This is a genomic window from Kordiimonas marina, assembly GCF_023006325.1.
GTDB lineage: Bacteria > Pseudomonadota > Alphaproteobacteria > Sphingomonadales > Kordiimonadaceae > Kordiimonas > Kordiimonas marina.
This window is the reverse complement of the sequence record NZ_JAINDF010000005.1, coordinates 55,192-285,877: the sequence shown is the minus strand read 5'-3', so window position 1 is coordinate 285,877 and position 230,686 is coordinate 55,192. Positions and strand designations below refer to the sequence as shown.

Below are 230,686 nucleotides of genomic sequence, written 5' to 3'. Positions count from 1 at the left end.
GATTTGCGTTTATATCCGTTTGATGGGACCCCAGACTCCCTAACTTTCGTGGCGCCTACCGCACCAGACCCCAGGGCAAACTCCCTAAACCGTATCCAACTCTCGGTGACGGATGGGAAACTCACCGCAGGCTTCACCCCAGACCCTCAGTCCTATGATGTTAGCGCACCCGTTGAATCCACAACCCTGCTTGATGGCGTGGCATCATGGTCGCTTGCCTACCTGGATGGAGTAACAGATCCGGCAAATCCAAAATGGGTTACAAGTTGGACCAAACATTTTGGTCTCCCACAGGCCGTTAAAATCAAATTGAGCTTCAAAGATGCACACCGCACTTGGGCCGATTTAGTTGCTCCACTGGTTGTCACTGAATGGTCCCACTGCGCTTTTGATGAAGTTTCACGGGCTTGCCGCACGGGAGCTGACGCAGGATGAACGGTTTCTGGACTCCAGCCATTGAGGGAGCGGCTAACTTTTTTAAAGCTTGGGGCAATGCTCTGGTTACGAGTGCTCCTCAGTGGCTTCAACCGCATTTAGCCACATCACGCGCGCCTCTTCAGGTTGCCATATCCTCTCTCGAAGATTTCGGCAAACAAGCGGAACGACTACAAGGCCATGACCTTAATATCGTCTTGGATCCAAGCCTAACTTTGGAACATAAATTCCGCATTTCTGGGGCTGCAGCAGGAGAAATCAAGCGTGTCGCAACCCTGGAAGCGGCCAGAGTTATGCCAATCTCAATCGAAAAGCTTGTCACCAGTTACCGGGTAACTAAGGACGAGGAAACATCGGACTTATCCGTATGCCTGGTAGCCGCGCGCCGTACACTTGTTGAGAACATCACGGCAAGAGCCCAGAAACACCAGCTTTCCATATGCTCTGTCGGCACACAAACGTCGGCGGGGGCCGTCACTTTCCGCCTCCCCACACTGCAGCGACGCAAGCGAATTGAACGTACCTTCCTGGTGACCGCAATAGTCTCTGCGCTGTTTATCGCTAGCACGGCACCATCCTTCTACTTGAGCAAGCTGAACCAGCATGTTTCAGAAACCGACCAGGCTATCCACAAAGCGCGGACACGCACGATTAAGATCGCAGGCCTTCAGCAACAAGTGAAATCCCTGCAGAACCTCGCGAATGCAGTGCAAGAAGTGCACAATCAGTCACAGGTCGTTGACCTTTTGGCCGCCCTTACCAAAGCGAGCCCGGACGACGTCGTCATTGACGAATTCAACCTCAATGGGGACCGCCTCCGCATTTCCGGGCGCGCCAATTCGCCCGAAGACTGGGTTATCAAACTCCAGAAAGACCCCGCCTTCGCGGATGTCCGCCTAACTTCCGTCCTGGGCCAAAGCAAAGGGGAGAAACGCCGGTTTGAGGTTCATATGACTGTTCAGTGGCCCTCGGAAAGGAGCCAATCATGATAGGTAAGCTAAAAAGCATAACCGCATGGCTGGCTCTGTCCATCCTCGTCATTGGAACGGTTTGGTCTCTTGTATATCGAGACCTCCAGGAAGCAGGACAGACTGAAGAAACCTATGTTCGGAAGCTTGCCTTGCTGGCGAGGTTGCAAGCGCTCCCCAAGGAAGAAAGCGCGATCAAGAAGCAACTTGAAAAGCTCAGCGATGAAGCTGCGGCCCGGATGCTCTATTCAGGCGATGCCAACGCCATTCAATCCCTCATGCAAAGAGATTTGCGGCAGCTTGCTTCGCGCAATCACACGGCAATCCAATCGATGCGGACCCTGGCACGATACAAGAAGCCTGGCCCGCTTCAGAGTATTTCCGTCCAACTGAATTTCGGAACGACGCACGAGGAACTCGTGTCTTTCCTGAAAGACATCGAAACCGCGGAGCCCCTTCTGCGCGTCACCCGCTTGTCTCTTCGGGTGCAACGGCCCTCGACCGAGACGCAGCCTGCTGCCCTGTCGGTCATGATGGAGGTAACGGGCTTCAAGGCAAACGGTGGAGGGCACACGTGATGAAGTCGCTTTCGCCCCTCTTGCGAACTTTATTGATCTTGAACCTTGTTGCAGGGCTCATTGTCCTTGCCGGTATTTTTTGGCCTCTACCCGGCCAGGCATCGCGTCCAATTACCAGGAATTTCCAGGACTTGGACACGCATAAAAATACCGCCTCAGCCGTGGATGTCTCCGAGGTGTTAGACCGCCCTCTCTTCCATGAAAATAGGCGAAAACCCGTCGCCGCCGTCGCCAAGGCCCAAAAGGCAGCTCCTGTCAGGCAATTAGAGCAACCCTATGTTCTGGCCGGAATTATGGGGAGCGGTGATGGCGGGCGGACCGTCTATCTCATGAACAAGCATACGCAAGAAACCGTTTCCGCCAAAGAAGGCGACAATGCCGGCCAATGGCAGGTGAAGAAAATTGACCAGACCAGTGTCACCCTACAGTCGGGAAACACTGTCCGCATACTGGATATGACGAGTAGGAATTAATTTAATGCATTTTTCCAAACGCATTGCGAGAAACACAGCCGGGCTTCTCTGTATTCTCATGCTGATCGGCTGTAGCGCGGACCAGCAAAGAAAAGCCGACATGAAAGCCTCGCTCGTCTTCAACGACGTTGCGGCGGTTATCCCACCCGAAGCCAGCAAGAATGGGAAGGACGCCAAACACAGCGGCACTCCCGAGAAAAAGAAAGACGTTCGGGCGGAATATTTTGATGGTACCGGCGTCTTCACCAAGGAAGTTCCGCCGATCAAGGCCGTGACGGTGGAAAAAAGCGGGGGCGTTTCCCTTACCTTCAAGAATACCGACCTGCGGGTGATTATCCGTGCCGTCCTCGCCGACACCCTCAAGGAATCCTATACGATCGACCCGCGTGTGAACGGCAAAGCGAGCCTGGAGACCAGCGGCGCAATCAGCAAAACAGCCCTTCGGGATACTTTGGAGGCCGTGCTGAGAACCAAAGGCTATGCTTTGGTCATGACATCGGATGGCCTGGAAGTCTTGCCCGTTTCCGAAGCGCCGCACAGGGTCGCGGCCATTCGCCATAACCTGCCAGCGAGCGTAAGCCTTCCAGGGTTTGGGGTTGAGGTCGTGACGCTGAAATATACCGCCCCGAGCGCCATGAAGGAACTGATGGAGCCCTTCACACCGCAAGGGGGCATCCTCAGAACCGACGATGAGCACGGTTATATGATCCTCGGCGGCACATCGCAGGAAGTTACCGGCATGATGCGCGCGATCGAGACCTTCGATGTCGACTGGATGAAGGGCATGTCCTACGCGATCTATACGCTGAAATATGCCGAGGTTGAACCGATCGTGAAGGAACTGAACGATATTTTTGATGCGCCTAAAACGCCGACCAAGGGGCTGGTCCGTTTTATTCCGATTCCCCGAATCAACAAGCTTCTCGCCATTGCCCCCAAAAAGGAAACGCTGCAGTCGATCGAGTTCTGGATCAACAAGCTGGATATTGGTGAAAGTTCGCCCGGCCGACGCATCTATGTCTATCAGGTCAAAAACGGTCGCGCTACCGACATGGCGGGCACCCTGAATATGATCCTCGGCACCCAGATGGGATATGGCTATGGCGGGTACGGCAACTATGGAAACAGAGGGGCCAGCGGCGGCTATCCCTATGGCGGCGGGCGCACATCCACCGGGCAAAGGGGCAATATCTCAGGTATCAGCAACCGCCAGAACGGGCGCGGTACGACCGGTATTGCCGGCATGACCGGAGGCAGCTTAAGCGCGAACGGCACTTTGGGAGAGTCCGGTATCCGTATCGTCCCCAACGAGGAAAACAACTCAGTCGCCATTCTCGCCACACCATCCGAATTCAGTGTGATCGAATCCGCCCTTAACAAACTGGACGTCATGCCCAAACAGGTGCTGATCGAGGCGACGCTCGCGGAAGTCACCCTGAACAATGAATTGCGCTATGGTCTGCAGTGGCATTTCGAAACCGGTGACAATATCATCAGCTTTGGAAAGAACACGACGCCATCCGCCCAGTTCCCCGGCTTCAACTGGGGCTATGCCAACGGCGGCAGCGTCAGCGCCGTCCTGAATGCCCTGGAATCGATGACCGATGTGAAGGTCATATCCTCACCGAAGATCCTTGTTCTCAACAACCAGTCGGCCACCTTGCAGGTGGGGGACCAGGTGCCGGTGCCCGTCAGCTCATCAGTCAGCAACGATAACACCAGCGCCCGGACGGTGAACTCCATCCAGTACCGCGACACCGGCGTTATCCTGACGGTCACCCCCCGCATCAACGATGGCGGCTTGGTGATGCTGGACATCCAACAGGAGGTCAGCGATGTCGTACAGACATCCTCATCCGGCATTGACGCACCGACCATCCAACAGCGGCGCATGACCAGCACGGTCGCGATCCAGAACGGCACGACCGTTGCGCTGGGCGGCCTTATCCGCCGTTCGATCAGCAAGACCAAATCCGGCCTGCCGATTTTGAAGGACATCCCGATCCTCGGCGCCGCCTTCCGGAACACCACCAACGTGGAACGCCGGTCCGAGCTTGTCGTCCTCCTGACCCCGCGCATCATCCAGAATGTCGATGAACAGCGGGAGGTGATGGACTATCTGCAGCGGGAGTTCCGCAACATCATCGCCCCGGGCAAGAAGAAGGCCAACGCCAAAACCAAATGACGGAGGAGCCTGAGGATAAGCAAGACGCCGGCATGGCGCTAATTGCCGTGACATGGACAGTGCTTCTGCTGTCCATCTTCGCGGCAGGTGCCCTGGCGCTCAGCTTATCCATGCGGCAAACTGTCAGCTCGGTCGAACAGGATGTGAAAGACAGGCTGCTCGCCCAGTCTGCCGCCACCCTGTTCATGAAGGAATATTTCTATGATCCGGTCAAAAAGGCCTTCCGGGGCGGCGGGCTGGACGTTCTGGGCACCCATGTGGATGTCGAGGTTGAGTATGAAACCGGCAAGATCAACATCAACCGCGCCTCCTATGATGTGCTTTCCGCCCTGTTCGCCGCTGAAGGCGAGCCCGCGGATGATGCCTATGCTCTTGCCGCCCGCATCATCGACTGGCGGGACAAGGACGATATTGTTTTCGGCACAGGCGCTGAACAGGCAGAATATGAAGCCGCGGGCCTGACAGTCGGCCCCAGGAACGGTCCGTTTGAGAAAGTGGGGGAACTGAAATATCTGCTCGGCCTTCCGGATCAGACCTTCAACTGCGTCGAACCTTTGCTGACCGTCTCTTCCCTCAATGGCGATGTAGACTTGTCCTATGCCGGTCAGAATGTGCGGCAGGTCTATAAATGGGCCTATGACAATAAGTGGAATGGCGTGGTGTGGCCGAACCCTGATACCATCAATGTCGCCACCGAAGTGGCCGGCACGAGCAACACAATCGGCGGTCAGTCCCTGACCCTGAAACTTAGCTTCACCAGTGACGGTGTTTCCAAAACCTACCGCACCACCCTGCGGTTCAAAAGCACGGCTGACATGTCTTATGCCATGCTGAGCCCGGTCCAAAAGGATGTAACCATCAATGTTAACGGCTGTCCCTTCGCCTGACATCCCCCTGCCTTGGCCCGCCCTGACCGTCTTTGCTGGGGCCCTGCTTGCGCTCGCCTGGTATGACATACGGGAACGGCGTTTACCCAATATCTTGACCTACCCATTCTTGGTGCTGGGGCTTGCCTGGGTAGCGTATGCGGCGCCCACGCGCCTGATAGCCCACGCCCTCTCGGCTGTGGTTGGCCTTCTAGGGCTTTACCTGCTTGGGCATTTGTTCGAAAGGCGCCGCGGGTACCCCGGCCTGGGGTTCGGAGATGTGAAACTGGTCTCCGCCATTGGAGCCTGGCTCGGCCCCTCTGTGCTCGCTCCCACCCTACTTATCGCTTCGCTTGCCGCCCTTCTGTGGGCCCCGCTACAGGCTTATCGAAACGGACAGAAGGGCAGCAAAATCCGTATTCCACTTGGGACGTTTCTAGCGTTAGCAGCGATTGGGATTGTGTTTTTCGCGCAAGATTAGGGAAAGCGTACTAATCACAGGTTTTTATTCAGGCATTGTGTGGATTATGCAGTCAACCTCAACAACTAACTGACTCATGTTGCCCCCAACCAGACCACAAACAAAGCCTCTCAATAGAAACGAGCACCGGTAAGCGGAAGTTGAGAAGAGACACCTCTTCAAATATATGTGTATAAAGAAAGGAACTTTTTGAAAACATAGCTACGCTTGAAAGGCGGTGAAACCATCAGCTATTAAAGATCAGGCCCCCAAATAACGCCGAGGGCCTAATCTTATAAAACAATACAGAATCTTCGATGAATTCTATCCGTCTATGATTTTATCTCAATACAAGGCCTAATTTCATTATGTTCAGGCATGTCTGCAGAGACACTTTCCAAGTACATGAGAGCATATCTATGCGTCATCTTTGACACCTTAAACTGAGCAATCACCTGAACATAACTCCCCACACAGGCACTCATGCTCTTTAGTGTTTTTTTATCGCGTTTTACTTCAATGGCAACCCCCGTGCTCGGCGCTGCATAGTCAATCCAATCTTTACCTCCTACGAGATAGTAAGCACCGCCGTTCTCCGCTAAAAAACCTGGCACAACTACGCGATCTCCCAAATAGTTCTCCGGTACCGCAAGAAGATTAAAAATATTTACACTATGGAGTTTCTGTCCATCATTTTGCGAACAAGCTGAACTAGCCAACAAAACACACGCTAGTGTGAAATACTTATAAGAGAAATATGCCATGTTCGTTTCTTCTATTTAACCACGCAATTAGTGCCATCGTCTGTCACAACTACTACAGGTGCTTTAATGGCTTCGGCAATCTTTTGAAAATATGGTAAGCGGCGCATGTTATAATCTTTCGAATAACCAGGCGTCACACCAACAACGAGAGCATCAGCTCCTTCATTTACACAATTCATACAACCTCCAAAAGTTCCCGCTCTCGTAGGGTACCCCCCCGCTGCATTGATATTAATAGCTTCGAGCACATAGCCCGCCACCATAGGGTCTCCACCCACACCGAACACCCCAAAAATGCGCCTCTTCCATAATTCTTGGGTAGTTGCCCTGTGAACATATCCCCCCATATCCAAGCCTTGGTATGAGGATTGATATTTCGAATTGGTGCCGTTCCCAGTGTTTGTCAAAGCCCTTATCTCTTCTACTCGTTTTATTTGAGTATTGATAGCCGCCTTTAAGTCGTTCGAGATATCCTTGGTGTCGGCCAGCTTCTTACACGGATCGTCTTTTTTCTTTTTGTTACTACCACTGCCAGAACCAGTGTGTTGATTATTTGATGCGCTACCATAGTCCCCATGGCCTGTGACTTGTGCACCATAACCGTTTGGTGCACTATCTCCGCCCCCGTCTGGGCTGCATATGACTTCATACCAGCCGCCCCATTGGTCAGGTTCTTCGCATTTTACAGTCGCCAGTCCTAATGGATCCACATTGTTGACAGGATCATTGTGGACATAGGCATACATGTTGAGGCCGTCACCATAGCCGATCGGATCCCGGCTCATGAAGCGTCCAAGTTCAGGCTGATAGTAGCGGTTGCGGTAGTAATATAGCCCGCTTTCATCATCCATCCGACGTGCCGTGAACTTGTAGGGGCTTTTGGATGCATCCGCCCCCTCACCCCAAGCTGACATCGGGAACGGCGTCACTGTGCCCGCGGCATTTGAAACCGCTGCCACATTGCCCTTACCGTCCCGGTGGACATAATTCTTGGTACCGTCCGCTTCCTTCACCATCACCGGGTTGTCAATACCTGGGCCATAGACATAGACGCGCTGCACCACGTCATTCTCATTCAGCTCGGCATAGGTCGTGGCTCCAGCCCAGAAATACCGGGTGGTCACATTGCCCACCACCTTCTGTACTCGACGGCCAGTGGCATCATAGCTGTAGCTGCCCACGGTTACCTGCGTGGTGGCATTCACCTGCTTCTTGACCGTCGTCAGGCGGTTTTCCTGGTCATAAACATAGCTATATTCACCGAAACTGGTGAGGTTACCCTTGGTATCATAGCCGGGTGTCTTGGTATCCAGCACTGTAGTCCCCGCCAGGTCCTTGACCGTCAGTTTTTCATACTGGTTGTCCGCATTTGCGGCCTTAGTGCCATCCGCCAGCGCCGAATAAGTCGTCGTCCCATTGGTCAGGTTCGGGCCGGAGGGCTTCCACAGATAGTCGGTGTTGGAAACGCTTTCGAACGTGATACGCCCAAGCGCGTCATGACCGATATAGCTGAAAGTCGCCTCTCCGGCATCTGCTGTGTCCCCGTCGCCATTGGCATCAAGCGTCAAGCTATCTAACCAGCCGTTATCAGCATCGTAGGTGAAGTCCTGCTTACTGCCATTGCCATAGGTTATGTTGGTCACACGGCTAAGCGGATCATAGCTGTAGCTGGCGACCGCAGTAGTGCCGTTTTCGCTGACTGAGGTCACACGGCCCAAACCATCCATCTGATATCTAACCATGTAAGACTGGCTGGTGCCCGAGAAATAGGTCAGGTCATAGCTACCATTGGCGTCATCATAGCTATAGTCCATGGTATAGCCATAGGCACCAGTTTCCTGCTTCGGACGGCCAAGATCATCATAGGTGTGCGTGACGCTAGTCGTGGTGTTGTCTGTCTCAGTTCGAACCTCACTCCGCTGACGTCCTGCGGCATCATAAGTATAAGCATAGGAAGGACCGGACGTTATCGAACGGGATGTAACCCAGCCTACAGCGTTATAGCCCAATGTTATCGTGTCCCCACCAAAGGTCTGAAGGGTTTTCGGGCGCCCGTAAGGGTCAAACGCCGTTACTTGTTCACTCCTACCGCCCGCATAGGATGTGCTTACCTGGCGGTTCCATTCATCATAACTGTAGAGGGTTTGGAGTTCACGGCCGTCCTCGACATAGGCAACGGTGCCATCGGTATTGTAGCCGGTTTTCTCAGTGATCTCATCCGTTGACCCAACGGCGGAGATAACCTTGGTCAGCCGCCCAAGAAGGTCAAAATAACGCTGTGACTCAACATTCATTGGATCGGTAACCGTGATGATCCCGTTAGCATCATCATAGGAGATAGATGTGGTATGGACTGCCGTCTCCGCCACTGTAAGCGGATTCCCGGAACTATCGTAAGTCGTATGCTCAATACTTGTCGTGACCGACGTTATCCGGCCTGCGCCATCATAGGTTTTGGTGTTGTTGAAGGTGGTGTTATCATCCTGCCTGCTTTTGACTGCCTTCAACCGCCCGTCATCATAATAGTTATAGTCGACCTCAACACTTTCAGGGCCGCTGACTTTAAGCCTTTGACGGAAATCATTGTAAGTGATTGTCGTTGCCTTGCTTCTGGCATCCGTAACCCGCAAAAGGTCACCATCAGGCCAGTAATCCAGCGTCACTGTTTGGGACGTTGTTCCCTTTGAAACAGTCACACTGGTCGGAACTCCGCCCGTGTTACCATTCGCATCAACAGTATAGCCATACTCCGTGATAGTCCCATCCGGCGCGGTAATCTGAGAGGGCAAGCCTTCAGCCGTATAGCTATATTGCGTAACAAGCGCGCCTGACGTCGTCGTGCCATCATCCTGCACATAGGAAACGCTCGGCAAGGTTTTACTCTGAAGCTTGCCGACCCCATTGCCTGACGTGACATAGTCAAACGAGGTTGTTTTACTATCGGACGTACCGTCCAACACCGTTATCGACGCAAGTTGCCTGTATTTTCCGGTGCCGTAATAGCTATAGGTCGTCGTTTTTTTAGTACGGCTACTATTTACCGGCTTGGCAAAAACCGTCTTGCTCAGCCTATTGTAATAGCGGTCATAGCTATATTCCACATAGGTATAATCCCCATTGGCATCAGCCGGGACAGACGCATAGATAAGTCGGCCCAAGCGATCGAACCGCTGTTCAGTTTCACGGCCCGCAGCATCGACCAAACGGCTATAACGGCCATAGGGATCACTATAAACGACCTGGCTGGCGCCTCGCGGTGAAACCGTTTCCGAGCGCCAATTGTTGGAATAATAATCCGTCTCCCCCCTATCTTTAACATTCTGGGAAACAAGCCTACCGAGCGCATCATAGGTAAAGGTAGTCTGATCCGTATCCACAGGTGTGGAGATCGATGCGATCCTGCCATCACTGTCGATACTATATGTCGCCAAGTCATGCGTGCCGAGACCCGTCAACGTAAAGGTATGGGTCGTGCTTGTCTCTGTCCGAGTAACCTTGCGTCCGTTCTCATCCGTGACTTCATTTGTCACGCTATTGAAGGTTAAGCTACGCCCCAGGTTGTTGCTAACCGTGCGTTGGCCGCTGACATTGGAAAAAGTCAACGTCACACCAAAAGGCCAATGCCATGTGGTCAGGGAAAATGACCGCCCACTTGAATCGAGGGCATCGAAAGTCATTTTTGTGCCATTCTGCTGGGTCAGGATGACCTGAGCCGAACTGCCTGAGCCAGACGAGGAGAAGGACCTTACATCACCTTCAGGGCCAAAATATTTTCCATCAGCCAATTTTGTGTAAGCGGTAACCGAATTGCCCTGGCTGACATTGAAAACATTGTCACGCAACTTTTTCTGGAGCCAGCTCATAGTGACTGCAGAGAAAGCGACCTGCTCGCCCTTTCCGCACGGAGCAGTGGATGCCGATATGCAGTTTTTCAGATAGTCATACGTGGCGTGAAGCGCTGCAATCGCATTGGCAGCCTCCACAGGTGTCCTTGAGCCCAGGGCAACCATCCCATTGCCACTGAAATAAGCCGAAATATCGAGCGAGTCCGTCCAGCCGCTACCCACTACATAGGTCGGAGTATAGGAGAGCGAGTAGGGGAAACTTCCTGCGCCGGTTTTCAAAAAAGTCCGCGTAACGCTCGCAGCACCGGCGGCGGGAATAGTCTCAGAATTCGTACCTTCTGCAGCCTGGATCATCTGGTAAAGATATTCCATGCCCGATGGAATGCTATAGGGTGTCGTGGCCCCTTTGAGTGGCACAATCTTGGTATAGTTGTATGAGGGTGTGGAACTATCTTGATCCACCAGAAAACCGGTGTTGCCAGTGGTGTCATCGATCGCCACATACCCAACCAGGCTAATGGTGCCGATACCACCGGCATCAGAAACGATCAACCTGTAGGGCTGAGTGGCATCAGTATTATAGTCACTAAGCCTTGTGAGAACATTGGCGCTATAATTGCTCAGTGAACTCTGGATATTTGAGATAGCATTTGCCGGAACATCGTACAGTGTTCCGCCACTTCGCAAGGTGTAAGCAAGCATTTGTACCGACGTGTGCGTTGCAGCATCCGTCCCGTGATCATCCGCGAACTGATCAAAAACGGCGCCTTCTAGAGCACTTGATGCGGATGTCAGCGTGTCGGCCGTCGCAGACCTGGACGCAGACAATTCCGCCGATGTCGATGTACCGTTTCCAAGGCTAACGATAGACACTTGGCTCCTAAAATCCGCATAGGAGGCTTGTCCTATGTTACCCTCGGTGGTGATAACACCAACTGTATTGTGAGTCAGGATGCGGGAGCCTGATACGCCAGCCACGATGTGGTTGAGCTGACTTTGCTGGGCTAGAAATTGTGCGCCAACAGCAAGAAGTCCCTCTGTGGTATCAGGAATTCCGGCTGTATCAAGTGAAGTATCCTCGCCAAGTTTTTGCCAGTTACTGTCCAAATAGCGGCCCATTGCCCCCGTGCCAAAATCGCCCGACGATATAAACAGCGGGAAGCTTCTCTGCACATACACAGGCAGGTTAAAGCTTTGAGTGTAGTCAGCGCTTGTATCACCATACGGGTGTGTGATTTTGGTGATCAACCTGATGACCGTGTCATCATACAGAACGGACCACGCCACACGGTCGTTCACCATAAATTTCAGATACACACTTGGTGATGTACCGGAAATAGAAAGCCACAACTTCTTGCCCGCGAGCTCATCCATAAAGGCGCTGAAGGATTGGCCATTATAGGTCAATGTGACCTTGGTCCGGTACTGATCAGGCACATCTGTTGAGCCCGTCCCATAAGCTGCACTATAGTGCGGGAGCTGTGACAATGTTAGCCACGTCGTCGGCAATGTTGCCTGATCTTTGTCCTTGGCAATTTCAACGCCACCAACCACATCTACCATCGACAGCTTGTACGCGTCTTCCGAGTCACCCTGCGCTGTATCTTTCTTCAGCGTGCTGACGAGTGTTGAGGCGTAAGCCGCAAGGTCGGTTTCTACATTCGAATGCACATCCCCTGATACAGCCGTAATACCCGTAGTCGTATTGGTATTTACCGTGAATGAAGCATCTCCTTGCAGAGTGCTATAGTCATAGCCCATGTCCGTTGCGAGCGAACTGCGTGCTTGATGGTAGGTCTGCACCTTATAGGACGGGTCAAACGCAGCGGATGCACTGTTAACTGTCGCCTCCACGACAGCGTGAAGAATTTGAACGTTATCGTAGCTGCCTTGCCCGATGGCCGCGCAATCCGTCGTCCCCGTGGCGCCTTGCGTCACCGTTATCGAAAACGGAATTGCGCCAGCCTTAAGCAGGTTACAGACGTCCTGACGATCGGAAAGACCAAACCAACTCGCCATCTCGGCAGGGCTGAGCTGCGCCTTTATGAAGCGGTATGTCGGCAAATAATCGACGGCAGGCTTATTAGCATGCGCCGCCTTCAGGAGCTCAACCATCAGAGCCGCTTGGTCGAGGGCCGTGCCTTTCTTGTCGATCAGCGCTCCGAGCGCACCCTTTTGCAGGCCGAACATCGGTAGGGTTTCGATATTGTCCCGCACATACTGGTAAATCAGCGCAGGATCATTCTTCAGCGACCGGGCTAATGCCAGAATTTCGGGATGAATACCAACAGTCCAGGTAGGTGTATGGCCGGTTGCAGAGGTAAAAGTGGCTCCTGGCGTCCTTTCAATACCGTCATACATATGAACGACGGGAACAGCTGCACTCACTCCAGGAGCAACTAGTGTACCCCCCGCGACAATGGCTGCCGATACTACACTTTTGATCGCCTTCTTAACAAACATCCCAATCACCCTATCGCCCCCGTTTCGGGTTAAAGCTTTTCATATCAATTCAGTTGGTCTCCGGAGGCAGGTCGTGCGCCGCCTCCGGAAGAAATTTCTGTGCGTTAATTGAGGCTGCCGCCTGTACAGCCACTGCCACTGACCGTCACCGCCACATTCGCCGTAGCCGAGCCGCCCTGGCCGTCGCTGATGGTGTATTTAAGCGTCGCTGAGCCGCATTGTAGTGGTGTGTAGGAGACGGATGACCCGGTGTGAGAGACATTACCAATGACCCCGCTAACCTTGCTTGCCGCTGTGATAGTGAGCGTCCCGCCGTCAGTGTCATAGTCGTTGTTGAGCACGTTGAACGTGTTGGTTTGCTGAACAAGCGCCGTATAGCTGTCATTGACCGCATGAGGTGGGCAGTTGTCATTCTCGGTGATCGTCACTGTCTTCGACGTGTTGACATAGGTCATGCCATTGGTTGCCCCTGAGAGCTTACCATTGAAGGTCTCATTACCTTCACCACACTTGGTATCGTCGATCGAACTCACGACCACGGACTGTGTCTGATAATCCGCGCCAGAGGCCGGGAATGTCAGTGTCACGCTCTTGCCCGTATAATCCGAGCCCGCCGTCGCCGTGCCATTCGCCGTCGAGAAGGTGACCTTATGGGTCAGCGCCGTAGAACCACTCTTCGCAACAATGAAGGTGAAGCTGTTGCCTTCCGCCTTCGATGCACCGCCAGAAAGCCAGATGTTCACGGTCGGTGCCGCATCATTATTGACAATGGTACCGATACCCTGGCTATCACTGATCGTGGCGCCATTGGTCGCACTCGACAGGTTAAGCTTTACCGTCTCGTTATTCTCATAAACGGTGTCCCCAGTCGTCGCTACGCTCACAGCCTTCGAGGTGTCGCCAGGAGCAAAGGTCAGCGTCCCGGACTTGCTGGTATAGTCGCCAGACCCGGCCGTGCCATTCGCCGTAGCATAACTGATGCTGTGACTCTTGGCCGTCGAGCCGACCTTGGTAATCGTGAAGGTCAGGTTCCCACCTTCCGTGACGCTAGAATTACTAACTTTGAAACTCGGCCCACTATCATCATTGTTGATAGTTCCAATGCCTTGGCTGCCACTTATCGTGGCACCACCCGTCGCACCCGACAGGTTAAGCTTCACTGTCTCGTTCGTTTCATAGATGCTATCTTGTGTCGTCGCTACGCTCACCGTTTTCGAGGTGTCGCCAGGAGCGAAGGTCAGCGTCCCGGACTTGCCGGTATAATCGCTAGACCCGGCCGTGCCGTTAGCTGTTGCATAGCTAACGCTATGTGAAAGCGCAGTCGCACCGGTTTTGGTGATGGTGAATGTGAGCGTCCCACCTTCAGTGGCACTCACATTGTTGATGCTAAAGCTCGGCCCACCGTCATCATTTGTGATCGTGGATGTTACGATCCCGGTGTTGATATCTGCGTTTGTACCGCTCACCAACTGCAACTGAATTGTCTTGTCGGCTTCAGTTACCGCATCCGGGATCGTCTGGATCTGGATATAACCGGTCGTTTGACCCGAGGCGATGTTCACATAATTGGTGCTGGGCGCCACGAAGTCTGTGCCGGCAACCGCACTGCCGCCGCTGACGATCTGCCAGGTCACGGTCGTGTCGGCAATCGCAGCCGAGGACAAGGTGACAGGAACCTGCAGCGTGTTGGCCGTGGCCGTGCCTTCCGCAACAGTCGCATTCGTAGCCAACGAAGCCGTCGGTGTCGTCGTGCCCGACGGCACCACAATCGGACAGGCCACAGAAGTAGACGTCGAAATCGCCTGCACCTTCATGGTCGCCACATTGGAGACCAACCCGCCAGGGTCCTCAACCGTGTAGTCGAACTGGTAATAGCCACACTTACGCAGGTTGATATCGACCTGAGAGCCATCGGTACTAATCGTGGTGCCAGCGCTTGGGTATCCAGCCGAGACAGAAACTGAATGGAACTTCAGAGCTGCCTTATCACCGGCGTCGGGGTCGCTGTCGTTATCAGCGACACCTGTAGAGTTGGCCAGGTGAGCATCGAAAGTAACGATCTTGCCATGGATTTGGTCGACACTGTTCCAGATATCAACCTGCCCCTCGTCATCGCTCGTAGCAGTCGGCGCTTCATTCACATTGGTTACCGTGACCGTAACGACCTTTGCCGAAGACAGACTGCTCGAATCCGAGACCGTGACAATCACATTATAGACATTGTCGCCATTGCTGTCAGTCGGCGCTTCATAGTTCGGCGAGACCTTGAACTGCAGCTGACCACCGCTAGTGATCGTGAAGACGTTGGCATCATCCCCTCCCAAGGTATAAGTGAGGGCACTGCCTTCCGGGTCGCTCGCGCTATAGGTGCTCAGAACCGTCGAGGCAGCTGTGTTTTCGGCATTCGTGATGGTGGTAGCGCCTGCCGTGAAGACCGGAAGTTCGTTCACGTTGGTCACCGTGACAGCCACTGCCTGGGTATCGGAAAGACCGGCCGGATCCGTCACTTTGACTGTCACATTGTAGACATTGTCCGCGTTGCTGTCGGCTGGGGCTTCATAGTCAGGCCGGGCCTTGAACTTTAACTGACCACTGCTGTTGATCGTGAAGTCACCAGCATCCGTCCCGGTCAAGCTGTAAGTCAGTGTCCCGCCCTCAGGATCCGTCGCATTATAGGTGCTCAGCACAGTCGTCGTCAGCGTGTTCTCGGCTTCGGAAAGCGTCGCTGACCCGGCGGTGATGACCGGTGGGGCGTTATCATCATTGCTGATGGTCGCCGTCGCCACATTGCTGCCGCTGATGGACGCGTTGGTCGCTGAACTGAGCGTAACCTGAAGCGTTTCATTGGGCTCATAGGTGGTATCCGGCTTGGTCGTGAACTGGATCACGCCGCTGTTGCTGTCCATCGGGATCGTAAGCGTTCCCGATGTCGCGCCAGTGTAATCTGTGCCCGCCGTCGCTGAGCCCCCAGTCACAGACCAGTTAATCGTGGTGCTGTCAAAGGCATTAGCCGACAAGGTAACCGGGAAGCTGATTGTATTCCCCGCACCGCTGTTGCCTTCAAGGACTGGCGCCGGGCTACTGATGCTGGCCGTCAGACCCGTATCATCATCGTTGATGCGGCCCCGGCCTTCAAACTGGGTGCTGTCGATCAGACCCTGATCTACATTGGCAATATTGACGTAAAAGGCCTCATAGCCTTCAACCAGACTATCCTGCAGTGACGGAATCGTCAGCTGTACACTGCCCACGCCCGGCTGAAATACATAGGTCAGCGTATTGCCGGATATGGTAAAGGCGCCAGTATCCGACACTGTGGCCTGGCTCACGTCATAGTCGACACCAAAGGTCGCCGATGCATAACCTTCCGTGTTGGTCGCCGATGTGTCGGCCACAGTCATCGTCACCGTTACCGGCTGGTAGGACTGGTTGGTCATCCACAGCGTGAAGTTCAGACCATTGCCTTCCCGGTTCGCAGTATTGCCAATCTTGACCGTCGGCTGAGGGTCATCGTTGGGGATAGTAACCTGTCCCTTCTCCGAGGAATGACAACTGCCGTCCGTGGTTTGGCACCCATCTTGAGAGGTCCAATTCAGGGCAAGATAGAAATACTCATCGGGCTCATAGACCGTGTCTGCCACCGTCTTGACGTACACCGTTTTTTGGGTCTCTGCCGGCGCAAAGGTCAGCGTGGTGCTAGTAAGCGGTACGTCCGGTGCCGAATAGAGCGTGGTCTCATAGTCCACCACTTCCGTTGCTGAATTAACAGCATCCACCCCGGAAACACCAAGGGTGACATCGATGGTCTGACTCGCCCCTCCGACCTTATCAATCGTCAGCGCTACATAGTCGCCTTCCGCCGCCGCCGTGACATCCGCCACATTGAAATGGGCAACGTCATCGTCCCGAATGGTCGCGATCGCGCTGTCCTTGTCACCAGCCACAATCTCGGCACCGTTTGCGCTCACCAGCTTGACTGTGAAGGTCTCATCACCTTCCTTGATAGTATCATCCTGGAGCGGGATCTCGATTGTCGCCGTTTGGGTGCCCTGGTGAATGACGGCCGTGCCAGCATTCTTGAGATAATCAGCGCCATACGTAGCCGACCCGTCGACTGCGACCCACTGAACCGTTACATCCTTGGTAGCTGGGGAGGTCAGATACACGGTAGGCCAGATACTGCCCGTAGGATTGTTTTCGAGGGCGCGGTCGTTGAAGATCTTTACTTGGGGTTGATCAAGACCGCTCACCGACACTGTCCGGCGATTACCTGCCGCATCATAGGTGTAAGCATAGGTAACCGTTCTGGACCCTTCAGCATAGGAGACCTGTGTCAGACGTCCCTGCTTGTCATACTGGTAGCTGACACCGTTGCCTGCCCGCGCAGACCCGGATGAAACCAGCATAATCAAAAGAGAAAAGGACAGAAAACCCTTCGCAAGCGCCCGAACGGACGCTCGAATAAACCCCAATCGCACTGTTAGCCCCCAAGCTACAAGAGTGTATAAATATATCTTTAGATTGTTTTGTGATAAAATATTACCGCAACTGTCAATAGAAAATTAATTTTCCAGTAACCTATATAGGCCGAACTCGTTGCTCACTGAGGGATACAGGGATGTATTTTTTTCTGACACGCGGCCCGGTCAGACCATTTTCTGCAATCTATGATTTGTAATTTATCGCCGACGCAGATCAAAAATAGAGCTCACTATTGTATAAGTACACTTTGGAAAATAGAGAAACTATCCCTTATAGTCGCTCAAACAGGTAACCCGTGTTCAGCGCGGGCAATTATCACATCCGTCTGCCATCCCCCAAGTTCGGACTTGCTCAATACAAATGGGATGCGTCCGTCTAGTTCCTTGTGTGGACAGAAAAGAAACTCCTCCATTCCCTTTTTTGTTCCTATCGCAACTGTCGCCATTGCCTGCAGATTTGCCAATCGTAGCAATCTTGCCGACGCCTTCCTCCCCATCAGGCCTTGGCTATTTGGTCGGCTACCGGAAAATATGGTTCGCTTAATTTCGGCTCTCGAAATTGGTGGTCGGCTCGCTACAATAGTATCAAAGAAAGCCTGAAATGCAGCAAAAGGAATTCCAGCCAATTCGAGCTGGACAAGGTCATAAGGAGACCTAACGCGCCGACCCAGCGCGCCTTCCCCTCCGAGCAACTCAACGATTTTGGCAACATCCGCAAGCATGGTCATCTCCAAGATCGACAGTTTACGCCGATCGATCAATCATGCCAAGGAGGAGGCGAGGTAAGCTATACTTGACCCATAAAAAGGGCCACAAAACTAACCTAGATAACTGGGGTGCAAATCATGAAGATCGCCTTTGGCAGCGACATACATCTGGAATTTGGCGAAGCAGCGCCCGCGCTCGATCCTATTCGAGAGGCCGATATTTTAGTGCTCGCTGGCGATATCTGTACCGGAAGGGATAAAGAGAGAGGCTACCCTACTTTTTTGAAGTATGCTCAATCGTGCGCCCAAAGTTTGGACATCCCCGTCATTGCGATCCTCGGCAATCATGAGCTTTACAGCCAGGAGATGGATAGCTTCGTTGCCGATTGCCGCACTCACGCCGAGGACATGCACAACGTCCATTTCCTAGAAAACAATACCATTGAGATCAAAGATATCCGCTTTGCCGGTTGCCTGCTTTGGTCCGATTTCTTGGCAACCAATGACCCAGCCTACGCACGCCATGAGGCAGCTCGATCAATCACCGACTATAGCGCCATCAGGGTTGCGCAAACAGGACGGCGCAAGGGCCGCAAACTTACGCCGCTCGACACTGCTAAAAAGAATGCCGACAGCCGCCGCTTTCTGGAACATGCTCTGGCTGAACCATTCGATGGCCCAACTGTCGCCATTACCCATTTCCCACCGGTGTTCATGAGTGATCCCCAATACGCTGGGTCGCCGCTTTCGGCCTATTTCTGCAACGACTGGCAAAGTGCGATCGAGACAGGCGCTTTGGCTCCAGATGTATGGATCACAGGACACACTCACTTTTCGACGGAACTTGCAATTGGCCGGACGCGCATTATCTCCCAACAACGCGGTTACCCTGGCGAACTCGGGCCGTTCAAGTGGGGAGTTATCGAACTTTCTTAAGCCCACCTCACCGTGCACGAACAGAGAATGCCACAGGAACATCTGACCGGCGGAAAAACACCTGCCGGTTTCCATCAATGTCTGGCCCTGTGACAGGTCCAACATTTTTATTTCGCAGCATTTGAATGGCGTAACGAGAGGACGTGTGATGGCTCGCGGCAATCTTCGCGGCCGAAATGTAGGTTCGATTGAACCGGGCCACATCCGCATCGGAAACCAAGGTCACAGAGCGACCACGACGTTTTTCCTTGGATGAGGGAAGCTTACCAGATTTCACGAGCGCATAGACCACTTGCTGCTTCAAACCCAGCTTCTCCGCCACCTCTGGTAATGTGTATAGACCCTGAGGAGCAATCGCGTGCATCTTTATGACCCGTTCGATATCCGCTGGGCCGAACACACACTGCTGGACACCAACCCTACACATATCGCGCCCCCGCACCAATATTCCACGATCCCGAATCTCTTTAATTAGTCGCGACACCGTCCAGCCGACGGCTGTCAGCTTTCTCATTGCTACAGAATAGGAAAGATATCCCTGATCCGGTTTGCATTTGACCACCCCGGAAAATACTAGATCGAGCAACGCCTCGACATCTTTCTGATCGAAGACGTAAGGTCGTGAACGATTGGCCGGTGCTGTGGGAGACGGCAGCAGCAAACCCTCTTGCACCAGGTCTTTTAGCGGCTTTTCCGATAGCCCCAGAGCGGTGCTAGTTTCCTGCGCAGTCATCAAACTTTGCTGGTGGTACTGATATTTGCGGACACTATCCGTACGTATGAGCACCAGATGGCGCCCTCCCATTTGTCGCCTAACGCCCTCCAGGCTCCCAGTCCTATGCAATTGATCTATAGTCTTAGGGCGAACATGAAGAATCTCCGCCGCCCGAGCCTTGGGAATGAACACTTCAGATGCCTGAACATTCAGCTTTCTGTTCTTTTGAGATAGAAAGCCGCCATCCCAGCTTTCGGTCAGGAAACGCTCAAACTCATTCCTCAGGAAGTCGAATTGTGGCCCCGGCAGCGATTTGGTGAGTGTCTCATAGAAACTGCCGAACTCGTATACCAAGCCCGTTCGACCTGACCAAGCCTCCCGGACTTTAGCGAGAAACTCAAAATAGCTGCCTGGCCATCCGAACAGAATTGAGGCGGCAGAGGCGACTACACGATGCATAGCCGCGGCCGTCAAACGGGCACACAGCCAGTTGCCAACGCCAATGCCTCGACCATTTGCATGGGAACCTAAAAATAGGACTGCTTGAATTACGGATATGAGGTTCATCTCGTTCAGCGGCACCTCGACTGGGCCGTCAATCTGAGATGAAGGCACAACCATGCCGGCTTTGCTCAACATCAACGATGTCAGAGATACCGCCCCAGGGTCGGCCTCACGCATGGGAGATTTCGAAAGGTCAGCGTCACATACACCGCATCGTGAAACAGATGCATGTTTCCAGCTCAAAGGGGAGGAACATGTTGGGCATTGATCAATCAATATGGTCTGATGATGCGGACAGCAGGCAACGCTGGCCAAGTCCCACTCTATGAGCCGGGCTTGATGTTCCTTCAGGCATAGAGGGCATACCCGCGGCCGCGACAAGTTGAGCATGGAACGCTTAACTTCGGTACGACAAAAACGATGATTGCCGCTGCCGCCACGCTCCGGCCAATAGCAGCGTGTCAGAATTTCCTGCCCCAAAACATCGGTAAGTCCCGCCAGAGGGCCATAGCCCGCTTGCCGTAAAGGCAATAACGGATCGCAACTGACAATCTGGAAAATTCTGTAGGGGCCGTCATACCCGTTTTCGTCGGACACCCGGGTCAGATAGCCCAACAGGCTTTCCCCACGCTTCGGTTTGGGGCGTCTTAACAGACGGGTATGAAGGACATCATGCATTTATCCGGCCCTGAAAACCTCCGCGGCCGCCTGCCGCACCTGCTTCTTACTCCGACCTGAGGCCGCTTTAGGCTTACTCGCATGCTTGCTTGCAATGGCTGCAAACGCCTGCTTTTGAACATGTTCCCATCCAGCATGGAAGGGATTGTCCGGATCGTCCTTCCGGCGGCCGCGGTCCTCCTGCGGCAAGAGGCGGTCGGCAAAGGACTGAGCAAGCATCTCTTGGCTGATGCGCTTCTCGCCCTTCTCAAGGGCGATGAACACCGCTCCTTTGGCAATTTTGGTAAGTGCACCAACCCGGCCATGGCTCGCATGATAGAAACGCTTCGCCATCTCTTCGTCGGAGAAATCGATGGCGCTTTCAAGCGGCAGGCTACGCTGAAGCAAGGCCAGGAATTTTCGAAACTCGGGACGCCCCGGTGCCCGCCAGGAAAAAGCATTAACGTTCAATTGACAGGAAAAGCGCCGCCTGAGCTGCTCGTTGGCCTCAAGTACTTTGCGGCAACAGGGTAAGCCTGTGAGTACCACCGGTTTCTTGGTTTCGGTAATCAGGTTTTTGAGCCAATCCGCAACCGAGCGCAGCACTCGGTCATTGTCCCTGTCGATGAAATGTTGGAACTCATCCAGAATGATCAGTTCAACCCCGCAGTCTTTGACGAGTTTATACAGGCGAAGCGTCTTTGCATCGAGAGCCCCGTGTGCAGCCAGTGGATCACCCAGGCCTGCAAGAAGCGCGGTTGCCATGGTGCTCATCTTCGCCGGCACAGGTATAGTCGCGGCAAGGACGGGCACATGCGTCCCAGCCTTGGTTTCCTGGCGAGGGTGCTGGCTCAAATAGTGATCTTTGATTGTAGTCTTACCGACGCCGGGCTGGCCAATAATCAACATGCATTCGGGCTCGCGAGCCCCTTTCGACATCTGCCGACAGTCCTCGACCTTCTTGAGCGCCCGCATCATGCGGGGGTACTCGATCACAACCTTGTTGGCTTCACCGTACTTCTCAAATTTTGGGTTGAGAACCGGATCAAATGATGCAGCACCATCATCATGTCGGTCATTCTGGGTAGTCGTCATTTGTACTGATTCCCCATCCATCTTCACCCTCCTCGTTTTCATAGTCGCCGTCCTCAGCAAAGTCAGTGCCGTCGGGCATCAAATCCTCTGTGTCCGCTTCAGTTGGTCGCGCCTCCTGCGGGATCATCAAGACGTTGTTGCTGCCTGCACCACGGTAGCGTGCCGCCCTGGTGCTCGACGCCACTGGCAATTTTAGAACTCGGCTCTCGTTCAGTATTTTCGCGATTTCAATACGCGCTCTGGCGAGGCAAACACCTTTCTCGCCCTTGGCCTTCAGCCTCCGCATATACCGGCGCACCACCGAGTGCTGCCAAAGATTGGTGTCATGGGCATATTCAAGCTCGACTGCTGGCACCGACAGATACTCGGAAGCTCCTGGGTCCTTGACGTGAATGTAGCCCAGGTTGCTGGGGTCGAACTTGACCTCAACCAGCGGGTTTCCCCGTTTGTAGAGGCGCTGACGCAGATGTCCCAACGCCTCGGACTGATACTTCAGTCCATTCAGTTCGATACCATAGCGATGTATAGTGCGCGGCCGCACGCTCGACATGACAACCATGAAATCATCTAGCGAAGTCGGCACCCGGAGGCCTGGGTGATCTTCGAGACCGCGCAGCCACACGTTGGACGGCGTATCGCAAAGGCCGCTATGGTACTCACGCACATAGACATCGACCACCCACTTGCAAAATGCCTCGGTAAACTGCTCGAGCCCGACTATCGAATCCTTCTGCGGATCGTACTCCGTTTTCCTCAGAAGCCGCCCCAACGTCTTGCCTCTTGCACCAGTCAGCAACTTTGTTCCGATCGTGCCAAACAAGCGTTCAACACGGCCCTTGAACCAGGGTTTCCCACGCGGAGAATATTGGATTTGAATCCCAAGCTGCTCGCACGCCAGTTCCAGATCGGCCGAATGAAATTCACGACCATTGTCCACAACAAGCGTCTCTGGCACGCCGCAGCACTGCCATTCATTCAAAACGCTGGGAAACCGCTCCCGCAAACAGTCTTTGGGCATAATTGCATGGCGTAAACAATGCATTACCGACTGCCAACCAGGCGGCTCGAAGCCGACATAAAACCCGACAATCCAGCGCGAATAGCAATCGACCGCAATCGTGAGCGTAGGCCGACCGATGATCATGCCCGTTTCCTCGTCAATCACGAACAGGTCTAGAACCGTGTGGTCGATCTCTACTCTCTCCAATGCCCGCGTTGCCAATAACGCCTGCTGCACGCCTTTGAATTGACGATCGGTCGCCTCCTTCCCATAGCGCTTCAGGCATCGGGTATAGGCATCGACGGCTTCAATGGCCCGATATACAGTTCGTTTGTCAGGGGCTTCTAGCTGCTCAGGCTCCGATCTGACCTGATTCAACTCATCTATCTTCAGCACAATATAATCCATCACTGCAGTCGGTGAGCCTCGCTGGATGTTTAAGAAGTGCTCTTCAATGCCCCGCTGGACGATTTCGAGCACTTCCCCACACAGTCGCCGTTCACGATTTCCACGGTTTTTGAAAGACGGGATCAGCGCCCTGGGATCCCTGCATCCGTCCTCATAGTCCTTCAGCCAGCGGCAGACGCTGGACGCGCTGGGACATTTCTTGTCACCACGCTCGACCGCAACTTCTGCGATGATGGGTGTCAGCCTCTCCTTCGTTCTCGGAATCGGCATGTAGGCCAGCACCCCTTTGACGTAGGTGTATTTCTTTTCGAAGATGGCGCGTGTCTTCGCACTGAGCGCCTGAATCTCTTCTTTGAGCTTGCCCTGGATGCGGAGACTGGGAGCCTTACCATTTCTGACCGGCAGCCTGATAACCGCCTTGCCCTTGCAAACCTTATCCATGATCTCGGTCATGGAAACCTGGGTGATTTCCTGATCCGAGAACCGCTCCAGATGAATGCGTTCGGCTCTCACCCTGCCGACAATCCTGTATAGATCGCCGTCCATCTCGATGGGCGTGTTGGTAAGCAGAGCTACGGAAGGCATCGGCAGATCTCCTCATTCAAGGAAACGGGACTGGCATCGACAATGGGCGCCTCCAGGTCGATGCTCAGGGCACTATGCGCCAGCAGCGCCCAGGGCCCCCAGGCCGGCAGATCGGCCTCAGAAAATGCCTGTTTAAGATCGAGGAAGGTGGCTATTCGCCTGGGCCTCACAAGGCGGCGCACGCATGCCACCATCGGTTCATCCAAGTCGAAGTACCGAAATCTCAGCAAGTAGGAGACATTGTCCATATAGGGCCGCCGACGAATTTCCGTATCCGTGATCACCACGAACGGAATGCCTGCATCCTCAAAAGCCCGGGACACGGCATCAAAGAGCTCGGCATATTCCGCCACTCTTTGCGCTGGCTTGATTTCCTCAATCACCTTGCCGCGCTTCGTCATTACCTCGAGGTCGGGCGTATATCGATGAGCTTTCCCATTCACGGTCACCTGCATGGTGATGGGCTGTTCACGAAAGCTGATGACATTGGGGTCAAGTTCAAGCTGATACATACGATCCCGTTCCAGCTGAGATTCCCAATGGTGTGACCGGCCGCTTTTGCGGCTGGGGAACTTGCCGACCACACGGCAAGGCCCTCTGGTGATAACGCGACGCGCTCTAGAATGTTGCATACCCACTCCTCGCTTTTGTTGCACAATTATGTGCAACGCTATACAACATTAGTCAACGATTGTTTTCACACTGTACAAACCGCTCCGCATATTTAAGATCGACTGAAATTAAACAATGGGGATTTGTATGCTCGTCACCAATGCACTCGAAGCAATCAAAGATGCGAAGCGCGAGAAAACTGACTGGAGGGAAGTCTCTGGAATCGTGGGGGAAATACTCCAGACCCGAGCGTGGCGAGACAAGTACGAGAACATGAGCGCGTGGCTGGAATCTGCCGGTGAAGTGAGTGGCTACAGCCCTTCAATGTTGCGGCGCATGGTGGCGGTACGTGATTTCCTAAGCAGGGCAAAAGAAGAGTTCGGTGAACCCGAAATTCTTACTGACACAACGACTCGAGCACCCTTCGCCGCAATGGAGCTCTTGAAGCGCATCCACGATATCGACCCAGGCAAAGCCAAGGAAGTGTTTGGACAGATCCTTACTGGCGACGTTTCACATAGGGACGTGCAGGCCATCTATCAAAGCCTTTCCGGTGCTGCCGCTATGCAACAGCGACGGAGCGATGGCAGACAAGACCCTAAATCCTCGAACTCTGTAAACGGCAGAAAACAGTTCAATACATTGTTGCAGTTAGGCCCTGAGCTCGTCGACCAAAACCTAGCCATGCTCACAGGCGACATTCAGGCGAGGGCCTATTTCCGGGAATTTCGTTTTGCTTATGCTTCCCCAACGGCAGTAGCTCTCCGCTACAAAGACAATGGCATAGCCTGGATAGATGCCTTTGACCTTCGTTGGAGTGGGAAAAGCATCCAAGGCATCAAACGCAAACAGATGTTGGCCGAAATCGCCTTTGGCGCCACATTCTTTCGAAACTACTGGGTGGTCATTGATCAAGCCGATGATGTAGCCAACGCCCTTGCCAAGGATGCACAAGTGCTGAGCCTGCACTCCGTTGGGATCGCTATGGTGGACGCCAAAGATCCCGATAAGTTGCACGTTATAAAGAAACCAGAACTCTCGGCTCAGCCTGACCGACAATATATATCGATCAAAGAAGTTCTAACCCAAGGCATTCCGGACCTAGTCAGTCACTAGGCAAATAGGTTTGTTGGAGATGCAGCAGGATATTTGCGATATTTATATGTTTGAATGTTGTCCTGCTAAGCAGAGCTTACCAATTCAATAGGTCGGCAGTACTAGTGCCGAGACCTAGGACAGCAAGAATCACAATTACGCATGCAAGATATGAGGGAAAGAAGCAGAAATACTTTGGGAAATAATACTCCACCACCTTTATGCTAGCGAAACTTTCCCCGCGGAAAAAATCGGTACGCTCCACAGCTTTCCTCAACATGACGTATCGAATTAGGTACCCTAGGACAATAAGGGATAAAGCTATTGCTCCCCAGTTATACAGGGTACGCTCTCTATCGAGCTTCTCCATTACCCTGTGAAGACATAGCTTTTCCGATGCCGTTCCATTTTCCAACTTATATTTGAAATCCCAAGACATCAGTAGCCCGCCTCGAACATGCTTACATGCTCGATCGACCTCTTGCTGCTGCCAGTTCGAGAGCGCATCCCTGGAAATATCAATTGGAAGTAACGAACTAATGTTCAGTGAGAACGGTACATATAGAATCTGCATCGCGAATAGAATGTACATGAGGGTTGCCGCAATAAGCGCCCGCCCTTTAGCTTCGCGATATGCACTTACGACATAATCAGTAGCAGTCATTCCACACGCTCATTCTACCTTTAGCGTTGGAGTTGGTGATATAATTGCATCAGTTTGCAAAGACCCCTCCGGTAGATTGCATATCTTTTCAACCAGGGACGAGTTGAGCCTAAGTTCAATTGGCAGTCTGTCGGCCGCCACTTTTCCATGTTGAAGTACTAGGGTAACCGCTTTTTTCAGAAGCTTAGGTTCCTCGAATGAGAAGTAATCATCCAAAGGCTCAGATTTTCTCCATTTCCGGAAAGAGATCTGTTTGTATAGGTTTGTCACTTGGTCTTCGTCAAAAATCTCTAGGTTTTTGCACCGATAGACCATAACTTGAATGGAAACTTTCCACCGGGCCTTCAGGTCTCTAAAAGCGTCAAGCCGTGGGGTATAAACTTCATTGGGGAACGAGGCCCTAGGTAGCAAGAATGCCCCGGCAAACCTATTTGCTTCTGCTTCAATTACTTTTAACTGCCGGCTATCTTCTATTTCTTCCAGGCCCACCCCTTGATGAAGTACCAAGTGACCAAGTTCATGGGCGACGTCAAACCGAGACCTGACAGCAGCGTCTTTGTTCGAGGCCAAAAAGATAAAGGGTTGCTCGCCATTCCAAAATGAAAATGCCTCGACTTGCTGACCCCCCACGGGACAACGAGCAATGAAAATACCCTTGCTTTCCAGGAGAGCTACCGTATTGGAGATTGGCCCAACACCAAGTCCCCAGTGGCTACGGACCATTTCAGCGGCCTGCTCAATTTCCTCGTCAGTATAACGACCCTCGGGTCCCGTCGGGGTAATAGCTGGTATATCTACATCTGGAAGATTTACATACCCTTCAACATATTTTCCAATTTGGACAAACCAGTCCCCCAGTACATCACACATCAAATTCCGCTTCTTGGTTTTTGGTCCAAAAGCTCGGAAAAAACGAGGCGTACCTTCACCAAATGTCGGCAGATCATCGCCCGTAAAATAATAGATTGGCTGTTCTAATATCTCAGAAATTTTGCCCATAGTCTGCGGCTCAGGCAACTTGCCTCCGCGCTCATATGCTGAAACAGCTTGGCGCGTGACACCAATCTTTTGAGCAAGATCCGTTTGGCTCATCTGCTTGACTAGTCGCGCATCTGTGAGCCTACGGGGAATCAAACGCCGCCCGGCTGAACTAGCTCGGGCGGCATCGGGAAACTGGACAATCTTATCTGTCGCCATGATCTCTCCGCCACCTTTCTATATCCTCTTTGAGGGACATAGTGGCTTCTTCATCTGTCTCTTCAACCGAAGGCAATTCCGATGTTACTTCATGGGGAAGCCTCATCAGGTTACCTGTCCGGTGGATATACCCTAGCGAATGCTGCGGATGGGGAATAGCAAAATGGGCAAAACCTAATTCCTGATGGCCATGTAGCAAAAGAATATGCGGCAGTCCATCAATATGCGCCTCATCCTCAAGTTCACGTAGGGGCAGAAGCCACTGACTGTTAAGCCTCTTATTTTCTCTAAAACATACATTCCTAGGCTGCTTGGTCGGATCATCAGTTTGGCTAACCGTCATAGCCGAATGAGACATCCGAACCTCAAGGTATTTTCCTGTAGGCCGTTCAAAATACCTCCAGCGATAGTCAAACGGCCACTTACCCGTCTGAATCAGCTTTTCTATCCCCAAGTCGACGGCCCATTGCACCAACCTGCCCTTGTTCCATTTTGCGCTCTCGACACTCAGAATAGGCTCAGACTTTGCTAGGTGATTTACGGCACTATATGCTGCTCTAAGCATCGAAGGCACTTCCAATTGCTGCCGAGGGGTAATTTGGTCATTTAGGAAATGCCGTCCATTAATTGCATCCATTGTCACTTTACTTTCTTTTCGCGCCGACAGAAACGTTCCCTCACCATGCAACCTTATCCGATTTTTTGTTTGTTTTGTCAACCATAAAGGCGTATCTGTCAAATATAGGCATCGCTTCTAAACTCACGGGCGCCATTTTCTTGGAGACCAGGTACGATAAGCTCTCTTAGGGAGCCTAAAGACAACTATTAATGGATTTTATTTTATGCCCACATATACCGACTATTGCGAATCTTTAGCAGCAAAAATCCGAGACTATCGGGAAGGTGAATTGGCTCCGCCCGATGCAGAACATGTGGATCGTTGGGCTCAGCAATTTGATCCTAACGACCAGATCACCATCGTATCGGAGATGGACCACCTGTTTTCCGACCTCTATTTTGGCAAGGAGTGGGTGCATGGCCGCACCTCTCAGGCAGAAAAACCGGGCATAGAAGGCTCGAAATACACTCGGCATTTCCGCAATAAAATTACAAGATCACGCTCAACCCCGCACATAGCAAGGATTCCTTGTCCCACTTTATGTGTCACAGAATCCCACTAATTGCGTCAAAAATCTCACTTTATGTGTCACACGACACATGTAGGGTCGCTTAGATATCCAGGTTGGCGACGTTGAGGGCGTTGTCCTGGATGAAGGTGCGGCGCTCTTCAACCACATCCCCCATCAGCTTGGAGAAGATCTCATCCGCCGTGTCGGCCTGGCTGACTTTCACCTGCAGGAGCGAGCGCACTGCCGGGTCGAGCGTGGTTTCCCACAGCTGGTCCGGGTTCATCTCACCCAGGCCCTTATAGCGCTGGATACCGAGGCCCTTGCGCCCAACGGCCAGCAGGATGGCAAGCATCTCAAGCGGCGTGCCGACCTCTTGGGTTTCTTCCTTGCGGGTGATGGTGATCGGGTTCGCGAACAGCGCCCGGATTTCGCCCATGCGCCGGTGCAGGCCTTGTGCTTCCTGGCTTTCGATCAGGTGCTGGTCGATCTTGTGCATGTCGATCACACCGCGCACTTCGTGGGCGAAGCTGTAGCCGCCGTCTTCAGTGGCCGTCCCGCTCCAGCCGCCGTCTTCATCCGGACCCGCGAGCCGGTTCAGCCGGTCAGCGACAGCTTCCGCCATGGTCTGGCGTTCGCTATGGCCATCGAGCAGTTTGGTATCGAAGCCGCCCATCAGCGCGAGGGTTTCGACAATGCCCGCGTCATAGCGGTGCGGCACCCCAGCCATCAGCGACTTGATCGCCCGGGCTTCGGCGGCGAGATACTTGATCTCTTCGCCCGCGTGCTGGCCGCCGGTCGCGTCCATGATCACCACGTCGGTGGTACCGGCATCCAGGAGATATTCATCAAGCGCCTTGTCGTCCTTGAGGTAAACCTCGGACTTGCCGCGGCCGACCTTATAAAGCGGCGGCTGCGCGATATAGAGATGGCCGCGTTCAACCACTTCCGGCATCTGCCGGTAGAAGAAGGTAAGGAGAAGCGTCCGGATGTGGGCGCCGTCGACGTCAGCATCGGTCATGATGATGATTTTGTGGTAGCGGAGCTTCTCGATATTGAAGTCCTCGCGCCCGATACCGGTGCCGAGCGCAGTGATGAGCGTGCCGATCTCGTTCGAGGCCAGCATGCGGTCAAACCGCGCGCGTTCCACGTTCAGGATCTTACCGCGGAGCGGCAGGATCGCCTGGTTCTTCCGGTTCCGGCCCTGCTTGGCCGAGCCGCCTGCGGAGTCACCCTCCACGATGAAGAGTTCGGAGTGAGCCGGGTCCCGTTCCTGACAGTCGGCCAGCTTGCCGGGCAGCGACGCGATATCGAGCGCACCCTTGCGGCGGGTAAGTTCCCGCGCCTTCCTTGCGGCTTCACGCGCGGTGGCGGCATCGATGATCTTGCCGATGATGGTGCGGGCTTCGTTCGGGTGTTCGCCGAACCATTCGGTGAGCTTTTCGTTCACCAGCCCCTCGACCGCCGGGCGCACCTCGGAGGAGACCAGCTTGTCTTTGGTCTGGCTGGAGAATTTCGGATCCGGCACCTTGACCGACAGCACCGCCGTCAGGCCTTCGCGGGCATCGTCCCCCGACAGCGAAACCTTGGACTTTTTCGCCATGCCGGTGTCGTTGACATAGTTGTTGATGCAGCGCGTGAGCGAAGCGCGGAACGCCGCCAGGTGGGTCCCGCCATCCCGCTGCGGAATGTTGTTGGTGAAGCAGAAGACATTCTCGTGATAGCTGTCGTTCCACTGCAGGCTGAGCTCGGTGGTGATGCCGTCCTTCTCGCCGACGATGGTGATCGGGTCGCCGATCGCCGAGGTCTTGTTGCGGTCGATATATTTCACGAACGCGGTGATGCCGCCCTCGTAAAACAGCTCCATCTCCTTGGCGTCGACATGGCGCTTGTCCTGCAACAGGATGCGCACGCCCGAGTTCAGGAACGCCAGCTCACGGTAACGGTGGACCAGCTTTTCCCAATCGAATTCGATGAATTTGAAGGTCTCGAGCGACGGCATGAAGGTCACCATCGTGCCCTTCTGGCCGGGGGCGGCTTCGCCGACGACCTTGAGGTCCTCGACCGGCACCCCGCGCTCGAAACGCATGAAATGTTCCTTGCCACTGCGCCAGATGCGGAGTTCCAGCCAGTCCGACAGCGCGTTCACCACCGACACACCCACGCCGTGCAGGCCGCCTGACACCTTGTAGCTGTTCTGGTCAAACTTCCCGCCCGCGTGGAGCTGGGTCATGATCACCTGCGCGGCGGAGACGCCTTCGCCTTCGTGAATGTCGGTCGGAATGCCGCGGCCGTTGTCGGTGACCGAGCAGCTGCCGTCGGCATTGAGGGTCATGGTCACCAGGTCGCAGTGGCCGGCGAGCGCCTCGTCGATGGCATTATCAGACACTTCGAACACCATGTGGTGGAGGCCGGAGCCGTCCTCGGTGTCGCCAATATACATGCCGGGGCGCTTACGGACGGCGTCGAGTCCCTTCAGAACCTTGATCGACTCTGCGCCGTATTCTTCACCAGCATCAACACCAGCATCTTGGGCCATGTCTTCACTCATACGTCAGTGACCTCTCTCTTACCCGTGCGACGGCAAAAGTTTGCCGTCCCCCACGTCAAAAAATTCTGCCCGGTCCTCAAGCCCATCGAAAAGAGCCCGGTCCGTGCCCGTGAGCCAACATTGGCCCCCAAGACCTGCGAGCGCATCGAAAAGCGCCGCCCGCCGGTCAGTATCCAAATGCGCCGCCACCTCATCCATGAGGAGGAGGGGCGCAAGCCCCTTCAGCGCCGCCTGAAGGCGTGCGTTGGCGAGGATAAGCGCTATCAGGAGCGCCTTCTGCTCGCCGGTCGAACACAGGTCCGCCCGCATTGCCTTCGGCGCATGGGTGACCACAAGATCGGTCTTGTGGACCCCTTCGCCTGCGCGGCCCGCAGCCGCATCGCGTCGCCTGGACGCCTGAAGCCGGTTCTTAAGCGCCGCTTCGGCATCCGAGGCCGGTGTCCCTTCGGCCAGCTTTTGTTCCAGCCAGCCATCGAGCGCCAGTTCGGCGCGCGGGAACGGCCCTCCGGTCGCCTCCGCCAATTGCCCGGCAAGCTGGCCCGCGAAATCGAGCCGCGCCACGGCAACTGCCACCGCATGTTCGGCCATCCGCGCTTCAAGCGCCGAAAGCCAGGCCGGGTCGGCATCTCGCCCTTTACCCGGCCCTTTATCCCCAAGCAGGCGGTTGCGTTCCCGCATCACCCGCTCATACGCCCCGACCTGGCGGCTGTGGTCCGGATAAAGCCCCAGAACCAGCCGGTCGAGGAAGCGCCGCCTGCTGGACGGCCCCTCAAGAAACAGACGGTCCATCTGCGGCGTCAGCCACACCACCGACCAGCGGTCACCGAGCATATTGCTATTGGCAACCGAAACACCATCAAGGCGGACGACCCGCCGGTCGCTGACCACGCCGCCTTCGGCCGTGAGCCCCGTGCCGACCCGGACACTTTCGCCCGCCACATTGAGCGTCGCGGCTACAGCCCAAGGACCTTCGGCACCGAGCCGGGTGACTTCCCCGAGCGCCGCGCGGCGGAGGCCCCGCCCGGGCGCCAGGTAACTCAGCGCCTCCAGAACGTTGGTCTTGCCAGCGCCATTCGGTCCGGTGAGGACCACGAGCGGCTTGGCGCCCGCAAGGTCGATCCGCATCCGCTCATAGGACCGAAAGTCCGTAAGCGTCAGGGTCGAGACAAACACACCGCCCAGCACGCTGGCGCCATCAGGCATTCGGATGCCCCAGCAGGCGTCCCGGCATGAAGGAGGTGGTCTGTTTTTTGAACACGGTCACGGTCGTTTGCCCGTTTCATTCTGCCACGCGTCCGGCTAGACCCGCATCGGCATCAGCACGTAAAGCGCGCCGTCGTCGATCATGTCCCGAAGGACCGTCGGCGCCGACGGGTCGGCCAGGAATGCCTGGACGGTGTCGCCTTCGACCTGCGCCAGAATATCGAGGAGGTAACGGCTGTTGAAGCCGATCTCCAGCGGGTCGGCGTCATAGGCCGCGGCCAGTTCTTCGGTTGCGGTACCGCTGTCCGGGCTGTTGACGGAAAGCGTCAGCGTATCCTTGTCGAGCGACAGCTTGACCGACCGGGTCTTGTCCGAGCTGATGGTGGACACACGGTCCACAGCTTCTGCGAACACACGGCAGTCCATCTCCAGCATCTTGTCGTTCCCCTTGGGGATGACACGGCTATAGTCCGGGAAGGTGCCGTCGATCAGCTTCGAGGTGATAACCGCGCCATTGAAGCTGAAGCGGATTTTGGTGTCACTGAGGGCCACCTGGACCGCGCCGTCGAATTCGTCGATCAGCTTGCGAACTTCAGCCACGGCCTTCCGGGGGATAATCACGCCCGGCATGCCGGCTGCCCCATCAGGTACATCCTGCTCCACCTGCGCGAGGCGGTGGCCGTCGGTCGCGACTGCCCTGAGCGTCGCACCGTCTTCGCCGTTGGCGACATGAAGGTAGATACCATTGAGGTAATAGCGGGTTTCCTCGGTCGAGATCGCGAAGCGGGCCTTATCGATGAGGCGCTTCAGCTCGGCGGCAGCGAGCTCAAACCGGTGCGGCATGTCGCCTTCGCTCATGACCGGGAAGTCTTCCTTGTCGAGGCAGGCGAGCGTGAACCGCGAGCGCCCGGACTTGACGACCAGTCGCTCACCGTCTTCGAGGCTCAGCTCAACCTCGGCACCGTCCGGCAGCTTGCGGACAATGTCGAACAGCGTGTGCGCCGGCACCGTGGTCGCCCCCGGCGCCATCACATTGGCGCCTGTATGTTCGACCATGGCGATATCCAGGTCCGTCGCGGTCATGGCAACCATGTCGCCGTCGGCCTCGAACATCACATTCGACAGGATCGGGATCGTGTTACGGCGTTCTACGACCGACTGCACGTGCCCAAGGGTCTTCAAAAGGGAATTCCGTTCGATAGTGACTTTCATGGATATTTTCTTCTTGTCTGTTCTGACTGTACCTATGGCTCCCAATCCTCAGCGACGCGTGACGAGCACCGGGAGTCCCCCTCCCAGTTTTCGGCCCTCAGCCTCAGGCCGTCAGCAGGCGCGAACGCCCGAAATCGATGAGGATTTATATCTTGTGAAACAATAGCGATTTTTGCCCCCAAACCAAATGAAAAAGCGCCAAAAAGGCGCTTTTTTTTGGGGTATCAAAGCCAAGGGAATCTGCCGAGTCGCCTATAAATGCCGAAAGCCCCGGCCCTGTGCCGGAAAAGCCCGGCAGCAGCCGTCACGAAACAGCCCCCGGCTCAGCCTTCCAGAAGCCGGGAAAGCCGGGTCAGATCGTCGTCCAGCTGGCTGTCGTCGCGCCTCAGGTCCTCGATCTTGCGCACCGCGTGCATGACGGTCGTATGATCCCGCCCACCGAAGCGGCGGCCGATTTCCGGCAAACTGCGGCTGGTGAGCTGCTTCGAAAGATACATGGCAACCTGCCTGGGCCGGGCGATATTGCGGGCCCGGCGTTCGGACAGCATTTCCGAGAGGCGCAGGTTGAAATAATCCGCCACCGCGCGCTGGATCTCATCGATCGTCAGCTTGCGGTCGTTGGCACGGATCAGGTCCTGCAGCACGTCGCGGGTCATGTCCATGGTGATCGGGCGGCCGACGAGCGTGGCATAGGCCATCACGCGGTTCAGGGCGCCTTCAAGCTCACGTACGTTGGAGGTGATCCGCCGTGCGAGGAACTCAAGCACCTCGGCAGGGACGATCACGCTCTCCGCCTGCTCGGCCTTCGACTGAAGGATGCCGAGGCGCAGCTCGTAATCGGTCGGGTGGATATCGGCGACCAGACCCCAGCCAAGGCGGCTGATGATGCGTTCCTCGATACCTTCCAGGTCGGTGGGCGACCGGTCCGCGGTGATAACCACCTGGCAGCGGTTGTCCACAAGCGCGTTGAAGGTATGGAAGAACTCTTCCTGAGTGCTGTCCTTGTTGGCGATGAACTGGACGTCATCGACCATCAGAAGGTCAACCGTGCGGAATTTCTTCTTGAAGGCGTGGGTATCCTTGAAGCGAAGTGCGGCGATAAATTCGAACATGAATTTCTCAGCCGAGACATACACCACCCTCTTGGCCGGATTGCGCCTGCGGACTTCCCAGGCGATCGCGTGCATCAGGTGGGTTTTGCCGAGGCCCACGCCGCCATGCAGGAACAGCGGGTTGAAGGCCACTTCATCGGTTTCGGCAATGCGCTTGGCGGCGGCGTAAGCCAGCTCGTTCGACTTGCCGACCACAAAACTGTCGAAGGTGTATTTCGGGTCAAGCGCCGAGCTTTCCGCAGCCGCCTGGGCCGCCGTGCTGGCCATGGCCGATACCGGCTTCGCAGGCGCGGACATCCTGTCGGCGACACCGTCAAGACGGCGTGCCGCCAAGCGGATGCTCAGGCTTTTGATGCGTGGGTTTTCAGCGAGGAAAAAGTCCCTCAGGCGCGGCGCATAGTGGCGCTGAATCCAGTCGCGCACGAATTTGGTCGGTGCCGTCAGTTCAACAGTGCTGCCGTCCACACCTTCATAGCCCAGCTGGCCGAGCCATGTCGAATAAGCGTCCTGACCAAATTCGTTCCGGAACTTGTCGCAAACGCGGTGCCACGGTGCCAATTCGAAATCGGAACTCAGTTCGGATGCAACCCCCCCGGATGCCCCCATCTTTCCTAACTCCCTCTCACCCATCGGGTTATATGCTCCTTATGAACCCTTAACGTCGGCATTCCCGATGCCAGAACCGGTTACCAAGCGCCGATAGAAGGGCGCTCTGGGGCCGACATTTTAGCTTTACCTCTCAGCAAGCCTGAATCAGCCAGACGGCTCCGGTTCCGATCTGTTTTTTCCTAAACGGCGGCGTGATCCCAGCCTGCCAGGTCAGGCCTGAACCACTTGCGGGCTGCTCCCTCATAGGGATTGGATGGTTACCCGTAGGCCCGCCGCGTAAGGAAGGAAGATACATCTGCACGGGGGAAGGCTTCAACTGATTCTATGCTCAATAAGGCAAGAATCTGACGATCCCTATGGGCTTCTAACCCATGGTCTACAAGATGTTGATTCAGGCCCACCGACCCGTTTTTGATGTGCGCTTTTTGTTCCCGGAAGCCTGTCCCAAAATGACAAAGGCCGCGCCCGAAGGTGCAGCCTTTTCGTTTTTGGATCGCCCTAGACGTGCGAATCGGGCCCAGGTGAATTCAGATCGAACCGGGGCCCGGATGCCAGACTTAGGCGAGCGCTTTTACGCGCTGAGCAAGACGCGATACTTTGCGCGAAGCCGTCTTCTTGTGCAGGACGCCTTTGGAAGCACCGCGCATGATTTCCGGCTGAGCAGCTTGCAGCGCAGCGTTCGCAGCAGCCTTGTCACCGGAAGCAATTGCTTCTTCAACCTTGCGCACGAAGGTGCGGATACGGCTGACGCGAGATTTGTTGATAGCCGCGCGGCGCTCGTTACGACGAATGCGTTTTTCAGCCTGGGGTGAATTTGCCATGTTTCTCAACCTTCTTCGAGCGGCGCTACCAAATTTCCGTCCGGCGCCTGCCCTTTACATCTTCATCTGTTTCCGGCCGCCGAAAGGCTTTCCGCCACGGCAACCACTTAATTCGAGGTCGGCTCTATATACCGCCTACGGGAATGCGTCAATACCAAACGGCCACAAACCCCGCTTTACCCCGCCTTTTATGCGCTTTAGCAGTTTTTAAACTGCGGCTGGCGCTTTTCGATGAAGGCATTCATGCCTTCTTTCTGGTCTTCCGTCGCGAAGAGCGAGTGGAACGCCCGGCGTTCGAACAACAACCCTTCAGTCAGTGTGGTCTCCAGCGCACGGTTGGTCGCTTCTTTTGCCAGCGCCACGGACGGCATCGAAAGCCCCGCGATCACACCGGCAATCTCCAGCGCACCGTCGAGCAGGTCCTCGGTCGGCATGATACGGCTGACGAGCCCGGCACGCTCGGCTTCGAGCGCATCCATCATGCGGCCCGTGAGCATCATGTCCATGGCTTTCGATTTGCCGACAATACGGGTCAGGCGCTGCGAACCGCCGATTCCCGGGATCACGCCAAGCTTGATTTCCGGCTGGCCGAATTTGGCGTTTTCCGCCGCAACGATGAAATCACACGCCATGGCGATTTCACAGCCGCCCCCAAGCGCATAGCCGGAGACCGCAGCGATCACCGGTTTGCGGACACGGGCGAATACATTGTTGATGGCTGCGAACATATCGTCCTTGAGGACGTCGGCGAACGACTTCCCAGCCATTTCCTTGATATCGGCGCCAGCCGCGAAAGCCTTTTCGCTGCCGGTGATAACGATCGTGCCAACCTCATCGTCGCCATCGAGCGCAACAAGGGCTTCGCCAAGCTCGGCCAGAAGCATGGCATTGAGCGCGTTCAGGGCCTCAGGCCGGTTGAGCGTGATCAAGCCGACGCGGTTGTTCTTGTCGAGCAATATGGTTTCAAAAGTCATAAATCAGCCTTTTCCTAGGGTCCGACTTTGAGATCGTGAGTCCTACTGGGCTCTGGCCCATTTGAAAAGGACTTTATCTTCATGCGCGCACACGTGTGGGATTCCGCTGAGTCGGCGCACCTGAGTCTGCGCAAGGCAGGGCAGCTTCAGTCCTTGGGCTCCAGCCTCAACACAAGCTGGCCGTCATTTTTGGAAGGGGCAGGATCGGTAAAGACGATCCTGTCGTTTTCCCGCTCGCAGCGCATTTTCGCATGGCTCAAATGGCACTTCCAGCCCAAGGGGGTGAGAGATTCTTTATATAATTTCAAGGCGTTATCACCACTTCCCCTGATAAGAAGCGTGACCTCCGCAACCGTGCCTGAAGGCGTGTCAAACACCACGGGGTCACCCCCGAGCGCGCGAATCACATCCAGCCGCGGTACATCGGGAAAGCCCTCAAGGAAGCTGTCACCATCATCCGCCGCGTGCGTTCCATAAGAATAGGCGGTGAAGGAAAAGAGAGCCATCAGAAGGACAAGGGCAAAGCGCATCGGAACCTCAATTTTGCATACATCAGCTCAGTGCTGGCATTTCGGACAGAAGAAGCTGGAGCGATTCGACTGCACAATGCGTTCGACCATACCATCACAGCCCGGCGTATGACAGGGCTCTCCTTCGCGGCCATAGGCCTTGAAGCTATGCTGGAAATAACCAAGCTCGCCGTCGACCTGGGCATAGTCCTTGAGCGTGGAGCCGCCAGCCTTGATCGCTTCCGAGAGCACGTCCCGGATGATCGGCACCAGCCGGTCGGCATCCTTGCCCGCGACCGTATGCGCGGGCCGTTCCGGGTGGATATGCGCGCGCCAGAGCGCTTCACACACATAGATATTGCCAAGCCCCGCCACCAGCTTCTGGTCCAGAAGCGCCGCCTTGATGGGCGACTTGCGGCCGGTGAGGCCCGCGTTCAACACATCGACGTTAAATTCGTTCCCGAGCGGTTCAGGTCCGATGCCGCGAATGAGCGGATGGTCCTGCACACTGTCCCGGTCGGTGAAGACCCACAGGCCGAAGCGCCGGGCGTCATTATAGACAATACGCGCGCCCGCGTCGGTCGTCAGGAGGATATGATCATGCTTCTCGGGCGCGGGCATATCCGCCCCCGGCACCTGGATGGTCATCCGCCCGGACATGCCGAGGTGGATGATGACCACAAGCCCGTCCGCGCATTCGGCCAGGATATATTTGGACCGGCGGGTGAGCCGCTCGACCTTGTTACCCATAAGCCGCGCAGAAAAATCCGCCGGAATATCGACCCTGAGCTTCGGAACCCGCGCCACCGCCTCGGTGATCGTCGCCCCCTCAAGCACGGGCAAAAGGCCGCGTCGGACGGTTTCAACTTCGGGCAGTTCGGGCATAATGTCGCGTCCCTTTTTGAAAGGCGATAAGGAGGCTGGCGTCCGCCTCCGTGCTGGGCTATGGTCCGGCCCAAACTGACAGGGCATATGAGCATGATGTCAAGCGACAAAACCGAAACCACCAAAACCGCCGCCAATGCTGCCGACGGCTCCACCACGCACTTTGGCTTCAAAACCGTGGCCGAGTCTGAGAAGGCCAGCATGGTCAGGGGCGTCTTCAACTCGGTGGCCGACCGCTATGACGTGATGAATGATTTCATGAGCGCGGGCGTGCACCGGCTGTGGAAGGATTCGCTGATCAACAGCCTGAACCCGCGCGCCAATATGAGGCTGCTGGACGTGGCCGGCGGCACCGGCGATATCGCTTTCCGCTTCCTCGATGCCAGCGAAGGCGGCGAAGTCACCGTCTGTGACATCAATGCCGAGATGCTGCGGGTCGGCAAACACCGCGCCGAGGAACAGGGCTACGCGGGCCGTGCCGAATTCGTTTGTGGCGATGCGCAAAAACTGCCCTTCGAAGATTGCTCGATGGATGCCTACACCATCGCCTTCGGTATCCGGAACGTCACCCGTATCCATGAAGCGCTCGCAGAAGCCTACCGGGTATTGAAGCCCGGCGGCCGTTTCCTGTGCCTGGAGTTCAGCCCGGTCGTCGTGCCGATCCTCCAGAAGGCCTATGACAGCTACAGCTTCAACGTGATCCCCAAGATGGGCGGCATCATCACCAAGGATGAAGACAGCTACCAGTATCTGGTCGAATCGATCCGCCGCTTCCCGGTACCGGACAAGTTCGCCGCCATGATCAGCGACGCCGGTTTCAGCCGCGTCGGCTACCGCACCATGTCGGCGGGCGTTGTGGCGCTTCATACCGGCGTCCGGATTTAAGGGCCGCGACCGGTGCGCATGCTTCGACATCTGATGCAGCTTTTCCTGCTGGCCGCGGGGCTCCGCCGCTTTGGCGCCATCCGGGCGCTGGCGCTGATCGAGCTGGTGCCGAGCTGGGGACCGAAGCTCCTCCGCGCCACCACTTTCTACATTCCGCGCAAACGCGGCCTGCCTGAAAAGGATGGCGAGCGGCTGGCCCTTGCGCTCGCCGCCATGGGCCCCGCTTATATCAAGCTCGGCCAGACGCTGGCGACCCGGCCTGACCTTGTGGGCCGTCCGCTCGCCGAAGGGCTGACCACGCTGCAGGACCAGCTGCCGCCTTTCCCCTTCACGCGCGCCCGCGCCACCATCGAAGCCGAGCTTGGCGGCAAACTGGAAGATCATTTCAGCGAGTTTGGCCAGGAGCCTGTCGCCGCCGCCTCGATCGCGCAGGTACATAAGGCCGTCACAACCGATGGCCGGACCGTCGCCGTGAAGGTTCTGAGGCCCGACATCGAGCGCCGGTTCGCGCGCGACATCGCGCTGTTTGACTGGCTCGCGGGCCTCGCCGAACGCCACACCCAGGAAGGCCGCCGCCTGCGCATGACCCAGATTGTCGCCAAGGTGCGTGAAACCGTGCGGCACGAAATGGACCTGCGGCTTGAAGGCGCCGCCGCGGCCGAGCTTGCCGACAATATGGGTGCAGAAGCCGGATACCGCCTACCGAAAATCGATTGGGACCGTACCGGCGAACGCGTGCTGACGCTGGAATGGGTCACTGGTATCCGCCTCGCCGACCGGGATGCGCTGGTGGGCGCCGGGTATGACCTGGAAGCCCTGGGTGAACGCGTGGTGCAGGTGTTCCTCAAGCAGGCGCTTCGGGACGGCTTCTTCCATGCCGACCTTCATCAGGGCAACCTGATCGTCGAGCCCGACGGCACCATCTGCGCCATCGACTTCGGCATCATGGGGCGGCTTTCGAAGCATGAGCGCCGTTTCCTCGCCGAAATCCTCTATGGCTTCATCAAGCGCGACTATATCAAGGTCGCTCAGGTGCATTTCGACGCGGGCTATGTGCCCAAGGGTCAATCGCTCGAGGAGCTGGCGCAGGCGCTCAGGTCGATCGCGGACCCGATCATGGACCTGCCGGTCGAGGAGATTTCCGCGGGCAAACTGCTGGCGCAGCTGTTCGCCACCACCCAGCGCTTTTCCATGCAGACCCAGCCGCAACTGTTGCTGCTGCAGCGCACCATGGTGATGGCTGAAGGCATGGCGCTGCATCTCAACCCCAAGGGCAACATGTGGCAGATTTCCGAGCCGGTGATCGAAGCCTGGATCCGGGATAACCTGAGCATCGAGGCCCGCCTCGCGGATGCCGTTCATATGCTGCCCAGGCTTCTGGAACGCCTGCCGTACCGGTTGGATGAATGGCTGAGCGACACGGGCGCGTCTGCCCCCGCCGCCGAGCCTTTCACGGCACCCCCCGCGAAAACGGGTGGCGGCTTCGCGGTCTTCACGCTGGGGCTGATCGCCGGGGCCGCGCTCATCAAGATCCTGTTCCTCTGAGCCTCAACCCACTCGAAGATTGCCGGAGCGGGCAAAGCCCACTATATCTGAGGGCCCAAAGACGAGGCAGCTTTGAAAGGCGGGAAACCCCATGCTTCAGGGCAAACGCATACTTCTGATTATCGCGGGCGGCGTCGCGGCCTATAAGGCGCTCGACCTCGCGCGACGGCTGATGGAACGCGGCGCGGACGTGCGCGGTGTGCTGACCCATGGCGGCCAGCAGTTCATCACGCCGCTCTCGGTCGCGAGCCTCACGGGCAACCCCTGCTATACCGACCTGTTCTCATTGAAGGATGAGGCCGAGATGGGCCATATCCGCCTGAGCCGCGACGCCGACCTGATTGTGGTGGCCCCCGCGACCGCGGACCTGATGGCCAAGATGGCGAACGGCATCGCCAATGACCTGGCTTCCACCGTGCTTCTCGCCACCGACAAGCCGGTGATGGTCGCGCCCGCGATGAACGCGCAGATGTGGGCGCACAAAGCCACCCAGCGCAATATCGCAACCCTGAAGGCGGACGGCATCCGGTTCGTGGCCCCAGGCGAAGGTATGCTCGCTTGCGGTGAAGTCGGCCCCGGCCGCCTTGCCGAGGTGATGGATATTGTAGGCGCGGTTGATGAGTTTTTCGGTGGTCAGACGCTGCCGCTTTCTGGCAAGCGCGTGGTGGTGACGGCAGGACCGACCCATGAACCGATCGACCCCGTGCGCTATATCGCCAACCGCTCCTCCGGTAAACAGGGCTTCGCGATCGCAGGTGCGCTGGCGGCCCTTGGCGCTGAGGTGACACTGGTCGCTGGCCCAACGGCTGAGGCCACTCCGGCAGGCGTGAAACGCGTCGATGTCGAAACCGCGCTGCAGATGGAAGCGGCCGTGAACGCATCCCTGCCTGCTGACGCCGCCGTCTGTGTTGCCGCGGTTGCTGACTGGCGGGTCTCCAACGGCGGCACCGAGAAGATGAAAAAGACCGAGGGCGGCATGCCCGCGCTTGAGCTGACCGAAAACCCGGACATTCTGGCGGGCCTTTCCGCCATGACGGACGGCCGCCCGTTGCTGGTGGTCGGCTTCGCCGCAGAAACCCGGAATGTGGTCGACTATGCCCGCGAAAAGCGCGCCCGCAAGGGCTGCGACCTGATCGTCGCCAACGATGTGTCGGCCACAACCGGCATCATGGGCGGCGACCATAATCAAGTGCATCTGGTCAGCGCATCCGGCGTGGAAAGCTGGCCGACCATGAGCAAAACCGATGTCGCCCTTCGCCTGGCCGACAAAATCGCCGACCTCCTGAAAGGATAAGAGTAATGCGTGACACCAAAACCGTCATCGAAGTGGTCCAGCTGCCGCACGGCAAAGACTTGGCCCTGCCCAAGTATGAGACCGAGCAAAGCGCGGGCATGGACCTCTATGCCGCCATTGGGGATGACGAACCGATCACGCTGGCACCGCTCGCCCGCGCGATGGTGCCCACCGGCCTCGCCATGGCCCTGCCCGCCGGTTTTGAAGCGCAGGTCCGCCCGCGTTCCGGCCTTGCTGCCAAGAACGGCGTCACCGTCCTCAACACGCCCGGCACCATCGATGCCGACTATCGCGGCGAAGTGAAGGTGATCCTGGTGAACCTGTCGAACGAACCCTTCACCGTCACCCGCGGGATGCGCGTGGCTCAGATGATCATCGCACCAGTGACCCAGGGCACCTGGGCCGAGGTTGACGTCCTGGGCGAGACCGCGCGCGGCACCGGCGGCTTCGGCTCCACCGGCACGCACTAAGGCACCTGTCCGCAGCGTCTTGTATGGGGCCAAGCCTGGTCCCATATATATCTGACCGATATATAATAAAGACGCGAGGAAAGATCATGAGCACACGCTGGGAATGCCCCAAGTGCGGGGGCCGCCATTATGACGCCGATGAAATCACCACCACCGGTGCCGGGCTCACCAAATTCTTCAACGTGCAGAACCGCAAGTTCACCGCTGTAACCTGCGATCAGTGCAGCTATACCGAATTTTACCGCGGCACCACCAGCACGCTCGGCAATATCCTGGACTTCTTCGGCAACTGATCCATCCCAGTCCGCAGAAATGCGCTCCATATAGATGCTATTTTTGCCCAGATAGGAACGGGGTGTTTAACCCCGCTCGAAAGGGTGCTATGGCACAAATATGGACCTGACCGACGAGCAGCTTGAGCGCTATGCGCGCCACATTATCCTCCGCGACGTAGGCGGCGCGGGGCAGATCGCGCTTCTGAAATCTAAGGTACTGGTGATCGGCGCCGGGGGCCTGGGCGCGCCCGTGCTGATGTATCTTGCCGCCGCCGGTGTCGGCACCATCGGCATCGTCGATGATGACGTGGTCGAGCTTTCGAACCTGCAGCGCCAGGTGATCCACACCACCAAGGATGTCGGCCGCGCGAAGGTGGTGAGCGCCATGGAAAAAATCCGCGCGCTCAACCCGGATGTCATGGTGCTGCCCCATACGGTGCGCCTGACGTCTGACAATGCCGCCGACATCATCAGCAAGTATGACATCATCGCCGACGGCACCGACAATTTTAAAACCCGGCATCTGGTGAACGATACCTGCGTGGCGCTCGGCAAAACGCTGGTCTCCGCCGCGCTCGGCCCCTATGAAGGCCAGCTTGCCACCTTCAAGCCGCACGCGGGGGATGACCTGCCCTGTTACCGCTGCTTCCTGCCTGAGGAACCGGCCCCGGATGACCAGCGCACCTGCTCGGACTTCGGCATCCTGGGGGCGGTCGCCGGGATGGTCGGCACCATGCAGGCGCTCGAGATCCTCAAGGAAATCACCGGCGTGGGTGAAAGCCTCGCCGGGCATATGCTTCTTATCGATGCGCTGACATTCACGAGCCGCAAGATCAAACTGCCCGCCGACCCGGCGTGCATCACCTGCAGCAGGAAGGACAGTTGACCCCCATGGCCAAAGCCGCCCGCCGCCGCCCGATGACTTTGATGGTGATCAGCCCGATCGCCGACCGTATCCATATGGCGCTGATGACCGGTGCCACCGCCGCCGCCATGGGCCGCCCGGTTACCTTCTTTTTCTCCAAGGGCGCGGTCAAATTCCTCTCGGAGGAAAACCGCACCGGCATCATTGCCAGCAACACCATGCCGCTTGCCACCATGGACGCCATGCTCGACGAAAAAGGTATCGCCGACAGCGCCCTGCTGCTCGATGGCCTCGCCGCCATGGAAGCCCGCTTCATCGCCTGCGAAACCGCGATCCGCGAATATGACATCGATCCCGCCACGTTGATCACCCGCCCCGCGATCGAGATCGGTGGCCTCGCCCCGATCATCGAAGAGGGCGAAGGCGGCGACTGGCTGACCTTCTAACCCCCACCCGCCCCAACGGATAAGCTCATCCCGGTCCTCTTGTGCTTTATGTGTTACCATGGTACATAAGTAACAAATAAGGAGATCACCATGGCTGAGACAATCAGGATCGAGCGCGTCCAGACCGGCGTGCGCATGGAGAAACGACTGGTGAAGGTGCTGAAAGGCCTCGCCGAATATCTGGACATCTCGCTGGGGGACTTGCTCGAGGGTATCTGCCTGCACGCGTTCGAAGGCAAAAGCCCGACCTTCGGCGAAGAAACGCTGGGCAAGATCGCCGCGCTCAAGGCCGTTTACGGGCTCGACCTCGACGCCCGCGCGAGCCACCGGCTGAGGGAGGCAGACGATGACGAGCGCTAAGCTGGCTGCCGCAGACCTTTCCGACGATGATTTCCTTGCAGCCTTCGAGGCGGGCAGGCTGGATGTGAAGGGCTTCGACCATAAGGCCCATGTGCGGCTTGGCTGGATTTACATCACGCGGATGCCGCTCGCCGACGCCATCAACCGCTTTACGCGTGGCCTCAAACGCTGGGTCACAGCACTCGGCGCTGAAGGCAAATATCATGAGACGGTGACCTGGGCTTACCTGATGCTGATCCACGACCGCCAGACGGCACGCCCTGAGGCCAGCTTCGATGCCTTCCTGGCCGAGAATGCCGACCTTCTCGGAACCCCGTCCCCGCTTGAAGCACTCTACCACCGCGAAACGCTGGCGTCGGACCGGGCGCGCAAAAGCTTCGTGCTGCCGGACAAGCTGGCGTCTTAATCAGCCAGCGCGTAGTTGACCGCCGCCTCGGCGTGGATTTCGGTGGTGTCGAGGAGTGGGACATCGGTATCGTCCGCGCCGACCAGCAGGCCGATTTCGGTACAGCCGAGGATGACCGCTTCCGCGCCTTCGTCCCTAAGGCCCTCGATGATACGCACATAGGCCGCGCGCGAGTCGTCGTTCAGCGCCCCCAGGCACAGTTCGTCATAAATGACGCTGTTGACGAGGTCCCTGTCTTCCGCACCGGGGATGACCACCTCAATACCGAACTTGTCCTTCAGCCGGCCCTTGTAGAAATCCTGCTCCATGGTGAAGCTGGTGCCGAGAAGGCCGACCTTCTTGATACCGCGCCCCAAAATCACCGCTGCGGTCGCATCCGCGATATGAAGAACCGGGATCGAGATCGCCGCCTCGATCTCCGGCACGGACTTATGCATGGTGTTGGTGCAGATCAGCAGGAAATCGGCGCCTGCTGCCTCGATCTGCCGCGAGGCCTCAGCCAGCGTCGCTGCAGCCCCCGCCCAGTCCCCGGCATATTGCTGGTTTTTGATATCCTCGAAATCAACGCTGACCATGGCGATCTTCGCGGAGTGATGACCGCCAAGCGCCGCCTGAACACCCTGGTTGACGGCGCTATAATAATGGGCGGTCGATTCCCAGCTCATCCCGCCGAGCATGCCGATGGTTTTCATGGAAAGCCCCTCTTAGCCCAAAAGCCCGCGCGGGCGTTCCTGCGGGTATGTACCGAGGACATTCACCCGTTTGGCATGGAAGCGAAGCTCCTCCATCGCGCGCGCGACATTCACCATGCCTTCATGGCCTTCGATGTCGGCATAGAATTCCGATGCGGTGAAACTATCCGACTCGTAATAGCTTTCCAGCTTGGTCATGTTCACCTGGTTGGTGGCGAACCCGCCAAGCGCCTTATAAAGCGCGGCAGGGATGTTACGCACCTCGAAGGTGAAGCTGGTCATGGTCGGGCCGGTAATCTCCCGGGTGTTGAGCGGTTCGCGTGACAGCACGACAAAGCGCGTGGTGTTGTGGCCTTCATCCTGGATATCCGCCTTCAGTATCTTGAGGCCGTAAACTTCGGCTGCCAGCCTGCTTGCGACCGCAGCCACTGTCACGTCCCCTTCTTCAGCAACATTGCGCGCCGACCCGGCGGTATCCGCGAACGGCAGGCGCTCAAGCCCCATCTCCCGAAGGGTGCGGCGGCACTGGCCCAGCGCCTGCACGTGGCTCTTCACTGTTTTGATCGTGGTCTCATCCGCGCCTTCCGGCACCAGCAGGCAATGGCGGATCGTCTCGAAATGCTCGCCAATGATATAAAGCCCGCTGCCCGGCAGCAGCAGGTGGATGTCCGCCACCCGGCCCGCGGTCGAATTCTCGATCGGGATCATCGCCAGCCGCGCGTCGCCCCGGCTCACCGCCGCCAGCGCATCTTCAAAGCTCGGGCACGGCAGCACATTCATGTCCGGAAACTTGGCGACGCACGCCATGTGGGAGTAAGCGCCGAGCTCGCCCTGGAAAGAGATGGTGTTTTGAGGGTCGGTATTTTGGCCGGTCATACAGAGGTTCCGCGAATTAAACTTGGGGGACGACAATAGTGCCGATCCCCCCGGTCAAGTCAACGCGCCAAGCGTGGTTTCTGCGTGTTTCAAAACACCTGCGCCCAAGTGTCGCGGCAAAAAAAAAGTGAAAATCTCTGCAAACCGTGTAAAAACCAGCAATGACGTCTTGAATGTGGGGGGCATCAGCGGCTATTGTCGCGCGCGAATGGGCCGATCTGTCAGGGGTATGGCCGTACGAATTTTGGTGCTCGCCTTGAGGGAGAAGAGCCTGTGGATTCCTTTGAGTTTAATAAAGTCCTCGCGGGGGTAATTGCCTCTGTGTTGTTGATCATGGTTATTTCAACCGTAACCGGAGGCCTGTTTAGCTCGGGCGAAGAACACGGTGAAAAAGCCAAACCCGCCTATGCGATCGAAGTCGCATCCGAAGGCGGCGCGAAAAAGACCGAAGAGAAGAAGGAAGTCCCGCTTCCGGTTCTTCTCGCGAACGCCGACATCAAGAAGGGTGAGCGCCAGTTTGCCAAGTGCAAAAGCTGCCACTCCGACGATGCCAGCAAGCAGGACAAAACCGGCCCGCACCTTTATGGCGTCGTCGGCCGGGCAGTTGCCCACGTTGCCAGCTTCAAATATTCGGCTGACATCCAGAAGATCGGTGGCGACTGGACGTTTGAGAAACTCGATCACTGGCTGGCCAACCCGAAATCGCTTGCGCCGGGCACGGCCATGTCCTTCGCGGGTATCCGTCAGGCCGACAAGCGTGCCGACCTGATCGCTTACCTCAACACCATGTCGGACAATCCGCTGCCGCTGCCGAAGGTTGAAGAAGCCCCGGCCGCTGACGCTGCTGCCGCGCCGGCGACTGAAGGTGAAGGCAAGTAAGACATCGGCCCATTTACGGGTACAGAAAAGCGGCGGGCCCCACGGTCCGCCGTTTTTGTTTGTGGGGGGTTAGCGGCTCAGCCGCCTGTAGCCGAGGAAAGGTTCCTTGTCGGTTTCCGCCGCCACCCAACCGATGACGTCCTCAAGCGGGTCAATGGTCACGGCCATATGGGTCGCGTTCGCGTGCAGAAGATGGATGCCATCGACCATCCAGCCGACATGGCCGGGGAAGAAGGCAAGGTCGCCGCGCATCGGGCTCTCCCCCTTTTCAAGCGCCCGGCCAAGGCTCCCGAACTGGGGGCCGCTATCCCGGTGGACACGAAAACCGGTGGCGGCAAGCGCCATCTGCACCAGCCCGCTGCAATCGATCCCGAAGGCCGAACGTCCGCCCCACAGGTAAGGCGTGCCGATAAAGCCTTCCGCGACCGAGACCGGGTCATCCGCCCAGGCCGCGCCGATCGGCACCAGGTGTTTCGCATAAAGCCAGCCGCCTTCGGCCATCGGCAGGAAACCGTTTTCGGCCATACCCTCCATACGCACGAAGGCCCCCATGGGAAGAAGCCCGGCAGGGGCCGACTTGAGGTCCGGCTCGCTATAGCGGTGGCTGAGGGGTACGGCGATCCGGTGGCTCGGCACGCCGCCATAGGGCACGACCGCGTCACCCGCGATCCAGCCGACATATTGGTCCGTCAGGGCAATAACCTTGACCCAGCCGCCCCGCTCCTCCAGCCGCTCAAGCGGTTCGCCGAACAGGACAGTGTCGAGCGCGCGGGCATCATAAGCCGGTGCCGACAGAAGCGGCGTGAAGGCGCCAACGCAGGTGAGGTCGATATGGCTTCCGGCCTGCAGGCTTTCCCGCACACCGATCAGCGTGTCGGGGTCATGAAGGGGCGGCAGGCCGAAGGGGTGCAGGAGATGTCTGCGTTCAGACATAATCGTCGTCGTCGACCGACTTTTCCGCATCGACGATCCGGTCGGACAGTTCGCTCAGATAAACCGCACCCTTGACGGTGCGCTGGATCAGGACATTGCGGCGGTCCGCCTCGTCGCGCTTCCTTTTGATCAGCCCCTTGCGGCTCAGGGTATCGAGCGCGCGGGTAATCACCGGTTTGGTGACACGCATCAGGCTTGCGAGACCGCGGACTGTATGAGGGTCGGGTGTCATATAGACGGTCAGGAGGACCGTCATCTGACGCATGGTCAGGTCGGCCTCGGCCGTCTGAACCCTGGTCAGGTTGGCTTTGTGCCAAATCTTAAGCATGCGTGGACTGGTTTTTTCGGCCACGACCCCATTTCCCTAGATTGTCGCGCAGAAGCCCCTCTCTGCCGATAATCTTAATGTTGCTTAGTCAGCCCTTAACCGTCAAGCGACAAGAAACTTTTAATTGCAGCGAAGCTGGCCCGGAGCGCCTGCGCCTCACCGCCCTTCGGACGGCCGGGCTTGGGTTTCGGCGTCCAGGCGAACACATCGAAATGCACCCACGGGATGTCCTCACCGACGAACTTCTGCAGGTAAAGCGCCGCGGTGACCGAGCCCGCGAACCCGCCGTCGGTGACGTTGTTGGTGTCGGCGATCGCGCTTTTGAGGTCCTCGGCGTAAGGCGCCCACAAGGGCATCCGCCAGATCGGGTCAGCTGTCGCACGTGCAGCAGTTTCAAACGCCGACCACAGCGCCTCATCATTGGCGTAGGTCGCGGGCAGATCCGGCCCCAGCGCCACCCGCGCAGCCCCCGTCAGCGTCGCGAAATCGACAATGAGTGCAGGGTTCTCTTCGCTCGCGCACGCCAGCGCGTCACAGAGCACCACGCGGCCTTCGGCGTCGGTGTTGCCGATCTCGACCGACAGCCCCTTGCGGGTCATGACCACATCGCCGGGGCGGTAGGCATTGCCGGAGACGGCATTCTCGACCGCCGGGATCAGCACGCGGAGATTGACCTTCAACCCCATGTCCATAATCAGCCGCGCAAGGCCGAGCGCATGGGCAGAGCCGCCCATGTCCTTTTTCATGATCAGCATCCCGGCCGCGGGCTTGAGGTCGAGCCCGCCGGTGTCGAAACACACACCTTTGCCGACCAGCGTCAGCTTCGGCGCGTCCTCGTCACCCCAGCGCAGGTCGATGAGGCGCGGCTCCCGGCCTTCAGCTGCCGCGCGGCCCACCGCGTGGATTGCCGGCAGGTTTTCATCGAGCAGATCATCGCCGACGATGGTGGCGATGGTGGCGCCGAATTCCTCGGCGAGCGCTTCTGCGGTATCCTGCAGATGCGCCGGGCCCATGTCCTCAGCGGGGGTGTTGACGAGATCCCGCACGAACGCCGCCGCGCGGACCTGCTTGAGCACGCCTTCGAGGTCGGTACCCGCAGGCAGGACCAGCACGCGCGCGGCCGGGGCGTCATCGCTCAAATACCGGTCGAAGCGGTACTGGGCCAGCGCCCAGCCGTAGGCGACAAGCGCCGCGTCTTCCGCGCTGACGCCTTCAAGGCGGTAGGCCCCGCCCGGCAGCGCGGTTGCCGCCGTCGCGAGCGACCAGGGTGTGAAGTCCCCGACACCGGCGAGCGCGAGCGCGCCCGCGTCCGCCGGGACCATCAGCACCGTTTCCGGCTTGCCGGTAAAGTCATGCCGCTTGGCCCAGGCCAGCCCCGCCACCGTGACTCCGCCTGCCGTGTCGACCTCCCCTTCCCTCACCAGCTTCAGCGGCGTGGCACCAGCGGGGGCTTCGAGGCTCAGGTAATCGGCGGGGTCGAACATGATGGCGGGTCCTTGTGTGTTTTGCGGATTTAGCGGCTCAGCTTTCGTCTCAACTCGCGTCTCAGCTCTCTGGCGCGATCGTGACCTTCAGGCCGTCGAAACTGTCATCGACCTCAAGCTGGCAGGAAAGGCGCGAGCTGCCTTCCTTGAAGTGCGGGCTGTCTTCCAGAAGATACTGCTCGTCATCTTCCATCTCCGGCATCTTGCCGGCCCAGTCCGCATCCACATAAACGTGGCAGGTGCAACAGCTGCAACAACCGCCGCAGATCGCGGCCAGATCGTCGAAATCGTTGTTGCGGATGTTTTCCATCAGGGACAGGCCGGTCTCGGCATCGATATCGCGGGTTTCACCGGACAGGTCTGTGACTGAAACTTTTACCATTGAGAAATTCCTGTGTTTGGGGCGTTTGCTTTCCTTGGCAGATAGCCTTTTCTTGGGGTTCCGTAAAGCCGCCCTAGATAACTTTCTCAGGAGGAGACAGGGAGGGCGGCCCTATCTGAAGCTAGCGCGCGCTGGATTTCCGCCAAGGTCTCAGCCACACTGAGGCGGTCCGTGACGGACGAACAGGGGCAGACTGAGGAAGATCGGGGGACAAAAGCATGATCATCAAATCCGTGTTTGCGGGGCTGCTTCTGACGATGAGCAGCCTGGGCGCCCATGCGGCTGAACCACAGGTGGGCCCGGCAACGGTTTATACCCACGTCGCGCTGATTGACGGCACGGGCGCGCCAATGAAGACGGATATGGCGATCCTGATTGAAGGCGACCGCATCGCCAAAATCCTGCCGTCGGCCCAGATGACCGCCGCCCTGCCCGAAGGCACCAAGCTGGTGGACGGTCACGGGCTTTATGCCCTGCCCGGGCTTATCGACAGCCATGTCCACCTGACGCCGGTGAAGAAACTGAGCGAAGCCCACGCGCGGCTGAGGCGCTATCTCTACAGCGGCATCACGTCGGTGCGCGATATGGCGGGCGACGCCCGCACGCTGGCGGAACTCAAACGCGAAAGCCTGCTCAAGGAAATCCCGTCGCCCAATATCTATTATGCCGCGCTGATGGCGGGGCCGATGTTCTTCAAGGACCCGAGGCCGGGTGCTACGGCAGAGGGGCTGGTCGCTGGCCAGGTGCCCTGGATGCAGGCGATCACCCCGAAAACCGACATGACGGAAGCTGTGGCGCTCGCGCGCGGGACCGGGGCGACCGGCATCAAGATATATGCCGACCTTGAAAGCAAGGAGGTCCACCGCATCACTGCCGAAGCGCACCGTCAGGGCATCAAGGTCTGGGCCCACAGCATGGTGTTCCCGGCCACGCCCGCCGATGATGTCGACGCCGGGGTTGATGTGCTATCCCACGTGTGTCGGCTGGCGTGGCAGATCGCCCCCGTCCGCCCGCGCGAATATCACCATAAGGTCCATATGCCGACCGACAGGCTGGACCCGGCGGATGCGCGGCTGAAGGCCCTCTATGCCCAGATGAAGGCGCGGGGCGAAATTCTTGACGCGACCCTGTGGCTTTATACCCACCTGACCGAGCTGCGCCACGGCCAGCCCGAAACCGGCGCGGCCCAGTGTTCGCCCAAATTCGCGGCGGCGCTGACCCGTACGGTTTATGACGCGGGCGTGGATATCTCCACCGGCACCGACAGCACGCTGCCCGCCAGCGCTGCTTATCCATCGCTCTATGATGAACTGCATGTGCTGGCCCATGATGTCGGCATGCCACCCTTGCAGGTGATCCGCTCCGCCACCTATGTGGGCGCCCGCGCGCTCGGGCTTGAGGGGGAGCGCGGCACGCTGGTGCCCGGAAAACGCGCCGACATTGTGTTCGTGTCGAAAAACCCACTTGAGGAGATCGACAACCTGCGCTCGGTCGTGCTGACGGTGAAAGACGGCACCGCCTATGCCCGCAAGGATTATGTACCCATCACCAATGCCGAGCTGGGCGATAACTGAGACTAAAGGGGAGAAAGATCATGACTGACCAACATGGCAACTCGGGCCTTAATCGCCGCGATGTCCTGCGCCTGGGCGCCGGGGCGGCCGCAGCCCTGCCCTTCATGGGGCTGACGACAGGGGCCTTCGCCGCCGACGCCCATTTTGACGGGCTCGCGAAAGCCATCGTCATCAATAACCTGGGCGGCATCGATAACCCCAACCTGCGCACGCTGGCGCAGGAGCAGAACGCCAACCCGACGGCGGATGATACACGGACGAGCCTCAATGCCCGCGCGCTCGCCGACGCCATCAAGTCCGGCACCACGGCGATCAACCAGACGCTCGGCTATGTCGCCGGTAAAATGGACCCCTATGAATATACAGTCAGTGAAATCGCGCGCTGGAACCGCATCATCCAGCATCACGGCGACAAGCTCCTGAAGGTCTGGACCACGGCAGACATCGCCCGCGCCAAGCGTGAGGGTAAGATCGGCATCATCATGGGCTTCCAGAATGCCGCCATGATGGGCGACAAGCCGGAGCGGGTGGACACGTTCGCGGGGCTTGGCGTCAAGATCATCCAGCTGACCTATAATGTGCGCAACCAGTTGGGTGACGGCAGCATGATGGCGGAAAACCGCGGCCTGACCGATTTCGGGCGTGAAGTGGTTGAGCGGCTCAATGCGGCGCGCACGGCGGTGGACCTCAGCCATTCGGGCGAGCAGACCTGCCTGGACGCCATCAAGGCTTCCAAGGCGCCGATCTGCATTTCCCACACCGGCTGCCGCGCGCTCGCCGACCTGCCGCGCAACAAGACCGATCAGGAACTGAAGCTGATGGCCGACAAGGGGGGCGTGGCCGGGATTTACTTCATGCCGTTCCTGAAGGAAGACAGCTTCCCGACCGCCGAGGATGTGGTCGCCCATATCGACCATGCCATCAAGGTGTGCGGCGAGGACCATGTCGGTATCGGCACCGATGGCGGCACTACGCAGGTGGATGACATGGCCGCCTATCACAAGATCATTGATGACGAAGTGGAACGCCGCCAGAAGGCGGGCATTTCCGCAAAGGGCGAAAAGAAGGGCATCGTCCCCTTCATCCCGGACCTGCAGGGCCCTGGCCAGTTCCAGAAGCTGGCCGACATGCTGTCCTTCTGCGGCCACAGCGACGCCCGCATCGAGAAGGTGCTGGGCGGCAACTGGACGCGCTATTACCGGGACATCTGGGGGGCTTGAACCCCACGAATAAAGGTTGTTCCTGTATTACGTGTATGCATTTGACTCTCAGTAACATGAGGGTCACGCTTGCTGAGCAGCTAACGCTGGGAGGTAAACATGAATACAGGCACACCTTGCGATGCGCTGAGAACCGCAAAGCGGCTTGAAATTAGATATGATGGCTATACTCGGGTCGTAGAAGTTCACGCTGTCGGTTATACGCGCGAAAACAACGCGATTATGCGCGTCTGGCAGGTTCGGGGCGGTAGCGTCCATAACGAGCGAACTGGGTGGAAATTGCTAAGGCTTGATGAGACAAGGGGGCTCGCTATCCTTAATGAGACTTCTGAAGCGCCCAGACCCGACTACAAACATGGGGACAGCGCTATGGCAAGGATCGTTTGCCAAATATAGGCTCCCACATTCAGAAAGCCTTAGGCCAAAAGAAAAGGGCCGACCCCGATTGGGATCGGCCAAGGACACCTGCAAGGTGGGCAGGTGTGAGGGACAAACTCTAAGGCTTACTCGGCAGCCTTGAACTGGGCGGTCTCGGTCGATTCACCCATGGCGGTCGTCGAAGCGTTGCCGCCCGCGATGGCCTGGGCAACCGCATCGAAGTAGCCGGTGCCGACTTCGCGCTGGTGGCGCGTCGCGGTGTAGCCGTCTTTCTCGGACGCGAATTCAGCCTGCTGCAGCTCGCTGTAGGCCGCCATGCCGCGGTCGCGGTAGCCGTTCGCCAGCGTGAACATGCCGTGGTTAAGGCTGTGGAAACCGGCCAGGGTTACGAACTGGTACTTGTAGCCCATGGCGCCCAGCTCGCGCTGGTATTTGGCGATGGTGTCTTTGTCCAGGTTGGCTTCCCAGTTGAAGGACGGCGAGCAGTTGTAGGCCATCATCTTGCCCGGATATTCCTTCTGGATCGCCTCGGCGAATTTCCTGGCGTCATCGAGGTTCGGGGTCGAGGTTTCCCACCACAGCAGGTCAGCGTGCTTGGCGAAGGCCAGGCCGCGGGCGATACAGTGGTCAACACCGGCATCGAGGTGGAAGAAGCCTTCCGGCGTGCGGCCCTTGTCCTTCAGGATGAAGGCATGGTCGCGCTCATCAATGTCGGAGGTGATCAGCTTGGCGCTTTCCGCGTCCGTCCGGGCAATGATGATCGACGGAACACCGCAAACATCAGCCGCCAGGCGCGCAGCCTGCAGGTTCTGCTCATGCTGCTGGGTCGGGATCAGCACCTTGCCGCCGAGGTGGCCGCATTTCTTTTCAGCCGCGAGCTGGTCTTCGAAGTGAACACCGGCGACACCGGCCTCGATGAAGGCTTTCATGATCTCGAACGAGTTCAGCTTGCCGCCGAAACCGGCTTCGGCGTCGGCAACGATCGGGGCGAACCAGTCGCGCTGGACACCGCCTTCGGCATGTTCGATCTGGTCGGCACGCTGGAGGGTCCGGTTGATACGGCGGGCGAGCTCAGGCGCGGCGTTGGCCGGATAGAGGCTCTGGTCCGGATACATGGCGGACGCGGTGTTACTGTCGGCGGCAACCTGCCAACCGGAGAGGTAAATCGCCTTCAGGCCGGCGCGGACCATCTGCATGGCCTGGTTACCGGTCATGGCACCGAGCGAATGGACATAATCTTCCGTGTTCAGAAGGTCCCACAGCTTGCGGGCACCACGGTCAGCCAGCGTGTGCTGGATCTGAACGCTGCCGCGCAAGCGCTCAACATCTTCAACCGTATAGTTGCGCTCAATATACTTGTAGCGGTCCTTGGGCAGGTTCGGGATCAGGGTTTCGAACGATTTACTCATGATGTCACTCCTTAAGTCTCTCTATCCTGGGGGATGTTGTTATTTGATCAGGTCATATGCTGGTGTGGTCAGGAACTCGGCGAGCTCGTCGGCGAAAACGAGATCGAGGAACAGCCGACCGGCTTCCACCAGCCGGCCGTCCTCGAAAAGGTCCTGGCCTAAGGATTTCTTGAGCGCGCCCATCTCGTCGTCATAAAGCGTGCGGACAAGGGCTTCGGTTACCGGGCGGCCGTCATCGAGCGTGGCGCCCAGCTTGAGCTGCTGCCAAAGCTGCGTGCGGCTGATCTCGGCCGTGGCCGCGTCTTCCATCAGGTTATAGAGGGGCACAGCCCCGCGGCCGGTGAGCCAGGCACCCAGATACTGGATGCCGACGCGGATATTTTCGCGCACGCCTTCTTCGGTGATGGTGCCCTTGTGCGGGGTCAGAAGATCCTCACGGCTGATGGTGAGGTCTGCCCGGGTGCGGTGGACCTGGTTCTGGCCCGGCATCAGCGCGTCGAACACTTGCTTGGCGACCGGCACAAGCGCGGGGTGCGCGACCCAGGTGCCATCATGGCCAAAGCTGGCTTCGCGGTCCTTGTCGGCGCGGACCTTGTCGAACGCGGCGGCGTTGGCGGCCTCATCGCCCTTGACCGGGATCTGCGCGGCCATGCCACCCATCGCGTGGGCGCCTCGCCGGTGGCAGGTTTTGATGAGCAAAAGCGAGTAAGCTTTCAGGAAGGCCTCGCCCATCCCCACCTGCGACCGGTCCGGCAGCAAAAACTGAGGGTTTTTGCCGATCCGCTTGATGTAGCTGAAGATATAGTCCCAGCGGCCGCAGTTGAGGCCGACGATATGGTCCTTGAGCGCGAACAGGATTTCATCCATCTCGAACGCCGCGGGCAGGGTTTCAATCAGAACAGTCGCCTTGATGGTGCCGTGCTTGAGGCCAAGCGTCATTTCCGTATGGGTGAAAACATCATCCCACAGCTTGGCTTCCTTATGGCTTTCCATCTTCGGCAGATAGAAATAGGGACCTGTGCCGCGGCCCAGAAGGGCTTTGGCGTTATGGAAGATATAGAGGCCGAAATCGAACAGACCGGCGGAGATGGGCGCGCCGTCCAGTTCGGCGTGCGCCTCGATCATGTGGAGCCCGCGCGGGCGAACCTTCAGGACGGCCGTCTTGTCACCGAGCGCATAGGCCTTGCCGGTTTTCGGATCGGTGAAGGTGAGCGTGCCATGGGCATAATCATAAAGGTTGATCTGGCCCTCGAGCATATTGTCCCACGTCGGCGCGGAGGCATCCTCGAAATCGGCCATGAAAACATTGGCACCCGAGTTGAAAGCGTTGATCATCATCTTGCGGTCGACCGGGCCGGTGATCTCAACCCGGCGGTCCTTCAGGTCCTCGGGCGTGCCGAGGATCTGCCAGTCACCTTCGCGGATGTCTTTGGTCTCTGCGAGGAAGTCCGGCAGCTCACCAGCGTCGAGGCGGACCTGACGCTCGCGGCGGGCCTTGATCAGCTCCCTGCGGCGCGCACCAAACAGGCTTTCAAGCTCGGCGACGAACGCGAGCGCCTCGGGCGTCAGGATACGGTCGTACCCGTCCTTGATCTCGGCGATAATATCGAGAGTTTGCGGCTCGATCTGGCGTTCGGCAGTGGCTGACATAGTGTGACCTTCCCGTGGTAACTGGTAACCTTCACCCGCAATTTTCTTGCGCGGTATGCAGCTTATATTTCACGATTCTTTCGGGCTTCAAATAACAATTGATACAAAAAGTGTTCCATAGTATGATTTTGTAAATGTAAAATTGTTGATTTGTAAAAATTGTAAAACTAAGCAACACAGGCTGCCGATAGGGACCACCACAGGCGCATAAACGCGTAAAAAAGCTAATGCTGCGTGGGGTTACCCGGTTTTGAGTGAGGGACAGACATGGCCGAAATGGCGACCAAGAAGATTTTCGCGGGGCCGCGTATCCGCCGCCTGAGGCGTGAACTCGGGCTTTCCCAGTCGCAAATGGCGTCGGAGCTCGGCTTTTCGACCAGCTATCTCAACCTGGTGGAACGCAACCAGCGCCCGGTGTCGGCGCAGTTTCTGCTCCGACTCGCTGAGGTGTATGATGTCGAGCTGACCGCTTTTGCGGGCACCGATGAAGCCCGCGCTTTCGCGGACCTCAGTGAAATTCTCGCCGACCCCATGTTCAAAAGCCTCGGTCTTAGCCGCGGCGAGGTGCAGGACATGGCCGACGCTGCCCCCAAGGCCGTGGACGCCTTCAGTCTGCTTTATAAATCCTTCCGCCAGGCGCGGCAGAGCGCGACCGAGCTTTCAAGCCAGTTTGTCGAGCGCGACGCCACCGATATCGACACCGTCTTCCCGGTCGACGAAGTGCGGGACTTTATCCATGACCGCAAGAATTACTTCCCCGAGCTCGATGAGGTGGCGGAAAGCCTGCATGAGGAAATCGGCCTGAACCGCGAGGATGCTTTCATGCTGCTGTCTGCCCGGCTTGATGAAGAGCACGGCATTCGCGTGCGCATCATGCCCTATGAGGTGATGCCCGATACGCTCAGGCATTTCGACCTGCACCGTCGCCAGCTGCTGATCTCCGAGATGATCGACATGCCCGCACGGCTGTTCCAGCTCGCCTTCCAGCTCGCGATGCTGGAAATGAAGCCGATGATCCAGCGGATCGGCGACAGCCATACCTTCCAGACCGAAGAAGCAAGGCGCCTGGTACGCATCAGCCTCGCCAACTATTTCGCCGGTGCGCTCCTGATGCCCTATGGCCGTTTCCTCAAGGAAGCCAAGGCGCTCAAATATGACATGGAGCAGCTTGGGCGGCGCTTCGGCACCAGCTTCGAACAGGTCGCCCACCGGCTAACCACCCTGCAGCGGCCGGGTGAGCGCGGCATTCCCTTCTTCTTCATAAGGGTCGATAAGGCCGGGAACGTCTCCAAGCGCTATTCGGCCGGGCGCTTCCACTTTTCCCGCTTCGGCGGCACCTGCCCCTTATGGTCCGTGCATGACACATTCGCGACCCCGGGGCGGATCGTCACCCAGGCCATCCAGATGCCGGATGAAACCACCTATTTCTCGGTCGCGCGCACGGTCAAGCGCGTGAGCGTGCTTTATGGCCAGCCCGAACAACAGCTTGCCATCGGCCTCGGCTGTGACATCGCCCACGCGCGGGAGCTTGTTTACGCCAAAAGCCATAACCTGGAAGCGCCGGACGCCACGCCGATCGGCCCCAACTGCCGCCTGTGCGAGCGCCCCAACTGCGCCCAGCGCGCCCACCCGCCGCTGACGAAAAACATGGTGCTCGACGAACGCTCCCGCGGGGTTTCCGCCTACCGTTTTAGCTCGGAATAATCACGCTTTTCCGACACGTAAAAACGTCACGTAATATTGTTGCTGATATATTCGGCAGCAATCCTGACGTTTTTGACCAGGCGTAATATAATTGCGCAATATTTCCCGCATGATTGCCGTTGCCAAGCCCCATGCGCCCGCGTAGGGTGGCGGCAAAAATAGACATGATAAAACGGGACCCCAAACCACCATGAGCACCAGCGTTCTCGACCTTTTCAATATCGGCATCGGGCCGTCGAGTTCCCACACCGTCGGACCGATGAAAGCCGCGCGCGAATTTCTGGAAACGGCCGCCGAAGATGGGCTGATGGACAGGGTCGCGCGGGTGGAAACCCGGCTTTTCGGGTCGCTGGGCGCCACCGGGCGCGGTCACGGGTCCGACAAGGCGATTATCCTGGGGCTGATGGGTGAATGCCCGCGCGGGATCGATGTCGATGCCATCGACGGCATGATCACGGCCGTACGCACCGCAAAATCCCTGCAGCTTCTGGGGAGCCACCCGGTTGCCTTCAATGAAGATGAAGACCTGCTGCTCTTGCCGCGTGAGCGCCTGCCCTTCCATCCGAACGGGATGCAGTTCACCCTTTATGACGCGGACGGGGCCGAACTTGTGAAGTCGATTTATTATTCGATCGGCGGCGGCTTCATCGTGAGCGAGCTTGAAGCCAAGAAAGACCAGTTCATCGAGGAAAAGGTCAAGCAGCCCTACCCCTTCACCACCGGCGCGGAACTTCTGGCGCACTGCGAGAAAACAGGCAAGCGCATCAGCGATATCATGCTGGCGAACGAGCGCGTGTTCCGAAGCGCCGACCAGGTGCGCGCTGAGCTGTTGGAAATCTGGTCCGTCATGCAGGAATGCGTGCATCGCGGTTGCCACTGCCGGGGCGAAATGCCGGGGCTGAAGGTCAAACGCCGCGCCGCCGCGCTTTACGAACAGCTTTCCGCCCGCCCCGAACGCGCGCTCACCGATCCCCTCACCATCATGGACTGGGTCAACCTCTATGCGCTGGCGGTCAATGAAGAGAATGCCGTCGGCGGCCGGGTTGTCACCGCGCCCACAAACGGCGCCGCTGGGATTGTGCCCGCGGTGCTGCATTATTACACCCGCTTCGTGCCCGGCGCGAACGACGAGGGTGTCATCCGCTTCCTGTTGACCGCAGGTGCCGTAGGTCTTCTCTTCAAACTGAACGCTTCCATCTCCGGCGCTGAGGTCGGCTGCCAGGGTGAAGTCGGCTCGGCCTGCTCGATGGCCGCGGCGGGCCTTACCGAAGTGTTGGGCGGCACGCCCGAACAGGTGGAAAACGCCGCCGAGATCGGCATGGAGCATAACCTCGGCCTCACCTGCGACCCCATCGGCGGGCTGGTGCAGGTACCCTGCATCGAACGGAACGCCATGGCGTCGGTGAAGGCGATCAACGCCGCGCGGCTGGCGCTCCGGGGGGACGGCACCCATTTCGTCAGCCTCGACAAAGTAATCCGCACCATGCGCATCACCGGGCGCGACATGCAGTCCAAATATAAGGAAACCGCGCGCGGTGGCCTCGCCGTCACCGTGCCGATTGCCGCCACCGTTGTCGATTGCTAAGCTCGCCTCCTGCACGATGCGGGAGGGTATATGGACAGCTATGTAAAGGGCGATACGAGCACGCCGCTCATCAACATCACCATCGGCAAGCAGCTGGAGGAAACGGCGGCCCGCTACCCGGACCATGACGCCGTCATTTTCCGTGAAAGTGGCGCGCGCCTGACCTATGCCGAGCTCAACGCCGAAGCCGACCGTATCGCCGCGGGTTTCCTCGCGCTCGGGCTCGCGCCTGGTGACCGCGTCGGCGTGTGGGCGCCCAACCGGCTCGAATGGGTCCTCTGCCAGTTCGCGACCGCCAAGGCCGGACTTATCCAGGTCAATATCAACCCCGCCTACAGGCTGCATGAGCTTGAGTATGCCCTCAATCTCGTTGAATGCCGCGCCATCGTCACCGCCGAGCGCTTCAAAAGCTCCGACTATATCGCCATGCTGCAGGAGCTGGCGCCCGAGCTGGAGGTCTGCGCCCCCGGCAAGCTGAAGGCTGAAAAGCTGCCTGCGCTTGAGATGGCCATCACCATGGGAGATGACGCCCCCGCGGGTTTCCTCCGATTCGCTGACATCGCCGGGCTGGCGACCGATGAGCTGCTCGCGCGTGTGGCAGAAATCGGCGTGGGTCTAAGCCCAGACGACCCGATCAACATCCAGTTCACCTCCGGCACCACCGGCGCGCCCAAGGGCGCGACGCTCAGCCACCGCAATATCCTCAATAACGGCTGGTTCGTGGGCCGCGCCATGGGCTTTGCCGACACCGACCGCTTGTGCATCCCTGTGCCGCTCTACCACTGTTTCGGCATGGTGATGTCGGTGCTGACCTGCCTGACCCACGGCGCCGCCATGATCTTCCCCGCCGAAGCCTTCGAGCCCGTCTCGGTCCTTGAAGCAGTTCAGGCCGAAGCCTGCACCGCGCTCCACGGCGTGCCGACCATGTTCATCGCCGAGCTCGCCGTGCCCGACCGGGGTACCTACGACCTTTCCACCCTGAGGACCGGCATCATGGCTGGCGCGCCTTGCCCGATCGAGGTGATGAAACAGGTAATCTCGGACATGCATATGGAAGATTGCACCATCGCCTACGGCATGACCGAGACAAGCCCGGTCAGCTTCCAGACCAGTATGGACGACCCGATAGAGCGGCGCGTGTCCACCGTCGGCCGCGTGCAGCCACATGTGGAAGTGACGCTGATCGACACCGACGGCAATATCGTGCCGCGCGGCACACAAGGGGAGATCTGCACCCGTGGTTACCTGGTGATGCAGGGTTACTGGAACGACCCCGAGCGCACCGCGGAGGCCATCGACGCGGAGGGCTGGATGCACACGGGTGACCTGGGTGTCATCGATGAGGCGGGCTACTGCAACATCACCGGGCGGCTCAAAGACATGCTGGTGCGCGGCGGTGAGAATGTCTACCCGCGCGAGATTGAGGAATTCCTCTACCGTCACAGCGCCATCCGTGACGTGCAGGTGTTTGGCGTGCCCGACCATAAATATGGCGAGGAAATCTGTGCCTGGGTTGCCCTGCATGAAGCCGGAAGCCTGACGGAGGAGGAGCTCAAAGCCTTCTGCAAAGGCCAGATCGCTCACTATAAAGTGCCGCGTTATGTGCGCTTCGTCGATGACTTCCCGATGACGGTAACCGGCAAGATCCAGAAATTCATCATGCGCGAGCAGATGATTGCCGAGCTCGACCTCATCATTGAGGACACCGCCTAGATGACCCGCACCTATGCCGTCTTCCCGGATATTTACGAGTTGGTGAAGGAAATCCCGAAAGGACAGGTGGCGAGCTACGGCATGATCGCGAGCCTGATCCCAGGGGCGACCGCGCGTATCGTCGGCTTCGCCATGGCCGCAACGCCGGATGACAGCATCCCCTGGCAGCGGGTGATCAACAGCGCCGGCAAGATCAGCGAGCGCCCCGGCATGGATCGTCAGCGCGAGCGGCTGATGGACGAAGGCATCAGCTTCAAAAAGAACGGCGCGGCCGATTGGAAGAAACACCGCTGGCAGGGCCCATCCGAAGCCTGGCTTTCCGCCCACTGCATCGAGTTCATCGATTTCCTCGAAACCCAGGCCCTGTGGCCGGGCTGACCCTCCGCCAGCGCGGCACAGTGCCGCAAGCGAGCAACGCGGCTAGGATAAATCATCCCACTTTCATTCTGGTATCGGGTATATTATTTCGAAAGGCTGAATTTACCAACAACAATAGATGTTTACTGTTTAAAAATCTACATTTTGACTTTGATGTCAATGGTTTATGGAATATCCTCTTATTTATCTTACTAAATAATATAAGGACCATATCGTAATATGTCCATATTGATGAAAAAATCCCAAGACTATATAGATTGCACTTTCGATCACATCGCAGCCAACTTTCAGGCAATGAAAGCAAACAGCCACCTGATTGTCGAGGCGGGCGACATGCTGTGCGACGCACTGCGGTCCGGCGGCAAGGTCATGTTCTGCGGCAATGGCGGTTCGGCAGCGGACTCCCAGCACCTAGCTGCGGAACTGATGGGCCGGTTCCTAATCGACCGCAAACCGCTGCCGAGCTTGGCGCTGACCGTCGATACCTCGGTGCTGACGGCCGTCGGCAACGACTATGGCTATGACCATGTATTTTCACGCCAACTGACCGGCATCGGCTCCAAGGGTGATGTCCTTGTCGGCCTGTCAACAAGCGGCAACAGCAAGAACGTCATCGAAGCCTTCGCCAAGGCGCGCGAGATGGGTATCAAGACCGTCGGACTGACAGGTGTCAAGGGCGGCGTGCTTGCCGATAAGTGCGACCTGTGGCTTCCGGCAACGGCAAGCCGCACCGACCATATCCAGGAACTCCACATCGCAATCGGGCACCTGCTCTGTGGAATCGTAGAAGCCCGCTTCGCACAACCCGTCTAAGCGGCGGTCCGGACCTAAAGATGCCGTGAAACATCGTCAAGGCGCTGCACGACCACATCGGGCTGCGCCTTTTCCATGTCTGCCTCCGGCGGGTCACGGGTGAACAGGATTGTCTTGCCCAGCTGGGCCGCCTTGCCCGCTAGGATATCCGACATCTTGTCCCCCACCAATAGCGACTGTTCGGGCGATATTTCGAAATCCGCTATGGCCTGTTCGATCATACCAGGGCTCGGCTTGCGCCAAGAACAAAGCTTTCTATAGTCTCCCACTCCGTGTTCCGGGTGGTGTGGGCAGTGATATATCCGGTCGATTCTGACGCCGTGATCGCGGAACTGCCCGATCATCCACGCAGACAATTTGTCGAACTCCGCGACGCCATAATAGCCCCGGCCGATGCCGGCCTGATTGGTGATGACAATGATACGATAGCCGCGATCCTGCGCAGCAAGGCAGAGGTCAAATATGCCCGGGATAAACTCGAATGCCTCGATGGTGTGTACATAGCTTTTTTCGACATTGATGACGCCGTCGCGATCCAGAAACAGAGCCTTGGGCAATTTTTCATCCTTTATCCTCAGGGGTCTATTGTGTATCAATCTTAGTCACTTTCATCCTTTAAGTGTTAAGTTCTTTTTGAAACCGATCCGTCTGAAAGGCCCCGACGTTGGAAGAATATGTCGCCTTTAAGAACTGGGACCTTGCCTTCAAGCCCACGGAGCTCGAGAGCGAACTCTATGAGGGCGACTTCCGGGATATCACCATCAAGGGCAAGGCTGTCCTGGATATCGGCTTCGGCAACGGTGGTTTCATGGGTTGGGCGAAAGAAAAGGGCGCTACCGTCAGTGGGATCGAGGTAATCAGCGATGCCGTGCATGGCGGGAAAGATTTTGGTTTCGACACCTACCTTTACCCAGGTTTCGACACCGACGCATTCGAAGGTCACTTCGACCTTATCGTGGCGCTGGACCTGTTCGAGCACCTGACGATTCAGCAGATCAATGATTACCTTGGGCTTATTGAAAAGTGCCTGAAGCCCAACGGTCAGGTAGTCCTGCGCTTCCCCAATGGCCAGTCTCCGTTCGGGCGCATTTACCAATATGCCGACGTTACCCACATCAGCGTGCTGTCCGCCAAGATCATGGAGCAACTTCTGGGGCCGACCAATCTGACCATCACATCGGTCAGGGAACCCTATTTTGCAATTCAGTGGAACAAGGGCTTTCTGTTCGGGCTTGCGAAATCCATGCAGAAGGCCGGGCGCAGCCTGATGTTCTTCCTGCTTAAAAAGCTCGTCGGCCTTGGCGACTACACCATGGACATAAACGTGGTGCTGATCCTCAGGAAGAAGGCCTGACGGGCGGGACAAGCCCCCCCTTACATCAAGCCTTGGTCGCCACAACATGGAAGCTGTGGAAATTGTCGGGCCCTTCGTCAACTTCAACGATGTCCATGCCCAGCTCTTTCAGGCAGGCCGACACCACCTTGGCCGTAGGCGACCAGACATGGTCGTTGCCGACCCACGGGGAACCCGGCTCCCACAGCGTCATGCTTTCGTGCGGCAGATAAAGGAACAGGATTCCTCCTTTCTTGAGCTTCCTCGACCACAGCGCCAGCGCGTCACGCCATTTTTCAAGATGCTCGAGGCAGTGCGAACTGAATACAAAGTCCAGCGACCCATCATCCCATTTGTCCAGAACATAAGCGTTTTCCCCTGGGTCGTTATCCACGGGGTGCGCACAATCTAGCGGCCATTTGTTGCAACCAATATCCAGGCCCTTGCCTTTACAGAATTTGAGCGCCTTTTCACGGATATTCCACATGGCATGGCCCTGCGCCATTTCCTCGCCGTAGGTCTGGCCCTTGTAGACGTAATAGATCGCTCCATCCTTGACCAAACGCTGGAGCCCCTGCTCAAGCATCGCTGTGGTTGAGAGGTCCACAACCTTGTCGGAGAACTTGGTTATCACTCGGTAAAACCTGAGCAAAAAGAAAAATTTCAGTAGCTCTGGGTCAGTCAGAAACATTTTAAGTCGACTAATTGTCATTACCTTCGTCCAGGTTGAAGCTTTATACTCTAGGCAATAAGCCGCTGATATAAATCTAGTGTCTGTGCAAACTCTTTTTGCGCCGTGTGGTGTTCCAGCGCATGGGCTCTCGCTTTTTCAGCCTTTACGGGTAGGCTTTCAAATTCCTCAATAACATTGCCGATCACCTCCTTGAGGGACACGGCGTCACCCGGCGCATAAAACCAGGCCAGCGCATCGTCCTCCCCAAGGCTTTCAACTAGCGTCGGCAACTTGGGTAGAACACACGAGAAACCCTGAAAGATTGACTCGAGAATCCCTCTTGGCAAACATCCGCCCTCCCAGATCGAACTGAACAGGAGGACATCAGCCTCGCGGATAGCATCCGCAACATCTGCGACATATCCCGTAAAGGTTACTCTATCGGCAAGAGCATGTCTTTCAACGTATTCTTTGCACGCCTCAAGGAGCGGACCGCTGCCAACCCACAAAAACTGACCAGTGCCACCGTCCCGGATGTGGCCGTGCACAGCCTCAAGCCATATAAGCGGCGCCTTGGCCTCGGCAAGCCGACCCAACATAAAGAATGTAGGCCCGTCCGGAGGCATAGCCGTTCTCTTTTGGGCAACGATTGGCAACGGATCAACACCAGTGTTGATCACATTAACCCTGTCAGCTGGCACGCTCGCGACAAAACGCAACAATTTGGACTTCACGTCCTGGCTCGGCACCACAAAAGCTGCAGTCCGCTTTGGCAGAAGAGCCAGCAAAAAACTGTTCAGGCTGTAACTCACGGATTTTGCGTCAATGCGCCCGAAATCATGGAACACGGTCACGGCAACTCCGTTTCTCGCCGCCCAGAGCGCACTGAAAAAGCTGGACACTGGGTCAAGGCTCGCATGCACGATCACGCGCATGGACCCATGCGATCGCGCTGTTGATTTCAGAAGTCGCTTTAGCTGATACGCACCAATCAGTCGCTTGTCGGGCCGCCGACTGCACAGCCGCGTATATAACGTTTCAGGCAGGCGTATCATTGCACCGCCCAACGCTTCAAAAGGGCGCCCGTATTGGGTTTCCTGTTCGGGATCGAATGGCATAGCCAGATACACCTTGCAATGCATCAGCATTTTCTTCGCCAGCATGAAGGTATATTCCTGCGTTCCGCCAAGCCCGGGATAACCCGCCACGAAGAACACAGCCGTTTTTTCCAAGTGCAACCAATCTCGCAAGAGTGATTCATTCACAGAGAGCCGCCTTCCATCTCTCGCCTCACCTACATGGCCCTGGCCAGAGGCCCAAGGTTGACCAACCGACGCCCCGTGCCGTCGAACACGATGTGCGATGCTGGCGCGTTGAGAGTCGGCGTCAGGAAGATATAGTCCTGCAGGATTTCGCGGATTGCGGCATGTTTTTCCGGCGGCGCGAGCAGCATCAGGAATCCGCCGGCTCCCGCCCCTAAAAGTTTGCCACCTATTGCTCCTCCCGCTCGGGCCTTGGCATAGATGGTATCGATTTCCGGATTGGAAATAACGCTGTGAAGGCTCCTTTTTTCTTCCCAAGCTTCGTGAAGCAATTCGCAGAAGGGCGTAACGGCCCCTGTGCCCGTAATGATATTGTACGCCTTGTCGACCTGCTTGCGCATACGGAAGTAACGTTCCCGGTTGCTCGAGACGTCCTTCAGTTGCGTCTGTACCACTTCTTCCGCTCGGCGCGTGATGCCGGTATAGACCATCAGGATATGCTGGTTCAGTTCTTCCTGCCGCTCGTCAGAAAGATTGAGCGGAGTGACCCGGATGTCATCTTCCTTAACAAATTCAAGCACATTGAAACCGCCTACGGCCGCGAAGGTTTGATCTTGGCAGCCGACCCTTTCGCCCAGCACGCGGCGCTCGAAATCTATCGCCGCATAGGCAAGATCAAGGCCTGAGAGTTTGTTGCCGGTGAGGGCATTCAGCGCCTGCAAAAGGGCAACACTGAAGCTCGAGGAAGACCCAAGACCGGTCTTGGCAGGCAAATCGGCAAAATAATTGACCTCAGCATCCTTCTCAAGGCCGCACAGGCGCAAGGCTTCCTTGAACGGCGTGTGCGAAATCTCCTCTAGGTTCTGGACGATTTCTGTTTTGCGATAGGAAATGCGGACAGCATAGTCGAACATCTTGCTGTCGAAGCGAGATGCGGTGATGAAGGCATACTGGTCAATCGCCGACCCCAGAACCGCGCCACCATGCTCTAAAAAATGATCGGGATAGTCGGTGCCGCCACCAAAAAACGAGACTCTGAGCGGTGCCTGAGTAATAATCATTGTCGCCAAACCTCAATAAATAATAAGGTTAAGTGTAACCTTAACCTGTGCCTATGAATACCCTTTTTTGATCTTCCCAATTTCTTCAATATAGCGTTCGGCGATATCCCGCCCGCGCAGGTGCGGGATTGGCTTTCTTGCTATCTCCCGGCCGGCCGCGGCCATTTTCTCCCGATTTTCGGAGAAATAGGCGAGCGCACCCCTGACCGCGCCGGAGGTTACCTCAGGCAGGACATAAATACCGCCATGCGGCGGCAGAAACTCGAGGACGCCAATATCAGGTCCCGCAAAAACAGGCTTTCCGGCCCACAGGGCCTCGGTGAGCGTCAGGCAAAAGGATTCAAAACGGCTGGGAACCGCTAGAATGTCTATCATGTCATAGAAGGCGTCACGCGTAGGTCCGGATACCTGCCCCAGGAACTCGACCCGATCTCCGCACGGATGGCCCTTGGCCTGGGCCACGATACGGTCCCAGTAGGCTTCCGACCCCTTGATGGCTGTCCCCGCGACATGCAGGTAAGCCTCCTTCTCCGGATTTTCCCGACACCATTCCAGAAAGCCGGTCACCAGCTCGCTGAGGCCCTTCCGGGGGGAGGCCTGCGAAATGAAGCCGATGTGAAGCCCGGTTGGCCTGTCTCTGTTCCCCAAGTCGGGGAGGGTTGCGCGCCCCTCGTAGGGCTCGGGCAAGATGATGGCTTTGCGCCGTGTGAAAAAGGCAGGCACGATGCAGGCCCGTTGCTCGGCCGTTGAGGAAAAGATGATCCGGTCCGCGAGGACCAGAAGCCAGATCTCCACGCTGAGCAGATAGGCCAGCTTCTTCATGTCCCTGAGGCGGACGAAATCGGCTTTACACAGCTGCCCCTTCGGCGCATACAGAATCGGTATTCCGCGCTGCACAGTACGCCAGGCCACCCCTAAGCTTCTGAAATTCCAAGCGCCCGCTATAAGCGCGACATCATAAGTATGGAGGTCAACCGTTGCACTGAGCGGGTCCTCCGTCATTGGAAGAAACTCCAGATCTCCGACATGACGGTGATATCCATTCCGCGTCAGAACATCCGTCGAGACCGCCGCGGCGCCCAGATGGCGCGCCAACTGTAGCAGGGACTCCGGGACCCCGCCAAATCCCACACGAAAGAACTTTGAAACGATCAAGAGGCGGCTGATCTTCCCGGTGCCGGTAACAGACATGGCAATTCCCGAATATTCTCACAAAAACAAAATGGCGTTCACAGCAGTTGAAAGTAATCCTACCCGACTTTCATCAAACTCAATCAATATATCCCTTTGCTGCAAAATGGCTTGTATCAAAAAAGACCATATCTTAGGGTCTGCCTCAAAGTATGGGGTAAACTCCCCAGTTTCTATGGGAAAAGCGCAATATGGTTCGCATAGCTATTGTCGCATGCATACTCGCAGTGTCGCTAACGCGCCTGATTTCCTATTCATTCGGTATTCCTGCCATTGCCTATTTTTCCCTTATCCCTTTTGTGATTATCGCGGCCATGACGGCGCGGCCCCTCCCCCTTCATCCGGTCGACAAGGTGGTTGCCGGCTTGATGTTAATCGGCATTGCCTGGGTCCCGATTGGCATCCTGTCATCCATGAGCCTGATCAACCCGCCGCCTTTGTCGCAGCAGATCAAGAGCATGATCTGGTACGAAGGGATCTTCTTCGCCTATTTTGCAATCCGCTATGTTCCTCTGCCCAAGAATGCCCCGCGGTTCTTCATGCTGGCATTGATAATCGTCGGCTGCGTGGGGGCAGTTTCCATCTATTTGCAGAAATTCGGGATCATCGGCTCGTTCTATGCGGTAGATGATCAAACTACATCCCTCTATGGTTACTTGGACGAATACGGTATCGCAAAGTATCGAATCAATGGGATGTATGGGAACCCTCACGATGCCGGAGCCGCCATGGCCCTTCTTATTTTTGCGCTCTTTGCATGGGTAAACGTTCACCAATCCAAAGCACCCCAAATACTTTGCAGCATTTTATTGGGCCTTGCTTTTGGAGCGCTCATCTTAACCAGCTCTAGATCGAATTTGGTGGTTGTTATAATTGCCCTGTTTTTTTCTTCTTTTTTGTCATCAAAAGCTTCAAAACAATATCAAATAGATAGAAAAAATTACCGAAAATTATACATATTTATTATAGCAATGATAATATTAATATCATATCCATATATTTATAGAGTTTTTGACGACACACTTATTTTTTCACATGGCTTTGATTTTCTTCTATATGAAGGAAGGATCTCTTCTAATATATATTCTTTTTTGTATCTCACCAACGGCAGTTTAATACAAACTGTTCTGGGTTGGGGTTTAGGCACCGGAGGAATGGCCGCCATTACCGGTGCCAAGGTGCTTCCCGTGAATACCGTTGACCTCTTTATAGTTTCCCTGCTTGCCAATTACGGCATTGTTGGCGTGGTAATGTTCCTTACATTTTTTGTTCGCCTGACGTCCCTTTTGATCAGCAGAGACAAAGAAAAACAGACTCGAGAACATTATGACGATAAAGTTCTCTTGCAGTTCTGCGTAATGTCCGTGGTAGGGGCACTAATATCCATCGCGATCAACACTGATATCGAACAGAAAATATACCCAATATTCACATTCATAGCGATAGGCCTGCACATAAACCATTTGGTAAGGGGCCAAGTTTTGTCACGCCATCAAAACCATTACCCCATGTCAGGCACGTAACAGGCCCAGACAACACCAAAAATTTTTAATACCTTGATGTCAAAGGATAAATAAAGAATATACTCTGCATCTGGCGCCACTTCGGAGGGACTTAACTATGCTATTTCCAAGGCAATAAGGCAAAAATCGAGATGCTCCAGAAATTTTTATTTAAGAAAATTGAACGCTGGATTCTCATACTCTTTATATTTCTGGTGTTAACCGGCATTCCTTTTTTAGGCTGGGCCATTTCGAGTTCGGAGGCGGACATAAACGGCCCCAATTCGACAATTATCACTATTCCTACACCGACAGGAATAGCGTCAACTACTGGCTTGAGGTCTGGGTTGCATCATACCGCCACGTTCTTGAAGAAGCCAAAACCCTCGGGCATTCGGTTGTCTTTGTCTGCTACGAGAACCCCTGCAAACCGAAAGCAGGGGTATTGGCAAAAACTGGCCCGGCGTCTCGACGTAAATGCCGACACGAATGTGGAATTAATCAACAAGAGTTGCGCCGCGCCCCTGGTTTCAGACAAGGCCTTGTGCGAAACGGCGGCTGATATATACAATGAAATGTTAATAGAGAACGACAAAGCCCTATCGCCCCTTTAGATACTCTTTGGGGCGTATCCATTACATTTGAAATTGAAAAAATGACACTTTCCGGTGATTTATGCTAAACCTTCATATAATTTCATTCATGACGATTGATTACCGGGTAATTCTTCACCGAAGTTTTGCTTTTTGTTTTTCGACGGCCGGCTGGAAAGTCAAAAGCATCGAGATGGATGTCGAAACAAACCGTTTCCGCCGCTTTGTTGACAACGGCATGGAGAGGCTTCTCCTGCCGCACGGGCGCGCCAACATGCCCTTGCCCATGCGATTGCTGCGCCGGATCATGCGCTATGTCTATTTCATGCTCGGCGCCATCCTCCTGAAGGCGCGCATGAAACCGGGCGACCTGGTTCTCGCGTGCGACACATGGTCGTTTTTCCTCGCGAGCCTCGCCGTGCCCTTCGACCGCATCGTCTATTACGAGATCGAGGTGTTGGGCCACCAGGACAGGAACACGCCATTCTTTGAGCGCTGGCTCAGGGGCTTCATGCAGCGCAACGTGCGCAAGTGCGCCCTTCTGGTCTCAGTTGAGCGGCACAGGCTGCGCTTCCTTTCAAAATTTTATCGCCAGCCGAACACAGAACTGGTTCTGAACGCACCGATGCGGGCCGATGTCAAAAGGCTGGCCGCCGATCGGCCGCTCGGGAAGCGTCCGCGGATCCTTTATGCTGGGCGGCTGTGGAAATATACGCTCGCGCCGCTTTTGTTAGACTTCGTCAAAAAATATCACCATCTGTATGAGATCGAGATTTTCGGGCTGCCCGATGACGACTGCAAGGCCGCCTTCGAGGACATCCGGCACCTTGACGGCGTCACCTGCCACGGCTTCGCCCCGCGCGAGGACCTCGAACGCGCCTTCGAACGCGCCAATGTCTCTGTCGTGATGTGGGACCCGACCGACCGGTCGAACTTCGGCCTGAAATATTGCGCGCCCTGCAAATTCTTCGATGCGGCCGCCATGGGCATCCCGGTTGTCTGCAGCCCGAACCCTCCCATCAAGGAATGGCTTGCGGAGTACCGGGTCGGCGAGGTGATCGAGCCTTTGGATGCGGATGAGCTCAATGACGCGGTCGCCAAAATTACCGCGCCGGAGAGTTATGCAAAATACCGGGAGGAATGCCTCAAAAGCTCAGACGCCTGGATTTATGACGAGCAGGTGCGCCCGGTCATCGAACGGGTCAAGGCGATGCCCCAGTTTCAAACGCCTTCAGAAAATTCAGAGGCAAAATAGCAGGAAAATCAAATATCTGTTGCCAGTGGGGCCAGAAGCAGCGTCTGCCGTCAGAAATATTCTATATTGACCTTCACGAACAAAGACCCGACTTTAACGCGACGGGGAAAAGCGGTTAGTAAATTTGTTCTTACACACATTCCAGCAATGGCCAGATATCCCACCAACGGCTGTGATTTCTGTGCCCGGGTGCAATTCAGCCTTGGAGAACCATCATTTTGATCGCGCTTGACATAGCTCCCTGTGAAAATTTCAATGGCTACGACAGTTACGTTGAGAGCAGAGGCAACAGCGACCAGAAATTCTGGGGCGATATTTCGCGTTCACAATGGATGACGCATGTCGAAGCCCAGAAGACAGGACAGGAGAATAAGGTCAGAGAGCTGTTGCTGCCAATTGCACAGAGCCTTGCCGCGCTGAGGGTCATTTCCCTGGGGCCCGGCATGGCATTTGGCGTGAATGCCCTGTTGCAGGCCGGTATCGATGCCTATGGATGCAATATAGGGGGACGCATCGGGGCCTGGAAGGATATTGACCTTCCCGCCGATCGCCTTTTTATGGCCGACCTGACGGACCTGCCGCTGTCCGACGGGCAGTTCGGTATAGCCTTTCTGTGGCACGTCTTCGAGCATGTGGGCACTAAGGACGGAAACCAGAAAATGGTCAGCACGACTACGGTGCACAGGCAAAAATGTATCGACCAGTATCACGGAGCCCATACCTATCTGCCGGAAAAAATCTATACTTGGGGAATCAAAAAAGGGATCGGCACCCATAACCCTTTTAGCAAAAAAAATTTCCTGCCTCCCTGGGGCAACTTAAAAGATACCCCTCCGGCTTTAGCGAAGTTGAAATTCTGCCGGCCAGCAGTGGCGGCATGTTTCAGAATACGTCAGCCACGAATATTCCCGGCGGACGTTTCGGAAAATTATTGAAGCAATATGTATCCCTCATCGACAAAACAAAACTGTCTGCAAGCCCCCTCTCGCCGGTCATCAATCTGATAGCGAGAAAATAACGTAACCTACCAAAGGTAATTCAGGACGTGTATTTGCGCCGGCTACTTGGAAAACACCAACTACGCGCGCTGTTCTCCGCCTACAGCGCCAATGCCGCCGGACGCGTGACGGGCATCCTGTTGCAGCTTGCCCTGGTGCCGCTTCTTCTGAAAACGCTGGGCGTGGAGAATTACGGCGCGCTCGTGCTTTATAACACGCTCATCACGTCGGGCATGCTGCTTGACATGGGCATGAGCCAGAGCGTCGCCAAATTCGTGGCTGAACACCGCAGGAAGGCGCGGCTGCTCAGGGAAGTGAAAAACTCGGCCTGGTTTGTCTATCTCGCCCTCTCGACCCTGTTTGCCGCCATTTGCCTGCTGATCGCGCCGGTCATGGCGCTTTTGGGCATCCCCACCCCGAAGGTGGGCAGCCTGGACCTGACGACCTTCACCACCATCTGCGCCATCGGCGTGTTTCCCTATATGCAGCATTTCCTGTTCGTGGAAGTCGCGCGTGGACTGATGCGCTACCGGGCTGTCGCCGCCGCGGAAATAACCCAGCAGGTCCTGTCCCAGTCGTTTGCGATCACGCTCGCGCTCATCACCAGGAACCTCGTCTTCGTCTTCCTCGGGCAAATTGCCGCCACCGCCATCGTGGCCGCCGGTATGTGGACCTACCTCAAGGTCCAACAGCAGGTTACCGTGGGCGGGGGCTTCAACCTCAATTATTTCCGGCGGCGCATCCTGCCCTACAGCCGCGGTGTATGGCTGCAGGCCATATTCAGTTTCGCATCCAGCAGCGCCGACCGTTTCATCATCGTCGGCACCCTGGGTTTTGCCAGCCTCGGCTATTATAACATCGCCTTCAGTGCGGCCGGCGCTGTCATGAGCGTGGTTATTCAGGGTGCGGCCTTCGTGACCCCCATGGTCGCGAACCGCGCCAAGGACTTTGAATGGTGCCGCATGGTGTTCGAGCGGGTCATCCTCGGCATGAGCATCGTCAGCGGGCTTGTCGCCCTGACGCTGACCTTTACCGGGCACATCCTGCTCTCGCTCTGGATCGACGCGGAAACGGCAACCAAGGTCTACCACGCCTTTGTCATCATCCTGTGGTTCTTCGCCTTCCAATCAACCAGCACCGCCCAAACAAGCGTCGCCAATGTTATCGGCAAGATACGCGTCGTGACCGTCTTTTCGGTTTCCTACGCGATCCTGTCGACCATATGCACGGCCGTGCTCGGCCTGATGTTCGCCATGCCGGGCATATTGCTGGCGCGCGCGGTGATGATCGTGCTCGGGCTGATCTCAAGAAGCCTGATTTACAAATATTCGTTCCACAACGCGTCAATTCTTGGGGTGGCCAAATATTCGCTACCCTTATTGATTCCAGCCGCTATCATTGTTCCCTGGGCTTGGCTGCATCTCTGATTTTTCCGCACCGCCCCTTTTTTCAGTCTACGATTTTTTTGATCCTTACGGAGCCGGACCGATACTATGAATGCAGACATGGCGGTGGTTGCACCAATCGACAAACAGGAAGCCCGGGCTTGGGTACCGTGGCGCAAAGGGCCGGACCAGATGGTCCTGCGCTGCACCGGCAGCCTTCTGTCGCGCCTGGCCTATGGCGCCTATCTGCATTGGCCGCTGCCACGCGGTCGGCGGTCCTTATTGCGGCTTCTGGGCCGCCTGCCGTTCATTTCTTCGCACATCACCTCGGTGCCCTTCCGTTCGGCCTTCGGGGGAGCATGCGCCCTTGATATGACCAGCGCCGAGTTTCACTATCTTTCGGGCTTCATGCCGGCCGAACCGCTTGAGGTCATGCTGATGACCCGGCTGGTCGACAAGGACGACGTGTTTGTGGACGTCGGCGCCAACGTGGGGCTTTATGTCATCCACATCCTGGGGCTGATGACCGGCGGCAAGGCCTATTATGCGCTTGAGCCCGATCCCGACAATTTCTCCTTCCTGCGCCGGACCTGCGGCAGCCCCGACCAGTTGAACCTGATCCAGGCGGGTGCAAGCGACCACAAGGGCAGCGCGACGCTGACCCGCACCAACAGCCTTGAGGGCACGCTCGAAGCAACCGAGACGGCGGGACAGGGAACCGTCAGCGTTGACATCCTGCGCATCGATGACCTGCTGAAAGACCTAACAGCCGACCAGAAAATCGTGCTGAAAATAGACGTAGAGGGCCACGAGCCCTCGGTCATCCGCGGCATGAGCGGGCTTGTCGGCCGGGGTATCCTGCCGATCATGCAGATCGAATATCTGCCCGAAAGCGCGGGCGGCAAGCGGCACCTGATCGACGCCGCGCTTGAGGAAACCTTCGGCGACAAGCTGGCCTTTTATGCCATCGCGAACGACGACCGGCTTCTTTACCCGATCGACCTGAAGGACGAGATCGGGCCCGAGGCGCTGAATATCCTCGCATTGCCGCACGCCGAGACCGGGCGGATCGACCGCATTTTCGCCAAGCAATAATCTAGCGCGGGACCGCGACAACCAACCGGCGGATAGTGGAACGAAACTGATATGCAAAAGCTGGTATTCCTCGACTTCGGGCTCAGCGACATGGCGGGGCATTCGTATGAGTACGACAGCAATATCGCGCGCGCCTTCGCTGACGCCGGCTGGAGCGTGGAGGTCTTCGCCAACAGGACCTGCGGTTTCAACGCGCTCGGCCCTGCGGCGGTCAGGCCCTGGTTCAGCCATAGCCCGACAAGCCCGATCTCGGACAACTCGCTCCTCAGGCCGTTCCTCAAGCTCTGGGTACACCTGACCACCACGCGACGGGAGATCAGAAAAGCGTTCGCGCAAGCCGACAACGAAGACACGGTCTTCTTCGCCCAGCAGGTGTTTCCCTACCAGATTTTGGCTCTTGCCGCCGCCGCGCGCGGCCTGAAGGGCCGGCTGGTGGTGATGCTTCGGGCCACGACCCTGAAGCTCGACGCCCGGCAGGAAAGCCCCGCGCCCATTGCGCGCCTCTACGGGTTTGCGCTCAGAAGGCTCGCCAAAGTTCTGGGTGCCAATGTCATCTTCGTGACCGACAGCCAGGGCTTGAGGGTGGAATATGAACCGCTGTCCGGTCGGCCGGTGCATGTGCTGCCGATCCCGAACCCGCCGCTTGAGGCAACCCCCGGGCAGGCTGCGGCTGCCGATGACGGCGTCCTGACCGTTCTCTATTCCGGCCGCGCGGCGACCGAAAAAGGCTTCCTGCACCTGCCTGCCATCATCCGCGCGGTCAAGGATGCTGGCTTGCCGGTGCGCTTCATCGTGAATGCCTTCCGTCACAAGGACGACAGCGACCCGAAGCTGAAAGCAGCGATTGACGACGTGACAGCGCTTATGGGCAGCGGTGACCAGTTGATTGCCGCTCCGCTGCCGGGCGATGCCTATCACACGCAGCTTGCCTCGGCCGACTTTTCGCTGATGCTGTATGACAGGGCGCGCTACCGCCACCAGACGTCGGGGGTTTTGATCGATACCATCGCCTCCAGCACCCGGCCGATCGTGACCGCAGGCACCTGGCTGGCCGAGGTGGTGACAGACACCAGGTTCGGCGAGATCGTCGACGAAAATAAGGGAACCGTCGGCCAGGCCGTCGTCCGCATCCTGGAAAATGCCGGAAAGGGCTTGTCAAAGGCAGGCCCCGACCTTCAGAATTGGCCCCATTCCCGCAGTGAGTTTCAAAAGCGGTTTTGCAGTATCCTGGATTCCTGATTTGTTTATAGCCTGCCGCTTGGCGGGTGCCGGAGAAAACAGCACGTGACTTCATTTTACCAAATGGTCTTTGGCAGGCTGCTCAAAGAGGGCCGGATCGACAGGTCCGACAGCCTTCTGGTCGTGTGCGGCGGCGAACTGGACTACCGCGAACTCAAGGCGCTGGGCTTCACCAACGTGACGCTTTCGAGCCTGGACACAAGCTTCGCCGACCGGGTCGAAGCCCCTTACCGCTGGGCCAGGGAAGACGCCGAAAACCTGTCGTTTGATGACGGTGAATTCGATGTCGTCGCGGTCCATGAGGGCCTGCACCACTGCCGGTCGCCGCACCGGTCGCTCCTTGAGATGTACCGCGTGGCACGCAAGGGCATTGTCATCATGGAAAGCCGCGACAGCGCGCTCATCCGCGCGGGCTGTGCCATTGGCTATGTGGCCGACTATGAGCTTGAAGCCGTCGCCGACAACGGGTTGCGCTATGGCGGCGTCTCCTACAGTAGCATCCCGAATTTCGTCTACCGCTGGACCGAGCGCGACCTGGTCAAGACCATGAACACGGCGCACCCCGAATGGGTGCATGACATCAAGTATTTCTATAACACCACCTTGCCCACCGGCCGCATCAAAATGGCGCGTAACCCCTTGAAGAAACTTCTGTATATGGTGGCGATGCCGGCCATTTACTGTTTCCTGAAGCTGTTCCCCAAACAGGCCAACCGCTTCGGTTTCTGGGTCAGGAAAGAAGGTCTTGCCCTCCAGCCGTGGCTGAAGGAGATGGACGGCACCATCGATGCCGACCCGGCCTATTTTGCCACACGTTTCAACACGAAGCAGAGCTAGGCGCGCGGCCTAGCGAACCAGATTGTCCAGCCCCGCATCCTTGTAAAAGGTGTTGAGCACGGGCCGCTTTTTCATCTCGGTCTCGATATAGGCCCTGCCCGCGACGCCCATCTTTTCACGGGTTTGCGAATCGTCGCAGAGCGCTTTCACCGCGGCGATGATATCGCCGATCTGCTCCCGCGGGATGGCATAGCCGGCGGCTGAGGTTTCCATCACCTCGGCAATTGAACTGCCGGCGGGCGCTGTCACCACTAGGGGGCGCTGGCATGACATGATGTTGAACATCTTGCCCGGCATGACAAGGTCGCTGACCTCATTGCGCTGCGGGATCAGGTGCACGTCCATGGTGGTAATCAACGTGGGCAGAAGCGCCTCGGGCTGCAAATCGCCAAGCGTGACATTTGCAAGCGCCATTGCCTCGCAGTCCTGCCTCAGCTGGTCCTTGGCGGGTCCGCCGCCGCAGATAATGAAATGCACATCCGTCCGGCCGCTGTCCTGAAAATCCTTCGCGACATCAAGGACCAGCTCGATCCCCTGTTTGCGCGCCAGGTTGCCGGAATAGCCGACAATGGTCTTGCCTTCGGGCAGGCCCAGTCGCCCACGCATGGCCAGGCAGTCGGCATCCGAGGCCGGCGACAGATGCGCCATATCCACCCAGTCGGGGAAGAGCCGCGCTTTCGAGGGCGCTGCGCCTTTCTCGACCAGGCGGTCCAGCATCTTGCGGCTCACCGCGGTCACGAGATCTGCGCGGCGGAAAAACAGCCGCTCCATCCACGCCAGAAAGCCGATCACTGTCTTGTTGCGGATTGCGCCCATATTCTGCCCGATATCGAGCTGCAGGTCCTTGACGATCAGCACCTTCCTGGCCTTGCGCCACGGCAGAAGCGTCGCCATCCCCAGAATAAGCGGCGGCAGGGTGATGATCACCGCCTGCCAACGCGAAAACAGGAACCAGATGAGAAGCGGCAGGGAAAAGATAAAGAAAACAAGTTCATAAAGAATGCGGTGCTTGAAGCCGGTATCGGCCGGGGCATAGGTCGGCACGCGGATGACCCTGACGCCGTTCAGCGTTTCGCACGAATAGAAGCCGTAGCGGTAGCCATCCCTCTTCTTCCAGTCAGGATAGAGGGGGGCTGCCGCGATCACGGTCACGTCGGCGCCGCCAGCAGCGATATCCTCTGCCATTTCCGTTGTATAGCGCGGGATGCCGATGGGTTCAGGGGCATAGTTAGTGCCGTAAATTAGCACTTTTTTTGGTATATCTGTCATGGTACTAAACTGGTGCCTGTATTTAAATTTTTGAAATTTTTACAAGAAATCATGTGTCTGCGAAAGGGCAAGCAACAACGACGTTTCTAACTAGATATACTAATTACATTGTCGATGTGAAGCGCTGATCGAAGCCCCTACCCGGTGGCCTGAATGTGATACCATCGCCGACTATAGAAATGACGCCGGCTTCACCTCCCGACACAGGGCCGGCAAGCCAAGAATAAATAGGAGATTATCTTGAGCCTGAAAGTATTGGTCACTGGTGGCGCCGGTTATATCGGTTCCGTGCTTGTCCCCGAACTGCTGGCAAGGGGACACCATGTCACGGTCATCGACAATTTCCTGTTCGGCCAGAACAGCCTTGCTGCCTGCTGCGCCTATGAGAAATTCGATGTCGTCAACGGCGACGCGCGTGACGTACGTATCCTTGAAAAGTATGTCCCCAAAGCCGACATCGTCATCCCGCTTGCCGCCCTTGTGGGCGCGCCGATGTGCGCCCGCGACACGGTGGGCTGCGAAACGCTGAACCGCGACGCGGTGCTGTCGATCCTCAAGCTGCGCAGCAAAGACCAGCGCATCATGATGCCGGTGACCAACTCAGGCTACGGGATCGGCGAAAGCGGCAAGTTCTGTACCGAAGAATCGCCCCTGCGCCCGGTTTCGCTTTATGGCCGCACCAAAGTGGAAGCCGAAGCCGCGACGCTGGACGCCGGCAACTGCATCACCTTCCGCCTGGCGACGGTATTCGGCATGGCACCGCGCATGCGGATCGACCTTCTAGTGAACGATTTCACCTACCGCGCGGTCAAGGACCGTTTCCTGTCGATCTTCGAGCCGCACTTCAAGCGGAACTACATCCATATCCGCGACGTTGTCCGCGCTTTCCTGCACGGGATCGAAAATTTCGAGACCATGAAGAACGAGCCCTACAATGTCGGCCTTTCGGACGCCAACCTCTCCAAGCTCGAGCTGTGCCAGAAGATCAAGCAGCATGTGCCTGAATTCGAATTTGTCGAAAGCCTGGACGGCGAAGACCCCGACAAGCGCGATTATATCGTCTCCAATGAGAAGATCGAAAAGACGGGCTTCAAGCCGCAGTACTCGCTTGATTTCGGCATCCAGGAGCTCGTCAAGGGCTACCGGATGATCTCGAACAACCGCTACACGAACGTCTAGACCATGGCCAAGAAGATCCTCCTTACCGGCGCGACCGGCTTCCTGGGCCGGCATACCGCCCCCGTCCTCAAGGACCGCTACGGTGCCGAAAACGTCGTCTGCGTCGATTCGTCCAATTATGACCTGATGGACCCGAAGGCGGTGGACCAGATGTTCACCGACATCAAGCCCGATGTCGTGGTGCACTATGCCGCCTATTCGGGCGGCATCGGCGCCAACCGGGCCTTCCCGGCGGATTTCTATTACCGGAATACGCTTCTGACGGCGCTGACCTTCGACGCGGCGGCACGGCACGGGGTGAGCAAGCTTGTCTACCCGATGGGCGGCTGTTCCTATCCCGCCACGGCCAAGAGCCCGATCGACGAGACGCAGCTGTTTTGCGGCTATCCGCAGAAGGAAAGCGCCGGTTATTCGACCGCCAAGATGATGGGCGTTGTCGCCGCCCGGTCCTACAAAGACCAGTACGGCCTGAACGCAACCGTCATCATTCCCGGCAACATGTACGGCGAATATGACAATTTCATCGAGCGCGACAGCCACGTGGTTCCCGCCATGGTGCGCCGCTATTATGAGGCGCAGCTGAATGGCGTAACCGAGGTGACAATGTGGGGCACGGGCGCGCCGCAGCGCGATTTCGTCTACGCGGGCGATGTGGCCAAGACCATCCCCTTCTTCATCGAGAGCTATGACGAGGTTGGCCCCGTGAATATCTCGAGCGGGTCTTCGACACCGATCAGGGAACTGGCGGAAACCATCGCCAAGCTGACCGGCTTTGAAGGCAACATCAAGTGGGACACCGACAAGCCCGACGGCCAGATGATCAAGATCTTCGCGACCGAGAAGATGGCCGGCCTTGGCCTCAGCTGCCCGACCAGCCTTGAGGAAGGCCTGAGGAAGACCATCAAATGGCTCTCAGCCAACTATGCCACCAAGGGTGACGGGATCAGGCTATGATCTATGTGATCGGCGGCAATGGCTTTGTCGGCAGCGCCTTCGCGCGACTGTTCGACAGCCTTGCGCTCGACTACCGGATTATCGACCGCGCGACCTATGACAGCTTCCGCGGCACATCGTGCGACCTGGTCATCAACGCGAACGGCAATTCGCGCAAATATATCAGCGTGCAGGACCCCTTGGCCGACTTCGACATGTCGGTGCGCAGCGTCGCCGACAGCCTTGAGGCCTTCAAGGCCGACAAATATGTCTTCCTGTCATCCGGGGACGTGTATCCCGCCCCCATTACGGCCGACACAACAGACGAAGGCCAGGTGATCGATGTGAAGACCACCAGCCGTTACGGCCTGCATAAATATATGGCCGAACAGCTGGTGATGGGCGCGCACGACGCCCCGCTTGTCATCCGCATGGGCGGCATGGTTGGGCCCAACCTCAAGAAGAACCCGACCTTCGACATGCTCACGGGTGGCCCCGTGTGGCTGTCGCCCGCGTCCGAGCTTCAATATTGCTCGACCGACCGTGTCGCCGCGCAGGTCTGGGCGCTGATCGGCAAGGGCATCACGGGCGAAGTGGTCAATGTCGGCGGCCGCGGTACGGTGAACCTTGGCCAATTGCACCGGCACATCGGTTCAAACTCCGAATTCAAGGCCGACGCCCCCACGGTGTTCAATGAACTGAGCACCGATAAGCTTCAACGCCTGACCGGCCTCAGCGTCCCCGACAGCGCAAGCGAGGTCGCCGACTTTGTCGCCACCTGGAAAGCCACCGGGGGACAGCCGGCATGACGGCCATCGTTCTTGCGGGCGGCAAGGGCACGCGCATCGCCCATCTGGTCAATGTGCCGAAACCGCTGGTCCCTGTTTGCGGCGAGCCGTTCCTGCACTGGATCACCAAATGGGTGATGGCGCAGGGCGAAACATCGATCGTCTATTCCGCGGGCTTCAAGGCCCATGAAATCGAGGCTTGGGTCGACGCCGAGCAGTCAAGGCTTCCGGGCTGCACCTTGAAAACCGTGGTCGAGACCAGCCCCCTGGGCACCGGGGGTGGCGCGCTTCTGTGCGCCGACGCGGTTGAGGACGATCACTATCTGATCGTCAATGGCGACAGCCTGACCGACCTGTCGCTTGAGGCCGCCTATGGCTGGCTCGAACGCGATGCCACGCTTGACGGTGTCATGGTCGGCGTGGTGGTCGAGGACGCAAGCCGATACGGCAGCCTTGCCTATGGTGACGACAATATCCTGACCGGCTTTCGCGAAAAGACACCAGGCAAGGGCGTCGTCAATGCCGGCACGTACCTTTTGCGCAAGCATATGTTCGACGGCTTCACGCCGGGCGAAAGCTACAGCATGGAAACCGATTTTTTCCCGACGTGGCTGTCTGATGGGCGCAGGATCGGCATCGTGATGACCGCCCAGCAGTTCATCGACATCGGCACGCCGGACACGTTCAGGCAGGCTGACACCTTCGTGCGGGCGGTCTACGGCGCCTCAAACTGACAGTTGGATCGCAAAATTCTGGCAAATAGCGTGGAAATACCTGGGACAATGCGGTTAGACTTTTGGTCGCACGATTTTTGAAGTTGGTACTTTTGGGTTTGTAGATTTAGGGGTTTGGAAAACATGGCACTGCCTTCGAATTTTCCTGATGGAAGTGTTTGCATCATCGGACTTGGGTATGTCGGCCTGACCCTCAGCGTTGCCATGGCGAACGCGGGCTTCCGGGTACACGGTATCGAGCGCAACCCGGACACACTGAAATGTGTCCGTGCGGGCCGAGCGCATTTCACCGAAGTGGGCCTTGATGAAAAGTTAGCGCGTCAAGTACAGGCCAGGCAGATCGTCGTTTCCGACAAGCTTGAGCCGGGCATGCCTACGACAACCTATATCGTCACGGTCGGCACCCCGCTCGGCCACGGCAAGAAAACCGACTACGCCGCCATCGAACAGGTCGCCAATGACCTATCGAAAGTCTTGAAGGACGGCGATCTGGTCATGCTGCGCTCCACGGTCCGCGTAGGCACGACCCGCAATATCGTCAAACCAATCTTGGACAAGAGCGGCGCCACCTACGACCTGACCTTCTGCCCTGAACGCACGCTTGAGGGCCGAGCACTTGCGGAATTGCGCACGTTGCCACAGATCATCGGCGGCATCAACCACCGTTCGGCGCTCAGGGCCTCACAGCTTTATACCTTCCTCACGCCGTCCGTTATCCGGGTGAACGACCTTGAGACGGCGGAGATGATCAAGCTGATCAACAATACCCAGCGCGACTATATCTTTGCCTTCGCGAACGAAGTGGCGAGCATGTGCGATGCGGTCGGCGTGTCGGCGTCCGAGGTTATCGCCGCCGGCAACCTTGGCTATGAGCGGTCAAACCTGCCACTGCCGGGCCCCGTGGGCGGGCCATGCCTTGAGAAAGACCCCCATATTCTGGCCGAAGGCATCGAACCCTATGGCTTCACCCCGGAACTGAGCCTTGCGGCCCGCGTCTGGAACGAAACCCTGCCAGACCGCACGATCGCGCAGATTGCTGGTCTCTGGAAAGACAAGGTCGGCGCCGACAATGCCCCCGGCACCATCACTATCCTGGGGCTGGCCTTCAAGGGCCGCCCGGAAACCGACGACCTGAGGGGTACGATGGCGGGCCCGATCATCAAAAGCCTGCGCACCCATTTCCCGGGGGCGAAGCTGAAGGCGTTCGACCCTGTTGTCGCCATGGACAAGGCGGCCGACTTCGGTGTCGAGCCCTGCCCGACGCTAGAGGATGCCATGCGCGGCGCCTCGATCGCGGTCATCCAAAACAACCACAACGCCTTTTCGCGCATGCCGCTTGCGCGCCTTGCCACAACCATGCAGCAGCCCGGCATCATCTATGACTACTGGAACCAGCTGCACGGCGAGGACCTGGATCTGCCATCGGGCGTGGCCTATTGCGGGCTGGGCAATCTGGTGAACCTGAATAGCTGGCCGACGGGCCATGACAACGACAAACAGGCTGTGTAAATGAGCGAAACCATCCTCGTAACCGGAAGCGCGGGCTTCCTTGGATACCATCTGGCCGTCGCGCTGGCCGGCAACCCGGCCAACCGGGTCATCTGCGCCGACAATTTCATCCGCGGCGAGGATGACGCGCTCTATCAGGCACTGCTCGACCGGGACAATGTCACGGGCCTTTCGCTTGACCTGACCGACCCGGCGGCCGTTGCCAAACTGCCGGATGACGTGGATGTCGTCTACCATATGGCGGCCCTCAACGGGACGCAGAATTTCTACAATTGTCCGTTCGAGGTGGTGCGCTGCTGCACGTTGCCGACCATGCACCTGCTCGCGAAATATGGCCCGCTCGGCCGCTTGCGCCGCTTCGTTTACGCAGGCACCTCAGAGGCTTATGCCAGCACGGTCCAGACCTTCGGCTGGGAAGTGCCGACCGCGGAAAATGTGCCTGTCAGCTTCGACGATACCTACAATGCGCGCTGGTCCTACGGCGCCTCCAAGGTGCACGGCGAAATCGCGGTCATCCATGCCAGCAATGAATACAAGATGCCGCATACGATCGCCCGGTTCCACAATGCCTATGGCCCCCGGATGGGCGACAAGCATGTGATTCCCGATTTCCTGATGCGGGCGCGCGAAGGCCGGTTCGAATTGTACGGCTGGGAAGACACCCGCTCTTTCATTTATGTCGACGATGCCATCGCGGCCACCATTGCCATGGGAGAGAGCGAAGCCTGCGTGAACCAGACGATCAACCTAGGCGGCACGCGCGAAATCACCATGCTTGAGCTTGGCAAGATCATCATGGAAACCTGCGGTTTTGAGGGCGAGATCACCTGCTTCCCGTCACCTGCAGGCTCTGTCCGACGGCGCTGCCCCGACATCCGCAAACTCAAATCACTTACCAATTTCAAAGAAAATTGGTCGCTAGAACGGGGACTTCAAGCAACAATAGATTATTATCTCAGCGACCAACATTAACAGGTTAACTCTGCGAATGAAAGTTTGGGCACCCTAATTCCAAATACAATAGATCAGCTTGCCGCACGCTTATAGTGGCGGCGGGTGGGGCGGAGCTTGCGGGCGGTCTCCAGCGCTTTTTCATTTTCCTTTTCGGCTTCCCGGAGCTGTTGGTACTCACCGGTCTTGTATTGGACAGGCCAGTGCGGGTCAGTGACGCCATAATGCGCGGCGGCGCGGCGGGTGAAGGCCGGTTCATTGAGGTGCGGACGAGCGAGGGCGACGAGGTCTGCCCGCCCTGCTGCAATGATGGTGTTGATCTGCGCGGGCTCAGTGATCGCGCCCACGGTCATCACCGGCAGACCAGAGACATGACGGATATAGTCCGCAAACGGCACCTGATACATACGGCCGTAAACAGGCTTCTGCTGCGGCACCGTCTGGCCGGTCGAAACGTTGATCAGGTCGACGCCTGCTTCCTTGAAAGCTGCGGCAATTACATCCAAGTCGTGCCAGCCAATTCCACCGGGAGCCCAGTCCCATGCTGAAATCCTGACCGACATCGGCTTATGTGCGGGCCAGGCTTCCCGCATGGCCTTGAAGACCTCCAGCGGATATTTGACCCGGTTCTCGGTCGAGCCGCCATAGCCATCCGTGCGGGTGTTGGTGAGCGGCGATAGGAAGCTCGCCATCAGGTAACCGTGGGCGCAGTGAAGCTCGATCATATCGACCCCAGCGCGGTCCGCGCGCAAAGTTGTCTCGACGAACTCTTCACGGATACGGTCCATGCCCGCGCGGTCCAGCTCGGCAGGAACGGCGTTCACACCCTCCTTATAGGGAATGGCGGAGGCGGAGACGAGCGGCCAGTTGCCCTCGTCCTTCGGCAAGTCTGCGCCTTCCTTCGGGTGCTTGGTCGAGCCCTTGCGGCCCGCGTGGCCGATCTGCATACAGACTTTGGTATCGCCATTTTCATGGATGAAATCGACGATATGGGCCCAGGCTTTCTCCTGCGCGTCATTCCAGAGGCCGGGGCAATAGTCGGTGATGCGCGCGTCCGGCGACGGACAGGTCATCTCGGTGAACAAAAGCCCCGCGCCGCCAACCCCGCGCGCGCCCAGGTGCATGAAATGCCAGTCTGTCGGCACGCCCTTATCAGCCGAATATTGCGCCATCGGGGCAACGACCACCCGGTTCGAAAGCGTCATGCCCCTCAGCTTGAAGGGCGTGAACATCGGGGTTGGGTGCTTGCCCTCGGGCGGTTGGGCGTAGGGGGGCAGGGACGCATAATATTCATCCTCCACCTTCTTGAGAAAGGCCGCGTCCCGCAGCCCGACATTGTCCCAGGTGATGCTTTTCGAGCGCGACATCAGCGCGAAAGCGAATTCATAGCGGCGCTTGTCCCAGTGGCGCGCCATATCCTCAAACCAGCGCAAGGAAACATCCGCGGCGTGCTGAATGATCTCCACAGGCGTGCGGCGCTTGTCCTCATAGGCCGCCATGGCGGCAGGCACATCGCCCGCATTCTCGACCACGGCTTCGCTGAGCCCGATCGCGCATTCCATCGCAAGCTTGGTGCCGGAGCCGATCGACCAGTGCGCCGAGGCCTTGGCATCCCCCAAGATCGCGATATTACCAACCGACCAGGTGGCGCAGCGCACGCGCGGGAACTGGCGCCAGATCGAACGGTTGGTGATAAGACCGTGGCCGTCCAGCTCGTCGGCGAACACGCGCTCAAGAGCACGCGCGGTTTCGTCCTCGCTCATGTCGGCGAAGCCACAGGCTTCAAACGCTTCCGGCGTGCATTCGATCACCCAGGTCGAACGTCCGGCTTCATACTCATAGGTGTGAGCGCAGAAATGGCCTTCCGGCGTTTCCTTGAAGAAGAAGGTGAAGGCATCTAAGGGCTTGGTCGAGCCCAGCCAGGTGAAATGGTTCTTGCGCATTTCAAGCTCACGGCCAAAGCCCTCGGCGAAGCGTTCGCGGATCGCGCTGCCAATCCCATCGGCGGCGATGATCAGGTCGCTACCCGCCAGCTCTTCTTCGAGCCGGTCGATATCGAGCCGCTTGCCGAAGGTGAGCTTTACGCCAACCTCCCGGCAGCGTTTGGTCAGGATTTCCAGAAGCGTGAAGCGTGAACAGCCGGCGAAGCCATTCCCGCCGATGACCGTGCGCGCGCCATCCTTTTCGACCACAATGTCCTGCCAGTAGGCGAAGCTGTCACGGATCAGGTCATAGCTTTCAGGGTCGGCGGCGAAAAACTCATCCAGCGTCTCGTCGGAGAAGACCACGCCGAAGCCGAACGTGTCGCCCTCGCCGTTTTGCTCAATGACCTCGATCTCGAAATCAGGCCGGGCCTTCTTGGTCAGAAGCGCGAAATAGAGGCCACCAGGCCCCCCGCCGACAACGCTGATCTTCATGGCCTGTCTCCCTTACCCACCGGCACCACAGCCGTGGTTTCAATCTCCACCCGGGCCTTCTCCTCCACGAGGCGGGACACTTCCACGCACGCCATGGCGGGATAATTTTTGCCCATAAGCTCACGCCAGATCGGCCCCATGCCCTTGAGGTTCGCGATATATTCATCGCGGTCGGTAACGTACCAAGTCATCCGCGCGATATGCTCCGGCCCGGCATCGGCCTCGGCGAGCACCGCAAGCGTGTTCAGGAGGGTCTGGCGAAGCTGGCCCAGGAAATCCTCGGCCTCGAACACCATATCCGGCGTCCAGCCGATCTGACCGGCGACAAAGACCATGCGGCCTTCAGCGGCAACACCGTTTGAATAACCGGACGGCCGCGGCCAGCCTTCGGGCAAAAGCGGGGTCATGAGCATACTTCCTCTTCACGTTCATTAAGCCAGGGGCGCATTGCGGCGCGTATGTCGTCAGGCCAGGGCAAGGCCTTGCCGGTTGCCATATCCATATGGACAATGACGAGCTTGACCCTGAGCCGTTCCTCAGCCTGCGCGCACGCCATCACCGAAAGGTGGCAGCTGGAAGTGCCGATGCGGGTCGCCATCAGGCTGAAGGTCAGCTGGTCATGCATCCGGCTTGGGCGCATAAAGTCCGCCTCGATATGGGCGGTCGGTACGGCACGTTTTTCATCGATATGCAGATGCTTGAAATCGAAGCCCAGCCCTTCGCCGAACCAGTCCTCAACCAAATCATTGATCAGACCGAAATAGCGCGGATAGAACATGATCCCCGCCGCATCCACATGCGCGAAACGTATCTGCACCTGTTTTTCAAACACCGCCACCGGTCTAACCCTCCCTCAGCTTGAAACGCTGGATCTTGCCGGTTTGGGTTTTCGGGAGTTCATCGATGAAGTCTATCGCGCGCGGATATTTGTAGGGCGCGATCGTTTCCTTCACGTGGGTCTTGAGGGCCTCCGCGAGGTCCGCTGATGGGGTAACGCCAGCCGCCGGGACGATGAAGGCCTTGACGATCTGGCCGCGCGCGGTGTCCGGCACACCGACGACCGCGCATTCGGCGACGGCGTCATGCAGGAGGAGGGCTGCTTCCACCTCCGGGCCGCCGATATTGTAGCCCGATGAGACAATCATATCGTCCGAACGTGCGACGAAGCGGAAATAGCCGTCCTCATCATGGAAATAGGTGTCGCCGGTAACGTTCCAGCCGTTCACCACATAGTTTTTCTGCCGCTCGTCGGCCATATATCGGCAGCCGGTCGGCCCTTTGACCGCAAGGCGGCCGGTTGCGGGCGGCGGCAGGATATTGCCGTCCTCATCAATCACGCAGGCGCGGTAGCCGGGCACTGGTTTACCGGTATGGCCTGGCCGGATATCCTCCGCCTTCGCCGAGATGAAGATATGGATCATTTCAGTGGAGCCGATGCCGTCCATCAACTTGAGACCGGTCTTCTCAAACCACGCATCGAAGATCGCCTTCGGCAGCGTTTCCCCCGCCGAAACACAGACGCGCAGGCTGGAAATATCCGCGCCGTCAAGCTGCTCCAGGATGGTTTTGTAAGCCGTCGGGGCCGTGAACAGCATGGTGACCTTGTGCCGGGTGATACAGTCCAGGAGCGCCTGAGGGGTCGGTGGGCCGGAGATGAGCGCCACGGCAGCCCCAAAGCGCGCCGGGAACACCACAAGACCACCAAGGCCGAAAGTGAAGGCAATGGGCGGTGAGCCTGTAAACACATCTGTCTCGCGAGGCGCGAGGATATGGCGGGCATAGCCGTCCGCCATCGCCAGGATGTCGCGGTGGAAATGCATACAAGCCTTGGGCTTGCCGGTGGTGCCGGAGGTGAAAGCCAGGAGCGCGACATCATCCTGCGCGGTCTGTATCGGCGCGAAGTCATCCGGCTTCTCAGCCATATGGGCTTCAAGCGTCGCGCCCTCAGCCCCGAACCCGACGGTGCTGACCGGCTTGGCGGTTACCTTTGCGGCCCCCGTCAGTTCATCCATCAGGTCATTTTCACTGAGCGCGAGTCCGATTTCAGCGGCATCGATGATCGTGGCCAGTTCGCCCGCGCGCAGAAGCGGCATGGTCGAGACCACAACACCGCCCGCCAGCAGCGCGCCGTACCAGGCCGCGAACATCATCGGCGTGTTGCGCCCGCGCAGGAGCACGCGGCCCCCCGGCACCAGGCCATAGTCTTCGGTAAGCACGCGAGCGATGCGGTTCGCCGTGGCGCGGAGCTCGGCATAGGTCCAGCTGCCACCGTCCCAGAGGATAGCCGGGCGGTCCGGCTTGCCGCCATTCAAAAGCGTGTCCGCCGCGTTCAGCCGCTCGGGGTACCGAAGCTCCGGCAGGTCGAAGACGAGCTCCGGCCAGTCCGCCATGTCCGGCAGGCGGTCACGGGTGAATGTATCGATATGGGCACTTTCAAACATGGTCTCCCACCCTCATTTTCCGGGCCTCCCCAGGCCCATGATGACACCAGCGCCAGCCCAGCGCCGGTCGCTTACTCGCTCAGAAGCTGACGCGCGATCACCAGTTTTTGCACCTCGGACGCGCCCTCATAGATGCGGAGCGCGCGGATTTCGCGGTAGAGTTCCTCCACCTTCACGCCGTGCGTCACACCAAGGCCACCGAACATCTGCAGCGCCTTGTCGATCACGGTTTGCGCCTGATCGGTGGCATGGAGTTTCGCCATCGCCGCCTCCCGCGTCACGCGGGGTGCACCGCTGTCCTTGGTCCAGGCCGCGCGGTAGATCAAAAGCGCGCTCGCGTCGACATCGAGCGCCATTTCAGCGAGCCGTTCCTGCGTGATCGGCTGCTCGGCCAGCGGCTTGCCGAACAGCACCCGGCTTTTCGTGTGCGTAACAGCCTCGTCAAGAGCCCGGCGCGCAAAGCCGAGCGCGGCAGCCCCAACGGTGGACCGGAAAATATCCAAGGTCTGCATGGCCAGCTTGAAGCCACCGCCGCGCGCGCCAAGCAGGTTCCCGGCAGGCACGGTACAGCCCTGGAAGAACAGCCGCGCAAGCGGGTGTGGGGCTATCACCTCGATGCGCTCCTCGATCTCCAGCCCCGGCGTGTCGGCATCAACCACGGCAGCGGACAGGCCGCGCGCACCATCAGCCTCGCCTGAGCGGGCGAAGACGCAGTAGAAGTCAGCGATACCGCCGTTGGAGATATAGGTTTTGTGACCTGAAACGCGGAGACCACCCGGCACGTCCGTAAGCCCGGTCGCGATCGAGGCGACATCCGAACCCGCTTCCGGTTCAGTGAGCGCGAAGGCCGCGATCTTTTCGCCCGAAGCCACCAAGGGCAGATAGGCCGCCTTGGTTTCCTCCGACCCGCCAAGCGTGATGGCGCCAGAGCCAAGCCCCTGCATCGCGAAGACAAAATCGGCCAGGCCCGAATGGCGCGCCAGCGTTTCGCGGATCAGGCACAGGGAGCGGACGTCGAGCGTATCGAACATGCCGCCATAGGCCTTCGGGACCGCATAGCGGAGCCAGCCACCTGCCCCGAGCGCCTTCACGAGCGCACGGCAGGTCGCGTCGACATCATCATGCGCGCCGGGGGCATCCACAATGCCCGGCAGGGTTTCGGTGGCCCAGCCGTCCAAATCCGCCGCCAGCGTGCGGTGGTGATCGTCAAAAAACGGCCAGGAAAGGAAGCTTGTGTCTACCATCAGTCGCCCTCGAATACCGGTTTTTCCTTGGCGACAAAGGCATGGTAGGCGCGGGCGAAATCCTTCGTCTGCATGCAGATGGCCTGCGCCTGCGCTTCCGCCTCGATCGCCGTATCGATGCTCATGTCCCATTCCATATTCAGCTGGTTCTTGGTCATGGCGTTCGCAAATGTTGGTCCCGCCGCAAGGCGTTCCGCCATCTTGACGGCTTCTGCCATCAGCGCATCCCGCGCGACAATACGGTTGAAATAGCCCCAGCGTTCGCCTTCCTCAGCGCTCATGGTGCGGCCGGTGAACAGAAGCTCCGACGCCCGGCCCTGGCCGACGATGCGCGGCAGGATCGCGCAGGCGCCCATGTCGCAGCCCGCAAGCCCGACCCGGTTGAACAGAAACGCCGTCTTGGTCTCCGGCGTCGCGAACCGGAGATCCGACGCCATCGACATGATCGCGCCCGCGCCGACGCTGATGCCGTCCACCGCCGCGATGATCGGCTGCGGGGCAGCGCGCATGGCTTTGACCAGGTCCCCGGTCATGCGGGTGAACTTCAGAAGCTCCGGCATGTCCATATCAACCAGCGGGCCGATGATTTCATGGACATCACCACCCGAGGAGAAGTTGCCGCCCGCGCCTGTAAGTACGATGGCCTTGACCTCCGGCACATAGACAAGCGCGCGGTACATATCGCGGAGCTCGGCATAGCTTTCGAACGTCAGTGGGTTCTTGCGCTCCGGCCGGTTGAGGGTGACGGTCGCGATGCCGTCCGCATACGACCACAGGAAATGTTCTGGTTTGAAAGTCTTGGGGTCCATCATGGGGTCCTTGCTCGCTTACTGCCGTGAGGAAGCGGCCGCGTCATCCCGCGGCGCCTTCCAGTTTTTCAAGAAGCCGGACCAGCATCTGCTGCTCGTCCGTGTCCAATGTGTCGAAAAGTTCTTCCACCCAAAGGGCGTGATCCGCCGCCATGGCTTCGAAGAGGGTCCGCCCCACCGCCGTCAATTTCGCGGTCGCCACCCGGCCGTCTTCCGGGCTCGCCTGCCGCTCGACCAGGCCCTCCTTCATCAAGGGCGCCATCACCTGGGTGACATTGCCGTTCGAGACCATCAACTGCTTGGAAAGATCGCTTAGGCGCACACCGCCTTCGGGCGCGCGGTACAGGTTCGCGAGCACATCGAAGCGCGACAGTGACATGCCGTGCGCAGCCTGAAGCCGGGCCTGCAGGGTCTTTCGTATCTGGTTTGAGCCATTGAGGAGCCGGAGCCAGGCCCTGAGCGCCGACTGCTGGTGCGGGGTGATATCGGAACCGTGGGCCATTACATCACCTCCCCGCAGGCGACGGCAATCGCCTGCCCGTTGATAGCACTTGCGCCAACACCTGCGAGCCACGCGACGGCGTCCGCCACTTCATCCGGGGTGACCAACCGGCCTTCGGGATTGTTCTTGGTCATGGCCGAAAGCGCGTCTTCTTTGCTCCGACCCGTTTTCTCAATGATATTGGCGACCGAATCACGAACGATATCCGTGTCGGTGAAGCCGGGGCAGACGGCATTCGCTGTGACACCTGTACCCGCCAGCTCCAGCGCCAGCGCCCGGGTCATGCCGACCACACCATGCTTTGCCGCCGTGTAAGCCGCCGTGTAGGCATAGCCTGTCAGCCCCGCCGTGCTCGCCACCGTGATGATGCGGCCGAAACCGGTTTTCTTCATCTGCGGGAGGGCGGCGCGGGTCATCAGGAAAGCACCGGTCAGGTTGACATCCAGCATCCGGTGCCAGAGGTCCGTGCTGGTGCGTTCAAACGGTGCGGTTTCCGCGGCGCCGGCGTTATTGATGAGGATATCGGGCGTGCCGTTCTCGGCCACCAGCCGCTGCCATGTGGCGTCAACACCGGCTTCATCTGTAACATCCAGTAGGACATAACCGCTGCCCGGCAACCGCGCACAGGCTTCTTTCAACCTGCCTCCAGAGCGCCCAGCGAGGGTGACGAGAAAGCCATCCGCACACAGGCGCCGAGCGACCGAAAATCCGATCCCGGAACCACCGCCCGTCACCAAGGCCCGCTTCATCATCAAGCACTCTCCCCGTAGAATTGCATATTTGTTTTAGCACTAAATTAAATAAGGCGCAATCGCCCGTTGGATATGTCCGCAATCCGGATGACTCCTGTCCCAAAATAGAGCAGCGTGAGATTTGCCTGTTGCATAAGGGCCGCACTAGGCTGGCAATTGGACGAATAAAACAACCTATTGGCTTGATTGCATGATTATTTTTTGACTCATGCCCCGATTTGTGGGAGCCTTGTTCTACGTATTTTGGCTGCACCTTGGGGGCAGCGGTTATATTTATGAATGGAGCATGACCATGCGTTTGGCAATTTTAGTCGCAGCATTCGGCCTCGTCCTGCCTGTCGCAGCGCCGATTTTCTCACCGGCCGCCCACGCGCAGGCGGCGCCCGGCGCCATGACAATGGAAGAGCAGACCCTGCAGGCGCAGATCGTTGCGTTGGCGCAAGCCGGGGATACTAATGGCCTCAAGGCTCTGATCCGCCTCAAGGTTGCACAAGGCAAGGGCGCCATGGTCGCCAAGGTCGCCAAGGCAGTTGCCGCCATGGGCGCACAACTCGCCGGCAGTGACTCGACTTCGGCTGTTGCACTCGTCAATGCTGCCATCACGATTGTAGAAGACCCGAGCGTTGCCGCCGCGGATTCGAGCGCTGCATCAGCTGTCGGCGCATCAGCCAGCAGTGCAGCAACTACGATGAGCAACAGCGGCAACGTCGCTGCTGCGGCCTCGGTCCAGGCCGCCGTTGCCAACAGCGGCAACAACGATGTCCAGACTGGTTATAGCAGCGGCGGCAGCACCAACCAGCAGACCGGCTCGACCCAGACGGCGCAAACCGGCACCCCCTCGATCCAGAGGACTAACACCCGGCAAACGCCTGTGGTGGTCCCGCCGCGCCCGACCACGCCGGACACGCCTGAGATTCCTGTCCCCGTTGAGCCGAACCCGGCACAGTCGGGCAGCCCGACCTAAGGGTCTCACCCGGCCCTTATGGGCCTTGCAATCATTCATAAAGGCGAGGGTTTCCACCTTCGCCTTTTTTGCTATAGTCCTCGTCTTGTGCCCGCGTCTTACGGGGCCCATGTTTTCGCGGCAGTTAAGAGGTTTCGCTTGTCCATCTGGAAGTCCATTTTCGCTGGCACCCCCAGGCCCCAAAGGCATTACCGTGTGCCCGAAGGCAGCCTGATTTATGCCATTGGCGACATTCACGGCCGCCTGGACCTTCTTGAAAGCCTCCTTGAAAAGATCGAGGCGGACCGATCCTGGCGGACGGAGGCAAAGAAAACCTATATCGTTTTTCTTGGTGATTATGTCGACCGAGGGTTCCAGTCCCGTGAAGTGATCGATTACCTCAATGGTCTGGAAGACACCCCGGAGCTCAGCCACATATTCCTGGCCGGCAACCATGAAGACCTGATGCTGGGCTTCCTCGACGACCCACTCGAGAACCAATTGTGGCTGCGCGTCGGCGGCCTGCAGACGCTGGTAAGCTACGGCATTCAGCCCCCCGCCAATACGCTGGTGGACACATTGGTCGAAACTTCCAACGCCCTAGGGGCCGCGCTGCCTGAGGGCCACCGCACCTTTCTCACCTCGCTCAAGACCTGGTGGCGGGCTGGCGGGTACCTGTTCGTGCATGCCGGTGTTCGACCCGGCATTCCGCTTGAGCAACAGCGCCGGACAGACCTGCTGGGCATCCGGCAAGCGTTCACGGAATCCCCCGCAGATTTTGGCTTTAAGGTCGTTCACGGCCATACAGGTGTAGCAGAAGTTACGCACCTGCCGAATCGCATTGCCGTGGACACGGGCGCTTTCGCGACAGGCACCCTCAGCGCCGTTGCCTTATGGGACGAAAGCCACACAACTCTTACCAGTTGACCGGCTTACTGTTGTTTGAAAGCAACAGCTTGCAAGATAATAAAAAATATGGATTTTTTTTGCTTTCCAACGTATCAGAAACACAATCGGGTTGTGTATAGTATCAACAGTGCATTTTGCACGCCCACGTTATTGTTTTGTCGCTTTGTCTAAAGCTATGAGCCGAGCGGGCTCGTTAACCGGGGTAAGATAGAAATGAACACGCATATGACCAAGATTCTGGCTGCCGTTCTTCTTGGCGGAACGTCTCTGACCTCAGGAGCTTTCGCTCAGGATGCTTCCGCTGAAGGCGATGCCGTTAAAGCCGTTTATGAGCGCAACCGTCCGGATTACGATGCTCCTGGCATCCGTACCGGCAGCTTCCTCTTCTATCCGTCGGTAGAAGGTGTTGGCGCTTATAATTCCAACATTTACGCCCAGGAAAGCAATGTCACCCATGACTTCATCGCCAAGGTGAAGCCGTCCTTCAGCCTGATGTCAGACTGGAACCAGAACTTCCTGAGCCTGTCTGCCAAGGCAGACATTGGGCGCTACTTCGATCATAGCAGCGAAGACTATGAAGATTATGGTTTCGACATGAATGGCCGCCGGGATATCTCGCACGGCGTTGACATCCATGGCGGCTTCTCGTTTGACCGCAAGCACGAAGACCGCGGTTCGCCTGACGCTAACGGCCTCGCCATTTCGCCGACGAAATATTCGGTTTTGACGGCTTCCGCCGGCTTCAAGCGCGACGTTTCGATCCTTTCGCTTGGTGTTGACGGCGAATTTACGCGGAATAACTACGATAATGCCCTCAAACTCGGCGGCGGTTACATCAACAACGACGCCCGTGACCGCGACCGTTACAAAGGCACCGTTCGCTTTGGGTACGAACTGTCGGATGGCTATGAAGCCTTCGTCCGGGTCATCGGTGACCGGGTGAAGTATGATAACTCAAAAGCAGCCGGGGGTCCGCAGCGGAACTCAAACGGCTACCAAGCTGAAGCCGGTGCCTCTTTCGATCTGACCGGTAAAGCCAAGGGCGAGTTCTATGCCGGTTACATGAAGCGCAAATTCGACTCTGAAACCATGGGCTCCATCGACGGCATTGACTTTGGTGCGTCGCTCCTCTGGAACGTAACCGGGCTCACCTCGGTCCGCGGTACAGTCAAGCGGGATATTAACGAGACTACTGTCGGTGGCTTAGATGCAAACGGCGTACCGACATATGCCTCCGGCATCAAATCCACGCTAGTGTCCCTTCGAATTGAGCATGAACTACAACGTAACCTTCTGTTGAGTGCAGAAGGCAGCTACACACGCCAAGACTTTGCTCGGACCGTGCGCTCTGACGACTTGTTCAATGCGAAATTTGGCCTCCGTTACCTCGTGAATCGTAACCTCCGGATCAACGCCGGTTACAATTACGACTACCGCAACACCACGACCAAGAACCAAGATTATCAGCGGCATTCGATTATGGTTGGTATTACCGGCCAATGGTAATTATACTCCTCAATCAAATCCGTATGTTCTGAACGTTCCGGTTGGTTGAGGTTATGTTGAAAATCAGGTTTTTAATAACCCTTATGATGGCGAGCCTTATCGGGCTCGCCTCTACTGTTCAGGCCCAGCAACAGGCATCCTCCCCGCCTGTGCCTGCTGAAGCCAGCGCTGCTGTTAGTGCTCGCTATGAATTGGGCCCCGGCGATAAGATCCGCGTTACCGTCTATGGTGAGGATGATCTCTCTGGCGAATTTGAGCTCGACGGAACCGGGATTGTTGCCATGCCCCTTATCGGGCCCGTCAACATCGGCAACAAAGACCTGGATTCGGCCGAAGCCTTGATCACCCAGAAGTTGGCCGATGGCTACCTCATCAATCCACGTGTCAGCATTGAGGTTTTGAACTATCGCCCCTTCTATATTCTGGGTGAAGTCAAGAAACCGGGCAGCTATCCTTACGTCAATGGCATGACAGTGCTAAACGCCATCGCCCTGGCGTCCGGCTATACCTATCGTGCCAATGAAAATAAAATCACAATTACCCGCCGCGTTGATGGCAAAGACCAGAAAATAACCGTGGATAATACGACGATTGTTTTACCAGGCGATATTATCCGGGTTCCCGAACGGTTCTTCTGACGACATTATTTCAGGTATAAAGCGATGTATGACAATTATCCGCAACGGGATGTCAAAAAAAGCATGTCCCCTAACTTCAATGTTGGTGAAGACGACACCCTTGATATCCGCGCCCTGTTGTTGACGCTTTGGCGTCGTCGCTGGGTCATTGCCAGCACTGCTATTTTCCTGACAGTTCTCAGCGCCATTATTGTTGTGCAGTTAACACCTCGCTATACAGCAGAGGCTCTTTTGGCAATCGAGACCCGAAAAAATAGCGTGGTTGACCTTGAGGCTGTGATGTCTGGTCTCGGCACCGACCAAGCTGCGATCAAAACAGAGATTGACGTTCTTCAATCCCGCAGGCTCATCGGCAAAGTTGTCGACAAGCTTGCCTTGGTCAAAGACCCAGAATTCAATGCTGGCCTCAATAAGAAAAAAAGCCTGCTCAGCTACCTCAACCCGTTCAGCTATCTATCGCCTGAATGGCGCAACGCCATCTTAGGATCCCCTGACAAGCCCACGTCCGCAGAGGAAATCGCCGCCGCTACACGCGCTTCCGTTATTGATGCCGTGACGAAACACCTGAGCGTCAACAACCCTCCACGCTCCTATACGATTCATGTTTCATTCGAATCCACTGATGCCAAGAAAGCCGCCCTTATTGCCAATACGATTGCGGATTTGTACTTGGTAGACCAGCTGGAAGTTAAATTTGAAGCAACGGAACGGGCCAATGAGTGGCTGAACAGCCGGGTCTTCGAACTTCGCGAAAAAGTGAGAACGTCGGAGGAAGCTGCTGAAAGGTTCCGGGAAGAGCACCAACTGGTCCAAACACATTCGCAAGGCTCCGTCAATGAGCAACAAATTGCACAGCTCAACAGCCAACTCATCACCGCTCGCACCGACTACGCGCGTGCCAAAGCCCGTGAACAGCAGATTGAAAAGAACATCTCCAAAGGGGATGATGATGAAACCGGTGTATTGGAGGTAATCCAGTCACCGCTCATACAGAAACTGAAAGAACAGGAATCCGAAGTTCAGCGGAAACGGGCCGAACTCGCCACCCGCTATGGCCCCAAGCACCCAAAGATGCTCAACGTCGAAGCTGAACTCAACAACATTAAGGCCAAGATCAAGCTAGAGATCGACAAGATCGTAGCCAGCATCCGGTCAGAAGCCGAAGTGGCTGCCATACGCGTTAAGACGCTGGAAGAGAATCTTGATAGCCTTAAAAAAGAGAGCTTCCAAGTAGGCCGCGCACAAGTAAAAATGCGTGAACTCGAACGCGAAGTAGCCGCCAACCAACTCCTTCTGAAAACTTTCTTAACGCGCTTCAAAGAAACTTCCAGCCAAGACGGCTTGCAACAAGCTGATGCCCGTATAGTTTCCCGCGCGGACGTTCCCACCCACCCTTCTTTCCCAAAAACCCGTTTAATTGTAATTTTGTTTGCATTTACAGGGGTCGGTCTTGGGATTGGCTTCACATTCCTCCTTGAGGCCCTAGATAACGGCTATCGGAATTTCGATCAACTCCACCGCGACTTTGGCCTACGGGGCCTTGGCATGATACCATTGATTGGAAAATCAAAACTCAAAGAGGCTGGCCCAGAAGCCTACTTGCTCTCAAAACCAACATCTTCTTTCGCGGAAGCGCACCGCAATATTCATGCATCACTTATGTTTTCCGCCCCCTCTGGCAATGCCCCGCAAGTAATCGGCCTTACTTCTTCCGTGCCAGGGGAAGGAAAGTCGACCGCAGCACTCTGCCTGGCTCATACGTTGGGGCGATCTGGCCGTAAAGTATTGGTAGTTGAGGCGGATATGCGTCGACCCGTCATGAAAAACCGGCTCGGTCTTAATGAAAGTTTTATTCGCCTCAATGATGTTTTGGATGGAAAAATCTCGGAAAACAGCAGTAAACTCTACGAAGATCCAATTTCCAACATTCATATTCTCTGGACAGACAAAGACACAGACCCTCAGCACCTCTTTGAGAGCTCCGCCTTTGACCTATTCCTCCGCGAAGCCCGGGTGGAATACGACTTCATTATTATTGATACGCCTCCTGCATTAGCGGTATCAGACGTATTAGTAATCTCTAGAAAACTTGATGCGCTTATATTTGTTGTGCAATGGCATAAAACCCCAAAAAGCCTTGTAAAGAGCGCCCTAAAAACGCTCCAACAAACTGAACGTCATATTGCTGGTGTAATCCTAACGCAAGTCGATATCAAACGCCACCAAGGGTACGGCTATGGTGATCAAGGCTATTATTACGGAACAAAGAGCAGTTATTACAGTAATTGACTTCTATTAGCATTATGCAAATAGGGGTTCTTTTCTGCTCCCTGTGATCATATAATATCTTCAAGAATGAAACTTTACTTATCTTAAAATCTAGGATGCTCGCCGCCAAGAAATACAAATAACCTTCTGGTTTTATCTATGGTTAGGTTAGCAGGTGCAACATCACTGGATCTTTCTATAATCATTTCGAATACCCCCGAGGGTTATCCTGAGATCAAGGCTATTTATTACTTATTAGGGCCGCTATGTAGTACAGTCTTTTTTCTCACCACAGCTATGCTAGCCGCTAAAATCGCGACATAACTGTAAGAAACGGCAGGCATCTGCAAAGAAAAATCAATTAATGAGTGTAGTGCAAATTGCACCGATAAAGTTACACCTAAAACAACGTAACTCCTATAAACACCACTGGCCTTGACTGACTTCAGAAGAATGGTCATTACGGCACCAATAGATATCAAAAAAACCAAAGTCGTCGGCACTCCAGCAGTCATTGCCAATTCTAAATAATCGTTATGCGCCCGGTCAAAAAGGACGTTAACGTCTTCAGTTCTGAATTGCCTAAACACCTCCTCAAAAGTACCTAGGCCGTACCCCATTACAGGTCCCTCAAGTATTGCTTTCAATACAAGCGGATAGACATGAAATCGGCTGTTATCAAGAAAACCATGTCCCCACAGCCTGCCTTCAAGTAGTCCACCGCTTAAACCGAAAATTCCGGCAATTAAAAGTGCTCCAATCCCCAAAACCAAATATATACTGAACGTACGTCTAACCTGATTTTCATGAGCCTCGCTTCGAACATGCCCCACAACAACTAAAATTACGCAGCCAACCAGAACCGTGAAGACTCCCGCTCGTGACCCTGTCAGCAGAAGTGCTGTCAACAGAATGACAAACGATACAGTTTGCCATAATACAGAGACTATATTCCTTGAGATAAAGTCCCGCCAACTGAGCCTGAGTCGATCAAATGAAACAAACAATGGTCCATGGAGGTAGAGTAGATCGGCCAATAAGCACTGCAGTCCAACCCCACAATATGCAGCGTAGCTGTTACGATTGACAAAAGTTGCTGTTAAGGATTCCGGATAAATCCATTTGTCATACCACAGAATAGTCTTATTACCTGTAAAATAGACAATAAGGCCATAAGCAGCATAAAGTGACGCTGTAACCGTCAACCAACGCACCAAGAGCTTCACCTTATGACGGGAAGAGAAAGTAGCCACAACAAGAAAGAACCAAACTAGATGGGCTAAGAAATAAATAGAAACCGCAACGGTTGCTCCAGCATTAACCGAATGCATTCCCCAATTGCCCCAAGCCTGCAGCAGCCCAATAAAGGCAACGCCGCCAAGCCCTATAACCGGCCATATAAGAGCCCAACCTGAAGGCCACGTATTTTTTAAAGTGATCCGGCTAAATGAAAGGAGTGTGGACAACGCTATCAGGCACACCCAAAACCATTGCCAGATTGGGCGAGCGCTAGCAAACGGTAAAGGTGCCGCCAGCAACAGGAAAAAGATAATAAATTGCATTTCTAACGCCTGTGCTCTATTTCATGTGGAGAATTATTACAAAATGCTTTTTGTTAAACTGGATTCTATTTTGTCAAACTGACAGCTGTCAATTTCAAGGATCTAGCATGATTTCCAGACGGTTGTTAATAAAAGAGCGGGATCCCAATAAGGGTGCTAGTTCATACAGCGAGCGGAGCCGGCTGTTCAGCTATGTTGCCCTTCTTGCCAGTTTTGATTTTATCGCGGCAATCCTCAGCTTTTTCATTCCCTGGTTCTACAGGATTGGCCTCTACAATAACGCAGACTCGCTACAATACCCACTTGCTATAGCATTGTTCCTGATTATTTTTTTCTTTTTGTCTTTTTCCGAGAATGCCTACCGCGAAAGCAATTTCTGGCACCCGCGTACCTCACTGTATCAGTCATTCAAATATACGATCCTGACTTTCGGGAGCTTGCTGGTTCTTGCCTTCCTGCTGAAGATAACCTCCAATTTTTCCCGGATCTGGGGGGTGACATGGTTCCTGCTTTTCAGCTCCTATATCGCGCTGAGCAGGTTTTATGTCGCCCGGCTCATGCGCAAGCTGGCAACACGCGGGATCAAGATTTCACGGGCGATCCTTGTCGGCGACGCCAATACCATCAGTTCAACATGTGCGTCGCTTTCAAGCGGTAAGTCTTATGAGTTGGATATCGTCGGCGCCCTAGGCGACAATTTTCCGCCTGAAAGCGGTATCCGCTGCCTCGGCGGCCTTGGTGATATCGAAAAGACCATCGGACGCTACGATATCGACGACGTGATCATCGCCGCGCCCTGGTCCAGCAAGGACCTCATTGCCGAAGTGGTGAAACGGGCATCCCGCAAGGCCGTCAATATCTATCTGGCCCCGGAACATCAGGCACCCATCGCAGGCACAGGCGCGCAGAAAACCCTGGGGACCTTGTCGCTGATGGAAATTGACAGAAAGCCGATCGAACGTTGGCAGGCGTTACTCAAGCGGTTGGAGGATATCGTGCTGACGCTCGGGACCTTGGCGGCCATTTGGCCGATAATGCTGATCACCGCGATCCTGATCAAGCTCGAATCGAAAGGGCCTGTGCTATTTGTCCAGCCCCGCTATGGCTTCAACAACGAGCTGATCAATATCCTCAAGTTCCGATCCATGTATACAGACATGAGCGACCAGCACGCAGCGCAGCAAACCACGGAGCATGATCCTCGTGTTACCCGGGTCGGGCGTTTCATCCGCAAAACCAGCATCGACGAGCTCCCCCAGCTCTTCAACGTGTTGATGGGCTCCATGTCGCTTGTTGGGCCCCGCCCCCATGCGAAGGAAACCAAGGCGGCCGGTCGTCTGTTTGAAGACGTCGTCGACAATTATGCCGTTCGCCATAGGGTCAGGCCTGGCGTCACCGGCTGGGCGCAGGTCAACGGCTGGCGCGGCGAAACCGATACAGAGGACAAGATCAGGAAGCGGGTTGAATATGATATGTATTATATTCGCAACTGGAGTTTGACCTTAGACATCTTCATCCTCATAAAAACGGTCTATGTGGTTCTTTTTAAAACAAGCGAGGCTTATTAAAGCTCAATAATCACACGTAACAGCCTTCACCTCACTGTGGCCATCTACAGCTATAAGAATTGGACTGAAAAGAGTGATGACACTTCGCGCATCTATACTTGGCAAGAACGGCAGGCGGCTTCTCTCTGGCCTTATGATGGTGTCAGCTCTGTATATCTTGTGGACTGGCGTCCCACGCTTCTTAGCCGAGGTCATGATAGTACCTGGGCGTCCTATCCTAGAGAAAGTGCGTGCCAACACTCAAGTTTCGGCAAAAGACCTATCGACTCTCGAACAATCATTCCTTTCGGCCATCTCTTTTGCAGATTTGCCACAATTCCATGCCGAGCTAGGCACTAGCTATTTGGTTCAAGCCCAGCACACAAATGATCGGCAGAAGCGTCTTGAATTTGCCAAAATGGCTATCGAAGAATCCCAAATCAGTCTAGACAAAGCACCCCTAAATCCTTTCGCATGGGAAAGGATATCCGTAGCTCAAATAATTCTAGGCCATTATGACGATGCCATCAGGGCATGGCGCTCTTCGAGTAGAATCGCATCTTTTGAGCCTTTTCTTCTGATGCAGCGTATCCATATAGGTATAATTCTTTATCAGCATCTGAGCAGCAACGATATAAGACTTCTAAAACAACAGATCAAAATGGCCTTTCATTGGCAACGTTGGATCATGAGACACTATGTTCGAACGTACCACCTTACCTCATGGGTTACATACTTGAGTGGCCCTGACAGCGACATCAGCGCCTTTTTGAAAAAACACTGAGCCTTTCGCCTCCCCGACTAAATAAAGGCCCAATGCCTCAAGGAAGGGCTCTCCTCTAGCCCCCCCCCTTCTCCATCAACGTTACAAAGAAATCGACTTGGTTCGCTAAGGCTTCAGAACCGAGCGCTTCATTGTTGCCGTGGATATGGTGTAGGTCTTCTGGGTGGAAGACCATGGGCATGAAGCGGTAGCTGTTGTCTGTGACGTCATCATAATGGCGGGCGTCAGTGCCTTGCACGGTCAGCGTGGGCGCGATCGGAATATCACCGAAAATCGCGCGCACGGACGCGGCGATCTCCTTGTAACCCTCCGCCTTCGGGTCGGACATGCTGGTTGCTTCAGCCCCGCCCATCGAGGTGATTTTCACCCGGTCGTCCCCAACGATCTTCTTGGCCCGGGCGATCACGCCGGCCACGGTATCGCGCGGGTGGACACGGTAATTCACCACGGCCTCGGCATACTGGGGCAGCACGTTGAACTTGGTGCCACCTTTCATCATGGTGAAAGCGGTCGTGGTGTGCATGAAAGCGGCCACCGTCGGGCTTTTCGCGAGCATCCGAGCCATGAGCGGCCGGGTCAGCCACATGTTGGCGATGGCCACGCGGCGGCCGAAATCCATCTCCGGCGCCACGGCCTTGAGGAAGCTTTCCAAGTGTTCGTCCAGCACCAGCGGATAGGGGTGGTCCATCACCAGATAGCCCGCGCGCGCGGCCAGGCTCGCGGCCGTATAGGCCTTGGGCGCGGAGGAATGGCCGCCTTCATCCGTGGCTGAGAACTTCAGCGTCACCGAACCTTTTTCCCCGAGGGAGATCAACGCCACGGGGGACTTCACGCCCGGGATAATCCCCTGCGCAATGGCCGAGCCTTCATCCACGATCCAGGAAAAACGGACGCCCTTCGCCTTCAGCATGGCTGCCATTTGGGCGGCACCGTCGCGGCCGCCGAGCTCTTCATCATGGCCAAACAGGAAGTAAATATCCCGGCTCGGTTTAAAGCCGGTGCGCGCCAAACGGTTGGCTGCCTCCATCAGGCTGATCAGGATGCCCTTGTCATCCATCGCCCCACGGCCCCAGATAACGCCCTTGTCATCGATCACACCATCAAACGGCGGATGCTTCCATTCCTTCAGGCCTTCCTCTGGCACCGGCACCACATCCTGGTGGGCGAGGAAGGCGATCGGCTTCTGCTTGCCGCCGTCCGTGCCGGGCCAGCGCAGCATCATCGAATATTTGCCGACCGGCGTCAGCTCCATCGCCTGGAAGGCATAGGGGTAGGTCTTCTTCAGGAATTCATGGAACCCAGTGAAGGCCGCATCATCAGGCGCGACATCGTAAGAGTAGGAGATAGTCTTGAAGCGGATCGCCGCCGCCAGATGCTCGGCCATCTCGCGCACCTCGGCCGGGTCATGGCTTTCGGTATGGATGCTTTTGGCCGTCCCCGCCGGCAACACCATGACCGTGCGCGCCACCATAAAGACCACGAGCGCCACCACACCCAACACCAACAGTTTCAAAAGCCGCTTCATCGACACGCTCCCCTAGAGACAGTTTGAAGCTAAGGTAACCTTCTAGACCGGCAAGTCCAGTATTATAGAACGTCTGGCGATCCACTCACGCCGTCTTGTCCTTGAAGCGGCAGATGTGGCTGACCTTGCATTTTTGGCAGTCGGGCTTGCGCGCCTTGCAGATATAGCGGCCATGGAGGATGAGCCAGTGATGGGCATGGAGCTTGAAAGGCTCCGGGATTACCTTCTCAAGCGCCAGTTCCACCTTCAGCACATCCTTGCCGGGCGCGAGGCCGGTGCGGTTCGACACCCGAAAAATGTGGGTGTCCACCGCACACGTTGGCTGGTGGAAGGCGATATTGAGCACCACATTCGCGGTCTTCCGGCCGACACCGGGCAGCGCTTCCAGCTCTTCCCGCGTCTCCGGCACTTTGGAGCCATGATGCGCGATCAGGTCTTTCGAAAGCTGAATGACATTCTTGGCCTTGGAGTTAAAAAGCCCAATGGTCTTGATATGCTCCTTGAGGCCATCTTCCCCGAGCGCGACCATCTTCTCCGGCGTGTCCGCCACCGGCCACAGCGACCGCGTCGCCTTATTGACCCCCACGTCGGTCGCCTGGGCCGATAGCACCACGGCGACCAGCAGCGTATAGGGGTTCACATATTCAAGCTCGCCCTCCGGGTTCGGGTTGTCTTCGGCGAGGATGCGGAAGAATTCGAAAATCTGGTCCCGGTTCAGTTTGGAATATTTGCCCGCCATCAGATCTGCTCCGCCAGCTGTTTGACCGTCAGGCACAGGCGCTTAAGGTCATTCGGTGTCGACAGCCGGTGGTCCCCATGGGGCACGAGCGTGAGCTCGACATCGTCACCGGTCATTTTCTTGGTGATCTCCAGGGCCGTCTGCCACGGTACGTCAGCGTCCGCCATACCCTGAATGAGCCGGACCGGAATATCGAGATAGAGCGGCGCGGCGATCACCCGGTTGTTCCAGCCGTCCTCGATCAGCGCCTTGGTGATGGTGTAGGGCTGATCGCCATACTCGGTCGGGATTTTCACGAAACCACGGTCCGAGATTTCGGCGCGCTGGGCCGCCGTCAGCTCGTTATTCCACATACGCACGGTAAAGTCGGGTGCCGCCGCCACACCGACAAGGCCTTTCACCCGGCCGGGCCGCACACGCGCCACCAGCATAGCGATCCAGCCGCCCATCGATGAGCCGACGAGGATTTGCGGGCCTTGGGTAAGCCGATCGAGAACCGCGAGCGCGTCATCTTTCCACTGCCCGATGGTGCCGTCCTCGAACGCGCCAGAGGACTGGCCGTGCCCGGCATAGTCAAAGCGTACGAAAGCCCGACCCTCAGCCCTGCAGGCTTCCTCAAGCGCCAGCGCCTTGGAGCCTTCCATGTCGCTCATGAAACCGCCTAGAAACACCACCCCGGGCCCACGCCCCGGCGTTTGGTGAAAGGCAACCTTGGTGCCATGGTCTGTATCCAAAAATTGAGGGGCTGTCATCGCTTTGGCCTGTCCTTCATTCGCATCCTGTGTCCGAGGTGCGACCCTATCCCATAAGAATCGAATGCTCAACGCCCCTAAGCCTTGAGTTTTCTTGACTTCCTCCCCTGCCGGGGCTAACGCACAGAACACCTTATTTTTCATCAAACAGGAAACAGGAACGATGAACGAGCTGCAAAGTGCTAAACACCCGGTCAACCTGCGCCTGCCCGACGGCAGCGTGCGCACGTTTGATGGCCCGGTGACCGGCACTACCCTCGCGGCTGACATCGGCCCTGGCCTCCTCAAAGCCGCGCTTGCGATCAAGGTAAATGGTGAGCTGATGGACCTTTCCAGGGAAATCAGCGAGGACTCCGATGTCGCCATCATCACCAAGCGCGACGCGGAAGGGCTGGAAATCATCCGCCACGACGCCGCCCACATCATGGCGGAAGCCGTGCAGGAACTGTTCCCCGGCACCCAGGTCACCATCGGCCCGGTTATCGAGGACGGCTTCTTCTATGATTTCGCCCGCGACAAGCCTTTCACCGAAGATGACCTCGCGGTCATCGAAAAGCGCATGAACGAGATCGTCGAACGCGACGAGGAAATCATCCGCGAAGTCTGGGACCGCGACGAGGCCATCGCTTACTTCAAGAAGATCGGCGAGCATTATAAAGCCGAACTGATTGAAGCGATCCCGGCGGGTGAAGACGTCTCCATCTATAAGCAGGGTACCTGGCTCGACCTCTGCCGCGGCCCGCACCTGCCCTCGACCGGCAAACTCGGCAACGCCTTCAAGCTGATGAAGGTGGCAGGCGCTTACTGGCGCGGTGACAGCAAGAATGCCATGCTGACCCGTATCTACGGCACCGCCTGGACCGACAAGAAAGACCTGAAGGCCTATATCACCCGCCTTGAGGAAGCCGCCAAGCGCGACCACCGCAAGCTCGGCCAGGAGATGGACCTGTTCCACCTACAGCCAGAAGCGCAGGGCTCGGTCTTCTGGCATCCGAAAGGCTATATCATCTGGCGCCAACTGGAAGCCTATATGCGTCGCCGTCTGGATGCCGCAGGGTATGTCGAGGTCAAGACACCGCAGCTGATGGACGTAAACCAGTGGGAGCGCTCCGGCCACTGGGGCAAATATAGCGAGAACATGTTCGCTGTCCCGGACGAAGTGCCGCAGGGCGAGGGCGACGGCCCGGTGTTCAAGGGCGACGGCGCCATGATGGCGATGAAGCCGATGAACTGCCCGGCGCACATCCTGGTGTTCAAGCAGGGCATCAAGTCCTACCGCGACCTGCCGATCCGCATGGCCGAGTTCGGCTGCTGCCATAGGAACGAGCCGCACGGCGCGCTGCATGGCATTATGCGCGTGCGCCAGTTCACCCAGGACGATGCCCATATCTTCTGCCGCGAAGACCAGTTAATCGACGAAATCGTCCAGTTCTGCGACCTGCTCGACAGCGTCTATCAGGATCTGGGCTTCGACAAATATGAGATCAAGCTGGCCCTGCGCCCGGAGAAGCGATTCGGCACTGATGCAGAATGGGACCGAGCTGAGCAGATCCTGCGCGATGCCGTTGCCAAGGCTGGCCGTGCATCCGAGGAATATGGCTGGGAAGAGCTGGAGGGCGAAGGCGCCTTCTATGCGCCGAAGCTGGAATTCCACCTGACCGATGCCATCGGCCGCACCTGGCAGGTTGGCACCATCCAGGCGGACACGGTGCTGCCTGAACGCCTCGATGCCTCCTATGTCGGTGAAGACGGCGCCAAGCACCGCCCGGTCATGCTGCACCGGGCCATCTTGGGTACGTTCGAACGTTTCATCGGTATCCTGATCGAGCATTATGCCGGCAAGTTGCCCTTGTGGCTCGCCCCCACCCAGGCCGTGGTGACGCCGATCACGTCGGAAGCCGACGCCTACGCCACCGAAGTCGCAGAAACGCTGAAGGCCGCGGGCCTGCGCGTCAGCACCGACCTTCGGAACGAGAAGATCAACTATAAGATCCGCGAGCATAGCCATGCCAAGGTGCCGCTCATTCTCGTTGTCGGCGCGCGCGAAGCCGAAAGCCGCAAGGTCAGCGTTCGCCGTCTCGGCAGCAACGACCAGACGGTGATGGATCTGGATGCCCTCGTCACGACCGTGACCGAAGAGGCCAAAGTGCCCACAGGCGCGTGAAGAAGATGAAGAAACCCACCGCTTTCAAGGCTTTGCATATGCCGCGAGAACGGCTATACTGACAAATGGAAGGCGGACCGGTTCTCAGGATCGGTCCGCCAGCAACGTTCAATAGGAGAATGAACATACGTAAAGGGCAATTTGCCGGCCCACCCAAACAGGAAGGGCCGCGCGTCAACGATCAAATCCGTGTTAAAGAGGTACGACTGATCGGAGCGGAAGGTGAAAACCACGGTGTTGTCTCGACCCAGCAGGCGATGGATATTGCCGCCGAGTCCGGGCTGGACCTCGTTGAAATTTCACCGAACGCTGAGCCACCCGTATGCAAGGTTCTCGACTACGGAAAGTTCAAGTACGAACAGCAGAAAAAGGCTAACCTTGCGCGTAAGAACCAGAAGACGCAGGAAGTCAAAGAAATCAAGATGCGTCCCGGTATCGACGTCCATGATTACCAGACCAAGATGAAGAAGATTCATCAGTTCATCGAAAGCGGTGACAAGGTCAAGGTAACCATCCGTTTCCGGGGCCGCGAGATGGCCCACCAGGACCTGGGTATGGAAGTCCTCCAGCGCGTCACCTCCGAGATGGAGGAAGCCGCCAAGATCGAGGCCCGGCCCAAGATGGAAGGCCGCCAGATGATCATGGTCATCGCCCCCAAATAAGCGTCTTCATGAGACACAACGAAAACCGGCCGCTCTGGCCGGTTTTTTTGTCCCCAACCCGTAAGGCTTGCCTCGCACCATCAATCACATGGTTCCAACCAAAAGCGTTAACCCCATGGGCCAAAAGCCCAACATTAGACGCTGGAGGATGGACTATTGGCATACCGCCGCAATCCAGCTGCCCGGAGAAGGGGTGGCCATGAAGATAATGGACAAGAACAGCAAGACCTGCCCGAAAGTGTTCAGCGCCTGTTGACCGACCTTGATTGTATGCTGGACCGGATCGCAGGCCTGGGGCTGCCTTGTCCCCCGGAAACCGTGGCCGGCACAATCAGCATCCTGCAACAGGCAACAGAGGCTGGTTTTGAGTACGATGACCGCTTTCTGGAACGGCTCGCGGCAAACCACCAACAATTGGGAAAGGTCATTGCACCTATCACCCCCGGCAGCCTGCGCGGGCATCATTATGAGGAAAAGAAGAAAGTCATCATCTGGGCCATGTGGGGCGCAACCCTGGTCTTTCTGCTGGGCTTCCTGTCCCTTTCCACCTTCACGGAAATCAGCAAAGACTATATTGACAAAACCTTCATGGACCGGGACGGCACCATCCAGCTGATCGTAGCGAGTTTCTATCTCTCCGCGGCGGGTATTGGCGCCTGCTTCTATAATCTCGTGAAAATGTACAAGTATCTGATCACCAACAAGTTTGATGTCGCTTATGGGTCTTCCTATGCCATGCGCATCCTGCTGGGCGTCGTCGCGGGCTACGTCCTCGCGGAGATCATCCCCATCAATACCCACAATTTCTCGAAACCGCTTCTGGCCATGCTGGGCGGTTTTTCGGCCGACGCCGTTGAGGTGATCCTGACGCGCTTTGTCGATACCATGAAGACCCTGGTACGGGGTGACCGCGACCGGACACCGCATACCGAGACTTAGATGCTCGCGGTCAAGCCAGGCGCGAAAGACTGAGGCCGCGGCTTTGCCTGATATTCTCCACCTCCAGCGCTTTATTCACTGGTTTCCTGGCCATATTCCAGCCTATTCACCTAGTATTCCCATGGGGACTTCCGAAGAATGTTTTGTGTTTTCAATGCCCTGTCACGACAGCAACAACACGACAGTAGTCAGCGAAAAGCTGCAGGAGACACAAAATGAAATTTGGTGACTATCTCAAGAAACAGCGGGAACACGCCGGTTGGACCCAGCCCGAAGCCGCAGCAAAGGTCGGGATCGAACAATCCTATCTCTCGAAACTCGAAACCGGTAAAAGCTATCCGTCCGAAGAGGTGTTCGACAAGCTGATGAAAACCTTCGGCATCAAACTGGATGACCTGTGCCGGGAGGTCACCTGGTCCGAGCTCGACAAGCTCAAGGAAATCGCCCAGGTCCGCTCGCTCCTCCTGATGCGGGAACAGAAACAGGCCCGCACCATGCGCGGCTGGCTCATCGCTGGGCTCATCATGTTGATGACCGGCGGCGGCCTGCTTGGCCATGAGGCCTTTGTGTCCGATAATGAAATGCCGATTTACAGTTACCGCTCCCCCGGCGTCATCCATGCCGGGGAACCGCTGCATATTTTCGATTTCATGGCAGCCGGGATGCCAAGCCCGGACGATAAGGACGGAAAAGGCGACGCCCAAAGCCTCGTCGGACGGCTGGATTATGACTTTCTCACCCTGCCTGAAAACCGTGGCGAGGCCTTCGTCAAAAAGGTCGAAGGCGGCGTGCGCCTTTACACAATGATATCAGGCGGCTTCGCCGATAACACACCGCGCAACCAATGGATCATCGCCCTCGGCGCCATGCTGATGACCGGCGGCCTCGCCTCCTTCTACATCAGCCGCCGCTGGCGTTGACATGGAACACAGACAAACCGGCGGACCGACCGTCGGTTTTTCTACCCCTGCGACAGTTTCACGGCTGGACCCCTAAAGGCAGCCATGCCACAGTGTTTTCAAGCACTTGGGGGGGGGTAGCCTGTGGATACATACAGCCTTATCAAGGCGATCCATGTCATTGGTTCGACCGTTCTGTTCGGCACCGGGCTCGGCATCGCCTTTTTCATGTTCATGGGCCAGCGTGCCCCTGATATGGCCGCGCGGGTCTTTGCTGCTCGCTGGACGGTGCGTGCTGACTATATCTTCACCGCCCCCGCCGTAATCCTGCAACCGCTCACCGGATTCTGGTTGATCCACTTGGGCGGCTATGGCCTTGGCGAACCCTGGCTGGTTGCGGTCTATATCCTCTATCTGATCGCAGGAGCCTGCTGGCTGCCCGTGGTGTGGCTGCAGATCAAAATGAAACAGATGCTGACAGAAGCCCACGCAGCAGACACGCCCCTGCCGGAAACCTTCCAGCGTTATTTCAGGCTGTGGTTCCTGCTGGGCTGGCCCGCCTTCATCAGCCTTATTCTGGTCTTTTACCTGATGGTGGCGAAACCGGCATGACACAGATGACCGACAACCTCGCCGACCGCAAAGCACCCACCTTCAAGGCTATTTTTGGTGCCAACTGGGACAAACTTCCGCCCACAATGCTGAAGCACTATAGAAACCGCCCCTATTCGGAGGATAGCTCCCGGGTTTCCGGCACCATGGCAGTAGAAACAGCGCCGATCCTGCGCTTGTTTGCGCCGATCTCGCGCCTGTTTGGCGGTATCCCGCTTGTGAATGCGCACGACGTCCCGGTCACCGTGGATTTCAGAAGCGAGCCGACATCAAGGGCCTTCCATTTCGACAGGCTGTTCCACCTTGGCAGTGGGAAACCCTACCGCTTCCATTCCCGCATGGTACCGAGGGGCGGGGACCGCGTGGTCGAGGTAATGAAATTCCGCCTGGGCTGGCGCGTGCGCTTCCGGTTCGAGGACGGGCGGGTGAAGCTGAAACATGACGGCTACGCCCTGTGCCTGTTCGGGTTTTTCATCCCGCTGCCACTGGGATGGCTGATTGGACATGTGAATGCCAAGGAATGGGCCACGGGCGACGACCAGTTCGACATGTATGTCGATATCCAGCATCCGCTGTTCGGCAAGATTTACGAGTATCGTGGCAGCTTCTCGACCGCGGCGATTCCTTTAAACGATGCGGAAGGGGGAAAGGCTGATGGCTAAGCGTGTCCTGATCATCGGCGGCTATGGCAACTTCGGCGCGCTGGCCGCTGAACGGTTGGCTATGGACCCCAATATCCAGCTGATCATTGCCGGGCGCTCAGCCGAGAAAGCCGAAGCCCTTGCGAAAAACCTGAAAGCCGCCCGCTCGGTTGGGATCGCAATCTTCGACTATAGAAGCGGCCTTGAAGCAGCGCTTGAACAGCACCAGCCTGACATCGTCCTCCACACTTCCGGCCCATTTCAAGGGCAGGACTATGCGGTCGCCAAAGCCTGCATTGCCGCTGGCTGCCATTATCTCGACCTCGCCGACGCCCGCGCTTTCGTGCCCGGCATCACCGCGCTTGATGAGGAAGCCCGCGCGAATGACCTACTGGTGATCAGTGGTGCAAGCTCGGTCCCCGGGCTGTCCTCCGCCATCATCGACCAGTATCTGCCCGGCTTTCAGGAACTGACCTCCGTCGAATATGGCATCGGCACGGCCCAGCGCACCAGCCGGGGACTGGCCACCACCGAAGCGGTTCTATCCTACGCCGGGGAACCGTTCGAGACGCTGAAAGACGGCCATATGCAGCCGGTTTACGGCTGGCAGGATTTTCATTTCCGCAAGTTGCCCGGCCTCGGCTGGCGCGGCTTCGCCAATTGTGACATCCCGGACCTGAGCCTACTGCCTGCGCGCTACCCAAGCCTTCAGACCGTGCGTTTCTATGCTGGGCTTGAGGTCAAGATCATGCAGGTTGGACTTTGGCTCATGAGCTGGGGGCACAGGCTTAGGCTTCTGCCGAACCTGAAGCGGCTTGCCCGACCGCTGCTCGGCATGTCCCGCTGGTTCGACCACTTCGGCGGGGATGACAGCCTGCTGTTCATGACCCTCAGCGGCAAAGGCACTGACGGACAGCCCCGTAAAATCCGCTTCCAGGTGACCGCCCGAAAAGGCGACGGCCTGAACATCCCGATCACCCCTGCGGTAATCCTGATCAAGAAGCTGGCCACGGATAGCTGCAAAACCCGCGGCGCCATACCCTGTATGGGGCTGGTCAGCCTTGAGGAGATCAAAGCCGAACTCGCCGACCTTCGTGTTGAATGGATCGCGACAGAGAAAGCCTGACCTGCTATCTTTGGTGCAAAATTGGCAACGCTGGGAGCACATCACCCATGGATCTTCAAGCCATAAAAACCTTCTGCCGGGCGGTGGAGGCCGGTAACCTCACGGCGGCGGCGCGGGCGCTGCATATCACCAAATCGGTGGCGAGCCGGCGTATCCAGGCGCTCGAAGACGAGGTCGGTGCCCGGCTTTTGGCGCGCAACACCAAGGGGGTGACCCCCACGGATGCGGGTACGGCCTTTTATGAGCGGGTGCTGCGTATCCTCGATGACCTCGAAGACGCGCGCCAATCGGTCAAATGCGCGGATGAAAACCTCATCGGCACGCTCCGCCTCACCGCGCCCCGCAGCTTCACCGACAAGCGCCTCGCCCACCCGATCACCGAGTTCATGAAACTGCACCCCGACCTTGGCATGGACATGAACCTGACCGACGAGCGGGTCGATATCATCGGCGGCGGCTATGACCTCGGCCTCAGGATCAGCCGCGCGCTCGACGATACCAGCCTGATCGCCCGCAAGATCACCACCATCCACAGCCATATGGTGGCAAGCCCCGCTTATCTCGCCGAACACGGCACCCCGAAGGTGCCGGAGGACCTGAAGGATCACCGCTGCATCCTCTATTCCAACCTGCCCGTGGGTAACCAGTGGCGCTTCATCGAGGACGGCGAGGACCGCACGGTGCGCGTAGGCGGCACACTCAGCACCAATTCGGGCGAAATGCAGCTTGAGGCCGCGCGCCAGGGCCTCGGCATTGCCGCCATCCCGCGCTTTTACCTGCATGAAGCTATCACAAGCGGTGCTGTCGTGCCGATTCTGGAGGACTATTGCCCGCCCAACAGCCACCTTTATGCGCTCTACCCGGAAAAACGCCTGCTGCCCACCAAGGTCCGCGCCTTTATCGACCATCTTGCCGCCTGGTTCGACACCCCCGAAAACGCTGGCTGCCTCTAAGCCTTCCGAAGTGTTCGCTTTCACGCAACACCGGCTTGCGGATTGCGGCGCTACACAAACCGGATGATCGGTCGCATCTTTCAGGGAACGACAGCAACGATATAGGAGGCTCAGATGGGCAGGCTGATTGACGGTGAATGGCAGGATAGCTGGTACGATACCAAATCGACCGGCGGCCGTTTCGTCCGCCAAGACAGCCGGTTCAGGAACTGGGTCACGCGCGACGGCACACCGGGCCCCACCGGGAACGGTGGGTTTGAGGCCGAGCCGGGCCGCTATCACCTCTATGTCTCCTACGCCTGCCCGTGGGCGCACCGCACGCTGGTGATGCGCGCGCTCAAGGGGCTCGAGGAGATGATCGACGTCTCCGTGGTGGCCCCCACCATGCTGGAGGACGGCTGGACATTCGATGAGAAAGGCGGCTCAAGCGGTGACGCGCTTTATGGCCACCGGTTCCTGCATGAGCTTTATACCCGAGCGGACCCCACTTACAGCGGCCGCGTGACCGTGCCGGTTCTGTGGGACAAAAAGCGCGAAACAATCGTCAGTAACGAAAGCGCGGACATCATCCGCATGATGAACAGCGCGTTCGACGCCTTGGGCGCCCGCGCGGGTGATTACTGGCCCGAAAGCTTGCACAGCGAGATTGAAGCCTTCAACAGCCGCATCTATGACACGGTCAACAACGGCGTCTACAAGGCCGGGTTCGCAACCACACAGGCGGCGTACGAGGAAGCTATCGGCCCGCTCTTTGAGACGCTCGACTGGCTCGAAGGCCATCTGTCGGAAAACCGCTACCTGATGGGCGACAGGCTCACCGAAGCCGACATCCGGCTTTTCACCACGCTGGTGCGGTTCGATGCCGTTTATGTCGGGCATTTCAAATGCAATATCCGCCGCCTCGCCGACTATGCCGAGCTGTCCGCCTATGTGCGCGATATCTACGCCCTGCCCGGCGTGGCGGAGACCGTCAATATCGACCATATCAAAACCCACTATTATCGGAGCCACCGGACCATCAACCCGGCCGGCATTATCCCCGTAGGCCCTGTGCTTGATTTCACAAGCCCCCACGGCCGCGACTGGCTCCAGACGGAGGAAGAGCAATGACCACGCGTAAAATTGCCAGGCTTTACCCGGCCCTGACCATCCCCGAAGGCGACGGCGTTACCGTCCACCGCTCCATAGGCCTCAAGGGCCTGATGAACCTGGACCCGTTCCTGCTGCTGGATGAGATGGACATGCCCGCGGGTGCGCCCGGCAGCTTCGGCTTCCCCGAACACCCGCACCGGGGGTTCGAGACCGTCACCTACATGCTGTCCGGCCGGATGGAACACGGCGACACCGCCGGCAACAAGGGTGAAATCGGCCCCGGTGACGCCCAGTGGATGACGGCGGGCCGCGGTATTGTCCATTCGGAAATGCCAACGACGAAGGGTGAGGCCATCCGCGGCTTCCAGCTGTGGGTCAACCTGCCATCGGCCAAGAAAATGATCGCGCCGCGCTACCAGGACGTGATGGCTGACACCATCCCCACGGTCGAAGGTGAAGGCTATACGGCCCGGCTGGTCGCGGGCGTGCTCGCTGGCCAGGAGGGGCCGGTCACGGACATTGCCGTCAGACCGCTATTCGCCGACGTAACGCTGACAGGGGGCGGACCTGCCACGCTGCCGGTCACCCCGGGCCATACGGTGTTCCTCTATGGCATCGAGGGCACGCTGACGGTGGCAGGGCAAGCGGTGCCCCCGCGCACGCTCATCATCCTGACGGACGGTGACACGGTTGAGGTGGCGGGTGAGGAAGACAGCCGCTTCCTGATGGTCGCTGGCGCCCCGATCGGTGAACCTGTCGCCCGTTATGGTCCGTTCGTGATGACCACGCGGGAAGAGATCATGGCCACGCTTGACGACTGGAACCGCGGCACGTTTCTGACCCAGGCCTGAGTGCGAGACGATACCCCCAAAACTTCCTACCCCCGGCCACCTGGGCTTCTCCCCCATATCCGCCCGCGGATATGACGCCCTGGGCCGGGGCCCTCGCAAACTAAAAGGGCGACCAGATGGCCGCCCCTTCTTTTTAGTTTCTTTAGCCGTGTGCCCTAGCGCAGGATCGACCGGAGGTGACGCGCCGCGAAGCTCATCTTGGCGACCGAAAGCGTACCGGAGGATGACAGGTCGTCAATCAAGCGCTCAGCGCGGATAATGCGCGTCTGCTGGGCTTCCTGCCATTCCTTGGTCGCCTTCTTGGCCGTCTTGTCACCCGCACCCTTGCACACGTCTTCCACCAGGCTGCGCTGCTGGTCGGCCAGGTCCTCAAGGAGCGAGCGGATCGCCAGCACTTCCCAATGGTCGTCCGGCAGGATACGGTCGGCCCGCTGGCGCAGCCAGTCGAACCCGAGCATATCGCCGAGTGCGAAGTGAACCGCGGCGACATAATCGACCGGTTTGCCCGCTTCTTCGGCCACCGTGATGATGTCCGGGCCCGAGGCCAGAACCTCGAAGGCCGCGACGAAGGTGGCGAGGTCATGCCCGACACCCAGGTCCTTCAGGCCATCGCGGCGGGCGAGGAAGGCTTCCTGTGCAGGTTCCGACAGGATTTCCTGCTTGATGCCGAACAGTTTGGCGACAGGGTCCTTGAAGCGGTCCACCAGCGCGCTGACATCGAACGGCCGCGGCAGGTGGCGGAGCATCCACATAACCTGGATCTTGAGCGAGTCGGACACCGACTGGTGCATGTCATACTGCACGCTCGCATCGACCTTATAGTCGAGCGCGTTGATCGCCTCCCACTGGTGCTGGAGACCGAAGATTTCCCGCACGATGACGAAGGCGGCGATGATGTCCTCAACGCCGAGGCCTGTTTCTTCCTTCACTTCATAGACAAAGGTCAGGCCCGCCCAGTTCACCACTTCGTTGGCAAGAACGGTGGCGATGATCTCACGCTTCAGCTGGTGTGTCTGAAGCTCGTCGGCGAAACGCTCCCTAAGCACGGACGGGAAGCCCCATTCGAGCTCCGGCTTAAGAACCGGGTCATCCACCAGGTGGCTGGCAACCAGGATATCGAGGAGCGACATCTTGGCATAGGCCATCAGAGTCGAGATTTCCGGCCGCGAGAGCCCGCTTTCATTGGACGCCAGTTCAGCGAAGCCTTCGTCCGACGGCAGGTTCTCGATTTCGCGGTTCAGGCCGCCGTCACGCTCCAGCGCCCGGATAAGGCCGAGGTGATATTCACGCGAGCTGACCGCCTGCGCTTCAGCAAGCGAGATCGCCTGCGTCTGCAGATAGTTGTCGCTGAGTACGATCGAGGAGACCTCATCGGTCATCGACACCAGAAGGTCATCCCGGTCTTCGCGCGTCAGCTTCTTCTTGGCGATGGCATCGGTCAGAAGGATCTTGATGTTGACCTCCTTGTCCGAGCAATCCACACCGGCCGAGTTGTCGATAAAGTCGGTGTTGGACCGGCCACCCTTGCGGCCATATTCGATGCGGGCGCGCTGGGTCATGCCCAGGTTGGCGCCTTCACCCACCGCCTTGACCCGAAGCTGGCTCGCCGTCACGCGGATCGCGTCGTTGGCGCGGTCGCCGGCCTGGGCGTTGGTCTCGTCGCTCGCGCGGACGTACGTCCCGATCCCGCCGAACCACAGAAGGTCGGCTTCGGCCTTCAGGATACGGTGCATCAGGTCGTTCGGGGTCATGGCGTCAGCGTCGACATCGAGCCACGCCTTGACCTCATCGGTCAGCGGGATCGACTTCATCGAGCGCGGATAGATGCCGCCGCCCTTGGAGATCAGGTCCCGGTTATAGTCATCCCAGCTCGAACGCGGCAAATCGAAGAGACGCTTGCGCTCCTTCCAGTTTGCCTGGGTGTCCCCGGGGTTCGGGTCCAGGAAGATGTGCATATGGTTGAAGGCGGCCTTGAGGCGAATGGTTTTCGAGAGCAGCATGCCGTTCCCGAACACGTCGCCCGCCATGTCGCCAACACCGATCACATCAATCGGGTCCTTCTGGACATTGATACCCATCTCGCGGAAGTGACGCTGGACACTGACCCAGGCCCCTTTCGCGGTGATGCCCATCTTCTTGTGGTCATAGCCGTGGGAGCCGCCGGACGCGAACGCATCCCCGAGCCAGAATTTCTGGCCTTCCGACAGGCTGTTGGCGATATCCGAGAAGGTCGCCGTGCCCTTGTCGGCCGCGACGACCAGATAGGGGTCGTCATCGTCCCGGCGCACCACATCCGAAGGCGCAATGACCTTGCCGCCCTTGAGGTTGTCGGTCAGCGACAGCAGGCTGCGCACGAACGACCGGTACGCCGCCACGCCTTCAGCGAGGAAGGCTTCACGGTCACCCGAGGTCGGCAGCATTTTCGGGAAGAAGCCACCTTTCGCACCCTGCGGCACGATCACGGCGTTCTTGACCTGCTGCGCCTTCACAAGGCCGAGCACCTCGGTGCGGAAATCCTCGCGCCGGTCGGACCAGCGCAGGCCACCACGGGCCACAGGGCCGGAGCGCAGGTGCACGCCTTCGACCCGTGGGCTGTAGACCCAGATCTCGGCGAAAGGCTTCGGCAGCGGCGCTTCATCCACCTGGCGGGAGCGGATCTTGAAGGCAAGCGCGCGTTCGTCGTCGCCTTCCAGAACACCCGGCTGGTAGAAGTTTGTCCTGAGCGTCGCCTTGATGACATTCATGTAGGCACGCAGGATGCGGTCATGGTCGAGGCTGGTCACACCCTCAAGCTGGTTCCTGAGGTCGCTGATAATGTTACCCGCGAGCTGGTCCCGGTTGGCCGAGGCATAGTGCGGGTCGAACTGTACCTTGAAGAGCGCCACAAGCTGTGCCGAGAAGGTGGAATGTTCGACCATGCTGTCGGCGATATAATCCGGCGTATAGCCCATGCCGAGCTGGCGCAGGTATTTGCCGTAGGCGCGCAGGATGATGATTTCGTCCCAGCCCATGGCAGAGGTCAGCACCAGTTCGTTGAAGCCGTCGTTTTCCGACGCGCCCTGGCAGATCTTCATATAGAGCTCTTCAACCAGCGGCTTGAGCCGGTCGAGGGAGAACGGCGTGCCTTCCGGGCGGCCGAGCGCGAAATCATGGATATAACCAGGCGCGCCTTCCCGCATTTCATAGCTATGCTCGGACAGTACGCGGAAGCCCATATTCTCCAGGATCGGCATACAGCTCGACAGCGCGATCAGCTGGGTCCCGTGATAGATCTTCAGGCGGAAACGGTCTTCCCCGTCGCTGAGATGCCGGTAGAAATCGACCCGGATATCATCCCGGCCCGCGACCTCCTCCAGCTTGGCCACATCGTACGCGGCCTGCGACGGCGTGAAAGCTTCACGGTACGCCACCGTAAAGCGGTTCTTATATTCATGATGCAGCCGGTTGCCGACTTCCTCACCATGGTGGCTGACCAGCTCCTGGTGAAGTCGGTCTGTCCAGCCCTGGGCGGCTTCGGCGATCTGGCGGTTGATCTCTTCCTCGCTCGGGTGACCCACTTCGCCCGGACGGGTCCGGATGATGAAGTGCCAGCGGGCGAGCGCTTCTTCGCTCAGCATGGCGTAATAGACCGACACTTCGCCGTTGAAGCTTTTGCACAGGATGTCGGCGATCGCCGAGCGCAGCCCCGAATGATAGTTTTCACGTGGAACATAGACGATGGCGGACACAAAGCGCCCAAACCGGTCCGGCCGCACGAAGGCGCGCGGACGCGGGCGTTCGGTCAGCTGCAGCACGCCCATGACGGTTTCATAGAGCCGGTCTTCGCTGATCTGGAACAGCTCATCCCGCGGGAAGGTTTCCATAATGTGCGAGATCGCCTTAGCGGCATAGGAGCGCGGACTGAAGAAGTGCGCGCGCTTCTGCACATTGTTGACCTTACCCCGGAGCACCGGCACATCATGCGCGAACTGGCTGTAGGACAGCGAGGTAAAGAGGCCGACAAAGCGCCGCTCACCGATCACATGGCCATCAGCATCAAAGATTTTGACGCCGATATAGTCCAGATGCGACGGCCGGTGCACGGTCGACTTCACGTTGGCCTTGGTGATGATCAGCGGGTCCGGCTGGATCAGGAAGTGACGGATTTCCGGCGACATGGGTGTCAGGCCATCCTTGTCCCGAAGCACGTTCCGTTCAGGGTTACGGAGGATACCGAGGCCCGAGCCTTCAACCCGGTTGAAATCGAAGGTCGCCGGGTCGCCATCGAAACGATATTCCCGGAACCCGAGGAAGGTGAAATGGTCGGCGCCAAGCCAGCGCAGGAAACGGATGGTTTCGTCCACCTCTTCCTGGTCGATGGGCGGCGGGTTGACCGTGAGGGACGCAACCGTCTCATCGATCTTGGCGAGCATGGCCTTCCAGTCAGCCACCGCCGAGCGGACATCTTCCAGCGTGTCTTCGAGCGCCGCTTTGATATCGGCGAGCACAGCCTTGTCCGACTGGGCGTCGATCTCGATATACATATAGCTTTCGGAGACCGGCTTGCCCGCGTCCTTGCCGACGCGCTTGCCCTTGTCGTCCCGGTTCGCGGTAACGATCGGGTGGTGCATCATATGGACGCGGTGGTGGTGTGTAACCGCCAGGCAGCCAGTGATCGAATCAACCAGGAACGGCATGTCGTCATTGACGATTTCGATAACCGTATGGTGGGTATTCCAGGCTTTGGTGCGCGGATTGAGGAGCCGGATGACCGGCTTGCCCGCCTTGCGGGTCGCGCCGCCCTCCCACATGCTGTGCGCAATGGCAAACAGCGTTGCGGGCGGCTGGTCCATCAGGTCGTCAGGACCCTTGGAGCCGTAAAATTCGTTCAGAAAAGCCTCAAACTCTTCAAAAGCTTCACCGGACATTGCCTCAATTGCCAACCGGCTGACTTCGGCCATGATCTGTTTTCGTTGTTCGTCCGTGGTCACCTTACTTGTCCCTCTGTAACCCGTTACCCGTGGAAATATCTGTTATGGTTTTTGTTGTATAAACCGGCGCAACACTCTTTCAGTGGTGCCATCGCCGGCGTCGGCAGTACCCAGAAGCTCGATTGCGCCGTCCTTGTTTCGGCGCCCGAGGATCAGGCAAAATTCATCTTCGGTTTTGATATCCTGCAGTTTGACCGGCTTGGCCGTCCGGGCCGCCTGCAGCATGGCTTCTTCGCGGGCATGAAGCGCCGTGCCCTTGGCCTTGCGGCGTTCCGCGCGTTCCTGCTGGACGCAGCCCTTGATGCCGCCCGGAACCGCCTTCAGGAAGGCGACCAGGGTGGCGGCGCTTTTGCCCGCACGCGCAGCACAGGATAGAGCCGCGGCATATTCGGTCAGCCGGGTCTTGTCATAATCCTTGCCGAAGGTGAGCTTGAGCGCGGGGGTAAACGGCGCCCGCGCCTGGACCTTCAGCCCTTCAGCCGCCAACATGGCCTGATAGGCCGCCGGATTGTTCCGGCCCTCTTCATAGAGGGCGAGCGCCCGGGAAAGGGCTTCATAAAGGCTGTCCCGGCTACCACCGTCCAGATGCACCACATCGCGCGCCGCACGTTCACAAGCCATGCGCAGGTCATCCAGCACAAAGCTTTCGCCGTGCTCTAAGCCTTCGCGGCGGCGGAAATTGGTCACCACCATGACGAAATTGGCGTGGGCGCCATCCCGGCTGAAGGGCAGCATGATCCCGCGGCAATCCAGCAAATCCTCGACAAATTCGAATTCGGTCGCCGTCGCCCGCCCGACCTCGTCGGCCAGCTGACCAATGAGCGCCTGGGCGAAGGTGGAGTTTGGAAAATCGCTGAGGTTGGTGCCGGCCATGATCGGCGCATCGATCAGGATGCTGACCTTGTCTCCGATGAAACGCACCACGGGTCCGGCATCGGAAAATTCCAACAGCAGGGCGTTGGTCCTGTAGGGCGCGAGACCGCCGGGCGTCAGTTCCCCGAACAGCGGCAACGGCCTGTCGCCCTTGAGGCCAAGCCAATAATCGAAAGCCTTCAAATGCAGACGTTTTTCATCGGCAATGTCAGCGGAAATATCGGTGGATACATCTTCTGGAAGATTGGAGGCACCCTTCTCCGCAGAAGAAAAGTCGTCCCGGACAGGATCTTCCGGCAGGGGTGCGTCTTCGATGTCTTCGTGTGTGCCAGCCATGGCCACCAACCGCATTCTTAAGACTTGTGCGCACCAGCCTGATTCCCAAGGAAACCCCCGGCAAAACAACAGCCGGCCCGGCGCGCTTTCCGTTACGGTATCGCACCCTGTCCGCTTGCTGGCAAGGGCCATCGGTCAAACCGGACGACTTTTTTTCAGCCCCGCGCACGCCTGTGCTTCCCATGTAACACCCGGGGCTTGCCTCAATCCGCTGGGCGGCACGCGAAGCGGACTTGCCGCCGAGCATTTTTTAGGCCACAAAAGCAGCAATCACTGGGAAGGGATGGGAGGAAAGGTCCAATGCCGATCAAGCGCTGGCCGAGCCTGACTGCAATGTTCTATGAGCAGGCGGCAACATTCGCGAACAAGCCGTTTCTGCACGCAAAATCAGACGGGGCCTGGAAGACCCTCAGCTGGCGCGAAACCGCCGAAAAGGTCGCCAAACTCGCGGCAGGGCTTGAACGCCTTGGGGTCGGGGCTGGCGATAGGGTCGTCATCGTCAGCGAAAACCGGCCGGAATGGTTCATCGCCGATTTGGCCATCATGACCCTTGGGGCCATCACCGTTCCCGCCTACACCACCTATACCGCGCGCGACTATCTCCATATCCTGGAAAACAGCGGCGCCAAGGCGGCGGTTGTTTCCACCAAGTCGCTCGCCCGCACCTTCCTCAAGGCCGCGCACCAGTCCGACGATCTGGAGCACACCATCGTCATCGAGCCGACCAAGATCGAGCAAAGCCTCAATGTCGCGCTGCATGACTGGGATACGGTCCTGTCCACGGAAGACGCCGACATTGGCAATTGCCAGGCCCGCGTTGCTACAACCAGCCGCGACGATATCGCCTGTCTCATCTACACCAGCGGCACCGGCGGCGCGCCCAAGGGCGTGATGATCCACCACGGCGCCATCCTGCATAACTGCGAAGGCGCGGCCACCGTGATCAAAGAACTGGGCCTCAAGGGCAACAGTTTCCTGTCGTTCCTGCCGCTCAGCCACGCTTACGAACATACCGCCGGCCAGTGCCTGCCCCTCAGCCTGGGTGCAGAAATCTGGTACGCCGAAAGCCTGGACAAGCTGGCCGCCAACATGGCCGAGACCAAACCCACCATCATGGTGGTGGTGCCGCGCCTGTTTGAGATGCTCCGGACCCGGATCAGCCGCTCCGTCCTCAAGGGCGGCGGCGCCAAGGCCCGGCTGTTCGAACGCTGTATCGAGCTTGGCACCCGTATCTCCAAGGGCGAGAAGCTTTCGGTGAAGGAGAAAATCGAAAACGCCGTGCTCAGCCTCGTCGTCCGGCGCAAGGTCAAAGGCCAGTTCGGCGGCCGGCTCAAGGCGCTTGTCTCCGGCGGCGCCCCGCTCGCACCCGATGTCGGCTATTTCTTCGCCGCCCTCGGCCTGCCGCTCCTGCAGGGCTACGGCCAGACAGAAGCCGGACCGGTGATTTCGGTGAACCCGCCCTCAGCCCCCAAGCTGCATACCGTCGGCAAGATATTCGAGCAGTCCGAAGTCATGATCGCCGAAGACGGGGAAATCCTCGTGCGCGGCGAACAGGTAATGAAGGGCTATTGGCGCGACGAACGCACCACCGAGCGCACCATCGTCAACGGCTGGCTGCACACGGGTGATATCGGCCGCTTCGACGAAGATGGCTATCTGGAGATCACCGACCGCAAGAAAGACATCATCGTCAACGACAAGGGCGACAATGTCTCCCCCCAGCGCATCGAAGGCATGCTGGCGCTTGAGGACGAAATCGCCCAGGCGATGGTTTACGGCGACAGGCGCCCGCACCTTGTCGGCCTGATCGTGCCGGACGTCGAGTGGCTGGCGGGCTGGGCCAAGGAAAACGGCAAGGAAGGCGGCCTCAAAGACCTGGCCTCCGACCCTGACCTCAGGAAAGCGCTCGATACCGCCGTCGCGCGGGTCAACCACCGGCTATCGAACCTTGAGAAAATCCGGCAATTCATCATCGCCCCCGAAAGCTTCACCATCGAGAATGAGCAGATGACGCCGACCTTGAAGCTGCGCCGTCATGTGGTGAAAGAGGTTTACGGCGAGGCGCTTGAGGGCCTCTACAAGCGCGGATGACGACGGAGATCCCGAGCCCCTGCATCGATGTCTGCCGGCTGGATGCCGCAGGCGAGGTATGCGTGGGCTGTTTCCGGAATCTCTCAGAAATCGGTCAATGGGCGGCGGCAAGCCCAGATGAAAAGCGCGCCATTCTCATAAGAGCGGCGCGCCGGAAAAATCAGGTTTCAGGAAAAACCGAGGATTAATCCTCGTTTGAGGTACGCCGCTGCGGCACCTTCTTCCGCCAGGCGACGTAGCGCACCTCAACCCCCTTGGTGAGGATGCTGCGGCGAAGCCCTGACGCGGTTTCCACCATGCCCAGCGTCTTGACCGCGGTCTTGAGCTGGTCATCGGCCGGGGACCAATCCTCAAGCCCCAGGTAGCTGTGCTTGATGTGGGCGGCGGTTTCCTCGCTGACATTATAGTTGCCGACGAGGTTGAAATGCTTATCGAGCGTGTTCCTCTTCGCGGGTAACCGGTCTGAGACCTGCGAATAGACAAAATACCCACCGGGTTTGATCATTTTCTGGACGTCTTCGGTCCATTCCTGCTGTTCACGGAATGAGCGCAGGTCATCCATGCAGAAAAGCGCGTCGAAATTCATGCGGTCGCGGCGGGTCGGGTCGTCCAAATGGCGGACCGGCAGGATTTTGACGTTCGAATCATTCTGGAACATCCGCTCCAGGTGGCCGATACATTCATCGCGACCCTCAAAAGCATCAACCATATAGCCGCGGTCGGTGAGGTTCTTGACCAACCGGCCGCCGCCCGGTGCCACGACGGCAACATGGGCCCGTTCCGGAAGTTCGACAAAAAGCGACATGGTGAAAACAGCCGAAAGGCTCATGGGTCGCTCACAATAGTCAACATTCTGACCGTTGAACAACAGATCCAGAGCCATCGAATAGGCTATGTTTTCCTTCATTCCGACCCCTCGTCGACGCGTTTACATAAAAGACGGGCACCCAATCGGTATCAGGTGTCCGTACTCCACGACGGTACGGCAAGAAGTTAATCAACTCGTTAAAAAATAGAACGATTTTTAGGAATCTACGCCTTGGGGGCGATATCGCCATACTCGACCGCGCGGAAATAAAGCCCGTCGGGCGGCGCATTGAGGCCCAGCGCGGTGCGGGCTTTGGCCTCAAGGGAGGCCTGCACATCGTCCTTGGTCCAGGTTCCTTCACCAACCAGCTTAAGCGTGCCGGTGATCGAGCGAATCTGATGATGCAGGAAAGACCGCGCCCCGGCGTGAAGGCGGATTTCATCGCCCTCGCGCTCGACCGTCAGATAGTCGATGGTCTTCACCGGGCTTTTGGCCTGGCATGCGGTGTGACGGAAGGTGGTGAAATCGTGCGTGCCGACAAGGACCTGCGCCGCCTCATGCATCGCCTCGGCGTCCAGCGGGCGCGTAACCTGCCACACCAGCCCGCGCTCGAACGTCAGCGGCGCACGCCGGTTGCGGATACGGTAGGTGTAGTGCCGCTTGGTCGCGGAGAAGCGGGCATGGAAATCATCATCCACCGCTTCGACCTTGAGCACCGATACCGGGTTCGGCCGGAGGTGATAGTTGAGCGCCCCCTGAAGCGCATCAATGGTCATCTCCCGTTCAAGATTTATGTGCGCGACCTGGCCAAGCGCATGGACGCGCGCGTCGGTGCGGCCCGAACCTGTGACGGTGATGTCCTCGTCAGGCGCGAAGCAGCGGCAGGCAGCCTCAAGCGCCGCCTGAACGGTCGGGCCATTGTCCTGCTTCTGCCAGCCGAAGAAGGGCCTGCCGTCATATTCTATGGTTAGTTTGAAACGTTGCACCGACAACAGGTCCCAAATTAAGTTGCACTAGACAATTTTGTTCCCGCCGGAATGCTGAACCCACGGAGGAGGACTTCCCGGTCCATCGCAGCTTTCCCCGCGCGCTGGGCCCGGTCGATACGGTAAGCCCCGTCGCCACACGCGATCAACAGCTCATCGTCAAGCAATACGCCGGCGCTGCCGCTGGCTTTTTCGTCGACGTGCCCAGCCAGAATTTTAAGCCGTTCGCCATCGACCTCGGTCCAGGCGCCCGGGAACGGGTATAGCCCGCGCACCATGCGGCCGATCTCCGCCGCCGGGCGGGTCCAGTCGATACGGGCTTCGGCCTTGTCGATCTTCTTGGCGTAGGTCACGCCCTCTTCCGGCTGTATCTCCGGCGTCAGCGTCCCGGCCGCGAGGCCCTCAAGCGCGTCATTGATCAGGTCACCGCCCATCTGCGCCAGCCGGTCATGCAGGCTTTCGGTGGTGTCCTCCGCGGCAATCGGCGTGGTGGCGCGCATCAACACCGGCCCGGTATCGAGCCCGGCTTCCATCTGCATGATGCATACCCCGGTCGCCCGGTCGCCAGCCATCAGCGCGCGGTGAATGGGGGCGGCACCGCGCCAGCGCGGCAACAGGCTCGCATGCACATTCACACAGCCGTATGTCGGCGCGTCCAAAACCGCCACCGGCAGGATCTGGCCGAAAGCGACGACGACAGCGCAGTCGAGCTCCAGCGCGGCAAACCGCTCGATCTCTTCCTCGGCCTTCATGCTGATTGGCGTGAAAACGGTGAGCCCTGCCTCTTCGGCCCGGCGGTGAACCGGGCTTTTCTGTTCGCGCTTGCCCCGGCCTGCAGGCCTCGGCGGCTGGGTGTAGACCGCAGCGATATCGTGGCCACCGGCGATGAGGGCATCCAGGGTCGGCAGCGCAAAGTCGGGCGTGCCCATGAAAGCGATACGCATTGGCGGGAACTCCCCCTAATCAGGCGGTGCCGGGAACCATGGGGCCTAAAGGACAGCCATGTCCTTGGTCGCCTTCTGGACCTTCTTGATGATCATGTTACGGCGCAGCCGCGACAGATAGTCGATAAAAACGATGCCGTTCAGATGGTCGATCTCATGCTGGACACAGGTGGCGAGAAGGCCGTCCATCTGCTCTTCCTGCTCCTTGCCGTTATAGTCCAGATACTTGACCTTCACCGACGCCGGACGCTCGACCTCGGCATAATGCTCAGGCACCGACAGGCAGCCTTCGTTATAGACATTCAGCTCTTCCGATTCCCAGGTCACCTGCGGGTTCACCAGGAATTTCGGCTTCTTGACCTCGTCATCGCCTTCAGCATCGACCACGATTACGCGCTTGGGGATCGCGACCTGAATGGCGGCCAGGCCAATACCGGGCGCGTCGTACATGGTCTCCAGCATATTGTCCATCAGGCGCCTGAGGTCGTCATCCACCTGGCCGATAGGCTCGGAGATGGTCTTGAGAAGCGGGTCAGGCACATTGATGATTTCTAGTTTGGCCATGCGGGCATTCCGTCCGGTTTAGGGTCTCGTTCGCGCCTTACCTATGAATGCGCGGGCCCCACGTCAAGCCTTTCCGGTGCGTCAAAGCGCAGAAACTGGGGCATCCGGCTGATACTGCGCCAGCCGATCCTCAATTTCAATCACCCACAAGTCGCTATCGAACGCGCGTTTTTTGGCGATCCGGCTGTCGGCTTCCGCCTCATCCATGCCAGCCTCCGGCCCCAGGCGCCGCCATATTCTGGCGCCGTCAAAGTCCAGCGATTGTTCAAAGAGAAGCACGCCGGCCGCAAAACGGTTGACCTTGAGGAGCACGCCGCCACGCGCCGCATCGCCCTTGGCGACAATGAAGGCGGGCATGTCGGACAAAAAGCAGGTGCGCACGTGAGCATCCACCCACAGGCGGGTTGTCAGTCTTTGTTCCATGGGAGGATAAGACGGCGCTTAGACTTCATCGTCAAGCCCAAGCACATGCAGCCGGTCGGCGAACATGCGCTTGATCGTATGCGGTGGGACCCGGAAGGCAACCCCAAGCGCATCGCCCCGGTGCCAGACCACTTCAGCCGGTACGGCATCGCGCCCGGCGATCGACAGGGTCACGCTGGAGCCATGCTCAAGCGGCAAGTCCACCCGGATGCGCGCGCCGCCCAAGGACATATTCCAGATCTGGCAATTGAATTCATGCCGGCCTACCGTCAGAACCGCAGGCCATAGGACGCTGCGACGGCGATGGGTCCGGTTTTCTTCGCCAGACTGTTGGCTTTCGCCTGATTGTGCCGGGTCTTTTTCGGCCGCGGTCATTTGTTCGCCCTGTGCCATGGCTTAATCCACGCTAGAGGTTGTTTGACTTTGATCATAGACGATCCCGGTAAATCAATCATGAGTAAACTTCTAGAATTTTCTTAAAATCACAAGCGCTTGTGATACTTGGTAATTTTCGGTACCTATGGAGGGGTAAGAGGGGGTGACGATGGCCGAAGAAGAGGCAAACATCCTGATCGTGGAGGACAGCCCGACCATGGCGCTGACCTACCGTGAATATCTGCGCCCCGCCGGCTATGACGTCCATATCGCCGAAACCGGCATGGCGGCGCTTGAGGCTATCGAGGCCCTCAACCCCGCGGTTATCCTGCTTGATCTCAAACTCCCTGACATGGACGGGCTTGAAATTCTCAAGAAACTGTCAGGCGACCATCACCGCGCGCGGGTGATCGTCATCACCGCGCACGGCTCGGTTAAAACCGCGGTTGACGCCATGCGTGAGGGCGCGGCCGACTTCCTCCTCAAGCCCTTCACCGCCGAACGGCTGACCACCACGGTCAAAAACGCGCTGGAGATTTTCCGGCTTGAAAGCATCGTCGAACAGTTTGCCGGGCGGAAAGCCAAAAAATTCGGCCGCTTCATCGGCGACAGCCCGGCCATGCAGGCGGTCTACCGCATGATCGAGGACAGCGCCGCTTCACGGGCATCGGTTTTCATCATGGGGCCATCGGGCACCGGTAAGGAACTATGCGCGGAGGCGCTCCATCAGCTGAGCCCACGCCGGAGCAAGCGATTCGTCGCCATCAACTGCGCCGCGATCCCGGCGAACCTGATGGAAAGCGAGATTTTCGGCCACAAGAAAGGCGCCTTCACCGGCGCCACTTCGGACCGGGACGGCGCCGCGGTCACCGCCGACGGCGGCACGCTGTTCCTCGATGAAATCTGCGAAATGCCGCTTGACTTGCAGGCCAAGCTCCTGCGCTTCATCCAGACAGGCCATGTGGTACCCGTGGGCAGCAACGAAGCCCGGCATGTGGATGTGCGCTTCGTCTGCGCCACCAACCGTATCCCGTGGGAAGAGGTGGAAGCCGGCCGTTTCCGCGAAGACCTATATTACCGCCTGCATGTGGTGCCGATCCATGTGCCGCCCCTCAAGGACCGCGGCACCGACGTGCTGCTGATCGCCCGTGAGCTTCTGAAGCATTATGCCGAGGAAGAGGAGAAAACCTTCGACACCATCGCGCCGGAGGCGGAGGAGCGGCTTCTGGCCCACAGCTGGCCCGGCAACGTGCGGGAACTCGGCAACGTGATCCAGAGCGCCGTGGTTCTCAATGACGGGCCGGTGCTGACGACGGAAATGCTGCAGGCGCTTATCGGCCCCGTGCGCAACCGGCGGCTTGGCACCACCATGGCAAATGGCGCCCCCCTCCCGGCAGGTACTCCGGCCCCCACCGAAGCGCCGCCCCTCGAAGATGGGACGATCGAACCGCTGGAGCTTGCCGAACGCAAGCTGATCGAACGCGCGGTGCGGCTCTCGGGCGGCAAGGTGCGACTCGCCGCCGAGAAACTCGGCGTTAATGCGTCCACGCTCTACCGGAAAATGAAAAACTGGTCCGACCAGCCCGAAGGCTGACCGGACGAATATTCCTGAAACAGAATCGGTTATTTCTTGGCTTTGGCGCCGTCGTTGCGGTCCTGCTCAAGCGCGAAGGCGGTGGCTGCCGCCAGGCCCGCCATGTTGACGAGGTCGGACGCCGTTGCCGTCATGCGCGCCACCTGGATCGAATGGCTCATGCCCAGAAGCATTGGGCCGATCACCCGGCCGCCGCCCAGCTCGGCCAGCAACTTGTAGCTGATGTTGGCGCTGTGGAGCGCGGGCATAACCAGCACGTTCGCCGGGCCTGAAAGCCGCATGAACGGATAGAGGCTCATCAGGTCCCGGTTCAAGGCCACATCGGCCTGCATTTCACCGTCGAATTCGAAATCGACGCCGCGTTCATCGAGGATCGACACCGCATCCTGAACATGTTTGGTCAGGTCCGACGGCGGGTTGCCGAAGTTCGAGAAAGACAGGAAGGCCACGCGCGGGTCATGGCCGAGCCGCTTGACAAAATGCGCTGCGCTTTCGGCGATCGCCGCCAAGTCGTCAGCCGACGGGCGTTCATTGACCGTGGTATCGGCGATGAACACCGTCCGCGCCTTGGTGACCACGATCGACATGCCGAACGGGCGGTGGCCCGGCAGCGGGTCTACCACCCGGCGGATGTTTTTAAGTGCGCGCCAATAGTGACGGGTGACACCGGTGACCATGGCATCGGCCTCGCCGGTCGCGACCATACAGGCCGAGAAGACGTTCCGGTCCCGTTTGACCAGACGCTGCACATCCCGAAGCAGGAAACCACGGCGATTCAGGCGTTCATAGAGATAGTCAACATAAGCGCTGGTGCTTTCGGTATTAGCAGCGTTCTTGATTTCGAACAGGCTATCATCGACCCCCATTTCACGCAGCTTTTCACGGATCGGCGCTTCATAGCCGACCAGCACCGGAATGCCGTAGCCGGCGTTCTGGAAGCTGACCGCAGCGCGCAGGACCTTTTCTTCCTCGGCTTCGGCAAACACCACGCGCTTGGCCGGGCGGCGCTTCAGTTCCTCGAACATGACGCTCAGCGTGTCAGCGGTCGGGTCCAGCCGGCTGGCGAGTTCGGTTTCATAGGCTTCCATGTCGGCGATCGGCTTGCGTGCGACGCCGGTTTCCATCGCCGCCTTGGCCACCGCCATCGGGATACGGCGAATGAGGCGCGGGTCGAACGGTGCCGGGATGATATAGTCCGGGCCGTAATGCGGATGAGCGCCACCATAGGCAACCGCCACTTCCTCCGGCACGTCTTCGCGCGCCAGCTCGGCGAGCGCGCGGGCGGCGGCGATCTTCATCTCTTCATTGATGGTGCGGGCGCGGACGTCCAGGGCCCCGCGGAAGATATAGGGAAAGCCAAGCACGTTGTTGACCTGGTTCGGATAGTCCGACCGGCCGGTGGCGATGATGGCGTCGGAGCGCACCTCAAGAACGTCCTCCGGGGTGATTTCCGGGTCAGGATTGGCCATGGCGAAGATGATCGGCTTCGGCGCCATCGAGGCAACCATTTCCTTGGTGATCGCACCGGCGGCTGCAAGGCCAAGTACGATGTCTGCACCCTTCATGGCTTCTTCAAGCGTCCGCGCATCGGTATTGATGGCGTGGGCCGACTTCCACTGGTTCATACCTTCTTCGCGGCCGGTATAGATAACACCGGTGCGGTCGACCATGGTGACATTCTCATGCGGCAGGCCCATGGCTTTCATCAGCTCGACACAGGCGATGCAGGCAGCGCCCGCACCGAGCGCCACCATCTTGGTGGTTTTGATGTCGCGGCCCGTGAGGTCGAGCGCGTTGATGAAGCCGGCAGCGGAAATGATCGCGGTGCCGTGCTGGTCATCATGGAACACCGGAATATCCATCAGCTCACGCAGGCGCTGCTCGATAATGAAGCAGGCCGGGGCACCGATGTCTTCCAGGTTGATGCCGCCGAAGCTGGGGCCGAGATATTTGACGCAGTTGACGAATTCGTCGATGTCCTCGGTATCGACCTCAAGGTCGATCGAATCCACATCGGCGAAGCGCTTGAACAGGACCGACTTGCCCTCCATCACCGGCTTCGCGGCCGCCGCACCCAGGTTCCCGAGACCCAGGATCGCTGTCCCGTTCGAGATAACCCCCACCAGGTTGCCCTTGGTCGTATAGTCGTAGGCCGTGTCCGGGTCCGCCGCAATTTCACGGACCGGCACTGCCACGCCCGGGCTGTAGGCAAGGCTGAGGTCGCGCTGCGTTGCCATCGGCTTGGACGGCACGATTTCCAGCTTCCCGGGGCGCCCGGAGGAATGGAACCGCAGGGCCTCGGCATCCGTGAACTTGGTGGATTTGGTCGACATGGGGGATTCCTGTGTTCTTGGTCTGGCGATGACGGATAGAATGCTCTAAAAGCTGAGACATTCCTGCCTGTTTCTATCGCCACTTTTTATGATGGCATAAAATGGCAGACAAATTAAATCGGTCAATAGTAAGGATTAGGGTTCATTCATGGAAGGCAGTACGGTTTCAGGCGCGAAGAAGCAAGAAAATTGCGGCGACGACCGTCCGGTTCAGGCCGAGAATAAGTGGGCGCTGGCCGCCCGCGACCCCGGCGTCACGCCCATGATGGTGCAATATCTGGAAATCAAAGCCGACTATCCCGATTGCCTGCTGTTCTACCGCATGGGCGATTTTTACGAGATGTTCTTCGAGGACGCGGAAAAGGCCTCCGAAGCGCTCGACATCACGCTCACCAAACGCGGCAAGCACGCGGGCGACGATATCCCCATGTGCGGCGTGCCGGTCCATGCCTCGGAAATGTATCTGTCGCGCCTGATCCGCAAAAGCTTCAAGGTCGCGGTGTGCGAACAGACGGAAGACCCGGCCGAAGCCAAGAAACGCGGCTCCAAATCCGTCGTCCGGCGTGAGGTGATCCGGCTTGTCACCCCCGGCACCATCACCGAAGAAAACCTGCTGGATGCCAGAAGCCACAACTATCTGGTCGCCCTCGGCCGTGCACAGAACGACCTATCGCTCGCGGTCGCCGAAATGTCGACAGGCGAGTTTTTCATCCTGCCGACCAAGGCAGGCAGGCTGGATGCCGACCTCGCCCGCCTGAGCCCAGGGGAGCTTCTGGTCCCCACCGACCTCCTGAATGACGAGACAGTCGCCAGCGCCCTGTTCGACTGGCGCTCGGTCACCAGCCCGATGGAAAGCCACCGGTTCGACAGTGGCGCGGGTACGCGTCGGCTTGAAGAGCTGTTCGATGTCGCCACGCTGGACGGCTTCGCCAATTTCAGCCGCGCCGACCTGGCCGCTGCGGGCGCGCTGGTCGACTATCTTGAAGACACGCAGAAGGGCAAGCTGCCCCGGCTGTATCCGCCGCGCCGTCAGGCCGAGGGCGGCACCATGATGATCGATGCCGCCACGCGCCGCAGCCTGGAACTGACGCGCACCCAGCGCGGGGAAGCTGCGGGCACGCTCCTGTCCGTCATCGACCGCACGGTCACCGGCGCGGGCGCCCGGCTTCTGGCCAAACGGCTCGCCGCCCCGCTCACCGACCCCGTGCGCATCAACGAACGGCTGGACGCTGTCGGCTTCATGCTGGAGACCCCACACCTCCGCGCCGATATCCGCGCCGCGCTCAAGGCCGCGCCAGACATGGAGCGCGCGCTGGCGCGGCTTGTGCTCGGCCGCGGCGGGCCCCGGGACCTAGCCGCCATCCGGCTCGGGCTTGAAGCCGCCACCACAGTCCGGCGGTTTCTCTCCACGCCACAGGGCACGTTTGAAGACATGCCGATGCAGGTGTCGGACGCCGCCGAAGACCTGGGCGACCATGCCGAACTGATCGGTGAGCTGACCGCGGCCCTCACCGAGGAACCGCCGCTGCTGACGCGCGATGGCGGGTTTATCGCGCAGGGCTATCATGCCGCGCTTGATGAATTCCGCATGCTCCGGGACGAAAGCCGCCGCCTGATCGCTGGTCTTGAAGGCAACTATCAGACCCAAACGGGGATTGGTGCGCTCAAGATCCGGCACAATAATGTCATCGGCTATCATGTCGACGTGTCGGCCAAGCAGGCGGACAAGCTGATGGCGCCGCCGATGAATGAAACCTTCATCCACCGCCAGACGCTGGCTAACTCCGTGCGTTTCTCAACCTCGGAACTGTCGAAGCTCGCCGGTAAAATCTCCGAAGCGGCCGACCGGGCGCTCGCGCTTGAGCAGGAACTGTTCACCATGCTGGCCGGGCGGGTTCTAGCCCAGTCGGAAGCCATTTCGCTGGCCGCCGAAGCGCTGGCCGCGCTCGATGTCGCCACCTCGCTTGCGACACTCGCCGAAAGCGACCGCTACTGCCGCCCCGAAGTGGACGACAGCCTCGGGTTTGATATCAAAGCTGGCCGCCACCCGGTGGTGGAGAAAGCCCTGCAGGCCGAAAGCGACGGTGCCTTCGTCGCCAACGATTGCGACCTCGGCCCCGACGACCGCCTGTGGCTGATCACCGGCCCCAACATGGCGGGTAAAAGTACGTTCCTCAGGCAAAACGCCCTGATCGCCGTCCTCGCCCAGATGGGCAGCTTCGTGCCTGCGGATGAGGCGCATATCGGCGTGGTCGACCGTTTGTTCAGCCGTGTTGGCGCCTCCGACGACCTGGCGCACGGCCGCTCCACCTTCATGGTCGAGATGGTCGAAACCGCCGCGATCCTCAACCAGGCGGGGCCCAAGTCCCTGGTGATCCTCGATGAGATCGGCCGCGGCACCGCGACCTATGACGGCCTGTCTATCGCCTGGGCGGCGGTGGAGCATCTCCATAATATCAACCAGTCACGCGCGCTGTTTGCCACCCACTATCATGAGCTGACCGCCCTTCGGGAGACGCTCGAGTCCGTATCGCTGCGCTCGATGAAAGTGCGCGAATGGAAGGGTGACGTCGTGTTCCTGCATGAAGTTGCCGCCGGGGCCGCGGACCGGTCCTACGGCATCCAGGTCGCCAAGCTCGCGGGCCTGCCCACGCCGGTGATCCGCAGGGCGCGCGCGGTGCTCGACCATCTGGAGACCAGCGACAAAGGGGGTAAGGCGCAAGGCCTGATCGACGACTTGCCGCTTTTCCAGACCACCCCAGTTTCAGAAGCAAGTCCCGCCTGGCATGAGCCCACAGGGCCATCCGCGGTGGAGGAGGAGCTGGGCGCCATCAACCCTGACGAACTGACCCCGAGGGAAGCGCTCGATATACTTTATGCGCTCAAACAGACGCTGGCCGACAATAGCTAACGCAGGAGCATGAGCCCCAGATGAGCACCATCCGCAACCGCCGTGACATTATCAACCGCAAGAAGCTTGTGGTCGCGCTCGAGGCCATGGTGGCGGAAAAGCCGGAAAGCGAATGGCGACAGGGGCTTGTTGTGCTTCTCAAGGAAGCGCACCAGCACGGCTGGAACGAAGTGAAACGCCGCTTCATGGACGAGGCGGAGAACGGCCGCACCGCCGCACGGTCGATCTGCTTCCTGATGGATCAGCTTCTGCGCACGCTGTATGATTTCGTCACCGGACATGTCTATCCGCTGGCGAACCCGACCGCCTCAGAAAGGCTGTGCGTGGTGGCCACAGGCGGGTACGGCCGCGGCGAACTGGCACCTTTTTCCGACGTCGACCTCCTGTTCCTCATCCCCTACAAGTCGACGCCCTGGGCTGAGAATGTCGTCGAATATATGCTGTATGTCCTGTGGGACCTGGGGCTGAAGGTCGGCCACGCCACCCGGACACCGGAAGAATGCACCCGCCTGGCGAAAGAAGACCTCACCATCCGCACCGCGCTTCTGGAAGCCCGCTACCTGTGGGGCGATGAAGCCCTCTTTGACAAGGCGGCCAAGCGCTTCGTCCGCCGCGTGGTCGCCACCACCGGCCCGGAATTCGTCGACCTGAAACTTGAGGAACGCGACAACCGCCACCAGAAACTGGGCGACAGCCGTTATGTGGTCGAACCCAACATCAAGGAAGGCAAAGGTGGCCTCCGGGACCTGCAGACCATGTGGTGGATCGCCCGCTATCTGTATGGCACCAGCATGGACCGCGACCAGGCCGTTGAACAGGACATCCTGACCCCGGCGGAGAACCGTCAGTTCAAGAAAGCCCAAAGCTTCCTCTGGACCGTGCGGGTGGCGCTGCACTTTATCTCCGGCCGCGCCGAGGAACGCCTGACCTTCGACGCCCAGCGCCAATTGGCAGAATTGCTGCACTATAAGGACCATCCGGGCGCCAGCGGGGTCGAGCGCTTCATGAAGCACTATTTCCTCGTCGCCAAACAGGTGGGGGACCTCACGCGCATCTTCTGCGCGGTCCTCGAAGCACGGCAGAAAAAGACCGGCTTCATCGCCCGCTTCCGCCGCACGAAAAAGCTGCAGGAATTTGCGCTTGAAAGCAATCGGCTGACCTTCATGGCCGAAACCGACGTGAAGGAAAACCCGGCCCTGATGGTGCGCATCTTCCGGGTGGCCGACGAACGGGGGCTCGATATTCACCCCGATGCGCTGCGCCTGATTAAGCACAACCTGTCCCGCATCACCGATAAGGTGCGGCGCGACGAACAGGCCAACGAGGATTTCCTCGCCGTCCTCTGTTCCACGAACGAAGCCGAGATCAACCTCCGCCGCATGAATGAGGCCGGAGTTTTCGGTCGCTTCGTACCCGATTTCGGCCGCGTCGTCGCCCAGATGCAGTATGACATGTACCACCATTATACGGTGGACGAGCACACCATCCACGCCATCGGCCTCCTGGCGAAAATCGAAGCCGGGGAACTGGCGGCGGACCACCCGCTGTCGACCGACATCATCCAGAAGGTCGTATCGCGCCGGGTCCTCTATGTCGCTGTGCTGTTGCACGATATCGCCAAAGGCCGCGGCGGTGACCATTCGGTCCTCGGGGCCGAGGTCGCGCATACGCTGTGTCCGCGCTTCGGCCTGAAGCCCGCGGAGACAGAAACCGTGGCCTGGCTTGTGCGCTGGCATCTTTTGATGAGCAACACCGCCTTCAAGCGTGACCTTTCGGACCATAAAACCATCCTGGACTTCTGCGAGCTGGTCAAAAGCCCGGAACGCCTGCGCCTCCTGCTGATGCTGACAGTAGTGGATATCCGCGCGGTCGGCCCCGGCATCTGGAACGGCTGGAAAGGCCAGCTCCTCAGAGAGCTTTATTACGCCGCCGAGGAGGTACTGCTGGTCGGCCACGCCAGCGTCGGCCGCAACGAGCGCGTGCGCGCCAAGCAGGACGCGCTCAGGAAGGTGCTGCCCAAATGGAACGACAAGGCGTTCCAGAAACATGTGGCGCGCATGAATGATGCCTACTGGATCGCGGAATCGGCCGACACGCTGAAGCAGAATGCCGAGCTGATGTACAAGACCGACGAGGCGGGAGACCCCTTGGGCGTTGCGGCCCGGGTCGAACAGTTCCAGTCCATGACCAAGGTTGCCGTCTATACCGGGGACCACCCAGGCCTGTTTGCCCGCATCGTCGGCGCGCTCGGGGTCGCGGGGGCCTCGATCATGGAAGCCAAGATCCACACGTCATCCGACGGCATGGCGATGGATAACTTCACCGTGCAGGACATGGACGGCCAGGCGTTCGACAGCCGCCGCGCGCTCGACAAGCTCGAACACACGATCCTCGAGACCCTGATGGGCAACGTGCGCCCCAAGGAACGGCTGAAGGAAAAGCGTATCTTCGGCAACAAGGACGCCGCGTTCGAGGTGGAACCGGTCGTGCTCATCGACAACAAGGCCTCGAACCGCTCAACCGTTATCGAGGTGAACGCCAAGGACCGGCCCGGCCTCCTGTATGACATGGCCTATGCGCTGTACCGCCTTAAACTGTCCATCTTCTCGGCGCATGTTGCCACCTTCGGCGAACGCGCCATCGACGTCTTTTACGTCCGTGACCTGGTGGGGCAGAAAGTGAGCAACAAGGTGCGCCTGAGGAATATCGAGGACAAGCTTTTGAAAGCCGCCAAGGGCGAGCCGATCTTCTCGAAACAGAACCGCCACGTGGAGACAACCGAGTGAGCCTCGCGAAACGCCTGTCCGCCGTCGGCGGGCTCACCATGCTGAGCCGCGTGCTCGGCCTGACCCGCGATTTGCTCATCGCCCGCTTCCTCGGCGCCGGCATGGCCGCCGACGCCTTCTTCATCGCCTTCAAGCTGCCGAATTTTTTCCGCCGCCTGTTCGCGGAAGGCGCTTTCACGGTCGGCTTCGTGCCGCTGTTCGCCCGCGCGCTCGGCAAGGACATCACGCCCGAAAGCCAGGCTGCGGCAGAAGCCTTCGCCGCCCGGGTACTGGCCTGGTTCCTGCCCGTTCTTTTGATCTTCCTTCTGATCATGGAAGCGGCGATGGTGCCTGTGATGCTCGGCCTCACCGGCGGGTTCGAGGGCGACGCTGTCAAATTCAGCCTGGCGGTGGAGCTGGGGCGCTACACCTTCCCCTATCTGGTGCTGATCTCGCTCGCCGCCTTCCTTGGCGGCATACTCAACGCCTATGAACGCTTTTCTGCCGCGGCCTTCGTGCCCGTGCTTCTCAATATTTTCCTGATCAGCGCCATGCTTCTCGGCGCAGGGGACACGCTCCGGGTCGCGCGCTACCTCGCGGCCGCCGTGTCGCTGTCCGGTCTCGCGCAGTTCCTGTGGCTCTATGTCGCCGTTCGCCGCGCGGGTGTGAGCCTCCGGCTACCGTTCCCGAAGCTGACTGACGACGTGAAGGACCTGTTGCGCGTGATCGGCCCGGCTGCCATCGGCGCGGGCGTGATGCAGATCAACCTGCTGATCGACACGCTGATCGCCGCGCGCATGTTGCCTGAAGGCTCGGTATCCTGGCTTTTCTATGCCGACCGGCTGAACCAGCTGCCGCTCGGTGTGATTGGTGTCGCGGTCGGGACCGTGCTGCTGCCCAGCATCTCCCGCCTGCTGGCAGGGGGAGACGCAGCCGGCGCCAACCGCCAGCAAAACCGTGCGCTTGAGTTTTCGCTTCTGCTGACCCTGCCTGCCGCGGGGGCGCTTGCCGCCGTATCGCTGCCGATCATTTCCAGCATTTTCGAACGCGCCGCCTTCGCGCACAGCGACAGTATCGCGACCGCCGCCGCGCTATCCGCCTATGCGCTCGGCCTACCGGCTTACGTGATCGCAAAAGCACTCGCGCCAGGCTATTTCGCCCGCAAGGACACGGTCACGCCGGTCAAGTTCGCGACCGTATCGCTCATCCTCAACACCACGCTCAACCTGATCCTGATCCGTACCATGGCGCATGTGGGCCTGGCAGCGGCCACCGCGATTGCCGCCTGGGTCAATGTCTTCCTGCTGTACCGTGGCCTCAGGGTTCGCGGCCATATTGCGCTCGAGCGCCGTACCGTTGTCCGGGTGCTGAAATTCCTGGCGTCGACGGTGGTCATGGCGGTCGCGGTCGGGCTTGCCGCCCGGCACTTCAGCGCTGCGTTCTTGGCTGATGGCCCCACCCGCCTGATGGCCTTGGCGGCGCTTGTGGTTTTCGGCGCCGGGATCTATTTCATCCTCCTTCTCCTCCTGCGCGCCATGCCGCTCTCCGACCTTCGGGGTTTCATCAGCCGCAAACGCGCGTGAAGCCGAGGTTTCATGCGGGCTTGACCGGCTCCTTTCCGCTTGTCATAACGCGGCAGGGCAATAATGCCCTTCATCACTTTTATCGAATGGAGAATTTGGGTGACTAATCGCGTATTTTCGGGCGCCCAGCCCTCAGGGAACATGCATCTTGGGAACTATCTCGGTGCGTTCCGGAACTGGGCCCGGTTGCAGGACGATTACGAGTGCATTTATTGCGTCGTCGACATGCACGCGATTACCGTCTGGCAAAGCCCCCAGGATCTCATCAATCAGACCCGTGAAGCCACCGCCGCCTATATCGCCGCCGGCGTCGACCCGAAGAAATCGATCCTGTTCAACCAGAGCCGGGTCCCGGGCCATGCCGAACTGGCCTGGATTTTCAACTGCGTTGCCCGCTTGGGCTGGCTCAATCGCATGACCCAGTTCAAGGACAAGGTCGGCAAGAACCGCGAGAACGCCTCCGTGGGCCTCTATGTCTATCCGGACCTGATGGCGGCGGACATCCTCCTTTACAAGGCCACGCATGTGCCGGTGGGCGAGGACCAGAAACAGCATCTGGAACTCACCCGTGACATCGCGCAGAAGTTCAACAACGACTATGGTGTTGAGCTGTTCCCGTTGACGGAGCCGCTGATCCTGGGTGAAGGCGCCCGGGTGATGAGCCTGAGGAACGGCAACCAGAAAATGTCCAAGTCCGATCCGTCGGAATATAGCCGCATCAACCTCAATGACGACGCCGACACCATCGCGCTCAAGATCCGCAAAGCCAAGACCGACCCGGAACCGCTGCCCGGCAAGGCCGCAGACCTTGGTGACCGGGCTGAAGCCAAGAACCTTGTCGGTATCTATGCCGCGCTTGCGGACATGAGCCGTGACGCCGTTTGTGCCGAGTTCGAAGGCAAGGGCTTTGGCGATTTCAAGAAAGCGCTTACCGACCTCGCGGTCGCCAATCTGGCACCGATCACCGAGGAAATGGCACGGCTTGAAAAAGACCCGGCCTATATCGACAGCGTCCTCAAGGAAGGCGGCGAACGTGCGAACGCCATCGCCGAACCGATCTTGAGCGAAGTCAAACAAGTGGTCGGCTTTTTGTCTTAAGGTGTTCAGACTGCGTTCAGGCTGATAGCGTTAGCCTGATACAGAAATGGGGGAAGGCCCAAAGCCTTCCCCGGCTCTTCCCGGACCTTGCGGCAAGGATATGCCAGCGGGCCGTGTGATCGTGAGAGGACACTATGCCGAAACTTTTGAACCGTATCGTGCTGATCGCAGCCCTCACCATGCTGAGCGCCTGCGCGAGCACCTTCCGAAGCGATGTGACCACCTTCATCTCCGAACCCGTTCCGACCGCTGGCAAGGTGGCGGTGATCCCGATGGATGAGAAGAAGCGCGACAGCCTCGAGTACCGCGACTATGCCGCCATCATCGGCAGCAAGCTTGCCACGCTGGGCTATACCCAGGCCGGCAACGACAAGCCGGACCTGATCGTCGGTTTCGATGTTCTGATCAACGACGGCCGGGAAAAGATTGAAACCCGCCCGACCGCGCACGCCTCCTTCTACTGGACCAGTGGCTGGTACTGGGGCCGTTTCTGGGGCCCGTATCCAGCTGACCCCTTCTGGCATGACACCGACCTTGTTGCCCGTACGGTCTATAACGTCATGCTGAAGATGGAAGTGCGCAAGCCGAACGGCGACCTGATCTATGAAGGCCGTGCCGAGTCGGAAGTTCGCTCCCGCGTGCTGCCGGAGCTGGTGCCCAAACTGGCCGAAGCCCTGTTCAAGGACTTCCCGGGCGAAAACGGCAAAACCAAACGCGTCGTCATCGACCTCGACAAGAAAAAATAAGTCAGCTGAACGCTGAAACCCCCAAGGAAAAGGCGCCCCACAAGGCGCCTTTTTCATATCCAGCACCTTCTTCACCGTCTGCCAGCGGCAAGCTTCCCTTGCCCCAGCGTCGAGGCTTCCCTCTATGTCCCGCTCTCATCCTTCCCTCCCCCCTCTTGACATATCCGTATTTTTCCTTACTTTGTAATTCAAAGTACTTTGTTATAAACAAAACGGACAGATACAATGACCGACACACATGACATTCAGACAGCAAGCGCTTCGGGCCGCAACCCGGCGGACGACCTGGCACTGATCCGGGGCATGATGGAAGCCGGCCGCAAACGCGCAGCCGTAGATGGCCGCCACTTCGTCCTGTGGGGGGCCCTCCTGATGCTGTCCTTCTTCGCGCAGTATCTATCGGTGCATCATTATCTGCCACCGACCATCCTTGGCATCTGGGTACCGATGATGGCAATCGGTTGGGGAACGGAATTCTGGCTCAGGCGCAGCAGGCCCAAGTCAGAGGCCTGCAGCAACAATATCACCCTGGTCGGCTATAGCGCCGCCTGGCGTGTGGTCGGCCTTACCGTGCTCATCTATTTCGCCACCTCAATCGCCATGGGCACCTTTGACCCGCGCACCATTTCGGTCCTGTCCTCCGCCACGATCGGCGGCGCCTTTCTGGTAACCGCACGGGTGACCGGGGTGAAATGGCTGTACGGGCCAACGGCGGGCTGGGGCCTTGTGCTTGCCTTCACAAGCGCCGTCCCTGTTTATGACGACGAAATGCTGCTGCTGCTCGCGGGCGCAAGCGGGCTGCTCCTCTTGCTGCCCGGACAGTTGATGACACGGCTGGCTGGGCACGGGGCCTAAGACCATGACCGAGTATGATTACCGCACACTCGATGACGTGATCCATTCACGGGTGCGGCTCGCGATCATGTCCTACCTGATGACCGCACGCGAAGCCGACTTCAGCGCCCTCAAGAAGGAACTGAAGCTCACGGACGGCAACCTCAGTACCCACCTCAGGAAGCTTGAGGACCATGCGTATGTCAGCGTGACCAAGGGCTTCGCCGGTCGCAAGCCGCAGACCACCGTGGCGATCACGGAGACAGGCGATACCGCCTTCAAAACCTACGTCGAGGGGGTGGCCGCCATGCTTGGCCCCCAGGCGACATAAGACCAGACCAAATAAGATACCGCGCCCAAACCGGGCGTTCGACGACAGCAATCCGGCCCCAAAGGCCAGGCCAAGAGGCAAAGACCCGGGCCACGACAGACGAGGATAGACCCATGAACACCTTCAGCTATATCCATATAGCCGCCGCGACGCTTTCATACCTCAGCGCTTTCGGAATCTTTACCCGCAAGGTGGGGAGCCGCCAGCACCGTATGGTCGGTATCGTCTATGCCGTCGCCATGCTCACCACTGCCCTTGCCGGCTTTTTCATCTATACGAGCGGCAGGCCGTCGGTATTCCACGTCTTTTCAGCCATCACGCTACTGACGATCGGGCGCGCCTGGTGGGCGATCGTCAAATTCCGGCAGACCCGGGACAGGACGTACCTGCGCCACCATTATTTCAACATGGCCTACAGTTTCATGGGGCTCAATCTGGCCGGGCTTGGGCAAGCGCTTCGCTACGCACCCCTTGAGGGGGGTGTGAATTATCTGACCGCGCTCGGGGTGGTGTATCTCATCGTCATCACGGTCGCGAACAGGCTAATCCAGAAAGTCTTCTACGGGCGCTTCGCCCCCTGGTTCGGGGCGCGCGTACAGCCGGCGGAATAAGCCGCCGCACATTCCGCCGGCTGTTTGCTCTTAGAGGCTATCGTAAACGAAGCCGATGAACTTGTCGGTCCAGTCCTGGCCTTTCTGCAGCCAGTAAGGGTCCAGGGCTTCGAGAGGCTTGGCGGCGCGGATGTCCTCGAGGCTCATGCCCTTGGCTTTCAAGTCGGCGATCAGCCCTCGCGCCTTCACCAGCATATCGTGGTAACGCTGCAGGCCAGCCTTATCCGACAGCGGGCCGTGGCCGGGGATGATCTTGGTCTGGTCATCGGCGACCGACAGCACCATTTCGGTGGCGCTGATCATGCCGTCGATATCGCCGCCGCCCGGCACGTCGATGAAGGGCAGCCGGGCGCTGAAATAGGTATCGCCCATATGGATGACGTTCGAGCCCCTGAACCAGACAATACTGTCGCCGTCGGTGTGGGCATTGTCCACATGGATCACCCGGGCTTCTTCGCCGTTCATATGGAAGGAAATCTGGTCACTGAAAGTGATGGTCGGCAGCGCGACACCGGTTTTCGGCGCCATCTTCATGCCGAACACCTTGATGAAGGAGCCTTTGGAAAGCCTCAGCCGCACATTGTCCTGCGCCACGATCACGGCACCGGCTTCGCCCATGGCTTCGTTCCCGCCGGTATGGTCCTCATGATAATGGGTGTTGATGACATAGCGGACCGGCTTGTCGGAAATCGCTTTGATCGCCGCCTTCAGTTTGTCGCTCAAGGGGGCATAGTCGTCATCGATGATATAGACGCCGTCCTTACCGGCCGACACGCCGATATTGCCGCCCGCGCCATAGAGCGCGTAAATCGGCCCGCGCAGATGGAAGGTCTTGATCTCGACCTTGCTCCAGTCCGTTGCCGCGTGCGCTGACGCGGCCATGCACATACTCGCCACAACACTGGTTACCACACTGGCCAAACGGCCCAACCGTATCCGTTTCATGGTTGCCACTCCCTGATCCTGGCTCCTGATGCCTGACTTTACCCGAGAGCGCGCCGCCGTCAAATGACAAGCGAGTGACCAAATCCGTGCAGGTGGCCTTGGGGACGCCTTGGGGGCGCCCAGAAAGCGCCATCCTTACGGTTTTTGCTCTATTTGGCTTTGCCGTTTGGCCGCGAATTGGCTACATGAAGGAAACACGCCCTTGAGGGCTCAGCAAATAAGGGGGACCCATGGCCGACAAACAGGTCATCGCCGTCATTTTCGGAGGAAGAAGCGTCGAGCATGATGTCAGCGTGCTCAGCGGGCTACAGTTCCTGGAAGCGCTGGACCCCGGCCGTTTCGAAGGCCTCCCCATCTATGTCGACCCGCTCGGCCAGTGGTGGACCGGCGCGGCGCTCAAGAAGCGCAGCCGCTATCCGCTTGAAGGCAGCGAAACCAAGGACCTGAGCCAGGTCATGCTGGACCTTGCCGCACCCGCGACCGGCCGTCCGCAGCTCATTGCCTTCCAGAAAGGCCTGATGGGTGAAAAGCGCGTCAGCCTGCCGTTCGACCTGATGGTCCCGGCGATCCACGGCTCCAACGGCGAAGACGGCACCCTTCAGGGCATGCTGGATTTCGCCGGTATTCCCTATGCCGGCTGCCGCACGCTCGGCTCTGCCGCGACCATGAACAAGGTCTTCACCAAGGCGGTGGCGCGCACGCACGGCATCAAAGTGTTGCCGGAAGTTACCTTCAAGCGCCCGCCCAAGGGCAAGTTCCTGGACGCCGACACGGTGGCACCCGCGCTCAAGGCCATGGAAGGCATGGACTTCCCCTATATCGTCAAGCCCGCCAACCTGGGCTCCAGCGTCGGTGTCGGCAAGGCGGATGACATGGACGGCCTGATCGCCGCGCTCATGACCGCGTTCCGGCTCGATAGCGACGTCATCGTCGAACCCTTCGTGTCCAACCTTACCGAATACAACATCGCCGTCCGCCGCGGTGCCGACGGCACCACCCTAACCTCAGCCATCGAACGGCCGAAGCGGGACGCCGAGCTTCTTGACTTCAAGAACAAATATCTGGCGGGTGGCGAACCCGGCGGCCCAAAGCTGGACACCGGCCCGAGCGAAGGCATGGCGTCCCTCAACCGCGTCCTTAACCCTGACGAACTGACGGACGCGCAGGAAAGCTTCATTCGGGGCAGCGCCTCAAAAATCTTCGATGAACTCGCCCTTGCGGGCAGCGTGCGCGTCGATTTCCTATGCAACAGCGAGACGGGCGCGCTGTGGTTCAACGAAGTCAACACCATCCCCGGCTCCTTCGCCTATTTCCTGTGGGAAGCAGCAAAAGAGCCGGTCAGCTTCCTGAAGCTCACCAGCGCGATGGTCGATGAAGGCTTCCGCCTGTCCGCCAACCGGCTCGGCCAAACCGACGCAGGCTCAAGCGGCGCCACCATCTTCCGGCGGGGCTGAGGACACACGTGGCGGACAAGGGCAGCAGCATGGAGAAACGCTGGCACAAGCAGACGGTCGGCACCGACGGCAAAGCGCCGTTCGTGTGGCTGCACGGCTGGGGCCAGACCGGAGCCTCGATGGCGCGCCTCGCCGACCTTTTCAAAGCTGACGGCCAGCACACACTGTATGACCTGCCCGGCTTCGGCGAGACCGCCCCGCTTCAGGAAGGCGCCGGAACCGAGGATTATGCCGACGCGCTTGCGGCTGAAATGAAAGCCTCAGGGCTTGGCCCCGCCGTCATCGTCGGCCACAGCTTCGGCGGCCGCATGGCGGTGCAGATGGCTGCCCGCCACCCGGATCTTGTCCGTGCGATCATCATTATTGGCGGGGCAGGGCTCAAGCGCCGCCGCTCGCTTGCCTTCCGCCTGCGCGCCTTTTGGCTCAAGCTGGTCGGCCGGATGGCCCGCCTCTCTGACAAGCTTTTCGGTACGCACTTCCGCGAGGCCTATACCCAGAAGTTCGGCAGTGCGGATTACAGGAACGCCGGTGTCCTCCGCGGCACCTTCGTGCGGGCGGTCAATGAAAACCTGACCGCCGCCGCCAAAGCGGGCCGGGCGCCTGCGCTTCTGATCTATGGCTCCGAAGACACCGAAACCCCGCCGGAGATCGGCCGTCGGTATGAGCAGCTGATCCCGATCGCGCGCTTCGAACTAGTCCCCGGCTTCGGCCATCTGGATATCCTGACGCGCGGCGCCTACCAGTGCGAGGCGCTGATGCGCACCTTCCTGGAGGACCTCAAAAATGCCTGAGATTTCCTTCAATCTCATCGCCCTTATCATCGGTATCCCGCTCATTCTGTGGTTCACGTTCGAGCGCGGCATGGCCCTGATGAAATTCTTCCAGCAGGAGGAATATGACGGCGTCCGCTTCATCGCCTGGGTCAAGGACATAAAAGCTTATGACCGGCGCGCGAGCCTGTGGCTTCTGGCTGCCGCCCTGGTCGGAACCCTGTCGCAGACCCTGCTGTCAGGCAGTGTCGGCAATGTGCTCGCGGGTGCAAAATACCTGACCTGGCCTTTGATGACCCTCGCCTTCATCCATGGTGCTTTCCGGTCGCGCGCCATGCGCAAGACATCGAAGAAGCCGCTGGTGATGACCGCACGCGCCAAACGCATTTTCATGGTCTATATGGCGCTGTCCGCGGCAACCCTGTTCTTCATCCTCGTCGCCGGCGGGCTTGCCCCCAAGGGCGAACAATATGCCGTGCAGGTTGACATGAGCGGCTTCAGCTGGCTCACGCTCCAGTATGACTGGCGGGTGGTAACAGTCGCCCTGTTACTGATCGCTTTCGTGCAGGCCCTTCCGGCGCTGCTGGTTTTCGGCAACAAGTTCCTGGAACCGGCGGAAGAGCGGGTCAAGGCACGCTTCCGCGCTGAGGCTGTGGAGAAGTTTAACAAGCTCCAGCCCCGGGTCATCGCCATCACCGGCTCGTTCGGCAAAACCTCGACCAAGCATATCCTGCAGCATATTCTGTCCACTGCCGCGCCCACGTTGGCGACCCCCGGCTCGGTTAACACCGACATGGGTATCACCCGCGTGATCCGTGAGCAGCTGACGCCCGAGCATGACTATTTCATCGTCGAGATGGGCGCATACGGCCCCGGCTCGATCGCGCGGTTGTGCACGCTGACCCCGCCCGATGTCGGGATGATCACGGCGGTTGGCGCCGCGCATTACGAGCGCTTCAAATCGCTGGAGACGGTGGCGCGCGCCAAGTTCGAGCTGGCTGAAGCCACCTTCAAGAAAGACGGCGAGGTGGTCGTCAGCACCGACGGTATCCCGCCAGAACTTCTGGCTGAACGCATGAAAGCCGTGCCCGGCCGCTATATCAGCGCGGGGCGCACAGGCGATATCGCCCTCAAGGACAGCACAATGACCCGCGATGGCCTGACGCTCAAGGTGATGGACGGCACGGAAGAGCATATCCTCAAGGCGCCGCTTTATGGCAGGCACCAGGCGGGCAATATTGTGCTCGCCGCCGCCGCCGCGCGCGCAATCGGCCTGCCCTGGGCCGCGATCAAAGGCGCGCTGGCGTCCATGCCGCAGATCCGCCACCGGCTGGAAGTCAGCCTCGGCACCGACGGCCCGACGCTGATCAACGATGCCTATAATTCGAACCCGGTCGGCTTTGCCGCCGCGCTTGAATGCCTGGACGTACTGGTGACCGACGGCGGCAGGCGCATCCTCGTCACCCCAGGCATGGTCGAGCTTGGTGAAAAGCATGAGGAAGAGCACGCCGCCTTGGGCGCGCTCGCCGCGAAACATGCCGACATTGTGCTGGTGGTCACGCCCGACCGTATCCCGAGCTTTGTCTCCGCCCTGAATGCCGCCAATGACGGCAGCACAACGGTGATGACTTTCGCGAAACAGGAAGAAGCCGAAGCCTGGGTCAAGGCGAACTGGCGCGCGGGCGACGCGGTGCTGTTTGAAAACAACCTGCCCGACCTATACGAATCCCGCGTCAGCTTCTAAGCCGTCCAAACAGGCAAGCCCGGCTTATTTGCCGGGCTTTACCTCCAGGTCCATCTTTTCGATATTGTCACGCGCCGCTTTGGCGTCCGGCCCTTTTTGGGTCAGCAGCAGCACTTTGACCCAAGCCTGGCGGGCGCCGTCCTTATCGCCCAGGGCATAGGCAAGGTTGCCTTTTTCCAGATAGGCGGTCGAATTGTCGGGATGGGTTTTCATATAGTTGTCTAGCGCGACTTTTGCCTGATCATATTTGCCAAGCCCGCGCGCGGCTGATGCGATCAGGATGAGGATATCATCCCGGCCCGGGTCAGCTTTCTGCACATCCCGCAGGTCACGAAGCGCGAGATCATAATCATGATCGGCCGCCGCGATGCGGGCCCGGTCGATCTTCAGTTCCTGTTGCTGCGATGTGCCTTTCTCAACAACCGCGAGCGCCATGTCGATGGCGTTTTCCGCGCGCATGGTTTCCTTGGCGAGAAGCCAGGCATTGGCAGCCTGATCATACATATCCGCCAGCATACTGGCGTCCGCCACCACGCGCTTGTCATCCTGCACCGGCATATCCTTGCCGGTGCGCATGTCTTCGGCAATCAGCATCAGCCGGGCCGCGGCTTCGCCATATTCGCCTTCATGGAACAGGCCGATGGCCTCACAGTGCCGCGCGGGAACGCCGCCGCCCTGCCCCTGCCAGACAAGCGCCATGTTGATCCCGGCATCGGGTGACTGCTCGGCCAGGCTCATGCACTTGCTGTAGCGCTCTTCATCCGACTTCAGGGACGAAAGAAGCGCGGTGGCATCCTTGGGGGACGGAGCCGCCACGGCAGGCAGGCTAAACTGCAGACTGGCGGCGACGAGAATTACGGCTATGCTGGATCGTGTCATCATGGGCGCGACAGTGACCAAGACCCGTGGCAAATTCAAGGCAGATATCGACCGGTATGACAGATTTTCGTCCCCACCTTCTGGTTTTCGGCCCCGGCTATAGCGCCCGGGCGGTCATGACCCATGCGCTGGATGCGGGCTGGACCGTCTCCGCCACGGTCAGGCAGCCTGAAAAAGCCAAGGCGCTTGAGGCCATCGGGGTTACCCCTGTGGAGATCACGGATCAGGCCAGCTTCGAAGATGCCATGCGTGGCCTTCCCTTCGTCAGCCATACCCTGACAAGCGTCGCGCCCAACGAGAGCGGCGACCCTATCCTTGAAATTGCAGGTAGTTGGCTGGAACAACAAAAGACCTTGCAGTGGGCTGGCTATCTCTCCAGCACCAATGTGTATGGCGATCATGGCGGTGCCTGGGTCGATGAAGACACGCCGCCAAGCCCGAGCCTTGAGCGCGGCAAACGCAGGGTGGCGGCGGAACAGGCATGGGCAGAGATGGCAGGCACCCTCGGCGCCTCCCTTCATATCTTCCGCCTCGCCGGGATTTACGGCCCCGGGCGCAACGCGGTCCGCAGCCTCATGGATGGCCGCGCGCGGCGGATCGTCAAGGAAGGCCAGCTTTTCAGCCGCATCCATGTCGCCGACATCGGCGGCGCTGTCTGGCGCGCCATGACCTCGAGCCACGCGAGCGACATTTTCAACCTAGCCGACGATATGCCTGCCCCACCGCAGGATGTCATCACCGAAGCCGCCCGGCTGATCGGCATGGCGCCGCCACCCACCGAAGACTTTGAAACGGCGGAGATGAGCCCGATGGCACGCAGCTTTTACGCCGAAAGCAAAAGGGTGCGGAACGACCGGGTCAAAACCCGGCTCGGCTATAGCCTGAAATATCCGGATTACCGGACCGCGCTCAAGGAACTGGCGGCGTACGAACAGAAGATCGGCTGAGGGGATAAGGCCCGGTCAGGCCATGGCATCGACCTGTTCATAGGTCATGTTACCGGGAATGAGGATCAGCGGGCACGGCAGGTCCGACACCATCGAGCTTGCGAAATAGTCCACAAGCGGCCCCGGTCCGCCTTCGGCCCCGGCGCCGAGCACCAGCCCGAAAATGTCCGGCTGGGTCTCCAGGAATTTCACCAGCTCATCCTTGGGTTCGCCTTCGACGATGACGATATCCGGCATCACGCCGCTGTAGGCGTGCAGGCGTTCGGCCATTTCATCGAGGAGCGCATGGGCCTCGTCATAGGATTCTTCGCGCATCCGGTCAGCCACCGCCATCCAGTGCTGGAACTCACCCGGACGGATACAGTGGAACAGGATCAGCCCGCCACCGGTGAGGTGCGAGGCACGCGCCGCCGCGAAACGGATCGCCACTTTCGATTCCGGTGAGCCGTCCACGACGACGAGGAGCTTGCGCCGCCGTTTCGGGACAGACCGTATCGGGCCCCGTATCTCTTCGATATCGACTGATGTTTCCCCTGTCATGGGCTATAGACTGACAGCAGTGCAGCAGGCATGCAAGCGCATTATTCGCCGCCTATTTGGCCAGAATACTGCTGACTTCCCGGAGCTGCGTCCGCGCCCGAAGAAGGTAAAAACCCTGCATTGACAAGTGGTTGGCCAAAACGCCGTCCCGCGCGCCATTGGTGACGACCAGGGGCTCCAGCCGGGCCGCCGCACTCAGCGAGCGGAGCAGTTCGTCATAGATGGAGGAAAGCTCCTTGTCCTTGATCACAGACGCGAAATCCTCCCGAAGCGCGGTCAGGATCACCGTGTAGGCATAAACCTGGCCCTTGACCTGATAGAAGAGATCGTCGGCGCCGAAGTCAGGCAGCACCCCGCCGGCATGTTCGCCGATATAGCGTTCGATCGCCGCCGAGGACGCCCCGAGGTCGAGCGCGATCCGGTCGATGGTGGCGAGAAGATTGTCCGAGCGGCGTTCGAATACCGCGTCGCCCTTGGCGAGACGGGCGTTATAGGCATCGAGCGAGCGCGCAGCTTCCCGGTAATAGGAATCCGAGGTCCGGGTCGGCATCATCGAGGTGGAAAAGTCGATCAGCCAGCGGTCCGGCTCCTTCGCGAGGTTGCCCGCGGCCGATTCCAGGTCCTTGTCGACCGAGCTGGAGCCGCGCGAGCGGCCGATCTGATCCCGAAGCTCGAAGGCGAAGCGTGACAGGGCGCCGATCATGCCGCGCTGGAAATTGGGCGTATTGTCGATCCACCAGCCGGGCATGAAGGCCGGGTCGTTGGCGACCCAGGCATGATAGAGCGTTTCCCGCTTCACAAGGTAGGAGAGGTCCGCCACCGTGCGCGACCCGCCGGACGGCGTCTGCACATCCAGGGGCAGCGTGTCATCGATCCGGTTGGTCAGCGGCATCCCGATCAGGATATAAAGCGCGAAAAGCGCGGGCACCGCGAGCACGACCCGGCGCCAGGTGCTGCCGGAGATGGAGCCAAGCCAGCCCGTGAACCAGCGCCACAGTTTTACGAACAGGCGCCCGATGCTGCCGAACAGGCGTGCCACCTGTTCGCGAATCCATAACCAGATTTCCGCTGCCATCTTGGGGTCTCCTCGCGTTTCCCTTAATGTCGTCATTAAATGCGGCTAAAACAAGGGGCTATGATCGGGCCGGGCATCGCACGCCCCAATGACCGGGGCCCAAGACGCCGTTCAGCAAAGGTTCAGCCATAAGGCGACAGACTGAGTTTAGACATGACAGATGAGACCGGAAGCAAAAAGATGAAGATCGCCGCAGCCCTCCTCCTCACCGCCGCCATCGGCCTCAACGTTCAGGCGGCCGACACACCCAAAGCCCCAGAAAAGGCGAGCGCCGAGACCACCGGTAAACCGCTCCGCTGCATCACGACCGATCGCATCATGTCCTACAGCGTTGAATCGGACGACACGGTGCGCCTGATGATGATGGGCAAGAAAGACGTTATCATGAAGCTGCGCCGCAACTGCCCGCAACTGCATTATAACAACTATATCGCCTACACGCCGGTCAATGGTCAGCTGTGCGCCAGAATGGACGATATCGTCACCCGCACCGGCCTGCCCTGCCGGATCGGCACGCTGACCGAAATCCCCCGTGGTGCCCCGACCCCGAAAGGCACTGACGAGAACGCGCCCGCGAAGAACAAGAAGAAGTAGGACGCCTGCTCTTCTCCCGCGCCTGAACGCCCGTAAAGCATAGAAGCCGCTTGCCTTCGGGCGCAGTCGCCCCTATTGCTTCCCTCATGCCTCGATACATTTATAAACTCTTGCGTGCCCAAGAATGGCAGGAAGCGAAAAGCGCGGCCTTTTTCGAGGGCGCGCCGGTCGACCATGCCGACGGCTTCATCCATTTTTCGACGGCCGCCCAGGTGGCGGAGACCGCCCGGCTGCATTTCGCCGGTGTGGCGCCCCTGCATGTGCTGGCGGTGGACCCCTGGAAGCTGCCTGTAGGCCAGCTCAAGTGGGAAGCATCGCGCGGCGGGGAGGACTTCCCGCACCTCTATGGCCCGCTGCCGATGGCCGCTGTCGCGCACACGTGGGCGCTGGAACCGGACGCGAACGGCAACGTGGATTTTGTTATGATAGAGGAGGCAGAAGCCGATGATTGACCTGTTCCCCCTGATCCGGCCCGTCATCCACGCGCTCGACCCTGAAACCGCGCATACCCTGACCATCCGCTTCCTGGCGGCGGGTGTCAGCGGGCGCTTTGGCGACACGGGCGACGACCCTGTCCTTGAAACCGAGGCCTTCGGCCTCCGCTTCAAAAACCCGGTTGGGCTTGCTGCAGGCTTCGACAAGAACGCTGAAGCCATCAAAGGCGCGCTCGGCATCGGTTTCGGCTTTGTCGAGGCCGGCACCGTGACGCCCCGGCCCCAGCCCGGCAACGCCAGGCCCCGGCTGTTCCGGCTTTCGGAAGACCGCGCGGTCATCAACCGCTTCGGCTTCAACAACAAGGGCCTCGACTATTTCGCCGCCCGGCTCGAAGGCCTGAAAGGGCTATCCGGCCCCGTGGGTGCCAACGTCGGTGCCAACAAGGATTCCGAAGACCGCACGGCCGATTATGTCACCGGTATCGAGCGGCTGTATGGCCTCAGCGACTATTTCACCGTCAATATCTCAAGCCCCAACACGCCGGGTCTGCGCGCCCTGCAATCGCGCGCGGCGCTTGAGGACCTCATCGGCCGGGTGCTGGACGCCCGCGCGGCCAAGATGAAGGGCGGCATGAAGCGTATCCCGATCCTGGTCAAGATCGCGCCGGACCTGACTGCCACTGACATTGAAGATATTGCCGCCGTCGCCCGCGCGACCGATATCGACGGGCTGATTGTCAGCAACACCACGATCACACGGCCAAGCGCGCTTACCTCCCGCTATCGGGATGAGATGGGCGGCCTGTCGGGCGCACCGCTCATGGACCCGTCGACCCGCGTTCTCGAAGCCGTTTATAAGGCGACCGAAGGCGAGGTTCCGCTCATTGGGGTCGGCGGTATCGCTTCCGGTGCGGATGCCTTCGCAAAAATCCGCGCGGGCGCATCACTGGTGCAACTTTATTCGATGCTGGTTTATGAAGGGCCCGGGCTTGTAACCCGCGTCAAGCAGGAGCTGGCCGCCCTTTTGAAAGCGCACGGCTTCGCCAGCGTGGCTGACGCTGTCGGCACCGGCGTCAAAAAATAAGCGCTTCCCTTAGACAATTTAGAAGCGGCCTGTGCCACCCCCGTCCGCATCGTCATTGTCGCCTTCCGGCGGTGGCGGCGGCATATCCGGCAGGCGGCGGTCAGGATCAAACTTGCCATCACGGCCCCCATCCCGCGGCGGCCCCATCGGAATCCGGCGCCGGAACATGTTTTCCGCCAGTTTCACCCGCGTATCATGGTCGAGCTTGGCGATAACATTGAGGAGAATATCGCGGACAGGCGAATGCAGATCCCGCATCAGGGCCTCATGCTCGTCCAACGCCTTGATAAGCGCATCGCGGTCAACCACATCGGCGGCAATCAGCGCCCGTATGCGGTTTTCATTGGCCCGCATGGCTTGGAAGTGGCTCATCAGCGTTTTGCGGTGATCCATGAGAAGCGCCCGCACCTCAGCACGCTTGTCTTCAGGCAGATAGCGGCCAAGTTCGCGCAAGGAGAAGTCGACCCGGTGCGGACGCGGCTCCTGATGGCGCGGATGCCAGCTAAGTTCGCGGCCAATCCAGACCCCGGCGGTCAGGAGGTTGGCAGCCACTGACACGACCAGAAGGACAACAATCAGTTTGAGTTTACCGTTCATGCTTACTGGCCTCCTAAATTAAGGTCGCTGCTGGCGAACAGGCTGGAGCTCAGGTCCAGTTCCGCGGAATCCTGGGTGGGGTTACCCATGCCGATCATCACCCCGACGACAAGGATCATCACCGAGGCCGCGACCTGGGCCGCGATCCCCGTGCGGGAGAAAAGCTTGTGGCCGTCGAGCAGCAGGTCAGCGAACGCGCCAAGCCCACGGACAATGACATTCTGTGTATTCTGGGCCCCAGCCTGAGCATGGTTTGCCGGGATATCCATAAGGCAGCCCAGGAAAGCCGCTGAGCCGGCCTCAGGCACAGGCGCGCTTTCAAGCTGGCGGCGGAAGGCCCGTTCAGCCGCGATCAGGCTTTTGCCTTCAGCGCCCAGGGCAAAGGCGTCGGCCGCCGCCGTGCGCACAGCCGCGGGCCAGGCCTCCAGCTCAGCGCCGTGACAGGCCAGAAGCGCTTCAAACGCGTCTCGCGTCATGCCGTTCTGCATTGTCTTTCCATCCGTTCCGGGCGTCATTTTCCTGCCCTCCTTACACTAGTCTACAACTGTAAACAGCCGATCCTTTTCGGCCATAAGCTGTTGTTTCAAATTCGTCCGCGCCCTGACGAGCAGCGATTCAAAGGCCTTCATCTTCAAGTCCATCACCTCAGCCGCCTCCTTGTTCGACAGTCCGTCGAAATAGCTGAGCGCCACCGCCATACGCTGCCTGTCCGGCAAGGCCTGCAGCGCCGCGCGGACCGTAGCCTGGTCACCCTGATCAGCCAGCTCCGCCTCGGCACCTGCTGCCGGGTCCGGCGCATCATAGCCTTCCGGCAGCGCCACCGGTGTCACCTTGCGCTTTTCATCCAGGCACCGGTTCACCACGATACGGTGAAACCAGGTGGTGAAGCGCGCTTTCTCGGGGTCGAACCGGGCCGCATGGGTCCAGAGCTTCACAAACGAGTCCTGGACCGCATCTTCAGCCAGGTCCACCGCACCGAGCATCCGATAGGCAAGTGCCCGAAACCGCAGCCCGTGCCGGCGCACAAGCATGGCATAAGCCGTCCGATCACCCTCAGCGACGCGCCTTACGAGCGCTTCGTCTGCGGGGTCCTCCGTCATGACATTTGCACGCTGTGCTGTTTGGGCCTGCACATTCTACTCCGACGACCTTTCTCTTTTTACGGGGCTGAAGGGGGCGGCCCTTCGCCGCAGGAGAGACTTTTTTGCCTAAAAATGGGCCGTGATGCTTGACGCCATCACCTTTTGGTAACAAAGACACGCTAGGCCGAACGCCGAGAGCCCCACCTCAAGCATGTCTTGCGAGCCGAGACGGAAACGGGGCATGGTATACGTCCGGCTGAATGAGCATTTCCCAATCGATACTGTTGAGGACGATAGATGAAAATTGCGGTCATTGGTAGCGGCTACGTCGGGCTTGTCTCCGGCACCTGTTTTTCGGAATTCGGGCACGAAGTCGTCTGCGTCGACAAGGACACCGGCAAGATTGACGCGCTCAAGGCCGGCAAGATGCCGATCTATGAGCCCGGCCTCGCCGGCATGGTCGCCCGCAACGCCGAAGCCGGCCGCCTGAGCTTCACCACCGACCTCGCCACCGCCATGGACGGCGCCAAGGCCGTCTTCATCGCCGTCGGCACCCCGAGCCGCCGGGGCGACGGCCACGCCGACCTCCAGTATGTTTTCGCCGCCGCCGATGAAATTGGCGACCTGATCCGCGACTATACCGTGGTCGTGACCAAATCGACCGTGCCCGTCGGTACCGGCGCCCAGATCAAGGATCGCCTGCTCAAGAAGCTGGATGCGGACATGTTCGACGTCTGCTCCAACCCGGAATTCCTGCGCGAAGGCGCGGCGATCGAGGATTTCATGCGCCCGGACCGCGTGGTCGTCGGCGCCGAGACCGAGCGCGCTCAAGCCGTGCTGCGGGAGCTTTACCGCCCGCTGTTCCTCAATGAAACGCCGGTCGTCTTCACCAACCGCGAAACCGCGGAAGTCATCAAATATGCCGCCAACGCCTTCCTCGCCACCAAGATCAGCTTCATCAACGAGATGGCTGACCTGTGCGAAAAGGTTGGCGCCGACGTCCAGGAAGTCGCCAAGGGCATCGGTCTCGACAAACGGATTGGCGGCAAGTTCCTGCACGCAGGGCCCGGTTTCGGCGGCAGCTGCTTCCCCAAGGATACCCGCGCGCTCGTCCATTCCGCCGACGATGCCGGTGTGCCCATGCGCATCGTCCGCTCGGTCGTTGAGGTAAACGAAGCCCGCAAGCTCGCCATGGCCGACAAGGTGAAGAAAGCTGTCGGCGGGGACCTCAAGGGCAAACGCGTCGCCGTGCTTGGCCTGACGTTCAAGCCCAACACCGACGACATGCGCGAAAGCCCGTCACTCGATATCATCCCGGCGCTCCAGAAAGACGGGGCCGAAATTCATGCCAATGACCCCAAAGGCATGGAAGAAGCCAAGCACTTGCTTGAAAACGTCACCTTCCATGATGACCCGTATGACACCATGAAAGGCGCCGATGTGCTGGTGATCGTCACCGAATGGAACCAGTATCGCGCGCTCGACATGGAGCGGGTGAAGGACCTTCTGGCCGCGCCGGTGATCGTTGACCTCCGCAACATCTATGGCCGCGCCGACCTGGCCGCGCTCGGGTTCGACTATACCGGCATCGGGCGCTGATGCGCGCATGACGGAGGGGAGCCCCGCTATAGACCCAGCCCCGCGCCCAGCCCACAGGCACCGGCGCATCTGGGCGATTGCGGGTCCCGCTATCGTCGCCAACTCTTCCGCCCCGCTGGTGGGGCTGGTCGACACCTGGGTCGTCGGGCACCTGCCCGGCGCGCGCTATCTCGCCGCCGTCAGTGTCGGCGCCATGGTCTTCAGCTATCTCTATTGGGCGTTCGGCTTCCTGCGCATGAGCACGACCGGGCTTGTCGCCCAGGCCGACGGCCGGGACGACGACGGCCAGATCGCGCGAACCCTCGTCCGCTCGCTGATCCTCGCCGCCCTGATCGGTGCGCTTATCCTGCTGGGCCAAAACCAGCTGGAGGCCTTTGCGCTCCACTTCCTGGCGCCCCCTGCCGATACCGTATCCCTGTTCCGGGACTATTTCGATATCCGCATTTACGCCGTGCCTGCGGCCCTCATCACCTACGGCATCAACGGCTACCTGATCGGCACGGCGCAGACGAAAAAGACGCTCTATGTGCAGCTTGTGCTCAATATCGCCAACGGCTGCCTAAACCTTTTCTTCGTGCTTGGGCTCAAGATGGGGGTGCCGGGGGTCGCGCTCGGGTCGCTGATCGCCGAATGGCTGGCCGTTGGTGTCGGGGCCGTCTTCATCCTTCGGGGGATCGGCGCCCATGCGCTTCTGGCCGCCGTGCGGGACCCCGAGACCATTGCGCTCGCCAAGATGAAGAAGCTTCTGAGCACCAATGTCTATATCTTCGTCCGCACGCTCTTGCTGATCCTCGTCTTCGCGCTCATTACCCGCAACGCCGCCCAGCTCGGCGAAGTGCCGCTGGCCGCAAGCCATGTGCTCCAGACCTTCCTGATGCTGATCGCGCTCGGGCTTGACGGCTTCGCCTATGCTGCCGAAGCGCTCACAGGGGCGGCTTACGGAAAAGGTGTGCGGCACGAATTTCGGGCGTGGGTCATGGACAGCATGGCCTGGGCGGGGGCTGCCGCCGTGCTCTATAGCCTTGGCTTCTGGCTGTTCGGGGGAGAGCTCATCCGCACCCTCACGGATATTGAAAGCGTGCGCACGGCGGCCCTGTCCGCCCTGCCGGTCATTGTGGCACTGCCCGTGCTTTCCGTCTGGGCCTATCAGTTCGACGGCATCTATATCGGCGCGACCGCAGGGGCCGCCATGCTGGGGACAGCCGCCATCGCCGCGGCGAGCTTCGTCCTCGCCGTCGGCCCGCTCACCAACCAATATGGCCTTCCCGGGCTCTGGTCCGCGGTGACGGTTTTCATGGTCATGCGCGGCCTAAGCCAGGCGCTCTGGTACCCCCGGCTCGAACGCGCGCTGGAAAACTGACCCCTTAAACGATTTCGAGAACGCTTTCGGGCGGACGGCCGACGCGCGCCTTGCCGTTCGCAAACACAATCGGGCGCTCGATCAGCTTCGGGGTCTTATGCATGGCGGCAATCAGCGCACCGTCATCGGTCACACCCTCAAGGCCCAGATCCTTATATTCGGCTTCTTTCGTGCGCATGAGCCCGCGCGGCTCAAGCCCCAGAAGGCTGAGCGCGTCTTTGATTTCCGCTTCGCTTGGCGCGTCTTCCAGATAGAGCCGCACGGTAGGCGTGAGGCCCTTTTCTTCAAGAAGCGCCAGCGTCTGGCGGGACTTGCTGCAGCGCGGATTGTGCCAGATGGTCAGGCTCATGATCGTCTCCCATTGCCAAAATAAAGTCTGTCTGCACGTTTGAGACGGGTTTAGCGACTCTTGATAAAGGGGGCAATATGGAAGGAAGGAGAAGTTGGAGCGGGTGAAGGGAATCGAACCCTCGTCGTAAGCTTGGGAAGCTTCTGCTCTACCATTGAGCTACACCCGCCCGAAAGACCTTTGATGTCGCTTGGACGGCACAGCATTAACCACAGCTTTCAAAAAAAGCAAGAAATGATAGCGCGCGATCACGCATCTTGCGCTTGACCTTCCGCGCGCCGCACCGCACCGTGTCCGCCGCCCCCAATTTTCGGGGCTTACCCACGAGATGAATGGAGACAGATGATGAAAAACCGCACAGGCACCGACAAAAGCCTTACCTCCACATGGGCCCGCCAGACCCAGATGGTGCGTGCGGGATCGATGCGCTCCAACTTCGATGAAATGGGCGAGGCGCTGTTCCTGACCTCCGCCTTCGCCTATGAGAATGCCGAGGAAGCCGAAGCGCGCTTCGACGGCCGCGCCGAAGGCTTCACCTATTCGCGCCAGACCAACCCGACGACCAGCATGTTCGAAGCACGCATGGCGCTCCTCGAAGGCGCTGACGTCGGCCGGGCAACCGGCACCGGCATGGCGGCGATGACCGCGGCGCTCCTCTGTTACCTGCGCGCGGGCGACCATATCATCGGCGCGCGCGCGGCCTTCGGCTCCTGCCGCTGGCTGCTCGACGAACTGCTGCCGCGCTACGGCATCGAGACCACGGTGATCGACGGCACCAGCCTTGACGCCTGGAAAGCCGCGGTACGGCCGAATACCAAGATGTTCTTCCTGGAAACGCCCGCGAACCCGACGCTTGATTTCGTCGACATCGAAGAAGTGGCCAAGATCGCCCACGACGCGGGTGCCAAGCTGGCGGTCGACAATGTGTTCGCGACCCCCGCGCTCCAGCAGCCGATGAAGCTGGGTGCCGATATCGTCTGCTATTCGACCACCAAGCATATCGATGGCCAGGGCCGCTGCCTCGGCGGCATCGTGCTGTGCGACAAGGAGTTCGACGAACAGCATCTCTATCCCTTCTACCGCCACACCGGCTGTGCCATGTCGCCGTTCAACGCCTGGGTGATGCTGAAGGGCCTGGAGACGCTGGGCATCCGTGTGAACGCCATGTGCGACAATGCCGACAAGCTGGCCGCCGCCATCGCCCCGCGGCTTGATGATGTGCGTCACCCCAGCCTGCCGGGCTTCAAGCAGGCCGCGCTTGCCAAAAAGCAGATGAAGCGTGGCGGCACCATGGTGATTTTCGAGCTGCCGGGCGGCCGCGACCAGGCGTTCAAGTTCATGAATGCGCTGGAGATTGTCGATATTTCCAACAACCTGGGGGACAGCCGCTCGATCGCCACCCACCCCTGGAGCACCACCCACAAGGCGCTTTCGGAAGACGCACGGCTTGAGGTTGGGGTTACCCCGGGCCTGATCCGTTTCTCGGTTGGGCTTGAAGATGGCGACGATCTGGTCAAGGATGTGATGCAGGCGCTCGATAAAGCGGGCGTCAAATAAGGCGTCCCTTTTTGGGCGCAGCCATAACCCGGACAGGAATTTTATGACGGATGACGACGACCTTATCGATGGTGTGCTGACCTTTGACGCAGTCACGGAAGGCATCCATGTTGAGGTCCAGTCCTTCTATCTCAACGAACAGTCGCGCCCCGACGCCGGGCAGTATCTGTGGGCTTACCGGATCCGCATCACCAACGACGGCGATAAGACGGCTCAGCTTCTGAACCGTCACTGGGTCATCACCGACGGCCACGGCCACGTGAAGGAAGTCCGCGGCCCCGGCGTCATTGGCGAAAAACCGGTGCTGCAGCCCGGCGAAAGCTTCGTCTACACAAGCGGAACGCCGCTGAACACGCCGACAGGCTTCATGCGCGGCAGCTATGACATGGTGCGCGAGGACGGCAGCCATTTCGAGGTGGAAGTTCCGGCTTTTTCGCTCGACAGCCCGCACATGACCATGAACATCAATTGATGGTCAGCCCCCTCCGTTTAAGCCTTGTTCAGGAAAATGCGCTAAGCTTGTGCCCATGCGCCTGATCCTTTTGATGTTGATTGCCTTAAGCCTGCCTGCGCGTGCCGCGGGCCTCAGCAGCTATTATGCCGCCGAAATCACCTCCGGCCGCTTGGCCCGCACCGCTGACGGCTATACCAAGGCCTGTGAAGCCGGGCTGACGCTCGGCGGGTTCATGGAAACCGGCGACCCCGCTGTCCGCAGCCTCCATCTCGCGATCGACGATTGCCGCGCGGCCCTGAAGATAAAGCCCGATCATCTGGAGGCCAGCCTCAGCTATGGCATCGGGCTCAGCTTCGAAAGCAAGCGCACCCACAAGCCCGAGCTCGCCCGCCTTGCCAAAAAGCTGTTTGAAAAGCTGATCGAGGAACGCCCCAACGATCCGCTCCCCCATGCGGCCCTGGCCGTGTGGAACGCCCATGTTTCCCGGGCCGGGCTGTTTGCGCGGCTGGCGCTTGGCGGCAGCAGACGGCGGGCCCATGAAGAGTTCGAGGCCTCTTTTGCGCTTGGTGCGCCGAAGAAGCCCCTGATGCTGGAATATATCAAATTCCTCGCCCGCGGCAGTAAACAGGACCGCGCCACCGCGCTTGAAACCTACGGCCGGTATCTGACGTTGCCGCCCGCTGACGGTCCGCTGAACGCCATTCTGGACAGCCGCGCCGCCGCGCTCGCTACCGCTCTCCGCTCAGGAGACAAGAAGGCGATAAAAAAGGCGGTCGCAAAAGCCACCGCCTTCCATGGTATCCGGGATTGGCGCACCCTCAGGGCACTGACACCCGAAGATGTCGCCTATTAGGCCATTCGGTCAGGCCATGCCCTCGAAAGTTTTCTGCCGCGCCGCCGTCGCCCGTTCGATCGCCGCCGCAGTCAGCCGGTCGACATTGAGCGAATAGCGAATCATTTCCAGAAGCCGCAATTCTTCCTGGCTCAGGTTGCCATCGGAGGCTGCCACTTCGCACGCCAGCGCATAAACCAGGTCGCGGTGGCTTTCCGGCACGGCTTCTTCGATGAGGCCCATGACGGCATCAAGCCCTTCCTCGCTTTGCAGGATTTCGATGCAGCTGTCGGTATCGGCGCGCAGGCGCTCGATATTGTAATTCCGGAACGCCGGCAGGTACCCGAGGATGCCGGTCATCCGGGTCAGTTCGCTGTCGGTCATGGTGTCGTCGGACGCCGACATGGTGACAAGCGTGTAAACGAGCGCGGTTTCCGGGCTGATCGTGGACATAGGTCTTTTTCCTCATGTGTTGTTTAACCGCTAGCCTATGGCGCGGCTGGGGTTTGCTCAAGCGCTTTCGGATTAAACTGGCGTGCCTTGGTCGGCGAAAAACTCTTTCACCGTGGCAACTGCGTCAGCAAGCCCGCAGCGCACCACTTCCACGCCTTCCGGCAGGGCATCGAGAAGCCGGGTCGGGGTCTGACCGTCGAGCATGACGAACACCCCCTTGTCGCCTGCGCGGCGGATCAGGCGGCCGTAGGCCTGCGCGAGTTTGAGCCGAGTCAGCATCTCATCATACTGACGGCCGCCAAAGGCTGCACGCCGGGCGCGGTGCAGCAGCGTCGGCCTGGGCCACGGCACCCGGTCGAACACGATGAGTCTAAGACTTTCCCCCGGCACATCGACACCGTCGCGCACGGCGTCTGTGCCCAGGAGGCAGGCGTTCTTCTCATCGCGGAAGATATCCACAAGCGTGGCGGTATCCACCGGGTCCACATGCTGGGCATAGAGCGTGAGGCCCGCGTCATCGAGGGGGGCCGCCAGCCGCTCATAGGCCGCGCGCAACCGGCTGATGGCAGTGAACAGGCCGAGCGCACCCCCGCCCGACGCCATGAAAAGCGCGCGGTAGGCGGCCGCGACCTGCCCCGGGTCCATCTTGTTGACGTCACCGACGATCAGCACCCGCGTCTGCTTCGGATAATCAAATGGTGAGGGCAGGCTCAGCCGTTTGGGCGGCAGCGTCAGATGCTGGGCACCGGTGCGCATGTCGGCGGTTGACCAATCCCCTTCCTCGGCAGCCTTGTCCCGAAGCGTCGCCGAGGTGATGACCACCCCGTGGGCCTTCTGAAGCACCAGGTCTGCGAAGGGTTTGGTCGGGTCGATGAAATGGCGGGCGAGGCCGACGTCGCGTTCGCGCCCGTCGACGCGGTCCACCTCCAGCCATTCGACGAATTCTTCCGGGACCGGCGCGCCGAAGCCCTCGGCCATCTGCGCCCAGGCCATGACCATATCGGCCCGGAGCTTCAGGGAGCGCGCCGAACTTTCAAGCCGCCCGCGCGCGCCACTGTCCAGCACATCCGAATCCTCCTCAAGCCGGTGCAGGAGCAGATTGCTGAGCGCAGACAGGGGCCGTGCGAGACCCAGAAGCGCGGTGCCGAGCGCGTGCGCCGCATCGGTCAGCCCTTCCACCGGATCATTCACCGTCGCCTCAACCGAATGCGGGCCGTGGGCGTCGGCGCGCGCCATCACCTGCGCGCGGCACAGCATCAGGAAGGTTTCAAACCGGGTCATGGCCGCCGCCCCCGTCACCCGGCCCATCCAATTGTCGGCGGGCAGGATGCGCGCGGCCTCCAGTACCTCATCCAAGAGCTTCTGGGCGTCCATATCGTCGGTAATCAGCTCATCCAGCCGGTTCTTGAGGCCACGGGCGCGGGTGCTGCCGCCCTGTTCCTTACCCCTCAGCCAACGCCGGAGTTCCGCGCCTTCAAGCCCGGTCAGATGCACTGCGAAAGCGCTGTCGGCAGCATCGAACAGATGGTGTCCCTCATCGAAGACAAGGCGTTTAGGCAGGTCCGGGTCGTCCCCGCGGGTCGCGGCTTGCGCCACAACGAGCGCATGGTTCGCGACCACCAGGTCTGCGTGTTTGGCTTTGCGCGCCACCTTCTCGATGAAGCATTTGCGGAAATGGGCGCAGGCGGAATAGAGGCATTCGCCGCGGCGGTCGGTGAGCCCCGCGATGCGGGCGGCGCCGAAGTGACCGCCCAGCCAGCTGGGGAAATCGCCGCCGATCATATCACCGTCCCGGCTATAGCGCGCCCAGCGGAGCACGAGGCCGACCAGCACCTTGTCCCTGTCCCAGCCGCGGCCCTGGGTTTCGGCGCGCATCATTACTGCGCGCAGGGTTTCCTCAATATTGAGGAGGCAGGCGTAATTCTCCCGCCCCTTGCGGATCACCGCGCGCTTGGCCTTGACCGCCGGGTCCGGGTACAGACGGCTGAGTTCCTGGTCGAGCTGGCGCTGCAGGTTCTTGGTGAAGGTAGCGAGCCATACCGGCGCGTCATTCGCCTCCGCCCACAGGCTGGCGGGCGCGATATAGCCGAGCGTCTTGCCCGTGCCCGTCCCGGCTTCGAGAAGCTGGAGGTTGGGCCCGTCCTCAAACTCACGCGGGCGGAAGGCGTGGGTCGCGGCCGCAGCATAACGGCGCTGGCCTTCCCGCACCTCGGCGTCTTCGCCCAAAAGTTGGCTCAGGCGATTTTGGCTGTCTTCCGGGCTTACCGGGTCATCACCCGCGGGTGGCGGCGGTCCCGGCTCTTCCCAGTCGGTCAGGTTCTGCCAGACCCGCAGGCCGTCCTCCCGGCTATGGTCGGCAAAGGCCTCAAGCGCCTTCAGGACCAGCGGCCCCCAGGGCCACCCGGCGCGCGCCATCATCACCGCGACCTGGCCGCCCCCCGCCCGGTAGCGGTAGGTCTGGGCTTCCATATCGGCCATCAGCCGCGCGGCGGCGGCCTGCAGCGCGAGGCATTTATCCTCATCCGTGCCGAGGGGGGCCGTCGTCAGCTGCAGCGCATGGATGAGCCCCGTGATCGTCGGCAAACAGTAACGCGCCGGGCGGACGAAGGCATACAGCTCCAACAGGTCATAGGCCATCAGCCCCGGCGGCAGGGAAAGCCGGCGCGCGGCCAACACCCGGTTGACCAGCAGGTGTGGCACTCGGCTCAGCCGTTCGGCGGCCGCGTCGAGGCTTAAAAGCTCGAATTCGCCATCGGCCGACAGCACCGTAGCCCCGCGCACGCCAACGATGGCGGCGGGGATGGCATCGAGCCGGGCGGCTTCGGCTTCCGCATTAACGATCAGGTCTTCCATGACAGCACTTTCATGGCGGGCAGCATAATCAGCCAGGCGCATAAAAAACAGCGGGGAAACACGGTCGCGCGGATTTTTGTCTTTCGCTTGACGAAAGCCGCAAGAATCCATAGCTTCCGCGGGCTTTAACCCCTTTAGAAGGATGTACTGTCATGACTGGCAATATCGAACTCGCTCTTTCCTCCAATGCCTGGCCTTTCCAGGAAGCGGAAAAGCTGGTCAAACGGTACAAGGGCAAGAAACCCGAGAAAGGCTATGTGCTTTTTGAGACCGGCTATGGTCCGTCGGGCCTGCCGCACCTGGGCACCTTTGGCGAGGTTGCGCGCACGACCATGGTGATGCGCGCCTTCCAGGAAATCTCCGACATCCCGACCAAGCTGATCTGCTTCTCGGATGACATGGACGGGCTCCGTAAAGTGCCGACCAACGTGCCGAACCAGGACCTTTTGGCCACTGCGATCGGCAAGCCGCTGACGCAGGTGCCGGACCCGTTCGGCACGCACCCGAGCTTCGGCGCGCACAATAACGCGCGCCTGCAGGCCTTCCTGGACCAGTTCGGGTTCAAATATGATTTCTATTCGGCGACCGACTGTTACAAGTCCGGCCGCTTCGATGAGACGCTCCTCAAGATCTGCCGGAACTACGACAAGGTGATCAACGTCATCCTGCCGACGCTGGGTGAGGAACGCCGCCAGACCTACAGCCCGTTCCTGCCTTTGTGCCCGGACACGGGTGAGGTGCTGCAGGTGCCTGTCCGCGTCGAGGACCCGGAAGCCGGGATCATCTCGTTCGAAACACGCGCCGGCAAACGCTATGAGACCTCGGTGACCGGCGGCAAGGTCAAGTGCCAGTGGAAAGTCGACTGGGCGATGCGCTGGGACGCGCTCGACGTTGACTATGAAATGGCCGGCAAGGACCTGATCGACAGCGTCAAGCTGTCGTCGATCATCCGGCGCATCCTCGGCGGCCAACCGCCTGAGGGCTTCAACTACGAACTGTTCCTCGACGACCAGGGCCAGAAGATTTCCAAGTCGAAAGGCAACGGCCTGTCGATCGAGGACTGGCTGGCCTATGCGAGCCCGGAAAGCCTGTCGCTTTACATGTATCAGGCGCCGAAGAAGGCCAAGCGGCTTTATTTCGATGTGATTCCGAAAGCGGTCGATGATTATTATGCCTTCATCACCGCCTATCACCAGCAGACGGAAGCCGAGCACTATAAGAACCCGGCCTGGCATATCCACGGCGGCAACGTGCCGGATGTGGAACTGCCGGTCAGCTTCGCGCTCCTCCTCAACCTCGTCTCGGCCGCCAACACCGAGGACAAGGCCGCGCTGTGGGGCTTCGTCGGCCGCTATGTCGAAGGCGCCACGGCCGAGAACCATCCGGAGCTCGACCGCCTGATGGGCTATGCCATCCGCTATTATGACGATTTCGTCCGGCCGAATAAGGCCTTCCGCGAGGCAAACGCGCAGGAACGCGCGGGCTTCGAAAGCCTCAAGCACCGCCTGGAGGCCCTGAATCCGAACGAGACCGACGCCGAGCTGATCATGACCGAGGTTTACTCGGCCGGGAAAGACGCCCAGTTCGACAACCTGCGGGATTGGTTCAAGGCCTGCTACGAAGTTCTGCTCGGCCAGAGCCAGGGCCCGCGCATGGGCGGCTTCATCGCGCTTTACGGCATCAAGGAAACGCTCGCGCTGCTCGAAAAAGCCATCACGGGCGAGCTGGTCGGCTAAGGCTACCGCTTTCCGTCAGAAACGAGAAAAGGCCGTCCCACACCGGGGCGGCCTTTTGCGTCAGAGCGGTTTGGCAAGCACGATTTCCTTCGGCCTGAAACCGAATTTTTCATAGGCCCTGAGCGCGCCCGTGTTGGCAACAAGCGCCGATATCCGCAGATCGGCAAGCCCGAGCGCGCGGCAGCGGTCCTCGGATTCCTTCAGAAGCGCCTGCGCGATCCCCTGCCCACGCTTTTCCGGCACCAGATACAGGTCGGAGATAAAACCGTAGCGGCCCTTCTCGGGTTTCACATAGCTGCCCTCTTCCGCTTCGGCGAAGCAGACGAGAAAACCGATAACCGCGCCGTCCTCCTCGGCGACCAGGGTGAAGCCACCGGTGCGCACGGCTTCTTCTTCCAGGAAGGTCATGTGCGTGTCCGCCGACGCCAGATCGGTGAGCCGGTCGCCGATGAAGGCATTCTCATAAGTATTGAGCGCCGCCATCATGCGCACGCACGCGGGCCTGTCCGCCGGTCCGCTCAGCCTGATCGTCACATCCCCGACCATATGTCTTTCCCCTAAAACATTCCCAATGAGAAAAGCCCCATCCTTAAGGGACGGGGCTTCCAAAATATTCAAGCGTCAAAGCCTCAGGCTTCGGTGTCCACCTTCTGGGCGGCACCCTTGGCGACACCAACCATGGCGGGGCGAAGAAGCCGATCCTTGATGACATAACCCGCGGTCACGACCTGCACCACACTGCCGGGCGCAACCTCATCGGTCGGCACCTCGAACATGGCCTGGTGGAGCAGCGGGTCAAACTTGTCGCCAGCTTCCGGCTTCACTTCGCGGATGCCGTGGCGCTCAAGCGTGTTCAGAAGCTCACGCTCGGTCATGGTCACGCCTTCGACAAAGCTTTTGAGCGTGCCTTCGATCTCTTCCGGCAGCGTATCAAGCGCGCGGCGGAGGTTGTCGCTGACGTTCAGCATGTCGCGGGCGAAGCCGGTGACGGCATAAGCGCTGGCGTCCTGCTTGTCCTTGTCGGCGCGGCGGCGCACATTCTCGGTTTCGGCAACCGCGCGCAGGAGCTTGTCCTTCAAATCGGCGTTTTCGGCCTGAAGCTGGGCCACGAGGTCGTCGCCGTCCTGGGCTTCGGCCTGCATCTCTTCAGCTGCCATCTCTTCGGCGGCGTCTTCAGCCATCTCGTTCTTCTGGTCTTCGCTCATTGCGTCTTTACCCTACCATTTCGTTACAGAAGGCGGCTTACCACACGGGCGGTATAGTCCACCATGGGCACAATCCTGGCGTAATTGAGCCGCGTGGGCCCGATGACGCCGATCACACCAACAATCTTGTTCGCGCCATTCATATAGGGAGAAACCACGAGCGATGAACCCGAAAGCGAAAATAAATTATTCTCCGCTCCAATGAACAGCCGTACGCCGCGCCCGTCTTTGGCCAGTTCCATCAGTTTGATCAAGTCTTTTTTGCGCTCAAGCTCATCGAAAACCTGGCGGATACGCTCAAGGTCCTCCGCGGCTTCGACATTGTCGAGGAGATTGGCGGTGCCGGAGACAATCAGCGACGCCGGCAGCTTCTCATCCGCCTTGCCGGACCAGACGGCGAGCCCGGCCTCGACCACGCGTGTCGACAGGGCGTCCAGCTCGGCCTCGTGGGTCGCAAGCTCACGCTTGACCTGGATGGCGGCTTCTTCGAGCGTCTGGCCCGCAAGCCGGGCATTGAGATAGTTCCCCGCCTGCACCAGCGCATAGGGCGGCAGGCCCGCGGGCAAAGTGACCATACGGTTTTCGACCGAACCGTCTTCGGCCACCATCACCACCAAGGCCCGGTCAGGCCCCATGGGGACGAATTCGATATGGCGCACCGCCTGGTCGGTTTTCGGCACCATCACCACCGACGCACAGCGCGACAGGCCCGAAAGCGCCTTGGTTGCTTCCCCGAGCACATCCTCGACCGAACGGCCAATGGTGGCGCAGCGGCCGCGGATACTTTCGCGTTCATCTTTCGTCAGGTTGCCGACTTCCATCAACCCGTCGACGAAAAAGCGCAGACCGATATCGGTCGGTACCCGGCCCGCCGAGGTATGCGGAGCCGCCAGAAGCCCAAGCTCCTCCAGGTCCGCCATGACATTGCGGATGGTCGCGGGCGAGACGCCGATCCCGTCCGTACGGCTGATCGTACGCGAGCCAACGGGATCGCCGGTTTCGAGATAGGTCTCGACAATCCGGCGGAAAATCTCTCTGGAACGGTCATTCATCTGGGCAAGCGACATGGGTACACCTTTATCCATGCCCAGAATGTAGGAACGGCGAGGCCCGGCGTCAATTGCCGCCGCACCCAAGTCCGTTATTCAGTTGGTTTTTCGAAATTGACCATCCAGGGAATGCCGAACCGGTCCACGGTCATGCCGAAGCGTTCGGCCCAGAAGGTCTCGCCGATCGGCATCCTCACCGTGCCGCCTTCTGAAAGGCCCGCGAACACACGCTCGGCCTCGGCCACGCTAGATGTATCCACATTGAGGGTGAAGCCCGCGGGCTTGTCATAGCGGTCCGAGGGGGCGTCGGACGCCATGATGATCGTGCCGCCCACATCGATCCGGCCATGCATGACCTTATCCATCATGCCTGGGTTCGGTTCGGGGCCATCAGCGTAGGTCATCAGCGACAAGACCCTGGCCCCGAGCAATTTTTCATAAAGCGCAAAAGCCTCACGGCAGTCGCCGTCAAAAAATATATAAGGGTTTGTTTTCATGCTGTTCGTTCCACTGCTGCCGGACCCAGGCCGAGGTTCATTCCCGCTTTTTATGATTTATGTTTATATCAACCTATTGACTTTCGCGTTGATGTCAACACTATTATTGACATGACAAAGAAAGAAAAATTGCCGTTCGACCGGACCCTCCACGTGCACGACCACTGTTTGTGTATGCAGCTTCAACGTGCCGCGCGGGTAACTGCACGCCTGTTCGACGACGCCTTCCGGCCTCTCGGCCTGACCAACGGGCAGTTTTCCATCCTGATGGCGCTGAACCAACCGGAAGCCCCGACCATCGGCCGGGTTGCCGACATCCTGGCGATGGACCGCACCACGCTGACCGCCAACCTGAAGCCCCTGGAACGCCGCGGGCTTGTGGCTGTCACGGTCGACAAGAGCGACAAACGGAGCCGCCGGCTGAGCCTCACGGAGGCAGGCGATGCACTCCTGGCCGAGGCTTATCCGATCTGGCAGACGACCCTTGAAGAGGTTGAGCGCCGTTTGGGGTCCAAAAACACCGATATGCTCAGGCAGAAGCTTGTTGCACTCAGCTAACTAAAGTTGCAGAGTGCGGCCCGGTTTACCGTACATTAACGGACATCACGAAAGATATTGGGACTCCGGATGGGGGAGACGCCGATGACACGGTTCTTTCGACTGTTGGTTTGGGTACTGGCAGCCGCGGCTGGAACGCTTGCGGCTTCTGAGGCTTCCTTTGCCTGCTCGAAAACCTTGGTTTTCGGCACCACTGACTATCCCCCTTATGTCATCTGGCAAAAAGATGGTCGTGTCAGCGGGCTCGATGCCGACCTGCTCGCCGGCGTCATGAAACGGGCGGGCTGCGCTTACCGTTTCAAATGGGTGCCGTTCAAGCGCGCGCTCCGCGATGTCGCCTTCGGGGCGCTCGACGGGATGCCGGTTGTCTCCCAAAACCCGGAGCGGGCCAAAACCGGCTATTTCACCCTGACCATGCGTCATGAATTCATCGCCGCCTTTGTCCGGGCCGACGACAGCCGGGCCCTGGCGATGACTTCCCTTGACGGGCTCATCGCCTCAAACCTGAAGGTCAGTTATGTGCTGGGCGGCTGGCACGGCAAGGCCTTCATGGACGCGGTGGAGCATAATGCAAACTTCAAACGCCGGGTCCGCACGGTTACCGATTTTGAAACCCTGTTCAAAGCCCTTCATGCCGGTCTGACGGACATTGCCGTCGTCGATATCCTGATTGGGCGTCAGATCCTCAAGGATCACCCCACGCTCGGCCCCATCCTTGCGCTTCCCTTTCCGGTCAACACCGACAATCTTTCCATGATGCTGAGTAAAAAGACGGTCACGGAAGCCGACGTCGCCAAAATCAATGCGGCGCTCAAGGCCTTCCGCGCCAGCCCGGACTATATGAACACCATCCGTGCCTATGCCTCCCCTGACATGGCTGATTATATCGCGGGCAAGGCCGGCCAAGAGGCCGACTAAGACGCGAAAGCAACCACCCCCCGCAAGCATGGCTTGATCCTCATCCGTCTCAGCCCCTAAGATGAAGGCTGACCCCGCCGTGCCGGGACAATAAGCGGAAGGCCAACAGACATGGTGAAAAGCCCAATAAAAGCCGTAGCGGCGGTATGTCTCACCCTCGGTCTAGCCCTCGGCGTGGGAAGCATGAGCAAAACGGTCGCGGCCGACAAGGCTGCCACACCAGCCCAAAGCTATGTTCCAGGCCTCGGCGATATCATGACCGCGGGGGTCCAGCCCCGGCATATCAAGCTATGGTTCGCCGCCCGGCAGAAAAACTGGCCCCTCGCAGCTTACGAATATAACGAGCTTCTCGAAGCCCTGGCCGACGCAAAAACCTACCAGCCGCGCTGGAAGGACCTCGATATCGGCGAGATGATCGAACAGAACACGGCAAAACCGCTGGCCAACCTCAAGAAAACCATCGACGACAAGAACGAAGCCGCCTTCATCCAGGCCTATATCGCGCTGACCAAAAGCTGCAACAGCTGCCACAAGGAAGCCGAGCATCCGTTCATTGTGGTCCGCGTCCCCTCAAGCGTCTCATTCCCGGATCAGGACTTCCGGCCGCAAAGCCATTAAGCCGACCCGCAGCCCTTCAATGGCTTTGTCCTTTGACCTCAGCCTCCGCTGGCAGTAGAAGAGGCGTCAAACTTGACGCTCTTAAAAACTGAAGGACACAGAATGCGACCCTCCGGCCGTGCCAACGACGAAATGCGCTCCCTTGAAATGATCCCCGGCTTTTCCAAGCATGCCGAAGGCAGCTGCATGGTGAAGTTTGGTGATACCCACGTGCTCGTCACCGCCAGTTTCGAGGAACGTGCGCCATCCTGGCTTCGGGACAGTGGCCAAGGTTGGGTGACCGCCGAATATGGCATGTTACCGCGCTCGACCCACGGCCGCATGAACCGCGAAGCCGCCCGCGGCGGGCAATCGGGCCGCACCCAGGAAATCCAGCGTCTGATCGGCCGCTCCATGCGGGCAATCGTCGACCTTTCCAAGCTGAAGGAAAAGCAGGTCCGGCTCGACTGTGACGTCATCCAGGCGGATGGCGGCACGCGCACGGCCTCCATCTCCGGCGCCTATGTCGCTTTGCACCAGTGTTTCGAATGGGCCTTAGAGAAAGGCCATATCGACACCATGCCCTTCACCGACAGCGTCGCCGCGGTTTCCTGCGGCATCTATGAAGGCACCCCGGTTCTGGACCTGGATTATGACGAGGACAGCAGCGCCCACACCGATGCCAATTTCGTGCTGACCGGCAAGGGCGGCATCGTCGAGATCCAGGGTACGGCTGAGAAGGAGCCCTTCTCCGAAGAGGAATTCCTGCGTCTGCTGCGTCTCGCCCGCATCGGCTGTGACGAGATCAAATCCCACCAGAATAAAGTGCTGGGGCTCTGATCCATGGCGCGGCATTTCGACGGCAGCAAGCTGGTCATCGCCAGCCACAATAAAGGCAAGGTCCGCGAAATCGGCGAGCTTCTGGCGCCGTTCGGCGTTGAGACCGTCTCCGCCGGGGACCTTGGCCTGCCGGAGCCGGTCGAGGACGGCACCACCTTCATCGCCAACGCCGAGATCAAGGCGCTCGCCGCCGCCAAAGCCTCCGGCCTGCCCGCGCTTGCGGACGACAGCGGGCTTGAGGTCGCCGGACTTGACGGCGCGCCGGGCATCTATAGCGCACGCTGGGCCGGGCCCGAAAAAGACTTCACCCTCGCGATGCAGCTGGTGCATGACCGCCTGGGCGACAACCCGGACAAAAGCGCCAATTTCACCTGCGCGCTCACGCTCGCCTGGCCCGACGGCCATATGGAAAGCTTCGAGGGCAAGGTGTTCGGCACGCTCACCTGGCCGATGCGCGGCGACAAGGGCTTCGGCTATGACCCCGTCTTCATCCCCGAAGGCCATGACATCACCTTCGCCGAAATGGAACCCCAGGCCAAACACGCCATGAGCCACCGGGCGAACGCCTTCCGGCAGTTGATCGATGCCTGCTTCAAACAGGCCTGACGTGGAAGCGCCCGCGCTTCCCGCCAGCCCGCACGAAGGGCCGGCCGCCATTTATGTGCATTGGCCCTTCTGCCTGAAGAAATGCCCTTACTGCGACTTCAACAGCCATGTGCGGGATGAAATCTCCCACGCTGACTGGCGGAATGCACTCGTGACTGAAATCCGCCATTTCACCGGGCTTTACCCCAACCTGAAAGCCAGTTCGATCTTTTTTGGCGGCGGCACCCCGAGCCTGATGGAGCCGGACACCGTCGCCGCGGTGATCGATGAGGTCCGTTCCGCCTGGGCCCCCGAAAGCGAGATCGAGATCACGCTGGAAGCCAACCCGTCGAGCGTTGAAGCCGGGCGCTTCCGGGCTTACCGGCAGGCTGGGGTCAACCGGCTTTCGATCGGCATCCAGTCGCTGAGGGATGACGCACTCCAGTTTCTTGGCCGCCTGCATACTGTCGAAGAAGCCCTGAAGGCTTTAGAAGTCGCGCGGGACAATTTTGGCCGCGCCAGCTTCGACTTGATCTATGCCCGTCCTGGCCAAAGCCTTACTGACTGGCGGCAGGAGCTTTCCGAAGCGCTGGCTTTCGGCATGAGCCACCTGTCACTCTATCAGCTGACCATCGAGGAAGGCACCGCCTTCTACCACCAGTTCCAGCGCGGGAAATTCACCCTACCGGATGAAGACGAAGCCGCCGCGCTTTATGACCTCACGCTGGAGATGACCGACAAAGCCGGGCTCCCCGCCTACGAAATCTCGAACCACGCCCGGCCGGGCGAGGAATCGCGCCACAATCTGTCCTATTGGCAGGGGGATTTCTATCTCGGCATCGGCCCCGGCGCCCATGGCCGCGCCCCGCACCCTGATTTCGGCGCCGCATCGGCGACCGCGCAGATCAAACGCCCGGAAGATTGGCTCGCCTCCGTCCGCGCCCATGGTCATGGCACCCAAGACATCGAAACCGTCTTAGCGGAAGATCGGATGGTCGAAGCTTTGATGATGGGCCTCAGGCTCATGGAGGGGATTGACCTGAAAGCGCTCGAAAACCGCTTCGGTGTTGCAGCGGCAACAGTAATAAACGCGGAAATGTTGCAGGAGCTGACGGCAGGCGGCTACCTGCAACAGTCAGGCTCCCGCCTTGCGCTCACCCCCAAGGGGCGGCCGCTTCTCAATTATCTCCTTGGGAAACTGCTTGCCTGAGCGAAAAGCCAAACGCCGGGAACGCCGTCTCGGCCGGGTCGACCACATGGAAGCCGTCTTTCGCGACCTCCAAAATCGCCAGCGCCCGTTCGTTCAGACCATCCGGCTGCAGCCGGAACAGGCCATCAACGCCTGAGAAACCGTGTTCGTCCGTTAAGTATTTGGCATCAAAGGGATTGTCGTCCGCCTTACCGCTCCAGCCGCGCGCCAGCGTCGCCACCAGGCTCATGGCATCATAGGCGATGGTGGTAATGCGCGGCGGGGTCTCGTCATACATTTTCTGGAACCGGGCCATGAAGGCAGACGGTTTTTCAGGATCGGGGGCCGCGAACCAACCACCCTGCAGGGACGGTTCCTTCAGGATCGCAGGGTCGTTCCACAGCCCTGTGCCGATATATTTCACCTTGTCGGGGTCAACCTCATAAAAGGACAGGAGCGTCGCCACGGTCCTCAAGAGCGACCCACCTTCCGGCACCAGCACCACGTCATAGGGGACTGGGTCCAGCTTCTCAGCCTTTTCAAGGTTTTCCGCGACTTCATCGGTCATGTCATCGTCGAGCGACCGCAAAAACCGCACCTCGCTCCTGAGCGCCCGGCGCCGGGCGTCATACCGCGCGAGCGCCTTGATCGGCTCTTCCGCCTCTTTCGCGTCCGGGGGATAACTTTCCATCGCCATGATCTGGCCGCCACCTGCCGAGACCGCATCCCCGAACGCCGCGCGGACCCTATCGCCATAAAGGCCTTCGGGCAGCAGCGCCGCATAGCGTTCCAGGCCCTTGCTGGTGGTATAGTCGATCACGCGCTGGATTTCGGTTTCCGGCAGAAAACCAAGGATATAGCGGCCGGGCGCCGCGACCCGGCTGTCATTCGAAAACCCAAGAAGCGGGATATGGAGAGGCGTAAGCACCTCCCCCGCCGCGCGCACATTGTCCCCCAACAGCGGACCAAGCACGATCTGCGCGCCGGAATCAACAGCCTTCCGGGCCGCGTCAGCCGCCCCGGCCGGGTCGCCCTTGGTATCGAACGGCATCAAGCTGATCCGCGGGTCATAGGCGTCGAAAAGCGCCATCGCCGCCGCCTTCAAAAGCGCAGACCCGGCATCCCGTTCGGGACCGGAAAGCGGCAGCAGGATCGCCACCTTGAAAGACGCTTCAGAAGGAGCAGTGACATCCGCCGGCGCCGCTTGGTCTGATCTTGTCGTCTGGGAAGCTGCCGCCTTTTCAGGCGCTGACACCCGAGCCGAGGGCGGCGGCGTTTCCGGGCCACAAGCAGAAAGCATGATAAGACCCGCGAAAATCAGCAGCTTTTGCAGGAAATGTCCGATGCCTCTTGCAACCATGTCCGACCTTGGTGTTTTGTGGCTGGGGTTAAGTTCCTTTACACCCTATCCGGGCTGCACCCTATCGGGAAATACCCACGGTGTAAATTATTGCAAACATGGACATAAAAGATGGCTGAAATCAGGTGCGACCAAAAAATTGTCTCCGGCCTTTATGTGGTCGCGACGCCGATCGGCAACCTCGCCGATATCAGCAGCCGCGCCCGCCACGTGCTATCGAATGTCGATATGATCGCCTGCGAGGACACGCGGCTTACCGCCAAGCTTTTGACCGCCTACCTCATCAAAAAGCCGCTTCTGCCCTATCATGAGCACAATGGTGCCCACCAGCGGCCGAAGCTTCTGGCCGCCATCGCGGAAGGCAAAAGCGTGGCTCTTGTCTCCGATGCAGGCACGCCGCTGATCTCCGACCCGGGCTTCAAGCTGGTCGCCGAAGCCCAGGATGCCGGCCATTTCGTCACCTCAATCCCTGGGCCGTGCGCAGCTATTACCGCGCTGTCGCTCGCCGGTCTGCCGACAGACAGGTTTCTGTTCATGGGCTTTCCGCCGGTGAAAAGCCAAGCCCGTCAGACCTGGTTCACGGGGGAAGAACACACACCCGCCAGCCTGGTTTTCTATGAAAGCGCCAAACGCCTGCCCGACTGCCTTAAAGATGCCTATGCGTCTCTGGGCCCCCGCCCCGCCGCCGTGTGCCGGGAACTGACCAAAAAGTTCGAGGAAGTCCGGCGCGGCACGCTTGAGGAACTATCCGCCCATTATGCCGAAGCCGGGTCCCCGAAAGGGGAAGTCGTCGTGGTCATCGGCGCCGGTGAAAAACATAAGTCGTCTGGAACGACTGAATTTGAAACCGAGAAGCTTCTTAAAGTATCCCTTGAACATATGAGCGTGAAATCGGCTGCAGCCTTTGTCGCAGAACTCACCGGTGAACGAAAAAAAGACATATATAACAAGGCGCTTGAGCTTACAGGTGCAAGGGACGGATGAGCGAGAAACGGAAAGACGCGGAAAGACGCGGACGCCGGGCCGAAACCCTCGCGGCGGCGTGGCTCAGCCTTAAAGGCTACCATATTGTCGCGCGGCGCTTCCGGGGCCGCACCGGGGAAATTGACCTCATCGCACGGCGCGGTAGGCGGATTGCCATTGTCGAGGTCAAGGCGCGCGCAAGACGTGAAACCGCCCTTGAGGCCATCAGCACGACCCAGCGCCAGCGTATCGAGCGCGCCGCCAGCGAATGGCTCGCAAGGCAGCCCCAAGGCGTTTTCTCGCTAAGATTTGATGTTATCGCCATTGTACCCTGGCGCCTGCCCGCCCATATCATGGACGCCTGGCGCCCAACCGGGTATTAACAAAAACGATCAGCAAGCCGCCCATCCTCCGGGCGCCGTTTAAAAAGGCCAAACCATTATGACAGCACAGTCCCTCAAGGTCGCGATCCAGATGGACCCGATGCACGGCATCAATATCGAAGGCGACAGCAGCTTCGCGCTCGCGCTCGAGGCCCAGGCCCGCGGCCATACGCTGTGGCACTATCTGCCGGAGGACCTGAGCTACCGCCACGGCCAGGTGGTTGCCCGGGCCCACCGCATGATCGTGCGGCAGGAGAAGGATAATCACTATAGCTTCGGCGATCCGGAGATTATCGACATCAGCGATATGGACGTGGTGCTGATGCGCCAGGACCCACCGTTTGACATGGCCTATATCACCGCGACCCACCTGCTTGAACTGGTGCAGCCCGGCACGCTGGTGGTCAATGACCCGGTTTCGGTCAGGAACGCGCCCGAAAAGCTGTTCGTCACCAAATTCGCCGACCTGATGCCCCCGACCCTGATCACTCGCCGGCTCGATGAAGTGCAGGCTTTCCGCAAGGAACATGGCGAAATCATCGTCAAACCGCTTTATGGCAACGGCGGCGAAGGCATTTTCCACCTGAAGACGGACGATTCCAACCTCAGCAGCCTGATGGAAATGTTCACCAACCTGAGCCGGGAACCCGTGATGGTGCAGCGTTTCCTGCCGCAAGTCCGCGAAGGCGACAAGCGCATTATCCTGATCGACGGTGAACCGCTCGGCGCCATCAACCGCGTACCCGCGCGCGGCGAAGTCCGGTCGAACCTGGTGGCTGGCGGTCGGGCGGAAAAGTCCGACCTGACGCCACGGGAGAAGGAAATCTGTAACCGGCTTGGCCCCGAACTCAAGCGGCTGGGGCTGATTTTCGTCGGTATCGATGTGATCGACGGCTGGCTGACCGAAGTCAACGTCACCTCACCGACCGGTATTCTGGCGATCAACCGCTTCGATGATGTGAAGCTGGAGGCTGACATCTGGAACGCGATTGAATGGAAAATCGATAAATAGCCAGTAATATCAATATGTTATAAAAAGGCCCGGTCGCATTGCCGGGCCTTTTGCATTTTAACCTGCGGGGTTTATCAGAAGCCGCAAACGCCCAGTTTCGAGCACAGCTCGTCCAGCTCCTCAAGCGTTTCGTACACAATGGTCACACGGCCGCCTTCACCTTCATGGTCGATGGACACCTTGAGGCCGGTCGCAGCGCTGAGGTCTTTCTCCAGCGCGACGGTATCGGCATCCTTCTTCTTGCCAGATCCGCTGCCGCCCGGACGCGGCTCGCGCTTTACCTTGCCCTTGGCTTCATTGGCGAGCGCCTCGGTCTGGCGGACGCTCAGGCCCTCCCGCACGATACGCTGCGCCAGGGCAACCGGATCCTCGGCCCCGATGAGTGCCCGGGCATGGCCCATGGAAAGCTCCGCAGCTTCCACCATGACCTGAACCTTTTCAGGCAAGGTCAGGAGACGCATCAGGTTTGTGACATGGCTGCGGCTTTTGCCGACAAGCTCGGCCACCGCTTCCTGGGTGTGGCCGAATTCTTCCATCAGCGCCCTGAACCCGAGGGCTTCCTCGATCGCGGTCAGGTCCTGACGCTGGATATTCTCGATAATGGCGATCTCAAGGACTTCACTGTCCGTCAGTTCCCGCACGACGACAGGGACTTCGTGGATGCCTGCCTTCTGGGCCGCGCGCCAGCGGCGTTCGCCTGCGACGATCTGATAACGTTCGGGGCCAACCTCCCGCACCAGGATCGGCTGCAACAGCCCCTTGTCCTTGATCGACGCGGCCAGCTCACCAATCGCGGCTTCGTCAAAATGACGGCGCGGCTGGGCGGCATTGCGTTCGAGGAATTCAATCGGCAAGTGGCGGCGACCAGAGCCAGACGCTGTCGGTTTCCCGATCGAGATATCCTGTCCCTCAAGCGGCGGCCGATCGTCAGCCAGCAGAGCGGACAGGCCCTTCCCCAAGCCTTTACGGACTGTTTTTACCATAACAACATACCCTAACTTATTGTTTTTATTGACTTATGCAGCAACCTTGCGGTCACGGCCAAGAAGCTCCCGCGCGAGCTTGATATAAGCCTGGCTGCCAACGCAGCGGTGATCATACAGAAGCGCCGGTTTGCCGTGGCTTGGCGCCTCGGAAATGCGCACATTACGCGGAATCACAGTTTTATAGACCTTGTCGCCCAGATAGTCGCGCACATCGCCCGCCACCTGGTCGGACAGGTTGTTGCGCTTGTCGAACATGGTCAGCACGACACCGTTGATGGTGAGGTGCGGGTTGAGGCTTTCGCGTACCTGCTCAACCGTTCTCAGAAGCAGGCTGAGACCTTCGAGCGCGAAAAACTCACACTGGAGCGGCACCAGAACAGAATCGGCCGCCACCAGCGCATTGATGGTCAGGAGCGACAAGGACGGCGGGCAATCAATGAGAATATAGTCATATGTCTCACGCGCCTGGGCTTTTTCAAGCGCATAGCGCAGACGGAAATTTCGGTGCGGCAGCTCGGCCAGCTCAAGGTCGGCGCCGGACAGGTCGACAGTCGACGGCACGATCGAAAGCCCAGGCACTTCCGTGGGCATGACCGCATCATCGAGCGGCGCCGCGCCCAGAACCACATCATAGGAGGTGATTTCGCGGTTGTGGCGGTTGATGCCGAAGCCGGTGCTGGCGTTACCCTGTGGGTCGAGATCGAGGATCAGGACCCTCTTTTTGACCGCGGCCATCGCGGTTGCCAGGTTAATTGCGGTGGTGGTTTTGCCGACTCCGCCTTTTTGATTGGCTACGGCAATGATATGTGCGCCAGCCCCGTGCTGCATCCCGTCACTCCCTTCGGGTGGGCAGAAGAAGTGCCCCCAAAACAAACTGTTATAGCTTTTTTATGCCAGAAAGCCTGAGAACCACCCCACCCGGGTCCGAAAGGCTTCCATAACGGTCTACCGTCATCTTCCAACAGCTTTGCGCTTCGGTCAATTCCTCATCCGCCCCTTCCCCCTTCAGGAGCCACATTTCTGTGGTATCCGACAGGAAAGGCGCCGCCCAATCGAGCAGTTGGCTGACACGCGCACATGCCCGGGATATCACAACATCCACTGGAAACGGCTCGATTTCCTCGATTCTGACATTATGGATGGTCGCTTCGGCCGATGTTTCACGTGAAACCTGGCCCATGAAAATGCATTTGCGTCCGTTCGCTTCAACCATATGGGCATGGCCCACACCCATGATCGCGAGGACAAGACCGGGAAAACCGGCGCCAGAACCGATATCCAGCATGGTCAGTTTCCTGTCCCCGAACACCGATTTGAGGTGCGGGGCCATCTGGGCCGAATCGAGGAAATGGCGCTGCCACATGGCTTCGATGGTCGAATTGGCGACAAGATTTTTCGCCTTCTGCCACTTAGCCAGAAGCCTGGCGTAGATTTTCAGCTTGTCGAGTGTTTCACGTGAAACATGGGTTTCTGCGGCAAACTCATCGGGACCATAGGTCATACATCACTGTCCGTTCAGGCGGCCTTGCGCTTTTTGATGTGCCCGAGGATGAGCGTAAGCGCCGCCGGGGTCACCCCCGCGATCCGGGCCGCAGCCCCCAGCGTGGTCGGCCGGGCCGCTTTGAATTTCTCACGCATTTCATTGGAAAGGCCAATGACGCTGTCGAAGTCCAGGCTTTCCGGAATCTCCAGCGCTTCGTCACGGCGGAAGGCGGCAACGTCCTGCGCCTGGCGTTCCAGATAGCTTTTATACATGGCGTCGATTTCAAGCTGTTTCACCGTCGCCGCGTCAACGCCCGAAAGCTCCTCCGGCCAGATCGTCTGCAGCTTGGCGTAATCAATATCATTGAAGGCCAGCAGGGTTTCGCCGTCCCGGCGGATACCGTCCTGATTGATCTTCAGGCCGTGCTTCACCGCTTCATTGGGCGTGAGCGACACACCATGCAGCTTCGCCCTGCCCGCCATCAGTGCAGCTTTCTTGAGCGCGTAGGCATCAGACCGTTCGGTCCCGACAAGCCCGACAGCCTCGCCCTTTTCAGTCAGCCGCTGGTCGGCATTATCCGCACGCAAGAGCAGGCGGTATTCCGCCCGGCTCGTGAACATACGGTATGGCTCCCGCGTGCCCTGGGTGACCAGGTCATCGATCATCACCCCGATATAAGCATCGGCGCGGTCGAGGATGAAAGGCGCGGAACCACCGGTCGCGCGCGCGGCGTTCGCACCCGCCATCAGGCCTTGCGCCGCCGCTTCCTCATAGCCCGTGGTGCCGTTGATCTGGCCCGCGAGATAGAGGCCATCGGCCCGGCGGGTCTCCAATGTCGGCTTCAGCTCGCGCGGGTCGATATAGTCATATTCAATCGCATAGCCCGGGCGGATGATGGTGACATTCTCGAGCCCGGGGATGGAGCGGATCAGTTGCTCCTGCACCTCTTCCGGCAGGCTGGTCGAAATGCCGTTCGGATAGACCGTGTGGTCATCGAGGCCCTCGGGTTCCAGGAACACCTGGTGGCTGGTCTTGTCAGCGAAGCGGACAACCTTGTCCTCGATCGACGGGCAATAGCGCGGGCCCTTGCTGTCGATCTGGCCGGAATACATCGGCGCCCGGTGCAGGTTCTCCCGGATCACTGCATGGGTGGTCTCGAGCGTGCGGGTCATGTAACAGCTGATCTGCGGCACAGTGATTTCACGGGTCATGAACGAGAAAGGCACCGGCGGCGTATCGCCCGGCTGTTCCTCACACGCGGCCCAATTGATCGTCCTGCCATCGAGACGCGCGGGTGTACCGGTCTTGAGGCGGCCGAGCTCAAAGCCGATACTCATCAGCGTGTCGCTGAGCCCCATCGCCGGCGCTTCGCCAACGCGGCCCGCGGGGATTTTCTTCTCGCCGATATGGATGAGGCCGCGGAGGAATGTCCCAGTCGTCAGGATCACCGCGCCCGCTTTGATCTCGGTGCCATCGGCGGTGATAACACCGGTCACGCGCGGCTTGTCACCCGTGCGGTCGACCATCAGGTCCTCAACCGCCGCACCTAGGATAGTGAGGTTCGGGTAAGCGCCGAGCGTCGCCTGCATCGCTTCGCGGTACAGCTTGCGGTCCGACTGGCAGCGCGGTCCCTGCACTGCGGGACCCTTGCGCTGGTTGAGAAGCTTGAACTGGATTCCGGAAGCGTCCGCGACCCGGCCCATGACGCCGTCGAGTGCGTCGATCTCCCGCACCAGGTGGCCCTTGCCGAGGCCGCCGATCGCCGGGTTACAGGACATCTCGCCGATGGTTTCCGGCTTGTGGGTGACAAGGAGCGTCTTCGCGCCCACGCGCGCAGAGGCCGCCGCCGCTTCCGCGCCTGCGTGTCCACCCCCGATAACAATGACATCATAGCTCGTCATGATTATGCGCTCGTTCCGTCAAACCTAAAAGATCATACCGAAACCGCTTCAGAGGCAGTCTCGGACGCTGCTCTATAATCGGCTTTTTCCTTTAAGTCAAAGTTAAGCCGCGCTCCCTTTCACCTGTGATGTTTCACGTGAAACATGCACGCGGATCATTTACCGATGCAGAAGTCCGAGAAGACCACATCGAGCACATCTTCGACCCCGACGCGGCCGGTGATGCGGCCAAGCGCGCGGGCGGCCATGCGCACGTCTTCAGCGGCGAGCACGGCATCGATGCCAGCATTCTGGTCGAACCGCATCAGATGCTCGACCGCTTCTTCGAGCGCGCGCCGATGACGCACACGGGTGAGCGACGGCACTTCGCGCGGCCCCATGGCATCCCGCACCGTGTCGGTCAGATGATCGAACAGCTCGTCGAGGCCGTGATCCGCCTTGGCGGAGACAGCCGCGAAACCGGCAACGCCTACCGGCACATCCTCATGTTTCACGTGAAACATCGAGACGCGGTCCGTCTGGGTGATAACGATGAAGGCACGCTCATCGACCCAATCCTTGAGCGTTGCCGGGATAGCCGGCCAGTCATCGGCGCGGACGAGGATGAGCTTGAGATCCGCCTCCCCTGCTTTCTTGAGTGCGCGGCGAATGCCTTCCTGCTCAATCGCACCACCGCCTTCGCGCACGCCGGCGGTATCGATCAAGCGCACCGGGAACCCGGCAAGGTCGAGCTGGACTTCGATGCTGTCGCGCGTGGTGCCAGCCTCATCGGAAACGATGGCGACGTCCGACCGGGCGAGCGCATTCAGGAGCGTGGACTTGCCGGCATTGGGTTCGCCCAGGATGACGATGCGGTAGCCTTCCCGCAGTGCCTCACCCCGGCGTCCATCCACAAGATATTGTGCTATATCATCACGAAGACGCAATATTTGCGGTCTAACAGCGCCAGCCACGCCTTCCGGCAGGTCTTCGTCCGGGAAATCGATGTCGGCTTCCAGATGCGCGAGGTGCGCGACCAACCGGCCGCGCCAATCCTCATACAGATCCTTGAGCGCGCCATCCATCTGGCGGAGCGCCTGCTCACGCTGCGCGGCGGTTTGGGCATGGATCAGGTCATTCAAGCCCTCGGCTTCGGTAAGGTCGAGCTTCCCGTGTTCGAACGCCCGGCGGGAAAATTCACCCGGTTCGGCGACGCGCAAACCGTCCATCGCGGCGAGCGCATCGAGCACCCCGGCGACCACCGCCCGGCCGCCATGAAGGTGCAGTTCAACGACATCTTCACCGGTGAAGCTCGCCGGGCCTTCAAAGGTAAGGACAAGCGCCTGGTCAAGCCGCGCCCCATTTTCAGGGTCCTTCAGCAGCCGCACCGCCGCCTTGCGGACCGGCGGCAAGGGCTTGCCGGTCAGCGCTTCAAGGCAGGCAAAAGCCCGGTCACCCGACAGGCGCACCACCGCCACACCGGCCACACCGGCCCCGCTTGAAAGGGCAAAAATCGTCTCCATCGGCTTACCCGCCATCCTCATGATTTTCAGATGATTTCTAGGCACAATCGTGTGTCCTTCACACTTGCCGCTTGCGCCCGGCCTTCTGACACAATAGCAACAGACAAAGCAAGTGCCACCTTTTAGACAGGACACCAGGCCATGTCCCAGATTTCCATGCATACCCCGGTGATCGATATCACACTCACCGAGCTTGAAGGCGCGATCATCGCGGTCGACTGGGGCTGGAGTCCGTTCCAGGAACCGACGCCCCTGCTCCGCGAAGCCAAGCGCCAGATCGACCTTTATTTCGATGGTGAGCTCACCGAGTTCGACCTGCCGATCAACCCGATGGGGACAAAGCATCAGGAGAAAGTCTGGCAGGCCATGTGCCAGATCCCCTACGGCGAAACCCGCACCTATGGCGAGCTCGCGAAAGAAATCGGATCGTCCGCGCAAGCGGTCGGCAGCGCCTGCGGCCGCAACCCGCTCCCGATCTTGGTGCCCTGTCACCGTGTGATAGCATCAGCCGGTAAGCTCGGCGGTTATTCCGGCGAAGGCGGGCTTCAAACCAAACGCGCGCTTCTGGTCCTTGAAGGTGCGCTGACGGTTGAGGAAGGTATTGCGCTTGAGCAATCGGGCGCGCTTGACTAGGCTCTCTTCAACCAATCCCCAATCCATCCAATTCCTGAGGGAGATCACCCATGGCTGAGTATATCGACATTCAAGCAACCGACGGCAGCGGCAGCTTCAAGGCCTATGTCGCCAAGCCCGCAGGCGGTACCGGCCCGGCCGTGGTGGCGATCCAGGAAATTTTCGGGGTCAACGGCGGGATGCGCCAGATCAGCGATGACCTCGCGGCCCAGGGCTATATCGCCATCTGCCCGGACCTGTTCTGGCGCCAGGAACCCGGTGTCGACATCACCGACAAAAGCAAGGAAGAGTGGGACAAGGCCTTCTCACTCATGCAGGGCTTCGACATGGACAAAGGCATTGAGGACATTGCCGCGACCATCGACGTCGTCCGCGCGATGGACGGCTGCAGCGGCAAGGTCGGCGCCGTCGGCTACTGCCTGGGTGGACGCCTAGCCTATATGACCGCCGCGCGCACGGATATTGACGCCAGCGTTTCCTATTATGGTGTCGGCATCGACACGCTCTTGGACGAAGCCGGCAACATCAAGAAGCCGCTGATGATGCATATCGCCGAGGAAGACGGCTTTGTCGACAAGGACGCCCAGGCCCGCATCCATAAGGGGCTCGACGGTCACCCGCTTGTCAGCCTTTTTGACTATGCCGGGGTCGATCATGCCTTCGCGCGGCCCGATGGCATCAACTGGAACGGCCAGGCAGCAAACCTCGCCAACAGCCGCACGAAAGAGTTTTTCGAAAAAAATCTGAAAGGCTGAGAAGGCCATGACCCACGCGATCCAGATTACAGAAACCGGCGGCCCTGACGTTCTCGAGTGGATTGAAACGGAGGTCGGCGACCCCGGTGAAGGCCAGGTTCGCGTGCGCCACACAGCCATCGGCGTCGACTATATCGACACCTATCACCGCACCGGGCTATACCCCATTTCCCTGCCCGCCATATTGGGCCTCGAAGCCGCCGGCCTGGTTGAAGCCGTCGGCGCGGGAGTGACTGACCTTAAGGTTGGCGACCGGGTCGGCTATCCGGCCGGTCCGTTGGGGGCCTATTCTGAAGCCCGTCTGATGCCGGCAAGCCGCCTCGTTAAAATTCCCGAAGGCGTGAACGACGAAGCGGCTGCAGCGCTTTTCCTGAAAGGCTGCACGGTCGAATATCTCGTTGAGCGGCTTTATCCGGTAAAGCCGGGGGACACCGTGCTGTTGCACGCCGCCGCGGGCGGCATTGGCACCATCGCCTGCCAGTGGCTGAGCGCCAAGGGTGTCACGATCATAGGCACGGTCGGCAGCGAAGAAAAAGCCGCCCTCGCGCGCGCGAACGGCTGCACCCACACCATTCTGTATAAGGATGAGGATTTCCAAGCCAAAGTGATGGAGATCACGGACGGCAAAGGCGTACCCGTTGTCTATGACGGCGTCGGCAAGGCCACCTTCATGAAGTCGCTCGATTGCCTGTCCCGCCGCGGCATGATGGTCACGTTCGGGAACGCCACCGGGATGGTGCCGCCTGTTGACCCGGGCCTGCTTTCCAAAAAAGGATCGTTGTTCCTGACGCGCCCGACGCTGATGGATTATGTCGCCAGCCGCGAAGACCTGGTCGCCTCCACCGATGCGGTTTTCGCCCGCCTGGCGGACGGCACGCTCAAGCCCGCGATCAACCAGCGCTTCGCCCTCAAGGATGCCGCTGAGGCGCACAAGGCGCTGGAAGCCCGGCAAACCACCGGCCAGACCATTCTGGTTCCTTAAAGGCGTATGATGGCCCTGCCCCTGACCTTCGTGCCTGGCACCATGTGTGACGACCGCCTGTGGCGGCCTATGCTCACGCATCTGCCCGGCTGTCAGCCTGTGTTCTGTGATTATTCGGCTGCCGAGACGATGGAGGACATGGCCGAGGCCGTGCTCGACCAATCTCCGGCGCTTAGCCATCTTATCGGCTTTTCGCTCGGTGGCTATTTGGCCATAGAAGCGGCCATCAGTGCGCCTCACCGGTTCGAGAGCCTCACGGTCATCGCCGCCTCACCTTACGGCCTCACGGACGCTGAGAAGGCGCTCAGGCGACGGAATGGTGAGATGTTGACCCGTCTTACCTACAAGGGCATGTCGCCTGCCCGGCTCAAACAGTTTGTCCATGAAAGCCATCTGGACGATGAAGCCATCACCGGCACCATCCTCGCGATGGAGCGGGACCTGGGCCAGGAGGTGCTGATCCGCCAATTGATCGCGCCGATCGAAAGACCGAACATCGCGGCGGGCCTTCTGGACCTGCCGTTCCCGGTTCATTTCATCATGGCGGAAGATGACGCGCTTGTGCCCATCGGCGCGATCGAAAAGCTGGCGGCCAAAAGCGAGCGGATCACGCTTCACCGGATCAAGGGCACCACCGGCCATATGATCCCGCTTGAAGCACCGGCGGAACTCGCCGGTCTTCTCATTGATATATTGGACTAAAGCGCCAGGCGGTAAAACCGTGTGTCGACCGCCATGCGCGGGAAGCTTGCCGGCAAGCCTTCGGCCTCAATGCGTTCAAAGCCGTTCTTTTCATAGAAACGGTGGGCGGCGTGGTAGCTTTCTACCGTGCCGAGGAGGATGGTTTTCATGCCCCTCGCCCGCGCGTGGGCAATCAGGCCTTCGAGCAGATGCTGGGCGATCCCATGCGTGCGGCCGCGGTATTCGGCCTTCACGAACATCTTGCGCAGCGCGCCCTGGCCGTCCCCGATGTCGATAAGCGCGATGGTGCCAACCACATCCCCGTCCATATCCGCGACCCAGAAACCACCGTTTCCCTTGCCGTAAAACCCGGGCACATCGGCGAGGTCCGGCTGGTCCTCGTACGTGATGTCAACGCCGAATTCCTCACGCTGGATCGGCAGGATCACATCCCGGACCGCATCCTTGTCCGCCGCTGCATAAGCCCTGATTGTCCCTGTCATCCTGGCAAATCCTCCAAACGAAAAAGGGCTCGCATCTTAATGCAAGCCCTTGATTTCATTACTATTTCTTCGTCAGTTGTTCATGCTGGAGAAGAAATCGTCATTGTTTTTGCTATCCTTGAGTTTGGACAGCAGGAATTCCATGGCGTCGACCGTGCCCATCGGCGTGAGGATACGGCGCAGCACCCACATTTTCGACAGCGTGGCCGGATCGACCAGCAGTTCCTCTTTCCGGGTACCGGACTTGAGGATGTCGATCGCCGGGAAGATGCGCTTGTCTGCCACCTTGCGGTCGAGAATGATCTCGCTGTTGCCGGTGCCTTTGAATTCCTCGAAGATTACTTCGTCCATGCGGCTGCCGGTCTCGATGAGCGCGGTCGCGATGATCGACAGCGATCCGCCTTCCTCGATATTCCGCGCGGCACCGAAGAAACGCTTCGGACGCTGGAGCGCGTTGGCGTCGACACCACCGGTGAGGACCTTGCCAGAAGACGGCACAACGGTGTTGTAGGCCCGCGCGAGGCGGGTGATGCTGTCGAGAAGGATCACGACATCCTTGCCGTGTTCGACAAGACGCTTGGCTTTCTCGATCACCATCTCGGCGACCTGGACGTGGCGGCTTGCAGGCTCATCAAAGGTCGAGGACACAACCTCACCCTTCACGCTGCGCTGCATGTCGGTCACTTCCTCCGGACGTTCGTCGATCAGAAGCACGATCAGATAGCATTCCGGATGGTTTGCCGTGATCGACTTGGCGATATTCTGCAGGAGCACGGTTTTACCGGTCCGGGGCGGTGCGACAATAAGCGCACGCTGGCCCTTGCCGATCGGGGCGACCAGGTCAATGACCCGCGGGCTTTTGTCCTTCACCGTCGGATCATCGGGATCAAGCTTCAGCTTCTCATCCGGATATAGCGGCGTCAGGTTATCGAAGTGAACCTTGTGTTTGGTTTTCTCCGGCTCGTCGAAATTGATTTTGGAGACTTTGAGAAGCGCAAAATACCGCTCGCCATCCTTCGGCGCGCGGATTTGGCCTTCGATCGTGTCCCCGGTACGCAGGGCAAAACGGCGGATCTGGCTCGGGCTTACGTAGATATCATCGGGGCCGGGCAGATAGTTTGCCTCAGGGCTCCGGAGGAAGCCAAAACCGTCCGACAGGATTTCAATGACCCCGCCGCCCATGATTTCGACATCGTCTTCCGCAAGATGTTTGAGAATGGCAAACATCATATCCTGTTTGCGCATGCTCGATGCGTTTTCGACGCCGACTTCCTCGGCAAGCGAGAGAAGGTCCGCTGGGGTTTTCTTCTTGAGATCCTGAAGATGCATGGGATCGTCCAACACTGTTGATATTATGGGATTATTCCAGATTGGAAACCGGTGGAAACGCCTAATATTTTATGAATAGCAGTTTCGCTGAGACTAATACAAACCGGCAATCTGTGGGATTTTTATAAGATGATACGTGCGGGCGGTGAAACCCGAACCCGCATAAGCTATCATTTTGGGCCTGACTGTCAAGCAAATAGGGTTGCACGCGGGACTGATCAGAAGGCTTTGGTCACTACCAAAAGCACGATGGCAATAATGAAAAAGGCCGGCACTTCATTGATCATGCGATAGAATTTGCCCTCGCGCTTGCGCTCGCCCGCGGCAAATTCCTTGCGGTATTTGGACAACATGCCGTGAAAGCCCGACAGCAGAAGCACCAGCGTGAGTTTGACATGCAGCCATCCGCCTGTCTTCAGGCCGATATTCACCACCAGCATCAGGCCGAACAACCAGGCCAAGCTCATCGCCGGGTTGATGATGATCCGCATCAGCCGCCGTTCGCGCTCGATCCATTTGGCGTCTTCGTCGGAGCCTGCCGGGCATTCGCTATGATAGGCGAAATAGCGCGGCAGCATGAACATGCCCGCCATCCAGAAGATGACACAGATGATGTGAAGCGCTTTCACCCAAAGGTAAGCGCCGCCGAGATAGCCAACCAGACTGTCGAGATAATCCATCTGTGTCCCCCCTTAAACCGTCAGCGCCAACGATCAGCGCCGGAAATTCTTGATGGTGTCCGCGAGCAGCCCGACATTTTCGGGCAGTGTTTCAGGCACGAAACCATGGCCGAGATTGAAAACATGGGCCCCGCCCTTCAGATTTTCCAGAATGCGGTTGGCTTCATCGACCATCGGCTGGCCGCCGGAGACGACAAGATGCGGGTCCAGGTTGCCCTGGACGCAAACCTTGCTCTGGATTTCATCGCGCGCCCAGCCCAGCGGCACACCGGTATCGAGCGAAACGGCATCGACACCCGTTTCTTCAACGAACCGCGGCAACATGGCGCCGGCAAGCCGGGGGAAACCGATGATCGGCGTTTCCGGGTGCGCGCGCTTGACCTTGTCGACAATCGCCTTGGTGGGCGCGATCACCCATTTTTCAAACGCCGGTTCCGGCAGTGCCGCGGCCCAGCTGTCGAATATCTGCACGGCATCGGCGCCAGCTTCAATCTGACGGATCAGATAACTTGCCGTCGCATCCACCAACAGCTGGAGCATCTTGTCGAAAAGCGCTGGGTTACCGTAGCCAAGCTGGCGCGCGGCCGCGTGGTCCTTGCTGCCCGCACCTTCCACCATATAGGTGGCAACCGTCCAGGGCGCGCCCGCGAAGCCAAGCAAGGTCACCTCTGCAGGCAAGGATGCCCGCAGCCGCCCCACTGTTTCATAAACGGGCGCGGCCCGGTCGTGAAAATGGCCAAAGGAAAGCTTCGAAAAGGCATCTTCTTCGCGGACCGGGTCCAACTGCGGTCCTTTTCCGCTCTCGAACCAGACTTTCTGGCCCAAGGCATCCGGCACCACCAGAATATCGGCAAACAGGATGGCGCCGTCCATGCCATACCGGCGGATCGGCTGCAGGGTCACTTCCGTGGCCTTGGCCGGATCATAACAAAAATCCATAAAGGACGGTGCCGTCGCCCGCACCTCCCTATATTCGGGCAAATACCGACCGGCCTGGCGCATGAACCAGAAGGGCACGCGTTCACCGGGGTTCCCCTTGAGAGTCTCTAGAAGGATTTTTGCCATAGGGTCGGACCTTGAATTTAGAACACGGAACGGGAATTTCGCTCCGCTCTACTTACTACACATATAATTATATAAAAGGAATTTGTAGCGGTAGTAGTTGCCTGTGAATCATGTGGAAAACTACTTATCCACAGTCTTATCAACATTATCCCCTTCATCTGGCCAAGGGTGGGGCAAGTTGTTGGTAAACCTATGGATTAGCTGTGAATAGCGACGGATTCCACGGCATATTTAGCTGTGGATAACGAGGATAACCTCAAAATAGAGGCTCTCCATAGCAAATTTTCCCCACACACGCTCGCCTGTGGACAGATAAAACAAATTTATGGACAATGGCTTTCCAAATTGGGGGTAAGGTAGCTTTTGCCTTTCTCAACAGCTTCGCCAACAAGTTATCCACAGGCTATTCCCATGAGTCTTCCACCGCCCGAGACCCTTCATAACCAGGAATTTCACCTGCATCTTGTTTCGGACTCCACGGGGGAAACGCTTGAAGCGATCATCTCCGCCGCGCTGGTCCAGTTCGAGGGCGTGAATGTCCACAAGCATTACTGGCCGCTTGTCCGCTCCTCCATGCAGATGGAACGGTTGATGGAGGACATTCGTGAAGACCCGGGGCTGATTATGTACACCATCGTCAACCCGACGATCCGGGAAACGCTGGAACGTGGCTGTATGGAAGCCAACCTGCCGGTGCTCTCGATCCTCGATCCGGTCATCAACCTGCTGGGGTCCTATTTCGGGGTTGAGGCGTCGCACCAGTCCGGGCGCCAGCATGTGCTCGACACCCATTATTTTGAGCGGATCGACGCGCTTCATTTCACCATGGCGCATGATGACGGCCAGCTCACCCATGATATTCCGCTCGCCGATATTGTCCTCGTCGGTGTGTCGCGCTCCTCGAAAACGCCGACCAGCATCTATCTTGCCAACAAGGGCTATAAAACCCTCAATGTGCCGTTCGTCCCCAGCTGCCCGATGCCGAAGGAGCTGGATGATAACCACGGTAAATTCGTCATCGGCCTGACCGCCAGCCCGGACCGGCTGGCGGCGATCCGCACCAGCCGCTTGCGCTCCATCCATGAAAGCGAGGACGGCGACTATACCGACCTCGACCATATCCAGGATGAGATCAAGGAATGCCGCCGCTTCTGCACCAAGCGCGGCTGGCCGATCATCGATGTTTCCCGCCGCTCGATCGAGGAAACCGCGGCCGCGATCATCAACCGCTATAACCAGTGGCTCGAAGCCAAGCTGGAGCAGGCCTGATGTCAGACAAGCTGATTTTGGCCTCCGCCAGCACCACCCGGGCGGACATGCTGGCTCGCGTCGGTGTTCCAGTTGAAACTGACCCGCCCCATGTGGATGAAGGTGAGATCAAAGACGCGCTTCTGGCCGAAGGCGCGCCCGCGCGCGATATCGCCGATGCGCTCGCCGAACTGAAAGCCCGCACCACCAGCTTCCGCCATCCGGGGGCGCTTGTTCTCGGCGCCGACCAGGTGCTGGTCAAGGACGGCAAGCTTTTTTCCAAGGCCAAGGATAAAGCCGATGCCGCAGGGAAGCTGGCTTTGCTTGCGGGTGGTGAACATAGGCTCATCTCGGCTGCGGTCATCTGCCGGGACGGGGAGCCGGTGTGGCGCGCGCTCGATGAAGCCCGGCTTGTCATGCGGCCGCTCAGTGGCGCGTATATTGAGGACTATCTGGATAAAATCGGCGATGCCGCCTTCTGGAGTGTCGGCTGCTACCAGCTCGAAGGCCTTGGCGCCCAGCTATTCACCCGCGTCGAAGGCGATTTTTTCACCATTCTCGGGCTGCCTTTGTTGCCGGTGCTTGACTATCTGCGCCGGGTGGAGATGCTGCCGCTATGACGCAGACCTTAAAAAAAGCAGCGGTCATCGGTTGGCCCATCTTCCATTCGCTTTCTCCCCTCATCCATAATCACTGGATGCATGAGGTGGGGATCGAGGGGGCGTATGAAGCGGTCGCGGTTGAGCCGGAAAACCTGGCGGCCGGGGTTCAGCGCCTTGTGGCTGAGGGCTATAGCGGTTTCAATGTCACCGTGCCGCACAAGGAAAAAATCCTGCCGTATATCACCAAGCTTGCGCCGCTCGCCCGCCAGATGGGCGCGGTCAACACGGTGAAGGTGGAAGCGGACGGCACGCTCACCGGGTTCAACACCGACGGCATCGGCCTTGTCACCCACCTCAAGACCAGCGTGCCTGATTGGCCGAAGGACAAACCGGCACTCATCCTTGGGGCCGGGGGCGCCGCGCGGGCAGCCGCGCTGGGCCTGCTGCTTGAGGACCTGCCCTTTGTGATGATTTCGAACCGCACCCGGTTAAAGGCCGAAAAAATCGCCGAGGACATTGGCCGGGGCCGCATGACCGTGGTCGACTGGCAGGACAGGAACAGCGCGGTTGCCGCTGCGGGCCTTGTGGTTAACACCACGACGCTTGGCATGGTTGGCCAGCCGCCGCTGGAGCTGGACCTCAGCGCGGCCGCGTCCGACACGGTCGTCTATGATATCGTCTACAAGCCTTTGGAAACGCCGCTTCTGGCGGCGGCCCGGGCACGCGGGCTTCGCACCGTTGACGGCCTTGGTATGCTGGTTCACCAGGGGGCGGCGGCCTTCAAAATCTGGTTCGGTGAGGATGTCGGCTATGACGATGCGCTGAAAACCCTTCTGGAGGCGGCGATAAAATGAAGATCATCGGTCTCACCGGCTCCATCGGCATGGGCAAAAGCGAAACCGCGAAAATGTTTGCGGCCCTCGGTGTGCCGGTGTTCGATGCCGACGCCGCGGTCCACAAACTTCAGGTTAAGAATGGCCGCGCGATCCCCGCGATCGACGCCGCCTTCCCGGGCGTGGTGGCGGACGGTGTGCTCGACCGGCAAAAGCTGGGCGCGCAGGTGTTCGCCGACCCCGAAGCCAAGAAGCGGCTCGAGGCCATCATGCACCCGATGGTGGCTGACGAACGCGTCGGCTTTTTTGCTGACGCTGAAAAACAGGGCGCCAAATTCGTCATCCTCGATATCCCGCTTTTGTTCGAGACCGGCGGCAATGCGGCGTGCGACAAGGTGGTGGTGGTCTCCGCTCCTGCGGATGTGCAGCGCGCGCGCGTATTGGCCCGGCCCGGCATGACCGTGGAAAAGTTCGAGCATATTCTCGCGCGCCAGACACCGGACGCTGACAAGCGCGTGGGCGCCGACTATATTGTCGACACCAGCCGTGGGCTCGAGGACGCCCGGGCGCAGGTGAAAAAAATCGTTGAAGAGCTAGAGGCCATTTCATGACTGCACGTGAGCTGATATTCGATACCGAAACCACCGGCTTCGACCCGATGACCGGCGACCGGCTCATTGAAATCGGCCTTGTCGAGATGGTCGAAAAGCGGCTGACCGGCAGCCACTATCATGCCTATGTAAACCCGGACCGGGACGTGCCGGAAGCGGCGGTGAAGGTCCATGGCATCACCACCGAGTTCCTTAAGGACAAACCGCGCTTCACCGAAGTGATGGACGAATTCCTGGAATATGTCGGCGATGACAGCGTGCTTGTCGCCCACAATGCCGAGTTCGATATGCGCTTCATCAACTGGGAGCTGGAGAACGCCGGGCGCAAGATCATCCACCCCAAGCGTTTCATCGATACGCTCGCCATCGCGCGCAGCAAATTCCCGGGCCAGCCCAACAGCCTTGATGCGCTCTGCAAACGTTTCGGGGTGTCGAACAGCCACCGGACGCTTCACGGCGCCCTGCTCGATTCCGAAATCCTCGCCGATGTGTATGTCGAGCTGATGGGCGGCCGTCAGGCCGGGCTTGACCTTGCGGTCGATGCCGGCGCTGCCATGGTCGTGCGCGAAAGAAAAACCCGTGAACGCCGCAGCTTCCCGGTCAGTGCCGAGGAACGCGCGGTTCATGCCGCTTTCATCGAAAAACTGAAGGACCCGATTTGGAACCTGTGACCAAAACCGCCCTCGTGACCGGGGCCAGTTCCGGCATTGGCCGCGCGACCGCGCTTGCTTTCGCCATCGCGGGCTACCGCGTGCTCGCCACCGGACGGGACCAGGCCCGGCTTGACCTGTTGACGGCGGCGCACCCTGACGGGATCGAAACGGTCGTCGGTGATATCGATGGCCCCAAAGCCTGTGCTGACCTTGTGGAAACCTGTGTTTCCCGCTTCGGGCGGCTGGATGTGCTGGTCAACTGCGCGGGCATCATCAAGCGCGCGGATGTGGAACACACCACGGATGCAGACTGGCGCAGCATCATGGGCGTCAATCTGGACGCGCCTTTTTACCTGAGCCGCGCGGCACTGCCGCACCTTCGGGAGACAAAGGGCCGCATCATCAATGTCGCGTCCGACTGGGGCCTCCGGGGCGGTGAACATGCCGCGGCTTACTGCGCCAGCAAGGGCGGGCTTGTGCTGCTCACACGTGCGATGGCGCGGGACCATGCCCGCGAAGGCATCACTATCAATGCTGTCTGCCCCGGTGATGTGGTCACGCCGATGCTGGAAAAGGAAGCGGCGGATGAGGGGCTCGCGCTTTCGGAAGCCCTGAAGACGTGGGATTCTGAAAGCCCGAGCGGCCGGATGACCCAGCCCGATGAGGTGGCGGCGCTGATCCTCTATCTGGCGTCGGACGCCGCGGCGCAGATCAACGGCACCGCAATGCTGATCGATGGTGGGCTGTGTGCATGAAGTTCGGGTCATAAAAATTGACCGCGCGCCATTCGGCGTTATCTGATGAAAACGACATAGTCTTTTATGCAAGGAAAGGGGTGAGCGTATGTTCAGCCATGTAATGCTCGGGGCCGACGATGTGGCCGAATCCAAGAAATTTTACGACGCAACGATGGAAGTGCTGGGTCATCCGGCCGGTGTGATGGATGAAAAGGGCCGCTGCTTCTACGTCGACAAGGGCAGTGTTTTCGCGCTGACGAAACCAATCGACGGCGCACCGGCAAGCTGCGGCAACGGCAGCACGCTCGGCTTCGCCGCCGACAGCCCGGAAATGGTTGATGCCTGGCATGCGGCCGGCCTCGCCCATGGCGGGCGCGCGATCGAAGACCCGCCGGGCGTCCGCGAAGGCGGCGGCCGGAAACTCTATCTCGCTTACCTGCGTGATCCGTCGGGCAACAAAATCTGCGCCCTGTACCGGATGTAATCCGTCCGGTCGGGTGAAATTTCAGGACTGGTGTTGGGGCGCGTCTTTCGCGCCCCAAATACTGATCAGTGGATCACTTTGAAGAAGCGGCCGAGCGGAATACCCGCCGAACAGCTGATCGCCTTGCCCTGGTCGCAGTCATAGAGGCTGAAGGTGGTGATATCGGCGCGGCCGACCAGGTATTTCTGGTCGACATAGCCCATGTGGGAAAGGAAGCGGCTATCCAGGGAATCGTCGCGGTTATCGCCCATCATGAAATAATGCCCGGCGGGGACGACATAGAGGCCGGTATTGTCTACCTCGCCTTCATCCGTCCGCTCGTAAATCCGGTGTTTGACCCCGTTCGGCAGCGTTTCCTCATATTCGGTCGCATGCTGGGGCATGCCCTGATAGTCGGTGTAATTAACGTCGCGGATTTTGGTGCGCGGGACGATCTTGCCGTTGATGTAAAGCCGGCCTTGTTTCATCTGCACCGTGTCGCCCGGCAAGCCGATCACCCGTTTGATCAGGTCCTCGTTCTGCATGTAGGGCAGGCGGAACAGCGCGATATCGCCGCGCTTGGGCGCGGTGAAGAAGATGCGGTGGTCGCCGAGGAATTTCGGGTTGAAGGGCACCGAGAAGCGGTTATAGCCGTAGGCGAATTTCCGGACCATGATGCGGTCGCCAACCTCGAGCGTCGGCTCCAGGCTGCCGGAGACGATATTGAAACTTTGCCAGCCGGCGGTCGTGAAGATGAGCCAGAAGGCGAAGATGGTCACAAGGTCCATTAGGAAACGGCGGATCTGGGTTGTCATGGCAGGGATATCCCCCCTTTACTGAAGACGCGTGAAAAAACGGCTGAAGGCTGTGCCGCCGGGGCAAGCCGCGCCCCTTCGTGGTGTGCAGTCATACAGGCTGAACGTAATGAAGCGCGCTTTTCCGCCGATCTCATTGGACTTGATAAAGCCCATGTGGGTCAGAAAGCGGCTGTCGAGCGAATTGTCGCGGTTGTCGCCGAGCACGAAATAATGTCCGTTCGGCACGATGTAAAGCGGCGTGTTGTCCGCCCTGCCCTGGTCGGTATGCTCATATATTGGGTAGGACCGGCCGCCCGGCAGGGTTTCCCGATACAGCTTCACATGCTGTGGGGCGCCCCGATAATCGATATAATCAAGGTCGCGGACATAATCCCGCTGCACCAGCGTGCCATTGATATAAAGCCGGCCATCTTTAAGCTGCAAGCTGTCTCCGGGCAGGCCTTCGACCCGCTTGAGATAAGGGGTGTTCCGAAGGGTGAAGACGATGATATCGCCCCGCTGGGGTTTTTGGGCGGCATCGGTGCCGTCCATCCGGTAGGCGAACCTGTCCGTGACCAGCCGGTCGCCGACTTCCAAAGTCGGTTCCATGCTGCCGGACAGGATGCGGTAGCTGTTGAAGGTCAAGACCACATAGATGATGACTGCCGTCCCCATCGCCCCCAGGTATATCGGCCAGTTTTTGATGAGGTGACGTTTCACTGCGGCCTACTTGTTCAGTGGATACGCTTGAAGAAGCGCCCAAGCGGGATATGGAGCGGGCACCAGATATCCTTGCCTTCGGCACAGTTATAGAAACTGATGGAGGTGATATCGGCGCGGCCGACCAGATACTGGTGCTTGACGAAGCCCATGTGGGTCAGGTAGCGGCTGTCCATCGAGTTGTCGCGGTTGTCACCCATCATGAAATAGGTGCCTTCCGGCACGAGATAGAGCATCGTCGTATCCATGTCGCCTTTGTCGGTCTGTTCATAGATACGGTGCTTCACCCCACCGGGCAGGGTTTCTTCATATTCCTTCACCCGGCGCTGGGTTCCCTGATAGTCGGTGTAATTGACTTCGCGGATCAGTGTGCGCGGCACCATCGTGCCGTTGATATAAAGCCGGCCGCCCTTCATCTGGACCGTGTCGCCCGGCAGGCCGATCACGCGTTTGATGAAGTCGGTGTTGTTCCGGTAGGGCAGCGTGAAGACAACGACATCGCCGCGCTTGGGCTCACCATCGAAAATGCGCTTCTCGATGGGAACGACCTGGAACGGAAAGGAATATTTATTGTAGCCGTAAACGAGCTTGGAAACGAAAATCCGGTCACCGACCTCGAGCGTCGGTTCCATGCTGCTTGACGGAATATGATAGCTGCCCCAGCCGAATGTGGTGAACAGCAGATAGATAAGAATGATGACCGCAAGGTCTTTGAGGAGCATGAGCGCTTCGCTGCCGCCGGAGCGGGCTTTTGGCTCTGCTTTGTCTTCCCCGCCGTTGCCTGAAGGTGCTTTTTCTTTTGTTGTCATGGGCCGGAGTTTAGCGGCGAACCGCCCTTTTTCAATCACAGAATGGTACCGGTTGAATTTTTTGACGGGCCGGGTTTGCCCACACCGCCGTTTCTTCTTTGGCCCTATACGCTGGAAAACAATGCTGGAAAAGGCAAATTTTATACGTCCCCGCCCTTGCGGGGCCCTCGGGGCAACCTTATATAGGCCCTGAAACAGGTAGTTACCCGGATGTTTTGGGGACCTGCCATTAACCAAAGAACGCTAACCCCAAGAGGCTGCAAAAGGGTGCCGTATGGGCCCGGGGCAGTCGGCTGCAAAGGGAAGAGGTATAAAATGGGTAAAGTAATCGGTATCGATCTCGGCACCACCAACTCGTGCGTTGCCATCATGGACGGGTCCAAACCTAAAGTTATCGAAAACGCGGAAGGTGCCCGCACCACGCCGTCGATCGTCGGTTTCACCGGCGAAGCAGAGCGTCTCGTTGGCCAGCCGGCAAAGCGCCAGGCGGTCACTAACCCGGCTGACACGCTGTTTGCCATCAAGCGTCTTATCGGCCGTACCTTCGACGACCCGACCACGCAAAAAGATCTGGACATGGTCCCCTATTCGATCGTCAAGGCGCCGAACGGCGATGCCTGGGTCGAAGCCAAGGGTGAGAAATATTCCCCGAGCCAGGTTTCGGCGATGATCCTTCAGAAAATGAAGGAAACCGCTGAAAGCTACCTCGGCGAGAATGTTGACCAGGCCGTGATCACCGTACCTGCATACTTCAACGACGCTCAGCGCCAGGCGACGAAAGACGCCGGCAAGATCGCGGGCCTTGAAGTACTGCGTATCATCAACGAGCCGACCGCGGCCGCGCTCGCCTACGGGCTTGAGAAAGAAGACGGCCACACCATCGCCGTGTTCGACCTTGGCGGCGGTACCTTCGACGTATCGGTTCTGGAAATCGGTGACGGCGTCTTCGAAGTGAAGTCGACGAACGGTGACACGTTCCTCGGCGGTGAAGACTTCGACATGCGCATCGTCGACTATCTGGCCGGTGAGTTCAAAAAGGAAAACGGCATCGACCTTAAAGGCGACCGGATGGCGCTCCAGCGTCTGAAGGAAGCGGCTGAAAAAGCCAAGATCGAGCTTTCCTCGTCGCAGCAGACCGAAGTCAACCTGCCGTTCATCACGGCGGACGCTTCCGGTCCGAAGCACCTGCAGATCAAACTGACCCGCGCCAAGCTCGAAAGCCTGGTTGAGGATCTGGTCAAGCGCACGCTCGAGCCCTGCAAGAAGGCCCTGAAGGACGCTGGTCTCGCAGCCGGTGAAATCGACGACGTCGTTCTCGTCGGCGGTCAGACCCGCATGCCGAAAATCCAGGAAGTCGTGAAGGAATTCTTCGGCCGCGAGCCGCACAAGGGTGTGAACCCGGACGAAGTGGTTGCCATGGGTGCCGCCATCCAGGCCGGTGTTCTGCAGGGCGACGTCAAAGACGTTCTGCTTCTGGACGTAACCCCGCTGTCGCTCGGTATCGAAACGCTCGGTGGCGTGTTTACCCGCCTCATCGACCGCAACACCACGATCCCGACCAAGAAGTCCCAGGTCTTCTCGACCGCTGAGGACAACCAGGGAGCCGTGACCATCCGCGTGTTCCAGGGTGAACGCGAAATGGCAGCGGACAACAAAGTCCTCGGCCAGTTCGACCTCGTCGGCATTCCGCCCGCACCGCGCGGCGTACCGCAGATTGAGGTGACCTTCGACATCGACGCCAACGGTATCGTCAACGTCTCGGCGAAGGACAAAGGCACCGGCAAGGAACAGCAGATCCGCATCCAGGCCTCGGGTGGTCTCTCGGACGACGACATCGAGCGCATGGTCAAGGACGCTGAAGCCAACGCCGAAGCCGACAAGCAGCGCAAGGAAATGGTTGAAGCCAAGAACCAGGGTGAAGCCCTCGTTCACTCGGCCGAAAAGAACCTTGCCGAGCATGGCGACAAAGTGTCGGATGACGACAAGAAAGCCATTGAGACCGCAATTGCCGACCTGAAGACCGCGCTTGAAGGCGACGATGCCGATGCCATCAAGCAGAAGTCCGAAGCGCTGGCGCAGGCCTCGATGAAGCTTGGCGAACAGATCTACAAGGCAAGCCAGGAAGAAGCCGCGCAGGCCGGGTCGGAACAGGAAGTGACCGACGAGCATAAGGCCGAAGGCGGTGACGCAGACGATGTTGTCGATGTGGACTTCGAAGAAGTCGACGACAACAAAAAGTAAGGTGGTTGCCTGACGCCAAAGAACGCTGGCGCCGCCTCCAAAGGCTTGGGGGCGGCGCTTGCCTGTCATAGAGATAGGCAAGGTTCAGGGCGGAAGGACAGATTTCACGGAGATCGTCTGTGTCCCAGCAAGATTATTATGAACTATTGGGCGTGAGCCGCGACGTTGATGACGCCGCACTTAAAAAGGCGTTCCGTAAGCTCGCGATGCAATATCACCCCGACCGCAACCCGGATAACGCGGAAGCGGAACAGAAATTCAAGGAAATCAACCAGGCCTACGATGTCCTGAAGGATAAGGACAAGCGCGCGGCCTATGACCGCTACGGTCATGCAGCCTTTGAAGGCGGCATGGGCGGCGCTGGCGGCCCCGGTGCTGGCGGGTTCGATTTCTCCGACGTGTTTGAGGAATTCTTCGGTGATTTCATGGGCGGCGGCCGTCGCCGCGGCGGGGGTCGTGGACCTCAGGCCCAGCGCGGCTCGGACCTGCGCTTCAACATGGAAATCACGCTTGAAGAAGCCTACAACGGCAAGACCGAGCAGATCACGGTGCCGACCTCGGTCCCGTGTGAAACCTGTGAGGGTTCAGGCGCCGAACCCGGCTCCAGCCCGGAAGCCTGTGATACCTGCGGCGGCGCCGGTAAAGTGCGCGCGACCCAGGGCTTCTTCATGGTCGAACGGACCTGTCCGAAATGTCATGGCTCCGGCCGTATCATCATCAACCCGTGCAAGACCTGCCGGGGCGCGGGCACAGTGCACAAGGACAAGACGCTTCAGGTCAAGATCCCGCAAGGGGTTGAAGAAGGCACCCGCATCCGCCTGTCGGGCGAAGGCGAAGCCGGCAGCCGCGGCGCTCCGCCGGGTGACCTTTACATCTTCCTCTCGATCAAGCCGCATCCCTTGTTCAAAAGGGACGGCGACATGCTCTATTGCCAGGTACCGATCCCGATGACGACAGCCACGCTCGGCGGGCATATCGAGGTGCCGACCATCGAAGGCAAACGCGCGCGCATCAAAATCCCGGATGGCACCCAATCGGGCCGTCAGTTCCGCCTCAAGGGCAAGGGTATGCCGGAACTCAACGGCGGCTTCGTGGGCGACATGATCATCGAAACCGTGGTCGAAACCCCGGTTAACCTGACCAAACGCCAGCGCGAGCTGATGGAAGAGTTTGCGGCCGAAGGCGGTGATCAGGTTTCGCCGCGCTCGGAAGGCTTCTTCTCCAAGGTCAAGGACCTGTGGGACGACCTGACCGAATAGGCTGTGCAGGCTTTATCAACGACAAAAAGGGCTGGCCCAAATGGACCGGCCCTTTTTCTTTGGCTTTGCTTTTTTATGCCTCAGTCTTCTTCACCGGCCCAATAATCGATGGCGTCATCCTTCACCCATTGGCGGACGCTTACTTCGCTCTCCGCGCCACCGGGGGCACCGCCGCCGAACACGCCGATCTTGCCGGAATTCGGATACATGATGACGTCGGCGGGCTCCATGGTCGAGAAGCACAGATATTCAACAGGCGTGAGGGAACGGTTTTCAAGCTGGTGCGCATCTCCCGTGCCGCGCGGCAGGGTGACATAGTCGCCTTCCGTCAGGGTATGGGGCTGGCCGTCGAACAGCAGCGTCAGCTCGCCGGACAGGACGTAAATCGCTTCGTCGTTGCCATAATGATAATGCGCCGGGCAGGATTTCTTGCCGGGCTCCAGCCGGTAGCGGCTGCAGCCAAGGTTGCAGGCGTGGGTTTCCGGGGTCAGCGGGCGGCGCTCGATCCGGTAATTGCCGGGGCCTTCCCTCAGCATCCAGTCCATTGCGCCGCTTTTGGCTATTTTCAGCATGGTCGTTTTCCTCTCTATCGTCGCAGGTCTATCGTTGCGGGGCCCGCTTTGGGGCGCGCCTCAGGATAGATAGGAAGACACAAGATGTGCAAGCTCGTCGATAAGTTGTTCTGCCAGGATTTCGTCCTGCTCCTCGATCGCCTGATCGACCAGGATCGAGACCGTCGTGCTCACGGTTTTCATCACGGCAAGCTGCCGCGCCTCGGCCACAGATACACCGGCTTTTTCAAGCACGCGGGCAATCAGGTCGTCGAGGCTGCTGTGAACCCCGGGGGTGACCTCCCACAGGGAATGGCTGCTGTTGGCCCAGCGGGTCAGCGGCCGGAAGGTTGTGTGGGCGCGGGCTTCCTGCCAGAAGGTGGTCAGAAGCCCGTGGATGATTGTCTTCAGGTCCATGGGGCCTGACAGGGTTTCCAGATGATCCGCCACTTGGCCGATCACATGGTCGTAGGCCGCATGGTACAGCTGTTCGAGGATATCGTCGCGGTCGGCGAAATATTGATAGACCGAGCCCACGGGGATGTCGGCCGCGCGCGCGATCGCCGTTGTGGTCAGCCCGTTCGGGCCTTCCGCCACGAGCAGCTGCTCGGTCGCCGTGAGGATAGCGTCCACACGCGCACGGGCGCGGGCCTGCTTCGGCGTCTTTTTGGTCGCGGCACTGGTGATTTTGGTCACCCTCATCCCTTCCTTTGTCGGAGGTTGCGAGCCAAGGCCTTGCCATAGCCCCAAGCCTAATTCAAGCCTCATAAAGTGAAAATGTTTCACTTTACCTTGACGCGGGCATTTGGCTTCGGCACAGTTGCAAAGGAGGAATTAATGAGTCCCATTGCTTTTGGACAGGCGTGGGGCGGGGGGAGGAATAATGAAAAAGCTGACAAGCATGTCGGCCGCCATGTTCATGGTGGCCCTATTCGTGATGAATTTTGGATTCGCCGCGCACGCCGCCGACAAGGTGGTGCAGATCGCCGCGGGCGACAATTTCGAAGGACGGTTACAGGAAGCGCTCATCATGGCGGAACCGGGCACGACGATCGAGATCGGCCCCGGCCATTTTGACATGACTGGCGGGCTGTCGATCGACGTCCAGGGTATCACCCTCAAAGGCGCGGGCATGGACCAGACCGTCTTTTCCTACAAGGGGCAGACGAACGGTGGCGAAGGCCTTCTGGTCACGTCTGACGGGGTTCGGCTCGAAGGCTTCGCCATCGAGGACACACCCGGTGACGGCATCAAGACCAAAGGCGTCGATACGGTTTCCATGATCGGGGTGCGGGTTGAATGGACCGGCGGTCCCAGCCCGAACAATGGCTCCTACGGCCTTTACCCGGTCCAATCCAAAAATGTGCTGATCGACGGCGCCGTGGTGAAGGGTGCGTCGGACGCGGGCATTTATGTTGGCCAAAGCCAGCACATCATCGTCCGCAACAGCCGCGCCGAATATAACGTCGCCGGCATCGAGATCGAAAACTGCTATTTCGCCGACGTGCACGACAATGTTGCCACCCACAATACCGGCGGCATTCTGGCGTTCGACATGCCGAACCTGCCGCAGATGGGCGGCCATTCGATCCGCATCTACCATAACCGGTCGGTCGATAACGACACCGCCAACTTCGCGCCCGAAGGCAACATCGTCGGCACCGTGCCCATGGGCACCGGCATCATGGTGATGGCGAACCGCGATGTGGAAATTTTCGACAATGATATTGGCGGCAATGCCACCACCAACGTGCTTCTGGCATCCTACCCGCGGGACTTTACCGACCCGACCTATATCCCGATGCCGCGCCGGATTTATATCCATGACAACCGCTATGGCAAGGCGGGCTATGCGCCGGACAAGCTGGCAAAAACGCTGATCGAGCCCAAGACCGGCCTGCCGCTCCCGGACATCATCTGGGACGGTGTTGTAAACAGCTTCTGGGCCGCGCTCTTTGGTCCGTCGGCCGAAGACGGCATCCGCATTCATGAGAAAAAAGGCACTACTTTCGTCAATCTCCAGATGGCGAAAGACCATGTCCTGCCCTGGGGCGCCTCGCCCGACTTTGACATCGAGGACTATGGTGGCTCCTTCCCGGGCCGCGCGGCAGTGAAACTGCCCCAGGATCAGGATGCTGGCGCTGCGGGGGCTTCGGCCTCCGCACCGTCCGGCAGTCAGTCCGCCAGTCGATCCGACAGTCGATCCGACAGCCAGTAAGCCGGGAAGGGGGTTTCACGTGAAAGCGTTTGTTTTCAGTCTGTTCAGCGTGTTCCTGGCGCTCTCAGGGGCGGGTCATGCCGCCGAGCCGGTCAATGAAGCCGCGCTCCTGAACCCGCGTCCGGCCCGGCACTTGTCGGACTATCACCTGTTCATCAACGGCGCGGCGCAGCTGCCGAACGTTGGGGTCATGCCCTATGACCTGGCGACGCCGCTCTTCACCGATTACGCCCACAAGTTCCGCTTCGTCTATATTCCGAAGGGGCAGAAGGCGTCTTATGACGACACGGAAGTGCTGCATTTTCCGGTCGGCACCGTGCTGATGAAAACCTTCGCGTATCCTGCGGACTTCAGGCGGCCGGATAAGAATGTCCGGCTCATCGAAACCCGGCTCCTGATCCATCAGAAGAAGGGCTGGAACGCCTGGGCCTATATCTGGAACGCGGACATGAGCGACGCGACGCTTTCTGTTGCCGGAGCAACACTTCCGGTGGCCTGGCGCGACACCTCAGGGCATCCGCGCGGCACTAATTATGTTGTCCCGAACAAAAACCAGTGCAAGGGCTGCCACAGTTTCGACCGCGCCTTCACGCCGATCGGCCCGAAGGCGCGCAACCTCAACCATGTGTTCGCCTACAAGGCCGGGGCGGAAAACCAGATCCAGCATTGGGTAAAGGCCGGGAAGCTCACCGGTGTGCCCGCCCATGTACCGTCGGTCCCGCGCTGGGATGACGCGTCCGCTGACCTCGCATCCCGCGCACGCGCTTACCTGGATGTCAACTGCGCGCACTGCCACCGGCTTGAAGGCCCTGGCTCCACGTCCGGCCTGTTCCTCACCTGGGGGACAACCAACAAAACCCACCGCGGCATCATGAAACGCCCGGTGGCGGCGGGCCGCGGTGCCGGTGGGCTCGATTTCGACATCGTGCCCGGCCACGCCGACCAGTCGATCATGATCTTCCGCCTGTCGTCCAACGACCCCGGCATCATGATGCCGGAGGCGGGCCGCACCATGGTGCACCAGGAAGGTGTCGCCATGCTGAAGGAGTGGATTAACAGCATGAAATAAAACGATTGTTCAGAGTGTAGATGCTTGAAAGGCCCTTGGGGAAGGGCACGGCCGTGCCGGAGGGGAAAAAGGTGCGGCCACCAGATAAGCAGGAAACAGGGAAGAGGGGGGAACCCGATGCACACGAACCATATAGCCCATAAATTGTTGGCGGGCGTCAGCGCCTTCGTCTTGCTGACATCCGCGTCTTTTGCCGCCGAACCGGCGGACGTGAGTGCCGCGAAAAAAACATCCGGTCTTGAGGAAATCGTCGTCACGGCGCAGAAGCGCGAACAATCGGCCCAGGATGTGCCGATCGCGCTCAATGCTTTCTCAAGCAGCTTCATCGATACCATCGCCGCTTATGACATCACCGACCTATCGTCCTACACGCCGGGCCTGCAGGTCAGCGGTGTCACCCAGCCGAACTACAGCATCCGCGGTGTCCAGACCGACGACTTCGGTGTCGGTACCGACCCGGCGGTCGGCGTGTTCATCGATGGCGTCTATTCCTCGCGCTCCGGCGCCGGGGTGGTCTTCTTCTCGGACGTTGAGCGCGTCGAGGTGCTCAAGGGTCCGCAGGGCACGCTTTTCGGCCGTAACACCGCGGCAGGGGCGATTTCCATCATCACCAACAAGCCGAAGATGGATGAGACCGAAGCCCGGGTGAAGCTGCGTTATGGCCGCTTCAATGAGCGCCAGTTCGACGGCATGATCAACCTGCCGCTCGCGAAAACCCTGGCGATGCGCGCGAACCTCCTGATCAACAGCCAGGACGGCACGGTAAGGGACAGCTTCACCGGCAAGGATTACGGCCGCCGCCATAATGTCACCGGCCGGGTGCAGCTGCGCTGGGAGCCGGACGACAAGACCGCCTTCAACCTGGCTTATGAGTTCGACCATACATCGCAGGATGAAAACCCGCCGGTGGTCGGCCTTGCCGATGGTCACATGCGCGCGCCGCTTGGCGCCCAGACGGTGGGGGACCTGCCGGGCCATGGTGATTTCCTTGCCGGGATCGCGCCGCTCTTTGGCCTGCCGATCACCAAGGATACGCCGCTCAGCACGCTCTATAGCATCCCGCTCTCAAGCATCTATGCGGGCTTCGGCGCCTTCGGCTATACGCCTGCAAACCCGAATGCGGACTGGAACTTCTTCCGCGATGCCTCAAGCGTCGGTGGCGCCAACCCGTTCGGGCCGGTCAGCTCCGACATCGCCAATGGCGCCGAACATCGGGACCTGGACGGCCTCACGCTCACCATCACCCATGATTTCGACTGGGCCAAGCTCACGTCCATTTCGGCCTATAAGCATTTTGCCACAGATAACCTGCAGGATGAGGACGGCACCAACGACCCGAACTTCTATTTCGACACCAACAATGTCGAAAACAACAAGAACTTCTATCAGGAGCTTCGGCTCAACGGGAACCGCGGCCGCCTGACCTGGACGGTCGGTGCCAGCTATTATTGGGAAAACGCCAAACAGCAGAGCCAGACCCACGCGACGATGGATAGCATCGATACCGTGCTTTATAACCTCGGCGTCACACCGGGTGTGCTGGCCGCCAGCTTCAACCCGATGGACGGGATAAATTCGTGCGAGGCGACTTTCCTGGATTCACTCGGCGGCTTCATCAGCTTCAACAACCTGCCGCTCAACTGCCTGGATTCCAGCCTGCCCGGCTATTCGCTTGAACAACTCGCCAACCTTGGCCTCACAACCCTCAGCGGCCGTAAGTGGACCGAGACCATGTATGGCGAAGGCAGCTTCAAGGCTTACGCGGCGTTCGCGGATGCCACCTATGCCATCACCGACCGGCTGAACCTGAGCGCGGGCCTTCGTTATACCCATGACGACAAAAGCTGGACCTGGGAAAACGGCCTCCGTCAGATCGAAGGCTATGACAGGCTTTCGATCCCCGGCGTCGGCAACCTCGCCGATATCCAGCAACAGCTGTTGACCAGCATTTTCCGGGCCTTTGTCGGGCCGACCGCATCGGGCGATATCGTCTTCGATGTCGGCGGGCTTGAAGGCGTGCCCTTCACCCGCAAGGCAAGCTGGAACAATGTCAGCCCACGCGTGGCGCTCGATTATAAGATCGGCGACGACGCCATGGTCTATGTCTCCTGGGCGCGCGGCTATAAGGCCGGCGGTTTCAACACCGTGGAGATCAACAGCTATTTTGGCAATGAAAGCGTCTGGAACGTGGAGGCCGGGCTCAAGTCCCAGTGGTTCGACAACCGCGTCCGTTTCAACACCTCGGTATGGAAGTATAAATATAGCGACAAACAGTCGATCCATCTGGTGAGCGTCGACAGCTCCAGCGTGCCCCGGTACGTGACCGAGAACCAGGATGTCGAAGGCAAGGGTGTCGATGTCGAATTCCTGTGGGCCCCTGCGGTTGGACTGCGCCTCTTCGCCAACGGTGGTTACCAGGATATTACCTGCACCAAAAACTGCCGCTACGCGAACGCGGGTGACCCGACGGGCGCACCGACGACGCGCATCTCCTTCGGTGCTGACTATACGCTCGGTCTCGGCAGTGACAAAGGTGCGCTCAGCGTCCATCTGGACCATTCCTACACCAGCGCCAAACGCATCAACGGCAACTGCCTGCATGACAGAAGCTGCGGCACCATCACCTGGGGTGCTAGCAGCTTCGTGGTCGGCAAGGCGCAGAACCTCACCAACGCCCGCATCACCTGGTCCGACCCGGATGACCGCTTCAGCGTATCCTTCTTCGGGCGCAACATCTTCGGCAACCGCTATGCCGACGGGGCGGGCGGCCTGTCGGTCGATACCTTCGGCACGCCGATCGCGCATCTGAGTATGCCCGCCACCTGGGGCGTGGACCTGACCGCGACCTTCTAAGGCGGACCACAAGAAAAAATAGCGAAGGCCGGGGCACACCCGGCCTTTTCTTTTGGCGTCCACGCGTGTTAGCTACGAAGACGCACTTCAAGGAGGATCCGGCACATGGCGACGACATCACCCAAAGTGGGCATTCTTGGCTGCATGGGCCGTATGGGCCAGGCGCTGACCGATGCCGTGCGCGAGGAAGGCAGCCTCACGCTGGTGGCGGGCTCCGAAGTTTCCGTCCATCCGCTTGTGGGTGGTGTGATCCCCGGCACCGACGTGATGATCACAGACAGTGCGGCCAGCGTGTTCGAGGCCGCCGATGTGGTGCTGGATTTCACCCCACCGGGCAACACGGCAGACCACGCAGCACTCGCCGCAGAGACCGGCACGGCGCTGATTGTCGGCACCACCGGCCTCACGGATGAAGACCATGCCGCGCTTGATGCCGCGGGGGGTAGCGCCGTCATCGTGCAGGCGGGCAATTATTCGCTCGGCGTCAACCTGTTGGTCGCGCTCGTCAAGGATGCCGCCGCCAAGCTGGATACCGGCTTCGATATCGAAATCGTCGAGACCCACCACAAGCATAAGATCGACGCGCCGTCGGGCACGGCCATCATGCTCGGGGAAGCGGCGGCTGAAGGCCGCGGTGTCGCGCTTGAGACCGTCCGCACGCCCGCGCGTGAAGGCCTGACTGGCGAACGCATTCCCGGCAGTATCGGCTTTTCCGCCGTGCGCGGGGGCGGTGTGATCGGCGACCATGATGTCATGTTCATGAGCGGCAGTGAACGTCTTACCCTCAGCCACCGGGCCGAAAACCGCCGCCTTTTTGCGGATGGCGCGGTCAAGGCGGCGGTGTGGGCGGTGGCGCAGAAACCGGGCCGCTACAGCATGAAAGATGTGCTCGGCCTTTGAGGGCACAAAAGGGATAGGGGGATACAATGCAAGACGCGTTTCTGACCATCTGGAACGGCCTGCCGGTCTTCATGGTGCATTCGGCGGCGAGCCTCGCGCTCCTGATCGTCGGGATGCTCATTTATATCAAGATCACCCCGCACGACGAAATCGCCCTCATCCGCGCGGGCAACACGGCGGCGGCCCTGTCGGCTGGTGGGGCGATGATCGGCCTGGCGCTGCCGCTTTCCTTCTCGCTTGCGGCGTCCGTATCGCTGTGGGATCTGCTCATTTGGGGCGTGGTCGCGCTGGTGTTTCAGCTTGTCGCCTTCCGGCTTGTCGACTTGCTGGTGAAGGACCTGCCCAAGCGCATCGAAGCCGGTGAAATGGGCGCGGCGATCCTGCTGGTTGCCTTCAAGCTGGCGACGGCCAGCATCAACGCCGCCGCGATCGCGGGCTGAGGGCGCGAGAGGGCCTGCCCGGTGCGCCGCCGGCTTGAAATCATCGGCTACCTGGCCGTGCTGGTCTATTTCGTTGGCCGCTATGGGCATTTCGAAATAGGCGTACCGCAGCGTCCTGTGCCGGAAACGCCGCAGCGGCAAATTGAACGCACCGCTCCGGATGAGACCCCCTTGCCGCGCCAGGATGAAGCGACCGTGGTGGTTGACCTTGACCGCCATCTCAGGAATTCCGTCGGCACCGCTTTCGCAATCGGCGACGGTGCCACCTATATCACCGCGCGCCATGTCGCGGACGGTTGCCGTGCGCTCTATCTGCTCACAGGCCCGCAAAAGCGTACCAAGGTCTCGCTCGCTGAAATCGACCATAAGCGCGATTTCGCCATTTTGCGCGCAGGCCTGCCGCACAAGGGCACGCTGGTGCTGTCGGACAAGGCGCCCAAGCGCGGCGATGACGGCTTCATGATGGGGTTCCCGCAAGCGAAACCGGCAGATGTGCGGGCGACCGTGCTTGGTTTTACCGAAATGCGCTCCCGCGGGCGCTATAGCGCGCGGGAGCCGGTCATCGCCTGGGTTGAACGCGAACGCCGTCCGTTTTTCGAAGGCGCGCTCAGCGGTATTTCAGGCGGGCCGGTTCTCAATGCTGATGGCGATGTGATCGGCACCGTGGTCGCAGGCGCGCCGCGCCGGGGCAGGGCCTATAGCACGCACCCGCACGTGTTCGATGAAACCAACCTCATGGGTAGGGGGGGTGGCCACCAGGTCCCGCTGACGCCTGCCAACTTCGATACCGTCGGCCGGGCTTACCGCGAAGACGGCACGGTGGTTCAGGTCTACTGCAAGGCAAGCTGAAGGCTTAATAGCCTTTGAGGGGCGCGATGGCACGCAGAAGCGTGTCTGCCAACAGGCGGCGCTCACGCGGGCTCAGGAACGTGCCGACACGCAAAGTTTCCCCATGGGAGCTCACGACCAGTTCGTTGCTGTCGCCGCCGTCGGTGGGATTGAGCTTGATGCGGCACCAGTAGGGGTCGAACCGCCAGCTTTCACTGCGGCCGCTTGGCGCCATGCGCGTGACGATCAGGTCTTTATCGGTCAGCTGGATCGTTTCCGAATGGCGGGCCTGGCGGTAGCTCAAGTGAAACGCCAGCCACAGGCCCAGGATATCGACAAAAACAAAGATGGTCACAGGCCAGGCGCCGACGATGATGAAGCGGGCGATGGCGAATGTGCTCAAGGCCGCGATCACGGCAATCAGCCGCCAATAATGTTTTTTGGGGAGCGACCGGCGCGGATAAAGCGTGGTCGAAAACAGATAGTCCCGACTGGCCTCTTCAATGTCGTGGGCAGCCTCAAGGCGTCCGTTGATGTCGGAATAATCACTCATCATGGTGGCTGAAGCCTATCACGCGCCGGGCATCTGCCCTTGTAACAATTTCGGCAACTCGCCGACCGTGCCGCGGGCGTGCGCCATGAAGAAATTCTTCAGCGGCGGGATTTCATTGACCACAGCGAGCCCGATATCGCGCGCGAGGCGCATAGGGCCGATGTCGTTGGAGAACAGCCGGTTCAGGATGTCGGTCACGGCATAAAGCGTGGTGTTGTCGGTATGGCGCCACTGGGCATAGCGGTCGAGCACGTCAGGCGCGCCGATGTCGAGCCCGGCACGGGCGGCGTCCGTCAGCACCTCGACCATCGCCGCGACATCGCGGAGGCCGAGGTTGAGGCCCTGGCCCGCAATCGGGTGGATGCCGTGCGCGGCGTCGCCCAAAAGCGCCATGCGCGTGTCGGTGTAGCGGTTGGCATATTGTAGCGTCAGCGGATAGGACCAGCGGCCGCCGATCACCTTCACCTCACCGAGGAAATCGCCGACCCGGCGCTTCACTTCGGCTTCGAAGGCGCGGTCCGAGAGCTTCATGATCGTCGGGACCAGATGCTCTTTCTCTGTCCAGACCAGCGAAGACCGGTTGCCGGTGAGCGGCAGGATCGCGAACGGGCCGGATGCCAGGAAGCGCTCATGGGCGATGCCGCAGTGGCTGAATTCATGCTCGATCGAACAGACGATGCCGTGCTGCTTGTAGCTGAAATGGTCGACACCGATACCGGCGTGGGCGCGGACCATGCTCGCGCGGCCGTCCATGCCGAGAAGAAGTGGCGAGGTGATTTCCGTCCCGCTTGCCAGCGTGACGTTGGTCATCTCAGGGGTGCGGACGATTTCCGTAACCGTGTCGGGCGCATAAAGCGTAATGCCGTCAACGTCCTCCAGCCGCTTGAAAAGGGCGAGGCGGGTGTGGCGGTTCTCAACCATGTGGCCCAAGGGGCCTTCGCCGAGCGATTCATTATCGAAATGCAGGTGCATCAGCGACGGGCCGTCGGTGACCCGGATCTCCAGGATCGGCTGGGCGTAAGGCTCCATATACTGCCAGATACCAAGCGCATCGAGCATCCGGCAGGTGGCGAAGGCCAGCGCGCTCGCGCGGCCGTCATAGGCCGCCGCCGTCAGGTCGCCCTTGGGCGCGCGGTCGATAACCGCCACCTTGAAGCCCTGTTGGGCTAAGCCGATGGCCGCGGTCATGCCGCCGAGGCCGCCGCCGATGATAGTGATGTCGTGTTTACCGCTTGTCCGTGCCATGCGCCTGTCTCCGTGCTTGCTGCCATCTAGGACGAATAGGCCCCTGCTGTCCAGTGCCACGCTGCCGCAGGGACGCCGGAGGAGAGAGAAAACGCCCGCCATTAAATCGCCGCTCTTGTCCTCAACCCTTGAAGCGCATTAAAGTGGGCGCACGCGCGAACAGGACAAGAACAGAACCGCCCAGGGTCATAGGCTCACGGGACGGTCAGGGAGCAGAAATACGTGGCAGCACGCAACAAGGCCGGTGCAGTACCAAAAAAGCCCGCCCAACGGCCAGCCAAGAAACCAAACGGGAGCAAAGCAAAAGCGCCGCTTTTGCCGCCATCCTTTGTGCTTTTCCTGAAAAGCGCCGGCTGGCGCACGCTTGGTGCTGTGCTGATACTGACGGCGCTCGCCGCGGTCCTGTCGCTTATCAGCTACAATCCGGCTGATCCCACTGTGAACAACCAGTCCTATGCGCATGTTTCCAACTGGCTTGGCTTCATCGGCGCCAATGTGGCTGATGTGCTGATGCAGGTGCTGGCCTATGCCGCATATCTGCTGGTGCTGCCGGTCTTTCTGTGGGGCTTCAAGCTCATCCGGCTCAAGTGGTTGCCGATGTTCTGGCTCAACCTTGCCATGGTGCCAGTGGGTGTCATCCTGCTTGCCGTCGCCATGAGCGTGGTGGCCCCCGGCCATGACTTCCCGGTGCAGTCAGGCTATGGCGGCGCGCTTGGGCAGGAGCTTTACCAGCTTGTTATCTCGCTGATGGCCGCGCTGCCGATTATCGTGCCCAACTGGGCTTATGGCATCGTCTTCGCGGTGCTCGGCCTGCCGATTTACGCCTTCTCCTTCGCGCTTAACAAACAGGAATGGGCGGCTGTCTGGCGCTTTGTCGTCAGGGTCGCAACCGCCATTTGGCGCGGTCTGGTTACCGCCGCACGGATGCTTGTGGCCGGGATCGTGCGGTTTATCGGGCTGTTTGGCCGCAAGCCTGCGCCCGCGCTCGATGAGGACGAGGAAGACGCCCGCACCGAACCGGTGATGACCCGCTCATCGCGGAAAACGGCGGAGCCAGAAAAGGCGAACCCTGTTGTTGCAAAGCGCGTCAAAACCCCGGCCAAACCCAAGCGCGGCACGCGCGAGGTTCAGGAAGCCCAGGCCCTTCTCGATTTCGGCGATGTGGGAGATTTCTCCCTGCCGCCGCTTGACCTGCTCGCGCCGCCGCCACCGGCCGACAAGCTCGGCCGCATCAGCGAGGAAGCGCTCGAACAAAACGCCCGGATGCTTGAAGGTGTGCTGGACGACTTTGGTGTTCAAGGCGAAATCCGCGATGTGCGCCCCGGCCCCGTGGTCACGCTTTATGAGCTGGAGCCCGCCCGCGGCACGAAGTCTGCCCGTGTGATTGGTCTCGCCGACGATATCGCCCGCTCGATGAGCGCGGTCTCCGCCCGCGTCGCCGTGGTGCCGGGCCGGAACGCCATCGGTATCGAACTGCCGAATGTGGACCGGCAGACCGTGTTCCTGCGCGAACTGCTGGCCAGCCGCGATTATGAGGCCACCAAGGCCCGGCTCGCGATCGTGCTCGGGAAAGACATCGGCGGCGCGCCCGTGGTGGCGGACCTGGCCGCCATGCCGCACCTTTTGGTCGCAGGCACCACCGGTTCCGGTAAGTCGGTGGGGGTCAACACCATGATCCTGTCGCTTCTGTACCGGCACAGCCCGGAAAGCCTGCGCCTCATCATGGTCGACCCCAAAATGCTGGAACTGTCCATCTATGACGGTATCCCGCACCTGCTGACGCCGGTGGTGACCGAGGCCAAGAAGGCGGTGGTCGCGCTCAAGTGGGCGGTGCGGGAAATGGAAGAACGCTACCGCTCGATGTCGAAGCTCGGGGTCCGCAACCTTGCCGCCTTCAACAAGCGCATCCAGGAAGCCAAGGCGAACGGCGAACGGCTGAGCCGCCAGGTCCAGACCGGGTTTGACAAGGATACCGGCCAGCCGGTGATGGAGGAGCAGGAGTTCGACTTCCAGCCGCTGCCGTTCATCGTTATCGTTATCGACGAAATGGCCGACCTGATGCTGGTCGCGGGCAAGGATGTGGAAGCCACCATCCAGCGCCTGGCGCAGATGGCGCGGGCCGCGGGTATCCATATGATCACGGCGACCCAGCGTCCGTCCGTCGACGTCATCACCGGTACCATCAAGGCCAACTTCCCGACCCGGATCAGCTTCCAGGTCACCAGTAAGATCGACAGCCGCACCATCCTGGGCGAGCAGGGCGCCGAGCAGCTTCTCGGCATGGGCGACATGCTGTTCATGGCGGGCGGCGGCCGCATTACCCGCGTCCACGGCGCCTTCGTGTCCGACAATGAGGTGGAGCGCATCGTCAATCACCTCAAGAAGCAGGGCGCGCCCGAATATCTGCAGGCGGTGACCGAAGAACCTGAAGAAGGCTTCGACAGCCCGTTCATCCCCGGTCCATCCGGCGGCGGCGATGATAGCGACAGCCTTTATGACAAGGCGGTCGATGTGGTGCTGCGCGACAGGCGGGCATCGACAAGTTATATCCAGCGCCGGCTCAAGATCGGCTATAACAAGGCTGCGTCTCTGATTGAGGAGATGGAAGAACAAGGCGTGATCAGCGCGCCCAACCATAAAGGCCAGCGCGAAGTGCTGGTGCCCGAACGGGAAGAAGAATTTTAAGAAAGCGAGGCGCCATGCGGCGAGTGTTTGGAGTAATGATGGCCCTGATGATGGCTCCGATGACGGCTGGGCCCGTGTTGGCCGAAGGCGCGCCGCCTGCGGGTGACGCCAAGGCGCTGCCGCCGGTTGAGGAACAGACGGTGCCGGAGACCAAGGCCGACCGCAACCTCGAGGCGCTCCGCCGGGTCCAGACCTATATGGACCAGGTTAACAGTCTGAAGGCCAGTTTCACGCAGCGCGCCCCGGACGGCAAGGAAACCCACGGCACGCTTTATATGGAACGGCCGGGCAAGGTGCGCTTCGATTATACCGACGGCACGCCCTTCCTGGTGGTCGCTGACGGCAAGACGCTGAGCTTTGTCGACTATGAAGTCGGGCAGGTGACCAAATGGCCGGTCAAGGACACGCCGCTGAAAGCGCTTCTCGGCCATTCGGTCGATCTCGCGAGCGTGAATGCGCATATCGAGCTGAACCCGGCGGGAATCCCCGACATGCTGGCGCTGTCCGCGCAGGATGCGGACCAGCCGGAACAAGGCCAGATCACCATCTATTTCAAGACCAACCCCGGCAAGGCCAGCGAAGACAAAAGCGGCCTGCAACTGTTGAGCTGGTCGGTGGTTGACGCCCGTGGCGGCCTTACCTATGTGAAGCTTTCGAACGAAAGCCTCAACCTGCCGCTCGACAAGGGCCTCTGGACCTTCAAGGACCCGCGCGGCGTGGCCCAGCGCCACAAAGTGCATTGACAGAATGCCCAGGCCTGGCAGGCAACAAGGATGACGGTACGCCTCTATGACTGACATAACCGATATGGAAGACGACCTCGAAGACCTGTTCGAGGATTATCCGAGCCTGAGACTGGTGGCGCCCTTCCTGGCGCTGGCTGAAAATGTGCGCTGGTTCCGCGCCCTGGGCGAAACGCCCGACGCCGAAACCGTCAAGCTTGCGCGCGACTATGCCGCCGCGCTTGGCTTCCCGGAAGCCGAACCCGCCTTCCTGCCCGATTGGGCGGACGCGGCGGATGCCGCCGAAAGCACGGATTATAACAGCCCCGCGTGGGAAGCGGAGGAACAACTGCGCGCCGCGCTGACGACCGATCTTCTCGATGCGCTCGATGAACAGACGTTCGAAATGGTTGTCGCGCATGTGGGCCAGTCAGTGGCGGAAACGATCGAGGCTTCGACCGAAGAAGCCGCCCAGGACCTGCGCATTGTCGATGAAGGCTTCCTCATGGCGGCCAGCGGGGCTGCGGCCCAGGCCTGCCACCAAGCCGCACTCGTCGCCATGGCCGGGGCGGAGGACGACCATCCGTTCGCGCTCCGCTTCCAGCTGTTCGAGAAAGGCCATTGGCCCCTCGGCATCGTCGGCAACAGCTTCCTGATTTTTTGACCCCCTAGCTTAAGGATAGACGGGCCATGCGGCTTATTACCTGGAACATCAACTCGGTCCGCGCTCGGCTTGATATCGTCAGCCAACTGATCAAGACCTACGACCCGGATATCCTGTGTCTGCAGGAAACCAAGGTGCAGGACCAAATGTTCCCGACCGGCTTTTTCGAGGAACACGGCCTGCCGCATCTGGCGATCCACGGCCAGAAAAGCCATCACGGTGTGGCGACGGCGTCGAAGAAACCGTTCGCGGACAGCTACAAGATCGACTGGTGCGAAAAGGGCGATGCCCGCCATATCGCGATCAAGCTGGCGGAAGGCCCGACCGTCCATAATTTCTACGTTCCCGCGGGCGGCGATGAACCGGACCCGGCGATCAACGACAAATTCGCCCACAAGCTCCAGTTCCTGGAGGAAATGACCGACTGGTCCGCGGGGCTGGAGGGGGATCATATCCTGGTCGGTGACCTCAACATCGCGCCCTATGAGGACGACGTCTGGGACCACAAGAAACTGCTGAAGGTGGTTTCGCACACGCCGGTCGAGGTGGACGCGATGCTGAAGCTGATCGACGCCCACGGCTGGCAGGACATCATGCGCGATTTCGTGCCCAAGGATGAGAAGCTCTACAGCTGGTGGTCCTACCGCGCGAAGGACTGGTCCGCCGCCGATAAGGGCCGGCGGCTTGACCATGTCTGGACGAGCCCGGGCCTCAAGGGCACGCCCACGGCGATGCAGGTGCTCAGGGATGCGCGGGGCTGGGTCAAACCGTCCGATCATGCGCCGGTGATGGTGGATCTGGACCTCTAGTCTAGGGACCGCCATCCGGCATCTGCGGGGGGAAAGCAGGATGACAGCATCTTATCAGATCGAGACCATGACCCGCGCGGATGTCCGCACGGCGGTCGACTGGGCCGCGCGCGAAGGCTGGAACCCCGGTCTTTATGATGCTGAAACCTTCTATGCCGCCGACCCCAAAGGCTTCTTCAAGGGCGTGCTGGACGGTGAGATCGTCGCGACCGGCAGCGCCGTCTGTTACGACGATGCCTACGCCTTCTGCGGTTTCTATATCGTCGCCCCCGAACACCGGGGCAAAGGCTATGGCCTCGCGCTCACCAAGGCCCGGCTCGCCTACGCAGGCGACCGCAATGTCGGGATCGACGGAGTCCTTGAGAATGTCAGCCTCTATGAGCGGATCGGCTATAAGCCCTTCTACCAGAACTGCCGCTTTCAGGCCCCGGCCAGGCGCCCTACAGCCGTGTCCGCCAATATCCGTCCGGTCACCATCAATGAATTTGCCGCACTCCGCGCCTATGACCGCCAGTGTTTCCCCGCCCGCCGCGACGTGTTCCTGAAGGCCTGGCTGTTCCAGCCGGAAGCGCGGGCGCTGGCCTATGTCGAAGACGGCCTGCTCAAGGGCTATGCGCTCAGGCGCACATGCCGGGAAGGTCATAAGGTCGGCCCGCTGTTCGCCGATGATGCAGACGTGGCGGCGGCGCTGTTTGACGCGCTGCAGGATGATATCGAGGACGAGCCCATCATCCTCGATACGCCGGAAAATAACCCGGAAGCGGTTCGTTTGGCTGAAAGCAGAGGCATGGAGAAGGTGTTTGCCACCATGCGCATGTATCAGAAAGGCCTGCCGGATCTCGCCTACGGCAAAATCTTCGGCATCACCAGTTTCGAACTGGGCTGACACGCCCCCTGCCCAAGCCGCCTAAACCGTAATCGGGGCCGCAATCGGTTGCATCTGCCAAATATTAAAATTTTATAGAATCCGGGCGGGGCCGAAAAAATTAACATGGCGTTAATAAATTGAGGCGTAGCGTGCACGTCCCAACAACTCATAACGGGAGAAAACTTATGAGTATCTCTGCAATTGGTTCCGGCGCTGCGTCCTACGCACAATTCCGTCCGGCCGCAAAAGCCTCTGATGGGGACAGCGCAGCCAAGGAAGCTTCGGAATCAGCTTCGCAAGAGCGGGCCGAACAGGCATCCGGCAAGGCCGAGTCTGGTGAGGGCGTTGGCACTTCGGGCAAAAGCTCGAGCTTTGGTGTCAATTTGCTGGCATAAGGCCGGTTCCGAAGCCGTCAGGAGAAACCCTGGCGCCGGGAGATGATCGAACCCCCCTTTGTGGGGGTTTGTCATTTTTAGGGGGTTGCGGGATAGGTTTTACCGTTATCTTCGTCACCCGCCGTTTGCGAAGCTGGCGTTTGCGCCACTTGATCGGCGGGGCCAGGAACATCACCAGTAGAGGTCCTAGATTCGCCGGTCGAGCCGGCGAATGACGAAAGAATAAGGGTCAGGCGCTCAGGCCCTGCAGGCTATAGCCGCCGGGCTCGGTGACCAGAAGCCGCGCCATGTTGGGCTGCGGCTCAATTTTCTGCCTGAGGCGGTAGACATGGGTTTCCAGCGTATGGGTGGTGACCCCGCTGTTGTAGCCCCACACTTCGGTCAAAAGTTCTTCGCGCGCCACCGGCTTGCCGCTCGCCCGGTAGAGATACTTCAGGATGGCGGTTTCCTTTTCCGTCAGCCGTACCTTGCGGTCGCCGCCGCGCTCTTCCAGAATTTTCGCCGAGGGGCGAAAGTGATACGGCCCGATCTCGAAGACCGCATCTTCGCTTTGCTCATATTGGCGGAAATGGGCGCGGATGCGCGCCAGAAGAACGGTGAAGCTGAAAGGCTTGGTGACATAATCGTTGGCGCCGGCATCGAGCCCGAGCACGGTATCGGCGTCAGAGACATTGCCGGTCAGCATCAGGATCGGCACATTGACGCCGGTTTTGCGGATACGTTTGCACAGTTCGCGGCCGTCCATGTCCGGCAGGCCGACATCCAGGATGATCATATCGACTTTATTGTCGGTCAGGAATTTCAGGGTTTCGGCGGCGGTACCACATTCTTCGGTGGCGAATTCACCGCAGAGCGCCAATTGTTCGGCTAGGGACTCGCGCAGGTCGACATCGTCATCGACTAGCAAAAGCTTTCTGGCTGCCATTTTTTTCTCCTCGTCTGTCGGTCCGGTCTGGTATGCCATTGGCCTGACATCTCCAGCGGACGTCCCCCAGTATGCTGTCAGTATTCTTTCAGTATGCTGCACGGGGCTTTATATATGAAGAGGAAACAATCTTTCGCATGACAGCCAGTCACATTTGGTTGATCGACCAGCGAGCGAAAGAAAAATCCTTAGCTGACAAAGGCGAAAATTCCCCTATATGAAGGGCATGGATAAAAACGACACCAGCCTCCTGAAGCTTGAACGTGCGGCCGATGATCTGCGCCGCGGGGTGCCCGCCGTGGTCACGGACGGCGCACGCGCGCTTGTGCTGTTGCCGGCCGAACTGGCCAACACCCCGGCGCTCGCGCGTTTTGACGGCCTTGCCCCCGACAGTTTCCTGATGCTGACCAACAACCGCGCGGCGACCCTGAAGGTCGCGGGGGAAGACTGGACCGTGGTGCGCCTGAAGCGCCCGGCCTGGATGACGGCGGCGGATATCGTCGCGGTCGCCGACCCGACGCTCGATCTCGCAAGCCCGATGAAGGGGCCGTTCGAACGCCTGAACCACCCGGATACGGATCTCGACCGCGCCGCCGTCAAGCTCGTTAAATGGGCGCGGCTCCTGCCCGCCGTGATCGCCGCTGAAGTGGCGGACGGTGCGGCCCTCGCCGCAAATGAAGGCCTGATGATGGTGGAAGCCGACACCGTGCTGGCCGCTGACATGACCCAGGCGGTAGCGCTCCGCCAGGTGGCGTCGGCGCGGGTGCCGCTCGCGGGCGCGGAAAACACCCGGCTTGTCTCCTTCCGGCCGCTGGTGGGGGGGATTGAACATATCGCCATCGTGATCGGCGACCCCAACAGGCACGAACCGGTGCTGATGCGTATCCACAGCGAATGCTTCACCGGTGACCTCCTTGGCTCGCTCAAATGCGATTGCGGTGAACAGCTGCGGGGTGCGATCAAGGCGATCGAAAAAGCCGGCGGCGGTGTGCTGCTATACCTCGCGCAGGAAGGCCGCGGCATCGGGCTTATCTCCAAGCTGAAGGCCTATTCGCTGCAGGACCAGGGTTATGACACCGTCGATGCCAACACCCGGCTCGGCTTCGATGTCGACGAACGCATCTTCGCGCCCGCGGCCGAAATGCTGAAGGCGCTGGGGTTCAGGGCCGTGCGGCTGATGACCAACAACCCTGCCAAGGTGGAAGGCCTCAGCCGTTTCGGCATCGAGGTGACCGAGCGGGTGCCCCACGCCTTCCCGACCAACCCCCATAATGAAGGCTATCTGGCGACCAAGAAGAGCCGGACCGGCCATCTCCTTTAACACCATGGCCGTCTGGCAGGTCAGCATGGACAGCACGGACGCCCGCAAGGGGCGCCTTACCGGTCCGCTGTTCGATGTACCCTGCGCGCTTGGCCGTGGCGCCATGGTGCCTGAGGACCGCAAACAGGAAGGCGACGGCGCCACACCGATGGGCCGCTATCCGTTCCGCCGGGTCTTCTACCGCCCGGACCATGAAGAACCGCCCTTTACCAAATTGCCGTGTGAGGCCTTGAGCGCCGACTATGGCTGGTGCGATGCCCCGGAGGATGCGAATTATAACAAGCTCGTGCGCCTGCCTTATGGGCCCAGCCACGAAAAAATGTGGCGGGACGACGGGCTTTATGACCTCGTGGTGGTGATCGGCCACAATGATGCCCCGGTTATTCCTGGCAAGGGCAGCGCCATCTTCATGCATGTGGCACGGCCGGGCTATACCCCGACCGAGGGCTGTGTCGCCCTCGCCGCGCCTGACCTGCGCCGTTTCCTGCGCCTCGTCAGCCCGGACGATATCCTGAAAATCGGTTAGCCGTAATCGCGTTCGCCGAAGATGCCGGTGCCGACGCGGATGTCGGTCGCGCCCATGCTTGCTGCCAGCGCATAGTCGCCGCTCATGCCCATCGACAGGCGCTCAAGCCCATACTGGCGGCCAAGTTTCCTGAGAAGCGCGAAATGCAGGCTCGGGTCGTCCCCCACCGGCGGAATGCACATGAGACCGACGACCTTGAGGCCGAGCTCTTTGCAGGTCTCAAGAAGAGCGGGCAGGTCTTCGACCAGGCAGCCGCCTTTCTGCTCTTCGCGTCCGGTATTGACCTGAAGATAGATGGGCAGGTGCCTGTCCTGCTTGTCCATCTCGGCGGCCAGCGCGCGGGCGAGCTTGGGCCGGTCGACCGACTGGATACAGTCGAACAGTTCTACGGCCTTGGCCGCCTTGTTGGTCTGCAGCCCACCGATCAGATGCAGCTCCACGCCCGGGTAAAGCGGTTTCAGCTCGCCCCAGCGTTCCTCCGCCTCCTGCACCCGGTTTTCCCCGAACACGCGCTGCCCGGCCTCAAGCGCGGCGACGACACGTTCCTTCGGCTGCACCTTGGAGACGGCGATCAGCCGTGGCTCATTCAGGGGCACGTCGGCGTGCGCGCACATTTTCGCGACCTCATCCTGGATATGGGCGATGTTGGCGGCGATGTCTCCCTGCATGGTGGGGCCTTTCTTTTTACTGCGTGTCAAAGCGGCACTGGCGTTTCTCCCCCTATGTGCTAAGGAGCGGTCATGGTCAAGACCGGACATAAAATTGCGGCCCCACGGGCCTATCAGAAAGCTGTCGCGCTCAAGCGTGCGGCGGCGGTGGAGCAGCTTATCTTCATCACCGACCAGGCCCGCGTACCGGTGCCTGAGGATGTCTGCGCCCGCCTGCCTGAAGGCAGCATCGTTATCTGCCGGGATTATGACCACCCCGACCGCAGGGGACTCGCCAAGGCCCTGCGGGCGGTCACCGGCAAGTTTGGTCTGAAACTGCTGGTCGCGGGCGACGCTCATCTCGCGCACGCCGTGCGGGCCGATGGGGTGCATCTGCCCGAATACCAGCTGATGAAAACCGGCGCCCGGCCGGCGTTTGATTTCGTAAGTACGGCGTGCCATAGCCGCCCGGCGCTGGTGCGCGCTGCCCGGCTTGGGCTTGATGTCGCGCTGGTCTCCCCCGTCTTTCCGACGGCAAGCCACCCGGATGCGCCCGCGCTCGGGGTGCTGCGCTTCGCCGGGCTCATCGCACGGGCGGGGCTGCCGATCGCGGCGCTTGGCGGTATCACACGCACGACCGCCCCGCAGCTGAAGCCGTTCGGGCTCTATGCTATTGCCGGCATAAGCTGTTTCGCCGACCTCTAGGGCCGGCGATCAGGCATTTTTTCCAGAAAACGGAAAGATCAGAACTTCAGGCGGCCGCCGAGGAAGATCATTTGCGACCGGTCGCCTGTGGTCGGGTCGAGCATCAGGCGGTTGCCGTAATCATAGTAGCGCACGCCGCCCAGGAAGCCGACTCGGTCGGTCAGGCGGTAGCTGGCGCCCAGTTCCACGGCCATGAAGTTGCGGGCATCGTTCTCGATGCCATACAGGTCGGCGCCGGATTTATATTCGTTGAGCGACAGGCGCGCGGCCCAGCTGGTCGACCGGTAGGAGAAGCCGACGCCGTAACCGGACAGGTCACCCTTGAACAGGTTGGTCTGGCGCATGATCGACGCGTCGAACCCGAACCCGGAATAGCCGACGGAAACGCCGAGGTTATATTCGCGTTCCGCCAGGTCGAAATTATTGTCGCCGAAGCCGGTCGTCGCCGGGATGCCCTGCATCGACAGGCGGTAGGCGCTTTCAAGCGCGATCTCCAGGCCTTTGCCTTCAGCCTTCGCTTTGGGCGACCCGAAGCTGACGCCCAGGCGGCTGTTGGCGCCGAAGATATCCTGGCCATAGGTGCCACGTACGGTCCCGGACGGTGCCAGCAGCGACGAGAAATCGGGCCGGGCTGTTAGGGTGTGTTCCGTCTTGGTTTGTGCGGGGGCCGTGCGGTCCCTGAGATAGAGGAAGCCGCTATCGCGCGCGTCCGACGTATCGCGGAGGCTGAGACCCAGGTCTTCCGTGGTCTTGCCTTTCGGCGTCTGGTGGTCGCTGCGCAGCTTGGACATTTGTTCGGAAATGAAAAGGTCGAGGCTCTGCAGGAAACCCGAAGACTGGAATCGCGTCTTTTCGTCCGCCTGTGCAGTGGCGGATGCGCTGGCCATCAGAAGGCCGACTATTCCAAATTTCAAAACGCGTTTCATGGTTCCATACCGACTCATGACCTAAACCTTAGACGCCATGGTATTGAATCTCCCCCACCTGATGCAAGGGGACCTGACAAAAATGAGGTGACCTGTGTCCCTACTGCCACGATTTGGACGTTTTTCTGACTGGTCAGCGCCTTCTCGGACCGCTATAACCCGCTTAAAGCTCTGGCTGGTACGCGGAAGACGGGTGTCGGTCGTTGAGCGCGAAAAACGAATCTGAAGGGTGTGGTATGCGAATTTTGACCCGATCAATGCTGGTCCTGTCTCTTGGTTTGGCTCTTGGGGCCTGTGGTCTGTTCCATCGTGGTGACGAGGCCAGCGCTGGTCTTGAGCCCAAGACGACCGCGATCGGCGTAAACGGCTATTTGTGGCAGGCGACGCTCGATACGCTTTCCTTCATGCCATTTGATCGGGTTGAGCCCGCGGGCGGCATCATCGTGACCGACTGGTATTCGACCCCCGATGCGCCGGAAGAACGCGTGAAAGTTACCGTGCGCTTCCTGTCGCAGGAGTTGCGGTCGGACGGCATCAAGGTCGATGTAGTCCGGGAAAAGCAGGACCAGGGCAACTGGGTCACCGCGCCGGTTCAGGCAGCGACCGAGCTGAAGCTCGAAGAAGCCATCCTCACCCAGGCGCGTCGGCTCCGGGTTCAGGCCAGGCACTAGGACGTTTCGCCGCGCGCCAGGGGCTTAACCCGGGCGCGGCTGGCGGGTCCTTGAGGTACATGTGCCGGGCCGGCTTGGTCCGGCCCTTTGTTGTTGAAGATCGAGAAAGAAACCATGTCGCGGTATAACGCTAAGGCCACGGAAGCCAAATGGCAGAAGATTTGGACGGACGCCAAAATCTTCAAAACGGACAGCACGTCGACCAAGCCGAAATATTATGTGCTGGAGATGTTCCCCTATCCTTCAGGGCGCATCCATATGGGCCATGTGCGCAACTATACCCTCGGGGATGTGGTCGCGCGTTTCCGCCGCGCCAACGGCTATGAAGTGCTGCACCCCATGGGCTGGGACGCCTTCGGGATGCCGGCCGAAAACGCCGCGATGGAGCGCAAGGTCCACCCGGCGGATTGGACTTACGACAATATCGCCAACATGCGCGACCAGCTGAAGCAGGTCGGCCTTGCCATCGACTGGGACCGCGAGTTCGCCACCTGTGATGCCGACTATTACGGCAAAGAGCAGCAGATCTTCATCGATTTCTATAATGCCGGTCTCATCTACCGGAAGGAAAGCTGGGTCAACTGGGACCCGGTCGACAATACCGTGCTCGCCAACGAGCAGGTGATCGACGGCCGCGGCTGGCGCTCGGGCGCGGTGGTTGAACGCCGCAAGCTCAGCCAGTGGTTCCTCAAGATCACCGATTTCGCCGAAGAGCTCCTCGAAGGCCTCGGCACGCTGGACCGCTGGCCGGACAAGGTGCGCCTGATGCAGGAAAACTGGATCGGCCGCTCGGAAGGCTTGAAGTTCACGTTTGAGATTTCCGAGACGGGCGAAAGCCTGCCGGTCTATACCACGCGCCCGGACACGCTGTTCGGCGCCAGCTTCTGTGCGATCGCCGCGGACCACCCGCTGGCCGCCAAGCTGGCCGAAGACAATGCCGACCTGAAAGCCTTCATCGAGGACTGCCGCAAAACCGGCACCACCGAGGAAGCGATCGAAAAGGCCGAGAAAAAAGGCTTCGACACCGGCCTTACGGTCAAGCATCCGTGCGACCCGGACTGGAAGCTGCCGATCTATGTCGCCAACTTCGTGCTGATGGACTATGGCACGGGCGCGATTTTCGCCTGCCCCGCCGGGGACCAGCGCGACCTGGACTTTGCCCGCAAATATGACCTCCCGGTCCTGCCGGTGGTTCTGCCGGAAGGCGAAGACCCGGCAAGCTACACTATCGGCGACGAGGCCTACACCGGCCCCGGCAAGATGTTCAACAGCCGCTTCCTCGACGGTATGGAAACGATGGCCGCCAAGGCAGAGATGATCGACCGGGCCGAGAAAGAAGGCTGGGGCGAACGCACGATCAACTACCGTCTGCGCGACTGGGGTGTTTCCCGCCAGCGCTACTGGGGCACGCCGATCCCGTTCGTCCACTGTGACGATTGCGGCGTCGTGCCGGTGCCCGCGGAAGAGCTGCCGGTCAAGCTGCCGGAGGATGTCTCCTTCGACCGTCCGGGTAACCCGCTCGAACATCATCCGACCTGGAAGCACACCAAATGCCCGACATGTGGCGGCAAGGCTGTGCGCGAAACCGACACGATGGACACGTTCGTCGACTCGTCCTGGTATTTCCTGCGTTTTGTGACCCCGGAAAGCGATCAGCCGTTCGATGGCGACGTCGTCGATCAGTGGCTGCCGGTCAACCAGTATATCGGCGGTGTCGAACACGCGATCCTGCATCTTCTTTATGCCCGCTTCTTCACCCGCGCGCTCAACCATGTTGGCCGCACCCAGGTGAAGGAACCGTTCGAAGGCCTCTTTACCCAGGGCATGGTCAACCATGTCACCTACAAGGACGCCGAAGGCCAGTGGGTGTTCCCGGAGATGGTGCGCAGCCGTGAAGACGGAAGCTTCTTCCGTTCGGACAACGGCCTCGATGTCACCGAGGGCCGGATTGAAAAAATGTCCAAGTCGAAAAAGAATGTCGTCGATCCCGATGACATCATCGACCAGTATGGCGCCGATACCGCGCGTTGGTTCGTGCTCAGCGACAGCCCGCCCGAGCGTGACCTTCTCTGGACCGAAGCCGGCATCGAAGGCGCGTGGCGCTTCACCCAGCGGGTGTTCCGCATGGTTGATGCCCCGTCTGCTGCCGTGGCCGCTGTTGGCGCCGCGGTGCCGGAAAGCCTGTCCGACAGTGCGCTCGCGCTTCGGAAAGCCACGCACAAGACCATCGTCGACATCACTGCCGATATTGAAGCACTGCATTTCAACAAGGCCGTCGCGCGCCTTTACGAATATGCCAACGCTATCGGTGCCAAGGTCGAAGGCGACGGCGCGGCCGAGGTCATGCGTGAAGCGCTTGAAACCCTGGTCATGCTGGTCAGCCCGATGATGCCGCACCTCGCCGAGGAACTGTGGCAGAAGCTCGGCCACAAGACGCTGGTCGCCGAAACGCCGTGGCCGAAGGCGATCGTCGCACTCACGGTCGATAACACGGTCAAGATGGCGGTGCAGGTGAACGGCAAGGTCCGCGACACGATCGAAGTCGCCAAGGACATGCCGAAGGATGAGGTTGAGAAGATCGCGCTCGCAAGCGAGAAGGTCGACCGCAGCCTCGACGGTCTCACGGTCCGCAAGGTGATTGTCGTGCCTGGCCGCATCGTCAATATCGTGGCCAACTGATGCGGGGGGCGGTTCGCATATCGCTCGTCCTGGCGGCGCTTCTGGTGTCGGCCTGCGGGTTCACGCCGCTTTATGAGGCTGGCGGCTCGTCTGACGCCATGCGAACCCAGCTCGCCAGTGTCGAAGTGGCGCCGATTGCCGACCGGCTTGGCCAGATCATGCGCAACCAGCTGACCGAACGCCTGAACGAAGCGGGTGTGCCGGCTTACCGCCTTGAAGTCACGCTCCACCAGGAAACCGAGGTTTACGGGTTCCGTCCGGATGCCGCGGCAACGCAGGAACAGCTGACAATGAAGGCGCACGTCATCTTCATTTCGCTCAAGGACGGCAAGAAGTTGTTTGAGGACGACCTGCGCGCCCGGACCGCCTATGACCTCGTGCTTTCGGACTTTGCCACCGTCGCCCAGCGTGAGGACTCGGCCAAGCGGCTGGTGCTCGACCTCGCTGAACGCATTCACCGGCGCCTTGCGCTCTATTTCTCCAAAGGCTGAAGGATGGAGGGGCGCCGCCCGTGAAGGTTAAACCGCGCGATATACCGCCCATCCTCAAGTCCATCGACCCGAAAGTCCGGGCCGTGCTCATCTTCGGCCGGGACGAAGGCCTGGTGCGGGAACGCGCGGAGAAGATCGGCAAGCAGATCTCGCCGGACCTTTCCGATCCCTTCCAGGTCGCGCGCCCCACGTCTGAACAGATCAAGGCTGAACCCTCCATTCTTCTCGACGAAGTCGCGGCCCTCTCGATGATGGGTGGCCGCCGTCTCGTGCGGCTGGAAGGCGTCGGCAATGAGGTGACGGAGGCGGTGAAGCTCGCGGTCGATAGCGACCAGGGGGATGGCCTCCTCGTCATCACTGCGGGTGACCTGAAGCCGACATCGTCGCTCAGGAAATTTATGGAAGCCGCCAAGGCGGGCCTCGCCATCGCCTGCTATGAGGACAGCGCCCAGGACCTGATGGGGCTTATCCATTCCGTGCTTGGGGACGCCAACCTCACCGCAACGCAGGATGCGGTCGCTTATCTGGTCGATAATCTGGGCAGCGACCGCATGATCAGCCGCGCCGAGCTCGACAAGCTTGTACTCTATATGGGCAAGCAGTCGTCGCAGGTGACGCTGGCGGATGCCAAGGCCTGCGTGGGCGATACCGCCGCGCTCGGCCTCAATCAGATCGCCGAAGCGGTCACCGCCGGGAACCTCACCCAGCTTGAAAAATATCTCGAACGCGCCTGGACCGCGGGCCATAGCGCCATCCCGATCCTCCGGCATCTGCAGCTTCGGATGATGCGTTTCCACTTAGCGCGCGGCCATATGGATGAGGGCCTGAGTGCGTCTGAGGCCATGGGCAAGCTCCGCCCGCCGGTTTTCTTTGGCGAGCGCGACAGGTTCCAGGGCGAACTGGGCCGCTGGTCTTCCCGCAAGATCGAAACCGCGCTCGATATCCTCCTCAAGGCCGAGCTTGACTGCAAGACCACAGGCAACCCGGCTGAGGTCATCTGCGCCCGCGCGCTCCTGCGCCTCGCCAAAGCCGCACGGTAGGGCCGGGTCCATGAAAATCGCTTTTTTCGGCGACAGTTTCACCCAGGGTGTCGGTGATCCGGATGGTCTCGGCTGGGCCGGGCGGCTTGGCAAGGCGCAGGGCTTTACGGTCGCCAATTTCGGTGTGCAGGGCGATACTGGCACCGATATCCTCGCGCGCTGGCGTGGTCAGGCGGAAGGCGCACACCCCGACCGTATCGTTTTCTGCTTCGGTGCCAACGATTGCCTTCTCACCGAAAACAAGCGCATTCGGGTGGGGCAGGTGGACCGGCTCAGGATTGCCAAGACCTTGATGGTCGACGCGGGCAAAATGGCCCCGGTGCTGTTCGTAAGCCCGTTCCCGGTTGCGGATGATGCTGCGGCGACCAACCGGATAGGCGAGATGGCGCGTCAGCTCATCACCTTCACGCGCCTTCACAAAACGCCGTATGTGAATATTTTTGACGCCGTCATGGCGTCGGACATCTGGCGGCAGGAAGCCTTGGCTGGCGATGGCGCGCACCCAGGCGCTGGCGGCTACGGCCTTGTCGTCGACCTGATCGCGCAAAGCCCGGTCTGGCAGGATTGGCTGAAGGGCTGATCAGCGGCCGTGAAGCTGCCGGTAGGCCGTGGGGCTCATGCCGAAGCGGCGCTCAAACACCTGGATAAGCCGCCCCGCTGAGCCGAAGCCGCTTTCCGCAGCGACTGTCTTTAAGGGTAGGCCCGGCCGTTCCAGGAGCGCGCGGGCGCTATCAAGCCGCAGCCGTTCCAGATACCGCGCCGGGGTTTCGCCGGTCTCCGCAACGAAATGGCGGTGGAAGCTGCGCTCGCTCATCCCGGCGTGCGCTGCCGCGTCGCTCACCGTGACCGGGTCGGCCATATGGGCCGCCATCCAGTCTATGGTGGCGGCGAAGCGTCCGCCCGCCTTGGTCTGGCCCTTGAGAAGTGCACTGAACTGGGACTGGTTGCCCGGCCGGTGGGCATAGACCACCAGCCGCCGCGCGATCCCGAGCGCGATATCACGGCCGAGGTCGGCCTCCACCAGCGCCAGCGCCATGTCGATGCCCGCTGTCACCCCGGCGGAGGTCCAGAGCTTGCCGTCCTTCACATAGAGGGCATCAGCGTCCACCGTGAGGGCCGGGTACAGCCGTCCAAGGAGGCGGGCGGCATCCCAGTGGGTCGCCACCCTGCGGCCGTCCGCAAGGCCCGCCGCCGCCAGGACGAACGTGCCGCTGCAGACTGAGCCCACGCGGCGGCAAGTGGGGGCAGCGGCCCTGACCCACGCCAGAAGGGCCTTGTTCTCCACCGCCTGCCGGACGCCGTCCCCGCCGCTGATGAGCAGCGTATCGATGCCGGATGGTTTGACGGTGTCCAGCGGCACGGCCTGAAGGCCCAGGCCACATGTGGTCTCAACCAGCGGGCCGTCGGCCCCGGCGAGGACCAGCTCATAATGCGGCGTACCCAACGCGTCATTTGCCGAGGCGAACACCTGCATTGGCCCGGTGATATCGAGGACCTGCGCGTCCTTGAAACCGACGATCACGACCTTGGGCATCAGGTTTTCCTCATCTGTGGATTGGCAGAAATCAATAATAATGTGTCATATCAGCCAAGGTCGGGCAAGCGTAGGGTCGGGCCATCAGCAACGGCAAGCTTTGGCCTGAAGGAGACGATGATGGAGATCGGTTTTTATCTATACCCCGGCATGACCCAGCTGGATTTTACCGGCCCCTATGAGGTGCTGGCGCATGTGCCCGGCGCACGGGTGCATCTGGCCGCGAAAAGCCTGGACCCGATCGAGTCCGATAGCGGGCTCAGGATCCTGCCCACGGTCACATTGGCGGACTGCCCGCAGCTTGACGTGCTGTGCGTTCCCGGCGGCCCGCATGTGGACGCCTTGCTCAAGGATGAGGAAACACTCGAATTCCTGAGGCGGCAGGGCGCGCACGCCAAATATGTCACCTCCGTCTGCACCGGATCGCTCATCCTCGGCGCGGCGGGGCTTCTGAAGGGCTATAAGGCCACCTCGCACTGGACATCGGTTGATATGCTCAAGGCTTTCGGCGCCATCCCGACCGCGGGCCGGGTCGTGCGCGACCGTAACCGGTTCACGGGTGGCGGCGTGACGGCAGGGATCGACTTCGCGCTCACGCTGGTGGCGGAGATGGTGGGCGAGAAGACCGCCAAGATGATCCAGCTCGCCACCGAATATAACCCGGCACCGCCGTTCGAGGGCGGGCACCCGGACGTGGCAGAGCCCGAGATTGTCGCGGCGGTCTCAGCCGTGATGCAGGAAAGGCTGGATAAGCGCCGCGCGGCCGTGGGCGCCGCGGCATAAGCCCGACAGTCTGCCCAAAAGGAAACGGCTGCTGAGGTATCCCTCGGCAGCCGTCCTTGCATTTCGGAACGGTTGTCTGAACCGATCAGTTAAGGCTGATCGGTGCAGGGTCTTCGCTGTCCCCTGCAGCATTCGCTGCCTGGGCTTGTTGCGCTTCCTGGGCCGCTTGGGCCTGGTAAAGCGCTTCGAAG

At 59.3% G+C, this 230,686-nt stretch carries 214 protein-coding genes, 1 tRNA gene and 1 pseudogene (2 of these 216 running past the window's edge); 126 read left to right on the top strand and 90 right to left on the bottom strand.

Annotation, left to right across the window (positions count from 1 at the left end):
• The 7 genes in view from K6118_RS13135 to K6118_RS17635 are tightly spaced (at most 32 nt apart) and all read left to right on the top strand, a layout consistent with a single transcriptional unit that may run on beyond the window.
• On the top strand, positions 1 to 435 hold the 3' portion of the coding sequence (locus tag K6118_RS13135; RefSeq protein WP_247120829.1) for a type II secretion system protein GspJ. 228 nt of this gene lie to the left of the window's left edge; 435 of the gene's 663 nt are visible here — the last part of the coding sequence; its start codon lies off the left edge, out of view; it ends in the stop codon at positions 433 to 435.
• Positions 432 to 1,424: a PilN domain-containing protein gene (locus K6118_RS13130; protein ID WP_247120828.1), complete on the top strand. Its 993-nt coding sequence runs from the start codon at positions 432 to 434 to the stop codon at positions 1,422 to 1,424. Before K6118_RS13135 ends, K6118_RS13130 begins: the two co-directional genes overlap by 4 nt.
• Entirely contained in the window at positions 1,421 to 1,981 is a 561-nt protein-coding gene (gene gspM, locus K6118_RS13125; RefSeq protein WP_247120827.1) for a type II secretion system protein GspM, read from the top strand. The genes K6118_RS13130 and gspM overlap by 4 nt, the downstream gene beginning before the upstream one ends.
• Entirely contained in the window at positions 1,981 to 2,454 is a 474-nt protein-coding gene (locus tag K6118_RS13120; protein ID WP_247120826.1) for a hypothetical protein, read from the top strand. The genes gspM and K6118_RS13120 overlap by 1 nt, the downstream gene beginning before the upstream one ends.
• 4 nt (positions 2,455 to 2,458) lie before the next feature.
• A complete protein-coding gene (gene gspD, locus K6118_RS13115; RefSeq protein ID WP_247120825.1) occupies positions 2,459 to 4,639 on the top strand; it encodes a type II secretion system secretin GspD in 2,181 nt (726 codons plus the stop codon).
• A gap of 32 nt (positions 4,640 to 4,671) precedes the next feature.
• Positions 4,672 to 5,526 carry a type II secretion system minor pseudopilin gene (locus tag K6118_RS13110; RefSeq protein WP_247120824.1) on the top strand — a complete coding sequence of 285 codons (855 nt, stop codon included), beginning with the start codon at positions 4,672 to 4,674 and terminating at the stop codon, positions 5,524 to 5,526.
• Positions 5,501 to 5,986 (top strand): prepilin peptidase, encoded by a 486-nt coding sequence (locus K6118_RS17635; RefSeq protein WP_425531550.1) that lies wholly within the window; start codon positions 5,501 to 5,503, stop codon positions 5,984 to 5,986. Before K6118_RS13110 ends, K6118_RS17635 begins: the two co-directional genes overlap by 26 nt.
• Positions 5,987 to 6,297: 311 nt before the next feature.
• On the opposite strand, the gene K6118_RS13105 is transcribed toward K6118_RS17635, so the two are convergent.
• The 4 genes from K6118_RS13105 to K6118_RS13090 form a co-directional block, all read right to left on the bottom strand.
• Positions 6,298 to 6,729, bottom strand: coding sequence for a hypothetical protein (locus tag K6118_RS13105; RefSeq protein ID WP_247120823.1), 432 nt, complete (start codon positions 6,727 to 6,729; stop codon positions 6,298 to 6,300).
• Positions 6,730 to 6,740: 11 nt separating this feature from the next.
• Complete coding sequence (locus tag K6118_RS13100) at positions 6,741 to 13,037, bottom strand: RHS repeat-associated core domain-containing protein (protein ID WP_247120822.1); 6,297 nt, start codon at positions 13,035 to 13,037, stop codon at positions 6,741 to 6,743.
• 104 nt (positions 13,038 to 13,141) lie between these two features.
• A complete protein-coding gene (locus K6118_RS13095; RefSeq protein WP_247120820.1) occupies positions 13,142 to 17,515 on the bottom strand; it encodes a Calx-beta domain-containing protein in 4,374 nt (1,457 codons plus the stop codon).
• Positions 17,516 to 17,799: 284 nt separating this feature from the next.
• Positions 17,800 to 18,240 (bottom strand): hypothetical protein, encoded by a 441-nt coding sequence (locus K6118_RS13090; protein ID WP_247120819.1) that lies wholly within the window; start codon positions 18,238 to 18,240, stop codon positions 17,800 to 17,802.
• A gap of 123 nt (positions 18,241 to 18,363) precedes the next feature.
• On the opposite strand from K6118_RS13090, the gene K6118_RS13085 reads away from it, so the two are divergent.
• A complete protein-coding gene (locus K6118_RS13085; protein WP_247120818.1) occupies positions 18,364 to 19,161 on the top strand; it encodes a metallophosphoesterase in 798 nt (265 codons plus the stop codon).
• A gap of 7 nt (positions 19,162 to 19,168) precedes the next feature.
• Here K6118_RS13085 and K6118_RS13080 read toward each other — a convergent pair whose 3' ends face one another.
• From K6118_RS13080 to K6118_RS13065, 4 genes are read right to left on the bottom strand one after another with little or no spacing between them, the layout of a single operon-like run.
• Positions 19,169 to 21,058, bottom strand: a complete 1,890-nt coding sequence (locus K6118_RS13080; protein WP_281500795.1) for a helix-turn-helix domain-containing protein — start codon at positions 21,056 to 21,058, stop codon at positions 19,169 to 19,171.
• Positions 21,059 to 22,132: a TniB family NTP-binding protein gene (locus tag K6118_RS13075; RefSeq protein WP_247120815.1), complete on the bottom strand. Its 1,074-nt coding sequence runs from the start codon at positions 22,130 to 22,132 to the stop codon at positions 21,059 to 21,061.
• Complete coding sequence (locus K6118_RS13070) at positions 22,113 to 24,125, bottom strand: DDE-type integrase/transposase/recombinase (RefSeq protein WP_247120814.1); 2,013 nt, start codon at positions 24,123 to 24,125, stop codon at positions 22,113 to 22,115. The genes K6118_RS13075 and K6118_RS13070 overlap by 20 nt, the downstream gene beginning before the upstream one ends.
• A complete protein-coding gene (locus tag K6118_RS13065; protein WP_247120813.1) occupies positions 24,113 to 24,637 on the bottom strand; it encodes a TnsA endonuclease N-terminal domain-containing protein in 525 nt (174 codons plus the stop codon). Before K6118_RS13065 ends, K6118_RS13070 begins: the two co-directional genes overlap by 13 nt.
• Positions 24,638 to 24,884: 247 nt before the next feature.
• On the opposite strand from K6118_RS13065, the gene K6118_RS13060 reads away from it, so the two are divergent.
• Positions 24,885 to 25,853 (top strand): hypothetical protein, encoded by a 969-nt coding sequence (locus tag K6118_RS13060; protein WP_247120812.1) that lies wholly within the window; start codon positions 24,885 to 24,887, stop codon positions 25,851 to 25,853.
• A 652-nt stretch (positions 25,854 to 26,505) separates the two neighbouring features.
• Here K6118_RS13060 and K6118_RS13055 read toward each other — a convergent pair.
• Positions 26,506 to 27,693 (bottom strand): helix-turn-helix domain-containing protein, encoded by a 1,188-nt coding sequence (locus K6118_RS13055; protein WP_247120811.1) that lies wholly within the window; start codon positions 27,691 to 27,693, stop codon positions 26,506 to 26,508.
• Entirely contained in the window at positions 27,680 to 28,336 is a 657-nt protein-coding gene (locus K6118_RS13050) for a hypothetical protein (protein WP_247120809.1), read from the bottom strand. The genes K6118_RS13055 and K6118_RS13050 overlap by 14 nt, the downstream gene beginning before the upstream one ends.
• A gap of 199 nt (positions 28,337 to 28,535) precedes the next feature.
• Between K6118_RS13050 and K6118_RS13045 the strand changes: the two genes are divergently transcribed.
• Positions 28,536 to 28,874, top strand: a complete 339-nt coding sequence (locus tag K6118_RS13045) for a hypothetical protein (protein ID WP_247120808.1) — start codon at positions 28,536 to 28,538, stop codon at positions 28,872 to 28,874.
• Between the two features lie 49 nt (positions 28,875 to 28,923).
• On the opposite strand, the gene gyrB is transcribed toward K6118_RS13045, so the two are convergent.
• The 8 genes from gyrB to mutM all read right to left on the bottom strand — a co-directional run bounded on the left by gyrB (position 28,924) and on the right by mutM (position 38,696).
• Entirely contained in the window at positions 28,924 to 31,371 is a 2,448-nt protein-coding gene (gyrB, locus tag K6118_RS13040) for a DNA topoisomerase (ATP-hydrolyzing) subunit B (protein WP_281500794.1), read from the bottom strand.
• A gap of 18 nt (positions 31,372 to 31,389) precedes the next feature.
• Positions 31,390 to 32,574 (bottom strand): DNA replication/repair protein RecF, encoded by a 1,185-nt coding sequence (gene recF / locus K6118_RS13035; RefSeq protein WP_247120807.1) that lies wholly within the window; start codon positions 32,572 to 32,574, stop codon positions 31,390 to 31,392.
• A 96-nt stretch (positions 32,575 to 32,670) separates the two neighbouring features.
• On the bottom strand, positions 32,671 to 33,786 hold the full coding sequence (gene dnaN / locus K6118_RS13030; RefSeq protein WP_247120805.1) for a DNA polymerase III subunit beta: 1,116 nt from the start codon (positions 33,784 to 33,786) through the stop codon (positions 32,671 to 32,673).
• 323 nt (positions 33,787 to 34,109) lie between these two features.
• Entirely contained in the window at positions 34,110 to 35,504 is a 1,395-nt protein-coding gene (dnaA, locus tag K6118_RS13025) for a chromosomal replication initiator protein DnaA (protein WP_247120804.1), read from the bottom strand.
• A gap of 560 nt (positions 35,505 to 36,064) precedes the next feature.
• On the bottom strand, positions 36,065 to 36,328 hold the full coding sequence (gene rpsT, locus K6118_RS13020; protein WP_247120803.1) for a 30S ribosomal protein S20: 264 nt from the start codon (positions 36,326 to 36,328) through the stop codon (positions 36,065 to 36,067).
• 197 nt (positions 36,329 to 36,525) lie between these two features.
• Positions 36,526 to 37,302, bottom strand: coding sequence for an enoyl-CoA hydratase (locus K6118_RS13015; protein WP_247120802.1), 777 nt, complete (start codon positions 37,300 to 37,302; stop codon positions 36,526 to 36,528).
• Between the two features lie 146 nt (positions 37,303 to 37,448).
• Positions 37,449 to 37,832, bottom strand: coding sequence for a hypothetical protein (locus K6118_RS13010; RefSeq protein ID WP_247120801.1), 384 nt, complete (start codon positions 37,830 to 37,832; stop codon positions 37,449 to 37,451).
• 27 nt (positions 37,833 to 37,859) lie between these two features.
• Positions 37,860 to 38,696, bottom strand: coding sequence for a bifunctional DNA-formamidopyrimidine glycosylase/DNA-(apurinic or apyrimidinic site) lyase (gene mutM / locus K6118_RS13005; RefSeq protein ID WP_247120800.1), 837 nt, complete (start codon positions 38,694 to 38,696; stop codon positions 37,860 to 37,862).
• A gap of 96 nt (positions 38,697 to 38,792) precedes the next feature.
• On the opposite strand from mutM, the gene ubiE reads away from it, so the two are divergent.
• The 9 genes from ubiE (at position 38,793) to K6118_RS12960 (ending at position 45,242) form a co-directional block, all read left to right on the top strand.
• The gene (ubiE, locus tag K6118_RS13000; RefSeq protein ID WP_343269970.1) at positions 38,793 to 39,581 is read left to right on the top strand and encodes a bifunctional demethylmenaquinone methyltransferase/2-methoxy-6-polyprenyl-1,4-benzoquinol methylase UbiE; all 789 of its coding nucleotides are present in this window, start codon (positions 38,793 to 38,795) and stop codon (positions 39,579 to 39,581) included.
• A gap of 18 nt (positions 39,582 to 39,599) precedes the next feature.
• Positions 39,600 to 41,126, top strand: coding sequence for a 2-polyprenylphenol 6-hydroxylase (gene ubiB, locus K6118_RS12995; protein ID WP_247120942.1), 1,527 nt, complete (start codon positions 39,600 to 39,602; stop codon positions 41,124 to 41,126).
• Positions 41,127 to 41,217: 91 nt separating this feature from the next.
• Positions 41,218 to 42,420 (top strand): bifunctional phosphopantothenoylcysteine decarboxylase/phosphopantothenate--cysteine ligase CoaBC, encoded by a 1,203-nt coding sequence (coaBC, locus tag K6118_RS12990; RefSeq protein WP_247120798.1) that lies wholly within the window; start codon positions 41,218 to 41,220, stop codon positions 42,418 to 42,420.
• Positions 42,421 to 42,425: 5 nt separating this feature from the next.
• On the top strand, positions 42,426 to 42,890 hold the full coding sequence (gene dut, locus K6118_RS12985) for a dUTP diphosphatase (protein ID WP_247120797.1): 465 nt from the start codon (positions 42,426 to 42,428) through the stop codon (positions 42,888 to 42,890).
• A gap of 86 nt (positions 42,891 to 42,976) precedes the next feature.
• A complete protein-coding gene (locus K6118_RS12980; protein ID WP_247120796.1) occupies positions 42,977 to 43,183 on the top strand; it encodes a zinc ribbon domain-containing protein in 207 nt (68 codons plus the stop codon).
• 100 nt (positions 43,184 to 43,283) lie between these two features.
• Positions 43,284 to 44,051, top strand: a complete 768-nt coding sequence (locus tag K6118_RS12975; protein WP_247120795.1) for a HesA/MoeB/ThiF family protein — start codon at positions 43,284 to 43,286, stop codon at positions 44,049 to 44,051.
• Between the two features lie 5 nt (positions 44,052 to 44,056).
• Positions 44,057 to 44,476, top strand: a complete 420-nt coding sequence (locus tag K6118_RS12970) for a DsrE family protein (RefSeq protein ID WP_247120794.1) — start codon at positions 44,057 to 44,059, stop codon at positions 44,474 to 44,476.
• A 90-nt stretch (positions 44,477 to 44,566) separates the two neighbouring features.
• Positions 44,567 to 44,836, top strand: coding sequence for a hypothetical protein (locus K6118_RS12965; RefSeq protein ID WP_247120793.1), 270 nt, complete (start codon positions 44,567 to 44,569; stop codon positions 44,834 to 44,836).
• Complete coding sequence (locus tag K6118_RS12960) at positions 44,823 to 45,242, top strand: hypothetical protein (RefSeq protein ID WP_247120792.1); 420 nt, start codon at positions 44,823 to 44,825, stop codon at positions 45,240 to 45,242. The genes K6118_RS12965 and K6118_RS12960 overlap by 14 nt, the downstream gene beginning before the upstream one ends.
• On the opposite strand, the gene K6118_RS12955 is transcribed toward K6118_RS12960, so the two are convergent.
• Both K6118_RS12955 and K6118_RS12950 read right to left on the bottom strand, forming a co-directional pair.
• Positions 45,239 to 45,934, bottom strand: a complete 696-nt coding sequence (locus K6118_RS12955; RefSeq protein ID WP_247120791.1) for an aspartate/glutamate racemase family protein — start codon at positions 45,932 to 45,934, stop codon at positions 45,239 to 45,241. The two genes, K6118_RS12960 and K6118_RS12955, sit on opposite strands and share 4 nt — an antisense overlap.
• A 12-nt stretch (positions 45,935 to 45,946) precedes the next feature.
• The gene (locus K6118_RS12950; protein WP_247120790.1) at positions 45,947 to 46,810 is read right to left on the bottom strand and encodes a prephenate dehydratase; all 864 of its coding nucleotides are present in this window, start codon (positions 46,808 to 46,810) and stop codon (positions 45,947 to 45,949) included.
• Positions 46,811 to 47,143: 333 nt separating this feature from the next.
• On the opposite strand from K6118_RS12950, the gene K6118_RS12945 reads away from it, so the two are divergent.
• The gene (locus K6118_RS12945; protein ID WP_247120789.1) at positions 47,144 to 47,689 is read left to right on the top strand and encodes a c-type cytochrome; all 546 of its coding nucleotides are present in this window, start codon (positions 47,144 to 47,146) and stop codon (positions 47,687 to 47,689) included.
• A 69-nt stretch (positions 47,690 to 47,758) separates the two neighbouring features.
• On the opposite strand, the gene K6118_RS12940 is transcribed toward K6118_RS12945, so the two are convergent.
• The 4 genes from K6118_RS12940 to K6118_RS12925 all read right to left on the bottom strand — a co-directional run bounded on the left by K6118_RS12940 (position 47,759) and on the right by K6118_RS12925 (position 50,816).
• Positions 47,759 to 48,622 (bottom strand): C40 family peptidase, encoded by an 864-nt coding sequence (locus tag K6118_RS12940; protein ID WP_247120788.1) that lies wholly within the window; start codon positions 48,620 to 48,622, stop codon positions 47,759 to 47,761.
• Complete coding sequence (locus K6118_RS12935) at positions 48,615 to 48,950, bottom strand: MarR family transcriptional regulator (RefSeq protein ID WP_247120787.1); 336 nt, start codon at positions 48,948 to 48,950, stop codon at positions 48,615 to 48,617. The genes K6118_RS12940 and K6118_RS12935 overlap by 8 nt, the downstream gene beginning before the upstream one ends.
• A 95-nt stretch (positions 48,951 to 49,045) precedes the next feature.
• Entirely contained in the window at positions 49,046 to 50,434 is a 1,389-nt protein-coding gene (locus tag K6118_RS12930; RefSeq protein WP_247120786.1) for a leucyl aminopeptidase family protein, read from the bottom strand.
• A 61-nt stretch (positions 50,435 to 50,495) separates the two neighbouring features.
• Positions 50,496 to 50,816: a 2Fe-2S iron-sulfur cluster-binding protein gene (locus tag K6118_RS12925; RefSeq protein WP_247120785.1), complete on the bottom strand. Its 321-nt coding sequence runs from the start codon at positions 50,814 to 50,816 to the stop codon at positions 50,496 to 50,498.
• Positions 50,817 to 51,034: 218 nt separating this feature from the next.
• Between K6118_RS12925 and K6118_RS12920 the strand changes: the two genes are divergently transcribed.
• Complete coding sequence (locus K6118_RS12920; RefSeq protein ID WP_247120784.1) at positions 51,035 to 52,390, top strand: amidohydrolase family protein; 1,356 nt, start codon at positions 51,035 to 51,037, stop codon at positions 52,388 to 52,390.
• Positions 52,391 to 52,410: 20 nt separating this feature from the next.
• Complete coding sequence (locus K6118_RS12915; RefSeq protein WP_247120783.1) at positions 52,411 to 53,610, top strand: dipeptidase; 1,200 nt, start codon at positions 52,411 to 52,413, stop codon at positions 53,608 to 53,610.
• A gap of 503 nt (positions 53,611 to 54,113) precedes the next feature.
• On the opposite strand, the gene aceA is transcribed toward K6118_RS12915, so the two are convergent.
• On the bottom strand, positions 54,114 to 55,397 hold the full coding sequence (gene aceA, locus K6118_RS12910; RefSeq protein WP_247120782.1) for an isocitrate lyase: 1,284 nt from the start codon (positions 55,395 to 55,397) through the stop codon (positions 54,114 to 54,116).
• Positions 55,398 to 55,436: 39 nt separating this feature from the next.
• Positions 55,437 to 57,047 carry a malate synthase A gene (gene aceB / locus K6118_RS12905; protein ID WP_247120781.1) on the bottom strand — a complete coding sequence of 537 codons (1,611 nt, stop codon included), beginning with the start codon at positions 57,045 to 57,047 and terminating at the stop codon, positions 55,437 to 55,439.
• Between the two features lie 267 nt (positions 57,048 to 57,314).
• Between aceB and K6118_RS12900 the strand changes: the two genes are divergently transcribed.
• From K6118_RS12900 to K6118_RS12880, 5 genes are all read left to right on the top strand, one after another.
• Positions 57,315 to 58,751 carry a helix-turn-helix domain-containing protein gene (locus tag K6118_RS12900; protein WP_247120780.1) on the top strand — a complete coding sequence of 479 codons (1,437 nt, stop codon included), beginning with the start codon at positions 57,315 to 57,317 and terminating at the stop codon, positions 58,749 to 58,751.
• 190 nt (positions 58,752 to 58,941) lie between these two features.
• The gene (locus K6118_RS12895; RefSeq protein WP_247120779.1) at positions 58,942 to 60,336 is read left to right on the top strand and encodes an L-serine ammonia-lyase; all 1,395 of its coding nucleotides are present in this window, start codon (positions 58,942 to 58,944) and stop codon (positions 60,334 to 60,336) included.
• Positions 60,337 to 60,366: 30 nt separating this feature from the next.
• Positions 60,367 to 62,049 (top strand): AMP-binding protein, encoded by a 1,683-nt coding sequence (locus K6118_RS12890; protein WP_247120778.1) that lies wholly within the window; start codon positions 60,367 to 60,369, stop codon positions 62,047 to 62,049.
• Positions 62,050 to 62,427, top strand: a complete 378-nt coding sequence (locus tag K6118_RS12885) for an MGMT family protein (protein ID WP_247120777.1) — start codon at positions 62,050 to 62,052, stop codon at positions 62,425 to 62,427.
• Positions 62,428 to 62,658: 231 nt separating this feature from the next.
• Entirely contained in the window at positions 62,659 to 63,240 is a 582-nt protein-coding gene (locus tag K6118_RS12880; protein ID WP_281500793.1) for a D-sedoheptulose-7-phosphate isomerase, read from the top strand.
• A 14-nt stretch (positions 63,241 to 63,254) separates the two neighbouring features.
• On the opposite strand, the gene gmhB is transcribed toward K6118_RS12880, so the two are convergent.
• Positions 63,255 to 63,797 (bottom strand): D-glycero-beta-D-manno-heptose 1,7-bisphosphate 7-phosphatase, encoded by a 543-nt coding sequence (gene gmhB / locus K6118_RS12875; RefSeq protein ID WP_247120775.1) that lies wholly within the window; start codon positions 63,795 to 63,797, stop codon positions 63,255 to 63,257.
• 107 nt (positions 63,798 to 63,904) lie between these two features.
• Between gmhB and K6118_RS12870 the strand changes: the two genes are divergently transcribed.
• Positions 63,905 to 64,594, top strand: a complete 690-nt coding sequence (locus K6118_RS12870; protein WP_247120774.1) for a class I SAM-dependent methyltransferase — start codon at positions 63,905 to 63,907, stop codon at positions 64,592 to 64,594.
• 25 nt (positions 64,595 to 64,619) lie between these two features.
• Here K6118_RS12870 and K6118_RS12865 read toward each other — a convergent pair whose 3' ends face one another.
• From K6118_RS12865 to K6118_RS12850, 4 genes are all read right to left on the bottom strand, one after another.
• On the bottom strand, positions 64,620 to 65,207 hold the full coding sequence (locus K6118_RS12865) for a methyltransferase domain-containing protein (RefSeq protein WP_247120773.1): 588 nt from the start codon (positions 65,205 to 65,207) through the stop codon (positions 64,620 to 64,622).
• A gap of 107 nt (positions 65,208 to 65,314) precedes the next feature.
• On the bottom strand, positions 65,315 to 66,511 hold the full coding sequence (locus K6118_RS12860) for a glycosyltransferase (RefSeq protein ID WP_247120772.1): 1,197 nt from the start codon (positions 66,509 to 66,511) through the stop codon (positions 65,315 to 65,317).
• 29 nt (positions 66,512 to 66,540) lie between these two features.
• Positions 66,541 to 67,569, bottom strand: a complete 1,029-nt coding sequence (locus tag K6118_RS12855; protein WP_247120771.1) for a GHMP family kinase ATP-binding protein — start codon at positions 67,567 to 67,569, stop codon at positions 66,541 to 66,543.
• 51 nt (positions 67,570 to 67,620) lie between these two features.
• The gene (locus K6118_RS12850) at positions 67,621 to 68,760 is read right to left on the bottom strand and encodes a glycosyltransferase family 4 protein (RefSeq protein ID WP_247120770.1); all 1,140 of its coding nucleotides are present in this window, start codon (positions 68,758 to 68,760) and stop codon (positions 67,621 to 67,623) included.
• 191 nt (positions 68,761 to 68,951) lie between these two features.
• On the opposite strand from K6118_RS12850, the gene K6118_RS12845 reads away from it, so the two are divergent.
• From K6118_RS12845 to K6118_RS12810, 8 genes are all read left to right on the top strand, one after another.
• Complete coding sequence (locus K6118_RS12845) at positions 68,952 to 70,283, top strand: hypothetical protein (RefSeq protein WP_247120769.1); 1,332 nt, start codon at positions 68,952 to 68,954, stop codon at positions 70,281 to 70,283.
• A gap of 131 nt (positions 70,284 to 70,414) precedes the next feature.
• On the top strand, positions 70,415 to 70,876 hold the full coding sequence (locus K6118_RS12840) for a hypothetical protein (RefSeq protein ID WP_247120768.1): 462 nt from the start codon (positions 70,415 to 70,417) through the stop codon (positions 70,874 to 70,876).
• Between the two features lie 172 nt (positions 70,877 to 71,048).
• A complete protein-coding gene (locus K6118_RS12835) occupies positions 71,049 to 72,110 on the top strand; it encodes a glycosyltransferase (protein WP_247120767.1) in 1,062 nt (353 codons plus the stop codon).
• Positions 72,111 to 72,328: 218 nt separating this feature from the next.
• On the top strand, positions 72,329 to 73,045 hold the full coding sequence (locus K6118_RS12830) for a class I SAM-dependent methyltransferase (protein WP_247120766.1): 717 nt from the start codon (positions 72,329 to 72,331) through the stop codon (positions 73,043 to 73,045).
• 116 nt (positions 73,046 to 73,161) lie between these two features.
• On the top strand, positions 73,162 to 74,535 hold the full coding sequence (locus tag K6118_RS12825) for a lipopolysaccharide biosynthesis protein (protein ID WP_247120765.1): 1,374 nt from the start codon (positions 73,162 to 73,164) through the stop codon (positions 74,533 to 74,535).
• Between the two features lie 66 nt (positions 74,536 to 74,601).
• Entirely contained in the window at positions 74,602 to 75,588 is a 987-nt protein-coding gene (locus K6118_RS12820) for an FkbM family methyltransferase (protein WP_247120764.1), read from the top strand.
• A gap of 51 nt (positions 75,589 to 75,639) precedes the next feature.
• Complete coding sequence (locus tag K6118_RS12815) at positions 75,640 to 76,827, top strand: glycosyltransferase family protein (protein WP_247120763.1); 1,188 nt, start codon at positions 75,640 to 75,642, stop codon at positions 76,825 to 76,827.
• A gap of 45 nt (positions 76,828 to 76,872) precedes the next feature.
• Positions 76,873 to 77,664, top strand: a complete 792-nt coding sequence (locus K6118_RS12810) for a class I SAM-dependent methyltransferase (RefSeq protein ID WP_247120762.1) — start codon at positions 76,873 to 76,875, stop codon at positions 77,662 to 77,664.
• A 9-nt stretch (positions 77,665 to 77,673) separates the two neighbouring features.
• On the opposite strand, the gene K6118_RS12805 is transcribed toward K6118_RS12810, so the two are convergent.
• Positions 77,674 to 78,933: a WcaI family glycosyltransferase gene (locus K6118_RS12805; protein ID WP_247120761.1), complete on the bottom strand. Its 1,260-nt coding sequence runs from the start codon at positions 78,931 to 78,933 to the stop codon at positions 77,674 to 77,676.
• A 246-nt stretch (positions 78,934 to 79,179) separates the two neighbouring features.
• On the opposite strand from K6118_RS12805, the gene K6118_RS12800 reads away from it, so the two are divergent.
• From K6118_RS12800 to K6118_RS12775, 6 genes are all read left to right on the top strand, one after another.
• On the top strand, positions 79,180 to 80,112 hold the full coding sequence (locus tag K6118_RS12800; protein WP_343269969.1) for an NAD-dependent epimerase/dehydratase family protein: 933 nt from the start codon (positions 79,180 to 79,182) through the stop codon (positions 80,110 to 80,112).
• Between the two features lie 3 nt (positions 80,113 to 80,115).
• A complete protein-coding gene (locus tag K6118_RS12795; RefSeq protein ID WP_247120759.1) occupies positions 80,116 to 81,066 on the top strand; it encodes an NAD-dependent epimerase/dehydratase family protein in 951 nt (316 codons plus the stop codon).
• Positions 81,063 to 81,854 (top strand): NAD-dependent epimerase/dehydratase family protein, encoded by a 792-nt coding sequence (locus tag K6118_RS12790; RefSeq protein ID WP_247120758.1) that lies wholly within the window; start codon positions 81,063 to 81,065, stop codon positions 81,852 to 81,854. The genes K6118_RS12795 and K6118_RS12790 overlap by 4 nt, the downstream gene beginning before the upstream one ends.
• Positions 81,851 to 82,567 (top strand): sugar phosphate nucleotidyltransferase, encoded by a 717-nt coding sequence (locus tag K6118_RS12785; protein ID WP_247120757.1) that lies wholly within the window; start codon positions 81,851 to 81,853, stop codon positions 82,565 to 82,567. Before K6118_RS12790 ends, K6118_RS12785 begins: the two co-directional genes overlap by 4 nt.
• 123 nt (positions 82,568 to 82,690) lie before the next feature.
• A complete protein-coding gene (locus K6118_RS12780; RefSeq protein WP_247120756.1) occupies positions 82,691 to 84,076 on the top strand; it encodes a nucleotide sugar dehydrogenase in 1,386 nt (461 codons plus the stop codon).
• Positions 84,077 to 85,048: an NAD-dependent epimerase/dehydratase family protein gene (locus K6118_RS12775; protein ID WP_247120755.1), complete on the top strand. Its 972-nt coding sequence runs from the start codon at positions 84,077 to 84,079 to the stop codon at positions 85,046 to 85,048. It begins immediately after the preceding gene.
• A 53-nt stretch (positions 85,049 to 85,101) separates the two neighbouring features.
• On the opposite strand, the gene K6118_RS12770 is transcribed toward K6118_RS12775, so the two are convergent.
• The 8 genes from K6118_RS12770 to K6118_RS12735 form a co-directional block, all read right to left on the bottom strand.
• Positions 85,102 to 87,444 carry an oxidoreductase gene (locus tag K6118_RS12770; protein ID WP_247120754.1) on the bottom strand — a complete coding sequence of 781 codons (2,343 nt, stop codon included), beginning with the start codon at positions 87,442 to 87,444 and terminating at the stop codon, positions 85,102 to 85,104.
• The gene (locus tag K6118_RS12765) at positions 87,441 to 87,851 is read right to left on the bottom strand and encodes a RidA family protein (RefSeq protein ID WP_247120753.1); all 411 of its coding nucleotides are present in this window, start codon (positions 87,849 to 87,851) and stop codon (positions 87,441 to 87,443) included. The genes K6118_RS12770 and K6118_RS12765 overlap by 4 nt, the downstream gene beginning before the upstream one ends.
• Positions 87,848 to 88,282: an acyl-CoA thioesterase gene (locus K6118_RS12760; protein ID WP_247120752.1), complete on the bottom strand. Its 435-nt coding sequence runs from the start codon at positions 88,280 to 88,282 to the stop codon at positions 87,848 to 87,850. The genes K6118_RS12765 and K6118_RS12760 overlap by 4 nt, the downstream gene beginning before the upstream one ends.
• A 4-nt stretch (positions 88,283 to 88,286) precedes the next feature.
• Positions 88,287 to 89,885 carry a benzoate-CoA ligase family protein gene (locus K6118_RS12755; protein WP_247120751.1) on the bottom strand — a complete coding sequence of 533 codons (1,599 nt, stop codon included), beginning with the start codon at positions 89,883 to 89,885 and terminating at the stop codon, positions 88,287 to 88,289.
• 71 nt (positions 89,886 to 89,956) lie between these two features.
• On the bottom strand, positions 89,957 to 91,129 hold the full coding sequence (locus K6118_RS12750) for an acyl-CoA dehydrogenase family protein (protein ID WP_247120750.1): 1,173 nt from the start codon (positions 91,127 to 91,129) through the stop codon (positions 89,957 to 89,959).
• A complete protein-coding gene (locus K6118_RS12745) occupies positions 91,129 to 91,938 on the bottom strand; it encodes an enoyl-CoA hydratase family protein (protein ID WP_343269968.1) in 810 nt (269 codons plus the stop codon). Before K6118_RS12745 ends, K6118_RS12750 begins: the two co-directional genes overlap by 1 nt.
• Positions 91,939 to 91,981: 43 nt before the next feature.
• Positions 91,982 to 92,440 (bottom strand): MarR family winged helix-turn-helix transcriptional regulator, encoded by a 459-nt coding sequence (locus K6118_RS12740; protein ID WP_247120748.1) that lies wholly within the window; start codon positions 92,438 to 92,440, stop codon positions 91,982 to 91,984.
• Entirely contained in the window at positions 92,440 to 93,192 is a 753-nt protein-coding gene (locus K6118_RS12735; protein WP_247120747.1) for an SDR family NAD(P)-dependent oxidoreductase, read from the bottom strand. Before K6118_RS12735 ends, K6118_RS12740 begins: the two co-directional genes overlap by 1 nt.
• 292 nt (positions 93,193 to 93,484) lie before the next feature.
• Between K6118_RS12735 and K6118_RS12730 the strand changes: the two genes are divergently transcribed.
• The 5 genes from K6118_RS12730 (at position 93,485) to K6118_RS12710 (ending at position 99,477) form a co-directional block, all read left to right on the top strand.
• Positions 93,485 to 94,156, top strand: coding sequence for a hypothetical protein (locus K6118_RS12730; protein ID WP_247120746.1), 672 nt, complete (start codon positions 93,485 to 93,487; stop codon positions 94,154 to 94,156).
• A gap of 195 nt (positions 94,157 to 94,351) precedes the next feature.
• Positions 94,352 to 95,062, top strand: coding sequence for a metallophosphoesterase family protein (locus tag K6118_RS12725; protein WP_247120745.1), 711 nt, complete (start codon positions 94,352 to 94,354; stop codon positions 95,060 to 95,062).
• Positions 95,063 to 95,257: 195 nt separating this feature from the next.
• A complete protein-coding gene (locus K6118_RS12720; RefSeq protein WP_247120744.1) occupies positions 95,258 to 96,550 on the top strand; it encodes an outer membrane beta-barrel protein in 1,293 nt (430 codons plus the stop codon).
• Between the two features lie 53 nt (positions 96,551 to 96,603).
• Positions 96,604 to 97,188 carry a polysaccharide biosynthesis/export family protein gene (locus K6118_RS12715; protein WP_247120743.1) on the top strand — a complete coding sequence of 195 codons (585 nt, stop codon included), beginning with the start codon at positions 96,604 to 96,606 and terminating at the stop codon, positions 97,186 to 97,188.
• A gap of 24 nt (positions 97,189 to 97,212) precedes the next feature.
• The gene (locus K6118_RS12710) at positions 97,213 to 99,477 is read left to right on the top strand and encodes a GumC family protein (RefSeq protein ID WP_247120742.1); all 2,265 of its coding nucleotides are present in this window, start codon (positions 97,213 to 97,215) and stop codon (positions 99,475 to 99,477) included.
• Positions 99,478 to 99,704: 227 nt separating this feature from the next.
• On the opposite strand, the gene K6118_RS12705 is transcribed toward K6118_RS12710, so the two are convergent.
• Positions 99,705 to 101,018 carry an O-antigen ligase family protein gene (locus K6118_RS12705; RefSeq protein ID WP_247120741.1) on the bottom strand — a complete coding sequence of 438 codons (1,314 nt, stop codon included), beginning with the start codon at positions 101,016 to 101,018 and terminating at the stop codon, positions 99,705 to 99,707.
• A gap of 107 nt (positions 101,019 to 101,125) precedes the next feature.
• Between K6118_RS12705 and K6118_RS12700 the strand changes: the two genes are divergently transcribed.
• Positions 101,126 to 102,586, top strand: coding sequence for an undecaprenyl-phosphate glucose phosphotransferase (locus K6118_RS12700; protein ID WP_247120740.1), 1,461 nt, complete (start codon positions 101,126 to 101,128; stop codon positions 102,584 to 102,586).
• Between the two features lie 76 nt (positions 102,587 to 102,662).
• The gene (locus K6118_RS12695) at positions 102,663 to 103,349 is read left to right on the top strand and encodes a hypothetical protein (RefSeq protein ID WP_247120739.1); all 687 of its coding nucleotides are present in this window, start codon (positions 102,663 to 102,665) and stop codon (positions 103,347 to 103,349) included.
• Positions 103,350 to 103,404: 55 nt separating this feature from the next.
• Here the strand turns inward: K6118_RS12695 and K6118_RS12690 are convergent, their stop codons facing one another.
• The 3 genes from K6118_RS12690 to K6118_RS12680 form a co-directional block, all read right to left on the bottom strand.
• Positions 103,405 to 104,874, bottom strand: coding sequence for a M20/M25/M40 family metallo-hydrolase (locus tag K6118_RS12690; RefSeq protein WP_247120738.1), 1,470 nt, complete (start codon positions 104,872 to 104,874; stop codon positions 103,405 to 103,407).
• A gap of 85 nt (positions 104,875 to 104,959) precedes the next feature.
• Complete coding sequence (gene nth, locus K6118_RS12685) at positions 104,960 to 105,613, bottom strand: endonuclease III (RefSeq protein ID WP_247120737.1); 654 nt, start codon at positions 105,611 to 105,613, stop codon at positions 104,960 to 104,962.
• Positions 105,613 to 106,266, bottom strand: a complete 654-nt coding sequence (locus K6118_RS12680; RefSeq protein ID WP_247120736.1) for an alpha/beta hydrolase — start codon at positions 106,264 to 106,266, stop codon at positions 105,613 to 105,615. Before K6118_RS12680 ends, nth begins: the two co-directional genes overlap by 1 nt.
• A 262-nt stretch (positions 106,267 to 106,528) precedes the next feature.
• Between K6118_RS12680 and thrS the strand changes: the two genes are divergently transcribed.
• From thrS to K6118_RS12630, 10 genes are all read left to right on the top strand, one after another.
• Positions 106,529 to 108,529 carry a threonine--tRNA ligase gene (thrS, locus tag K6118_RS12675; RefSeq protein ID WP_247120735.1) on the top strand — a complete coding sequence of 667 codons (2,001 nt, stop codon included), beginning with the start codon at positions 106,529 to 106,531 and terminating at the stop codon, positions 108,527 to 108,529.
• A 119-nt stretch (positions 108,530 to 108,648) separates the two neighbouring features.
• A complete protein-coding gene (infC, locus tag K6118_RS12670; protein WP_247120734.1) occupies positions 108,649 to 109,191 on the top strand; it encodes a translation initiation factor IF-3 in 543 nt (180 codons plus the stop codon).
• A 252-nt stretch (positions 109,192 to 109,443) separates the two neighbouring features.
• A complete protein-coding gene (locus tag K6118_RS12665; RefSeq protein ID WP_247120733.1) occupies positions 109,444 to 110,130 on the top strand; it encodes a hypothetical protein in 687 nt (228 codons plus the stop codon).
• A gap of 215 nt (positions 110,131 to 110,345) precedes the next feature.
• Entirely contained in the window at positions 110,346 to 111,050 is a 705-nt protein-coding gene (locus tag K6118_RS12660; protein WP_247120732.1) for a helix-turn-helix domain-containing protein, read from the top strand.
• A gap of 123 nt (positions 111,051 to 111,173) precedes the next feature.
• Positions 111,174 to 111,641, top strand: a complete 468-nt coding sequence (locus tag K6118_RS12655; RefSeq protein WP_247120731.1) for a DUF2269 family protein — start codon at positions 111,174 to 111,176, stop codon at positions 111,639 to 111,641.
• A complete protein-coding gene (locus tag K6118_RS12650; RefSeq protein ID WP_247120730.1) occupies positions 111,638 to 112,303 on the top strand; it encodes a DUF4166 domain-containing protein in 666 nt (221 codons plus the stop codon). Before K6118_RS12655 ends, K6118_RS12650 begins: the two co-directional genes overlap by 4 nt.
• Positions 112,296 to 113,408 carry a saccharopine dehydrogenase family protein gene (locus K6118_RS12645; RefSeq protein ID WP_247120729.1) on the top strand — a complete coding sequence of 371 codons (1,113 nt, stop codon included), beginning with the start codon at positions 112,296 to 112,298 and terminating at the stop codon, positions 113,406 to 113,408. The genes K6118_RS12650 and K6118_RS12645 overlap by 8 nt, the downstream gene beginning before the upstream one ends.
• A 47-nt stretch (positions 113,409 to 113,455) precedes the next feature.
• Positions 113,456 to 114,361 (top strand): LysR family transcriptional regulator, encoded by a 906-nt coding sequence (locus K6118_RS12640; RefSeq protein ID WP_247120728.1) that lies wholly within the window; start codon positions 113,456 to 113,458, stop codon positions 114,359 to 114,361.
• Between the two features lie 114 nt (positions 114,362 to 114,475).
• Entirely contained in the window at positions 114,476 to 115,471 is a 996-nt protein-coding gene (locus K6118_RS12635) for a glutathione S-transferase family protein (protein ID WP_247120727.1), read from the top strand.
• The gene (locus K6118_RS12630) at positions 115,468 to 116,304 is read left to right on the top strand and encodes a pirin family protein (protein WP_247120726.1); all 837 of its coding nucleotides are present in this window, start codon (positions 115,468 to 115,470) and stop codon (positions 116,302 to 116,304) included. Before K6118_RS12635 ends, K6118_RS12630 begins: the two co-directional genes overlap by 4 nt.
• Before the next feature lie 155 nt (positions 116,305 to 116,459).
• Here K6118_RS12630 and K6118_RS12625 read toward each other — a convergent pair whose 3' ends face one another.
• Positions 116,460 to 121,274: an NAD-glutamate dehydrogenase gene (locus tag K6118_RS12625; protein ID WP_247120725.1), complete on the bottom strand. Its 4,815-nt coding sequence runs from the start codon at positions 121,272 to 121,274 to the stop codon at positions 116,460 to 116,462.
• A gap of 42 nt (positions 121,275 to 121,316) precedes the next feature.
• Positions 121,317 to 122,483 (bottom strand): PAS domain-containing protein, encoded by a 1,167-nt coding sequence (locus tag K6118_RS12620; protein ID WP_247120724.1) that lies wholly within the window; start codon positions 122,481 to 122,483, stop codon positions 121,317 to 121,319.
• Between the two features lie 300 nt (positions 122,484 to 122,783).
• Between K6118_RS12620 and K6118_RS12615 the strand changes: the two genes are divergently transcribed.
• A complete protein-coding gene (locus K6118_RS12615) occupies positions 122,784 to 124,574 on the top strand; it encodes an AMP-dependent synthetase/ligase (protein WP_247120723.1) in 1,791 nt (596 codons plus the stop codon).
• Positions 124,571 to 124,762: a DUF1289 domain-containing protein gene (locus K6118_RS12610; protein WP_247120722.1), complete on the top strand. Its 192-nt coding sequence runs from the start codon at positions 124,571 to 124,573 to the stop codon at positions 124,760 to 124,762. The genes K6118_RS12615 and K6118_RS12610 overlap by 4 nt, the downstream gene beginning before the upstream one ends.
• Here the strand turns inward: K6118_RS12610 and K6118_RS12605 are convergent.
• From K6118_RS12605 to K6118_RS12580, 6 genes are all read right to left on the bottom strand, one after another.
• Positions 124,759 to 125,481 (bottom strand): class I SAM-dependent methyltransferase, encoded by a 723-nt coding sequence (locus tag K6118_RS12605; RefSeq protein ID WP_247120721.1) that lies wholly within the window; start codon positions 125,479 to 125,481, stop codon positions 124,759 to 124,761. The two genes, K6118_RS12610 and K6118_RS12605, sit on opposite strands and share 4 nt — an antisense overlap.
• 125 nt (positions 125,482 to 125,606) lie before the next feature.
• Positions 125,607 to 126,368, bottom strand: coding sequence for a tRNA pseudouridine(38-40) synthase TruA (gene truA / locus K6118_RS12600; RefSeq protein WP_247120720.1), 762 nt, complete (start codon positions 126,366 to 126,368; stop codon positions 125,607 to 125,609).
• A 17-nt stretch (positions 126,369 to 126,385) separates the two neighbouring features.
• A complete protein-coding gene (fmt, locus tag K6118_RS12595; RefSeq protein WP_247120719.1) occupies positions 126,386 to 127,312 on the bottom strand; it encodes a methionyl-tRNA formyltransferase in 927 nt (308 codons plus the stop codon).
• A gap of 45 nt (positions 127,313 to 127,357) precedes the next feature.
• Positions 127,358 to 127,876 carry a peptide deformylase gene (gene def, locus K6118_RS12590; protein WP_247120718.1) on the bottom strand — a complete coding sequence of 173 codons (519 nt, stop codon included), beginning with the start codon at positions 127,874 to 127,876 and terminating at the stop codon, positions 127,358 to 127,360.
• 81 nt (positions 127,877 to 127,957) lie between these two features.
• Complete coding sequence (locus K6118_RS12585) at positions 127,958 to 128,299, bottom strand: DUF1491 family protein (protein ID WP_281500790.1); 342 nt, start codon at positions 128,297 to 128,299, stop codon at positions 127,958 to 127,960.
• An 18-nt stretch (positions 128,300 to 128,317) separates the two neighbouring features.
• Positions 128,318 to 128,674, bottom strand: coding sequence for a PilZ domain-containing protein (locus K6118_RS12580; RefSeq protein ID WP_247120716.1), 357 nt, complete (start codon positions 128,672 to 128,674; stop codon positions 128,318 to 128,320).
• Positions 128,675 to 128,843: 169 nt separating this feature from the next.
• Between K6118_RS12580 and K6118_RS12575 the strand changes: the two genes are divergently transcribed.
• The gene (locus K6118_RS12575) at positions 128,844 to 130,268 is read left to right on the top strand and encodes a sigma-54-dependent transcriptional regulator (RefSeq protein ID WP_247120715.1); all 1,425 of its coding nucleotides are present in this window, start codon (positions 128,844 to 128,846) and stop codon (positions 130,266 to 130,268) included.
• A gap of 29 nt (positions 130,269 to 130,297) precedes the next feature.
• Here the strand turns inward: K6118_RS12575 and K6118_RS12570 are convergent, their stop codons facing one another.
• Positions 130,298 to 132,601: an NADP-dependent malic enzyme gene (locus K6118_RS12570; protein ID WP_247120714.1), complete on the bottom strand. Its 2,304-nt coding sequence runs from the start codon at positions 132,599 to 132,601 to the stop codon at positions 130,298 to 130,300.
• Between the two features lie 148 nt (positions 132,602 to 132,749).
• Between K6118_RS12570 and mutS the strand changes: the two genes are divergently transcribed.
• The 8 genes from mutS (at position 132,750) to K6118_RS12530 (ending at position 143,480) form a co-directional block, all read left to right on the top strand.
• On the top strand, positions 132,750 to 135,512 hold the full coding sequence (mutS, locus tag K6118_RS12565) for a DNA mismatch repair protein MutS (RefSeq protein ID WP_247120713.1): 2,763 nt from the start codon (positions 132,750 to 132,752) through the stop codon (positions 135,510 to 135,512).
• A gap of 20 nt (positions 135,513 to 135,532) precedes the next feature.
• Positions 135,533 to 138,298, top strand: coding sequence for a [protein-PII] uridylyltransferase (locus tag K6118_RS12560; RefSeq protein WP_247120712.1), 2,766 nt, complete (start codon positions 135,533 to 135,535; stop codon positions 138,296 to 138,298).
• Positions 138,295 to 139,860 carry a murein biosynthesis integral membrane protein MurJ gene (gene murJ, locus K6118_RS12555; protein ID WP_247120711.1) on the top strand — a complete coding sequence of 522 codons (1,566 nt, stop codon included), beginning with the start codon at positions 138,295 to 138,297 and terminating at the stop codon, positions 139,858 to 139,860. The genes K6118_RS12560 and murJ overlap by 4 nt, the downstream gene beginning before the upstream one ends.
• Positions 139,861 to 139,959: 99 nt before the next feature.
• Positions 139,960 to 140,958: a tryptophan--tRNA ligase gene (gene trpS / locus K6118_RS12550; RefSeq protein ID WP_247120710.1), complete on the top strand. Its 999-nt coding sequence runs from the start codon at positions 139,960 to 139,962 to the stop codon at positions 140,956 to 140,958.
• Between the two features lie 134 nt (positions 140,959 to 141,092).
• Positions 141,093 to 141,704: a DUF4136 domain-containing protein gene (locus tag K6118_RS12545; protein ID WP_247120709.1), complete on the top strand. Its 612-nt coding sequence runs from the start codon at positions 141,093 to 141,095 to the stop codon at positions 141,702 to 141,704.
• Positions 141,705 to 141,929: 225 nt separating this feature from the next.
• Positions 141,930 to 142,559 (top strand): hypothetical protein, encoded by a 630-nt coding sequence (locus K6118_RS12540; RefSeq protein WP_247120708.1) that lies wholly within the window; start codon positions 141,930 to 141,932, stop codon positions 142,557 to 142,559.
• Positions 142,560 to 142,563: 4 nt separating this feature from the next.
• Positions 142,564 to 142,869: a winged helix-turn-helix domain-containing protein gene (locus K6118_RS12535; protein ID WP_247120707.1), complete on the top strand. Its 306-nt coding sequence runs from the start codon at positions 142,564 to 142,566 to the stop codon at positions 142,867 to 142,869.
• 113 nt (positions 142,870 to 142,982) lie between these two features.
• Positions 142,983 to 143,480, top strand: a complete 498-nt coding sequence (locus tag K6118_RS12530) for a DUF2306 domain-containing protein (RefSeq protein ID WP_247120706.1) — start codon at positions 142,983 to 142,985, stop codon at positions 143,478 to 143,480.
• Positions 143,481 to 143,510: 30 nt separating this feature from the next.
• Here the strand turns inward: K6118_RS12530 and K6118_RS12525 are convergent, their stop codons facing one another.
• Positions 143,511 to 144,425, bottom strand: a complete 915-nt coding sequence (locus tag K6118_RS12525; RefSeq protein WP_247120705.1) for an MBL fold metallo-hydrolase — start codon at positions 144,423 to 144,425, stop codon at positions 143,511 to 143,513.
• Between the two features lie 230 nt (positions 144,426 to 144,655).
• On the opposite strand from K6118_RS12525, the gene K6118_RS12520 reads away from it, so the two are divergent.
• Genes K6118_RS12520 through K6118_RS12510 form a run of 3 tightly spaced genes read left to right on the top strand, consistent with a single transcriptional unit; the run spans position 144,656 to position 148,393 of the window.
• The gene (locus K6118_RS12520) at positions 144,656 to 145,879 is read left to right on the top strand and encodes a D-alanine--D-alanine ligase (protein ID WP_247120704.1); all 1,224 of its coding nucleotides are present in this window, start codon (positions 144,656 to 144,658) and stop codon (positions 145,877 to 145,879) included.
• An 8-nt stretch (positions 145,880 to 145,887) separates the two neighbouring features.
• Positions 145,888 to 146,670 carry an alpha/beta fold hydrolase gene (locus K6118_RS12515; protein ID WP_247120703.1) on the top strand — a complete coding sequence of 261 codons (783 nt, stop codon included), beginning with the start codon at positions 145,888 to 145,890 and terminating at the stop codon, positions 146,668 to 146,670.
• Positions 146,663 to 148,393 carry a Mur ligase family protein gene (locus tag K6118_RS12510; protein ID WP_247120702.1) on the top strand — a complete coding sequence of 577 codons (1,731 nt, stop codon included), beginning with the start codon at positions 146,663 to 146,665 and terminating at the stop codon, positions 148,391 to 148,393. The genes K6118_RS12515 and K6118_RS12510 overlap by 8 nt, the downstream gene beginning before the upstream one ends.
• Positions 148,394 to 148,417: 24 nt before the next feature.
• Here the strand turns inward: K6118_RS12510 and K6118_RS12505 are convergent, their stop codons facing one another.
• Positions 148,418 to 149,275 carry a tetratricopeptide repeat protein gene (locus tag K6118_RS12505; protein WP_247120701.1) on the bottom strand — a complete coding sequence of 286 codons (858 nt, stop codon included), beginning with the start codon at positions 149,273 to 149,275 and terminating at the stop codon, positions 148,418 to 148,420.
• A 53-nt stretch (positions 149,276 to 149,328) separates the two neighbouring features.
• Here K6118_RS12505 and K6118_RS12500 point away from each other — a divergent pair, with 53 nt between their 5' ends.
• Entirely contained in the window at positions 149,329 to 150,219 is an 891-nt protein-coding gene (locus K6118_RS12500; protein WP_247120700.1) for an SDR family oxidoreductase, read from the top strand.
• Positions 150,220 to 150,234: 15 nt separating this feature from the next.
• On the opposite strand, the gene K6118_RS12495 is transcribed toward K6118_RS12500, so the two are convergent.
• Positions 150,235 to 150,759, bottom strand: a complete 525-nt coding sequence (locus tag K6118_RS12495; RefSeq protein ID WP_247120699.1) for a universal stress protein — start codon at positions 150,757 to 150,759, stop codon at positions 150,235 to 150,237.
• A gap of 52 nt (positions 150,760 to 150,811) precedes the next feature.
• Complete coding sequence (locus K6118_RS12490; RefSeq protein ID WP_247120698.1) at positions 150,812 to 151,834, bottom strand: DUF2333 family protein; 1,023 nt, start codon at positions 151,832 to 151,834, stop codon at positions 150,812 to 150,814.
• 153 nt (positions 151,835 to 151,987) lie between these two features.
• Between K6118_RS12490 and K6118_RS12485 the strand changes: the two genes are divergently transcribed.
• The 3 genes from K6118_RS12485 to K6118_RS12475 all read left to right on the top strand — a co-directional run bounded on the left by K6118_RS12485 (position 151,988) and on the right by K6118_RS12475 (position 153,946).
• On the top strand, positions 151,988 to 152,428 hold the full coding sequence (locus tag K6118_RS12485) for a DUF6491 family protein (RefSeq protein ID WP_247120697.1): 441 nt from the start codon (positions 151,988 to 151,990) through the stop codon (positions 152,426 to 152,428).
• A 110-nt stretch (positions 152,429 to 152,538) separates the two neighbouring features.
• A complete protein-coding gene (locus tag K6118_RS12480) occupies positions 152,539 to 152,880 on the top strand; it encodes a DUF952 domain-containing protein (protein WP_247120696.1) in 342 nt (113 codons plus the stop codon).
• Positions 152,873 to 153,946 (top strand): quinone-dependent dihydroorotate dehydrogenase, encoded by a 1,074-nt coding sequence (locus tag K6118_RS12475; RefSeq protein ID WP_247120695.1) that lies wholly within the window; start codon positions 152,873 to 152,875, stop codon positions 153,944 to 153,946. Before K6118_RS12480 ends, K6118_RS12475 begins: the two co-directional genes overlap by 8 nt.
• A gap of 18 nt (positions 153,947 to 153,964) precedes the next feature.
• Here the strand turns inward: K6118_RS12475 and K6118_RS12470 are convergent, their stop codons facing one another.
• Genes K6118_RS12470 through K6118_RS12460 form a run of 3 tightly spaced genes read right to left on the bottom strand, consistent with a single transcriptional unit; the run spans position 153,965 to position 155,643 of the window.
• The gene (locus K6118_RS12470; RefSeq protein WP_247120694.1) at positions 153,965 to 154,543 is read right to left on the bottom strand and encodes a periplasmic heavy metal sensor; all 579 of its coding nucleotides are present in this window, start codon (positions 154,541 to 154,543) and stop codon (positions 153,965 to 153,967) included.
• A 2-nt stretch (positions 154,544 to 154,545) separates the two neighbouring features.
• A complete protein-coding gene (locus K6118_RS12465; RefSeq protein WP_247120693.1) occupies positions 154,546 to 155,058 on the bottom strand; it encodes a hypothetical protein in 513 nt (170 codons plus the stop codon).
• An 18-nt stretch (positions 155,059 to 155,076) separates the two neighbouring features.
• Positions 155,077 to 155,643 (bottom strand): sigma-70 family RNA polymerase sigma factor, encoded by a 567-nt coding sequence (locus tag K6118_RS12460; RefSeq protein WP_247120692.1) that lies wholly within the window; start codon positions 155,641 to 155,643, stop codon positions 155,077 to 155,079.
• A 279-nt stretch (positions 155,644 to 155,922) separates the two neighbouring features.
• On the opposite strand from K6118_RS12460, the gene K6118_RS12455 reads away from it, so the two are divergent.
• Complete coding sequence (locus K6118_RS12455; RefSeq protein ID WP_247120691.1) at positions 155,923 to 157,224, top strand: UDP-glucose dehydrogenase family protein; 1,302 nt, start codon at positions 155,923 to 155,925, stop codon at positions 157,222 to 157,224.
• Positions 157,225 to 157,231: 7 nt separating this feature from the next.
• Complete coding sequence (locus tag K6118_RS12450; RefSeq protein ID WP_247120690.1) at positions 157,232 to 158,584, top strand: MATE family efflux transporter; 1,353 nt, start codon at positions 157,232 to 157,234, stop codon at positions 158,582 to 158,584.
• Between the two features lie 4 nt (positions 158,585 to 158,588).
• Here the strand turns inward: K6118_RS12450 and arsC are convergent, their stop codons facing one another.
• Positions 158,589 to 158,933 carry an arsenate reductase (glutaredoxin) gene (gene arsC, locus K6118_RS12445; RefSeq protein WP_247120689.1) on the bottom strand — a complete coding sequence of 115 codons (345 nt, stop codon included), beginning with the start codon at positions 158,931 to 158,933 and terminating at the stop codon, positions 158,589 to 158,591.
• A gap of 95 nt (positions 158,934 to 159,028) precedes the next feature.
• Positions 159,029 to 159,102, bottom strand: a tRNA-Gly gene (locus tag K6118_RS12440).
• Between the two features lie 176 nt (positions 159,103 to 159,278).
• Between K6118_RS12440 and metZ the strand changes: the two genes are divergently transcribed.
• From metZ to K6118_RS12425, 3 genes are read left to right on the top strand one after another with little or no spacing between them, the layout of a single operon-like run.
• Positions 159,279 to 160,490, top strand: coding sequence for an O-succinylhomoserine sulfhydrylase (gene metZ / locus K6118_RS12435; RefSeq protein ID WP_343269966.1), 1,212 nt, complete (start codon positions 159,279 to 159,281; stop codon positions 160,488 to 160,490).
• 43 nt (positions 160,491 to 160,533) lie between these two features.
• On the top strand, positions 160,534 to 160,962 hold the full coding sequence (apaG, locus tag K6118_RS12430) for a Co2+/Mg2+ efflux protein ApaG (protein ID WP_247120687.1): 429 nt from the start codon (positions 160,534 to 160,536) through the stop codon (positions 160,960 to 160,962).
• Between the two features lie 49 nt (positions 160,963 to 161,011).
• Positions 161,012 to 161,797 (top strand): hypothetical protein, encoded by a 786-nt coding sequence (locus tag K6118_RS12425; RefSeq protein WP_247120686.1) that lies wholly within the window; start codon positions 161,012 to 161,014, stop codon positions 161,795 to 161,797.
• A gap of 9 nt (positions 161,798 to 161,806) precedes the next feature.
• Here K6118_RS12425 and K6118_RS12420 read toward each other — a convergent pair whose 3' ends face one another.
• Both K6118_RS12420 and K6118_RS12415 read right to left on the bottom strand, forming a co-directional pair.
• A complete protein-coding gene (locus K6118_RS12420; protein WP_247120685.1) occupies positions 161,807 to 162,229 on the bottom strand; it encodes a tellurite resistance TerB family protein in 423 nt (140 codons plus the stop codon).
• Positions 162,230 to 162,301: 72 nt separating this feature from the next.
• The gene (locus K6118_RS12415) at positions 162,302 to 165,082 is read right to left on the bottom strand and encodes an ATP-dependent DNA helicase (RefSeq protein ID WP_247120684.1); all 2,781 of its coding nucleotides are present in this window, start codon (positions 165,080 to 165,082) and stop codon (positions 162,302 to 162,304) included.
• 152 nt (positions 165,083 to 165,234) lie between these two features.
• Here K6118_RS12415 and K6118_RS12410 point away from each other — a divergent pair, with 152 nt between their 5' ends.
• The gene (locus K6118_RS12410) at positions 165,235 to 166,818 is read left to right on the top strand and encodes a lysine--tRNA ligase (RefSeq protein ID WP_247120683.1); all 1,584 of its coding nucleotides are present in this window, start codon (positions 165,235 to 165,237) and stop codon (positions 166,816 to 166,818) included.
• Positions 166,819 to 166,878: 60 nt separating this feature from the next.
• Here K6118_RS12410 and K6118_RS12405 read toward each other — a convergent pair whose 3' ends face one another.
• From K6118_RS12405 to K6118_RS12390, 4 genes are all read right to left on the bottom strand, one after another.
• Entirely contained in the window at positions 166,879 to 167,364 is a 486-nt protein-coding gene (locus tag K6118_RS12405; protein ID WP_247120682.1) for a GNAT family N-acetyltransferase, read from the bottom strand.
• Between the two features lie 83 nt (positions 167,365 to 167,447).
• The gene (gene grpE / locus K6118_RS12400) at positions 167,448 to 168,023 is read right to left on the bottom strand and encodes a nucleotide exchange factor GrpE (protein WP_247120681.1); all 576 of its coding nucleotides are present in this window, start codon (positions 168,021 to 168,023) and stop codon (positions 167,448 to 167,450) included.
• Positions 168,024 to 168,046: 23 nt separating this feature from the next.
• Entirely contained in the window at positions 168,047 to 169,090 is a 1,044-nt protein-coding gene (gene hrcA, locus K6118_RS12395) for a heat-inducible transcriptional repressor HrcA (protein WP_247120680.1), read from the bottom strand.
• 74 nt (positions 169,091 to 169,164) lie between these two features.
• Complete coding sequence (locus tag K6118_RS12390; protein ID WP_247120679.1) at positions 169,165 to 169,569, bottom strand: VOC family protein; 405 nt, start codon at positions 169,567 to 169,569, stop codon at positions 169,165 to 169,167.
• A gap of 111 nt (positions 169,570 to 169,680) precedes the next feature.
• Between K6118_RS12390 and K6118_RS12385 the strand changes: the two genes are divergently transcribed.
• From K6118_RS12385 to hemW, 6 genes and pseudogenes are all read left to right on the top strand, one after another.
• Entirely contained in the window at positions 169,681 to 170,127 is a 447-nt protein-coding gene (locus tag K6118_RS12385; protein ID WP_247120678.1) for a MarR family winged helix-turn-helix transcriptional regulator, read from the top strand.
• A gap of 84 nt (positions 170,128 to 170,211) precedes the next feature.
• Entirely contained in the window at positions 170,212 to 171,045 is an 834-nt protein-coding gene (locus K6118_RS12380) for a substrate-binding periplasmic protein (RefSeq protein WP_247120677.1), read from the top strand.
• 183 nt (positions 171,046 to 171,228) lie between these two features.
• On the top strand, positions 171,229 to 171,663 hold the full coding sequence (locus K6118_RS12375) for a hypothetical protein (RefSeq protein WP_247120676.1): 435 nt from the start codon (positions 171,229 to 171,231) through the stop codon (positions 171,661 to 171,663).
• Positions 171,664 to 171,765: 102 nt separating this feature from the next.
• Positions 171,766 to 172,482, top strand: a complete 717-nt coding sequence (gene rph / locus K6118_RS12370) for a ribonuclease PH (protein ID WP_247120675.1) — start codon at positions 171,766 to 171,768, stop codon at positions 172,480 to 172,482.
• 78 nt (positions 172,483 to 172,560) lie between these two features.
• Positions 172,561 to 173,088 (top strand): annotated as a pseudogene (locus K6118_RS12365) (non-canonical purine NTP pyrophosphatase); the annotation flags it as partial.
• Positions 173,066 to 174,277: a radical SAM family heme chaperone HemW gene (hemW, locus tag K6118_RS12360; protein ID WP_247120674.1), complete on the top strand. Its 1,212-nt coding sequence runs from the start codon at positions 173,066 to 173,068 to the stop codon at positions 174,275 to 174,277. The pseudogene K6118_RS12365 and the gene hemW, both read left to right, overlap by 23 nt.
• Here hemW and K6118_RS12355 read toward each other — a convergent pair.
• Positions 174,246 to 175,415 carry a penicillin-binding protein activator gene (locus K6118_RS12355; protein ID WP_425531549.1) on the bottom strand — a complete coding sequence of 390 codons (1,170 nt, stop codon included), beginning with the start codon at positions 175,413 to 175,415 and terminating at the stop codon, positions 174,246 to 174,248. The two genes, hemW and K6118_RS12355, sit on opposite strands and share 32 nt — an antisense overlap.
• Positions 175,416 to 175,727: 312 nt before the next feature.
• Here K6118_RS12355 and rsmI point away from each other — a divergent pair, with 312 nt between their 5' ends.
• From rsmI to gshB, 3 genes are read left to right on the top strand one after another with little or no spacing between them, the layout of a single operon-like run.
• Positions 175,728 to 176,600: a 16S rRNA (cytidine(1402)-2'-O)-methyltransferase gene (gene rsmI / locus K6118_RS12350; RefSeq protein WP_247120672.1), complete on the top strand. Its 873-nt coding sequence runs from the start codon at positions 175,728 to 175,730 to the stop codon at positions 176,598 to 176,600.
• The gene (locus K6118_RS12345) at positions 176,597 to 176,962 is read left to right on the top strand and encodes a YraN family protein (RefSeq protein WP_247120671.1); all 366 of its coding nucleotides are present in this window, start codon (positions 176,597 to 176,599) and stop codon (positions 176,960 to 176,962) included. Before rsmI ends, K6118_RS12345 begins: the two co-directional genes overlap by 4 nt.
• A gap of 58 nt (positions 176,963 to 177,020) precedes the next feature.
• The gene (gshB, locus tag K6118_RS12340) at positions 177,021 to 177,974 is read left to right on the top strand and encodes a glutathione synthase (RefSeq protein ID WP_247120670.1); all 954 of its coding nucleotides are present in this window, start codon (positions 177,021 to 177,023) and stop codon (positions 177,972 to 177,974) included.
• 74 nt (positions 177,975 to 178,048) lie between these two features.
• Here gshB and K6118_RS12335 read toward each other — a convergent pair whose 3' ends face one another.
• The 5 genes from K6118_RS12335 to mnmE form a co-directional block, all read right to left on the bottom strand.
• Positions 178,049 to 178,957, bottom strand: a complete 909-nt coding sequence (locus K6118_RS12335; RefSeq protein ID WP_247120669.1) for a ParB/RepB/Spo0J family partition protein — start codon at positions 178,955 to 178,957, stop codon at positions 178,049 to 178,051.
• 33 nt (positions 178,958 to 178,990) lie between these two features.
• Positions 178,991 to 179,788 (bottom strand): ParA family protein, encoded by a 798-nt coding sequence (locus tag K6118_RS12330; protein WP_247120668.1) that lies wholly within the window; start codon positions 179,786 to 179,788, stop codon positions 178,991 to 178,993.
• Between the two features lie 49 nt (positions 179,789 to 179,837).
• Positions 179,838 to 180,461: a 16S rRNA (guanine(527)-N(7))-methyltransferase RsmG gene (gene rsmG / locus K6118_RS12325; RefSeq protein WP_247120667.1), complete on the bottom strand. Its 624-nt coding sequence runs from the start codon at positions 180,459 to 180,461 to the stop codon at positions 179,838 to 179,840.
• A gap of 14 nt (positions 180,462 to 180,475) precedes the next feature.
• Positions 180,476 to 182,344: a tRNA uridine-5-carboxymethylaminomethyl(34) synthesis enzyme MnmG gene (gene mnmG / locus K6118_RS12320; protein ID WP_247120666.1), complete on the bottom strand. Its 1,869-nt coding sequence runs from the start codon at positions 182,342 to 182,344 to the stop codon at positions 180,476 to 180,478.
• Between the two features lie 155 nt (positions 182,345 to 182,499).
• Positions 182,500 to 183,846 (bottom strand): tRNA uridine-5-carboxymethylaminomethyl(34) synthesis GTPase MnmE, encoded by a 1,347-nt coding sequence (mnmE, locus tag K6118_RS12315; RefSeq protein WP_247120665.1) that lies wholly within the window; start codon positions 183,844 to 183,846, stop codon positions 182,500 to 182,502.
• Positions 183,847 to 183,987: 141 nt separating this feature from the next.
• On the opposite strand from mnmE, the gene K6118_RS12310 reads away from it, so the two are divergent.
• Genes K6118_RS12310 through K6118_RS12295 form a run of 4 tightly spaced genes read left to right on the top strand, consistent with a single transcriptional unit; the run spans position 183,988 to position 186,918 of the window.
• Positions 183,988 to 184,479 (top strand): methylated-DNA--[protein]-cysteine S-methyltransferase, encoded by a 492-nt coding sequence (locus K6118_RS12310; RefSeq protein WP_247120664.1) that lies wholly within the window; start codon positions 183,988 to 183,990, stop codon positions 184,477 to 184,479.
• 50 nt (positions 184,480 to 184,529) lie between these two features.
• The gene (locus tag K6118_RS12305; protein WP_247120663.1) at positions 184,530 to 185,234 is read left to right on the top strand and encodes a dienelactone hydrolase family protein; all 705 of its coding nucleotides are present in this window, start codon (positions 184,530 to 184,532) and stop codon (positions 185,232 to 185,234) included.
• Between the two features lie 7 nt (positions 185,235 to 185,241).
• A complete protein-coding gene (locus K6118_RS12300) occupies positions 185,242 to 186,216 on the top strand; it encodes a quinone oxidoreductase family protein (protein ID WP_247120662.1) in 975 nt (324 codons plus the stop codon).
• Between the two features lie 6 nt (positions 186,217 to 186,222).
• Positions 186,223 to 186,918: an alpha/beta fold hydrolase gene (locus K6118_RS12295; protein ID WP_247120661.1), complete on the top strand. Its 696-nt coding sequence runs from the start codon at positions 186,223 to 186,225 to the stop codon at positions 186,916 to 186,918.
• Here K6118_RS12295 and K6118_RS12290 read toward each other — a convergent pair.
• From K6118_RS12290 to hemE, 4 genes are all read right to left on the bottom strand, one after another.
• Complete coding sequence (locus K6118_RS12290) at positions 186,915 to 187,400, bottom strand: GNAT family N-acetyltransferase (protein WP_247120660.1); 486 nt, start codon at positions 187,398 to 187,400, stop codon at positions 186,915 to 186,917. The two genes, K6118_RS12295 and K6118_RS12290, sit on opposite strands and share 4 nt — an antisense overlap.
• A gap of 72 nt (positions 187,401 to 187,472) precedes the next feature.
• Positions 187,473 to 188,729: a transcription termination factor Rho gene (gene rho / locus K6118_RS12285; protein WP_247120659.1), complete on the bottom strand. Its 1,257-nt coding sequence runs from the start codon at positions 188,727 to 188,729 to the stop codon at positions 187,473 to 187,475.
• Between the two features lie 218 nt (positions 188,730 to 188,947).
• Positions 188,948 to 189,409 (bottom strand): protoporphyrinogen oxidase HemJ, encoded by a 462-nt coding sequence (gene hemJ / locus K6118_RS12280; RefSeq protein WP_247120658.1) that lies wholly within the window; start codon positions 189,407 to 189,409, stop codon positions 188,948 to 188,950.
• A gap of 33 nt (positions 189,410 to 189,442) precedes the next feature.
• Positions 189,443 to 190,474: a uroporphyrinogen decarboxylase gene (gene hemE / locus K6118_RS12275; RefSeq protein ID WP_247120657.1), complete on the bottom strand. Its 1,032-nt coding sequence runs from the start codon at positions 190,472 to 190,474 to the stop codon at positions 189,443 to 189,445.
• A gap of 411 nt (positions 190,475 to 190,885) precedes the next feature.
• On the opposite strand from hemE, the gene K6118_RS12270 reads away from it, so the two are divergent.
• The 7 genes from K6118_RS12270 (at position 190,886) to K6118_RS12240 (ending at position 195,642) form a co-directional block, all read left to right on the top strand.
• On the top strand, positions 190,886 to 191,743 hold the full coding sequence (locus K6118_RS12270) for a pyruvate, water dikinase regulatory protein (protein WP_247120656.1): 858 nt from the start codon (positions 190,886 to 190,888) through the stop codon (positions 191,741 to 191,743).
• Positions 191,743 to 192,342, top strand: a complete 600-nt coding sequence (locus K6118_RS12265; RefSeq protein WP_247120655.1) for a Maf family protein — start codon at positions 191,743 to 191,745, stop codon at positions 192,340 to 192,342. The genes K6118_RS12270 and K6118_RS12265 overlap by 1 nt, the downstream gene beginning before the upstream one ends.
• A complete protein-coding gene (locus K6118_RS12260) occupies positions 192,339 to 193,178 on the top strand; it encodes a shikimate dehydrogenase (protein WP_247120654.1) in 840 nt (279 codons plus the stop codon). The genes K6118_RS12265 and K6118_RS12260 overlap by 4 nt, the downstream gene beginning before the upstream one ends.
• Complete coding sequence (gene coaE, locus K6118_RS12255) at positions 193,175 to 193,768, top strand: dephospho-CoA kinase (protein ID WP_247120653.1); 594 nt, start codon at positions 193,175 to 193,177, stop codon at positions 193,766 to 193,768. Before K6118_RS12260 ends, coaE begins: the two co-directional genes overlap by 4 nt.
• A complete protein-coding gene (dnaQ, locus tag K6118_RS12250) occupies positions 193,765 to 194,439 on the top strand; it encodes a DNA polymerase III subunit epsilon (RefSeq protein WP_247120652.1) in 675 nt (224 codons plus the stop codon). Before coaE ends, dnaQ begins: the two co-directional genes overlap by 4 nt.
• Positions 194,436 to 195,176, top strand: coding sequence for an SDR family NAD(P)-dependent oxidoreductase (locus tag K6118_RS12245; RefSeq protein WP_247120651.1), 741 nt, complete (start codon positions 194,436 to 194,438; stop codon positions 195,174 to 195,176). The genes dnaQ and K6118_RS12245 overlap by 4 nt, the downstream gene beginning before the upstream one ends.
• An 88-nt stretch (positions 195,177 to 195,264) precedes the next feature.
• Positions 195,265 to 195,642 (top strand): VOC family protein, encoded by a 378-nt coding sequence (locus tag K6118_RS12240; RefSeq protein ID WP_247120650.1) that lies wholly within the window; start codon positions 195,265 to 195,267, stop codon positions 195,640 to 195,642.
• A gap of 65 nt (positions 195,643 to 195,707) precedes the next feature.
• Here K6118_RS12240 and lepB (K6118_RS12235) read toward each other — a convergent pair whose 3' ends face one another.
• The 3 genes from lepB (K6118_RS12235) to lepB (K6118_RS12225) are packed head-to-tail and all read right to left on the bottom strand — an operon-like array spanning position 195,708 to position 197,947.
• Positions 195,708 to 196,436: a signal peptidase I gene (gene lepB / locus K6118_RS12235; RefSeq protein WP_247120649.1), complete on the bottom strand. Its 729-nt coding sequence runs from the start codon at positions 196,434 to 196,436 to the stop codon at positions 195,708 to 195,710.
• 18 nt (positions 196,437 to 196,454) lie between these two features.
• Entirely contained in the window at positions 196,455 to 197,138 is a 684-nt protein-coding gene (gene lepB / locus K6118_RS12230; protein WP_247120648.1) for a signal peptidase I, read from the bottom strand.
• 14 nt (positions 197,139 to 197,152) lie between these two features.
• A complete protein-coding gene (lepB, locus tag K6118_RS12225) occupies positions 197,153 to 197,947 on the bottom strand; it encodes a signal peptidase I (RefSeq protein WP_247120647.1) in 795 nt (264 codons plus the stop codon).
• 315 nt (positions 197,948 to 198,262) lie between these two features.
• Between lepB (K6118_RS12225) and dnaK the strand changes: the two genes are divergently transcribed.
• Both dnaK and dnaJ read left to right on the top strand, forming a co-directional pair.
• A complete protein-coding gene (gene dnaK / locus K6118_RS12220) occupies positions 198,263 to 200,188 on the top strand; it encodes a molecular chaperone DnaK (protein ID WP_247120646.1) in 1,926 nt (641 codons plus the stop codon).
• 119 nt (positions 200,189 to 200,307) lie between these two features.
• Positions 200,308 to 201,447: a molecular chaperone DnaJ gene (dnaJ, locus tag K6118_RS12215; protein ID WP_247120645.1), complete on the top strand. Its 1,140-nt coding sequence runs from the start codon at positions 200,308 to 200,310 to the stop codon at positions 201,445 to 201,447.
• A gap of 80 nt (positions 201,448 to 201,527) precedes the next feature.
• Here dnaJ and K6118_RS12210 read toward each other — a convergent pair whose 3' ends face one another.
• Together K6118_RS12210 and K6118_RS12205 are read right to left on the bottom strand one after the other, a co-directional pair.
• A complete protein-coding gene (locus tag K6118_RS12210) occupies positions 201,528 to 202,019 on the bottom strand; it encodes a cupin domain-containing protein (RefSeq protein ID WP_247120644.1) in 492 nt (163 codons plus the stop codon).
• Positions 202,020 to 202,079: 60 nt separating this feature from the next.
• Positions 202,080 to 202,694, bottom strand: coding sequence for a TetR/AcrR family transcriptional regulator (locus K6118_RS12205; protein ID WP_247120643.1), 615 nt, complete (start codon positions 202,692 to 202,694; stop codon positions 202,080 to 202,082).
• Positions 202,695 to 202,881: 187 nt separating this feature from the next.
• Here K6118_RS12205 and K6118_RS12200 point away from each other — a divergent pair, with 187 nt between their 5' ends.
• The 6 genes from K6118_RS12200 (at position 202,882) to K6118_RS12175 (ending at position 210,327) form a co-directional block, all read left to right on the top strand.
• A complete protein-coding gene (locus tag K6118_RS12200) occupies positions 202,882 to 204,216 on the top strand; it encodes a parallel beta-helix domain-containing protein (protein ID WP_247120642.1) in 1,335 nt (444 codons plus the stop codon).
• Positions 204,217 to 204,235: 19 nt separating this feature from the next.
• Positions 204,236 to 205,285 carry an SO2930 family diheme c-type cytochrome gene (locus K6118_RS12195; RefSeq protein ID WP_247120641.1) on the top strand — a complete coding sequence of 350 codons (1,050 nt, stop codon included), beginning with the start codon at positions 204,236 to 204,238 and terminating at the stop codon, positions 205,283 to 205,285.
• Positions 205,286 to 205,402: 117 nt separating this feature from the next.
• On the top strand, positions 205,403 to 208,138 hold the full coding sequence (locus K6118_RS12190) for a TonB-dependent receptor (protein ID WP_247120640.1): 2,736 nt from the start codon (positions 205,403 to 205,405) through the stop codon (positions 208,136 to 208,138).
• 105 nt (positions 208,139 to 208,243) lie between these two features.
• The gene (dapB, locus tag K6118_RS12185; RefSeq protein ID WP_247120639.1) at positions 208,244 to 209,038 is read left to right on the top strand and encodes a 4-hydroxy-tetrahydrodipicolinate reductase; all 795 of its coding nucleotides are present in this window, start codon (positions 208,244 to 208,246) and stop codon (positions 209,036 to 209,038) included.
• Between the two features lie 26 nt (positions 209,039 to 209,064).
• Positions 209,065 to 209,478 carry a DUF350 domain-containing protein gene (locus K6118_RS12180; protein WP_247120638.1) on the top strand — a complete coding sequence of 138 codons (414 nt, stop codon included), beginning with the start codon at positions 209,065 to 209,067 and terminating at the stop codon, positions 209,476 to 209,478.
• A gap of 21 nt (positions 209,479 to 209,499) precedes the next feature.
• Complete coding sequence (locus tag K6118_RS12175) at positions 209,500 to 210,327, top strand: S1 family peptidase (protein ID WP_247120637.1); 828 nt, start codon at positions 209,500 to 209,502, stop codon at positions 210,325 to 210,327.
• A gap of 4 nt (positions 210,328 to 210,331) precedes the next feature.
• Here K6118_RS12175 and K6118_RS12170 read toward each other — a convergent pair whose 3' ends face one another.
• Together K6118_RS12170 and K6118_RS12165 are read right to left on the bottom strand one after the other, a co-directional pair.
• The gene (locus K6118_RS12170; RefSeq protein WP_247120636.1) at positions 210,332 to 210,862 is read right to left on the bottom strand and encodes a DUF2244 domain-containing protein; all 531 of its coding nucleotides are present in this window, start codon (positions 210,860 to 210,862) and stop codon (positions 210,332 to 210,334) included.
• A 15-nt stretch (positions 210,863 to 210,877) separates the two neighbouring features.
• A complete protein-coding gene (locus K6118_RS12165) occupies positions 210,878 to 212,104 on the bottom strand; it encodes a UbiH/UbiF/VisC/COQ6 family ubiquinone biosynthesis hydroxylase (protein WP_247120635.1) in 1,227 nt (408 codons plus the stop codon).
• A gap of 315 nt (positions 212,105 to 212,419) precedes the next feature.
• On the opposite strand from K6118_RS12165, the gene K6118_RS12160 reads away from it, so the two are divergent.
• The 6 genes from K6118_RS12160 to K6118_RS12135 all read left to right on the top strand — a co-directional run bounded on the left by K6118_RS12160 (position 212,420) and on the right by K6118_RS12135 (position 218,247).
• Positions 212,420 to 214,789, top strand: coding sequence for a DNA translocase FtsK (locus K6118_RS12160; protein ID WP_247120634.1), 2,370 nt, complete (start codon positions 212,420 to 212,422; stop codon positions 214,787 to 214,789).
• Positions 214,790 to 214,848: 59 nt separating this feature from the next.
• Positions 214,849 to 215,532 carry a LolA family protein gene (locus tag K6118_RS12155; RefSeq protein ID WP_247120633.1) on the top strand — a complete coding sequence of 228 codons (684 nt, stop codon included), beginning with the start codon at positions 214,849 to 214,851 and terminating at the stop codon, positions 215,530 to 215,532.
• Positions 215,533 to 215,578: 46 nt separating this feature from the next.
• On the top strand, positions 215,579 to 216,175 hold the full coding sequence (locus K6118_RS12150; protein WP_247120632.1) for a hypothetical protein: 597 nt from the start codon (positions 215,579 to 215,581) through the stop codon (positions 216,173 to 216,175).
• 26 nt (positions 216,176 to 216,201) lie between these two features.
• Positions 216,202 to 216,984 (top strand): exodeoxyribonuclease III, encoded by a 783-nt coding sequence (xth, locus tag K6118_RS12145; RefSeq protein WP_247120631.1) that lies wholly within the window; start codon positions 216,202 to 216,204, stop codon positions 216,982 to 216,984.
• A 40-nt stretch (positions 216,985 to 217,024) separates the two neighbouring features.
• The gene (locus K6118_RS12140) at positions 217,025 to 217,870 is read left to right on the top strand and encodes a GNAT family N-acetyltransferase (protein ID WP_247120630.1); all 846 of its coding nucleotides are present in this window, start codon (positions 217,025 to 217,027) and stop codon (positions 217,868 to 217,870) included.
• A 167-nt stretch (positions 217,871 to 218,037) separates the two neighbouring features.
• On the top strand, positions 218,038 to 218,247 hold the full coding sequence (locus K6118_RS12135; protein WP_247120629.1) for a hypothetical protein: 210 nt from the start codon (positions 218,038 to 218,040) through the stop codon (positions 218,245 to 218,247).
• A 229-nt stretch (positions 218,248 to 218,476) separates the two neighbouring features.
• On the opposite strand, the gene K6118_RS12130 is transcribed toward K6118_RS12135, so the two are convergent.
• Complete coding sequence (locus K6118_RS12130) at positions 218,477 to 219,172, bottom strand: response regulator transcription factor (protein ID WP_247120628.1); 696 nt, start codon at positions 219,170 to 219,172, stop codon at positions 218,477 to 218,479.
• Between the two features lie 226 nt (positions 219,173 to 219,398).
• Between K6118_RS12130 and ribA the strand changes: the two genes are divergently transcribed.
• Both ribA and K6118_RS12120 read left to right on the top strand, forming a co-directional pair.
• Positions 219,399 to 220,493: a GTP cyclohydrolase II gene (ribA, locus tag K6118_RS12125; RefSeq protein WP_247120627.1), complete on the top strand. Its 1,095-nt coding sequence runs from the start codon at positions 219,399 to 219,401 to the stop codon at positions 220,491 to 220,493.
• Between the two features lie 25 nt (positions 220,494 to 220,518).
• A complete protein-coding gene (locus K6118_RS12120) occupies positions 220,519 to 221,019 on the top strand; it encodes a L,D-transpeptidase family protein (protein WP_247120626.1) in 501 nt (166 codons plus the stop codon).
• Here K6118_RS12120 and K6118_RS12115 read toward each other — a convergent pair.
• A complete protein-coding gene (locus tag K6118_RS12115; protein ID WP_247120625.1) occupies positions 221,016 to 221,687 on the bottom strand; it encodes a YggS family pyridoxal phosphate-dependent enzyme in 672 nt (223 codons plus the stop codon). The two genes, K6118_RS12120 and K6118_RS12115, sit on opposite strands and share 4 nt — an antisense overlap.
• Positions 221,688 to 221,759: 72 nt before the next feature.
• Here K6118_RS12115 and K6118_RS12110 point away from each other — a divergent pair, with 72 nt between their 5' ends.
• Positions 221,760 to 222,371: a thiamine phosphate synthase gene (locus K6118_RS12110; protein WP_247120624.1), complete on the top strand. Its 612-nt coding sequence runs from the start codon at positions 221,760 to 221,762 to the stop codon at positions 222,369 to 222,371.
• 38 nt (positions 222,372 to 222,409) lie between these two features.
• On the opposite strand, the gene K6118_RS12105 is transcribed toward K6118_RS12110, so the two are convergent.
• Positions 222,410 to 223,285, bottom strand: a complete 876-nt coding sequence (locus K6118_RS12105; RefSeq protein WP_247120623.1) for a porin — start codon at positions 223,283 to 223,285, stop codon at positions 222,410 to 222,412.
• Positions 223,286 to 223,533: 248 nt separating this feature from the next.
• Between K6118_RS12105 and K6118_RS12100 the strand changes: the two genes are divergently transcribed.
• The 5 genes from K6118_RS12100 (at position 223,534) to K6118_RS12080 (ending at position 228,758) form a co-directional block, all read left to right on the top strand.
• Positions 223,534 to 223,968, top strand: a complete 435-nt coding sequence (locus K6118_RS12100) for a DUF3576 domain-containing protein (RefSeq protein ID WP_247120622.1) — start codon at positions 223,534 to 223,536, stop codon at positions 223,966 to 223,968.
• A gap of 114 nt (positions 223,969 to 224,082) precedes the next feature.
• Entirely contained in the window at positions 224,083 to 226,647 is a 2,565-nt protein-coding gene (gene leuS / locus K6118_RS12095) for a leucine--tRNA ligase (protein ID WP_247120621.1), read from the top strand.
• Positions 226,647 to 227,138 (top strand): LPS assembly lipoprotein LptE, encoded by a 492-nt coding sequence (gene lptE / locus K6118_RS12090; RefSeq protein ID WP_247120620.1) that lies wholly within the window; start codon positions 226,647 to 226,649, stop codon positions 227,136 to 227,138. Before leuS ends, lptE begins: the two co-directional genes overlap by 1 nt.
• Positions 227,139 to 227,158: 20 nt before the next feature.
• Positions 227,159 to 228,178: a DNA polymerase III subunit delta gene (holA, locus tag K6118_RS12085; RefSeq protein ID WP_247120619.1), complete on the top strand. Its 1,020-nt coding sequence runs from the start codon at positions 227,159 to 227,161 to the stop codon at positions 228,176 to 228,178.
• Between the two features lie 10 nt (positions 228,179 to 228,188).
• A complete protein-coding gene (locus K6118_RS12080; protein WP_247120618.1) occupies positions 228,189 to 228,758 on the top strand; it encodes a GDSL-type esterase/lipase family protein in 570 nt (189 codons plus the stop codon).
• Here K6118_RS12080 and K6118_RS12075 read toward each other — a convergent pair whose 3' ends face one another.
• Positions 228,759 to 229,712: a GlxA family transcriptional regulator gene (locus tag K6118_RS12075; protein WP_247120617.1), complete on the bottom strand. Its 954-nt coding sequence runs from the start codon at positions 229,710 to 229,712 to the stop codon at positions 228,759 to 228,761.
• 117 nt (positions 229,713 to 229,829) lie between these two features.
• On the opposite strand from K6118_RS12075, the gene K6118_RS12070 reads away from it, so the two are divergent.
• Positions 229,830 to 230,495 carry a DJ-1/PfpI family protein gene (locus tag K6118_RS12070; RefSeq protein ID WP_247120616.1) on the top strand — a complete coding sequence of 222 codons (666 nt, stop codon included), beginning with the start codon at positions 229,830 to 229,832 and terminating at the stop codon, positions 230,493 to 230,495.
• Between the two features lie 85 nt (positions 230,496 to 230,580).
• Here K6118_RS12070 and secB read toward each other — a convergent pair whose 3' ends face one another.
• A protein-coding gene (gene secB / locus K6118_RS12065; RefSeq protein WP_247120615.1) for a protein-export chaperone SecB crosses the window boundary here: on the bottom strand, positions 230,581 to 230,686 show its final stretch. The gene runs 461 nt beyond the window's last position; only the last 106 of its 567 coding nucleotides appear in the window; its start codon lies beyond the right edge, outside the window — the gene reads right to left on this strand; its stop codon occupies positions 230,581 to 230,583.

Coding starts and splice junctions, on each gene's coding strand:
- K6118_RS12540 (WP_247120708.1), top strand. CDS start 141,930: ATGACCGACACACATGACATTCAGACAGCAAGCGCTTCGGGCCGCAAC.
- K6118_RS12265 (WP_247120655.1), top strand. CDS start 191,743: ATGTCAGACAAGCTGATTTTGGCCTCCGCCAGCACCACCCGGGCGGAC.
- K6118_RS12770 (WP_247120754.1), bottom strand. CDS start 87,444: ATGAAGATCAGCGTTGTCGGCGGGGGGCCTGGTGGCCTCTATTTCGCG.
- K6118_RS12510 (WP_247120702.1), top strand. CDS start 146,663: ATGCCTGAGATTTCCTTCAATCTCATCGCCCTTATCATCGGTATCCCG.
- K6118_RS12970 (WP_247120794.1), top strand. CDS start 44,057: ATGGCCAAAGCCGCCCGCCGCCGCCCGATGACTTTGATGGTGATCAGC.
- gyrB (WP_281500794.1), bottom strand. CDS start 31,371: ATGAGTGAAGACATGGCCCAAGATGCTGGTGTTGATGCTGGTGAAGAA.
- infC (WP_247120734.1), top strand. CDS start 108,649: ATGAACATACGTAAAGGGCAATTTGCCGGCCCACCCAAACAGGAAGGG.
- K6118_RS12270 (WP_247120656.1), top strand. CDS start 190,886: ATGAGTCTTCCACCGCCCGAGACCCTTCATAACCAGGAATTTCACCTG.
- K6118_RS12450 (WP_247120690.1), top strand. CDS start 157,232: ATGACGGAGGGGAGCCCCGCTATAGACCCAGCCCCGCGCCCAGCCCAC.
- K6118_RS12075 (WP_247120617.1), bottom strand. CDS start 229,712: ATGCCCAAGGTCGTGATCGTCGGTTTCAAGGACGCGCAGGTCCTCGAT.
- K6118_RS12575 (WP_247120715.1), top strand. CDS start 128,844: ATGGCCGAAGAAGAGGCAAACATCCTGATCGTGGAGGACAGCCCGACC.
- K6118_RS12310 (WP_247120664.1), top strand. CDS start 183,988: ATGTCCCAGATTTCCATGCATACCCCGGTGATCGATATCACACTCACC.
- K6118_RS13010 (WP_247120801.1), bottom strand. CDS start 37,832: ATGCGCTTTGCCCTTGTCCTTCTGATGGCTCTCTTTTCCTTCACCGCC.
- dnaQ (WP_247120652.1), top strand. CDS start 193,765: ATGACTGCACGTGAGCTGATATTCGATACCGAAACCACCGGCTTCGAC.
- leuS (WP_247120621.1), top strand. CDS start 224,083: ATGTCGCGGTATAACGCTAAGGCCACGGAAGCCAAATGGCAGAAGATT.
- K6118_RS13070 (WP_247120814.1), bottom strand. CDS start 24,125: ATGCCTTCCGTAGCTCTGCTTACCAACACGCCCATCGAGATGGACGGC.
- ribA (WP_247120627.1), top strand. CDS start 219,399: ATGGATAAAAACGACACCAGCCTCCTGAAGCTTGAACGTGCGGCCGAT.
- recF (WP_247120807.1), bottom strand. CDS start 32,574: ATGCCTGATGGCGCCAGCGTGCTGGGCGGTGTGTTTGTCTCGACCCTG.
- K6118_RS12485 (WP_247120697.1), top strand. CDS start 151,988: ATGACAGATGAGACCGGAAGCAAAAAGATGAAGATCGCCGCAGCCCTC.
- ubiB (WP_247120942.1), top strand. CDS start 39,600: ATGCTTCGACATCTGATGCAGCTTTTCCTGCTGGCCGCGGGGCTCCGC.
- K6118_RS13055 (WP_247120811.1), bottom strand. CDS start 27,693: ATGGCGACAGATAAGATTGTCCAGTTTCCCGATGCCGCCCGAGCTAGT.
- K6118_RS12420 (WP_247120685.1), bottom strand. CDS start 162,229: ATGTCCACGATCAGCCCGGAAACCGCGCTCGTTTACACGCTTGTCACC.
- K6118_RS12135 (WP_247120629.1), top strand. CDS start 218,038: ATGAGTATCTCTGCAATTGGTTCCGGCGCTGCGTCCTACGCACAATTC.
- K6118_RS12530 (WP_247120706.1), top strand. CDS start 142,983: ATGAACACCTTCAGCTATATCCATATAGCCGCCGCGACGCTTTCATAC.
- K6118_RS12495 (WP_247120699.1), bottom strand. CDS start 150,759: ATGACAGGGGAAACATCAGTCGATATCGAAGAGATACGGGGCCCGATA.
- gspM (WP_247120827.1), top strand. CDS start 1,421: ATGATAGGTAAGCTAAAAAGCATAACCGCATGGCTGGCTCTGTCCATC.
- K6118_RS12795 (WP_247120759.1), top strand. CDS start 80,116: ATGGCCAAGAAGATCCTCCTTACCGGCGCGACCGGCTTCCTGGGCCGG.
- apaG (WP_247120687.1), top strand. CDS start 160,534: ATGACGGATGACGACGACCTTATCGATGGTGTGCTGACCTTTGACGCA.
- K6118_RS12755 (WP_247120751.1), bottom strand. CDS start 89,885: ATGTTTGAAAGTGCCCATATCGATACATTCACCCGTGACCGCCTGCCG.
- K6118_RS12545 (WP_247120709.1), top strand. CDS start 141,093: ATGCCGAAACTTTTGAACCGTATCGTGCTGATCGCAGCCCTCACCATG.
- mnmE (WP_247120665.1), bottom strand. CDS start 183,846: ATGGAGACGATTTTTGCCCTTTCAAGCGGGGCCGGTGTGGCCGGTGTG.
- K6118_RS12920 (WP_247120784.1), top strand. CDS start 51,035: ATGATCATCAAATCCGTGTTTGCGGGGCTGCTTCTGACGATGAGCAGC.
- K6118_RS12465 (WP_247120693.1), bottom strand. CDS start 155,058: ATGACGCCCGGAACGGATGGAAAGACAATGCAGAACGGCATGACGCGA.
- K6118_RS13065 (WP_247120813.1), bottom strand. CDS start 24,637: ATGTATCAGCTTGAACTTGACCCCAATGTCATCAGCTTTCGTGAACAG.
- hemJ (WP_247120658.1), bottom strand. CDS start 189,409: ATGGATTATCTCGACAGTCTGGTTGGCTATCTCGGCGGCGCTTACCTT.
- K6118_RS12815 (WP_247120763.1), top strand. CDS start 75,640: ATGCAAAAGCTGGTATTCCTCGACTTCGGGCTCAGCGACATGGCGGGG.
- mutS (WP_247120713.1), top strand. CDS start 132,750: ATGGAAGGCAGTACGGTTTCAGGCGCGAAGAAGCAAGAAAATTGCGGC.
- K6118_RS12380 (WP_247120677.1), top strand. CDS start 170,212: ATGACACGGTTCTTTCGACTGTTGGTTTGGGTACTGGCAGCCGCGGCT.
- thrS (WP_247120735.1), top strand. CDS start 106,529: ATGAACGAGCTGCAAAGTGCTAAACACCCGGTCAACCTGCGCCTGCCC.
- aceB (WP_247120781.1), bottom strand. CDS start 57,047: ATGTCAGCCACTGCCGAACGCCAGATCGAGCCGCAAACTCTCGATATT.
- K6118_RS12070 (WP_247120616.1), top strand. CDS start 229,830: ATGATGGAGATCGGTTTTTATCTATACCCCGGCATGACCCAGCTGGAT.
- K6118_RS13085 (WP_247120818.1), top strand. CDS start 18,364: ATGAAGATCGCCTTTGGCAGCGACATACATCTGGAATTTGGCGAAGCA.
- K6118_RS12700 (WP_247120740.1), top strand. CDS start 101,126: ATGATTTCCAGACGGTTGTTAATAAAAGAGCGGGATCCCAATAAGGGT.
- K6118_RS12890 (WP_247120778.1), top strand. CDS start 60,367: ATGGACAGCTATGTAAAGGGCGATACGAGCACGCCGCTCATCAACATC.
- K6118_RS12940 (WP_247120788.1), bottom strand. CDS start 48,622: ATGTCTGAACGCAGACATCTCCTGCACCCCTTCGGCCTGCCGCCCCTT.
- K6118_RS12490 (WP_247120698.1), bottom strand. CDS start 151,834: ATGGCAGCGGAAATCTGGTTATGGATTCGCGAACAGGTGGCACGCCTG.
- aceA (WP_247120782.1), bottom strand. CDS start 55,397: ATGAGTAAATCGTTCGAAACCCTGATCCCGAACCTGCCCAAGGACCGC.
- lepB (WP_247120649.1), bottom strand. CDS start 196,436: ATGACAACCCAGATCCGCCGTTTCCTAATGGACCTTGTGACCATCTTC.
- K6118_RS12635 (WP_247120727.1), top strand. CDS start 114,476: ATGGGCAGGCTGATTGACGGTGAATGGCAGGATAGCTGGTACGATACC.
- K6118_RS12680 (WP_247120736.1), bottom strand. CDS start 106,266: ATGAGCGACATGGAAGGCTCCAAGGCGCTGGCGCTTGAGGAAGCCTGC.
- K6118_RS12470 (WP_247120694.1), bottom strand. CDS start 154,543: ATGAACGGTAAACTCAAACTGATTGTTGTCCTTCTGGTCGTGTCAGTG.
- K6118_RS12885 (WP_247120777.1), top strand. CDS start 62,050: ATGACCCGCACCTATGCCGTCTTCCCGGATATTTACGAGTTGGTGAAG.
- K6118_RS12345 (WP_247120671.1), top strand. CDS start 176,597: ATGAGCGAGAAACGGAAAGACGCGGAAAGACGCGGACGCCGGGCCGAA.
- K6118_RS12960 (WP_247120792.1), top strand. CDS start 44,823: ATGACGAGCGCTAAGCTGGCTGCCGCAGACCTTTCCGACGATGATTTC.
- K6118_RS12180 (WP_247120638.1), top strand. CDS start 209,065: ATGCAAGACGCGTTTCTGACCATCTGGAACGGCCTGCCGGTCTTCATG.
- K6118_RS12965 (WP_247120793.1), top strand. CDS start 44,567: ATGGCTGAGACAATCAGGATCGAGCGCGTCCAGACCGGCGTGCGCATG.
- xth (WP_247120631.1), top strand. CDS start 216,202: ATGCGGCTTATTACCTGGAACATCAACTCGGTCCGCGCTCGGCTTGAT.
- K6118_RS13015 (WP_247120802.1), bottom strand. CDS start 37,302: ATGACTTTTGAAACCATATTGCTCGACAAGAACAACCGCGTCGGCTTG.
- K6118_RS12585 (WP_281500790.1), bottom strand. CDS start 128,299: ATGGAACAAAGACTGACAACCCGCCTGTGGGTGGATGCTCACGTGCGC.
- coaBC (WP_247120798.1), top strand. CDS start 41,218: ATGCTTCAGGGCAAACGCATACTTCTGATTATCGCGGGCGGCGTCGCG.
- mnmG (WP_247120666.1), bottom strand. CDS start 182,344: ATGACGAGCTATGATGTCATTGTTATCGGGGGTGGACACGCAGGCGCG.
- K6118_RS12710 (WP_247120742.1), top strand. CDS start 97,213: ATGTATGACAATTATCCGCAACGGGATGTCAAAAAAAGCATGTCCCCT.
- K6118_RS12560 (WP_247120712.1), top strand. CDS start 135,533: ATGAGCACCATCCGCAACCGCCGTGACATTATCAACCGCAAGAAGCTT.
- gshB (WP_247120670.1), top strand. CDS start 177,021: ATGACAGCACAGTCCCTCAAGGTCGCGATCCAGATGGACCCGATGCAC.
- K6118_RS12385 (WP_247120678.1), top strand. CDS start 169,681: ATGACAAAGAAAGAAAAATTGCCGTTCGACCGGACCCTCCACGTGCAC.
- K6118_RS12410 (WP_247120683.1), top strand. CDS start 165,235: ATGACTGGCAATATCGAACTCGCTCTTTCCTCCAATGCCTGGCCTTTC.
- K6118_RS12735 (WP_247120747.1), bottom strand. CDS start 93,192: ATGATGAAGCGGGCCTTGGTGACGGGCGGTGGTTCCGGGATCGGATTT.
- K6118_RS12740 (WP_247120748.1), bottom strand. CDS start 92,440: ATGGCCCACGGTTCCGATATCACCCCGCACCAGCAGTCGGCGCTCAGG.
- dnaA (WP_247120804.1), bottom strand. CDS start 35,504: ATGGGGGCATCCGGGGGGGTTGCATCCGAACTGAGTTCCGATTTCGAA.
- K6118_RS13090 (WP_247120819.1), bottom strand. CDS start 18,240: ATGCTTGCGGATGTTGCCAAAATCGTTGAGTTGCTCGGAGGGGAAGGC.
- K6118_RS12615 (WP_247120723.1), top strand. CDS start 122,784: ATGCCGATCAAGCGCTGGCCGAGCCTGACTGCAATGTTCTATGAGCAG.
- hrcA (WP_247120680.1), bottom strand. CDS start 169,090: ATGTCGCTTGCCCAGATGAATGACCGTTCCAGAGAGATTTTCCGCCGG.
- K6118_RS12805 (WP_247120761.1), bottom strand. CDS start 78,933: ATGACAGATATACCAAAAAAAGTGCTAATTTACGGCACTAACTATGCC.
- K6118_RS12475 (WP_247120695.1), top strand. CDS start 152,873: ATGATTGACCTGTTCCCCCTGATCCGGCCCGTCATCCACGCGCTCGAC.
- K6118_RS12290 (WP_247120660.1), bottom strand. CDS start 187,400: ATGACAGGGACAATCAGGGCTTATGCAGCGGCGGACAAGGATGCGGTC.
- K6118_RS12210 (WP_247120644.1), bottom strand. CDS start 202,019: ATGCTGAAAATAGCCAAAAGCGGCGCAATGGACTGGATGCTGAGGGAA.
- K6118_RS12535 (WP_247120707.1), top strand. CDS start 142,564: ATGACCGAGTATGATTACCGCACACTCGATGACGTGATCCATTCACGG.
- K6118_RS12305 (WP_247120663.1), top strand. CDS start 184,530: ATGGCTGAGTATATCGACATTCAAGCAACCGACGGCAGCGGCAGCTTC.
- K6118_RS12150 (WP_247120632.1), top strand. CDS start 215,579: ATGACTGACATAACCGATATGGAAGACGACCTCGAAGACCTGTTCGAG.
- K6118_RS12610 (WP_247120722.1), top strand. CDS start 124,571: ATGACGACGGAGATCCCGAGCCCCTGCATCGATGTCTGCCGGCTGGAT.
- K6118_RS12950 (WP_247120790.1), bottom strand. CDS start 46,810: ATGACCGGCCAAAATACCGACCCTCAAAACACCATCTCTTTCCAGGGC.
- mutM (WP_247120800.1), bottom strand. CDS start 38,696: ATGCCCGAACTGCCCGAAGTTGAAACCGTCCGACGCGGCCTTTTGCCC.
- fmt (WP_247120719.1), bottom strand. CDS start 127,312: ATGCGTATCGCTTTCATGGGCACGCCCGACTTTGCGCTGCCGACCCTG.
- K6118_RS13045 (WP_247120808.1), top strand. CDS start 28,536: ATGCCCACATATACCGACTATTGCGAATCTTTAGCAGCAAAAATCCGA.
- K6118_RS12200 (WP_247120642.1), top strand. CDS start 202,882: ATGAAAAAGCTGACAAGCATGTCGGCCGCCATGTTCATGGTGGCCCTA.
- dnaK (WP_247120646.1), top strand. CDS start 198,263: ATGGGTAAAGTAATCGGTATCGATCTCGGCACCACCAACTCGTGCGTT.
- K6118_RS12100 (WP_247120622.1), top strand. CDS start 223,534: ATGCGAATTTTGACCCGATCAATGCTGGTCCTGTCTCTTGGTTTGGCT.
- K6118_RS12790 (WP_247120758.1), top strand. CDS start 81,063: ATGATCTATGTGATCGGCGGCAATGGCTTTGTCGGCAGCGCCTTCGCG.
- rho (WP_247120659.1), bottom strand. CDS start 188,729: ATGCATCTTCAGGATCTCAAGAAGAAAACCCCAGCGGACCTTCTCTCG.
- hemE (WP_247120657.1), bottom strand. CDS start 190,474: ATGGCAAAAATCCTTCTAGAGACTCTCAAGGGGAACCCCGGTGAACGC.
- rsmI (WP_247120672.1), top strand. CDS start 175,728: ATGGCTGAAATCAGGTGCGACCAAAAAATTGTCTCCGGCCTTTATGTG.
- K6118_RS12375 (WP_247120676.1), top strand. CDS start 171,229: ATGAGCAAAACGGTCGCGGCCGACAAGGCTGCCACACCAGCCCAAAGC.
- rpsT (WP_247120803.1), bottom strand. CDS start 36,328: ATGGCAAATTCACCCCAGGCTGAAAAACGCATTCGTCGTAACGAGCGC.
- K6118_RS12115 (WP_247120625.1), bottom strand. CDS start 221,687: ATGCAGGGAGACATCGCCGCCAACATCGCCCATATCCAGGATGAGGTC.
- K6118_RS13075 (WP_247120815.1), bottom strand. CDS start 22,132: ATGACGACTACCCAGAATGACCGACATGATGATGGTGCTGCATCATTT.
- K6118_RS12845 (WP_247120769.1), top strand. CDS start 68,952: ATGGTTCGCATAGCTATTGTCGCATGCATACTCGCAGTGTCGCTAACG.
- K6118_RS12900 (WP_247120780.1), top strand. CDS start 57,315: ATGGCCGAAATGGCGACCAAGAAGATTTTCGCGGGGCCGCGTATCCGC.
- gspD (WP_247120825.1), top strand. CDS start 2,459: ATGCATTTTTCCAAACGCATTGCGAGAAACACAGCCGGGCTTCTCTGT.
- K6118_RS12935 (WP_247120787.1), bottom strand. CDS start 48,950: ATGCTTAAGATTTGGCACAAAGCCAACCTGACCAGGGTTCAGACGGCC.
- K6118_RS12460 (WP_247120692.1), bottom strand. CDS start 155,643: ATGACGGAGGACCCCGCAGACGAAGCGCTCGTAAGGCGCGTCGCTGAG.
- K6118_RS12165 (WP_247120635.1), bottom strand. CDS start 212,104: ATGGCACGGACAAGCGGTAAACACGACATCACTATCATCGGCGGCGGC.
- K6118_RS12415 (WP_247120684.1), bottom strand. CDS start 165,082: ATGGAAGACCTGATCGTTAATGCGGAAGCCGAAGCCGCCCGGCTCGAT.
- K6118_RS12190 (WP_247120640.1), top strand. CDS start 205,403: ATGCACACGAACCATATAGCCCATAAATTGTTGGCGGGCGTCAGCGCC.
- lepB (WP_247120647.1), bottom strand. CDS start 197,947: ATGACAACAAAAGAAAAAGCACCTTCAGGCAACGGCGGGGAAGACAAA.
- grpE (WP_247120681.1), bottom strand. CDS start 168,023: ATGAGCGAAGACCAGAAGAACGAGATGGCTGAAGACGCCGCCGAAGAG.
- K6118_RS12880 (WP_281500793.1), top strand. CDS start 62,659: ATGAAAAAATCCCAAGACTATATAGATTGCACTTTCGATCACATCGCA.
- K6118_RS12695 (WP_247120739.1), top strand. CDS start 102,663: ATGACACTTCGCGCATCTATACTTGGCAAGAACGGCAGGCGGCTTCTC.
- K6118_RS12110 (WP_247120624.1), top strand. CDS start 221,760: ATGGTCAAGACCGGACATAAAATTGCGGCCCCACGGGCCTATCAGAAA.
- dapB (WP_247120639.1), top strand. CDS start 208,244: ATGGCGACGACATCACCCAAAGTGGGCATTCTTGGCTGCATGGGCCGT.
- K6118_RS12620 (WP_247120724.1), bottom strand. CDS start 122,483: ATGGCTGGCACACACGAAGACATCGAAGACGCACCCCTGCCGGAAGAT.
- K6118_RS13110 (WP_247120824.1), top strand. CDS start 4,672: ATGGCGCTAATTGCCGTGACATGGACAGTGCTTCTGCTGTCCATCTTC.
- nth (WP_247120737.1), bottom strand. CDS start 105,613: ATGGCGGGCAAATATTCCAAACTGAACCGGGACCAGATTTTCGAATTC.
- coaE (WP_247120653.1), top strand. CDS start 193,175: ATGAAGATCATCGGTCTCACCGGCTCCATCGGCATGGGCAAAAGCGAA.
- arsC (WP_247120689.1), bottom strand. CDS start 158,933: ATGAGCCTGACCATCTGGCACAATCCGCGCTGCAGCAAGTCCCGCCAG.
- K6118_RS17635 (WP_425531550.1), top strand. CDS start 5,501: ATGTTAACGGCTGTCCCTTCGCCTGACATCCCCCTGCCTTGGCCCGCC.
- K6118_RS12975 (WP_247120795.1), top strand. CDS start 43,284: ATGGACCTGACCGACGAGCAGCTTGAGCGCTATGCGCGCCACATTATC.
- K6118_RS12750 (WP_247120750.1), bottom strand. CDS start 91,129: ATGGTAGACACAAGCTTCCTTTCCTGGCCGTTTTTTGACGATCACCAC.
- K6118_RS13100 (WP_247120822.1), bottom strand. CDS start 13,037: ATGTTTGTTAAGAAGGCGATCAAAAGTGTAGTATCGGCAGCCATTGTC.
- lptE (WP_247120620.1), top strand. CDS start 226,647: ATGCGGGGGGCGGTTCGCATATCGCTCGTCCTGGCGGCGCTTCTGGTG.
- K6118_RS12650 (WP_247120730.1), top strand. CDS start 111,638: ATGACACAGATGACCGACAACCTCGCCGACCGCAAAGCACCCACCTTC.
- hemW (WP_247120674.1), top strand. CDS start 173,066: ATGCCTGCTTCAAACAGGCCTGACGTGGAAGCGCCCGCGCTTCCCGCC.
- K6118_RS13105 (WP_247120823.1), bottom strand. CDS start 6,729: ATGGCATATTTCTCTTATAAGTATTTCACACTAGCGTGTGTTTTGTTG.
- K6118_RS12455 (WP_247120691.1), top strand. CDS start 155,923: ATGAAAATTGCGGTCATTGGTAGCGGCTACGTCGGGCTTGTCTCCGGC.
- rph (WP_247120675.1), top strand. CDS start 171,766: ATGCGACCCTCCGGCCGTGCCAACGACGAAATGCGCTCCCTTGAAATG.
- K6118_RS12580 (WP_247120716.1), bottom strand. CDS start 128,674: ATGACCGCGGCCGAAAAAGACCCGGCACAATCAGGCGAAAGCCAACAG.
- rsmG (WP_247120667.1), bottom strand. CDS start 180,461: ATGACCTATGGTCCCGATGAGTTTGCCGCAGAAACCCATGTTTCACGT.
- K6118_RS12660 (WP_247120732.1), top strand. CDS start 110,346: ATGAAATTTGGTGACTATCTCAAGAAACAGCGGGAACACGCCGGTTGG.
- K6118_RS12640 (WP_247120728.1), top strand. CDS start 113,456: ATGGATCTTCAAGCCATAAAAACCTTCTGCCGGGCGGTGGAGGCCGGT.
- dnaN (WP_247120805.1), bottom strand. CDS start 33,786: ATGAAAGTCACTATCGAACGGAATTCCCTTTTGAAGACCCTTGGGCAC.
- K6118_RS12765 (WP_247120753.1), bottom strand. CDS start 87,851: ATGACCCCGCTTTTGCCCGAAGGCTGGCCGCGGCCGTCCGGTTATTCA.
- K6118_RS13130 (WP_247120828.1), top strand. CDS start 432: ATGAACGGTTTCTGGACTCCAGCCATTGAGGGAGCGGCTAACTTTTTT.
- K6118_RS12140 (WP_247120630.1), top strand. CDS start 217,025: ATGACAGCATCTTATCAGATCGAGACCATGACCCGCGCGGATGTCCGC.
- metZ (WP_343269966.1), top strand. CDS start 159,279: ATGAAAAACCGCACAGGCACCGACAAAAGCCTTACCTCCACATGGGCC.
- K6118_RS12390 (WP_247120679.1), bottom strand. CDS start 169,569: ATGAAAACAAACCCTTATATATTTTTTGACGGCGACTGCCGTGAGGCT.
- K6118_RS12925 (WP_247120785.1), bottom strand. CDS start 50,816: ATGGTAAAAGTTTCAGTCACAGACCTGTCCGGTGAAACCCGCGATATC.
- K6118_RS12260 (WP_247120654.1), top strand. CDS start 192,339: ATGACGCAGACCTTAAAAAAAGCAGCGGTCATCGGTTGGCCCATCTTC.
- K6118_RS12850 (WP_247120770.1), bottom strand. CDS start 68,760: ATGTCTGTTACCGGCACCGGGAAGATCAGCCGCCTCTTGATCGTTTCA.
- K6118_RS12730 (WP_247120746.1), top strand. CDS start 93,485: ATGCGTTTGGCAATTTTAGTCGCAGCATTCGGCCTCGTCCTGCCTGTC.
- K6118_RS12955 (WP_247120791.1), bottom strand. CDS start 45,934: ATGAAAACCATCGGCATGCTCGGCGGGATGAGCTGGGAATCGACCGCC.
- K6118_RS12630 (WP_247120726.1), top strand. CDS start 115,468: ATGACCACGCGTAAAATTGCCAGGCTTTACCCGGCCCTGACCATCCCC.
- K6118_RS12690 (WP_247120738.1), bottom strand. CDS start 104,874: ATGAAGCGGCTTTTGAAACTGTTGGTGTTGGGTGTGGTGGCGCTCGTG.
- K6118_RS12335 (WP_247120669.1), bottom strand. CDS start 178,957: ATGGTAAAAACAGTCCGTAAAGGCTTGGGGAAGGGCCTGTCCGCTCTG.
- K6118_RS12980 (WP_247120796.1), top strand. CDS start 42,977: ATGAGCACACGCTGGGAATGCCCCAAGTGCGGGGGCCGCCATTATGAC.
- K6118_RS12820 (WP_247120764.1), top strand. CDS start 74,602: ATGAATGCAGACATGGCGGTGGTTGCACCAATCGACAAACAGGAAGCC.
- K6118_RS12835 (WP_247120767.1), top strand. CDS start 71,049: ATGGATGTCGAAACAAACCGTTTCCGCCGCTTTGTTGACAACGGCATG.
- K6118_RS12520 (WP_247120704.1), top strand. CDS start 144,656: ATGGCCGACAAACAGGTCATCGCCGTCATTTTCGGAGGAAGAAGCGTC.
- K6118_RS12945 (WP_247120789.1), top strand. CDS start 47,144: ATGGTTATTTCAACCGTAACCGGAGGCCTGTTTAGCTCGGGCGAAGAA.
- K6118_RS12720 (WP_247120744.1), top strand. CDS start 95,258: ATGAACACGCATATGACCAAGATTCTGGCTGCCGTTCTTCTTGGCGGA.
- K6118_RS12840 (WP_247120768.1), top strand. CDS start 70,415: ATGCTCCAGAAATTTTTATTTAAGAAAATTGAACGCTGGATTCTCATA.
- K6118_RS12775 (WP_247120755.1), top strand. CDS start 84,077: ATGAGCGAAACCATCCTCGTAACCGGAAGCGCGGGCTTCCTTGGATAC.
- K6118_RS12785 (WP_247120757.1), top strand. CDS start 81,851: ATGACGGCCATCGTTCTTGCGGGCGGCAAGGGCACGCGCATCGCCCAT.
- K6118_RS12505 (WP_247120701.1), bottom strand. CDS start 149,275: ATGATGACACGATCCAGCATAGCCGTAATTCTCGTCGCCGCCAGTCTG.
- K6118_RS12705 (WP_247120741.1), bottom strand. CDS start 101,018: ATGCAATTTATTATCTTTTTCCTGTTGCTGGCGGCACCTTTACCGTTT.
- K6118_RS12855 (WP_247120771.1), bottom strand. CDS start 67,569: ATGATTATTACTCAGGCACCGCTCAGAGTCTCGTTTTTTGGTGGCGGC.
- K6118_RS13120 (WP_247120826.1), top strand. CDS start 1,981: ATGAAGTCGCTTTCGCCCCTCTTGCGAACTTTATTGATCTTGAACCTT.
- K6118_RS12915 (WP_247120783.1), top strand. CDS start 52,411: ATGACTGACCAACATGGCAACTCGGGCCTTAATCGCCGCGATGTCCTG.
- def (WP_247120718.1), bottom strand. CDS start 127,876: ATGGCCAAACTAGAAATCATCAATGTGCCTGACCCGCTTCTCAAGACC.
- K6118_RS12405 (WP_247120682.1), bottom strand. CDS start 167,364: ATGGTCGGGGATGTGACGATCAGGCTGAGCGGACCGGCGGACAGGCCC.
- K6118_RS12895 (WP_247120779.1), top strand. CDS start 58,942: ATGAGCACCAGCGTTCTCGACCTTTTCAATATCGGCATCGGGCCGTCG.
- K6118_RS12500 (WP_247120700.1), top strand. CDS start 149,329: ATGACAGATTTTCGTCCCCACCTTCTGGTTTTCGGCCCCGGCTATAGC.
- K6118_RS13060 (WP_247120812.1), top strand. CDS start 24,885: ATGCTCGTCACCAATGCACTCGAAGCAATCAAAGATGCGAAGCGCGAG.
- K6118_RS12120 (WP_247120626.1), top strand. CDS start 220,519: ATGGACAGCACGGACGCCCGCAAGGGGCGCCTTACCGGTCCGCTGTTC.
- K6118_RS12155 (WP_247120633.1), top strand. CDS start 214,849: ATGACGGCTGGGCCCGTGTTGGCCGAAGGCGCGCCGCCTGCGGGTGAC.
- K6118_RS12605 (WP_247120721.1), bottom strand. CDS start 125,481: ATGAAGGAAAACATAGCCTATTCGATGGCTCTGGATCTGTTGTTCAAC.
- K6118_RS12080 (WP_247120618.1), top strand. CDS start 228,189: ATGAAAATCGCTTTTTTCGGCGACAGTTTCACCCAGGGTGTCGGTGAT.
- ubiE (WP_343269970.1), top strand. CDS start 38,793: ATGTCAAGCGACAAAACCGAAACCACCAAAACCGCCGCCAATGCTGCC.
- K6118_RS12170 (WP_247120636.1), bottom strand. CDS start 210,862: ATGATGAGTGATTATTCCGACATCAACGGACGCCTTGAGGCTGCCCAC.
- K6118_RS12300 (WP_247120662.1), top strand. CDS start 185,242: ATGACCCACGCGATCCAGATTACAGAAACCGGCGGCCCTGACGTTCTC.
- K6118_RS13080 (WP_281500795.1), bottom strand. CDS start 21,058: ATGCATGATGTCCTTCATACCCGTCTGTTAAGACGCCCCAAACCGAAG.
- K6118_RS12930 (WP_247120786.1), bottom strand. CDS start 50,434: ATGTTCGACCCCGCCGATTACCTGAGCCTCGAAGCCCCCGCTGGTGCC.
- K6118_RS12745 (WP_343269968.1), bottom strand. CDS start 91,938: ATGGACCCCAAGACTTTCAAACCAGAACATTTCCTGTGGTCGTATGCG.
- K6118_RS12715 (WP_247120743.1), top strand. CDS start 96,604: ATGTTGAAAATCAGGTTTTTAATAACCCTTATGATGGCGAGCCTTATC.
- K6118_RS12645 (WP_247120729.1), top strand. CDS start 112,296: ATGGCTAAGCGTGTCCTGATCATCGGCGGCTATGGCAACTTCGGCGCG.
- K6118_RS12330 (WP_247120668.1), bottom strand. CDS start 179,788: ATGCAGCACGGGGCTGGCGCACATATCATTGCCGTAGCCAATCAAAAA.
- dut (WP_247120797.1), top strand. CDS start 42,426: ATGCGTGACACCAAAACCGTCATCGAAGTGGTCCAGCTGCCGCACGGC.
- K6118_RS12780 (WP_247120756.1), top strand. CDS start 82,691: ATGGCACTGCCTTCGAATTTTCCTGATGGAAGTGTTTGCATCATCGGA.
- K6118_RS12525 (WP_247120705.1), bottom strand. CDS start 144,425: ATGAAACGGATACGGTTGGGCCGTTTGGCCAGTGTGGTAACCAGTGTT.
- K6118_RS12570 (WP_247120714.1), bottom strand. CDS start 132,601: ATGTCGACCAAATCCACCAAGTTCACGGATGCCGAGGCCCTGCGGTTC.
- K6118_RS12240 (WP_247120650.1), top strand. CDS start 195,265: ATGTTCAGCCATGTAATGCTCGGGGCCGACGATGTGGCCGAATCCAAG.
- K6118_RS12130 (WP_247120628.1), bottom strand. CDS start 219,172: ATGGCAGCCAGAAAGCTTTTGCTAGTCGATGACGATGTCGACCTGCGC.
- K6118_RS12295 (WP_247120661.1), top strand. CDS start 186,223: ATGATGGCCCTGCCCCTGACCTTCGTGCCTGGCACCATGTGTGACGAC.